Source organism: Bartonella sp. AP65SXKL, from assembly GCF_042195725.1.
GTDB lineage: Bacteria > Pseudomonadota > Alphaproteobacteria > Rhizobiales > Rhizobiaceae > Bartonella.
The window spans coordinates 1-230,686 of record NZ_JBHIOW010000003.1 but is presented as its reverse complement, the minus strand read 5'-3'; the positions used below and the strand labels follow the sequence as shown (position 1 = coordinate 230,686).

The 230,686-nt window shown below is 36.7% G+C and carries 187 protein-coding genes, 10 tRNA genes and 8 pseudogenes (1 of these 205 cut by a window edge); 111 read left to right on the top strand and 94 right to left on the bottom strand.

The features are described 5' to 3' along the window. The 8 genes and pseudogenes from ACFIMP_RS03465 to ACFIMP_RS03430 all read right to left on the bottom strand — a co-directional run. Positions 1 to 372: the 5' end (the start) of a phage late control D family protein gene (locus tag ACFIMP_RS03465; protein ID WP_375685992.1), read on the bottom strand. It extends 936 nt beyond the left edge of the window; the window shows 372 of its 1,308 coding nt (coding positions 1-372); it begins with the start codon at positions 370 to 372; its stop codon lies off the left edge, out of view. Further along, the gene (locus ACFIMP_RS03460) at positions 369 to 593 is read right to left on the bottom strand and encodes a tail protein X (protein ID WP_375685991.1); all 225 of its coding nucleotides are present in this window, start codon (positions 591 to 593) and stop codon (positions 369 to 371) included. The genes ACFIMP_RS03465 and ACFIMP_RS03460 overlap by 4 nt, the downstream gene beginning before the upstream one ends. Continuing rightward, the gene (locus tag ACFIMP_RS03455; protein WP_375637877.1) at positions 590 to 970 is read right to left on the bottom strand and encodes a phage tail protein; all 381 of its coding nucleotides are present in this window, start codon (positions 968 to 970) and stop codon (positions 590 to 592) included. The genes ACFIMP_RS03460 and ACFIMP_RS03455 overlap by 4 nt, the downstream gene beginning before the upstream one ends. A 5-nt stretch (positions 971 to 975) precedes the next feature. Continuing rightward, positions 976 to 3,109 (bottom strand): annotated as a pseudogene (locus ACFIMP_RS03450) (phage tail tape measure protein). Beyond that, a complete protein-coding gene (locus ACFIMP_RS03445; protein ID WP_375638239.1) occupies positions 3,106 to 3,174 on the bottom strand; it encodes a hypothetical protein in 69 nt (22 codons plus the stop codon). Before ACFIMP_RS03445 ends, ACFIMP_RS03450 begins: the two are co-directional and overlap by 4 nt. 41 nt (positions 3,175 to 3,215) lie before the next feature. Then, positions 3,216 to 3,503, bottom strand: coding sequence for a phage tail assembly protein (locus tag ACFIMP_RS03440; protein ID WP_375612344.1), 288 nt, complete (start codon positions 3,501 to 3,503; stop codon positions 3,216 to 3,218). 2 nt (positions 3,504 to 3,505) lie between these two features. Next, the gene (locus ACFIMP_RS03435; RefSeq protein ID WP_375641068.1) at positions 3,506 to 4,012 is read right to left on the bottom strand and encodes a phage major tail tube protein; all 507 of its coding nucleotides are present in this window, start codon (positions 4,010 to 4,012) and stop codon (positions 3,506 to 3,508) included. Beyond that, positions 4,012 to 5,222 (bottom strand): annotated as a pseudogene (locus ACFIMP_RS03430) (phage tail sheath subtilisin-like domain-containing protein). The gene ACFIMP_RS03435 and the pseudogene ACFIMP_RS03430 overlap by 1 nt, the downstream one beginning before the upstream one ends. Positions 5,223 to 5,387: 165 nt before the next feature. Here ACFIMP_RS03430 and ACFIMP_RS03425 point away from each other — a divergent pair. Together ACFIMP_RS03425 and ACFIMP_RS03420 are read left to right on the top strand one after the other, a co-directional pair. Then, positions 5,388 to 5,702, top strand: a complete 315-nt coding sequence (locus tag ACFIMP_RS03425) for a type II toxin-antitoxin system HigB family toxin (protein ID WP_317993618.1) — start codon at positions 5,388 to 5,390, stop codon at positions 5,700 to 5,702. Next, a complete protein-coding gene (locus ACFIMP_RS03420; protein ID WP_156851753.1) occupies positions 5,699 to 6,055 on the top strand; it encodes a helix-turn-helix domain-containing protein in 357 nt (118 codons plus the stop codon). Before ACFIMP_RS03425 ends, ACFIMP_RS03420 begins: the two co-directional genes overlap by 4 nt. A 97-nt stretch (positions 6,056 to 6,152) precedes the next feature. Here ACFIMP_RS03420 and ACFIMP_RS03415 read toward each other — a convergent pair. The 8 genes and pseudogenes from ACFIMP_RS03415 to ACFIMP_RS03380 form a co-directional block, all read right to left on the bottom strand. Then, positions 6,153 to 6,383: pseudogene (locus ACFIMP_RS03415) on the bottom strand (DNA adenine methylase); the annotation flags it as partial. Positions 6,384 to 6,494: 111 nt separating this feature from the next. Beyond that, positions 6,495 to 7,880 (bottom strand): Bgr_08870 family protein, encoded by a 1,386-nt coding sequence (locus ACFIMP_RS03410; RefSeq protein WP_375685990.1) that lies wholly within the window; start codon positions 7,878 to 7,880, stop codon positions 6,495 to 6,497. A gap of 14 nt (positions 7,881 to 7,894) precedes the next feature. Beyond that, on the bottom strand, positions 7,895 to 11,038 hold the full coding sequence (locus ACFIMP_RS03405) for a DUF4815 domain-containing protein (protein ID WP_375685989.1): 3,144 nt from the start codon (positions 11,036 to 11,038) through the stop codon (positions 7,895 to 7,897). 1 nt (position 11,039) lies between these two features. Beyond that, the gene (locus tag ACFIMP_RS03400; RefSeq protein ID WP_375685988.1) at positions 11,040 to 12,146 is read right to left on the bottom strand and encodes a phage tail protein; all 1,107 of its coding nucleotides are present in this window, start codon (positions 12,144 to 12,146) and stop codon (positions 11,040 to 11,042) included. Further along, positions 12,146 to 12,973, bottom strand: coding sequence for a baseplate J/gp47 family protein (locus ACFIMP_RS03395; protein ID WP_375685987.1), 828 nt, complete (start codon positions 12,971 to 12,973; stop codon positions 12,146 to 12,148). The genes ACFIMP_RS03400 and ACFIMP_RS03395 overlap by 1 nt, the downstream gene beginning before the upstream one ends. Further along, on the bottom strand, positions 12,970 to 13,311 hold the full coding sequence (locus ACFIMP_RS03390) for a GPW/gp25 family protein (protein WP_375612353.1): 342 nt from the start codon (positions 13,309 to 13,311) through the stop codon (positions 12,970 to 12,972). Before ACFIMP_RS03390 ends, ACFIMP_RS03395 begins: the two co-directional genes overlap by 4 nt. Further along, positions 13,308 to 13,997, bottom strand: a complete 690-nt coding sequence (locus tag ACFIMP_RS03385; RefSeq protein ID WP_375685986.1) for a phage baseplate assembly protein V — start codon at positions 13,995 to 13,997, stop codon at positions 13,308 to 13,310. The genes ACFIMP_RS03390 and ACFIMP_RS03385 overlap by 4 nt, the downstream gene beginning before the upstream one ends. Then, the gene (locus tag ACFIMP_RS03380; RefSeq protein ID WP_375685985.1) at positions 13,978 to 14,520 is read right to left on the bottom strand and encodes a hypothetical protein; all 543 of its coding nucleotides are present in this window, start codon (positions 14,518 to 14,520) and stop codon (positions 13,978 to 13,980) included. The genes ACFIMP_RS03385 and ACFIMP_RS03380 overlap by 20 nt, the downstream gene beginning before the upstream one ends. 49 nt (positions 14,521 to 14,569) lie before the next feature. Here ACFIMP_RS03380 and ACFIMP_RS03375 point away from each other — a divergent pair, with 49 nt between their 5' ends. The 3 genes from ACFIMP_RS03375 to ACFIMP_RS03365 are packed head-to-tail and all read left to right on the top strand — an operon-like array spanning position 14,570 to position 15,338. After that, a complete protein-coding gene (locus tag ACFIMP_RS03375) occupies positions 14,570 to 14,842 on the top strand; it encodes a toxin HicA (protein WP_375630422.1) in 273 nt (90 codons plus the stop codon). Continuing rightward, entirely contained in the window at positions 14,832 to 15,149 is a 318-nt protein-coding gene (locus ACFIMP_RS03370; protein WP_004856761.1) for a type II toxin-antitoxin system HicB family antitoxin, read from the top strand. Before ACFIMP_RS03375 ends, ACFIMP_RS03370 begins: the two co-directional genes overlap by 11 nt. A gap of 42 nt (positions 15,150 to 15,191) precedes the next feature. Further along, positions 15,192 to 15,338, top strand: coding sequence for a CopG family antitoxin (locus ACFIMP_RS03365; RefSeq protein WP_375630421.1), 147 nt, complete (start codon positions 15,192 to 15,194; stop codon positions 15,336 to 15,338). Between the two features lie 46 nt (positions 15,339 to 15,384). On the opposite strand, the gene ACFIMP_RS03360 is transcribed toward ACFIMP_RS03365, so the two are convergent. From ACFIMP_RS03360 to ACFIMP_RS03350, 3 genes and pseudogenes are all read right to left on the bottom strand, one after another. Continuing rightward, positions 15,385 to 15,663, bottom strand: a complete 279-nt coding sequence (locus ACFIMP_RS03360) for a hypothetical protein (protein WP_375620501.1) — start codon at positions 15,661 to 15,663, stop codon at positions 15,385 to 15,387. After that, positions 15,660 to 16,106, bottom strand: a pseudogene (locus tag ACFIMP_RS03355) (phage antirepressor KilAC domain-containing protein); the annotation flags it as partial. The gene ACFIMP_RS03360 and the pseudogene ACFIMP_RS03355, both read right to left, overlap by 4 nt. A gap of 676 nt (positions 16,107 to 16,782) precedes the next feature. After that, positions 16,783 to 17,505 carry an ATP-binding protein gene (locus ACFIMP_RS03350; RefSeq protein WP_375685984.1) on the bottom strand — a complete coding sequence of 241 codons (723 nt, stop codon included), beginning with the start codon at positions 17,503 to 17,505 and terminating at the stop codon, positions 16,783 to 16,785. A 216-nt stretch (positions 17,506 to 17,721) separates the two neighbouring features. Between ACFIMP_RS03350 and ACFIMP_RS03345 the strand changes: the two are divergent. Further along, positions 17,722 to 18,124 (top strand): annotated as a pseudogene (locus tag ACFIMP_RS03345) (helix-turn-helix domain-containing protein). 99 nt (positions 18,125 to 18,223) lie between these two features. Here the strand turns inward: ACFIMP_RS03345 and ACFIMP_RS03340 are convergent. Further along, positions 18,224 to 18,299 (bottom strand) — tRNA-Val (locus ACFIMP_RS03340). Between the two features lie 173 nt (positions 18,300 to 18,472). Between ACFIMP_RS03340 and ACFIMP_RS03335 the strand changes: the two genes are divergently transcribed. The 24 genes and pseudogenes from ACFIMP_RS03335 (at position 18,473) to ACFIMP_RS03220 (ending at position 46,602) form a co-directional block, all read left to right on the top strand. Continuing rightward, positions 18,473 to 18,549: transfer RNA gene (locus tag ACFIMP_RS03335), tRNA-Asp, on the top strand. A 297-nt stretch (positions 18,550 to 18,846) separates the two neighbouring features. Beyond that, positions 18,847 to 19,212 carry an NADH-quinone oxidoreductase subunit A gene (locus ACFIMP_RS03330; protein WP_005773599.1) on the top strand — a complete coding sequence of 122 codons (366 nt, stop codon included), beginning with the start codon at positions 18,847 to 18,849 and terminating at the stop codon, positions 19,210 to 19,212. Further along, entirely contained in the window at positions 19,203 to 19,784 is a 582-nt protein-coding gene (locus ACFIMP_RS03325) for a NuoB/complex I 20 kDa subunit family protein (protein WP_375621224.1), read from the top strand. Before ACFIMP_RS03330 ends, ACFIMP_RS03325 begins: the two co-directional genes overlap by 10 nt. Before the next feature lie 14 nt (positions 19,785 to 19,798). Beyond that, the gene (locus tag ACFIMP_RS03320; protein WP_375613458.1) at positions 19,799 to 20,410 is read left to right on the top strand and encodes an NADH-quinone oxidoreductase subunit C; all 612 of its coding nucleotides are present in this window, start codon (positions 19,799 to 19,801) and stop codon (positions 20,408 to 20,410) included. Positions 20,411 to 20,531: 121 nt separating this feature from the next. Continuing rightward, positions 20,532 to 21,722, top strand: coding sequence for an NADH-quinone oxidoreductase subunit D (locus ACFIMP_RS03315; protein WP_375613457.1), 1,191 nt, complete (start codon positions 20,532 to 20,534; stop codon positions 21,720 to 21,722). Then, positions 21,722 to 22,412 (top strand): annotated as a pseudogene (gene nuoE, locus ACFIMP_RS03310) (NADH-quinone oxidoreductase subunit NuoE). The gene ACFIMP_RS03315 and the pseudogene nuoE overlap by 1 nt, the downstream one beginning before the upstream one ends. Before the next feature lie 129 nt (positions 22,413 to 22,541). Beyond that, positions 22,542 to 23,846, top strand: coding sequence for an NADH-quinone oxidoreductase subunit NuoF (gene nuoF / locus ACFIMP_RS03305; protein WP_375685983.1), 1,305 nt, complete (start codon positions 22,542 to 22,544; stop codon positions 23,844 to 23,846). A 68-nt stretch (positions 23,847 to 23,914) separates the two neighbouring features. Beyond that, a complete protein-coding gene (nuoG, locus tag ACFIMP_RS03300) occupies positions 23,915 to 25,984 on the top strand; it encodes an NADH-quinone oxidoreductase subunit NuoG (RefSeq protein ID WP_375613455.1) in 2,070 nt (689 codons plus the stop codon). Positions 25,985 to 26,005: 21 nt separating this feature from the next. Further along, positions 26,006 to 27,052 carry an NADH-quinone oxidoreductase subunit NuoH gene (gene nuoH, locus ACFIMP_RS03295; RefSeq protein WP_375632259.1) on the top strand — a complete coding sequence of 349 codons (1,047 nt, stop codon included), beginning with the start codon at positions 26,006 to 26,008 and terminating at the stop codon, positions 27,050 to 27,052. 14 nt (positions 27,053 to 27,066) lie between these two features. Further along, positions 27,067 to 27,558 (top strand): NADH-quinone oxidoreductase subunit NuoI, encoded by a 492-nt coding sequence (gene nuoI, locus ACFIMP_RS03290; RefSeq protein ID WP_273723184.1) that lies wholly within the window; start codon positions 27,067 to 27,069, stop codon positions 27,556 to 27,558. A 94-nt stretch (positions 27,559 to 27,652) separates the two neighbouring features. Continuing rightward, positions 27,653 to 28,273, top strand: a complete 621-nt coding sequence (locus ACFIMP_RS03285; RefSeq protein WP_375613454.1) for an NADH-quinone oxidoreductase subunit J — start codon at positions 27,653 to 27,655, stop codon at positions 28,271 to 28,273. Positions 28,274 to 28,287: 14 nt separating this feature from the next. Beyond that, a complete protein-coding gene (gene nuoK, locus ACFIMP_RS03280; RefSeq protein WP_273791275.1) occupies positions 28,288 to 28,596 on the top strand; it encodes an NADH-quinone oxidoreductase subunit NuoK in 309 nt (102 codons plus the stop codon). 6 nt (positions 28,597 to 28,602) lie between these two features. Then, entirely contained in the window at positions 28,603 to 30,567 is a 1,965-nt protein-coding gene (gene nuoL / locus ACFIMP_RS03275; RefSeq protein ID WP_375685982.1) for an NADH-quinone oxidoreductase subunit L, read from the top strand. Beyond that, on the top strand, positions 30,567 to 32,036 hold the full coding sequence (locus ACFIMP_RS03270; protein ID WP_273791287.1) for an NADH-quinone oxidoreductase subunit M: 1,470 nt from the start codon (positions 30,567 to 30,569) through the stop codon (positions 32,034 to 32,036). Before nuoL ends, ACFIMP_RS03270 begins: the two co-directional genes overlap by 1 nt. Positions 32,037 to 32,053: 17 nt before the next feature. Beyond that, positions 32,054 to 33,508, top strand: coding sequence for an NADH-quinone oxidoreductase subunit NuoN (nuoN, locus tag ACFIMP_RS03265; RefSeq protein WP_375621227.1), 1,455 nt, complete (start codon positions 32,054 to 32,056; stop codon positions 33,506 to 33,508). Next, positions 33,508 to 34,317, top strand: coding sequence for a biotin--[acetyl-CoA-carboxylase] ligase (locus ACFIMP_RS03260; protein ID WP_375636712.1), 810 nt, complete (start codon positions 33,508 to 33,510; stop codon positions 34,315 to 34,317). Before nuoN ends, ACFIMP_RS03260 begins: the two co-directional genes overlap by 1 nt. A gap of 45 nt (positions 34,318 to 34,362) precedes the next feature. Continuing rightward, a complete protein-coding gene (locus tag ACFIMP_RS03255) occupies positions 34,363 to 36,039 on the top strand; it encodes a ribonuclease J (protein WP_375680900.1) in 1,677 nt (558 codons plus the stop codon). Between the two features lie 202 nt (positions 36,040 to 36,241). After that, positions 36,242 to 37,567 carry a proline--tRNA ligase gene (proS, locus tag ACFIMP_RS03250; RefSeq protein ID WP_375628076.1) on the top strand — a complete coding sequence of 442 codons (1,326 nt, stop codon included), beginning with the start codon at positions 36,242 to 36,244 and terminating at the stop codon, positions 37,565 to 37,567. A gap of 11 nt (positions 37,568 to 37,578) precedes the next feature. Beyond that, positions 37,579 to 38,847, top strand: coding sequence for a lipoprotein-releasing ABC transporter permease subunit (locus ACFIMP_RS03245; protein WP_375668360.1), 1,269 nt, complete (start codon positions 37,579 to 37,581; stop codon positions 38,845 to 38,847). Then, positions 38,847 to 39,527, top strand: coding sequence for an ABC transporter ATP-binding protein (locus ACFIMP_RS03240; protein WP_273791269.1), 681 nt, complete (start codon positions 38,847 to 38,849; stop codon positions 39,525 to 39,527). The genes ACFIMP_RS03245 and ACFIMP_RS03240 overlap by 1 nt, the downstream gene beginning before the upstream one ends. 65 nt (positions 39,528 to 39,592) lie before the next feature. Continuing rightward, positions 39,593 to 39,880: an FAD assembly factor SdhE gene (locus tag ACFIMP_RS03235; protein WP_273791268.1), complete on the top strand. Its 288-nt coding sequence runs from the start codon at positions 39,593 to 39,595 to the stop codon at positions 39,878 to 39,880. 5 nt (positions 39,881 to 39,885) lie between these two features. Next, positions 39,886 to 43,374 carry a transcription-repair coupling factor gene (gene mfd, locus ACFIMP_RS03230; RefSeq protein WP_375685981.1) on the top strand — a complete coding sequence of 1,163 codons (3,489 nt, stop codon included), beginning with the start codon at positions 39,886 to 39,888 and terminating at the stop codon, positions 43,372 to 43,374. Positions 43,375 to 43,615: 241 nt separating this feature from the next. Then, on the top strand, positions 43,616 to 44,455 hold the full coding sequence (locus tag ACFIMP_RS03225) for a hypothetical protein (RefSeq protein WP_375672025.1): 840 nt from the start codon (positions 43,616 to 43,618) through the stop codon (positions 44,453 to 44,455). Positions 44,456 to 45,990: 1,535 nt separating this feature from the next. Continuing rightward, positions 45,991 to 46,602: an invasion associated locus B family protein gene (locus ACFIMP_RS03220; protein WP_273791265.1), complete on the top strand. Its 612-nt coding sequence runs from the start codon at positions 45,991 to 45,993 to the stop codon at positions 46,600 to 46,602. 88 nt (positions 46,603 to 46,690) lie between these two features. Here the strand turns inward: ACFIMP_RS03220 and ACFIMP_RS03215 are convergent, their stop codons facing one another. Next, the gene (locus ACFIMP_RS03215; RefSeq protein ID WP_375672024.1) at positions 46,691 to 49,321 is read right to left on the bottom strand and encodes an Rne/Rng family ribonuclease; all 2,631 of its coding nucleotides are present in this window, start codon (positions 49,319 to 49,321) and stop codon (positions 46,691 to 46,693) included. Between the two features lie 587 nt (positions 49,322 to 49,908). Between ACFIMP_RS03215 and ACFIMP_RS03210 the strand changes: the two genes are divergently transcribed. From ACFIMP_RS03210 to prfB, 3 genes are all read left to right on the top strand, one after another. Continuing rightward, positions 49,909 to 51,138: an N-acetylmuramoyl-L-alanine amidase family protein gene (locus tag ACFIMP_RS03210; RefSeq protein WP_375628086.1), complete on the top strand. Its 1,230-nt coding sequence runs from the start codon at positions 49,909 to 49,911 to the stop codon at positions 51,136 to 51,138. A gap of 168 nt (positions 51,139 to 51,306) precedes the next feature. After that, the gene (locus ACFIMP_RS03205) at positions 51,307 to 53,772 is read left to right on the top strand and encodes a penicillin-binding protein 1A (protein WP_375685980.1); all 2,466 of its coding nucleotides are present in this window, start codon (positions 51,307 to 51,309) and stop codon (positions 53,770 to 53,772) included. A gap of 170 nt (positions 53,773 to 53,942) precedes the next feature. Further along, positions 53,943 to 55,071, top strand: a protein-coding gene (gene prfB / locus ACFIMP_RS03200; protein WP_375613443.1) for a peptide chain release factor 2 whose coding sequence is annotated in 2 segments (ribosomal slippage) — positions 53,943 to 54,011 and positions 54,013 to 55,071 — 1,128 coding nt in all. Because the reading frame shifts where the segments join, the coding sequence is not laid out codon by codon here. Positions 55,072 to 55,409: 338 nt separating this feature from the next. Here the strand turns inward: prfB and ACFIMP_RS03195 are convergent. The 3 genes from ACFIMP_RS03195 to ACFIMP_RS03185 all read right to left on the bottom strand — a co-directional run bounded on the left by ACFIMP_RS03195 (position 55,410) and on the right by ACFIMP_RS03185 (position 58,342). Then, positions 55,410 to 55,895, bottom strand: a complete 486-nt coding sequence (locus ACFIMP_RS03195; RefSeq protein ID WP_375611894.1) for a peroxiredoxin — start codon at positions 55,893 to 55,895, stop codon at positions 55,410 to 55,412. A 190-nt stretch (positions 55,896 to 56,085) separates the two neighbouring features. Further along, on the bottom strand, positions 56,086 to 57,339 hold the full coding sequence (gene tyrS, locus ACFIMP_RS03190) for a tyrosine--tRNA ligase (protein ID WP_375638395.1): 1,254 nt from the start codon (positions 57,337 to 57,339) through the stop codon (positions 56,086 to 56,088). Between the two features lie 322 nt (positions 57,340 to 57,661). Continuing rightward, complete coding sequence (locus ACFIMP_RS03185) at positions 57,662 to 58,342, bottom strand: alpha/beta hydrolase (RefSeq protein ID WP_375613441.1); 681 nt, start codon at positions 58,340 to 58,342, stop codon at positions 57,662 to 57,664. A gap of 160 nt (positions 58,343 to 58,502) precedes the next feature. Between ACFIMP_RS03185 and ACFIMP_RS03180 the strand changes: the two genes are divergently transcribed. The 9 genes from ACFIMP_RS03180 (at position 58,503) to ACFIMP_RS03140 (ending at position 70,984) form a co-directional block, all read left to right on the top strand. After that, positions 58,503 to 59,678: a cysteine desulfurase family protein gene (locus tag ACFIMP_RS03180; protein WP_375685979.1), complete on the top strand. Its 1,176-nt coding sequence runs from the start codon at positions 58,503 to 58,505 to the stop codon at positions 59,676 to 59,678. 138 nt (positions 59,679 to 59,816) lie between these two features. After that, on the top strand, positions 59,817 to 61,328 hold the full coding sequence (gene sufB / locus ACFIMP_RS03175) for a Fe-S cluster assembly protein SufB (RefSeq protein WP_375613439.1): 1,512 nt from the start codon (positions 59,817 to 59,819) through the stop codon (positions 61,326 to 61,328). A 159-nt stretch (positions 61,329 to 61,487) separates the two neighbouring features. Further along, positions 61,488 to 62,243, top strand: coding sequence for a Fe-S cluster assembly ATPase SufC (gene sufC / locus ACFIMP_RS03170; protein ID WP_375618156.1), 756 nt, complete (start codon positions 61,488 to 61,490; stop codon positions 62,241 to 62,243). Between the two features lie 11 nt (positions 62,244 to 62,254). Further along, positions 62,255 to 63,517 (top strand): Fe-S cluster assembly protein SufD, encoded by a 1,263-nt coding sequence (gene sufD, locus ACFIMP_RS03165; RefSeq protein WP_375621244.1) that lies wholly within the window; start codon positions 62,255 to 62,257, stop codon positions 63,515 to 63,517. A gap of 10 nt (positions 63,518 to 63,527) precedes the next feature. Beyond that, on the top strand, positions 63,528 to 64,772 hold the full coding sequence (locus ACFIMP_RS03160; RefSeq protein WP_375613437.1) for a cysteine desulfurase: 1,245 nt from the start codon (positions 63,528 to 63,530) through the stop codon (positions 64,770 to 64,772). Next, positions 64,765 to 65,166, top strand: a complete 402-nt coding sequence (locus tag ACFIMP_RS03155; protein WP_273787976.1) for an SUF system Fe-S cluster assembly protein — start codon at positions 64,765 to 64,767, stop codon at positions 65,164 to 65,166. The genes ACFIMP_RS03160 and ACFIMP_RS03155 overlap by 8 nt, the downstream gene beginning before the upstream one ends. Positions 65,167 to 65,249: 83 nt before the next feature. After that, the gene (locus tag ACFIMP_RS03150; RefSeq protein WP_375685978.1) at positions 65,250 to 66,890 is read left to right on the top strand and encodes a site-specific DNA-methyltransferase; all 1,641 of its coding nucleotides are present in this window, start codon (positions 65,250 to 65,252) and stop codon (positions 66,888 to 66,890) included. A gap of 22 nt (positions 66,891 to 66,912) precedes the next feature. Next, positions 66,913 to 69,666, top strand: a complete 2,754-nt coding sequence (locus ACFIMP_RS03145) for a DEAD/DEAH box helicase (RefSeq protein ID WP_375685977.1) — start codon at positions 66,913 to 66,915, stop codon at positions 69,664 to 69,666. Between the two features lie 379 nt (positions 69,667 to 70,045). Next, the gene (locus ACFIMP_RS03140) at positions 70,046 to 70,984 is read left to right on the top strand and encodes a COG2958 family protein (RefSeq protein WP_375675848.1); all 939 of its coding nucleotides are present in this window, start codon (positions 70,046 to 70,048) and stop codon (positions 70,982 to 70,984) included. A 644-nt stretch (positions 70,985 to 71,628) separates the two neighbouring features. Here ACFIMP_RS03140 and sodC read toward each other — a convergent pair. The 4 genes from sodC to ACFIMP_RS03120 form a co-directional block, all read right to left on the bottom strand. Continuing rightward, a complete protein-coding gene (sodC, locus tag ACFIMP_RS03135) occupies positions 71,629 to 72,156 on the bottom strand; it encodes a superoxide dismutase [Cu-Zn] SodC (RefSeq protein WP_375646688.1) in 528 nt (175 codons plus the stop codon). A 454-nt stretch (positions 72,157 to 72,610) separates the two neighbouring features. Further along, a complete protein-coding gene (locus ACFIMP_RS03130; RefSeq protein ID WP_375685976.1) occupies positions 72,611 to 72,919 on the bottom strand; it encodes a hypothetical protein in 309 nt (102 codons plus the stop codon). Continuing rightward, entirely contained in the window at positions 72,912 to 73,256 is a 345-nt protein-coding gene (locus tag ACFIMP_RS03125; RefSeq protein WP_375638399.1) for a hypothetical protein, read from the bottom strand. Before ACFIMP_RS03125 ends, ACFIMP_RS03130 begins: the two co-directional genes overlap by 8 nt. 516 nt (positions 73,257 to 73,772) lie before the next feature. Beyond that, positions 73,773 to 74,999 carry a UbiH/UbiF family hydroxylase gene (locus ACFIMP_RS03120; RefSeq protein WP_375613432.1) on the bottom strand — a complete coding sequence of 409 codons (1,227 nt, stop codon included), beginning with the start codon at positions 74,997 to 74,999 and terminating at the stop codon, positions 73,773 to 73,775. A 185-nt stretch (positions 75,000 to 75,184) separates the two neighbouring features. On the opposite strand from ACFIMP_RS03120, the gene pcsA reads away from it, so the two are divergent. Genes pcsA through ACFIMP_RS03105 form a run of 3 tightly spaced genes read left to right on the top strand, consistent with a single transcriptional unit; the run spans position 75,185 to position 77,460 of the window. Further along, complete coding sequence (pcsA, locus tag ACFIMP_RS03115) at positions 75,185 to 76,003, top strand: phosphatidylcholine synthase (RefSeq protein ID WP_375685975.1); 819 nt, start codon at positions 75,185 to 75,187, stop codon at positions 76,001 to 76,003. Between the two features lie 21 nt (positions 76,004 to 76,024). Then, the gene (locus ACFIMP_RS03110; protein WP_375638401.1) at positions 76,025 to 77,071 is read left to right on the top strand and encodes an enoyl-CoA hydratase/isomerase family protein; all 1,047 of its coding nucleotides are present in this window, start codon (positions 76,025 to 76,027) and stop codon (positions 77,069 to 77,071) included. Next, on the top strand, positions 77,068 to 77,460 hold the full coding sequence (locus ACFIMP_RS03105; protein ID WP_375685974.1) for a DUF6163 family protein: 393 nt from the start codon (positions 77,068 to 77,070) through the stop codon (positions 77,458 to 77,460). Before ACFIMP_RS03110 ends, ACFIMP_RS03105 begins: the two co-directional genes overlap by 4 nt. 330 nt (positions 77,461 to 77,790) lie before the next feature. Here the strand turns inward: ACFIMP_RS03105 and ACFIMP_RS03100 are convergent, their stop codons facing one another. The 9 genes from ACFIMP_RS03100 to ACFIMP_RS03060 all read right to left on the bottom strand — a co-directional run bounded on the left by ACFIMP_RS03100 (position 77,791) and on the right by ACFIMP_RS03060 (position 86,960). Next, positions 77,791 to 78,150 (bottom strand): hypothetical protein, encoded by a 360-nt coding sequence (locus ACFIMP_RS03100; RefSeq protein ID WP_375613428.1) that lies wholly within the window; start codon positions 78,148 to 78,150, stop codon positions 77,791 to 77,793. Positions 78,151 to 78,260: 110 nt separating this feature from the next. Beyond that, a complete protein-coding gene (locus ACFIMP_RS03095; protein ID WP_375685973.1) occupies positions 78,261 to 79,070 on the bottom strand; it encodes an MBL fold metallo-hydrolase in 810 nt (269 codons plus the stop codon). A 10-nt stretch (positions 79,071 to 79,080) separates the two neighbouring features. Then, positions 79,081 to 79,854, bottom strand: coding sequence for a TatD family hydrolase (locus ACFIMP_RS03090; RefSeq protein ID WP_375685972.1), 774 nt, complete (start codon positions 79,852 to 79,854; stop codon positions 79,081 to 79,083). Beyond that, the gene (gene metG, locus ACFIMP_RS03085) at positions 79,844 to 81,403 is read right to left on the bottom strand and encodes a methionine--tRNA ligase (protein ID WP_375613425.1); all 1,560 of its coding nucleotides are present in this window, start codon (positions 81,401 to 81,403) and stop codon (positions 79,844 to 79,846) included. The genes ACFIMP_RS03090 and metG overlap by 11 nt, the downstream gene beginning before the upstream one ends. Before the next feature lie 76 nt (positions 81,404 to 81,479). Further along, positions 81,480 to 82,523 (bottom strand): DNA polymerase III subunit delta', encoded by a 1,044-nt coding sequence (locus ACFIMP_RS03080; RefSeq protein WP_375613424.1) that lies wholly within the window; start codon positions 82,521 to 82,523, stop codon positions 81,480 to 81,482. Further along, complete coding sequence (tmk, locus tag ACFIMP_RS03075; RefSeq protein WP_375629841.1) at positions 82,520 to 83,164, bottom strand: dTMP kinase; 645 nt, start codon at positions 83,162 to 83,164, stop codon at positions 82,520 to 82,522. The genes ACFIMP_RS03080 and tmk overlap by 4 nt, the downstream gene beginning before the upstream one ends. A gap of 28 nt (positions 83,165 to 83,192) precedes the next feature. After that, on the bottom strand, positions 83,193 to 84,356 hold the full coding sequence (locus tag ACFIMP_RS03070; RefSeq protein WP_375646660.1) for a D-alanyl-D-alanine carboxypeptidase family protein: 1,164 nt from the start codon (positions 84,354 to 84,356) through the stop codon (positions 83,193 to 83,195). 1,089 nt (positions 84,357 to 85,445) lie between these two features. Next, positions 85,446 to 86,345, bottom strand: a complete 900-nt coding sequence (locus ACFIMP_RS03065) for a septal ring lytic transglycosylase RlpA family protein (RefSeq protein ID WP_375610370.1) — start codon at positions 86,343 to 86,345, stop codon at positions 85,446 to 85,448. Between the two features lie 539 nt (positions 86,346 to 86,884). After that, a tRNA-Lys gene (locus ACFIMP_RS03060) sits at positions 86,885 to 86,960 on the bottom strand. 1,221 nt (positions 86,961 to 88,181) lie between these two features. Between ACFIMP_RS03060 and lexA the strand changes: the two genes are divergently transcribed. Then, positions 88,182 to 88,886, top strand: a complete 705-nt coding sequence (gene lexA, locus ACFIMP_RS03055) for a transcriptional repressor LexA (protein WP_273791042.1) — start codon at positions 88,182 to 88,184, stop codon at positions 88,884 to 88,886. Between the two features lie 460 nt (positions 88,887 to 89,346). Next, complete coding sequence (rimO, locus tag ACFIMP_RS03050; protein ID WP_375613421.1) at positions 89,347 to 90,660, top strand: 30S ribosomal protein S12 methylthiotransferase RimO; 1,314 nt, start codon at positions 89,347 to 89,349, stop codon at positions 90,658 to 90,660. A 525-nt stretch (positions 90,661 to 91,185) separates the two neighbouring features. Here rimO and ttcA read toward each other — a convergent pair. The 4 genes and pseudogenes from ttcA to ACFIMP_RS03030 form a co-directional block, all read right to left on the bottom strand. Next, positions 91,186 to 92,061, bottom strand: coding sequence for a tRNA 2-thiocytidine(32) synthetase TtcA (ttcA, locus tag ACFIMP_RS03045; RefSeq protein ID WP_375685971.1), 876 nt, complete (start codon positions 92,059 to 92,061; stop codon positions 91,186 to 91,188). A 236-nt stretch (positions 92,062 to 92,297) separates the two neighbouring features. Continuing rightward, the gene (gene rpsD, locus ACFIMP_RS03040; protein WP_273722651.1) at positions 92,298 to 92,915 is read right to left on the bottom strand and encodes a 30S ribosomal protein S4; all 618 of its coding nucleotides are present in this window, start codon (positions 92,913 to 92,915) and stop codon (positions 92,298 to 92,300) included. Between the two features lie 170 nt (positions 92,916 to 93,085). Then, positions 93,086 to 93,913, bottom strand: coding sequence for a glutamate racemase (gene murI / locus ACFIMP_RS03035; protein WP_375611921.1), 828 nt, complete (start codon positions 93,911 to 93,913; stop codon positions 93,086 to 93,088). Continuing rightward, positions 93,906 to 94,743 (bottom strand): annotated as a pseudogene (locus ACFIMP_RS03030) (RNA methyltransferase). Before ACFIMP_RS03030 ends, murI begins: the two are co-directional and overlap by 8 nt. A 302-nt stretch (positions 94,744 to 95,045) precedes the next feature. On the opposite strand from ACFIMP_RS03030, the gene sfsA reads away from it, so the two are divergent. From sfsA to radC, 3 genes are read left to right on the top strand one after another with little or no spacing between them, the layout of a single operon-like run. After that, entirely contained in the window at positions 95,046 to 95,762 is a 717-nt protein-coding gene (gene sfsA / locus ACFIMP_RS03025; protein ID WP_375611922.1) for a DNA/RNA nuclease SfsA, read from the top strand. After that, the gene (gene map, locus ACFIMP_RS03020) at positions 95,755 to 96,585 is read left to right on the top strand and encodes a type I methionyl aminopeptidase (RefSeq protein WP_375611923.1); all 831 of its coding nucleotides are present in this window, start codon (positions 95,755 to 95,757) and stop codon (positions 96,583 to 96,585) included. The genes sfsA and map overlap by 8 nt, the downstream gene beginning before the upstream one ends. Before the next feature lie 17 nt (positions 96,586 to 96,602). Further along, positions 96,603 to 97,397, top strand: coding sequence for a RadC family protein (radC, locus tag ACFIMP_RS03015; protein ID WP_375613419.1), 795 nt, complete (start codon positions 96,603 to 96,605; stop codon positions 97,395 to 97,397). Positions 97,398 to 97,441: 44 nt separating this feature from the next. Here the strand turns inward: radC and ACFIMP_RS03010 are convergent, their stop codons facing one another. The 4 genes from ACFIMP_RS03010 to ACFIMP_RS02995 all read right to left on the bottom strand — a co-directional run bounded on the left by ACFIMP_RS03010 (position 97,442) and on the right by ACFIMP_RS02995 (position 100,383). After that, positions 97,442 to 97,654, bottom strand: a complete 213-nt coding sequence (locus tag ACFIMP_RS03010) for a DUF3126 family protein (protein ID WP_375611925.1) — start codon at positions 97,652 to 97,654, stop codon at positions 97,442 to 97,444. A gap of 620 nt (positions 97,655 to 98,274) precedes the next feature. Next, on the bottom strand, positions 98,275 to 99,048 hold the full coding sequence (locus ACFIMP_RS03005; RefSeq protein WP_375613418.1) for an alpha/beta fold hydrolase: 774 nt from the start codon (positions 99,046 to 99,048) through the stop codon (positions 98,275 to 98,277). Then, positions 99,045 to 99,557: a DUF192 domain-containing protein gene (locus ACFIMP_RS03000; protein ID WP_375613417.1), complete on the bottom strand. Its 513-nt coding sequence runs from the start codon at positions 99,555 to 99,557 to the stop codon at positions 99,045 to 99,047. The genes ACFIMP_RS03005 and ACFIMP_RS03000 overlap by 4 nt, the downstream gene beginning before the upstream one ends. 250 nt (positions 99,558 to 99,807) lie before the next feature. Then, on the bottom strand, positions 99,808 to 100,383 hold the full coding sequence (locus ACFIMP_RS02995; protein ID WP_273791031.1) for a cold-shock protein: 576 nt from the start codon (positions 100,381 to 100,383) through the stop codon (positions 99,808 to 99,810). Between the two features lie 323 nt (positions 100,384 to 100,706). Between ACFIMP_RS02995 and ACFIMP_RS02990 the strand changes: the two genes are divergently transcribed. From ACFIMP_RS02990 to ACFIMP_RS02970, 5 genes are all read left to right on the top strand, one after another. Beyond that, positions 100,707 to 101,840, top strand: coding sequence for an ABC transporter substrate-binding protein (locus tag ACFIMP_RS02990; protein ID WP_273791030.1), 1,134 nt, complete (start codon positions 100,707 to 100,709; stop codon positions 101,838 to 101,840). 112 nt (positions 101,841 to 101,952) lie between these two features. Beyond that, positions 101,953 to 103,029 (top strand): branched-chain amino acid ABC transporter permease, encoded by a 1,077-nt coding sequence (locus ACFIMP_RS02985; RefSeq protein WP_375611928.1) that lies wholly within the window; start codon positions 101,953 to 101,955, stop codon positions 103,027 to 103,029. After that, positions 103,029 to 104,087 (top strand): branched-chain amino acid ABC transporter permease, encoded by a 1,059-nt coding sequence (locus ACFIMP_RS02980; RefSeq protein ID WP_375613416.1) that lies wholly within the window; start codon positions 103,029 to 103,031, stop codon positions 104,085 to 104,087. Before ACFIMP_RS02985 ends, ACFIMP_RS02980 begins: the two co-directional genes overlap by 1 nt. Further along, positions 104,084 to 104,866, top strand: coding sequence for an ABC transporter ATP-binding protein (locus tag ACFIMP_RS02975; protein WP_375613415.1), 783 nt, complete (start codon positions 104,084 to 104,086; stop codon positions 104,864 to 104,866). The genes ACFIMP_RS02980 and ACFIMP_RS02975 overlap by 4 nt, the downstream gene beginning before the upstream one ends. Beyond that, positions 104,853 to 105,563 carry an ABC transporter ATP-binding protein gene (locus tag ACFIMP_RS02970; RefSeq protein ID WP_273791026.1) on the top strand — a complete coding sequence of 237 codons (711 nt, stop codon included), beginning with the start codon at positions 104,853 to 104,855 and terminating at the stop codon, positions 105,561 to 105,563. The genes ACFIMP_RS02975 and ACFIMP_RS02970 overlap by 14 nt, the downstream gene beginning before the upstream one ends. 96 nt (positions 105,564 to 105,659) lie before the next feature. On the opposite strand, the gene gatA is transcribed toward ACFIMP_RS02970, so the two are convergent. After that, positions 105,660 to 107,144, bottom strand: coding sequence for an Asp-tRNA(Asn)/Glu-tRNA(Gln) amidotransferase subunit GatA (gene gatA / locus ACFIMP_RS02965; protein ID WP_375685970.1), 1,485 nt, complete (start codon positions 107,142 to 107,144; stop codon positions 105,660 to 105,662). Between the two features lie 31 nt (positions 107,145 to 107,175). Next, positions 107,176 to 107,463: an Asp-tRNA(Asn)/Glu-tRNA(Gln) amidotransferase subunit GatC gene (gatC, locus tag ACFIMP_RS02960; protein ID WP_375606898.1), complete on the bottom strand. Its 288-nt coding sequence runs from the start codon at positions 107,461 to 107,463 to the stop codon at positions 107,176 to 107,178. A gap of 148 nt (positions 107,464 to 107,611) precedes the next feature. Between gatC and ruvX the strand changes: the two genes are divergently transcribed. Continuing rightward, complete coding sequence (gene ruvX / locus ACFIMP_RS02955; RefSeq protein WP_375611932.1) at positions 107,612 to 108,091, top strand: Holliday junction resolvase RuvX; 480 nt, start codon at positions 107,612 to 107,614, stop codon at positions 108,089 to 108,091. On the opposite strand, the gene ACFIMP_RS02950 is transcribed toward ruvX, so the two are convergent. Further along, positions 108,076 to 109,695, bottom strand: a complete 1,620-nt coding sequence (locus tag ACFIMP_RS02950) for an acyl-CoA dehydrogenase family protein (RefSeq protein WP_375685969.1) — start codon at positions 109,693 to 109,695, stop codon at positions 108,076 to 108,078. The genes ruvX and ACFIMP_RS02950 overlap by 16 nt on opposite strands. 125 nt (positions 109,696 to 109,820) lie before the next feature. Between ACFIMP_RS02950 and ACFIMP_RS02945 the strand changes: the two genes are divergently transcribed. The 4 genes from ACFIMP_RS02945 to dprA are packed head-to-tail and all read left to right on the top strand — an operon-like array spanning position 109,821 to position 113,917. Next, a complete protein-coding gene (locus ACFIMP_RS02945; protein WP_375638414.1) occupies positions 109,821 to 110,786 on the top strand; it encodes an aspartate carbamoyltransferase catalytic subunit in 966 nt (321 codons plus the stop codon). Further along, complete coding sequence (locus tag ACFIMP_RS02940; protein ID WP_375685968.1) at positions 110,783 to 112,084, top strand: dihydroorotase; 1,302 nt, start codon at positions 110,783 to 110,785, stop codon at positions 112,082 to 112,084. The genes ACFIMP_RS02945 and ACFIMP_RS02940 overlap by 4 nt, the downstream gene beginning before the upstream one ends. 11 nt (positions 112,085 to 112,095) lie before the next feature. After that, positions 112,096 to 112,728, top strand: a complete 633-nt coding sequence (gene plsY / locus ACFIMP_RS02935; RefSeq protein ID WP_273791019.1) for a glycerol-3-phosphate 1-O-acyltransferase PlsY — start codon at positions 112,096 to 112,098, stop codon at positions 112,726 to 112,728. Continuing rightward, complete coding sequence (dprA, locus tag ACFIMP_RS02930; RefSeq protein ID WP_375621280.1) at positions 112,685 to 113,917, top strand: DNA-processing protein DprA; 1,233 nt, start codon at positions 112,685 to 112,687, stop codon at positions 113,915 to 113,917. The genes plsY and dprA overlap by 44 nt, the downstream gene beginning before the upstream one ends. Here dprA and ACFIMP_RS02925 read toward each other — a convergent pair. Continuing rightward, entirely contained in the window at positions 113,847 to 114,053 is a 207-nt protein-coding gene (locus ACFIMP_RS02925) for a hypothetical protein (protein ID WP_005773510.1), read from the bottom strand. The two genes, dprA and ACFIMP_RS02925, sit on opposite strands and share 71 nt — an antisense overlap. A gap of 264 nt (positions 114,054 to 114,317) precedes the next feature. Here ACFIMP_RS02925 and topA point away from each other — a divergent pair, with 264 nt between their 5' ends. The 7 genes from topA to ACFIMP_RS02890 all read left to right on the top strand — a co-directional run bounded on the left by topA (position 114,318) and on the right by ACFIMP_RS02890 (position 122,973). After that, on the top strand, positions 114,318 to 116,891 hold the full coding sequence (topA, locus tag ACFIMP_RS02920; RefSeq protein ID WP_375611939.1) for a type I DNA topoisomerase: 2,574 nt from the start codon (positions 114,318 to 114,320) through the stop codon (positions 116,889 to 116,891). A gap of 3 nt (positions 116,892 to 116,894) precedes the next feature. Then, the gene (rnr, locus tag ACFIMP_RS02915; protein ID WP_375650382.1) at positions 116,895 to 119,171 is read left to right on the top strand and encodes a ribonuclease R; all 2,277 of its coding nucleotides are present in this window, start codon (positions 116,895 to 116,897) and stop codon (positions 119,169 to 119,171) included. 276 nt (positions 119,172 to 119,447) lie between these two features. Beyond that, complete coding sequence (locus ACFIMP_RS02910) at positions 119,448 to 120,620, top strand: MFS transporter (RefSeq protein WP_273791015.1); 1,173 nt, start codon at positions 119,448 to 119,450, stop codon at positions 120,618 to 120,620. 102 nt (positions 120,621 to 120,722) lie between these two features. Beyond that, positions 120,723 to 120,890 (top strand): 50S ribosomal protein L33, encoded by a 168-nt coding sequence (gene rpmG, locus ACFIMP_RS02905; RefSeq protein ID WP_004864083.1) that lies wholly within the window; start codon positions 120,723 to 120,725, stop codon positions 120,888 to 120,890. Positions 120,891 to 121,239: 349 nt separating this feature from the next. After that, on the top strand, positions 121,240 to 121,803 hold the full coding sequence (locus ACFIMP_RS02900) for a thermonuclease family protein (protein WP_375628149.1): 564 nt from the start codon (positions 121,240 to 121,242) through the stop codon (positions 121,801 to 121,803). Between the two features lie 27 nt (positions 121,804 to 121,830). Next, positions 121,831 to 122,460: a uracil-DNA glycosylase family protein gene (locus tag ACFIMP_RS02895; protein WP_375613408.1), complete on the top strand. Its 630-nt coding sequence runs from the start codon at positions 121,831 to 121,833 to the stop codon at positions 122,458 to 122,460. 21 nt (positions 122,461 to 122,481) lie between these two features. Further along, on the top strand, positions 122,482 to 122,973 hold the full coding sequence (locus ACFIMP_RS02890) for an Lrp/AsnC family transcriptional regulator (protein ID WP_015856433.1): 492 nt from the start codon (positions 122,482 to 122,484) through the stop codon (positions 122,971 to 122,973). A 44-nt stretch (positions 122,974 to 123,017) separates the two neighbouring features. Here ACFIMP_RS02890 and cobT read toward each other — a convergent pair whose 3' ends face one another. From cobT to glpD, 3 genes are all read right to left on the bottom strand, one after another. Further along, entirely contained in the window at positions 123,018 to 124,007 is a 990-nt protein-coding gene (cobT, locus tag ACFIMP_RS02885; RefSeq protein ID WP_375613407.1) for a nicotinate-nucleotide--dimethylbenzimidazole phosphoribosyltransferase, read from the bottom strand. A 393-nt stretch (positions 124,008 to 124,400) separates the two neighbouring features. Continuing rightward, entirely contained in the window at positions 124,401 to 125,381 is a 981-nt protein-coding gene (gene dusA / locus ACFIMP_RS02880; RefSeq protein ID WP_375613406.1) for a tRNA dihydrouridine(20/20a) synthase DusA, read from the bottom strand. Positions 125,382 to 126,080: 699 nt separating this feature from the next. Then, on the bottom strand, positions 126,081 to 127,610 hold the full coding sequence (gene glpD, locus ACFIMP_RS02875; RefSeq protein ID WP_375628154.1) for a glycerol-3-phosphate dehydrogenase: 1,530 nt from the start codon (positions 127,608 to 127,610) through the stop codon (positions 126,081 to 126,083). A gap of 345 nt (positions 127,611 to 127,955) precedes the next feature. Between glpD and ACFIMP_RS02870 the strand changes: the two genes are divergently transcribed. The 4 genes from ACFIMP_RS02870 (at position 127,956) to ACFIMP_RS02855 (ending at position 131,212) form a co-directional block, all read left to right on the top strand. Continuing rightward, a complete protein-coding gene (locus ACFIMP_RS02870; protein WP_375668375.1) occupies positions 127,956 to 128,828 on the top strand; it encodes a DsbA family protein in 873 nt (290 codons plus the stop codon). Positions 128,829 to 129,070: 242 nt separating this feature from the next. Then, a complete protein-coding gene (gene accB / locus ACFIMP_RS02865; RefSeq protein WP_375613403.1) occupies positions 129,071 to 129,568 on the top strand; it encodes an acetyl-CoA carboxylase biotin carboxyl carrier protein in 498 nt (165 codons plus the stop codon). A gap of 14 nt (positions 129,569 to 129,582) precedes the next feature. Then, positions 129,583 to 130,941 (top strand): acetyl-CoA carboxylase biotin carboxylase subunit, encoded by a 1,359-nt coding sequence (gene accC / locus ACFIMP_RS02860; RefSeq protein WP_375613402.1) that lies wholly within the window; start codon positions 129,583 to 129,585, stop codon positions 130,939 to 130,941. Between the two features lie 195 nt (positions 130,942 to 131,136). Continuing rightward, positions 131,137 to 131,212, top strand: a tRNA-Thr gene (locus tag ACFIMP_RS02855). 424 nt (positions 131,213 to 131,636) lie between these two features. Here the strand turns inward: ACFIMP_RS02855 and ACFIMP_RS02850 are convergent. The 4 genes from ACFIMP_RS02850 to folE form a co-directional block, all read right to left on the bottom strand. Next, positions 131,637 to 132,143 carry a hypothetical protein gene (locus ACFIMP_RS02850; protein WP_015856440.1) on the bottom strand — a complete coding sequence of 169 codons (507 nt, stop codon included), beginning with the start codon at positions 132,141 to 132,143 and terminating at the stop codon, positions 131,637 to 131,639. A gap of 137 nt (positions 132,144 to 132,280) precedes the next feature. After that, positions 132,281 to 133,453 (bottom strand): alpha/beta hydrolase, encoded by a 1,173-nt coding sequence (locus ACFIMP_RS02845; protein ID WP_375613054.1) that lies wholly within the window; start codon positions 133,451 to 133,453, stop codon positions 132,281 to 132,283. Positions 133,454 to 133,645: 192 nt separating this feature from the next. Continuing rightward, positions 133,646 to 133,730, bottom strand: a tRNA-Leu gene (locus ACFIMP_RS02840). 137 nt (positions 133,731 to 133,867) lie between these two features. Next, entirely contained in the window at positions 133,868 to 134,479 is a 612-nt protein-coding gene (folE, locus tag ACFIMP_RS02835; RefSeq protein ID WP_375613055.1) for a GTP cyclohydrolase I FolE, read from the bottom strand. Between the two features lie 125 nt (positions 134,480 to 134,604). On the opposite strand from folE, the gene ACFIMP_RS02830 reads away from it, so the two are divergent. The 3 genes from ACFIMP_RS02830 (at position 134,605) to thrS (ending at position 137,472) form a co-directional block, all read left to right on the top strand. Beyond that, the gene (locus ACFIMP_RS02830; protein ID WP_375611578.1) at positions 134,605 to 135,033 is read left to right on the top strand and encodes an iron-sulfur cluster assembly scaffold protein; all 429 of its coding nucleotides are present in this window, start codon (positions 134,605 to 134,607) and stop codon (positions 135,031 to 135,033) included. Next, positions 135,034 to 135,384 (top strand): membrane protein insertion efficiency factor YidD, encoded by a 351-nt coding sequence (gene yidD / locus ACFIMP_RS02825; protein WP_375607118.1) that lies wholly within the window; start codon positions 135,034 to 135,036, stop codon positions 135,382 to 135,384. Positions 135,385 to 135,495: 111 nt separating this feature from the next. Continuing rightward, positions 135,496 to 137,472 (top strand): threonine--tRNA ligase, encoded by a 1,977-nt coding sequence (thrS, locus tag ACFIMP_RS02820; RefSeq protein WP_375613056.1) that lies wholly within the window; start codon positions 135,496 to 135,498, stop codon positions 137,470 to 137,472. A 1,049-nt stretch (positions 137,473 to 138,521) separates the two neighbouring features. On the opposite strand, the gene ACFIMP_RS02815 is transcribed toward thrS, so the two are convergent. The 5 genes from ACFIMP_RS02815 to ACFIMP_RS02795 all read right to left on the bottom strand — a co-directional run bounded on the left by ACFIMP_RS02815 (position 138,522) and on the right by ACFIMP_RS02795 (position 142,415). Next, positions 138,522 to 139,025 (bottom strand): MerR family transcriptional regulator, encoded by a 504-nt coding sequence (locus ACFIMP_RS02815; protein WP_375607116.1) that lies wholly within the window; start codon positions 139,023 to 139,025, stop codon positions 138,522 to 138,524. 196 nt (positions 139,026 to 139,221) lie between these two features. After that, a complete protein-coding gene (locus ACFIMP_RS02810) occupies positions 139,222 to 139,536 on the bottom strand; it encodes an integration host factor subunit alpha (RefSeq protein ID WP_273791377.1) in 315 nt (104 codons plus the stop codon). A 77-nt stretch (positions 139,537 to 139,613) separates the two neighbouring features. Further along, positions 139,614 to 140,588 carry a beta-ketoacyl-ACP synthase III gene (locus ACFIMP_RS02805; RefSeq protein ID WP_375613058.1) on the bottom strand — a complete coding sequence of 325 codons (975 nt, stop codon included), beginning with the start codon at positions 140,586 to 140,588 and terminating at the stop codon, positions 139,614 to 139,616. Between the two features lie 49 nt (positions 140,589 to 140,637). Further along, entirely contained in the window at positions 140,638 to 141,708 is a 1,071-nt protein-coding gene (gene plsX / locus ACFIMP_RS02800; protein ID WP_375613059.1) for a phosphate acyltransferase PlsX, read from the bottom strand. 149 nt (positions 141,709 to 141,857) lie between these two features. Continuing rightward, complete coding sequence (locus ACFIMP_RS02795; protein WP_375611573.1) at positions 141,858 to 142,415, bottom strand: YceD family protein; 558 nt, start codon at positions 142,413 to 142,415, stop codon at positions 141,858 to 141,860. Positions 142,416 to 142,636: 221 nt separating this feature from the next. On the opposite strand from ACFIMP_RS02795, the gene ACFIMP_RS02790 reads away from it, so the two are divergent. Beyond that, positions 142,637 to 143,116, top strand: coding sequence for an outer membrane protein assembly factor BamE (locus tag ACFIMP_RS02790; RefSeq protein WP_375611591.1), 480 nt, complete (start codon positions 142,637 to 142,639; stop codon positions 143,114 to 143,116). 77 nt (positions 143,117 to 143,193) lie between these two features. On the opposite strand, the gene nusB is transcribed toward ACFIMP_RS02790, so the two are convergent. From nusB to glyA, 6 genes are all read right to left on the bottom strand, one after another. Further along, the gene (gene nusB / locus ACFIMP_RS02785; protein ID WP_015856452.1) at positions 143,194 to 143,664 is read right to left on the bottom strand and encodes a transcription antitermination factor NusB; all 471 of its coding nucleotides are present in this window, start codon (positions 143,662 to 143,664) and stop codon (positions 143,194 to 143,196) included. A 2-nt stretch (positions 143,665 to 143,666) separates the two neighbouring features. Continuing rightward, positions 143,667 to 144,122: a 6,7-dimethyl-8-ribityllumazine synthase gene (locus ACFIMP_RS02780; protein ID WP_375611572.1), complete on the bottom strand. Its 456-nt coding sequence runs from the start codon at positions 144,120 to 144,122 to the stop codon at positions 143,667 to 143,669. Between the two features lie 81 nt (positions 144,123 to 144,203). Next, complete coding sequence (locus ACFIMP_RS02775) at positions 144,204 to 144,821, bottom strand: riboflavin synthase (protein ID WP_375685967.1); 618 nt, start codon at positions 144,819 to 144,821, stop codon at positions 144,204 to 144,206. Beyond that, a complete protein-coding gene (gene ribD, locus ACFIMP_RS02770; RefSeq protein WP_375611590.1) occupies positions 144,803 to 145,933 on the bottom strand; it encodes a bifunctional diaminohydroxyphosphoribosylaminopyrimidine deaminase/5-amino-6-(5-phosphoribosylamino)uracil reductase RibD in 1,131 nt (376 codons plus the stop codon). Before ribD ends, ACFIMP_RS02775 begins: the two co-directional genes overlap by 19 nt. Continuing rightward, positions 145,926 to 146,408, bottom strand: coding sequence for a transcriptional regulator NrdR (gene nrdR / locus ACFIMP_RS02765; protein WP_375611570.1), 483 nt, complete (start codon positions 146,406 to 146,408; stop codon positions 145,926 to 145,928). Before nrdR ends, ribD begins: the two co-directional genes overlap by 8 nt. Positions 146,409 to 146,419: 11 nt before the next feature. Then, entirely contained in the window at positions 146,420 to 147,733 is a 1,314-nt protein-coding gene (glyA, locus tag ACFIMP_RS02760) for a serine hydroxymethyltransferase (RefSeq protein ID WP_375611569.1), read from the bottom strand. Positions 147,734 to 148,055: 322 nt separating this feature from the next. Between glyA and argC the strand changes: the two genes are divergently transcribed. After that, a complete protein-coding gene (argC, locus tag ACFIMP_RS02755; RefSeq protein ID WP_375613064.1) occupies positions 148,056 to 148,988 on the top strand; it encodes an N-acetyl-gamma-glutamyl-phosphate reductase in 933 nt (310 codons plus the stop codon). Positions 148,989 to 149,008: 20 nt separating this feature from the next. Here the strand turns inward: argC and ACFIMP_RS02750 are convergent, their stop codons facing one another. The 4 genes from ACFIMP_RS02750 to hfq form a co-directional block, all read right to left on the bottom strand. After that, a complete protein-coding gene (locus ACFIMP_RS02750; protein WP_375613147.1) occupies positions 149,009 to 150,085 on the bottom strand; it encodes a COX15/CtaA family protein in 1,077 nt (358 codons plus the stop codon). A gap of 146 nt (positions 150,086 to 150,231) precedes the next feature. After that, entirely contained in the window at positions 150,232 to 152,058 is a 1,827-nt protein-coding gene (locus ACFIMP_RS02745; protein ID WP_375685966.1) for a hypothetical protein, read from the bottom strand. A gap of 144 nt (positions 152,059 to 152,202) precedes the next feature. Next, complete coding sequence (hflX, locus tag ACFIMP_RS02740) at positions 152,203 to 153,546, bottom strand: GTPase HflX (RefSeq protein WP_375629395.1); 1,344 nt, start codon at positions 153,544 to 153,546, stop codon at positions 152,203 to 152,205. 53 nt (positions 153,547 to 153,599) lie between these two features. Beyond that, entirely contained in the window at positions 153,600 to 153,839 is a 240-nt protein-coding gene (gene hfq / locus ACFIMP_RS02735; RefSeq protein ID WP_005773461.1) for an RNA chaperone Hfq, read from the bottom strand. A 655-nt stretch (positions 153,840 to 154,494) separates the two neighbouring features. Here hfq and ACFIMP_RS02730 point away from each other — a divergent pair. The 8 genes from ACFIMP_RS02730 to mazG all read left to right on the top strand — a co-directional run bounded on the left by ACFIMP_RS02730 (position 154,495) and on the right by mazG (position 168,198). After that, positions 154,495 to 159,054, top strand: a complete 4,560-nt coding sequence (locus tag ACFIMP_RS02730) for a hypothetical protein (RefSeq protein WP_375621306.1) — start codon at positions 154,495 to 154,497, stop codon at positions 159,052 to 159,054. 1,004 nt (positions 159,055 to 160,058) lie between these two features. Continuing rightward, positions 160,059 to 162,377, top strand: coding sequence for an NADP-dependent malic enzyme (locus ACFIMP_RS02725; protein ID WP_375611563.1), 2,319 nt, complete (start codon positions 160,059 to 160,061; stop codon positions 162,375 to 162,377). A gap of 189 nt (positions 162,378 to 162,566) precedes the next feature. After that, positions 162,567 to 162,851, top strand: coding sequence for an acyl carrier protein (locus tag ACFIMP_RS02720; RefSeq protein ID WP_005773457.1), 285 nt, complete (start codon positions 162,567 to 162,569; stop codon positions 162,849 to 162,851). Between the two features lie 10 nt (positions 162,852 to 162,861). Next, on the top strand, positions 162,862 to 164,037 hold the full coding sequence (locus ACFIMP_RS02715; protein ID WP_375613070.1) for a beta-ketoacyl-ACP synthase: 1,176 nt from the start codon (positions 162,862 to 162,864) through the stop codon (positions 164,035 to 164,037). A 15-nt stretch (positions 164,038 to 164,052) separates the two neighbouring features. Then, entirely contained in the window at positions 164,053 to 165,327 is a 1,275-nt protein-coding gene (locus ACFIMP_RS02710) for a beta-ketoacyl-ACP synthase (protein ID WP_375613071.1), read from the top strand. A gap of 57 nt (positions 165,328 to 165,384) precedes the next feature. After that, positions 165,385 to 166,413 carry a zinc-binding dehydrogenase gene (locus ACFIMP_RS02705; protein WP_375613072.1) on the top strand — a complete coding sequence of 343 codons (1,029 nt, stop codon included), beginning with the start codon at positions 165,385 to 165,387 and terminating at the stop codon, positions 166,411 to 166,413. Positions 166,414 to 166,419: 6 nt separating this feature from the next. Next, entirely contained in the window at positions 166,420 to 167,349 is a 930-nt protein-coding gene (locus ACFIMP_RS02700; protein ID WP_375685995.1) for a lipid A biosynthesis lauroyl acyltransferase, read from the top strand. Positions 167,350 to 167,382: 33 nt separating this feature from the next. Further along, on the top strand, positions 167,383 to 168,198 hold the full coding sequence (gene mazG / locus ACFIMP_RS02695) for a nucleoside triphosphate pyrophosphohydrolase (protein WP_375653684.1): 816 nt from the start codon (positions 167,383 to 167,385) through the stop codon (positions 168,196 to 168,198). A 70-nt stretch (positions 168,199 to 168,268) separates the two neighbouring features. Here the strand turns inward: mazG and ACFIMP_RS02690 are convergent, their stop codons facing one another. Beyond that, the gene (locus ACFIMP_RS02690) at positions 168,269 to 168,634 is read right to left on the bottom strand and encodes an iron-sulfur cluster assembly accessory protein (protein ID WP_375613074.1); all 366 of its coding nucleotides are present in this window, start codon (positions 168,632 to 168,634) and stop codon (positions 168,269 to 168,271) included. Positions 168,635 to 169,238: 604 nt separating this feature from the next. On the opposite strand from ACFIMP_RS02690, the gene ACFIMP_RS02685 reads away from it, so the two are divergent. Further along, positions 169,239 to 169,315: transfer RNA gene (locus ACFIMP_RS02685), tRNA-Pro, on the top strand. A 251-nt stretch (positions 169,316 to 169,566) separates the two neighbouring features. Here ACFIMP_RS02685 and ACFIMP_RS02680 read toward each other — a convergent pair. Further along, positions 169,567 to 170,034 (bottom strand): Hsp20 family protein, encoded by a 468-nt coding sequence (locus ACFIMP_RS02680; protein WP_375613075.1) that lies wholly within the window; start codon positions 170,032 to 170,034, stop codon positions 169,567 to 169,569. Between the two features lie 258 nt (positions 170,035 to 170,292). Here ACFIMP_RS02680 and ACFIMP_RS02675 point away from each other — a divergent pair, with 258 nt between their 5' ends. The 3 genes from ACFIMP_RS02675 (at position 170,293) to ACFIMP_RS02665 (ending at position 172,588) form a co-directional block, all read left to right on the top strand. Further along, entirely contained in the window at positions 170,293 to 171,210 is a 918-nt protein-coding gene (locus ACFIMP_RS02675) for a serine aminopeptidase domain-containing protein (RefSeq protein ID WP_375685965.1), read from the top strand. An 843-nt stretch (positions 171,211 to 172,053) separates the two neighbouring features. After that, on the top strand, positions 172,054 to 172,416 hold the full coding sequence (cpdR, locus tag ACFIMP_RS02670; protein ID WP_375613077.1) for a cell cycle two-component system response regulator CpdR: 363 nt from the start codon (positions 172,054 to 172,056) through the stop codon (positions 172,414 to 172,416). Between the two features lie 97 nt (positions 172,417 to 172,513). Then, a tRNA-Val gene (locus tag ACFIMP_RS02665) sits at positions 172,514 to 172,588 on the top strand. Between the two features lie 1,873 nt (positions 172,589 to 174,461). On the opposite strand, the gene ACFIMP_RS02660 is transcribed toward ACFIMP_RS02665, so the two are convergent. The 5 genes from ACFIMP_RS02660 to ACFIMP_RS02640 all read right to left on the bottom strand — a co-directional run bounded on the left by ACFIMP_RS02660 (position 174,462) and on the right by ACFIMP_RS02640 (position 177,657). Next, positions 174,462 to 174,538 (bottom strand) — tRNA-Arg (locus tag ACFIMP_RS02660). A gap of 39 nt (positions 174,539 to 174,577) precedes the next feature. Further along, the gene (locus tag ACFIMP_RS02655) at positions 174,578 to 174,883 is read right to left on the bottom strand and encodes an ETC complex I subunit (protein ID WP_375671875.1); all 306 of its coding nucleotides are present in this window, start codon (positions 174,881 to 174,883) and stop codon (positions 174,578 to 174,580) included. An 89-nt stretch (positions 174,884 to 174,972) separates the two neighbouring features. Next, positions 174,973 to 175,049, bottom strand: a tRNA-Pro gene (locus ACFIMP_RS02650). 710 nt (positions 175,050 to 175,759) lie between these two features. Then, entirely contained in the window at positions 175,760 to 176,449 is a 690-nt protein-coding gene (gene hdaA / locus ACFIMP_RS02645) for a DnaA regulatory inactivator HdaA (RefSeq protein WP_375671874.1), read from the bottom strand. Continuing rightward, positions 176,446 to 177,657, bottom strand: coding sequence for an AI-2E family transporter (locus tag ACFIMP_RS02640; protein WP_375630182.1), 1,212 nt, complete (start codon positions 177,655 to 177,657; stop codon positions 176,446 to 176,448). The genes hdaA and ACFIMP_RS02640 overlap by 4 nt, the downstream gene beginning before the upstream one ends. 158 nt (positions 177,658 to 177,815) lie before the next feature. On the opposite strand from ACFIMP_RS02640, the gene purM reads away from it, so the two are divergent. Both purM and purN read left to right on the top strand, forming a co-directional pair. Then, entirely contained in the window at positions 177,816 to 178,925 is a 1,110-nt protein-coding gene (gene purM / locus ACFIMP_RS02635) for a phosphoribosylformylglycinamidine cyclo-ligase (protein ID WP_375613081.1), read from the top strand. Continuing rightward, complete coding sequence (gene purN / locus ACFIMP_RS02630; RefSeq protein ID WP_375613082.1) at positions 178,922 to 179,533, top strand: phosphoribosylglycinamide formyltransferase; 612 nt, start codon at positions 178,922 to 178,924, stop codon at positions 179,531 to 179,533. Before purM ends, purN begins: the two co-directional genes overlap by 4 nt. A gap of 281 nt (positions 179,534 to 179,814) precedes the next feature. On the opposite strand, the gene ACFIMP_RS02625 is transcribed toward purN, so the two are convergent. Continuing rightward, positions 179,815 to 182,349, bottom strand: coding sequence for a response regulator (locus ACFIMP_RS02625; RefSeq protein ID WP_375653479.1), 2,535 nt, complete (start codon positions 182,347 to 182,349; stop codon positions 179,815 to 179,817). Between the two features lie 218 nt (positions 182,350 to 182,567). On the opposite strand from ACFIMP_RS02625, the gene ACFIMP_RS02620 reads away from it, so the two are divergent. Continuing rightward, positions 182,568 to 183,044: a hypothetical protein gene (locus tag ACFIMP_RS02620; protein ID WP_375611550.1), complete on the top strand. Its 477-nt coding sequence runs from the start codon at positions 182,568 to 182,570 to the stop codon at positions 183,042 to 183,044. 52 nt (positions 183,045 to 183,096) lie between these two features. Here the strand turns inward: ACFIMP_RS02620 and dksA are convergent, their stop codons facing one another. Both dksA and ACFIMP_RS02610 read right to left on the bottom strand, forming a co-directional pair. Continuing rightward, positions 183,097 to 183,513 carry an RNA polymerase-binding protein DksA gene (gene dksA / locus ACFIMP_RS02615; RefSeq protein WP_015856486.1) on the bottom strand — a complete coding sequence of 139 codons (417 nt, stop codon included), beginning with the start codon at positions 183,511 to 183,513 and terminating at the stop codon, positions 183,097 to 183,099. A 315-nt stretch (positions 183,514 to 183,828) separates the two neighbouring features. Next, positions 183,829 to 184,368, bottom strand: coding sequence for a flavin reductase (locus tag ACFIMP_RS02610; RefSeq protein ID WP_375611549.1), 540 nt, complete (start codon positions 184,366 to 184,368; stop codon positions 183,829 to 183,831). 146 nt (positions 184,369 to 184,514) lie between these two features. Between ACFIMP_RS02610 and rpe the strand changes: the two genes are divergently transcribed. From rpe to ACFIMP_RS02560, 10 genes are all read left to right on the top strand, one after another. Next, positions 184,515 to 185,201 (top strand): ribulose-phosphate 3-epimerase, encoded by a 687-nt coding sequence (gene rpe / locus ACFIMP_RS02605; RefSeq protein ID WP_375613084.1) that lies wholly within the window; start codon positions 184,515 to 184,517, stop codon positions 185,199 to 185,201. Then, positions 185,201 to 186,508 carry an adenylosuccinate lyase gene (gene purB, locus ACFIMP_RS02600; RefSeq protein WP_375613148.1) on the top strand — a complete coding sequence of 436 codons (1,308 nt, stop codon included), beginning with the start codon at positions 185,201 to 185,203 and terminating at the stop codon, positions 186,506 to 186,508. The genes rpe and purB overlap by 1 nt, the downstream gene beginning before the upstream one ends. Positions 186,509 to 186,576: 68 nt before the next feature. Next, entirely contained in the window at positions 186,577 to 187,125 is a 549-nt protein-coding gene (locus ACFIMP_RS02595; protein ID WP_375611547.1) for an RBBP9/YdeN family alpha/beta hydrolase, read from the top strand. A gap of 173 nt (positions 187,126 to 187,298) precedes the next feature. After that, positions 187,299 to 188,063, top strand: a complete 765-nt coding sequence (gene purC / locus ACFIMP_RS02590) for a phosphoribosylaminoimidazolesuccinocarboxamide synthase (RefSeq protein WP_375613149.1) — start codon at positions 187,299 to 187,301, stop codon at positions 188,061 to 188,063. 78 nt (positions 188,064 to 188,141) lie between these two features. Beyond that, entirely contained in the window at positions 188,142 to 188,381 is a 240-nt protein-coding gene (purS, locus tag ACFIMP_RS02585) for a phosphoribosylformylglycinamidine synthase subunit PurS (protein WP_375613085.1), read from the top strand. A gap of 11 nt (positions 188,382 to 188,392) precedes the next feature. Continuing rightward, on the top strand, positions 188,393 to 189,064 hold the full coding sequence (gene purQ / locus ACFIMP_RS02580; protein ID WP_375613086.1) for a phosphoribosylformylglycinamidine synthase subunit PurQ: 672 nt from the start codon (positions 188,393 to 188,395) through the stop codon (positions 189,062 to 189,064). 292 nt (positions 189,065 to 189,356) lie between these two features. After that, a complete protein-coding gene (gene purL / locus ACFIMP_RS02575) occupies positions 189,357 to 191,567 on the top strand; it encodes a phosphoribosylformylglycinamidine synthase subunit PurL (RefSeq protein ID WP_375613087.1) in 2,211 nt (736 codons plus the stop codon). 58 nt (positions 191,568 to 191,625) lie between these two features. Continuing rightward, a complete protein-coding gene (locus tag ACFIMP_RS02570; protein ID WP_375611543.1) occupies positions 191,626 to 191,859 on the top strand; it encodes a BolA/IbaG family iron-sulfur metabolism protein in 234 nt (77 codons plus the stop codon). A gap of 98 nt (positions 191,860 to 191,957) precedes the next feature. Continuing rightward, positions 191,958 to 192,290, top strand: a complete 333-nt coding sequence (gene grxD, locus ACFIMP_RS02565) for a Grx4 family monothiol glutaredoxin (protein ID WP_375606638.1) — start codon at positions 191,958 to 191,960, stop codon at positions 192,288 to 192,290. A gap of 71 nt (positions 192,291 to 192,361) precedes the next feature. Next, positions 192,362 to 193,618: a multidrug effflux MFS transporter gene (locus tag ACFIMP_RS02560; RefSeq protein ID WP_375611542.1), complete on the top strand. Its 1,257-nt coding sequence runs from the start codon at positions 192,362 to 192,364 to the stop codon at positions 193,616 to 193,618. Between the two features lie 466 nt (positions 193,619 to 194,084). On the opposite strand, the gene parC is transcribed toward ACFIMP_RS02560, so the two are convergent. Together parC and aspS are read right to left on the bottom strand one after the other, a co-directional pair. Then, positions 194,085 to 196,334, bottom strand: coding sequence for a DNA topoisomerase IV subunit A (gene parC, locus ACFIMP_RS02555; protein ID WP_375627792.1), 2,250 nt, complete (start codon positions 196,332 to 196,334; stop codon positions 194,085 to 194,087). A 778-nt stretch (positions 196,335 to 197,112) separates the two neighbouring features. Further along, positions 197,113 to 198,906 (bottom strand): aspartate--tRNA ligase, encoded by a 1,794-nt coding sequence (gene aspS, locus ACFIMP_RS02550; RefSeq protein WP_375611540.1) that lies wholly within the window; start codon positions 198,904 to 198,906, stop codon positions 197,113 to 197,115. Between the two features lie 132 nt (positions 198,907 to 199,038). On the opposite strand from aspS, the gene rnd reads away from it, so the two are divergent. Both rnd and ACFIMP_RS02540 read left to right on the top strand, forming a co-directional pair. Next, complete coding sequence (rnd, locus tag ACFIMP_RS02545; protein WP_375611539.1) at positions 199,039 to 200,193, top strand: ribonuclease D; 1,155 nt, start codon at positions 199,039 to 199,041, stop codon at positions 200,191 to 200,193. Between the two features lie 643 nt (positions 200,194 to 200,836). Then, positions 200,837 to 201,022: pseudogene (locus tag ACFIMP_RS02540) on the top strand (helix-turn-helix transcriptional regulator). Between the two features lie 273 nt (positions 201,023 to 201,295). On the opposite strand, the gene ppx reads toward ACFIMP_RS02540, so the two are convergent. Next, a complete protein-coding gene (gene ppx / locus ACFIMP_RS02535; protein WP_375611538.1) occupies positions 201,296 to 202,813 on the bottom strand; it encodes an exopolyphosphatase in 1,518 nt (505 codons plus the stop codon). Between the two features lie 6 nt (positions 202,814 to 202,819). Next, complete coding sequence (locus ACFIMP_RS02530; RefSeq protein ID WP_375685964.1) at positions 202,820 to 205,000, bottom strand: RNA degradosome polyphosphate kinase; 2,181 nt, start codon at positions 204,998 to 205,000, stop codon at positions 202,820 to 202,822. Between the two features lie 325 nt (positions 205,001 to 205,325). Between ACFIMP_RS02530 and ACFIMP_RS02525 the strand changes: the two genes are divergently transcribed. Together ACFIMP_RS02525 and ACFIMP_RS02520 are read left to right on the top strand one after the other, a co-directional pair. Further along, positions 205,326 to 205,574 (top strand): zinc-finger domain-containing protein, encoded by a 249-nt coding sequence (locus ACFIMP_RS02525; RefSeq protein WP_375611536.1) that lies wholly within the window; start codon positions 205,326 to 205,328, stop codon positions 205,572 to 205,574. Positions 205,575 to 205,626: 52 nt separating this feature from the next. Next, positions 205,627 to 206,874, top strand: a complete 1,248-nt coding sequence (locus ACFIMP_RS02520) for an FAD-binding protein (protein ID WP_375685963.1) — start codon at positions 205,627 to 205,629, stop codon at positions 206,872 to 206,874. Between the two features lie 191 nt (positions 206,875 to 207,065). Here ACFIMP_RS02520 and dnaE read toward each other — a convergent pair whose 3' ends face one another. Continuing rightward, positions 207,066 to 210,533, bottom strand: coding sequence for a DNA polymerase III subunit alpha (dnaE, locus tag ACFIMP_RS02515; protein ID WP_375668388.1), 3,468 nt, complete (start codon positions 210,531 to 210,533; stop codon positions 207,066 to 207,068). A gap of 402 nt (positions 210,534 to 210,935) precedes the next feature. On the opposite strand from dnaE, the gene recG reads away from it, so the two are divergent. Further along, the gene (recG, locus tag ACFIMP_RS02510) at positions 210,936 to 213,044 is read left to right on the top strand and encodes an ATP-dependent DNA helicase RecG (protein ID WP_375685962.1); all 2,109 of its coding nucleotides are present in this window, start codon (positions 210,936 to 210,938) and stop codon (positions 213,042 to 213,044) included. A gap of 356 nt (positions 213,045 to 213,400) precedes the next feature. Here the strand turns inward: recG and glmS are convergent, their stop codons facing one another. The 5 genes from glmS to ACFIMP_RS02485 form a co-directional block, all read right to left on the bottom strand. Continuing rightward, complete coding sequence (gene glmS / locus ACFIMP_RS02505; RefSeq protein ID WP_375613095.1) at positions 213,401 to 215,224, bottom strand: glutamine--fructose-6-phosphate transaminase (isomerizing); 1,824 nt, start codon at positions 215,222 to 215,224, stop codon at positions 213,401 to 213,403. 173 nt (positions 215,225 to 215,397) lie between these two features. After that, positions 215,398 to 216,747: a bifunctional UDP-N-acetylglucosamine diphosphorylase/glucosamine-1-phosphate N-acetyltransferase GlmU gene (gene glmU / locus ACFIMP_RS02500; RefSeq protein ID WP_375610449.1), complete on the bottom strand. Its 1,350-nt coding sequence runs from the start codon at positions 216,745 to 216,747 to the stop codon at positions 215,398 to 215,400. A gap of 14 nt (positions 216,748 to 216,761) precedes the next feature. Then, positions 216,762 to 217,550, bottom strand: coding sequence for a cytochrome c biogenesis CcdA family protein (locus tag ACFIMP_RS02495; protein WP_375610470.1), 789 nt, complete (start codon positions 217,548 to 217,550; stop codon positions 216,762 to 216,764). Positions 217,551 to 217,593: 43 nt separating this feature from the next. Further along, positions 217,594 to 218,610 carry an RgsD C-terminal domain-containing protein gene (locus ACFIMP_RS02490; RefSeq protein WP_524535888.1) on the bottom strand — a complete coding sequence of 339 codons (1,017 nt, stop codon included), beginning with the start codon at positions 218,608 to 218,610 and terminating at the stop codon, positions 217,594 to 217,596. 12 nt (positions 218,611 to 218,622) lie between these two features. Further along, a complete protein-coding gene (locus tag ACFIMP_RS02485) occupies positions 218,623 to 218,946 on the bottom strand; it encodes a HesB/IscA family protein (protein WP_375613096.1) in 324 nt (107 codons plus the stop codon). Positions 218,947 to 219,054: 108 nt separating this feature from the next. Here ACFIMP_RS02485 and ACFIMP_RS02480 point away from each other — a divergent pair, with 108 nt between their 5' ends. The 3 genes from ACFIMP_RS02480 to ACFIMP_RS02470 all read left to right on the top strand — a co-directional run bounded on the left by ACFIMP_RS02480 (position 219,055) and on the right by ACFIMP_RS02470 (position 224,713). Beyond that, on the top strand, positions 219,055 to 220,257 hold the full coding sequence (locus ACFIMP_RS02480) for a deoxyguanosinetriphosphate triphosphohydrolase (protein ID WP_375627797.1): 1,203 nt from the start codon (positions 219,055 to 219,057) through the stop codon (positions 220,255 to 220,257). Positions 220,258 to 220,287: 30 nt separating this feature from the next. Continuing rightward, entirely contained in the window at positions 220,288 to 222,045 is a 1,758-nt protein-coding gene (argS, locus tag ACFIMP_RS02475; protein WP_375627798.1) for an arginine--tRNA ligase, read from the top strand. A 151-nt stretch (positions 222,046 to 222,196) separates the two neighbouring features. After that, positions 222,197 to 224,713: an SPOR domain-containing protein gene (locus tag ACFIMP_RS02470; protein ID WP_375685961.1), complete on the top strand. Its 2,517-nt coding sequence runs from the start codon at positions 222,197 to 222,199 to the stop codon at positions 224,711 to 224,713. A 177-nt stretch (positions 224,714 to 224,890) separates the two neighbouring features. Here the strand turns inward: ACFIMP_RS02470 and ACFIMP_RS02465 are convergent, their stop codons facing one another. Beyond that, the gene (locus ACFIMP_RS02465; RefSeq protein WP_375627800.1) at positions 224,891 to 225,166 is read right to left on the bottom strand and encodes a hypothetical protein; all 276 of its coding nucleotides are present in this window, start codon (positions 225,164 to 225,166) and stop codon (positions 224,891 to 224,893) included. A gap of 310 nt (positions 225,167 to 225,476) precedes the next feature. On the opposite strand from ACFIMP_RS02465, the gene ACFIMP_RS02460 reads away from it, so the two are divergent. Continuing rightward, positions 225,477 to 226,583 carry a branched-chain amino acid aminotransferase gene (locus ACFIMP_RS02460; RefSeq protein WP_375685960.1) on the top strand — a complete coding sequence of 369 codons (1,107 nt, stop codon included), beginning with the start codon at positions 225,477 to 225,479 and terminating at the stop codon, positions 226,581 to 226,583. Between the two features lie 105 nt (positions 226,584 to 226,688). Here ACFIMP_RS02460 and glpX read toward each other — a convergent pair whose 3' ends face one another. Then, positions 226,689 to 227,675 (bottom strand): class II fructose-bisphosphatase, encoded by a 987-nt coding sequence (gene glpX, locus ACFIMP_RS02455; RefSeq protein WP_375613101.1) that lies wholly within the window; start codon positions 227,673 to 227,675, stop codon positions 226,689 to 226,691. A gap of 141 nt (positions 227,676 to 227,816) precedes the next feature. Next, on the bottom strand, positions 227,817 to 229,133 hold the full coding sequence (locus tag ACFIMP_RS02450; RefSeq protein WP_375685959.1) for a homoserine dehydrogenase: 1,317 nt from the start codon (positions 229,131 to 229,133) through the stop codon (positions 227,817 to 227,819). A gap of 1,336 nt (positions 229,134 to 230,469) precedes the next feature. On the opposite strand from ACFIMP_RS02450, the gene ACFIMP_RS02445 reads away from it, so the two are divergent. Beyond that, positions 230,470 to 230,544 (top strand) — tRNA-Glu (locus tag ACFIMP_RS02445). The last annotated feature ends 142 nt before the right edge of the window (positions 230,545 to 230,686 follow it).

Below are 230,686 nucleotides of genomic sequence, written 5' to 3'. Positions count from 1 at the left end.
AATAATACTGCCAAGGGTTTGTTGGTGATAGGATTGGCTTTTGGGTGTTCTATAAGACGTGTTCATAGAGGCGGCGCGTCCTGTAACACTTAAGCTTTGCGGTGGGCTGCTTACAGAAATTTCGTCTATCAGATAGGCTCCCATATCGCGGTTTTTCCCGCCTTCATAGCCAAGTGTTATGGAAATAACTGTCCCGATAAGAGGAATATCAAGAAAGCCGTTATCACTGTCACGCGCACGGTCATCAAGCTCTACAGTGATACGATCACTTTTGTTTTCTGCTTCATCGGTAATTTCAATTGATAAAACATAGTCCATCAGCATTCTTGTGATGTCCTCTCCATTTGCCAGAACCATGCAAAAAGGTTTCATGATTTGCTACCCCAAATTCTGATTACTGGTGTGGCTTTCGGATAGGGGAGGGTTGGTAAGAGTATCGTGATGCCTGCTTTTAAAATGGGTCCATAGTCTGCAAGCCCCAAATTCGCTGCATAGACGCGTTCAACAGCAAGGGCTTGTTGACCCTTTGCATAGTATCTCCAGCAAATGGCATCAACCATATCACCTTCTTTTGTCACGTAAAGATCACTCATAGCTCTTCACCATATTCTCTCAACTTTATTGTAAATTCTTGTTTTTTGGGGGTGCCATTATGATGAAAAACGCTTTGTTTTTCCTCTACAGAAAGAATGACAAACTTACCTAAGATTTTGCCTTGACCGGTCACAAGAATGTGAGGTCCCATATGCGCTATTTGTCGTAAATATTCGAGCTGTCTGTGACCACCTTTGAAATCTGGATAAATCACGCCTGCTAAAGAAAATTCCGCATTTGCAACAGCAGGCAATTGAAGAGCAGCCTTTCTCCCCAATCGCCCTTGCTCTACCCATGGAACTCCATAAGACATATCAAGTGTTTGATAAGCTGCTGTTTCAATCGAAAAAATAAAACCACCCAAAGCTAACATCATGGTATTTAATCCGAAAGGCTAGAGGCTATGGCTAAACGTTGCTGTTTTGCATAGCGTTCAAGTGCTTGATTGACAGCGTCTCTGATTTCGTCCTTGAGACCATTTGGTACTGAAATATTTAGATTTGTAATGGTTACACGGGCGTCTACTTCAACGGGCTTATGAACCGTAATTGGCTTTGGAGCTTTAAAAGCACCTACTTTATTTGTTGCCTGCATTTCTCCTGTTTCAACGACACTTGTATTAAAACCACTCTTGCGTTTTTCAGGTGGGGTATTTGTAACCACTACTGTATCAACCATTTTTTTTGCACGTGCATTGGTTTCTTCGGTAAAGGTTTTAATGGTCTGCGTTGAAGTCTTGTCTATTGAAACATTAAACCCTAACTTTTCTTTCACCCAATTAGGCATCCAACTGGTTAATTTCTTCATCATATTGCCAAAACCGTTATACAGATCATCCCATTTGCTTTTGATGCCCTCCCAAAGCCCATTAATAAGATTGGAGCCTATTTCCATTAAATCGACACCAAACAGCCATTCAATGAGTTCATTGATTTTTTTCGAAATCCAAGTCAGTGGTGAAAAGTTTTTAAAGAACGTCAAGAGGTTATTGAAAACATTACTACATAAGCTGTAAAAAGAATCCCATAGCTTGCTTATAAAGCTTATGACTGTATCCCAATGTTTGTAGAGCAGATATCCAGCAGCAACAAGAGCTGCAATGCCGCCAATTATCCAGCCAATAGGTGTGGTCATGATAGCAACACCAAGCGATATAAAAGCAGAACTAACGGCAGTTATTGCTGGAATGAGTGAAGCTACAAGAGATAGTGCAAGACCCGCAACTGCAGAAGCTGCCGGTACCATTGCCGCAATGAATGCTCCGGTAAGAACTGCTCCAACCGCGGCTAAAGATGCAGCTACCCAGCCATTGAGTTCATCCCAATATTTATAGAGTGCGGCAAGTACCGCGATACCCCCAATTAGCCAACCGATAGGTGTGGTCATTATAGTATAGCCAAGCGTGACAAACGCTGCTCCCGCTGCGGCTAATGCGGCAATGAGTGGACCAAAAATGAAGGAACCAAGTGCTACAAGTCCTACCTTAAAGAGGGTTATTTCACCAATCAGAGGTTCTAGCCATTGGAACCAGCCTTTAATCCTCTCTGTGAGATCACTGATGCCTTTTCTTAAATCAGAGGTAGGATTAAGCAAATCATTAAGGACTTTTTTTAAGGTTTTTGCCCAGCTCGCAACAGTTGTTTGAATGAGGTCGCGGTTTTCATCAATCAACTTTGAAAAACCGTCAATCATATCATTAATCACGGGCATGAAACGCGCGCCAATAAAGCTCGCGATACCGCCTATTTTTTTCTTAAAAGCACCAAGCTTGTCACTTAAATCTGCTGCATAGCGTGCAACATCGGCACCTATCAGCCATTTTCCTTTTCGCGCCTTTGCAAACAGCTCTTTAATGGGTGCCATGCCTTGTGCAAGCATGGTCGCCATTTCTTTACCATCGCCCCCAAACAGCAGAGCGGCAATATGCTGTCTTTGTGCTTGGCTTTTGATCTTACTCATCTTGTCGGTAATTTCTTCTAACAAGACAGAAGTGGATTTGAGTTTTCCAGAAGTGTTTTTGACAGAAATGCCAAGTGCTTCAAAGCCCATCATTCCTCTTTTTTGTCCGGCATATGCTTGTGCTGAACGCCTATTTAAAACCGCTAAGGATTGTTGAAAAAGTTCGGCAGAAGTGCCTGAATTATCGGCTGCATCACCCCATAATTGAAGTGATGCAACACTCATATTTAAATGGTGTGATGCGTGATAAAGACTATCGCCCAGATGCATGGTTTTCATGGTGAGGGCGGCTACACTTGCCACAAGACCACCACCAGCAAGCCCCAAGACACCAGTAAAGACCGAAGCACGGCTTTGCCGCCACTCCAAGAGCACTTTGAACGCCATGAAGGCTTTTTGTCATGTTTTTGACAGCAGCAGAAAAGCGCGGAATACCCAAACTATGTGAGAGTGTTTTTGACAATGTATCGAATTTTTTTTGAAGATGTTTGAGAGGTGCGGTGAGTTTGTCTTCAAGAGACAATTTTACCTTTGCATCAGCAACTTTTTCACTCATTTTATCTTATACCTTTCTGCTGCTTGATTTCGCCAGAATATGAGTTCTTGCGGTTCCATTTCCATCATCTTTGAAAGGGACCAATGGAACACAATGGTAATATCGGCTATGAGTTTAGCGGCGGTTTCCCAGTCGAGGTATCCCGCCGCTTGATAAAAGACTCCAAAATCTCTCCAATGCTCGACAAGTCATTAATATCGAGTTCTCCAACCGCTTCATGTGCCCATCCAGAAAGACGTGCGATCATAGCGATTGTTTGCTCTATGCCTTCTTTTTTGTCGATTGCTTGCACATCTTTTGTTTTGGGGCGCTGTAAAGTAATTTCGGTGTGCTCTTTTCCTTCAAAAGTAACAGGTATCAATAATTTATGTGTAATGCTTGTTTGGACTGTCATTTTTATAATCCTATGTTGTTTTTATGGTCTGCGAGTTGATTGACGCCATTGAATTTTCTCACCAAGTTGAGGACGTCTATCTCAACGATTTCAACGTCCTTCTGGACATATTTGAAATACTGCAATGTGAATGTAGCCGTAGAAGTTGCTTTGCTGCCCGGTTGCCATTCTGCCATTTCAAAGCCTTTGCAAAGTCCTCTCATGGTAATGACAACACCTTCTGCGGGTGTGCCTTGCGCTTGCATTGAACTTCGTAATGAAATGTCGACATCTGTGCGCCCCAACAGTGCCATCAATTCTGGAGAGCAATCAGAAATGGTCATGCTAAGTGTGAGGGTTTCAAGACCAAGGTCAACTTCAATAGAGCTATCCATGCCACCACCGCGATAACTTTCAACGACCAAACTCAAATTCGGTAGGGTGACACTTTCACATTTTGCTTGATAGGGAATACCGTCGACAAAAATGTTAAAATACTTCAAAACTCTTGGTAATACGGGTACGGTCATTAAAAGATCTCCTCTAGGTAATCATTGATGATTTGTGAACGGAACGTGATGTGTTCTGCGGGTGTTGTGGGGGTAAATTCCACATTGAAATAGACTTTTCCACTTTCAATAGCGCTTGCTGTATTAAGCTCTAGATCAGGCGTACAGCGCCCACCAAGAATGGCGCCTTGTGCTTTTAAATCACGCAAATAGGCATTGACGCTTTCACTGACATCATTCATGTAGGTTTTTTTGATATTGCGGTCGACAGCCCATAGATGACCGCGCAAAATGGCGTCATTGATCATATCTGCGGTTCTCACCACCGATAAGAAAGCAAACTTTGTATCGCTTGAAAGGTGCGATTACCCCAAAGACGATAACCGTTTTCGCGGATAATTGTTGTGATGTTTTGTTCGTTAAGAAGGTTGGCGCGGCTTGATCGATCACCAATGGAAAAATCAATGGGGCGTGCAATACCAACAATGCCATTGATCACTTTGTTTGAAGGGGAATGCCAAAAACCATGGGTAAAATCCGTTTTAGCAATGACACCTGCAACCGCTGCACTTGCTGGCTGTTCTATGATCTTTCCATCACGATTCACCTTTACAAACGGATCAATAAGAATGGCGCGCTTTGAATCAAAATCCTTTGCTGTGCTAAGAGCGGCTTCATCTGTTGTGTTGGGTGCATCAAGCACCACAATAGCACGCAGACGCTCTGCAATGCCAATGAATTCTGCTGCGACGGGGTTGGCAGTCGCATCAGTTCCATTCTCTTCAATATTCACACTGGAAGGGCGCTGATGTGTAAAGCCTGGAGCAATCAGAATGCGTGGTGTTTGTCCTACAATGGATTGTGCTCCAATGAAAGCATGGACACCTTCATAAGCACCATTTGCGTTTACACCACCTAGAATATTGGTGAGTGTTGCATTTTCGTTGTCACCCTCGTTCACGCGTACGACAACGACAATTGCTCCTACTTGTTTAAAAATAAGATCAAGGGCATTGGGTAGGGTGCCTTGACGCTTACCCGTTTTATCCAGTTTAGCTGCTTGTGAAAGAGAGCCCGTTACCAAAACGGGTGTATTAAGGGGAAATGCTTGTTCATCGGCATCGGGTGCTGTGCCAACAATCCCGATAACTGCCGATTGAACTGCGCGAAGGGGGCGGGTGCCGTCGTCAACTTCAACGACTTCAACACCGTGTAGAAAACCTGTTGCCATACTTTATGCTCCTTTAAATGAGGGATGAATTAAAATGAATGGGAAAAATGAGAGGTAAAAAGCCGCTCTTGAGAAAGGTTTGTTTTCAACAAGCACTTTCTTTTTATAAATATCTTGACTTGGTCCCAAAATGGTACTAAGATTGATAAAAATCAGGATAAACTTATGAAAATTGTTAAAATCTCCACACTTCAAACTTTTTGGGCTCGATATCCTGACGCTGAACAACCGTTAAAAGCATGGGTAGATGAAGCTAAAAATGCGCAGTGGCGTTCTCCTCATGACATTAAAGAGAAGTATAAAAATGCAAGCATATTAAAGAATAATCGTGTTGTTTTTAATATTAGAGGCAATGATTATCGTTTAGTTGTTTCAATCTTTTATCCAGCAGGTTGGCTTTATATAAAATTTATAGGGACACACAAACAGTATGATGCAATTGATGCTAATACTGTAGAACTAAAGGAATTTAAGAAATGAATATCAAACCACTTCGCACTGAAAGAGATTATCAAGAAGCTTTAGAAATTGTGTCTGCAATGTTTGACAATCAACCTAAAGAGAATACTCCAGAATTTGATCAAATGGAGGTTCTTGTGTTGTTGATTGAAGCGTATGAAGCAGAACACTATCCTGTTTCTCCTCCTCACCCGATTGAAGCTATTAAATTTAGAATGGAACAAATGAACTTAAGTGCTAAAGATCTCGTTCCTGCGATTGGTCATTTAAATCGTGTTTATGAAATCTTGAGTGGTAAAAGAAAATTAACACTGCGCATGATTAAAAACTTGCACCAACAGTTCAATATTCCACTAGAAAGTCTGATAGCTTAGGTTTTATACTAATTTATTTTTTTGAAAGATTTTTAAGGGGTTTCAAAAGGTCTTCAAAGATCATTTAAAGACCCTTTAATATGTATTATTTCTCGTTTTAGAAATCGCAATTTGAGATGATCAGCTCTTGAGCCGGCATTGGATTATTTGAACCACATGTATAAGATGTATTCACTTCTTTTAGTTTAAATTGGCTAAAGGTTTTTCGGATCTCTGGCACATCATTGAGAGACAGAACAAACTTTCCCTTTAATTGTGCAAGCAGTGTGGACATCGTCTGGTAATCCTCTCGCTTAAACAAATCCTTGCCATAGCAATTCTCAACGCCTGTTAAAGCCCTTTTAAAGGGCTTTAAAAGAGCTTTAAAAGGACTTAAAAACATATAAGCCTGCTTATAGAACAGCTATCCATTTGACTTGCGCTATTTTTGGTTTTGTATTTAATCTTTCCATAACCTTATAAGGATAGCACCATCAGCTCCAGCGCCACTTGAACAATCAGTCCCATGAGAACCAGCACCCCCACCCCCAAAGCCACGCCCTGCTTTTCCTGAACTATAGGAACCTTTGCCTATTCCTCCAGAGCCACCCCTTGATGTATCACCTCCAGAATCGCCTCCATTACCGCTTGTTTTGCTCGTAATTCCACTCGTTCCAGCATAACCATTTCCGCCTTTGGCAAGCCCTAGATGTTCGTCTGTTGCTAAACCAAAGTTTCCACCTGTACCTCCAGCACCGCCAGAGCCTGAATAGTAGGAAGTATTATCTTTACCATATCCCGTGTGAGTGCTAGAAGAGTAAGTACCACCACCACCAAGTCCTCCTGTCGCCGTAATAAAATTTTTGCCAACGGTTGTTGTTCCTCCAAACTTACCTTTTACATTCCACCCAGAAACAGAATCTCCTCCTTTACCAATTATGATATTCTCATGACCCTTCAAACTCGCTTTATAACCATACCATACCGTACAACCGCCACCGCCGCCACCACCTCCTAAGTAAAAAGAATAACCACCCCCACCACTGCCGCCGCCACCCCATGCTTGGATTTCGACTTTGGTTTTATCCGTTACCCAGTCTGGCCATTGAATTTTCCCATCCTGTGTATAGAGCAATTCAGCATCAGCAAGAGCCGGCCAATTCGTGATTTTATCGGTCAAATCTTTTTTAAGACTCTTTATCTGTGCCAAGATGGCTGCATCCACTTGTGATTTGGTATAAACAAGATCTCCATCGACTTTTAAAGGTCCTTTAAGAAAGCTTTCGCTTGTGCTTAAACTGGTAACCATTTCACCATTGTGGATGAGGCTAAACGACGAATTACCCAACAGTTCTAAGCCACCACTCATAGTGACTTTGCTGGTAAATTTATTATAATTCTGCCATTCATTGGGGCTGGCTAAACGACCATAGCTTGTGAGATCTTCGTTGATCTTAGCTCTAAAATCATCAAGTCCCACAATATCTTCAGTTTTATGTTGATGAGAACCAAGCAAAGATACAGCACTGCCAAAGGTAAAGTTATTGTTGCTTGATTTATAGAGAACATAATTGTTGGCAGCATCTTTTGCGCCTTCGATATCGCTTAAATCGGAAAAAGTGAAGGTTTTATCCGCTGCCATCTTGCCCTTAAGGGCTGCTTCAAGATCTGCGATATCACTTATTGTATGCGTGTGTTTTGAAGGTGCTTTTTCGTTTACCTTTTCCTCAACAGCCAAAAGAGCTTGATCAATTTTGGTCAAGTTTTCCCGCAAGATTGGGAATTCAGAACTGATAAAGCGTCCTTCTTTCGGCAATTCCATGTCGAGTTTTTTGGTTTTGGTCATGTCTCATTTTCCCATTATAATATGCCAGCGCCAAAATCACTCACCATGGACCGCGCAGCAGGTCCACCGGTAAGCGTGAGTTTCAAGCGCGCTTGTTTGGCGCCTTTATCACTGCTGGTAAATTTTCGTTCTGTCCAAAGCGGTTCAGCGAGTTGTTCTGTTTCCTCTAATTTCAAAGGGGTGAAAGCACCATCATCCAGTTGCATCTCGAGTGTAAAGGTTGCACCACCTGGTAAAAATGTTTTGATATAGCTGGTCAACCTTGCCTTTTCCCCAAAGGCAAAAGCACGCGTGACATAAGTGGCTTCTTTATGGATTTTCCCCGCAATCAATTGAACAGGCGCAAACAAGACGGGTGAGAGCTTTTCGGTGCCTTTGAGAATAGCGCGAAGCTTTATCTTTTCACTGATATATTCAGTAAGGCTTAGCAATTGAAAGGGCAGGAGTTGATAAATTGTGCCATTGTTTCTTTCAATTTCAAAGATGACAGAACAATCGCTTGAAGGCAATTCAATGGCTGCGCGTACTTGCAAATCAGAGCAGTCCACAAGGTCAAAGGTGCCTAAATCGACAATCTTTTCTGTTTGCCTATAGCGTGCCGCCAGCACTCGAAAGGCTAAGGCTTCATCTTGATGAGCGGTCCAGCTCCTAGCATTGACAGAAGAAAAGCGTGGACCGGTCACGTAAGGGTGACTTGAGACAAATCTTTGGTGTTCTGCATCAAAATCTCCAAGCTTTGCTAGTGAAACGGCATGATCAGCATCATCGGTTTTAATGACAAAGGCGGTGAGACGGTCATTAGGGACTAACAAAGGGACATCATAGCGTGCCTCTGCCCACCCTCCCTTTGCGCCCTTCATAGAATAAAAGCTTTGTGCTTGAATATCGGCGGTCGGATAACCGTTTTCTGTAGTGACCAAATCAATCACCAAATCATGCTTCTCATTACCGATTTTGCAAAGATGAAAGTCAATACCGGTGATTTGCCGTGTTTCATCGGGGGTAAAGACTTGCGCTTGTGGGTCAAATTGCATCCATATTTTCACAGTGGTGGTGCGCCGCATCACTTTCACATCAATCAGACCTTGACCGGTAAAAAGCCCCGTTGCAATGGTTCCACCTTTCCCCCGTGCCACAACATTTTTTGTGCCAGCGGTGATGTTTTGTGGAATTTTAAAAGTTCCTTCAAGGGTGCCCTTGCTATCGGCAACAAGGCGGCTCGCTGGCAAAACATTCACACCATCAAAGATGAGGCTTTCTAATTGTTCTAACTTGCCAAAGCCTTCAATTTTAAAGTGAAGGGTAATTTGTCTTAAAAAGTCGGTTTGTTCTTGATGTGCATTGACCAAGTCATCACGCACTTCTGTGTTACGGATAGTTCTGCCGCGATGTTTTCCCATAATGATTTGATTGGTCACGCTTGAGAGCCAATCGGTGCGCTGTTCATGCCAGAAGTCTGTCGCGGGTTCAAGGGTTACTGTACCAGGCAAGGTCGCAAAATTTTGATAAGGATTGATTTTTTCGCAAGCCGTTGTCAACTCTTGCGCAATGATCACTTCATTTGTCCAGTCAAGCGTAACAGGCGCTTTTAAAGGAGCAGTGTAAAAGGTTGGGTCAATGGCAAGCTGTAAAATGCCGTTGCCTACAGCACCTGTTTGTTGAAAGCCTTCATCTCTGTAACTGTCATCGAGAAAAGGGTCGGCAAACATGCCCTTTTTGGCAACAGGTTCTTTAGAGTCAACATTGCTTTTAATACGCTCTAATTGCATCAATCGATCAAGCGAAAGCACTCGTTGAAAATAGCGCCACATTTCATCATAGGGGGCAACCCGTGTGCCATCATTGACCACAACCGGCGTTTCAAGCCAATTGTTGGTAATGGTTGCAAGGGACAACACATCATCAGGGACACTGGGTGCTATGGGTTGGTCTACTGAGATACCTTTGATGTAAACCACATTGCCCCCCGTGTTGAGACCTATACGGTCAATGCGGGGTAATTTGTAAGTGTAACTGACGATAATATCACCACCTTGCGCCCCACCTGAGACAGTGATTTCCTGCGCTGTTACTTTATCAGCCGTGATTTTTGCGCGATAGCGGTAAGTCACCTTATAGCTGCTCCCTGCTAAAGGTTCGTCTCCCACGGGTGCCCAATCAATGGTGTCTCCGGTTTTTTTAAAATCTGTGCCTTCTTTAAATTCCTTGCTTCCTTGAACGATTTTGATAAACGCGGTGATGCTTTTATCAGGAACACCATCACGCCCAGCGGCAACGGCACCACGGGTGACGTTAACGGTTTTTTCTTTTGTCAACAAAAGAGACTGAATATCGGCAATAGGAAAATAATAGGGTTTAAAGGTGAAACTTGTTTTCCCTTTTGGAGGCGCAAAAATATGCGTTTCGCTTGGAACAACGCTTGTCGAAAAATCTTGCATCTCTTCATGGCGCAAGGCGGCAAGGCGTTTGCGTTTAAAGCCATTGATATTGGCTTCTCCTTCTTGAATACTAAACACTTGGCAACCGTTATTGGCTCCCAATGCACTTACACGGCAGCCACTCACGATATAATGCCCATGGGCGCGGTCGTACGTCGCAATAGCTTGCATGGCGGGTTCAAGCAATGAGGGAGATTTTTGATCAATCAGAACACCATCTTGTAAGATATAAACCGGAAAGAAAGCCCCTTGCTGCGCATCCTCTTTTAGTGCCCAAACAAGCTTTGCTGTTTCGCGTGCCGCTCCAGGCTCTCCTTCTGCTAAGGTGCCAGGGACTTGCCCCAATAGCTCTGGATCCTCTTCATGAGTTATCCATTTTTTTTGCAGCTTCACACCAATTTCCAAGCGCCCAATCATGGCAACATCGTTGAGTACAGCTTCAGAGACTGGAAAGATATCGCCTGCGATATAAATCTTGCCATCCGTTAAAGTGACGGTCTTTGTCTCTTTGTTGACAAAAGCATCAGCCCGTTCAACGCGGTCTCCTTCTTTTGCAACAAGGCGCCCCAAGCGGTCATGCCGCCCCCTTATAATGGTTTGAACTTCATTCAATTCACCACTTTGAATAAAGGGACGCGTGCCATAAAAGACAACGCTTTGTTGTTCCTCTTTGCCGCGAGATCTGTCAATTGCAAAGGGTAAACCACTTTCATGCTTCATATTAAAACCTCAATAAAATCTTGAATTGTTCGCGAACATCGGCACGCAAAGGAATATTGATGGGTGTTTTGAGTATCTCTACACCACCATTCAGTTCATTGACGTCACACCAAAGCTTTCCAAGGGGGACATCTTGTTTGGGAATGCCGTGAACGAGAATAGAAACAAATGCTGCTTGTTTCCCATCAACATCGTGAAAATCTGTGCGTGCTGCCAGAAAAAGCGCCGTGCCCATCGAGGAGGGCTGGAATCTGCCGCCACAATGGCTGTAAACACCATCCAAAGCTTGTTCGACAGGCGCTACAGCATAGCATCTGCGATACCCAATCACGCTATTTTGGCTGTCTTTTAACACGAGATAAAGCGTGCGACCATGAAACCATTCTGCCATAAGCATATCGCGTTCATGTTTTTTGACCGAACACCACGGAAAATTTGCCAAATCCCAAGGATAATCAATTTGGTTCCAGCTTAACTCCTCGTCAAAGTCATCTATCCAATTACCAATAAGCCTGCCTTCTTCTCTTGTGAGCGTGTGATTGATCTCTGTTGTGCGCCCAAAGGAAAACAAAGTGCCCCCAGCTGTTAAGCGAACACCGCTTTCATACTCCAACATGCTGTCATCAAGGCGTGACATATTGCATTCAACAGCTTGCACATTATAACCATAGGTCCCACGGCGAAAATCAGAGCGCAAACTTTTGGAGAGGTTAGTGATTGCTTCAATGGCTTCAAGGCTGCTTTGTTTAGGGAGGCTGTCAAAGTAAAGTTGAAAGGAATTCCACCATGCACGTCCCGTCCAAGCGGGTATAAAGCGTGCCGAAATCTCTAACCATCTCAACCCCATCTCTATTGCCGCAAGTGAGCCACGTATCCGCTGCCATTGAAGCCCTTGATCAATCAAATCATAGAGGTTTGGAACATAAGGTGTCAGTTCACCAAGCCCGTATTCTTCAATCAACCACGGCAAAAAGCGGGGAGGGCGCGTGATCAATTTAGCACGTGAAATCCCCAAAACAGAACCATCAACATCTTGATGAAAATCGCAAGCATCGGCAAGGCGCTTTTCAAATTCCGTCGCGTTTGTGGGAAGGAGGGAACCAACCATTAGCGCGCACGCCCTTTGAAGTTTAAGGTGATTTTTCCAATCGCTAAAACTTCTTCATCGCAAACCGCACTGTCTCTGGTTGGTGCAACGGCAATCACTTTCTGAACACCAGGGATCATCAGTTTCGAAATCCACCACGACAAACTTAATTCACGGCCAATGGCTTGTTCTTGTCTCCATGCTGCTCTTAAATTTGTTTTCATTGTTGTGAGAATTTTCAACGATGTTTCCGGTAACAGCCAAACATCTGCTTCTAAATCCAGCACTTTTTTGACAGCAGCGTGAACAATGATTGTATCATTGGTCATGATGATATTTTTTTTGTGAAGAGCTTCTGAAACTGTTTGTATGAGATCTTCAGATGCCGTTCCTTCTTCATTATTACCAAAAAGAGCAACATAGATGGTTGGGTCTTTGCCTTTACGGTAAACAATCGCATCCTTAACACGACTATCTGCTGTTAAGGCGATAAGCTTGTAATAGGGTTCTGTCCCGCTCCCATTACCACCACGGGCATGAAGCTGTATGCGTTCACGATATCTCTCGTCACTTTCACCCTCCATGCGGGCAAGACCATGCCAGTTTCCCAAAGCGTCAAGAGATTCACCGGTTGCAAAATCAAGAATGTTGTTGCGTGCCGCCTCGTTAATACGCTGTCTTAAAAGCAACTCTCGATAGCTAAAAGCCTCTATGACTTTTACGGCCGGATCACTTTCAAGAATGGTATATTCAGGCAAAAGCTCTTTTAAATGGGCAAGAGCAGCAGCGCGTATTTCTTCAAAAGAAAGTTCTGTGATGATGTCTGGTTTTGCAAGCACTCCATTCATTTTATCAATAATCCTTCCATGGTAATGGGCTTGCCGGATGGCAAATAAATGCCTTCAAAGGATAAAGAAACGTGTCCATTCTCACCCCTTTTAAAATCAATTTTTTTCAATTTAAAACGCGGTTCCCACTTGTCTAAAGCCTCAGCAACAGCGGCATAAAGAGCAACAGCAAAAGCATTATTAACCGGTGCATCAATGAGTTCAGCAACACGTGAACCATAATCACGCCGCATTACACGCGAACCAATCCGCGTTAACAAAATATCAAGGATTGATTGACGTAAATGATCAATGCCGGTCAATGGCTTTCCTGTTGTACGGTCCATTCCACTGTTCAATTGGGACCTCCTGTCATAGAACCACCAGGGGAAACACCGCCATGAACATGGGTTTCTCCTACATTGGTGCCGTTATGTCTTAATCCACTTGAATGAATGGAAACATTATTTCCAGAATGTAGAGAGAGACTATCATTCGAATTCAGTGAAATGCCATCACCTGCCTTCAAAGAGATGTTGCCTTTTGCGTTTAAATTTATATCGCTTTCTGAAACAATCTTTATGCCTTCCGGTGCGGTAAGCTCTAGCTTGCCACCATCACCTTTTAGTGACACACCATCAGCGATTGTCAGGATAAACTTTCCGCCGGATTTGATGTGAATTCCATAAGTGTTTTGTTCATCATCATATTCAAGGCTGGTTCCATCAGGGTATATCGTTCGGTGAATGCTGCCTTTATCGGCTGCTTGATTAGCATCGGTATGAAGTGAACCAACAATCACCCCTTGTGATAAATCCCCTGATGACGAGATAACAATCACTTGCTCTCCAACATCGCGCCCTTCATAGGAGCGTGTTTTACCGGCGCGGGCTTGTGTGTCTGGAATCCAGTCACTGACAAGATTGCCACTTTTTATCCGATAGCGTGCGTTTTTATGGTCGACATGGCTAATTTTTCCCACCACAACCATATTGGCCACACGTCTCTTTAGATCTGTGATTTCTTTATCGCGCCGCTCTAACATGTCCACCTTCAATTTTATGGTATTTATCTTTATTTCTCACGCCTGTTTCTGGTTTAAAACCGACAAGGGGTTCAACAACTCTTTCGGTTGCCTTTCCTTCATCAAGGCAGGGGATATTGGTGACGTAAGTCACGTCAAAGGTTAAAATCGCACCATGGAGCGCTAGGGCGCCATTATCACCAAAGGCAAAAGCAATATTTTGCAGGCGGCATGTTTCAACGCTGTTGTTGAGATTGGGATTAGCGTAGAAAATTTCCTCCACTTCCCATGCTAATTGATCAACAAAACGCGCTCCATCTTCACATGTCGCATAACATTCAACATCTAGCGTTAAAACACGCCGCCTTACTCCATAATCATAGCCATCTTCAATTGTTTCACTTTGTGTTGAGATATTAATTGCAGGCGTGTTCTCAGGGGAGAAGTTGAAATCACGCATATTGAAAACATTGTCACCAGCTGCCGTCTTTGCTGCTTTGATCAACGCAACAAATGTTTCTCTTATCGTCTCGCGGGGATGCATGGGGGCTCCTGTCCAATTAAGTGTATAAAATGATTGACTAGGATTAATAATGATACTATTATTGGTTATGAGCAATAAAGTTGAAAAAATAATTAGCTTGATGAAAGCATCACCAAAGAACATCAAGTTTTCAGATTTGTTGGTTGTATGTGTCTATTTCTTTGGAGAACCACGGAACAATGGTACAAGTCATTTTGTTTTTAAAACCCCGTGGCTTGGTGACCCCCGTGTGAATATTCAAAAAGATTCTGGTAACAAAGCAAAAGCTTATCAAGTCAAACAAGTCTTACAAGCGATAGAAAGGATGAAACATGAACAATAATCATTATACATATCGTGTTTTGTGGTCGCAAGAAGATGAGGAATATGTCGGATTGTGTGCAGAATTCCCATCCCTTTCATGGTTAGATGCTCAAGCAGAGAAAGCTTTAAAAGGCATTATGGACCTTGTTTCAGAAGTTGTTGAGGACATGCAACATAATGGAGAAGAAGTTCCTGTGCCTTTGTCACATGGTAAATACAGTGGTAAGTTTCAATTAAGAATACCACCAGAACTCCATAGAAAACTTGCAATACAAGCCGCTGAAAATGGTGTGAGTTTAAACAGATACATTTCCTCTAAACTTTGAATCTTTTAAAAGTCTATACGTACTAAAAGAAAATTAATTCTTATGAAACCCTCTAAATTAAAACAAATACCCGTTTTTAAGACGGATAAAGAAGCAGAAAACTTTGTTGATACTGCCGATCTTACAGATTATGACTTAACTGATTTTAAATCCGTTCATTTTGAGTTCTTACCTAAAGAAGTCTCTTGACTACCTCCCCACCTTTAACGATAGGGAGGGGAGTTTTGTTTTTAAGTTAAGCAACCTTTTTAATGGGGTTGTCTAAATTTGGTTCATAAGTTCGCAACAAAGAATCCATACGATGTGGCAGTTCTGAAGCTCCAAAATCTGTCAAAATTGCCAAGATTTTTGTAATATTGGGCACGTCATCTTGAAGCTTTAAAACTAGAACATTTTCTATTGCATTCATAGTTTGAACCAGAGCACTACAATCTTTGTCGCTCACATTTTCATCATTAGAAAATTGAGATAATGCCATCCACAAATCGCATAAGAAGTTGGTATCTATTTTCATTGCACACCCCCAAAGATTTGTTCTCTCAAACATGCCAATCCTCTAGATGTGATTTTCGTTGAAGGCAGCACCTTTTCTGTACCATCCGGTCTTTGAATTGTAATAGCGGGACAATCCATGAATCCTTTCTTGATCTTGTCCTGATAAGGTAACAGAGGCGCCCCTGGAGCCCGTCGATACACCCAATCATGTTTACGCAAATAATCGGTCAAATCCTTTGGTCGTACTTCCAACATCTTTGCTGCTTCAATAAGACCAAACAAACCATCAGAACGCTTTAAACCTTCCAAAGCTTTTGCTTTTGGAGTCAATTCAGCAATGGTGTTATCCTTTTGCTCGATTTGGCTTTGTAGATGATTCAAAACACCAAGCAATGCCTCGGGTTTAGAGTAGTCAACTTGTGGTGTTGTTACTTGTTTCAAAAGCCGTTCAGCATTTGTGAAGGACATTATAAACAAAAACACAATAAAGTCAATAGGTTGTGTGAAATTATTTTATATGAATCCACTTAAGAATCCACACTTTTATGCATGATTCATTTGATCATTTTTTATATAAGATTGCCATGTATGAATAGACCATAAAAAGCAAATCATGATGTAAATATTATAACGCATGTGTGCATTCAAATGAAATGAAAAGCAGATATCATTTATAACAGTTTATAAATTTTATGATACGTTTTTATCACAGCACAAATCACATTGTTTAAAAATTTAGTCGTTTGGAATTATCGATTATACGTTTAAAGAATGGTATGAGTTTTGCTCTTTTTTGAGCGAAACCTTAAAAAGGAATAATAGGTTTAATTTATAAAGATTGCATAAAAGGATTAAGGATAAGAACGCTTTTAAAACGCTTACTAAAAGTTAAAAAACGATAAAGAGGTATTTTATATCTTATGAAATGAAAAGCCTTTTAATGAATAGATTGCAGACTAGTTTTTAAGAACGGAATTATTCGCTTCCACAAAAAAATGGAGGCGGGTAATACCATAGCAGTAAAATACTATTTTACCTTAGATATGGTACTAAAAAACGTTTTAAAAGTTACCATTTAAAAGTACAGAGCACAAATATAGAGCGATTAATTTGCAAAAAAGTTATGTTTAAAAGAAACTTATGAAAGCCTTTCTAAATATTGTTTAAACGTTTGAAACAGATGTTTATAACAGTTTCTAAAGCCTTGCGTATTGATTGTTCTTTTCTCTAAGCTTTCTACATCTTCTAAATTTTTTACATCCCTTAAGTTATTTACATCTTCTAAATTTTCTACATTATGTACATAAAAGTTAATTTGGATATTTTCATCTTTCTTTAAAAAAAGTAAAGGAAGAAGATGATAGTAAATTTCATTATGAACTAAGTTTATATCTAACACATTTTGTTGATAAGGCCCTTCAAAAGATAAATGTGTATTCCACCATTTATCTTTTTCGCCATTTTCTTTTTTAAAAGAATCTTGTGTAAACTGTGGAGTGAAATTCAGTGAAATTTGAGCATGATGTTCATCTTTGCTAAAACTAATGATTTTAACTTCTTCGAATATTTTCAAGTAAGTAATACGTCCAACCCCTTTACATCCTTCTTGAATTTTATAATCACTTTTATAAGTAGAGAAAGATTTGATATTCTCTTTTGTAAATCCATCTCCATTATCAAAAACACTTATAGAAAAAATTGGTTGATTCTCCCACAAATCTGCTTTGCCATAAAGTTGGAATAAAATATCAATTTTTGTTGCATGAGCTTGTATAGAGTTAACGATACATTCCTTAAGAACTGTAACGATATTCGTTTCTGAAGAAAGATCGCGGATTATAGCATTAAGATTGACAAGCATAAGTACACCAATATATTTTATTTATATATCTCGTTGTAATATTTAAATTTTATAATGATATTAAACACACTATTCCTGATGAAAAGTTAATAATTTCTCACCATAAGAGATATTGTATATGCTTGATAACGGTTTTTGTATAGAGGTATTGGACAAGATCTCCACACACTAAAAATAAAGACTAACCAAAATTTGAAAAACTTTATTAGAATCAGAATAAAATACTTATTCTTTCTAAAGGATTTTTCAAATGTTACCCCCTTTGGTAAAACTTTACGCAAACTTCGTATTGTTCGCTCAGAACGCCTCTATAGATATGGCTAAGAAATTAGACATATCTGTATCATTTTTATCTTCTGTAGAAATTGGCAAAAAATCTGTTCCTGTAGGACTGTAGGAAAAGATAATTGAACTCTATGATTTAGATCAAGAGAAGGCTTTACTCTTAAGAAAAGAAGCTTATGTTTGTCGCAAAAGTTTTACAATCAAGACTTCTGATCCGTTGAGGCATGAAGCTGTTGGTGAGTTTGTTAGAAATTTAGAGAATTTTTCACAACAAAACTTAGCAGAATTAAAAGACCTTCTTGAGAAAGTTTGCAAAAAAAGAGGCGTCCTATAGAGATAGGTTGAAAAATCCTATTCCCTTAACTTTATTAAGGCATCCCTCGCAGTAAAAAAGATATGAGTTCCAAAAACTTAATAGGAATATAAAGCTATATGGTGGGCGATGAGAGACTCGAACTCCCGACATCCTCGGTGTAAACGAGGCGCTCTACCAGCTGAGCTAATCGCCCAATGCAATGATCAGCAATTGAATGGAGACTATTTAAGGAAGAATTTTTCTAAACGCAAGAATAAAGATGGGATTTGATAATTTTTTTTAAAAATGCAGAATCCTTCTTGACATAAACGCATGAACCCCTTACACGACCGCTTGTACCAAATTAAATTGGTTCGAAAAAAATGCGCGGGTGTAGCTCAGTTGGTTAGAGTGCTGGCCTGTCACGCCGGAGGTCGCGGGTTCGAGCCCCGTCACTCGCGCCATTTCGTGATTCCTTATGAAATTTCCTTTTTAAAATATCCATATGCTATGAGTAATGTGGTGGAGTGTTTGATTGGGAATAGATATGTTTTTTCTTTCTTTTTATATGGTTTATAAGAATAGGGCTTGCGTCTTTCTTTGCTCTGCGTTACCTATGCCGATAAGAAAAGTATCGCTCTGTATGCCTTAGAAGCAGTATGAATAGAGTTAATAGAGCGATTGTTAAATTTGTCTGTTTGGTCTCGCAATATTGAATCATTGTGTTAAACTCAGGCATTTCGTTACGATGGAAGAGGGTTATGGCTTATTTATTGAGCTCTTATTTGCCAGTCTTGATTTTCATTATTGTGTCAGCGGTTATTGCTGGAGTTTTGTTGATTACACCTTACATTGTAGCATATCGTTCCCCCGATCCTGAAAAATTATCGGCTTATGAATGTGGGTTTAATTCATTTAGTGATGCACGCATGAAGTTTGATATTCGTTTCTATTTGGTATCAATTTTATTTATTATTTTTGATCTTGAAGTTGCATTTCTTTTTCCTTGGGCTGTTTCATTCGAATCAATAGGTATGTTTGGCTTTTGGTCGATGATTGTGTTTTTAGCGATTTTGACTATTGGATTTATATATGAATGGAAAAAAGGAGCCCTTGAATGGAATTAAGATATAATAATTCAACGATTGAGGCTCCAAAACCAAAAGGAATCATTGATCCAAATACTGGTGGGCTGATAGGATCTGAAGATGAGTTTTTTCGTGATATCAATGCTGAATTGTCAGATAAGGGTTTTTTAGTTACCTCGGCAGATGCTTTGATTACTTGGGCACGTACCGGTTCTTTAATGTGGATGAGTTTTGGTTTGGCTTGTTGTGCTATCGAAATGATGCAGTGCTCAATGCCTCATTATGATAATGAGCGTTTTGGATATGCACCACGAGCTTCACCCCGCCAGTCAGATGTGATGGTGGTGGCAGGTACTCTAACAAATAAGATGGCTCCTGCTTTAAGAAAAGTGTACGATCAGATGCCAGAGCCACGTTATGTGATTTCTATGGGATCATGTGCAAACGGTGGGGGATATTATCATTATTCCTATTCAGTAGTGCGGGGATGTGATCGTATCGTGCCTGTCGATATATATGTCCCAGGGTGTCCACCTACAGCAGAGGCATTATTATACGGCATATTGTTGCTACAGAAAAAAATCCGTCGTACCGGATCCATAGAGCGATAGAGAGTTTTCTTGTCATGGTGGATGAAACATTGGTTGAGCTTGCTGCTTATTTGGAAAACAAATTAAAAAATAAGCTTGAAGAGACTGTTCTTGCTTTTGGTGAATTGACCATTGTGGCACGTCTTGATGCAATTATCGATGTCTTAATGTTTGTTCGTGATGATTCTCGTTGTCAATTTATTAATCTTACAGACATTAGTGGTGTGGATTATCCTTCTCGCGATAAGCGCTTTGATGTTTCTTACCAATTGTTATCTCCTCGTGAGAATTTACGCTTACGTGTAAAAGTTCGTACAGATGAAAATACTCCTGTTGCTTCAGCTTGTACAGTTTATCCTGGCGCAGAGTGGTATGAACGTGAAACGTATGATATGTATGGGATTTTATTTTCAGGACATCCGGATTTGAGACGGATTTTAACAGATTATGGGTTTGAAGGATATCCTTTACGCAAAGACTTTCCTGTGACAGGATTTGTTGAATGCCGTTATGATAATGAAGCAAAGAGGGTGATTTATGAGCCTGTTGTTTTGCGCCAAGAGATGCGTAATTTTGATTTTCTTTCTCCTTGGGAAGGAGGACAGTATACTTTGCCATGTGATGGGAAAGCAGATGAAAAAAAATAATATTGGTTTTGATAAGGCATTATATTAGGGTACTGTATTTCTTAAATAATTAAATATTTTTTAGCGTGATAGATTTTTTTGATATTTGATATGAAGTTTTTTAAAAAGCAAGGGGTTGATTGTGGCTGAGGTCAATGTTCGAAACTTTAATATCAATTTTGGTCCGCAGCATCCTGCCGCGCATGGGGTTTTGCGCATGGTTCTGGAGCTGGACGGTGAAGTTGTTGAGCGTGTAGATCCACATATTGGGTTGTTGCATCGCGGTACTGAAAAATTAATGGAAACAAAGACTTATCTCCAAGCTGGTCCTTATCTAGATCGTTTGGATTATGTTGCTCCTATGAATCAGGAACATGCTTTTGTTCTTGCTATTGAAAAGTTATTAGATATAAAAGTTCCTAAAAGAGGGCAATTAATACGTGTTTTGTTTTCTGAAATTGGGCGTATTCTTAATCATTTGCTTAATGTAACGACACAGGCAATGGATGTTGGTGCTTTAACACCACCGCTTTGGGGATTTGAGCAACGTGAAAGATTGATGATTTTTTATGAGCGTGCCTGTGGTGCTCGTCTTCATGCAAATTATTTTCGTCCTGGTGGCGTGCATCAAGATTTACCAGAATCTTTAGTTGAAGATATTGGTGATTTTATTGATCCATTTCTTGTTTCTCTCGGAAAACTTGATGCGCTTGTGACCCCAAATCGGATTTTTAAGCAGCGTAATGTGGATATTGGCGTTGTAAGTATTGATGAAGCTTGGGCACGCGGTTTTTCTGGGGTTATGATTCGTGGAGCTGGTGTTCCATGGGATTTGCGTAAAAGTCAGCCTTATGAATGTTACGATGAAATGGAATTCGATATTCCTATAGGTAAAAATAGCGATTGTTATGATCGCTATCTTATTCGTATGGAAGAAATGCGTCAATCAGCGAAAATTATGCGCCAATGTGTGGAGCGTTTACTGAGTACTGAAAAAAATGGACCAGTTTCGAGCTTGGATCGCAAAATTGTACCACCGACGCGGAGTGAAATGAAAAGCTCGATGGAAGCACTGATTCATCACTTTAAACTCTATACGGAAGGTTTTCATACACCTCCTGGAGAAGTATATGTTGCTGTGGAAGCTCCGAAGGGTGAGTTTGGTGTTTATCTTGTTTCTGATGGAACCAATAAGCCTTATCGTGTCAAGTTGCGTGCTCCTGGGTTTGCTCATCTCCAAGCTATGGATTTTTTAACCAGAGGTCATATGTTAGCAGATGCTACAGCTATTTTGGGTTCGATTGATATTGTTTTTGGGGAGGTTGATCGCTAATGTCCGTACGCCGTCTTGCAGATGATGTTTATCAGCCGGCTGAGTTTTCTTTTACAAAAGAAAATCAGATATGGGTAAAAAATACCATAAAAAAATATCCTGCAGGGCGTCAGCAGTCTGCTGTAATTCCATTATTAATGCGTGCTCAAGAGCAAGATGGTTGGGTGACACGTGCTGCGATTGAGCATATTGCTCAGATTCTTTCCATGGCTTATATCCGTGTCTTAGAAGTTGCTACTTTTTATACTCAGTTTCAGCTTAAGCCTGTTGGAACAAAAGCGCATATTCAAGTTTGTGGTACAACGCCTTGTATGTTACGTGGTTCTGATGAATTGATTAAAGTTTGTCAGAAAAAAATTCATCATGAACCTTTTGCGACCAATCAGGATGGAACCTTATCATGGGAAGAGGTGGAGTGTCTTGGTGCTTGTGTGAATGCTCCGATGGTTATGATTTTTAAAGATACTTATGAAGATCTTACAGCTGAACGCCTTGAAGAAATTATTGATGCATTTGAAGCAGGTAAGGGTTCTGAGATAGAGGTTGGTCCGCAAAATAGTCGTAAATCGTCGGAACCGATTAGTGGTTTAACTTCTCTTATTGATGATGAGAAAGAAAAAAAGATCTCTCAAGTCTTCACCAAAAAAGGATAAGGAAAGAATGGGGAACATAATTAAGTATTTTTCTTGAGAAAATATTTTATTATTCTACCCATGATGGCAACATTTAACGAAAAGTAAGAAATCTTGAAAAGATATTTAAAAATTGCATTTGAGGAAAAGCAGAAAATGCTATGGGTAATAGAAAAAAAGGTGGGGTATGCTAGCTGATAAAGATCGTATCTTCACCAATATTTATGGTTTAAAAGACAAATCATTAAAGGCTGCGATGTTGCGTGGGCATTGGAATGGTCTGAAAGAAATGATTGACAAAGGTCGTGATTGGATCATTGATGAAGTGAAGGCATCGGGTTTACGCGGTCGTGGTGGTGCTGGTTTTCCTACTGGAATGAAGTGGTCCTTTATGCCAAAGCAGAATGATGGACGTCCTCATTATTTGGTTGTCAATGCCGATGAATCTGAACCTGGAACTTGTAAAGACCGTGATATTTTACGTCATGACCCCCACACTTTGATTGAAGGATGTGCAATCGCTACTTTTGCTATGGGAGCCAATGTTGCTTTTATTTATATTCGTGGTGAATATATTCGTGAACGTGAAGCGCTTCAAGCTGCCGTTGATGAATGCTATGATGCGGGTTTACTTGGCAAAAAAACGAAATATGGGCATGCTTGTGATATTGTTATTCATCATGGAGCGGGTGCTTATATTTGTGGTGAAGAAACAGCTCTTCTTGAAAGTCTTGAGGGAAAAAAGGGACAACCTCGGCTTAAACCACCATTTCCTGCCAATATGGGGATTTATGGCTGTCCAACAACAGTAAATAATGTAGAGTCTATTGCCGTTGTTCCAACGATTTTGCGGCGGGGTGCTTCGTGGTTTTCATCAATCGGACGAGCAAATAATGTTGGAACGAAATTATTTATGGTTTCAGGGCATGTTAATGCACCTTGTACATTTGAAGACGCTCTTGGTGTTTCATTCCGTGAATTAATTGAAAAACATACGGGTGGTGTTCGTGGTGGATGGAATAATCTTTTAGCAGTTATTCCAGGGGGGGCTTCTTGTCCAGTCGTTCGTGGTGATGATATGATCGATGCGATCATGGATTTTGATGGGATGCGAGATGTCGGGTCTTCTTTTGGCACAGGGGGAATGATTGTTATGGATAAATCAACCGATATTATCAAGGCAATTTGGCGTATAGCTGCTTTTTTCAAGCACGAGAGTTGTGGTCAGTGTACACCGTGTCGTGAGGGGACGGGATGGATGATGCGTCTTTTAGGGCGTATGGTTGAGGGAAGAGCGCAAAAACGCGAGATTGATCTTTTGTTTGAAGTGTCTAAACAGGTTGAAGGACACACTATTTGTGCGCTTGGTGATGCTGCCGCATGGCCTGTACAGGGGTTGATACGTAATTTTCGTCCAGAAATCGAGCGTAGAATTGATGAATACACGCGAAATGTAGTCCAAAGCAAAAATATTGCTTTAGAAGCGGTTTAATAAAGGATTTTGTTTTAAGAGCGACCGAATGCAAATTTTAAGTGGGTTATCCGCAGGTTGGATGGGTGATGATAAATATCAAAGTTGATGGCAAAGAGATTGAAGTTCCTGATTACTACACGTTGCTTCAGGCTGCTGAGGCGGCTGGGGCAGAAATTCCACGTTTTTGTTTTCATGAATCTTTGTCAATTGCTGGAAATTGTCGTATGTGTTTAGTTGAGGTTAAGGGTGGTCCACCAAAACCTCAGGCTTCTTGTGCTATGGGGGTTCGTGATTTACGATTAGGGCCTAACGGTGAGGCACCTGAGATTTTTACCAATACACCGATGGTAAAAAAAGCACGTGAAGGTGTTATGGAATTTCTTCTCATTAATCATCCTTTGGATTGTCCAGTGTGTGATCAAGGGGGAGAGTGTGATCTTCAAGATCAAGCAATGCTTTATGGACGAGATTGTTCTCGTTATACAGAAAATAAACGTGCTGTAGAAGATAAATATATTGGACCTCTTGTCAAAACTGTTATGACACGGTGTATTCATTGTACACGGTGTGTTCGTTTTACAACGGAAGTTGCAGGTATTTCTGAGCTTGGTTTGATCGGTCGTGGTGAAGATGCTGAAATTACGACGTATCTTGAAAAAGCTATGACATCTGAATTACAGGGAAATGTTATTGATCTTTGTCCAGTGGGAGCTCTAACTTCAAAACCTTATGCGTTTCATGCCCGTCCGTGGGAATTGGTAAAAACGGAATCGATTGATGTGATGGATGCGCTTGGTAGTGCTATCCGTATTGATAGCCGCGGCCGTGAAGTTATGCGGATTATGCCGCGTACGAATGAAGATGTAAATGAGGAATGGATCTCTGATAAAACGCGTTTTATTTGGGATGGATTACGGACTCAGCGGCTTGATAAGCCATATGTACGCAAAGATGGAAAGCTTCAACCTGTCAGTTGGACAGAAGCTTTTGCAAAAATTAAAATGGTAATCTCTAAAATTTTTCCAGAAAAAATTGGAGCCATTGCGGGGGATCTTGCTTCTGTTGAAGAAATGTATGCCCTTAAAGCATTATTGAGTTCTTTGGGCTCAACGCTTTTTGATTGTCGTCAAAGAGGGGGGGCTTTATCGCCAGAGTTTGGGCGCTCGAGTTATATTTTTAATCCTACAATTGTAGGTATTGAACAGGCTGATGCACTGCTTATTGTGGGATCTAATCCACGTCATGAAGCAGCTGTTTTAAATGCGCGTATTTTAAAGCGCCAACGGATGGGCAATTTTCCTATTGCATTAATTGGAGAGAAAGTCGATTTACGTTATCCTTATTCTTACCTTGGATCTGGGAGTGATACATTAACGACACTTATTCGTGGAGAGGATGTTTTTTTTAATGTCTTAAAAGAAGCGAAGAGGCCCCTTATTCTTATCGGAGAGGGAGCGGTTTCAGGAAGTGAAGGTTTATCTGTTTTAAAAAGTCTTGCTAAATTAGCTGATAATATAGGTGCTCTTAGTGAGACATGGAATGGGTTTGGGGTTCTTCATAATGCAGCTTCGATTGTTGGAGGGTTGGACATAGGCTTTACTTCTAAGCTTGGGGTTGCAAATATACTTAAAACCTGTGAAGTTCTATTTTTGCTTGGTGCTGATGAAGTAGAATTAGCCAATACAAAAGCTTTTACAGTTTATATTGGGAGCCATGGTGATAATGGTGCACATGCTGCTGACGTTATTTTGCCTGCATCTGCTTACACTGAAAAATCAGGGCTTTATGTGAATACAGAAGGACGTGTTCAAATGACAAATCGGGCTGGTTTTGCTCCAGGTGAAGCAAAAGAAGATTGGGCTATTTTGCGTGCTTTATCGGATATTTTAGGACAAAAGCTCCCTTTTGATTCTCTTTCTCAATTAAGGCAATGCTTGTTTAATGATTATCCACACCTTTGTGCTGTTGATGATATAGTGCCTTCTGATATAAGTGGTCTTAAGGCGCTTGGTTCAAAAATGGTTTCTCTCGAGAGTCAAGCATTTACTTCTATGGTTAAAGATTTTTATTTAACAAATCCGATAGCACGTGCTTCTGCTGTTATGGCTGAATGTTCATCTCTTGCAAAAAACCGTGCTACACAAACAGTAAAGTAAGGCAAAGGAAAAGGAATAATGATGTATGATTTCTTTATGACTTGGCTGTTGCCATTACTCATTATAATCGGAAAAACACTTCTTCTTTTGGTCGTTCTTTTGGTCTTAGTTGCTTATCTTCTTTATGCAGATAGAAAAATTTGGGCAGCGGTACAATTGCGTCGTGGACCAAACGTTGTTGGACCATGGGGTTTGTTACAGTCTTTTGCAGATTTAATTAAATTTGTTGTTAAGGAGCCTATTATCCCTGCAGGTGCAAATAAGGGTGTTTTTCTTTTGGCTCCTTTTGTTTCAGCGACACTTGCTTTATCAACTTGGGCTGTTATTCCTGTCAATGAGGGTTGGGAGATTGCAAAGATTAATGTTGGCTTGCTTTATATTTTAGCCATTTCATCTCTTGAAGTTTATGGTGTTATTATGGGGGGATGGGCATCAAATTCAAAATATCCTTTCTTAGGAGCTCTTCGTTCGGCGGCACAAATGGTTTCTTATGAAGTTTCCATTGGTTTTGTGCTTGTGACTGTCATTTTAATAAGTGGTTCGTTAGATCTCACAACAATTGTTTTTAAACAAACGCACGGGCTTGGTACAACTCTTGGTCTTCCTTTTAACAGTTTTCTCGATTGGAATTGGTTGGTCCTTTTTCCAATGTTTATTATATTTTTTATTTCTGCGCTTGCAGAGACAAATCGTCCTCCATTCGATTTGGTGGAAGCAGAATCCGAACTTGTTGCTGGTCATATGGTAGAATATTCTTCAACGCCTTACATGCTCTTCTTTCTAGGTGAATATGTTGCGATTGTTTTAATGTGCGCATTAACAACCATTCTATTTTTAGGCGGTTGGCTGCCTCCCTTAGATGTTTGGTGGCTTAATTGGGTTCCTGGTATCATTTGGTTTGTTTTAAAAGTCTGTTTTGTATTTTTTTGGTTTGCTATGGTTAAAGCATTTGTTCCACGTTATCGCTATGATCAGCTCATGCGGCTTGGTTGGAAGGTTTTTCTTCCTCTCTCACTAGCAATGGTTGTGATAACTGCTGCTTTTTTAAAGTTTACGGATTTCGTTTAAGAGGAGATTTTACGATGTCAGGTTTTATTCAGGCGGCAAAGTCACTTCTTCTATTGGAATTTGTGAGTGCTTTTTTCTTAGCTATGCGTCAATTTTTTTCACCAAAACCCACGATTAATTATCCTTATGAAAAAGGTTTTGTATCTCAGCGTTTTCGTGGTGAGCATGCATTGCGTCGCTATCCAAATGGTGAAGAACGGTGTATTGCTTGTAAATTATGTGAAGCGATTTGTCCTGCTCAAGCGATTACAATTGAAGCTGGGCCACGGCGCAATGATGGTACACGTAGAACTGTCCGTTATGATATAGACATGGTTAAATGTATCTACTGTGGTTTTTGTCAAGAAGCCTGTCCGGTTGAGGCTATTGTCGAAGGTCCAAATTTTGAGTTTGCGACGGAAACACGTGAAGAACTTTATTATGATAAAGAAAAACTTTTATTGAATGGAGATCGCTGGGAGCGAGAAATTGCTCGAAATATATTGATGGATGCGCCTTATCGTTAAGTGTATCGTTAAATGAGGTGTCGGATATTTTTCCGATAAATTGTAATCTGGTATGAAGTTTATACCAATTGTTTGAATAATTAAGGAGAAGCCTATGCTAACAGATCTAGCGGCGGCATTTTTCTATTTGTTTGCTTTTATTATGCTAACAAGTGCAGTTATTGTTATTACAGCACGCAATCCAGTGCATTCTGTTTTGTTTTTAATCCTCGCATTTTTTAATGCAGCAGCTTTGTTTTTACTTGCAGGAGCAGAGTTTTTAGGGCTTATTCTGCTTGTTGTGTATGTTGGAGCTGTCGCTGTTTTATTTTTATTTGTCGTTATGATGCTTGACGTTGATTTTGCTGAGTTAAAGAGTGGAACTCTTCGGTATGCTCCTATTGGAGCTCTTATTGGTGTTATTATCGCTGTAGAATTGATTGTTGTTTTTATGAGTAGCTATTTTTCTCCAGTCTTGAGAGCGCATGTTACGCAACCAATGCCAGATTTAGCGCAGCGAACAAATACACAAGCATTAGGTGATATTCTCTATACGGATTATGTTTTCTATTTTCAAATTGCTGGAATGATTTTATTGGTTGCAATGATTGGAGCTATTGTTTTAACACTTCGTCATAAATTAGGAGTAAAGCGGCAATCTATTGCGGAGCAAGTTTCTAGAACGGTAGAAAGTGCCATTGAAATCAAACAAGTTGAATCAGGCAAAGGTATGTAAGGGGGGCTATGCAGATGTATATTGATATTACACATTATCTCACTGTTTCTGCTTTGATGTTTACAATTGGTATTGCTGGAATTTTTCTCAACAGAAAAAATGTGATTATTATCTTGATGTCCATTGAGCTTATATTGCTTTCAGTTAATCTCAATTTTGTTGCATTTTCAGCATTTCTTCATGATCTCGTTGGTCAGGTATTCGCTTTATTTGTCTTAACCGTAGCAGCTGCTGAAGCTGCCATTGGTTTAGCAATTCTGGTCGTTTTTTTCCGTAATCGTGGTTCCATTGCGGTTGAAGATGTTAATGTAATGAAAGGCTAACCAGTGATGTATTATACGATTGTCTTTCTTCCGCTTTTGGGTTTTTTAATTGCTGCACTAGGTGGAAAAACGATAGGAGATCGTGCGAGTGAATTGATAACATGTAGCTTTATGGTTGTTGTTGCCATATTATCGTGGATAGCATTTTTCAGTACTGCACTTGGTCATATTCCAGCGATTGATGTATTGGTATTACATTGGATGACTGTTGGTGACTTAAGCTTTAATTGGGCTTTACATGTTGATGCATTAACAGCTGTCATGCTTATTGTTGTGAATAGTGTTTCGGCATTAGTGCATATTTATTCAATTGGTTATATGCACCATGACCCTTCAAGGTCTCGTTTTTTTTCTTATCTTTCTTTGTTTACATTTATGATGCTTATGTTGGTCACATCCAATAATTTGATTCAGATGTTTTTTGGATGGGAAGGTGTCGGACTTGCTTCTTATTTACTCATTGGTTTTTGGTTTCAGCGCGATTCTGCTAATAAGGCCGCAATGAAAGCTTTTGTAGTTAACCGTGTTGGAGACTTTGGTTTTCTCTTAGGAATCTTTAGTATTTTTGTTTTGTTCCAATCGGTTGATTTTGCCTCTATTTTTGCAAAAGCTGCCGACAAGAGCTTTATACAAAATATGACATTTTTAGATTGGCAATTTGATGGGCAGACGGCAATTACCATTACATGTCTTTTATTATTTATTGGTGCGATGGGAAAATCCGCACAATTTCTTTTACATACTTGGCTGCCTGATGCAATGGAAGGGCCAACCCCTGTATCAGCGCTTATTCATGCCGCTACAATGGTAACGGCTGGTGTTTTTATGATTGCGCGTATGTCGCCAATTTTTGAACTTTCTTCAACTGCTTTGACCGTGATTATTATTGTTGGTGCAACAACAGCGTTTTTTGCAGCAACTGTGGGGTTGGTACAGAATGATATTAAGCGTGTTATTGCTTATTCTACATGCTCTCAACTTGGTTATATGTTTGTGGCATTAGGTGTTGGAGCTTATGGCGCTGCTGTCTTTCATCTTTTTACGCATGCTTTTTTTAAAGCCTTATTGTTTCTTGGTGCAGGTTCTGTGATTCATGCTGTATCTGATGAACAAGATATGCGAAAAATGGGTGGGTTACGCAAACATATAAAGGTCACCTATTGGATGATGATGGTCGGGACCATTGCCTTGACCGGAGTTGGAATTCCAGGAACACTTTTCGGGACTGCAGGTTTTTTCTCAAAAGATGCGATTATAGAGTCTGCTTTTGCATCTCATAATATTGCTTCAGGATATGCTTTTTATCTTCTTGTTTTTGCTGCCTTTTTAACAAGTTTCTATTCATGGCGACTTATCTTTATGACATTCCATGGTAAACCACGGGCAACAGTTGATGTGATGCATCATGTTCATGAATCGCCTCCAGTTATGTTGATTCCACTCTTTCTTTTATCTATTGGAGCAATATTTTCTGGTGTCGTTTTCCAACCTTACTTTTTTGGTGACTTGTATAATGCTTTTTGGAAGGGAGCATTGTTTACAAGCAGCCATAATCATATTCTTCATGATGCTCACCATGTTTTTAATTGGGTAAAATGGTCGCCTTTTATAGCAATGATTCTTGGGTTTATGTTGGCTTATTTATTTTATATTGTGGCTCCCTCTCTTCCCAAGAAAATGGCGCGTATTATGCCAGGAGTGTATCACTTTCTTTACCAAAAGTGGTATTTCGATCAATTATATAACTTTTTATTTGTTCGTCCTACCTTTAGAATTGGTTCTTTTCTTTGGAAAGTGGGAGACGGTAAGATTATTGATGCTCTAGGTCCCAATGGTATTGCAGCGCGTGTTGTTGATATTACAAATAGAGTTGTTCGAATGCAAACAGGCTATCTTTACCACTATGCATTTGCAATGCTTATCGGCGTTGCATTGCTCATTACATGGATGATGATCGGGGGCGTAAACTAATGACCGATTGGCCTATTCTTTCTACGGTTACATTTTTGCCGCTTGTTGGTGTTCTTCTGATTTTGTTTATCAAAGATGATAGTGAAGTAGCACGCCATAATATACGTAATGTCGCATTTTTTACGACTCTATTTGTTTTTATTATTTCTTTAATTATTTGGATAGGATTTGATTCTAGCAACCAAAATTTTCAAATGGTTGAAAAATCCAGTTGGTTAGGGGGTGGTATTAGCTATCATATGGGGGTCGATGGTATTTCTATTCTTTTTGTTGTTCTCTCGGCTTTTCTTTTGCCTTTCTGTATTTTAGCAAGTTGGGAGAATGTTAAAGAGAGATTAAAAGCCTATATGATTGCGTTTCTTCTTCTAGAAGTTGCGATTATTGGTGTTTTTTGTGCTCTTGATGCAATGCTATTCTATGTTTTTTTTGAAGGCAGCCTCATTCCAATGTTTATCATTATAGGTGTATGGGGAGGAGCACGTCGTGTTTATGCAAGTATAAAGTTTTTCTTATATACTTTACTTGGTTCAGTGCTTATGCTGGTTGCTCTTATGGTTATGTATTGGGAGGCTGGGACACTTGATATACCAACTTTACTCAATTATCAGTTTCCTGCTCATATGCAAATATGGCTATGGCTTGCATTTTTTGCTTCTTTCGCAGTTAAAATGCCAATGTGGCCAGTTCATACATGGCTCCCTGATGCTCACGTAGAAGCACCGACAGCGGGTTCTGTTATTTTAGCTGGTGTCTTACTTAAATTAGGTGGGTATGGTTTTCTTCGTTTTTCTTTACCTATGTTTCCTATCGCTTCAGCAGATTTTGCGCCTTTTGTTTTCACATTATCGCTTATCGCTATTATTTATACATCACTGGTTGCACTTGTTCAAAGTGACATCAAAAAACTTATTGCTTATTCTTCAATAGCGCATATGGGGTATGTGACAATGGGTATTTTTGCTGCGAATGAACAGGGGATACAAGGGGCTATTTATCAGATGTTATCCCATGGAATTGTTTCAGCAGCATTGTTTCTTTGTGTTGGGGTTATCTATGATCGCTTGCATACACGTGAAATTTCAGCGTTTGGTGGTTTAGTGAATAATATGCCTAAATATGCTGTTGTTTTCTTAATTTTCACTATGGCAAATGTTGGTTTGCCTGGAAGCTCAGGATTTTTGGGTGAATTTTTAACCTTAATAGGTGTTTTTCAAGTAAATAAATTGGTTGTTGTTTTAGCAACAACAGGTGTTATCTTATCGGCAGCCTATGCCCTTTATCTTTATCGGCGTGTGGTTTTTGGTTCCTTGGATAAAGAGAATTTAAAAGTATTAATAGATCTTTCTTTAAGAGAAAAATTCCTCCTTTATCCAATGGTTATTCTTACAATATTCTTTGGTATCTATCCAACGCCTATTCTTAAGGCAACGGCGTTTTCCGTAGAAACCCTCATCAATAAACTGCACTAGATAAGGGAAGAATGCACATGCAAACTGAAATAATAGCGCAATTAGTCTTAATTCTTCCAGAGCTTTTAATTGCATTAGGAGCTGTCGTGCTGCTTATGATTGGTGTTTATTCCAATACACGTGCTTCTTTAACAGTGACAGGTTTAGCCATAGCAATTCTTGTGGCAACCATTATTATTCTTATAATTTTTCCGAAAAATGGTTCATTTCAAACCAATGCGCTCGTTATCGATTCCTTTAGTCGTTATATGAAAATTTTAATGCTTATTGGTGCACTCTTTTCTCTTATCATGTCTGTTGGTTTTGCCAATGCACAAAAGTTTAATATATTTGAGTTTCCAGTACTTGTTCTTTTAGCAACCCTTGGAATGATGTTTATGATTTCAGCGGGTAATATGCTGTCGCTTTATATGGGGTTAGAGCTGCAATCTTTAGCTTTATATGTTTTAGCAGCGATTAATCGTAATAATGTAAAATCTTCTGAAGCCGGTATAAAATACTTTGTTTTAGGAGCATTATCTTCAGGGTTGCTTCTTTATGGTATTTCTTTGCTTTATGGTTTTACCGGTCAAATTGGTTTTCACGAAATTGCTCTTGCTTTAAAGGGCAAAAATGTACAATTGGGGGTCATTTTTGGAATTGTCTTTATTTTAGCTGGTTTGGCTTTCAAAATTTCTGCTGTTCCGTTTCATATGTGGACACCTGATGTTTATGAAGGAGCGCCCACACCGATTACAGCATTTTTTGCTGGTGCCCCTAAAGTTGCTGCAATGGCTTTAATCATCCGTATTATTGTGGTGACCTTTATTCCCCTAGGGCGTGTTGATAACGTGATGCCTGCATGGCAACAAATTTTGGTGTTCATGGCGATTGCATCAATGATACTGGGTGCTTTTGCTGCAATCGGTCAGAATAATATTAAGCGCTTAATGGCTTATTCGTCGATCAGTCATATGGGTTATGCACTTGTTGGTTTATCTGCTGGAGATATGCTTGGGATAAAAAGCGTTATCCTTTATATGACTATTTATCTTGGAATGACGCTTGGTTCATTTGCCTTTATTCTTGGAATGCGCTCTCAGAATGGAAATGTTGAAAATATTTATGATCTTTCAGGGTTAGCAAAGACGAATCCGTTTATGGCTGTTGTGATGACAATACAGCTTTTTTCTTTAGCCAGTATACCACCTATGGCTGGTTTTTTTGGAAAGTGGTATACCTTTTCTGCTGCTGTCCACGCTGGACTTACGCCACTTGCTGTCGTTGGGATGATAGCGTCTGTCGTTGGGGCTTTTTACTATTTGCGAGTCATTAAAATTATGTGGTTTGATGATGCACAAGCGCATTTTGTTGCTTTATCGAAAGAGCTTCAATTTTGTCTTGGTCTTTCTGTATTCTTTATTTTATTTTACGCGCTTTTTGGAGTTTGGTTCGCTGAGCTAGCAGAAAAAGCAGCAACAGCATTGTTTTAATGAATATGGTTTATACTTTATCAGATTTTGCACAAAAACAGGGATACACTGTTGAAGCGTACGATAGTGTTGATTCAACAAATCTCATTGCGCAACGAAAAGCGCAAACTGGTCATCAAGGTAATCTTTGGATTGTTGCACAAGAACAATCACAGGGAAGAGCAAGAAGAGGGAGGACTTGGTCTAGTCCAAAAGGGAACCTTTATTCTAGTCTTTTATTAGTTGATGATATTGTTCATCAAACTGCGGCTCAACTTGGTTTTGTTGCTGGAGTAAGTGTGGCAGAGGTAATAAAACAATTGATAAAAGAGGAAAAGCAGACAAACAATATTGTGAGCTTAAAATGGCCAAACGATATTTTGCTCAGAGGAGAAAAAAGCTCTGGAGTTTTGCTTGAGATTTTAAAATTGTCATCACAACAATATGCTTTGGTTATTGGTATTGGAATAAATGTGAAATATAATTATGAAGATGCGCCCTATTCCACTTCAAGCTTAAAGAATATCGGGTTGCGTATTGATGCAGAACAATTATTTACGGTTTTGACGGAGTGTTTTTCTAAAAATTACCTTCTTTGGAAACAACCAAAAGGATGTGAAATAATCCGAAAAAAATGGCTTTTATATTCCGCTCATCTTGGGAAACATGTCAAAGTGGTGAATGATGAAAAAGTCATTGAGGGTATTTTTGATGGTCTTGATAGTGATTTTAACTGCATCATAAAGCGAAAAGACGGTCAGACAGCCATTATAACAGCTGGGGATGTTCATTTTGGTTTGGCTGATTCTGTTAATGCAGGCCGTTATTGAAAAATTATTTTATCATCAGATACCTTAATGATTTGGGAGATGTTTATGGTTGCAGCCAATAGATGTGAATTTGTTTTTTTACCTCTGGGAGGTGTAGGTGAAATAGGGATGAATTTAGCTGCTTACGGATTTGGTCCCCAATATCTTCGTGAATGGCTGCTGGTTGATATGGGGATTAGTTTTGCTGGTTCTGAATTACCAGGTGTCGATCTTGTTTTGCCTGATATTCGTTTTCTAGAAAGTGAAAAACACAATATACGGGGTCTTGTTTTAACACATGCACATGAAGATCATTATGGGGCCGTTCTTGATTTATGTCCAAAGTTACAAGTGCCGATTTACTGTACGCCTTTTACGGCAGGATTATTGGAAACTAAAAAACAATTAGATTTTGAATCTCAAAAAATTTTACTCAATATTTTTCAAGCTGGTGATTGTTTTCAGGTAGGTTCCTTTGCTGTAGAGGCTATAGCCGTTAACCATTCAATACCAGAATCTGTATCTTTAGCAATTACAACCTCTTTGGGGACTGTGATTCATACTGGTGATTGGAAAATTGATCATACCCCTTCACTCGGGGCTGTAACCGATGAAAAAAGATTTCGTGCTTTAGGCAAAAAAGGTGTTTTAGCATTACTTTGTGATTCCACAAATGCATGTCGGGATGGTATCTCTCCTTCAGAACAGCAAGTTCAAGCCAGTCTTTCAGAGATTATTTCTAAAGCTGAAGGGCGCGTTGCGATAGCAACTTTTTCTTCTAATATTGGTCGGATACGTTCTATTGCTCTTGCAGCTGAAGCTGCTGGACGTAAGGTGCTTGTCATTGGGCGTTCCCTTAAGCGAAGTATTATGGTTGCACAAGAGCTTGGTTATATGAATGGTTTAGCACCATTTGTAACGGAAGATGATTATGGCTACATCTCGCGAAAAGATCTTGTTTTAATTGTCACAGGGAGCCAAGGTGAGCCATGTGCTGCTTTGGCTAAACTGTCACGTGATGGAATGAAAAATATTGCACTTTCCACTGGTGATACCGTTATTTATTCATCACGAAGTATTCCAGGAAACGAAAAAGCGATTATTGAGGTACAAAATCGTTTCATTGATTTGGGTATTAAAATTATTACGAATGAAGATGCACTTGTTCATGTTTCAGGTCATCCCCGTCGTTCAGAACTTTTACAGATGTATGATTGGATAAAGCCACAAATACTTGTCCCTGTACATGGGGAAGCAATGCATCTTAAGGCTCAGGCAACTTTAGCACGTCAAGCGGGTATTAAAACTGTTATGGATATCAGAAATGGCCATATGTTACGTCTTGCACCAGAGCCTGTAGAAGTTATTGATCAAGTTCCTGTTGGCCGCATCTATAAGGATGGTTGCCTAATTGGAGATGAAGATGAATTAGGGATTCGTGAACGCCGCAAACTAAGTTATGCTGGTCATGTTACTATTTCTCTCCATATAAATAGTAAGCATGAATTATTAGGGGATATAGGTCTAACAACATTCGGGTTACCTGAAAGTAATGGAAAGGGGGAAAGTTTAAAAGATATTCTTTTAGATATCGTAGAAAATACAGTTTATAATATCCCACGCATGAAACAGAAAAATAATGAACTTATTCGAGAGGCAACACGACGTGCAGTAAGAGCGGCTGTTCATGAAATTTGGCAAAAAAAACCTATCTGTACAGTTTTTTTACATCGGTCAAAATAAAAGAACTTTCCTATTACGTTATTTAAAAAGAGAAGAGCATTTTTATTTTATTGCTAAATAAGAAAAATAGAGAATAAAGCACAATAAATTTTAAATGATAAGATCGTTATATTTGCAAGTATTCAGAATGCGGCTATAGATGAATAGAGGGTGTGATAAATTGTTCCGATATGATAGATCTGATTAGGAGTTAATTATTTCAATGCGTCTTTCTCAATATTTCCTTCCACTTTTAAAAGAGAATCCTAAAGAAGCAGAAATTGTTTCTCATCGCTTCATGTTGCGCGCTGGAATGATTCGACAACAAACATCAGGGATTTATTCTTGGCTTCCTTTGGGAAAAAAAGTGCTTGATAAAGTTTGTAAAATTATTCGTGAAGAGCAAGAACGTGCGGGTGCAATAGAAATATTGATGCCTACAATTCAGTCTGCTGATCTTTGGCGTGAAAGCGGTCGTTATGATGATTATGGTTTGGAAATGCTCCGCATTAAAGATCGTCAAAAGCGTGATTTACTTTATGGTCCAACCAATGAAGAGATGGTAACAGATATTTTTCGCTCTTATGTTCGTTCTTATAAAGATCTTCCGCTTAATTTATATCATATTCAATGGAAATTTCGTGATGAAATTCGTCCACGTTTTGGTGTGATGCGAGCACGAGAATTTTTAATGAAAGATGCTTATTCTTTTGATCTTGATTATGAAGGCTCTGAAACATCTTATAATCGTATGTTTGTTGCTTATTTACGCACTTTTTCTCGCCTTGGCTTAAAAGCAATTCCTATGCGTGCAGATACAGGTCCAATAGGGGGGGAACTCAGTCATGAATTTATCATTTTGGCTGAAACAGGAGAGAGTGCTATCTTCTGTGATAAACAATTTCTTGAACTTACCGTTCCTGATAGTTCAATCGATTTTAGTGATAAAGCTGTTTTAGATGATATTGTTAAGCAATGGACATCTTTTTATGCAGCAACGGAAGAAATGCATAATGAAGAGGAGTGGGCTAAAGTTTCTGATCATAATCGTCTTTCAGCGCGTGGTATTGAAGTAGGGCATATTTTCCACTTTGGTACTAAATATTCTGCTCCAATGGGAGCAAAAGTTATGGGACAAGATGGAAAAGAGCATGTGGTCTCTATGGGATCTTATGGTATTGGGCCTTCGCGTCTTGTTGCTGCCGCTATTGAGGCTTCTCATGATGAAAATGGTATTATTTGGCCAAAGTTTATGGCACCGTTTGATTTTGGGATTATCAATATGAAGCCCGATGATGAAAAATGCACACAGGCATGTGAGTTTCTCTATCAGGGATTAAAGAAGGTTGGTTTTGATCCGTTATTAGATGATAGAAATGAACGCCCTGGATCAAAATTTGCAACAATGGATTTGATTGGTTTGCCAACGCAAATCATTGTTGGTCCTAACAGTATTGCACAAAATGAAGTTGAAATTAAAGATCGAAAAACAGGAATAAAAAAATCTCTAAAGGTTGAAGATGTGCTCAGCCAACTTTCTATAATTTAATAGGAAATATTATGAAGAGGCTGAAAAAAAAATGCTTTTCATCTTATGAGTGGATGATCGCTTTTCGTTATATGATTCCCAATAAAAAACATGTCGTTGCATCTGTTATTTCAATTATTTCTCTTATTGGGATTATGTTGGGCGTATTTGCTCTAGTTGTTGTTATGGCGGTGATGAATGGCTTTCGTACAGAACTTCTCAATCGTATTCTTGGTATGAATGGGCATCTTATTATTCAAACAGTTGATTCTGGTTTCTCTGATTATAAGACTCTTATTTCTTCTTTAGAAACTACAAATGGTGTGAAGTTTGCTTTACCTGTTATTGAAGGTCAAGCGCTTGTTCAAGGTGAAGTTCAAGGTGGCTCTGGCGCGTTAGTTCGTGGTATGCGCAAACAAGATCTAGAAAAGCTTAAAACAGTCTCTCAAAACATTAAATTAGGATCGATTTCTCGGTTTGATCAAGAAGAAGGTGTTGCAATTGGAAGTGGCTTAGCAGAAAAATTAGGACTGACAGTTGGAAGAGATATTCGTATTATTACTCCAGATGGTGATGAGACTCCTTTTGGCGTTACCCCACGTGTGAAAGCTTATAAAGTCGTTGCTATTTTTGAAGTTGGTATGTCTGAATATGATTCAATATTTATCTTTATGCCTCTCCATGAAGCACAAATGTTTTTTAATTTGGGAGATAAGGTTCAGTCTTTGGAATTATTTCTAAATGATCCTGATGCTGTTGATCAAATAAAACCTGTTGTAGAAAAAGCAGTTGAACAACAGGTCTATTTAATTGATTGGCGTACACGCAATCAGGCTTTTTTTTCAGCCTTACAGATTGAACGAAATGTTATGTTTTTCATTCTTTCTCTGATCGTTCTTGTTGCTGCTTTAAATATTATTTCAGGGCTGATTATGCTTGTAAAAGATAAAAGTCATGATATTGCAATTTTACGCACGATGGGGGCTCAACAGAGTGCGATTTTGCGTATATTTATCATTACAGGAATGATGATTGGTTTTATTGGAACTATATTGGGTTTAGTTTTAGGTGTTATCGCGACCGCGAATATTAATCATATCCAAGATTTTATATCTTGGTTATTTAATGTCGACGTTTTTAATCCTCAACTTTATTTTTTAACAAAATTGCCTGCACAAATTGAGTGGAAACAGACCATCTTGGTTGCTATGATGGCTTTATTCTTGTCGTTTCTTGCTGCTCTCATTCCGGCATGGCGTGCTGCTAAGCTAGATCCCGTACAAGCTTTGAGGTATGAATAATGACAGCTATTTTAGAGCTTGTAGAGATTGAAAGACACTTTTTCGAGAGTCATAAGCCACTCATTGTTTTAGATAAAGCGAATTTTATTCTTAATCGTGGAGAGCTTGTCGCACTTGTTGCACCATCTGGTGCTGGAAAATCAACACTTCTTCATATTGCTGGATTATTAGAAAAACCAACAGCTGGTGATGTGATGTTACGGGGTGTTTCTTGTGCAAAGCGCTCTGATAGTGAGCGAACAGCTATAAGACGAAATGATATTGGTTTTGTTTATCAATTTCATCATTTACTTCCAGAGTTTACGGCGTTAGAAAATGTCATGATACCCCAAATGATAGCAGGATTAAAAAAATCTATAGCAGAAGATCGTGCGCGCAAATTATTGACGTATCTGCGTGTTTCTCATCGTGCGAACCATCGTCCCTCAGAGTTATCGGGAGGAGAACAACAACGTGTTGCTATTGCACGTGCAGTAGCAAATGGCCCTTCGGTTCTTTTGGCTGATGAACCTACAGGAAATCTTGATCCAGTAACTTCAGCTTATGTCTTTCAAGCTTTATCTATCCTTGTTCGTCAGTCTGGTCTTTCTGCTCTTATTGCAACACATAATTACGCTTTGGCTAAGCAAATGCATCGTCGAATTACACTTAAAGAACAAAAGATTATAGAACTTCCTTAAAGCAAGGTAAAAATTTTATACGACTAATTGAATAGTTTATATTACTTTATTCAAGGAGATTTTTTATGACAGTTTTTGTCGTTGACAAAAATCAATTAGATGCTCGTCGTCGTCGATTGATTTTTCGTGCATGGCATCGCGGTATTCGTGAAATGGATCTCATTTTTGGACATTATGTCGATGCTCATATTACTGGGATGAATGATAGAACGCTCTCTGAGCTTGAGTATATTATGTCTTTTGATGATCGTGATTTACTCACATGGATTACTGGAGAAATTTTGCCCCCCTCTGAAGTTGATAGTCCACTTTTCCGTGATATTGCCAATTATCGTACTTGCTTAAGTTATTAATCCCGATGCCTATATTTAAAAAAATTGTTATTCCCAAAAATAATTCTGTTCGTATGATTTTAGATAGCGTTACTGATGGATTTGAAGCCTTTGCGCTTGCTAAATTAAGTTCAGAAATTGCACAAGGTAAACCGCTCATCTATGTTGTCCGTGACGGAACAAAAATTGCGCATTTACAACAAGTTTTAAATTTTATTGAACCCAATTTACCCGTACTTCAATTTCCTGCATGGGATTGTTTGCCTTATGATCGCGTATCACCAGGAATTGCTGTTATGGCACGTCGACTATCAACATTGGCACACATAGCAAATTTACGGAAAGATCCATATTCTGCAATTATATTAACAACAGCAAATGCAATTATGCAAAAGTTGCCTCCTCGTGAAATGATAGAAGCTCAGCTTATTCACGCACGTGTTGGCCAGCGCAATAACATGGGAAATCTTATTCAATTTCTAGAAACCAATGGTTTTGAACGCGTTACGGTTGTCCGTGATGTTGGTGAGTTTGCTGTAAGAGGAGGAATACTTGATATCTTTTCTCCGATGGATGTTGAACCTTTACGCCTTGATTTTTTTGGAGATACCCTAGAAAGTATCCGCGTATTTGATCCAGAAAGTCAAAGGACAACAGGCCAAAAAACTGAACTTTTATTACAGGCAATGAGTGAGGTTGTCCTTACACCAGAACGCATCAGTCGTTTTAAAAGCAATTATACCCGTACATTTGGTGTATCACAAAAAAATAACATGCTTTATGAAGCAATTTCTCAAGGTCGGCGTTTTGCCGGTATGGAACATTGGCTTCCATTTTTTTATGAAAACCTTGATAGCTTTTTTGACCATTGTGGCAACTTACCGATAGTTTTTGAGCATCTCATAGAAGAAGTCTTCATTGAGCGCTATCGTCTTATTGAAGACTATTATAATGCGCGCAAAGAGCGCGAAAGTGATGAAAAAAATTCTACTTCTTATCATCCAATAGATCCTAGTCTTTTTTATTTAACGCCAGAGCGTGTTTTGGAAGGTGCGCAACAATCTTCGCAGCGTATTGATTTTTCGCCTTTTAATATTCCACAAAGTTTGGAACAAACTGTTATTCACACCAATGTTAAACAAGGATATGATTTTGTAAAAGAGCGTAATGCGCAGGAAAAAAATGTTTTTTCAAGTGTTATTGATCATATCGCATCTTTACGCGCTGCTGGTAAAAAAGTGCTTTTAGCGTGTTGGAGTGAAGGATCTCTCAATCGTTTGTTACAAGTTCTCGATGAGCATGGATTGAAAAAAATAGATGTTGCAAAATCTTTGCAAACTGTCAAAGCAACACCTCGGGATCGCATATTAGCAGCTGTTATCATGATAGAACATGGTTTTGTGGCTGAAGATTTGGCTATTATAGCAGAGCAAGATATCCTTGGCGATCGTTTTATAAGATCGCCAAAGCGGCGTAAGAATAATACAAATTTTATTTCTGAAATTTCTGCTTTAAATTCTGGTGATATTATTGTGCATATCGACCACGGTATTGGCCAATTTGTTGGTCTTAAAACCATCAGAACCACTGGAATTTTACGAGACTGCCTTGAAATTAGATATGCTGGAGGTGATTTACTTTTTTTACCTGTTGAAAATATTGAGCTTCTCTCACGTTATGGCTCAGAAGGAACAGAGGTAACTTTAGATAAATTAGGAGGTGTTGCTTGGCAAGCACGTAAAGCTCGGCTTAAAAAACATTTATTGGAAATGGCAGGGCAATTAATCCGTATAGCTGCAGAGCGTATGACTCGTGCTGCGCCTGCTTTACTTCCACCAATTGGACCATTTGATGAGTTTGTTGCTTGCTTTCCCTATGAAGAAACGGAAGATCAAATGAATGCAATTGATGCTGTTTTGGACGATCTAGCCTCAGGCAAGCCGATGGATCGCTTGATATGCGGTGATGTTGGTTTTGGAAAAACTGAAGTAGCCATTCGAAGTGCTTTTGTTGCAGCATTAAATGGATATCAGGTTGCTGTTGTTGTACCGACAACTTTGCTTTCACGTCAACATTACAAAACATTTATTTCGCGTTTTCAAGGATTACCGGTTAAAATTGGACATGCTTCGAGGCTTGTAAAAGCGAAAGAACTTGCACGAGTAAAAAAAGGTGTTTCAGATGGTACAATCGATATTGTCATTGGAACCCATGCATTATTAAGTGGTGCAGTTAATTTTTTACGGTTAGGTCTTCTTATCATTGATGAGGAACAGCATTTTGGTGTCAAACACAAAGAGCGTTTAAAAGAGCTTAAAAGTGATATTCATGTTCTCACACTTTCAGCAACTCCCATACCACGCACTTTAGGGTTAGCTTTATCGGGTGTACGTGAACTTTCATTGATAACAACCCCCCCCATTGATAGAATGACGGTTCGTACTTTTATTTCACCCTTTGATGCACTTGTTATACGAGAGACCCTGCTTCGAGAATATTATCGTGGTGGACAAAGTTTCTATGTTTGTCCTCGTATTTCTGATCTGGCTTTTGTAGAAGAATATCTCAAAACACATGTGCCAGAACTGAAATTCGTTGTGGCTCATGGACAAATGCCGGCTGGACAACTTGATGATATCATGAATGCATTTTATGATGGACAATATGATGTGCTGCTCTCAACAACCATTATTGAATCAGGTCTTGATATTCCAACAGCCAATACCCTAATTGTGCATCGTGCTGAGATGTTTGGTCTTTCTGCCCTTTATCAGTTACGTGGTAGGGTAGGACGTTCAAAACAACGTGCGTATGCTCTCTTTACATTTCCTGCTGGTAAAGTTTTAACAACTGCTGCTGATCGCCGTCTTAAAGTGTTACAATCTCTTGACACCTTAGGGGCCGGTTTTCAATTGGCAAGCCATGACATGGATATCCGCGGTTCAGGCAATTTTTTAGGTGAAGAGCAATCGGGGCATATCAAAGAAGTTGGATTTGAACTCTATCAAAAAATGCTTGAAGAAGCTGTTGCTGAATTAAAAGATGGAGAGCTAAATGAAGATAAGCAATGGTCACCTCAAATTTCCCTTGGTACAACAGTGATGATACCAGAAAGTTTCGTGCCTGACTTATCATTACGTATGGGACTTTATCGTCGTTTAACAGAACTTGATGGTTTAGAACAAATTGATGAATTTGCAGCGGAGTTAATTGATCGCTTTGGTCCTTTGCCCCTTGAGGTTCAACATCTTCTTAAAGTCTTTCATATTAAAACATTGTGTCGAAAAGCACATGTAGAGAAATTAGATGTTGGACCAAAGGGGATTGTCATACAGTTTCGTAATAACTATTTCGCAAATAGTGTTGCTCTTGTTCAGTGGGTGGGAAAACAAGGTTCAATGGCAAAAATTCGACCAGATCAAAGTATTGCTCTTATTCGTGATTGGTCCTCAGCGGATGAAAGGCTTGTTGGAGCAGCGAATATTATGACACAGCTTGTCGAAATGGCAGAATAACATTCTGTTTAAAAAATTTCTTTATTGTTTCAGAACTGTTACTCATTTTTATAAAATCATTCTGAATAAAATTTAAGTTTATAATAAAGAGCCATTATATATTTATTTTGTTTTTATTATATACGTATTGATATAATGAAGGAAATAGATTAGACGGTTTAACCGCATTAAATAGCACTTTCAATATAATAAGCTAATAAGCTCCTGTAAATTTTTTAGAAAGAATTTAGGTAAAGATAGCATGCTTTCTTCATTACAAAAGTGTCTAACTATCGTTTTTTTGTTACTCACTTTAATATATGGCGTAAAAAACGCTTATGCTGAGTTATCTTCTGATGAACAATACCAACATTTAAAAAACAAAAGAAAGAATATTAAAGAGAGCATACAATTTATTGAAGAAAGTATATCTCATTTGGATATTTGGAAAAAAAATATTTCTAAAGCAGAATACTATGAGCGTTTACAGGAACGGAATAAGTTATATAAAAAACTGAAAACTCTGAAGGATGAATATTATAATCTTGGTTCGAAATTACAGGATCTAGCTGAAAAAAAACAAAAAATTATCTCTAGAATACATATAGCGAGAGAGTATGAAGTAGGGGAGTATGAAGAAAAGTTGATTAAAGCAAAAGATTATTTAAAAAAAACTCAAACGTTTAATGAATGGGGAATGAATGAGAAAAGTGGAGGTGATGATGAGATAATGAAAAATTATCTCATATTTATTATTGCTTGCAATACGTTAGCGGATATATTGCAAAGTGATATAGGTGCTATTTTGCGCAAAGATTTTGATTGGAAAGATAAAGATTTTAGTTGGGCTAAAGGCGCAAATAATTCAATAAGTCCTAGTTTAGTCAGGGATATTAAAGAATTATTAACAGATGGCTCTTATAGTTATGAAAAACAAATATTTGACGATATAAAAAATAGTCTTACAGAAGATAATTGGTTTGTAAAAAGTGCACCTAAGCTTTGTAATACCATTAAAGAAGTACATAATATAATGCTTCCAAACAAGAAAAAGAATATTATAGATCGTATACGTTTTCATGTTGAAGAATTATTCAATTAAAAATTTACTCATATAAATACAGAGAAATTAATATTATATACTAAATAATAGTTAAAATATATTTTAATTTTTTGTTTTTAATTATTATTTATAATAAAGTAATTTTATGCACATAAGATATTATCTATTGTTCTTATCATATAAGATTTAATATATTATTAAATAATAAAATCATATATCTTTTTTATGTTTTCTTTTTATGCATAATTTTTTGTGCTTGTAGTTTTTTATTTTTATCTGTTTAATTATTTTAATGACGATACATCTCATATCATAAATCTTGTTTCATTAATACGATAAGAGAAATATTTTATAGTTCTAAGTTGTGTTATATAGAGAAACAAAATGATATTTTTAATTCATTTTTTTCTTAAAACTTAAATCATTAACGATTTATATCTTTGATATTGTGAAAGATGAAAAGAATTTATCATTTTAGTAGATTCTTTATTTAAGAAATAACTTAAAATAAATTGATAAAAGCTACATTTTTTATTCACGTTATAAAGCTGAGAGATGATATTTGTACAGAGATGCAATAATAGATGTATAATATATGAGCATAAATTTATTATGGCTTTGGGCACGTGAGATGATTCATAGGGGGGGTCCTTTGTTCAGTAGTTTTATCTATAAAACTAACTCCGCTTGTGATGTACAAGTGGATAAATTTTATTGATTCAATATAAGAGAGGTTTGCGCTATTAGGATCTTTCATACAATATAGAAATAGAAAAAAGATAAATTATTATTATAAATTAATATGTTATTATATTTTAAGAAAGTTTATTATAAATAAAATATTTTCAGCAGTTATAGATTTTCTCTCTAAGAAAATGTGTTGTTTAATTAAGAAAAAAGCACTTCTTTAGTAGCGTATTTTTAAACTAAACTGTTTAGTTAAACGCTATGGAATATAAAATTTTTATTACAAAAGCGTATCACCATTATTTTGTAAACAAGGGCAGAAAATTGTTCATTAGCAAAAAGCTCTCTTACAATTATGCAGAAATTTTAGACAATCAGTGGTTTTAATTCATTAAATGTTTCAATAATATCGTAGATGATTTTGTTTTTGTGTATCACACGAGGCACATAAGGAAAACAGTAAAATTTATCTGATATTTTGGAGCTTCATGCATTACAACACCTGTTGCTAAGGTTCTATAAGCTTAACATGAAGAGTAATAAATGTAAAAATTTTAATTAGTAAATTTTTTAGAGTAGTATCAGAGTTTATTTTAATTAATATTGCAATATTGATTCGTTTGTGTAATCTTAGTTTAAATGCACAGAGGTGTTTTATGGATAGATTGCATCAAATACCAATGTGATGAAGAGGGGAAATGATATGAGTGTATAAAAATTAGAATGGCTCGTCGTATTTTTTCTCTAAATTTGACTTTTTTTTTTATATTGAAGTAAAAATAGTAAAATTAATTGTTATTTCATTATAATTTAATAAATTAAGTTGGAATTATATTTAATATTTTTTTGAAGTTACTTAAGAGCGCGTTGAAAGGATTAACTTAATCATGTCGCATAAAAATGTTTATTCTGCTGTTTCAGTATTAGTTGGAGCCGCTGCCCTTTTTCTTATAGCTGGTATTTCTGCAAATGCGCAAACTTTATCACAAGGTTGGTACAAAGTTTGCAGTAAGCAGCATGATGTTGATATTTGTAATACAATGAATACTGTATTATCGAATACGGGACAACCTTTAACGGCTTTTAATCTTGTTGAAATAAAAGGGAAGCAAAATGAGAAACGTATAGGTATTCAAGTACCTACAGGTCGTTTTTTGCCAGAAGGTGTTCACATTAAAATTGGTGACGAGTTCTCTAAAAAAATTCCTTATATTATTTGTAATGGACCAAGTTGTATTGCTAATGATGTCTTAGATGATAAGCTTATAGCAGCTATGAAAAGTGGTACAAAAATGGTTGTAACCACAGTTAATTTTCGTGGTTCAGCTAATCCTATTGAATTTTCTCTTAATGGGTTTACAGCAGCCTATACCGGTCCTGGTATGGAGGAAAAAGATTTCCAACAAGAACAAATAAAGCTGCAGCAAGCTATTCAATCAAAGCAAAAAGAAATTGAAGAGCGTATGCGGGCTGAGCAAGAAAAAGCGAAACAAAAGTAATAAAACCACACCATAAAAGTTGGTCAAAACGTTTTCTATAATTGTTTATTTGAACCGCCACAGTTTTCTGTGGCGGTTTTTTTAATCCTTAATTTTTCGAAAGAATTCTGCGTTTCCACCAACCAATACGTTCAGTTTTGGAAGAATCATTAGGCGTTGATGAAATAACAACGGGTTGATTAATTGTTTCTTCAATTTGGGAAGGAGAGGTTTCGATAACTTTCTCCATCTCGATTACAGTTTCTTGCTCTAATATTTTTTGTATTTGCGTTGTCTCTTTAGAAGATGATTTTTTACGTGTTCCACGTGTTGATTTTTTACTCTTTTCAAGAGCTTTATCTTCTACCTCATGAATAGCTTTGTCTGCTTTTTTTGTTTTAGTTTTACGCACCGGACTGGTTGTAGGTTTTTCTTCAAGAGATTTTTGTTCTGCAATATTTTGATCATTCTCTAAAGAAAGTTGATTTTCTACTACTTTTGAAGAACGTGTTTTACGTTTTTTAGGTTTAATACTTGTATCATTTTTTTCAGATTCACTCTGTTGTTGTATATCTAGAGCTTGTGTATTATTTTTTGTTTCTTCAAGTTCAAAAGATTTAACAGGTGAAACACGACGTTTGCGATGCGCTGCTTTAATTTCTGCTAAAGCTTGCTTAGCAAAATCTCCTACTGGTTCTGCATAAGGAACGCGAATCTGATGAAAATTATTATCTTGATTGCGTCGACCACCACGACGTCCTCGACGACGTCCTCGACGATAAGAATCATCATTTAAGGTATCTTCTTTTTTATGAACGTTGGAGAGAGAATGATCAGTAATTTCACCGTGACGATTTTTGCGCCGACGCTTTTGGTTTGTTTCAATGGGAGAAGGATTTTCAATAGATTCACTTTTTATGAAAACAGAATCTTCAATTTCTTGCTTATTGTCATCTTCCAATGAAGATTGAGAAATTCTCTCTGCTATTGAGCCTTTAGAAATAACAAGATGTTGTGTTCCAATACTATCATCTGCTTCAATACTAATATTAAGTTTAAAGCGAGCTTCTAAATTAACAAGAATATTGCGTTTATGATTTAATACATAAAGCGCTGTTGCTACGGGGGTGCGCACGATAATATTATGTTGCGAATTATGAAGAAGATATTCTTCAATTGAGCGCATGACATGTAACGCAATTGATGATTCAGAACGTATATTTCCTGTTCCTGCGCAATGTGGGCAGGGCTGTGTCGTACTTTCTAAAACCGATATGCGAATACGTTGACGACTCATTTCTAAAAGGCCGAAGTGTGAAATATGACCTACTTGAATACGAGCACGATCGTTTTTTAAACAATCTTTTAATTTTTTTTCGACCAGCTTCACATTGCGTTCTTCAAGCATATCAATAAAATCAATCACAATTAAACCAGCAAGGTCACGCAAGCGTAATTGACGCGCTACTTCTTCAGCAGCTTCAAGGTTAGTTTGTAAGGCTGTCTTTTCGACAGAGAATTCTTTCGTAGAGCGGCCAGAATTTACGTCAATAGCAACAAGTGCTTCTGTTTGATTAATAACAAGATAACCACCAGATTTTAAAGAAACCTGTGGTTGCAACATTTTATCAAGTTGAATTTCAATATTATTTCTTGCAAAAATGGGCGTAGGATCACGGTAAGGTTGCACAACTTTTGCATGACTTGGCATGAGCATACGCATAAAGTCTTTCGCTTCACGATATCCTTGGTCTCCAGAGACAAGAATTTCACTAATGTTCTTATTATAAAGATCTCGTATAGAACGCTTGATGAGATTGCTTTCTTCATGGACAAGGCATGGTGCCGTTGACTCGAGTGTCAAAGTGCGAATAGTATCCCATAACCGCATAAGATATTCATAATCACGTTTAATTTCAGCTTTTGTTCTATTGGCACCAGCGGTTCGTAAGATAACGCCCATACCTTTTGGAACGGCTAATTCTTTTACGATTTCTTTAAGACGCTTACGGTCTTGTACGTTCGTAATTTTTCGTGAAATACCACCACCACGTGCTGTGTTGGGCATTAGAACAGAGTAACGACCAGCTAGAGATAGATATGTTGTAAGGGCAGCACCTTTATTACCACGCTCTTCTTTGATAACTTGTACCAACAAAATTTGACGTCGTTTAATGACTTCTTGAATTTTATACTGGCGCCCTTGTTTTCTTTGATAAATCGGGAGCTCTTCACGGATGTCCTCAGCACCGACCATTTCAATCTCATCATAAGAGATATTGGCATTTAATGCTTCTTCTGTATTATCAATTATTATCGCTTCAGATGTGATATCATTTTCAATATCGGCTGCTATAACATTGTTTTTTTCACTTTTTTTTGTTCTTCTGGAGCGTTTTTTATTTTTAGTTGCTTCTTCCGTAAAGGTATCTACAGAATTTTCTCCTACAGCTTCTTTTTCTTCTTCTTCAAGAAGAGCAAGGCGATCAGCAATAGGAATTTGATAATAATCAGGATGAATTTCAGAAAATGTTAAAAAACCATGTCGGTTTCCACCATATTCAACAAAAGCCGCTTGGAGAGACGGTTCTACACGCGTAATACGTGCGAGATAAATATTCCCCTTGAGCTGTTTTCTATGTTCTGATTCAAAATCAAGTTCTTCAATTTTGTTGCCGTGAACAACAACAACACGTGTTTCCTCCGGATGGGAGGCATCTATAAGCATTTTGTTTGACATAAGTTAATATCCTGAAGGCGACATGCACAATTTTATTCAAACGAATGCCATAACTATTCGTAAACATAAAAGGCTGTCTGCCATAAAAGGGAGGTACCAGAAAAACAGGACGAAACACCACGTGCAAAGGCATGACTGCATTTACACCATTTCTCATCATTATTTCCATCTGTTTTTTATGACTCATATTTTCTTAAAAGTCTCCGGTAAAATAATCTTTAAAACAGTTCGGATATCCGAACCAACGAATCTTAAGTAATGCAATCCTAATGTTACAACATAGAAATTTTTCATCCATAAAAAAGTCTCAACGCATAATAGACAAAAAACTTCTAAAGACAACTTAATATGAGTTACAGATAATTTAGATGACTATTATCAGCTAGGAAGCATAAATATTCTTTTATGTTGATATCATGCGTTTGGCAAGTAACAATGTAAATCATGTATAATTATAATATCTTTATGACCTTAATTTCGTTTTGAGGTGTTTATTTAGCTTTTATTGAAAAATAGATAATAAATTGGTGTATCGTTTTATGTAACCAAGATAAATTATTACAAAGGTAATGTAGAGTATTTTGCTTATGATAAGAGTTTTTTTTACCAAAAAGCTGAAAACAGCTTATGGGGATGTTATTGTGCTCGTCACATACTTTTTATTATCTTTTTTGCTACTCCAAACTAGTGTTCAAGCCGCAGATCCTCTGAGACTTATTAATTTTCGAACCATTGGTGATAGTATTCATACGCGTATTATTGCGGTTTTTAATTCAAAACCAAATGTTCGTTTACAGATTTTTGACAGGCCCGCACGTTTGGTTATCAATTTACCTACAATTGACTTTTCGATGCAAAATACGCCTTTAAAGAAACGGAATACATTATCCGTTATGCTTTCAGATGTGCGTTATGCTTTCTCTGACATACAGACTTCACGCATTATTTTGACAAGTAAAACGGCTTTTGTGGTTGAAAAAAATGTCGTAAAAAAATTAAATAATGGTTTATGGCAGTTGCTGATTGATATTCGTAAAAGTACACAAGAAAAATTTGATGAGATATTAAAAAAACAGCAAAGAAGCAATTTTGATACAAAAACACAGTTAATGCCAGCATATAATTTCCGTGTTGTTCTTGATCCTGGTCATGGTGGTATTGATGGCGGTGCACGGGGTGTTACTGGAATTTTAGAAAAAGATGTGACTTTAGACTTTGCGCGTGCATTGCGAGACGAATTACAAAAGGATTCTCATATTACCGTTGCTTTAACACGAGATTCCAATATTTTTTTAAGACTAAGTGAAAGAGTTAAAAAAGCGCAAGAGTTTGATGCTGATCTTTTTATATCTATTCACGCAGATACGATTGATCTACATTCTCTTCGCGGTGCCACAGTGTATACCATATCAGATAAAGCCTCTGATGCCATTGCAAAATCTTTAGCTGAAAATGAAAATAAAGTTGATTTGCTTGATGGTTTGCCTGCAGATGAAACGCTCGAAGTTACAGATATTTTGATGGATCTTACACGACGTGAAACACATACATTTTCGGTTAATTTTGCAAATAGTGTTATTTCAAGTTTATCAAAGAATCATATTAACTTGATTAATAACCCACATCGGTATGCTAATTTTCAAGTTTTAAGAGCTTCAGATATACCCTCAGTCTTGATAGAGATAGGTTATTTATCCAATAAAGAGGATGAAAAGTTATTAAATGATCCTCATTGGAGAAAACAAATGGCAGCCTCTATTGCTCATTCTATTCGTCAATTTGCTGATTATAGGCAGAAAATGATACAGCCTCTTTAAATTTATGAGAAAATAGAGTATCAATATGGGCTTCTAGTGTACCCTGGTATAAATAAAAGATAGAAAACAATTTCTCTTGATCTCAATCTTGTGGTGATATCCACTTGGTGTGTTTGAAGTAACGTATTTTTTCTTTAATTAATTCTTAAGAAAGCGATAGCCGTTTTTATGATGATTTTTTTAAGATATCTTCTTCGTTTTTTTATTGCTATTGGACTTTATGGTGCAATAACGTGGGGTGTTATGACCAGTGGTCAAGCAAATGCACTCCCTGATTATGAAGTTCTTTCACTTTATGAGCCGCCGGTAATGACCCGTGTCCATGCTTCTGATGGCCGTCTTATGGCAGAGTTTGCAACAAAACATCGCCTCTATTTACCGATTCAATCAATACCAAAGCTTGTTATAAATGCTTTCATTTCAGCTGAAGACAAAAACTTTTATCATCATTTTGGTTTAGATCCTGAAGGACTTTCTCGAGCTTTGATCAATAATATTCGTAATATTGGTTCTGGAAGACGTCCAGAGGGTGCATCAACTATAACGCAACAAGTCGCTAAAAACTTCCTTTTAAGTTCAGAAACAACGTTAGAACGTAAATTTAAGGAAGCTATTTTAGCAATGCGTATTGAGAAAACTTATTCAAAAGATCATATTCTCGAACTTTATCTCAATGAAATTTATCTGGGTCGTGGCACTTATGGCATAGCTGCTGCTTCATTGACCTATTTCAATAAATCCGTCAATGACCTGACGCTAGAACAATGTGCTTATTTGGCTGCTCTTCCAAAAGGACCAGCAAATTATGATCCATTTAAGAATACACAACGTGCTATTGATCGGCGTAATTGGGTTATAGACCGGATGATTGCAAATGGATATGTAACGCATGAACAAGGTGAAAAAGCGAAAGCTAAACCTTTAGGAGCGACAATACGTGGGAGTGATAGCTATGTTTTTGCGGCTGATTATTTTACTGAAGAAGTACGGCGTCGTTTAATACATCGCTATGGGGCTAAAACACTTTATGAAGGTGGGCTTTCCATTCGTACAACGCTTGATCCGCATTTACAACTTATTGCGCGACGTGCTTTGCACGATGGATTAATTAGATTTGATCATGCGCAAGGATGGCGTGGAGCTTATGCGCATATTGATGAGAAAGGTGATTGGGGGACAGAACTTGCAGATATCACAGGGCTAAGTGATGTTCCTGAATGGCGTTTAGCTGTTGTTCTTTCTACTAATCCCAACAAAGTAGAGATTGGTTTACAGCCACAGCGCGAAGCTTCAGGTATATTATCAAAAAAACGGGAAATTGCTGTTTTATCTGAAGCTGATTCAAAATGGGCACTCCATGTTGTAAAAGAAAATGGTTATCGAAAAACTGTTCAGAGCTTATCTCATGTTCTGCAAGTTGGGGATGTCATTTTTGTTGAAAAACTATCCAATACAAACAACACTTATCGTTTACAACAAATTCCAAAGGTTGAAGGTGCAATTGTTGCTATGGAACCTCATACAGGGCGCGTTCTTGCTATGGTGGGAGGATTTTCTTTTGCAGCATCTGAATTCAATCGTGCAACCCAAGCTTACCGACAACCGGGGTCTGCTTTTAAGCCTTTTGTTTATGCAGCAGCTCTTGATAACGGATATACACCAGCATCCGTTGTTTTAGATGGCCCCATTGAAGTTCGTCAATATAATGGTGAAGTTTGGCAACCCAAAAATTATGGGGGTACCTTTGCAGGACCTTCAACGTTGCGTTATGGTATTGAGCGTTCTCGTAATCTTATGACAATACGGCTTGCCAATGATATGGGAATGCCTCTTGTCGCTGAATATGCAGAACGCTTTGGGATCGTAGATAAATTGCAGCCTTATCTTCCCATGGCTTTAGGGGCTGGCGAAACAACAGTATTACGAATGGTTACAGCTTATTCCGTTATTGCCAATGGCGGACGCTCTATTAAACCTTCTCTGATAGACAGAATTCAAGATCGTTATGGGAAGACAATTTATCGTCATGATGATCGTATTTGCGAAAATTGTAATACGAATTCATGGAATAATCAAAGTGAACCCACATTGATTGATGAGCGAGATCAAGTTCTTGACCCTATGACGGCTTATCAAATTACATCGATGATGGAAGGGGTTGTTCAGCGTGGTACTGCGGCACGTTTACGTTATCTTAATCGACATATTGCCGCTAAAACAGGAACAACCAATGACTCTAAGGATGTCTGGTTTATGGGATTTACTCCTGACATTGTCGTTGGTATTTTTGTCGGTTATGATCAACCAGCTCCGTTAGGATATAATGGAACAGGAAGTTCATTAGCTGCACCTATTTTTGGTGATTTTATGGCAGATGCTCTTAAAGGGAAGCCAGATGTTCCCTTTAAGATGCCAAAAGGTATGATTTTAATGCCAATTAATCGGAAAACAGGAATGCTTGCCGAAAGAGGAGATCAAGATGTCATTATAGAAGCATTTAAACCAGGGACTGGGCCTGCTGATATATATCAAGTTATTGGGAGTACAAATTCTTTTCAAGAAGGTGTTCCTGCAGTAACGACTTCTCCACAAGTCAACAAAGCACTTGAAAGTGGGACAGGTGGGCTGTATTAATCGACAAAATCTCCTTTTGCCATGAGTCATGGTTTTTATCTCTTTTTTACAATGTCGGTTCTATAAATAGAGTGATAGAACTGTACCATTTTCTGATAGCAGCTATTAAATTTGTATAAAATGCTAAGAGACACAACCAAAAAGAGTTTTTAAAAATACGGTGTTAAATTATGCGAGCAGAAATAGAAACATTAGTTGATGAAATCCAGAAAGCAATACAATTGCTAAGGGGGCATCTTTGACTGGGATCAATCACTAAAGCGTCTTGAATATCTTAATCAAAAAGCGGAAGATCCATCATTATGGGATGATGCACAACGAGCACAGGATATGATGCGTGAGCGTCAACGTCTTGATGATTCAATCAATGGTCTTTTATCATTTACAAAAACACTTGAAGAATGCATTGAGCTTATTGCGATGGGCGAAGAAGAAAGTGATGTGGAAATTATCGCTGATGCAGAAAGATCAATACGTAATCTTAAAAATGAGATAGATAAAAGGCAAATTGACGTACTTCTTTCAGGAGAGGCAGATCCGAATGATACCTATTTAGAAGTTCATGCTGGAGCAGGGGGAACAGAAAGCCAAGATTGGGCTTCTATGCTCTTACGTATGTATATGCGATGGGCTGAACAGCATGAAATGAAGGTTGAAATTTTAGAAATTCATGATGGAGAAGAAGCAGGAATAAAGTCAGCGACTATTCTTGTAAAAGGGCATAATGCTTATGGAATGTTAAAAACAGAATCAGGTGTTCATCGCTTAGTGCGGATTTCTCCATTTGATTCGAATGCAAAGCGCCATACCTCTTTTGCAAGCATTTGGGTTTATCCAGTTATTGATGACAATATTGAAGTTGATGTTTCAGAGGCAGATGTGCGTATTGATACATATCGTGCATCTGGAGCAGGAGGACAACATGTTAACACGACAGATTCTGCTGTTCGCATCACACATATAAAAACGGGTATTGTTGTTCAATGTCAAACAGAGCGTTCTCAACATAAAAATCGCGCTACGGCTTGGTCGATGTTGCGTGCACGGCTTTATGAAGAAGAGCTTAAAAAAAGAGAAGAAGAAACCAATGCTGCTGAATCTTCTAAAACAGAAATCGGATGGGGACATCAAATTAGATCTTATGTTCTTCAACCCTATCAGCTTGTCAAAGATTTGCGTACAGGAATTGAAAATACGGATCCACAATCCGTACTTAATGGTAATTTAGATGCATTTATAGAGGCAGCACTCGCACGGCGCATTTATGGAAAAGACAAAAAAATTGAGGATATTCGTTAATTACATATCCTTCCTTTAAGCCATGTAGATTTTTTCTTAAGCTGTTCGTTTTATGGATGCTGTGATGTTATATAGCCTTTGATACTTTAAAGGTTTAAAGGGGGATTTTCTTGTTCCTTTCTTCAACTTTTTCTCACACGCTAATTCTGCTTATGATATTGCAAGTGATAGGAAGAATCTGAAATCAGAAAATTTTGCGATATTCGGGGGACTAATATAAATGTAAAACAATTCATTATCCTTATAAATCAATATATTGTAAAAATTGAATCCGTTGAAAAACTAAAATCAATTAGGGAGAATAACTTTTGCTTTTGAAGGTAAATCAAACACTCAATTTACAAGTTACCATTATGATATAAAAGTGTTGCAGTAGCTAAAACATTTTCAGCATGCCCAGATACGCTTACTTTGCGCCATTCTTCTACTATTATTCCATTTGCATCAATTAAAAAAGTGCTCCGTTCAACTCCCATATATTTGCGTCCATACATGCTTTTCTCAACCCAAACACCATAAGCTTCGAGGGTCGTTTTTTCTTCATCAGAAACCAAGATGACATCAAGTTCATGTTTTATTTTAAATTTATCATGTTTTTTTACATTATCTGGAGAGATTCCAATAACAGCAACACCGATTTCATCAAATTTCATCTTTAATTTTGTGAAATCAAGTGCTTCACTTGTGCAACCACTGGTGTCATCTTTTGGATAAAAATATAAAACAACAGGCTTTCCTTTAAAGTCAGAAAGACACACTGTCTCTCCTCCATCGCGCGGCAAAGTAAAATCAGGAGCAAGAGCACCTTTCATTGGTCTTGTCATTGTTTTCATCTTTCTTTTTTGTGTAACAGGTATAAAATATCAGAGTACACAGAAGAAAAGAACTATTCAACTCTCTAGAATTTTATCGTTTTGAAGAGACTTTTATTTCCCTAACAAAATTCGCCCTATCACAACGATTGAATTGAAAGAACAAGCTCGACGTGAACAACATAAACAAAACAGCAAAAGATTATACTGGTTTCATCACAACATGTTTTTTCTTACCAAAAGAAAGTTTAATGGTTCCTTCTGCACTGACATCCCTTTCAATAATAAGATGTGTTTCATCCTCAATAATTTGATCATTTACACGGACACCTCCACCTTGAACGTGTCGGCGTGCCTCACTATTCGATCTAGCGAGTCCTGCTTGTACTAAAAGAGTGAGCAATCCAACACCTTTTTTTAATTCTGAGGCATTAATTTCAACAGTTGGAAGATTTTCTCCCAGAGTTTTTTCTTCAAACGTCTTGCGAGCCGTTTCTGCTGCTGCATCAGCAAGAACACGTCCATGCAACATTGCTGTAATTTCTGTTGCAAGAATTTTTTTTGCTTCGTTAATTTCAGTTCCTTGTAATAGAGAAAGTTTAAGAATCTCATCCATCGGCAATGGAGTATAGAGCTTTAGAAATCGTGTTACATCAGCATCTTCTGTATTGCGCCAGTATTGCCAAAATTGATAAGGTGAAAGTTTATCCGCATTTAGCCATACAGCCCCATTCAATGATTTACCCATTTTGGCACCGGAAGAGGTTGTCAGCAATGGTGATGTTAACGCATATAATTGCGGTGTTCCTAAACGATGTCCTAATTCGATTCCGTTAATAATGTTGCCCCACTGATCAGAGCCCCCCATTTGCATACGCAACCCATAACGTTTATAAAGTTCAACAAAGTCATAAGCTTGCAGAATCATATAATTAAACTCTAAGAATGACAAAGAGTGCTCACGCTCAAGTCTGAGTCTGACAGAATCAAATGACAACATACGGTTGACAGAAAAATGCTTTCCTACATCACGCAAAAATTCTAAGTAGTTTAAATTGCATAACCATTCAGCATTATTCACAATACAAGCATCGGTTTCTCGGTCACCGAATGTCAAATAGTTAGCAAATACCTTTTTAATACCATCAATATTTGCAGCAATATCATCTTGTGTCAGAAGGCGTCGCGCTTCGTCTTTGAAAGAAGGATCACCAATCAATCCGGTTCCTCCACCCATTAAAGCAATGGGGCGATGACCCGTTTTTTGTAACCAATAAAGCATCATAATCTGAAGAAGACTTCCAGCATGTAAACTCGATGCTGTTGGGTCAAATCCAGTATAAGCGCTTACAGTTTCTTTTGAAAAAAGATCATCTAAGCCTTTTTCATCTGAAATTTGGTGGATAAAACCACGTTCGCTCATAATGTGTAAAAAATCAGATTTAAAGGCAAACACAGATTTAATTTCCTAATTTAAGAGTGCATTTATTGTATATAATAGGCGATTATATAACGAATTATTAATGCGTTATCTATCATAACTGACGCACACCTCACAAGAGAAAGAGACATATTGGTAGTATAAAGATAATAATACAGGTATTATTTCCTTTTTACGCTAAAAAAGAAACTTCTTAGTAATAGAAAAAAGGTGTTCTGTTATTCTCATTTCTATCCTGAAATAAAATTTAGAAAAATTTTAAATGCAGACTAAAAAAATTACTTTGTTATGATCAGAGACGATTTTTGCTAATTTTTTATAAATCTATCGTATTTTCCTAAGTTAGTGAAAGTATTTCAGGAGGAGGAGCGAGAAGTTCATTGGAGATATGGTTATCCAAATAGTGGGCACATCGTTCAATAAGTTTTTCATGACATCCACTGAAAAAGTGATTAGCCTCTTCCAATATTTCTTGTGTAATGATGATACCTTTTTGTGTTTTTAATTTATCGACAAGTATTTGAACATCTTTTGGAGGGGCAACTTTATCGATACCGCCATGAATGATAAGTCCAGAAGAGGGACAAGGTGCAAGAAATGAAAAGTCATAAACATTAGGCTGAGGGGCAACTGAGATAAATCCCTCAATTTCCGGTCGGCGCATTAAAAGCTGCATACCAATCCATGCTCCAAATGAGTATCCTGCTACCCAACAATTTTTAGAGTCTGGATGTTGTGTTTGAACCCAATCGAGAGCAGCAGCAGCATCTGAAAGTTCTCCTATTCCATAATCAAATTCACCCTGACTACGACCAATACCACGAAAGTTAAAACGTAAAGTTGTAAAGCCACGTTGTTGGAACATATAAAAAAGGTCATAGACAATTTTATGATTCATAGTTCCACCAAATTGGGGGTGAGGATGCAAGATGATCGCAATGGGTGCATTTTTTTGTTGTGAAGGTTGATAACGCCCTTCGAGCCGACCCGCGGGACCGTTAAAAATAATTTCTGGCATAAAATGCTCCTTAATGCAATAAAAGGCTCTCTTTGACCCTGGTCGACTTTTACCATAGAATCTCTTAAATAATTATTAGATATTCTTTTTTTAGTGCACTTTTCAAGAAAAATGCGCTATTTTTTCAATCAATTCATAAGATTAATGATTGCGATGTAAAATGGTTATAAAACGCCGATATTTTGATCATAACGCAACAACACCGCTCAAAAAAGTGGCACGGATAGCGTTACTGGAATCTTTAGAGATATTTGGTAATCCATCATCGGTTCATAAGGAAGGGCGTGCCGCTAAAACTTTGTTACAAAAGGCCCGTCGGCAAATCGCTGAAAATCTTAAAACAGATCCAGATCACGTGGTATTTACCTCTGGTGCGAGTGAAGCTGCAATGACTTTGTTAACACCCTTTTACAATATGGGGAAAGCAAAAGTTAAATTTTCTCATCTTTACCTTGGAGCGACTGAACATCCCTCTGTTGCAGAGGGAGGACGTTTTTCTAAAGAATTGATAAGCGTCATTGATGTTGATCAAGATGGGCTCATACAACAAGATAAATTAACATCACTCTTAACGGTTCACGATAAAACAAAAGGTTTACCTCTTGTTGCTATTCAAGCTGCAAATAGTGAAACGGGTGTTATTCAACCGTTAACAGAAATCGCCGCTATTGTTCGGGATTTAGGAGGCACTCTTATAGTTGATTTGACACAATATGTAGATAAAAATTTTGTGGATATTCATCAGTTAGGAGGAGACTTTTTTATACTGTCTGCCCATAAAATTGGCGGTCCTAAAGGAATTGGTGCTTTTGTTTCATGTGGTAATCTTCTCATGCCACACCCTCTTATTATTGGAGGAGGACAAGAAAAAGGTCTCCGTGGAGGAACAGAAGCATTGCCCCTTATTGCTGCTTTTGGGGCAGCGATGACTGATTGCTTCACACAGGAGGAAATAAAACAGTTAATATATTTACGCAATAAATTAGAAGCTGGACTACAAAAAATAAGTAAAAATGTTGAGATTTTTGGCAAAAGAGTTCAACGTTTGCCAAATACAACTTACTTTACCGTGAAAAATATAAAAGCTGAAACGATGCAAATTGCTTTTGATTTAGAAGGGTTTTCTTTATCATCCGGCTCTGCCTGTTCTTCGGGAAAAGTAAAACAAAGCAAAGTGTTGGAGGCAATGGGGTATCATGTTCCAAATGGTGCCATTCGCATTTCGCTAGGGCGTGGCACAACTTCTGAAGATATTGATGATTTTCTGTCGTTTTTTTCTCAAATTATAAGCAGGAAAAAAGGGGAAGATTTATCATCAGAAAGTTATAAAAATTAGAATTATTTAAAAATAAAATAAGTTTGATTGAAATTTTTGCGCTTTACCTATAGCCTAGGAGATAACTTGCTTACTTTAATCTTGTAAAAAACAAGACTTTAGTTACCGGTTTTTGACGCCAAAAAATGGAGAAAATTTATGCCGGCAGTACAAGAAACGATACGCCAAGTACGTGAAATAGATGTTGACCAATATAAATATGGTTTTGAAACCAATATTGAAACCGATAAAGCTCCAAAAGGCTTAAATGAGGATATTATCAAATTTATTTCCGCTAAAAAAAATGAGCCTGAATGGATGCTAACATGGCGCTTAAAAGCTTACCGCCGTTGGCTGACAATGCAAGAGCCTCATTGGGCGCGTCTTGAATATCCTAAAATTGATTTTCAGGAGCTTTATTATTATGCTGCTCCAAAAAATCATACAGGACCAAAATCTTTGGATGAAGTGGATCCTGAGTTATTAGCAACGTACGAAAAACTTGGCATTCCCCTTAAAGAACAAGAGATTTTGGCAGGAGTAAGAAAACAGTCTGATCCCTCCACTTTTGATGACAGTATGTCTGTATCGGGGCAGGTGGCTGTTGATGCAGTCTTTGATTCTGTTTCTGTTGTAACAACATTCAAAAAAGAGCTGGCACGTGCTGGTGTGATTTTTTGTTCTATTTCAGAGGCGATTATTGAACATTCTGAGCTTATTAAAGAATATTTAGGAACAGTTGTACCTATAAGTGATAATTATTATGCGGCCTTAAATGCAGCTGTCTTTACAGATGGTTCATTTGTTTATATTCCTAAAGGGGTTCGTTGTCCTATGGAGCTTTCAACTTATTTTAGGATTAATGAACGCAACACTGGCCAATTTGAACGAACATTGATTATCGCCGCTGAAGATTCCTATGTTTCTTATCTTGAAGGGTGTACAGCACCCCAACGTGATGAAAACCAACTTCATGCTGCTGTTGTTGAGCTTATTGCCCTTGAAAATGCAGAGATTAAATATTCTACAGTACAAAACTGGTATCCTGGCGATAAAGATGGAAAGGGCGGTATTTATAATTTTGTGACGAAGCGTGGAGATTGTCGAGGTGATAGCTCTAAAATTTCATGGACACAAGTTGAGACTGGTTCTGCGATTACTTGGAAATATCCATCCTGCTTACTCCGTGGTAATAATGCGCGTGGAGAATTTTATTCTATTGCCGTTGCAAACGGTTATCAACAAATTGATTCCGGTACAAAAATGATTCATTTGGGAAAAAATACTTCCAGTCGCATTATTTCCAAAGGTATTTCTGCAGGTTTTTCAAATAACACGTATCGAGGACAAGTCACAGCGCATCGAAAAGCACAAAATGCGCGTAACTTTACGCAATGTGATAGTTTGTTAATCGGGAATGATTGTGGTGCGCATACAGTTCCTTATATTGAAGCAAAAAATGCAACAGCTCAGTTTGAACATGAAGCCACAACATCAAAAATTTCTGATGACCAACTTTTTTATGTTATGCAAAGAGGAATTCCCGAAGAAGAAGCTATCGCATTAATTGTAAATGGTTTTGTAAAAGAGGTCATTCAAAAACTTCCCATGGAATTTGCTGTCGAAGCACAAAAGCTTATTAGTATTAGCCTTGAAGGTAGTGTTGGATAATTTTATTTAATTAAATAAATAGAAGACTTTATGTAAAAAGGCTGTAACGGTAGCACATAATGCTAAAAATGACCTCTATGGTAATTACAAAAGTAGATGGATGCTAAGGTAAAATAATACGCATTGATATCTGAAAAACAGCCAAAACAGGATTAAATTATGTTAGAGATCAAAAATTTGCACGCCCGTATTGCTGAAACCGATACAGAAATTATTCGTGGTTTAAACTTGACAGTTCAAGATGGAGAAGTTGCCGCTATCATGGGACAAAATGGAGCCGGAAAATCAACTTTATCTTATTTGCTTGCTGGTCGTGATGATTATGAAATAACAGAAGGAGATATTCTCTATAATGGACAATCACTTTTAGAAATGGATCCAGCAGAACGTGCTGCATATGGTGTTTTTCTTGCATTTCAATATCCAATGGAAATACCAGGGGTAGCAACAATGGAATTTTTAAAAGTTGCGATGAATTCTCAACGCAAAGCGCGAGGTGACGAAGAACTTAAAATTCCTGAATTTATAAAATGTGTTAAAGAAGTTTCAGCCAAACTTGAAATAGATATGGATATGCTAAAGCGTCCATTAAATGTAGGTTTTTCAGGTGGAGAAAAAAAACGCGCTGAAATTTTACAAATGGCACTTCTTGAACCTACACTTTGCATTTTAGATGAAACGGATTCTGGTTTAGATATTGATGCACTAAAAATTGTTGCAGATGGTGTTAATAAACTTCGGGATTCAAAACGTTCATTTTTGGTGATTACCCATTATCAACGGCTGCTTAATTATATTATTCCTGATACGGTACATGTTCTTTATAAAGGACAAATTATCAAAAGCGGTGATAAATCCTTAGCGCTTTATTTAGAGCAAAATGGGTATGCTGATCTTATTAGGGAAGCGGTTTGAGGTTATTAAATATGAATGCACAGCAAAACTTGTTAGCGGTTGAAGAAAATATACTCAGTAATTTCAATCAGTATGTAAACCACTTACCTGGTGATAAAGCTGTACAGGAAATCCGCAAGAAAACTATTGAGCAGTTTCAAATGACACGGCTTCCTTCCCGTAAAATCGAAAGTTGGCATTATACCAATCTGCGTACCTTACTGAAGTCTATTAGCAATTTTTCAAAAGTTCAAGACAATCAATTGGTTGATGCATTGCTTTCAGAAAGTGCTGTTTTCTCCATAAACAATGGAAAAACATCGATAGAGTCAAAGGTAGACAACATTGCAGTAAAACGCCTTTCAGACGCATTAGAAGATAATTCTGTACAGATAAATCAAAACATTTCTGATGAAGATTTTATTGGACAGTTAAATACAGCTTTTGTTACAGATGGTTGGCTTTTTCACATCCCTGAAAATACAAAGTTAAATATCCCCATTGAATTACAAAATATACAAATGGGGGGACAATCTCATATTTTTTCGGATATAAAAGTTGATAAAAATAGTCAAGTTATGTTTATTGAACATCAGGTTGGCAATGATAAAGATACCTTTGTCAGTTCAATATTTTCATTAAATGTTGCTGCTGATAGTGATGTTACGTGGATTCTCATTCGCAATCGTGATTTTAATTCTACACAATTTGGTCGATTTTGTGCTGTTCTTGATCAAAGAGCGAAGTTATCACTTTATGTCATTAATATAGGGAGTCAATTAAATCGCCAAGAAATCGATATTGAATTACAGGGAGAAGAATCTGATTTTCAATTACGCGTCATAAATTTATTATCAGGACAAACACATAGTGATCTTACAATGACTGTTCGTCACGTGGAAGAAAAATCAACATCAACCGAAATTATACGCAATGTGGTTACAGATAAGGCTGTTGGTGTTTTCCAAGGAATAATACGTGTTTCTCAAAAAGCGCAAAAAACAGATGCACGCATGGCTTGTAATAGCCTTATTCTTTCAGATGATGCAGAATTTAATGCAAAGCCTGAACTGGAGATTTTTGCTGATGATGTTGCATGTGGTCATGGTGCAACAGTTGCTAATATTAATCATGATTATCTTTTTTATCTTATGACACGTGGTATCCCATTTAAAACGGCGCGAGCACTTTTGATTAAAGGATTTATCTCTGAGCTCATTGATGACATCAAGCAAGATAATATTCAAATCGTTTTGGAGAATATCATTAGTAAATGGCTTGAAAAAAATGTTTAAGGTAGAAAAAATGGAAAATAACGTACAAACATTTACTTATAATGTCGAAGAAATTCGGCGTGATTTTCCTATTTTGCACCATCAAGTTTATGGAAAGCGATTAGCATATCTTGATAGTAGTGCTTCTGCCCAAAAACCAATGTCAGTACTCAATGCAATGAATAATTATTATCACTATAGTTATGCTAATGTGCATAGGGGAATGTATTTTTTAGCCAATATAGCAACACAATCATATGAAAATTCTCGTGAAACCGTTCGTGTTTTTCTAAATGCTCAAAAAGCTGAAGAAATTGTTTTTACGAAAAATGCAACAGAAGCTATTAATACTGTTGCTTATGGTTGGGCTATGCCCAAACTCAAGGAAGGTGATGAGATTGTTCTAACGATCATGGAACATCATTCAAATATTATTCCTTGGCATTTTCTCCGTGAACAAAAAGGTGTTAAACTTATTTTTGTTCCTGTCGATGAAAATGGTGTTCTGCACATTGAAGATTTCCAAAAATCTTTAAGCGAAAAAACGCGGCTTGTTGCTATAACGCATATGTCCAATATATTAGGAACTGTGCCTCCTGTTAAAGAGATTATTAAGCTAGCACATCAAAATTCTATTCCGGTTCTTGTTGATGGTTCTCAAGGAGCAGTACATTTAACCGTTGATGTGCAAGATCTCGATTGTGATTGGTATGTCTTTACAGGTCATAAGCTTTATGGACCCACTGGTATTGGTGTTTTGTATGGTAAAGAAGATAGATTAGAAGAAATGCGTCCTTTTCAAGGGGGAGGGGAAATGATCGAGGAGGTAACAACCGATAAGGTTTTTTATAATGCTCCTCCTTACCGTTTTGAAGCAGGCACTCCTCCTATCGTTGAAGCTATTGGATTAACTGCGGCTATTGATTATATACAAGAGAAAGGTCGTAACACGATTCATGCCCATGAGAGGTCCCTTTTAGCTTATGCGCAGGAAAAACTTAAAATGGTTGAGTCATTGCGTATTTATGGTCATTCTCCCAATAAAGGAGCTATTATATCATTTATAATTGAAGGGATTCACGCCCATGATATCGCTATGTTTATTGATAGAAAAGGGGTTGCGATACGTGCGGGAACTCATTGTGCACAGCCTTTATTACAGCGCTTTGGTCTAACATCTATTTGCCGCGCATCGTTAGCCATGTATAACACTCAAGAGGATATAGATCAATTAGTAGAAGCATTGCAAGAAACAAGGACATTTTTTAATGGCTGAATCAATTGAAGAGCGTCATTCTACAGAATCCGTTGAAACTGTAAGCGAAAATAAAAAATCTTACATATCAGCAATTCCAGCAGACGAAATTGATCGTATGACAAATGATATTATTGCTGCTCTCAAAACAGTTTATGACCCAGAGATTCCTGCTGATATTTATGAGCTAGGACTGATTTATCGTATTGATATTGAAGATGATCGTTCAGTAAAAATTGAAATGACTCTTACAGCACCGGGATGTCCTGTTGCAGGTGAAATGCCGGGGTGGGTAGAAAATGCAGTCAGTGCAGTTGAAGGGGTTTCGTATGTTGAAGTCACTATGACTTTTGATCCACCATGGACACCTGATTGTATGTCAGAAGAAGCTCAAATTGCTGTCGGATGGTACTAAAAGTATTGTTAAGAGACTCTAATTTAGCCATTCATGAATAAGCTGTTTACTTTTCACAAGCGTTTGAATTTAAGGACGATCGCATGAGTTATAATAAACAAAAACTAGAACTCATTTGGATTGGAAAAGAAAAACGCCCAAAACTAGAGCCTCGTATCTTATTAGAAGATCTTGAAAAATCTTATCACGCTTCGCATCAAATATCATCCCAAGATATTTTTGATAATAAACTTATTTTTGGTGACAATTTGCTCGCACTCAAAGCGCTTGAACAAGAATATATGGGGAAGGTAAAATGTATCTATATCGATCCGCCTTATAATACAGGTAATGCTTTTGAACATTATGAAGATGGTTTAGAGCATTCCATATGGCTAAGTCTTATGAGAGATAGGCTAGAATTGTTACATCATTTACTGGCGGATGATGGAAGTATCTGGATATCAATTGATGATGATGAACAAGCCTATCTTAAAGTGATGATGGATGAAATTTTTGGTCGCCAAAATTTCATCAACAATATTATTTGGCAAAAGAAATATGCTCCACAAAATGATACAAAATGGCTTTCTGATAATCATGATTTTATCATGGTTTATGCCAAAGATAAAACGATTTGGCGCCCTCAATTGCTTCCTCGTTCAAACAATATGGATGCGCGCTATAAAAATCCTGATAATGATCCTCGCGGTCCTTGGAAATCTGGAGATTTATCCGTAAAAAGAGTAACACCTAAGGATATTTATGAAATCATCACACCTTCTGGACGCAAGGTAATGCCTCCTAATGGTAGAAGTTGGGCTATGAATAAAAAAAAATTCTTTGAATTATTGAACGATAATCGTATTTGGTTTGGTCCAACAGGAAGTAATGTTCCTTCTATGAAACGTTTTTTATCAGAAGTAAAAAATGGTATGGTTTCAATGACGATTTGGCTCTATACAGAAGTTGGCCATAATCAAGATGCTAAAAAAGAAGCCAAAGTTTTTAATTCTGATAGTGTCTTTACAACTCCCAAACCTGAGCGGTTAATGGAACGCATCATTCAACTTGCCACTAATCCCGGTGATCTTGTACTGGATTCTTTTGCTGGTTCTGGCACAACCGGTGCTGTTGCCCATAAAATGGGAAGGAAGTGGATTATGATTGAACTTGGTGAGCATTGTCACACCCACATTATCCCTCGTTTAAAACAAGTCATTGATGGAACTGATCAAGGGGGAATTTCCAAAAGTGTCAATTGGCAAGGTGGCGGTGGATTCCGTTATTATCGCCTTGCACCTTCCCTGTTGCAAAAAGATCCATGGGGACAATGGATTATTAGTCGCGAATATAATGCTGCCATGCTATCAGAAGCCATGTGCAAACATATGGGATTTACCTACGCACCTGATGAAAATCATTATTGGATGCAAGGGTATTCAACCGAAACAGATTATATTTATGTCACAACAAGCGCTATGACCCATGAACAACTCCGTATAATGAGTGAAGAGGTAGGCTCTCATCGCACGTTGCTGATTTGTGGTACAGCCTTTGATACAAAATCAGCATCCTTTGAAAATCTGACACTCACTAAAATCCCCCGTGCAATATTAGAAAAATGCGAATGGGGAAGGGACGATTACAGTTTAAATGTAGCCAATCTTGAACCAGTGATTGTGGTAAAAGAAAACAGCAAAAATAAAGATATTGCGCAAGCAGAATTAGATCTATTTGAATAATATATAAAAAGCGGAGTTTTTCATGAACACTGTTGAAAAAAGGATTTCTGCTCGCTTATCGTTACGTAATCCTCAACGTGAATCTTTAAATATTTTGGTAAAAATCTTAGAAAATATAGAGCTTTCTAAAAATGCTGATTTGGTTACAGAGTTAGAAGTGATAAAAAATCTTTATCCTTCTGTACAAGATTTTGAACGAAATTTTCCCTCTTTTTGTTTTGCCTTAGCAACGGGTGTTGGGAAAACGCGACTTATGGGGGCTTTTATCAGCTATCTTTATTTAACAGGTCATAGTCGCCATTTTTTTGTTTTAGCGCCAAATTTGACTATTTATGAAAAGTTAAAACAGGATTTTAGTCCCCAAAGTCCGAAGTATGTTTTCAGTGGAATGAGTGAATTTATTGCCAATAGACCCGTTATTATTACAGGTGAAGATTATGAAAGTGGTAAAGGTATTCGCGTTGATGAACACCATATTCAAGGACAAAAGCGTTTGTTTGAGAATGGAGATACGGCCTTTATCAATATTTTTAATATTTCTAAAATTAATACAACGGATAATAAAAAAGGCGCACTAAAATCTAGTATTCCGCGAATTAAACGCTTACAAGAAACGATTGGTGAAAGTTATTTTGATTATCTCGCAAATCTTCCTGATTTAGTTTTGTTAATGGATGAAGCACATCGTTATCGAGCTTCTGCTGGTGCGGCAGCAATTAATGAGTTAAAACCTGTTTTAGGAATAGAGCTTACAGCGACACCAAAAACAATAGGTGCAAAACCCGTAGATTTTAAAAATGTTGTCTATAGTTATTCACTTGCAGAGGCTATGAGAGATGGTTTTGTAAAAGAGCCTGCTGTTGCTACACGTAAAGATTTTCAACCTCAAAATTATACATCTGAACAATTAGAACATATCAAATTACAAGATGCAATTCATGCCCATGAAAACGTGAAAGCTGATTTAATTGTCTATGCAAAAGATTATAACAAAAAGTTCGTTAAGCCTTTTATTTTAGTTGTCGCTCAAGATACAAATCATGCACAGAAATTGCGTGATTTATTGGAATCAGATGATTTTTTTGCAGGAGCTTATAAGGGAAAAGTTATAGAGATTCATACAAAACAGTCGAATATAGAAGAAGATCAAAATATTCAAAAGCTGATTGCAATTGAAGATTCTCATGACCCAACAGAAATTGTTATTCACGTTAATAAATTAAAGGAGGGGTGGGATGTTACGAATCTCTATACTATTGTACCGTTGCGTGCATCGGCTTCAGAAATTTTAACAGAGCAAACAATTGGGCGTGGATTGCGTTTGCCTTATGGGTATAGAACAGGCGTGGAAGCTATTGATCGTTTAACAATTATTGCGCATGATCGTTTTCAAGATATTATTGATCGTGCAAACGATCCAAACTCAATTATAAAAAAGCATATTGAGATTGGAACAGGAGGGAATATCCCCTTTGAAAAGACCGATATAGTGACAGTTCCAAGTCAAGTAGAAGCTTTATTGATGCAAACGATGGTAATACGTAATTCCGATATAAATGGAGCATCTTCTGATTTACAAGGTATCATATTACGTCATACAGATTCCCCTACATTAACACCTGAAGAGCAAGATATTGCAGCGATCGCGTGGGATCTTATCAAAGAGAATGATAAATTGCCAAGTTCTCAAATGCTTTGTTCTGCACAGATACAAGAAAAAATTGCTAATAAAGTTATGAATATTAAGCCTTCATCACAAAAGTCTCTTGTATCAAAAGTGGTGACAATTCTGACAAAACAATTAACAGAACTGATCATAGATATTCCAAATATTATACTCATTCCTTCGCGTGATGTTACTTATGGTTTTTATGATTTTGATTTGGAAAATTTAGAAAACTTAAATTTTCAACCTGTTAGTAAAGAACTTTTAATTCGAGAATTGCGTACCCATAAAAGCATTTTTCTCACATCTAAGAATGAATATGTCAAAGAGCCTTATCTTGAAAACTACATCATTCGTGGTTTGATTGATAATGACTTTGTCGATTATGATAACCATACGCTCTTATTACGAAAATTAGCTAGTCAGATAGTAGAACATTTCCGATCTTATTTACCCAATGATACAGCTGTTGAGAACGTATTAATTCACTATCAGCACAAGCTTACTAGTTTTATTGTTGCGCAATTAAGAGAACATCAATGGGAAACGCAAAAAGATTATGCGGTTAAAGTTACACGAGGTTTTACAACTTTACAACCTATCCATTATGTGTTGCCGCAAGGGACGTCTCCTCTTGACTTTCGTAATATTCCTGCCATTAAAAGCGATATTAAAAAACTTGTATTCAGCGGCTTTAGAAAATGCTGTTATCCTTTACAAAAGTTTGATTCAGTAGAAGGGGAATTACGATTTGCTCAAATATTAGAGGATGATGCACAAGTCTTGAAATGGATGAAACCCGCTCGAGGTTTTTTCAAGATAGAATATGATAAAGGATCAATCTATGAACCAGACTTTGTTGTAGAAACGAAGGATGCCAAATATCTTTGTGAGCCTAAAAAAGCCTCTGAAATGCAAAATCCTATTGTTTTAAAAAAGAGAGAAGCTGCAGTTCAATGGTGTTGTCATGCAACGCGCTATGCGGCGACTTATGGCGATAAAAAATGGTATTATGTTCTTATTCCCCATGATGCTATTAAAGCAAATAGTAGTTTTGAAGGTTTGTGTGCAGAGTTTACCATTTCAGAATCTATACTTGAGAGCTCATAACTTTTTGCTTCAAAAATAAAACACATAAGTTTTTTTAATTGACGGATGTGAGATTCAATCAAATGTTTGAATAATTATTTTTAACTTTTTTCTAACGACGTTAAAATAAAAGGAAAAATGTATAGCAAAGTTATACAAGATTATGCTTTTGTATGGGGATTTGTAGCACATTTACACTTTTTTATAAAAGTACAATCTTATTTTTGTTATGTGAAAAGATCTTTGAGTTATAGTCATAAATTAAAAAAAATATTTTAATTTTATTGAGTAATTTGATAAATGTTCTTTTTTTTAAAAAACTTAAACAGTTTATTGTTCTTTCATTTAAAACGCCTGAATATAATGAAATACCCAGAGGATAAAAGGGGGAGTTTTTCATATGACTTTAAATTTAACAAACACTGTTTTTAATTTTTTAAAGAAAAACCCGACAAAAAAGTTTACAGCTCGAGAAATTGCTCAATGGATATTTGAAAATTACCCAGAAAAATGCCGTCAAAAACAAAAGAATTCAACGGCAATAATCACTCCCCTTAATAGTGATGCAGCTCTTATTCAGCAAATTGTTGCTGAAATAGGGGCAAAACGCCCTCAGTTACAAAAGCGTTATTCAGAAATTAAAACCACTGAAGGACGACCGCGACAATATTATTTTACTGAACAAACAGATAGTGCTGAAATTGATGCAATAGAGGACAATGCAAAGAGTAGAACAGAAGATGGCTCTGTTAAAGAGCATGATCTTTATCCATTATTATCTAAATTTTTATGGTCAGAGCTTGCAGTTTATAGCAAACGCATTAATGAGAAATGTTCTCGTAATAAACATGGTGCAGGCGGAAATAAATGGCTTTATCCAGATCTCGTAGGGATGCAAGATTTAAGCAAGGAATGGAATCGTGAAATCAAAGACTGTGTTTTGCAATATTTTGATAAAAAGACAAAGCTTTGGTCTTTTGAAGTAAAAATTCTCATCAATCGTTCAAATTTACGAAAAGCATTTTTTCAAACAGTTAGTAATTCTTCATGGGCTAATTTGAGTTATTTAGTTGCTAGTGAAATTGAAGGAGTTGATACATTAAAAGAGCTTCGGATGCTTTCAAGTTTGCATGGAATTGGATTTATAAGACTTAATAAGGAAAACTCTTCCGAGAGTGAGATCTTAATTCCTGCCAAAGAACGTAGTGATATTGATTGGGATACTGCTAATAGATTAGTGGAGGAAAACAAAGATTTTCTTGATTATATTAAGCTCATTCGTCAATTTTATCAAACTGGTGAGATGCGTCCTCTAGATTGGGATCATATGTATCTATGAGGGGTATTTTTAAAAAGACTCTATTGTTTAAAAGCCTTTTTTCAGAATGATGAAAAATTACTCTAACTATTTTATTTGTCTTATTATATTGGTATAATATGTTGATTTACTAATGATAATTAGTCTTTAAACTTAAATGAGGGGAATGAATATCCTAGTATTCAATCCTTTCAAACCATCTCATATTGATATTGTATCAATTAAAATTTTTCTCACGTACCTCATGAGTAGGGTTGAGTAGGGGAAGAGTAAAAATTCTGTTTTAAGCCTGTTCTATTTTGTGCATTGAGCGTGATTCCATTAGATACTAGACTTAATGATTATAATTTATTATAAATTTGCTATTATAGAGGGTGAAATTCGACTTTTTTGCTTTGTTTACATCAAGCATGGAAAATATCACTTCCTCATATTGAAGTCTTCTTACGGAGAATTTACACTACTATTTCTTTAATTTCCATTACTGTTCGTTTTGATGATTATTAAGCTTTTTGTTATCCGAACTAAACATTCAAAAAACATTAATTTTATAAAATATTCACATAGTTTACTCAATTTCTTGAAATAGATTTAAAAAATAAATTTCTCTCACACCTTATTGGTAAAGGAAGTGTGTACTGTCGCAGTCTGCCACAATACTCTCTTTATTTTTCAATAATACCGCACGCTAAACGTACACCACCTCCGCCAAGCGGTAATGGTTTATCTGATTGATTATCAGCCCCTAAATGAATGACTAAAGAGCGCCCTTTAATTTCAGAGATTTTTTTTAATCGTGGAGCAAGAACGCTCATTATGGCATATCCCTGTTTATCAACATAAAGTGCTGGTAAATCACCAAGATGACCATTGACATTATAAGGTCCTAAATGTTTTCCGGTATGTTCCGGATCATAATGTCCACCTGCACTTCCACCAATTATACCATCTTTTGTATCACATGAAGGATTTACATGTACATGAAAACCATGTATCCCTTCTGATAAAGTAGATAAATTAGGGATGAAAATCAAACCGTGTATGTTTTCTTCAATTTTAATGCTACCAATAGCCTTTTTGGAATTGTTATCTTCTAATTTATAAATATTTACTTGTTTTGATAGTGCTAATGCAGAATTTTTATGAATTAAAAATGCCATAAAAAACAATAATGATAATAATATTTTTTTCATAAAATACCTTTATACTTATATTTTAATATATTGTTGTCTATAAATAACAATCTATATTAATGATATATTATATAAATGTCTTAAATTTAACTTTAAGAAAAATAATTTACATAGAAATATTCTGTTATTAGAAAGAGCAAATAAATTAAAGTGTGTTTATATATATTTCTGAACATAACTTTTATTTTTTGATCTATAAAAAATACAGCTTTTATGGATGGATAATTATATCTCACTTACATTTCTTCAAGAGATGCTTTTAAAAAATCTACTTTTTGAGGTATAATAAGAAATTAAATAAGGAATTTTAGTAAGTTAGATGTTATTTCATTTATAATATGATAATCGTTTCATCAAAAAAAGAACATATAATTTGTTGATGATTTAATTGTTTTTCATAGAAAAAATGACGAGAAATTTCTATTCATTATGAAATTTATAAGAGAAAAAATTATTATGATTCATATAAATTTCCCAATAAAATACAGCATATACCGACACTCCCTCCCATTCCTGATCCTATCAGTGCTCCTATTATTATTCCGGCAGAAAGTGCTACTCCTATACCCATTGCGATAACTGGACCAAATCCTGGAAGAGCAATATAACCATAAGCTGCAAGAGTTGCCGCGATAGCTCCTGATATGCTACCATTTAAACCGCCAATGAAAGCAAATTCTTTAATAGAATGGTAGCGCTTTTTTAATTTTTTTTTCTTACAGCTGTGAAAAGAAACGTTGCTGTAAGTTTTTAAATCAATCATATTCTTTTCTTTCATTTTGAATGCTAACTGTTCCTGAATAGTCAACGGATACGAAAAAATGGGACTTTTTAAATTTTACTAAAGCACGCCAGATACCATTGTCATCTAAGCGCAATCGTTTAATATTCTCAAAACCATTTTGCATAAGACAATTTTTAACTTGTGAAGCAGTAAATGAGTTCTGACCTATTTTAGTGACCTTTTGAGTAGAGCTATAGGTAAAGGTTTGACAATAAGGAAGGTAAAAAACTTCACTTATTGAAGTCGTGACTATCAACGAGACACATGCAATCATTATAAAAAAAGTACTTAATTTCAAAAAATTATTTAGTGTCATCTTGTTACCATTTGTTGAAACAACACTTCATTAACCTCTGTGTTACTAACAGGTTCCAAAGATGATTTTATTTTTAATATTATACTTAACAATAAAAATTTTTAAAAATATATTGATTAAATAAAACTGTTTTTTTATTATTTATTTTCTTATTAAAATTAATTTTATAAAATAACTTTTTCAAAACGGTATTATTTTTCATTTTATTTATAGTTCTAAATTTAACAGCTATGATTTAGCAAGATATCTTTATAATTTAATTTGTAGTATATAATTCAGTTTTCTCTTATTTCATATCAACATACTAAATATATATAATAATTTTTAATAAAAAATAATTTACAGTTATATTAATTAAACATGTTATTATTATAAATAAATCAAATAAATATAATTAATTATTTTAATATAAATTGTTACTTCTTAGAAAGAACAAAAATATTTTTTATATTAGTAATAGATATGATTCAAAATGCAATTTATTATTTATTATTTTACGTTATTATCCATTATTGCTTAGTAGAGCTGTTTTGATGATTTTGTTGGAAATATTTGCATAATTTCCTTAAATCCATAACCGGGATACATTCCTTCGCGCATAAATAAATTACGTAATGGTGGGAAACTATGCAACAAACCAAGCCCAATGCTTCGTATGATATGAACAGGCAACATATGAGAAAGTAGAGCAGAGTTCAGTGTATGAACAGCTCCACTTCGGATTAATATATCTGGTTTGCGGCATTTGTTATAATGTGCAACAATCATTTCAGAGTTAGAATTGGATATTTTATTGGGTAAAATATCAATTAAAGTTTGGACATCACGGAATCCTAAATTCAATCCCTGTGCCCCAATAGGGGGAAAAACATGAGCGGCTTCACCCACTAAAATTGTTCGATTAGCAGCAAAATGATGAGAAAGAAGTCCGAAAAGCGGCCATGCTTGAATTGATGTTTCTAAGCTTAGCTTTCCAAGCATTGATTGCATTTGGTTTTCGATCATTTTTGCAATTGTTTTTGGTTCTATATTTAATAATTCCTCAGCGCGGGAAGGATGAACAACCCATACAAGACTAGATCTTCGTCCTGGTAGTGGAACCTGTGTAAATGGACCGTGTTCTGTATGAAATTCAGTTGATGTATTTTGATGAGAAAACTCATGAGAAAAGTTGAGAACAAGTGCTTTTTGGGGATAATTCCACTGTTTGACACTTATCCCTGCTGCGGCACGTGTAAGAGAGTGACGTCCATCAGCTGCAACAACAAGTGGTGCTTGAATAATTCTATGATTAGCAAGAATAATGCATACATGGTTTTTTGTGTGATGAACAGATTTGGCTGCAGAAACAAATCTTGTAATATTGGGCGTATGTGTAACAGCGTCGACTAAAGCACTGTTCAATTTTACATTAGGTATATTATAGCCAAAAGCTTTTTCGCCAATTTCAGTAGAAGAAAAATGCACCGTAGGAGCATGCACAATTCTAGAAGTTATATCTATAATTCTCATGGACGATAAAGCAGCTGCATGTTTTTGAAGATTATCCCAAATATTGAGTTTTTGAAGCATGCGTATTGCAGGCATCATAAGAGCCGTTGTCCGTAACTCATCTGTATGAGCAGGGGGCCCAACAAGAAAAACAGAAAGCCCCTTCTGTGCAAGACTCAGCGCGGCTAACATTCCGACAGGACCTGCACCAATAACAGCAATATCTTTATGCTCTTCCTTTTCAAATATCACAACGATTTGAACCTTTATTCATTGAGAAAATATTTTAACATTTCCAAATGATCTCTCTCTTTTTATTATATGAAGCTCTTCTATTATTATAGTATGTAATAAATAATGCGATATAAAAAAGTAACCTTTTTATGATTTTTTTAAATGCTGAGTTATATCATCGTTAAAAAATGGCGTATTGATAGATGGTTGAAGACTTTAAAAACGAGGATAAGAAAACCTTGAAACGTAAATTAACAAAGAAAATCAAAACAAATGCTAAATTATTACGCCATAAAAAAGTAACAATGCCACAAGCAAAGGCCTTTTCCGTTCATTTACTAACAGCTTCGGGATCATTTTTAGCGTTTCTTTCTCTTATATCAGCCTCTCAAAAAGAATGGACAGCTATGTTCTGTTGGCTTGGGCTTGCTCTTCTCGTTGATGGTATAGATGGACCAATTGCACGCAAACTTGATGTTAAGTACGTTCTTCCAACATGGTCTGGAGAGCTGTTAGATAATATTATTGATTACGTGACTTATGTCTTAATTCCTGCCTTTGCACTCTATCAAAGTGGTTTCATGGGGATAGGGTTATCATTTTCATTGAGTGCAATTATTGTTATTTCATCTGCTATTTATTATGCAGATACTAGTATGAAAACCAAAGAAAACTTTTTTAAAGGATTTCCTGTTGTTTGGAATATGATGATTTTTACGCTTTTTGTAGTCAGACCAGGAGAGTGGATTACTTTTATCATTATTGTTCTATCGGCGATTATATCTTTTTTGCCAATTTATTTTATTCATCCAGTAAGAGTCCTTCGTTTACGTAGAATTAATTTTCCCATTTTTCTCTTATGGTGTTTTTTTGGTGTTTCTGCCTTCTTTTATCAACTAGAGGCTCCCTATTGGGTTAAAATAGGAATTTCGGTAACAGGAATTTATATATATTGTATTGGCGCAATCATGCAAACATTTCCTAAACTTGGGGCAAAAAGTATAAAAAAAACAATGAAATAATTGTTTTAAGAAGGGTGTGAGATGCAAATTAATTTTGGAGCAGATGATGATATTTCTTTTACGAAAGAAGGGCGTGCTGGTATTATAAAGCTCACACGTCCTTCAGCATTAAACGCTCTTAATCAACGAATGGTTTCAGCTTTAAAAAAAGCTCTCAGAACATGGGAAACAGATGATAATGTTTCTTGTGTCTTAATTGAAGGGGAGGGGCGTGCTTTTTGTGCTGGTGGAGATGTTGTAGAAATCTATCATATGGGGAAAAGTGCTGCTGCTTGTCAATACTTTAGAAATGAATATAGTTTAAATGCTTATATCAAACATTTTTCAAAGCCCTACATTTCTTTCTTAAACGGTATTTGGATGGGAGGAGGGGTAGGTATTTCTCTCTACGGCTCGCATCGAATTGTTACAGAAAATACAGTTTTTGCTATGCCAGAAGGTGCGATTGGATTTTTCCCAGATGTAGGTGCAAGTTTTTTCTTACCATCTCTTCCCAATCATTTTGGTATCTATCTTGCATTAACGGGCGCACGTATAAAGTGGGGAGATTGCTTAAATTTAGGATTAGCAACACACGCCGTTGCTGAAACTGAATTCGATATGATTAGAAAAGCTGTTATTGAGCAAGGAGATCCTACTTTAGCTTTAAACGAGCGAACAATTACAAAAGACTATGAAACAAGTCATGAAATACGTTGTATTATTAACACTTGTTTTAGTGCCCATACCTTAGAAGAATGTCTCGAGTTGCTACATAAAAAAAGCAATGAAGATGTTTTATTTGCTAAAGAATGTTATGATATTTTGCAGTCACGTTCTCCGACAAGTTTAAAAGTTATCTGGAAACAAATGAAACAAAATTCATCTCAAACGTTGGAAGATTGTATGAAAATTGAAAACCGCATAGCGTATCATATGATTCATTCACATGATTTTTATGAAGGTATACGTGCTATGTTAATCGATAAGGATAAAAGACCTCAATGGCAACCAGATAAACTTTCAAATGTGACAGATGAAATGGTAGATTCTTACTTCCAACCTGTTGAACAAGAGTTATTATTGTGAAAAATAATTCTCACAAACAGATTTCAAAAATCAATTTAATCTATAACTGTTACTTACGGTTTTTAGCATTTATTTGCTTAGTTCTAGGTATTTGTTATTGGATACGCCTTGTTGGGTTTTTTCCAGGTATTCTATGGCGTTTTGATCTTATGCCTTGGCAGTGGCAATTTGCATCAGCTATATTGGCCATTCTCTATCCTATTGCCTTAGTTGGACTTTGGATGTATTCACTATGGGGTATCATTGTGTGGTGTATTGCAGTGTTGATTGAAGCAATAACAATATATTATTCCGATTTTATTTATCAGCCATTTGTACCATTATTTCATGGAATATTGTTTTTAGGTTTTATAGTACTACAAATTGTAATTATTTTTTTAAAAGAGTAAAAAATAAAAAAACATTGTGATTGAAATTTTCGAGCCAGAATAACAGGCTCAATTTTCGATCTTAGCTAACTTAAGTAGCTCATTTTAAAGCTTCGTTCCTCAAAACGCTGATGCTAGCTATACTTTTCCATAAAGTTCCATAATATATATTATGCGATAATATGATGCAGAAGATAAATCCTTTATCCAAAAAGAAAACCCTACTTTAAAACATCATCATAATATTTATATCATACAATTTACTTTTAAAATAAACTTTGGTCTTTAAGGTATATTCCTTAAAGACCAAAAATAGTGATAACGAAATTACGTATAATAAAATAAGGAAAATTATTGCATTATTTTACAACGTTTCATACGTGCAAGATCACTCAAAACAGCATTACGGTTATTTAAAGCTGAAATTTCATTACTTTCACTGGATTTAGTATCCATAAAAAACAAAGCAGGTACAAATACAACACTTGCCGCTGCTAAAGCCACGTTTTTATTTCTTGCTTTAGAACGCTCTGCAATTGTATCATTAATCTGACGTTTATTAGCAAAAAACTCCCGTTGAATATCGGCACAACTCATTGATCCATCATGTAATGTTGTCGTTGCAATATTTTTTTCTAAACGCCCCCCACATGCTGTCAAGGAAACCGCTAAAACCACAATACATACACCCCGCTTAAAATTCTTATACATAAAAGCCTCATTTTTGACATAAAAAAACACTAAATATGTCAAAAATGAAATAAAATAAAGGATAAATTTAAAAGTGTTTTATTTAACTTAAAATATTGCGCATAATAAGCTTACGCATCTGTTTCAAAAGTAAGACCTTGATATGCAGGTTTTACATAGGATGGAACGTAATTTATTACCTTATTGTAATCCAGAGTTCTATCCATATGTGTAAGTATTGCTTGTTTTGGCTTTAAATATTCTATCCATTGTAATGCTTGATCAACAGAAAAATGACTCGGGTGAGATTGAAATTGAAGAGCTTCAATGATAAGCACTTCCAAATCCATTAATTTGGATAATGTTTGTTCAGGAAATTTACTAACATCTGTACAATAGGCAACATTCCCAATACGAAAACCTAAAGAATGAATGTTTCCGTGGTGTTGTAAATGTGTATTGACGCTTATTTCTCCGCCCTGCCCCTGAATAATAAATTGGCTATCTTCGTTGATAAGATGCTCTTTTAAAATGGGAGAATAAGATGAATCTTTTGGAGTTTGAAAACAATATCCGAAAGCACTTTTGAGATGCTCTAGTGTAAATCTGTCCGCATAGATATCTATTAAACATTTTTGTGCAAGTGCATAGCTGCGTAAATCATCAATACCGTGGATATGGTCTGCATGAGAATGCGTGTAAAGAGCAGCATCAAGATGGCTTACACACGCATCAATCATTTGTGAGCGAAAATCTGGACCTGTATCAATAACGATCGTTGTTTTGTCTCCAAAAGGTTTAATACGTTCAACTAATAAAGAACTTCTGTAGCGTTTATTTTTAGGGTTATTCGGATCACATGTTCCCCAATCACCATTAGGTCTTGGCACTCCTGGAGAAGGACCACAACCTAATATTGTAAATCGGTATTGATCACACATATCTTTTGCCTTATTTCATTTTGCTAAATAAACGAAAAGCATTACGCGTTGTTATTTGAGCTGTTTCTTCAATGCTTAAGCCAATTGTTTCAGCCAAAACAGCTGCTGTATAACATACAAAAGATGGTTCATTTGTTTTTCCCCGATGGGGACTAGGTGCTAAGAATGGAGCATCTGTTTCCACTAACAAATGCTCATGGGGCACAATTTTTGCTATTTCACGGATTTCAAGTGCGTTTTTAAAAGTAAGAATACCCGAAAAAGAAATATAACCACCAAGTTCAATTCCAGCACGAGCAAGTTGCATTCCAGACGAATAACAATGAAGGATAAAGGGAAAAGCTCCTTCTTTTATCTGTTCACGTAATATTTTCTCCATATCGATATCGGCATTGCGTGAATGTATAACAAGAGGAATCTGTGTTTTTCGAGAAGCAATGATATGTTCTTGAAAAACTTTCTTTTGCTCTTCTGGTGTAGAGTAATCATAATGATAATCAAGGCCCCCTTCCCCAAACGCAACAATTTTAGGGTGATTCGAGAGCTGTATAAGCTCTTCCGCTGTAATATTTTGTTCTTCATGCGCGTGATTGGGGTGTGTTCCAACGGAACAAAAGACTTGATCATAGCTTTGCGCAATGGCTAACAGTTTATCTAACTTATGAACATGGGTTGAAATTGTTATCATACGTTTAACGTCAGCATCTAAAGCCCGTTGGATAACATTATCCAAATCTTGTGAAAAGTCTTCAAAATCAAGATGACAATGTGTATCAATCAACATGATGAGTGTTTTCTTTCTTCAAGATATAACGAGGAAAAATTGGTTCTGGTGGTGGAAGATCAAGCCCTTCTTGAATTTTTGAATGACTTATATGATACAATAACCGATCATCTTCAGCAACCGCAAGGCTATCAAGAAGTTTCGTTGCTGATTGGGGTATGAAAGGCAAAAGCATAATTCCTATTCTCCGCAAGATTTCTACAGTTATATAAAGAACTGTAGAAAATCGTTCTCGATCGTTTTTACGTAAACTCCAAGGTTGTTCGTTGGCAAAATAGCGATTGGCATCTGCTACAATTGAAAAAATAGCTGAAAGTGCTAAATGCATACTATAAGAAGACATAGCTTGGTGTACAGTTTCAAGTACTTGAAGAGATTGTTCTAAAAGCTGTTTATCTTGAGCTAAAAATGAAGCTGGTTTCGGGACTTGTGCATTACAATTTTTGGCAATCATAGACAAACAGCGCTGTGCTAAATTACCAAGATCGTTAGCAAGATCAGCATTAATACGGTTCACAAGGCTTTCATGACTATAACTACCATCTTGTCCGAATGGCACTTCACGGAGAAGGAAATAACGGACCTGATCAAGACCATAATGATCAACCATTTCAAAAGGATCAACGACATTTCCAATAGATTTTGACATTTTTGCACCACGATTAAGTAAAAAACCATGTGCAAAAATATTTTTAGGCAATTCAATTCCAGCAGACATTAAAAATGCCGGCCAATAGACTGCATGAAAACGAATAATATCCTTACCAATAATATGCGTATTTGCAGGCCAAAAATCACGTTTTTTTGAATTTTCATTGAAAAAACCTATTGCTGATAGATAATTTGTAAGCGCATCAACCCAGACATACATCACGTGCTTTGGATTCTCAGGAACAGCAATTCCCCAGTTAAAACTTGCGCGTGAAATAGAGATATCTTTTAAACCTGATTTGATAAAACTTATAATTTCATTACGCCGCTCAAATGGAGCAATAAAATCAGGATGTTTTTCATAATATTCAAGAAGAGCCTTTTCATAATGAGAAAGTCTAAAAAAATAACTTTCTTCTTCATTCCATTCAACTGGAGAGCCTAATTCTTTCTCACGACGGATGTTGTCTGCTCCAATTTCCGTATCTTTTTCTTCATAATAGGCTTCTTGGCGAACCGAATACCACCCCGTATAACGACCGAGATAAATATCGCCATTTGCTTCCATCTTTTTCCAAATTTCTTGACAAGCTTGATAATGGCGTTCTTCTGTCGTACGGATAAAATCATCGTTAGAACAATTTAATACTGCAAGCATTTTTTGAAACACCGCACTATTACGATCTGCAAGTTGCTGAGGTGTCATGCCTAATGCAGCTGCGGTTTGTTGCATCTTGAGACCATGCTCATCTGTACCAGAAAGAAAAAATACATTTTTTCCGTTTAACCGTTGAAAGCGGGCTAAAACATCGCTTGCAATGGCACTATAAGCATGTCCAATATGTGGAGCACCATTAGGATAAAAAATGGGAGTTGTTATGTAATATGTGTCACGCATGTCATACTCGTTGTAAAACGCTATAAATAGAAGATATAATGACATAACGCTTGTTCATCGCATTGTCACGGAAAAACTAATTCTCATGAATGATCTTATGAACTTTAAAAAGTAAGTTAATAACAAACTGCTTTTTATCGAGATTAAACAGTTGTATTTCCTCTATTTCTTGATGAATCTCCTGCCATTTTTCCGCATATTTTTTTGAGAGAAATAAGTCTCCCTTTTCAACGAGCATGATAGCTTTTTTTTGAATTTTATTAAGAATTTCATCACAAAATTGTTGAAATTGGAATGTAGAAGAAGCAGATGAAAATGTTTGTGCAAGAGTATGTACAATTGTTGCGTTACAAACAGGTTTCTCTAGGAGAGCATCAATTGTTTTAATAATTTCAAGACCGCCATGGCAAATAAGTAAAGCGGCTTTTCGAGGGATTCCTTTAGATTTTTTAATAATCATTTCAATTGTTTTTTCATCAGGTAAATCCTGATCGGCGAAAATATGTATAATAACTTTTTTCATTTCATCGTTATTCAATGGACGAAAAGAAATTTTTTGACACCGTGAATGGATTGTTGGAAGCAATTTTCCTGAAGAATGTGCGATAATAACAAATAACGTTTTTGTAGGTGGTTCTTCAAGTATTTTGAGAATTGCATTTGCTGCATTTCTATTCATATCATCTGCAGAATCAATAATAACAATACGCCATCCATTATCTTGCGATGTTCGACTTAAAAAATGCATAATATCACGGATATCATCAACGAGTATTCCTGTTTTAAACTTTTGCGTTTTCACATCAAATCGACGTGAAATATACAAAAGACCAGGGTGACTTCCTTGTGTAATTTGGCGCCATGGGGTAGAATAAGGATCGGGTTTGAAGAAAGAACTCTGTTGAAAACTTAAAATGTTCCAAGCAAGATGAAAGGCTAATGTAGCCTTTCCAATCCCGTATTCTCCTTCAAATAATAATGCATGATGCAAACGCTCTTCTTTAAGCATTTGTGTCAAAAAATGACGCACATCCTCATGACCAAAGATAACATTGTTCTGGGATGGTGATAAAATTGTATCAATATCATCATATTGGCGTAAGGTATTTAAATTACTCATGAAAGCTGATCCAACAATACCTGATGACAAATATTTTTTATTTGATGAGCAATAGCTTCCACTGAGCCAGTGGCATCAATGACTCGAAATCTATGGGGTTCTTGTTTGGCCAATTGAAGAAAAGCCTGACGTCTTTGTTCTTGAATTTCCAACTGATCTTTTTCAAAATAATCAATTTCTTCTGTTTTTTTTCTTCGCAAATTTGCACGCTTCATACTACACATTGCTGGCATATCTAATAAAAATGTTAAATGAGGCAAAATACCATTGAGCGCAATACACTCTAAAACAGAAAGAAGAGAAGAACTGACTCTATTATTGAGTCCTTGATAAACGCGTGTAGAATCAATAAAGCGGTCACATAAAACGATTTTACCTTTTTGCAAAGAAGGTGCAATAACTTCATGAAAATGGTCGACACGTGCAGCTGTAAACAAAACAGCTTCAATCAACGGTCCATACTGTCGCGCCTGCCCCGACAACAAAATATGCCGGATTGCTTCTGCTCCTGGCGTTCCTCCTGGTTCTCGTGTTGTAACAACATCATAACCTTGGTGAGAGAGAGACTCAGCAAGTAAAGAAATCTGCACCGTTTTTCCTACCCCCTCCCCTCCTTCGAATGTAATAAAATAACCTGACACGTATGACCTTAACCTTATTAGCGCGTAACTACAAATATTTCCGTAACCATCCAATTGTTATTTCATAGAATGCATTTTTTACTTTTGCAAAGAAACTTCCTTCCTGAATATTCATTCCGGCAAAAACTGGTTTTTCCAGAAGAACCTTTTTATCTTCTAAAATTTGAATAACACCAACTGATTGCCCAGAAACGATGGGGGCTTTCAATGGACCATGATATTTAATTTTTGTTTTAACATTTACTTTTTTTTCATTCGAAAGCATAAAACTTATTGGTGTTTTAACAATGAGTGGAACAAAATTTTTCTTACCACCGTAAACAGAAGCACGACCAACCGTTTCTTCTTTTGTGAAAATTGTTTTGAGATCAAATGCCGTCATCCCCCATTGAAGAATGCGTTCTATTTCTTTTGTATATTTTTTACCATCTTGCAAACCATTGATTGCTAAAAAAAGCCGTCGATGATTTTTAGAAATGGTGGCAACCATTGAAAAACCTTCTTTTTCACTGTAGCCAAAACCAAATCCTTCTACACCAATTTCCTTAGAAATAAGAGGGTTTTTATTACGTTGAAAAATATTATTCCATGTAAAATGAGGCTCACAATAAAGTGCATAATAATCCGGATATTCCTGAACAATATGACGTGCTAATATAATCATATCACGCACAGTTACAAATTGTCCCTCTTCCGGTAGCCCTGTAGCATTAACAAAATGACTCTGAGATAATCCGATTATTTTTGCGCGCTGATTCATCAGTTTTACAAAATGATCTTCATGTCCTGATATTCCTTCAGCAAGAATAATAGCAGCATCATTTCCATTCACAATAATTAAACCACGTAAAAGATCAGAAACACTGATTTCTGTCTTTATCTTTGCAAACATAGTGGTTGTACCGGAAGGTGCTCCACCTTTGCGCCAAGCATTTTCACTGACCTTGAATTTCTGCGTACTTTTTAATAATCCTTTTTTTAATTGATGAAATACAACTTCTGCTGTCATCAATTTTACTAATGAAGCAGGAAAAAAAGGAATATCACTTTGTTTTTCATAAAGTATTGTCTCTGTATCATCATCGAGTAATAACAGTTGTGATGCGGGAGTTTGAAAATCTTGTGCTCTCCCCCACGTATCAAATGCCAATACTCCCCATAATATCAATAAGATCCTTAATGCTGTATACATAGCTGCTCCTCCCATCCCAAAGATCAACATAAAGAATCTTATATAGGAAAAAACTTTTTGATTTCTGAAAATTGAGGAATTATTTACAACTCATAAAAAGATTTTATTTTCATTTAGCTTTAGAAAAAATAATATGACACGTTTTTTATCTTCCATGTAGGTTCAATTTAACATTTTAAATGTATGAGAGACAAAAGATTTTTTCCTATTTTTATTGATAGTATTTTGATTTGTTATGATAAATTATCATTTTAAAATTGAAGCTAACTCAAAATACTGTAAGATTCTCTCATCCCCTCTTCTCATATTGAATTCATTAAAAATCGCTTACTTACGGGTCATAAGTAGGGTTCGTATATGGATAAAAATTATTAAAAAAGAGAGTAAAAATACTTCTTATAAACCTCTCAAGTGTTAAGAATTATCGCACAAAACATTGGGGGCTTGCAAAGTGTATGATGGTGTCGATTTATATCTTCATAAGAGTAAAGATGCTGATGTCTAAAGGCGTTAACAGTTATACCATTCACAGGCGCTGTCGCAAAATAGGCTTGTAGCGTGTTAAAGTATGTCTCTTTTAAATAAGTCCATGAATTGGCAATGTAAGTGTATTTTGTTTGAGACGCTCTGTTTTTCGTGAGGGAACTTACTCCATTAAAGAACATGATAAACAAAAGCATGAGATAATGCATAATCTTTTCATAAGATATTACCGTAGATACTTTAGAAAGATGCAAGGCCGAATCAAAAGAAAATATTTTTTTACTTGTTAAGCTTTTTATTCATCTCAAATCGATTGTACAAGTTGTTTTAGAGATTACACAAACAGACTGACACAATAATTTACCTTCGTCTAGCAAAAGCTATTACAGCAAGAAAAGTACACGCTTTATTAAGCAAGCAATATCATAAAACGACGAATAGACCAGCAATGGAGTGGAAAGGCCGTACTGAATTTATAATAATAGAACCCAACCACGCTTTTTGAAAAGGACAAAGCGCTTTAAGATAAAAATCCTACACTAAATCCGTAATTTCTTACCTTTTTTACTAGAAAATTATATAGATAAAAAATCAATGCATTTTTTCTTAAAACAGTTGTAGCCAATTAACCTTTGTTTTTTTGTTTAGCTTATTTATAGAAGCAACTTGATCGAATGGTATCGGCTTATCAACCATGATAGGACCAATTTCTGGCAATTTAACTGCAACAGTTTTATTACGTTGTTCTTGTTCAACAGCAGCTGCTTTAGCTAATTCTTTTTTGTTCCTTGTATTGCGCTGCTCTTTTAACAAAACAGTTTCTCTTTTTTTCGCAACATTTTCCGACGCTAATGAATATGGGGCAGCATTTCCAGGAGTATAAGAGGACATTAAATATGCAGCATCATAATAGCCAACAGGTGCTTCAGCAATATATTCTACTTTAACATCTGCGACCCCCCTATCTACATACCCCAATATTGCCGCAGCTTGCCTTGATAAATCAATGATTCTGTCTTTCATAAAAGGTCCGCGATCATTCACTCTAACAACGATTGAAGACCCATTTTTCAAATTAGTAACACGAGCATAGCTAGGTAAAGGCATTGTAGGATGAGCAGCAGTCAAAAGATTCATGTCATAAATTTCACCGTTGGCAGTTAAACGTCCATGAAAATCTGAACCATACCATGATGCTTCGCCAACACGTTTATAAGTTGGATCACTTTGAGGATAATACCACTTTCCTTTTATTTGATAAGGTTTACCAACAATCGCTCGTCCACGCTTTTTTTCTTCCGATTGATTCTTCTTATTGGATACTTGTTGAGGTAGTACAGAAGTGTTTACGTTAATTGGTTTATTATGATAGGAATCTTTTATTGAAAAATTCATAGTTTGGCTTGCGCAACAAGATACCAGTGACTGAGAAATGACGATCATAGAAAACAATTGAAGTGTTGGTTTAATCATAAAAGTAATTTTCTTTTTTCTATTTGAAGGCATCTATTCAGTCCACTTATTTCTGTTAAGTACTACTTGTAAAAACCACGTCACGCTTTTTGTACGCAACGGAAGAATTTACGTTTTTAAATGATTCCCCTCGCGCATATACCACTCTTGAATTGGCCCCTTCTATCAAGAAATTAACGTATTGTTAACCTTTTTATGGTTTTCATACAAAATAAATGTACTATAGTAGATGTTAAAAAGATTAAAATTTAAACAAATCAACATCTTATAGAAAATTCATTTCATAATATAAGTGTGAATAAGTGGTGATTTTAGCAACTGTTTTGCGAATCATGTAATGCAGTGGGTATTAAAAACCACCTATGGATTGAGAAAATTAGAAACCGCATGTGCTGCCAACGCAGGTACAACCCTATCCGTAAGTTTGTTGAAAATGGAGACAGCATAGCACCGCTCTATTCCAAAAACAGCTGATAGAAAATGACAGACTATAGAATCGATAAAAACTTCAAAAAGAATCAAAACAAAAAAGATTCTTAAACTTTTTATAGCCTATTGATATTACTTAAATTTGGTGAGCGCGCAGGGATTCGAACCCTGGACCTACTGATTAAAAGTCAGTTGCTCTACCAGCTGAGCTACGCGCTCTCACACAAGCTATCTAGTTTGCATACTATCTAGTTTGCAGAAAGTGAAGGGAACATACGGTTGACTTTCCATTTGGTCAACACCTTTTGGAAAAAAATATTATTATTTTCTTCAGTTATCAATAATTTTCCGTTTTCGCCCCTTTACTTCATCATTGTATAAGTACTCTTTAATCTTCTTTTTGAAGTTTCAATAAAGGAAAAATTTCACTGCAAAATATTGCATAGATTCGAAGCGTTAAAATTATGAGCAATACCCCCTTCCCCTCACATGGGTTGTTGAGCATAATGGGTAGAGAAGAAAAAATACCTTTTATTATAATATTATTTTTATATCTTTATATTTTAGTGTTCAATTTTCAAATATGAATACAGCTTTATAAGATAATATATTGATTTATAATAATTTATCATTTTTATCACTTGAGTGATAATCTCAAATACTGTAAGCTTATCTCATTTCAAATCTTTTTTATATTGAAACAATAAAAAGCATTTTCTTGACCAATATAAGTGAGAGAATAAAACTATAAAAAAGAAATGAAAATACCTTTTATGCCTCCTTTCAATAATCAAAATTTATCGCAACATTAGGGTTCATGAAAATAGTATATAGCAGTTGACACGTTAGACCTGAAAATGGAACAATGAGCAACAATGGCATTTTGAGAGTATAATTTTATTTATGCATAATGAATATATAACGAAAGCCAGTTTATCCTATAGAATAAAGTAGATATGAAGCAAAATTTAGTCTCATTGAAAATATCCCGAATGACTATAAATTGTGTTCACTATTAGAGCTGTAGATAATTTTACTAAGAATAAAAAAGCAGAAATAATATGCAGTATGTAAAATGATTTTAAATACCCATAGAGAGTTCTAAATATATAGAATGCCTTCTATTTAACTTTTTTATATCAGAAATTACAAAACATGTAGATATATTTTTAGAAGAAAAGGATAATACTGGTCATAAAATTTGGTGTTAGATAATTCAGTCAGAACTATAAAATATTTTATACATTATTTAATATTAATGTAGCTATATAGTATATAAATAATAATTTAAATATATCTATAAATAAACATATTTCTTTATTAAACGATAAGATCAAAAACAAAGAAAATAATTTTGATTTGGCGATAAAAATTGTAAAAATGTTATATATACATGTATTTTTACTTTACTAATTTTTATTATTTTGATTGGAATATTGAATGTTAACATGTAAACAGTATGAGCTACTCTTGTTTATTCATAACCATATAAAAGAAACTGGTGTTCCTCCTTCTTTTGAAGAAATGAAAAATGCATTAGAACTTTCTTCAAAGTCTGGTATTCATAAGCTCATTATAGCCTTAGAACAAAGAGGTTTTATACGTCGTTTGCCCAATCGTGCTCGTGCTGTGGAGGTAATTCGACTTCCTGAGAAAATAACATTTAACCTTTCTTTAGCACGTAAAATTTCTCCCAGTATAATAGAAAGAAATAAAAGGGAAATATCAAAAAGCTTGAGTCCCTTTGATGAAGAAGAAAAAAAAAATATCACCATTCCTATTATGGGACGTATTTCTGCAAGCGTACCCGCCTCTGCTATACTGCAGCAAATAAACAGCCTTTCTCTTCCACTCGATATGGTTAATACAGGTGAGCACTACGCATTAGAAGTTAAAGATGATTCTATGATGGAGGCTGGTATCTTTGATAAAGATACGATCATTGTGAAACGTCAAAATACAGCAATAACAGGTGAAATTATTGTTGCGTTTATTGATAAAAAAGAAGCAACATTAAAACGTTATCGACGCAAAGGAGCTTCTATTGCATTAGAAGCTGCAAATCCTCATTATGAAGTACGGACATACGAATCCGAGCGTGTAGAAATACAAGGCAAACTTACCGGACTTATTCGCAAATATTAAAAAATAAACCTTATAGTACGCGATATATATCGCAATAAGAAGCTGTTGAGTATTTTTTTATTGTGCCACACGCAATTGACTTCTTCTCCACAGCCAAAGGATGCCCCCAATTCGGTTTATAAACAATCCAGATCCTTATCGAGCGGATTTCACTTTCCCTTCCCTCCATGTTCTTCACTTATGTCAAGGCTTGGCAAGTAAGCTTTAAAATATTCACCACGTACTTTGAAAAGAACTTGAATGCTTTTAAGAAAGCAGCCTTATATCCTCGTCCTCAATGATGGAATTTTGCGATATAATAAGACAAAATTGTATGCATGCATAAAAACACATAAAATTTTGTAGAAAAAAATCAAATAACTTTGTAACAGACTGTATTGCATAGGTATAAAAATAAAGAACATTATTTTTAAGTTAATAAAAACGTAACTGAATCATTCATAGTAATTGTAGGATCATCATGGTAGCACCTCGTATTAGTTTTGTCTCCCTCGGATGCCCAAAAGCACTCGTAGATTCTGAGCGAATTATTACACGCCTTCGCTCTGAAGGGTATGAAATTTCACGTCAACATCAAGGAGCTGATGTCGTTATTGTGAATACCTGTGGTTTTCTTGACTCGGCAAGGAAAGAATCATTAGCCAATATTGATGAAGCTCTTAAAAAAAATGGAAAAGTTATTGTAACAGGGTGTCTCGGTGCTGATCCTGATGCTATTCGCCAAACATATCCTAATGTATTGGCTATTACAAGACCGCAAGCTTATGAAAGCGTTATAGAAGCTGTTCATACAGCAATTCCTCCTGTTCATGATCCTTTTCTTGATTTAGTTCCTCCCCAAGGTATTCGTTTAACACCTCGCCATTACGCCTACTTAAAGATTTCTGAAGGATGCTCTAACCAGTGTAGTTTTTGTATCATCCCTACTCTGCGTGGTGATCTCACTTCACGTCCCATCAGCGATGTTCTTCGTGAAGCTGAAAAACTCGTGCAAGCGGGTGTAAAAGAACTTTTGGTTATTTCACAAGATACGAGTGCTTATGGTGTTGATCTTAAATATCTCGAAAATTCTTGGAAAGATCGTACAATCAAAACGAAATTCTTTGATCTTTGTCGCGAACTAGGCGATATGGGTATTTGGGTACGTATGCATTACGTTTATCCTTATCCCCATGTTGATGAAGTTATCGAACTTATGGCTGCAAAAAAAATTCTTCCTTATCTGGATATTCCTTTTCAGCATGCATCACCGGCTGTTTTGCGTCACATGAAGCGTCCCGCACTTATGGAAAAAACAAACCGTAGAATTGAAAAATGGCGGAAAATCTGTCCAGATCTTACTTTGCGATCAACATTTATTGTTGGTTTTCCTGGTGAAACGAATGAAGATTTTAATATTCTTCTAGAATGGCTAGAAGAAGCAAAAATTGAACGCGCTGGGTGCTTTAAATATGAAGAAGTAAAAGGAGCTGCCGCAAATGATTTGGGATTAGAAAATATTCCTGAAGAGGTAAAAGAAAACCGCTGGCATCGTTTTATGGCAAAACAACAACAAATTTCTACACATCTTTTAAAGAAAAAAATTGGAAAAAGACTCCAAGTTCTTATTGATGAAAGTCAAGGAAAAGTTGCCAAAGGACGGAGTCAGTACGATGCTCCAGAAATAGATGGTGTTGTCCATATATCATCACGACGCCCACTGCGTGTTGGTGAATTTGTCACCGTTAAAATCGAACAATCGGATGCCTATGACCTTTATGGTATAGCTGTTTAAAAATTTAACTCCTTCTCTGTCCTCAATGATGAAGATTTCTATCAGCATTGGTTTATAAAAAAGCGATTTTTCATAACAAGAACCGATCATGTAACTCACTTCATGAGAATTTACGAGCAATCCTTACTCTGAGTGTTTGCTATACACTCCCAAAATACCAAGCAGTTATATATTCTCTTAATTTAATGCCTTAAATGACGGTGACGGCGGCGCAACAGAATAAAATAAAATCCACAAGGTACACCATTTTTAATTAACAAAAGAGCAAATCGACAACCGTACTATTTTCCTATTTTTGATATTGCGACAGTCATTGGTTAGTGAAAGGAAACTTTTTTCAAGAGTGTTTTATGCACACAAGAATTTCCTTTGTGATATGCAAACGGATATTTTTTATGGAAGCAATATAAGAGAATTTGAAACAAAACAATCTGACGATATTTAAATGAAAAAAATAAATTATCATTATAAATAAGTATCTTATCTTAAACTCTTTAAACTTATTTTTAAAATATCTAATTTTTATTAACACGTTTTAAAATCAAAGAATTTCTTATCAAGCAAATGACTTGGGCGTACATTTGTTAAAGCGCGAATCATCGTATCTTTACGTCCTGGCATTTGTCTTTCTATATTTTTCAGCATTTCTTTCATTGCATTACGTTGTAATCCATCTTGACTACCGCAAAGATTACAAGGAATAATTGGAAATTGCATTTCTTGAGAAAATTTTTCCATATCTTCCTCAGCAGCATAAACAAGAGGACGTAATACAAAAAGATCTCCTTCATCATTTTTAAGTTTTCCAGGCATGGCAGCTAATCGGCCACCGTGAAACAAATTCATAAAAAATGTTTCTAAAACATCATCACGATGATGACCTAAAACTAATGCAGAACATCCCTCTTCACGTGCAATACGATAGAGATTACCACGTCGTAATCGAGAACAAAGTGAACAATATGTCTGCGACTCTGCCAATTTATCTGTAACAATGGAATAAGTATCCTGATATTCAATACGATATGGAATTTTATAAGAACTTAAAAAGTCTGGAAGAATATGCTTAGGAAATCCTGGGTGCCCTTGATCAAGATTACAGGCTAGAATTTCAACGGATAAAAGACCTCGCCACTTTAAGTCTAAAAGAAGCGCTAATAAACCATAAGAGTCTTTTCCACCCGATAAAGCAACAAGCCATTTTTTCCCTGTAGAGAGCATAGAAAAATCATCCAAAGCTTGTCGCATATGACGTAAAAGTCGTTTGCGCAATTTATTAAATTCTACGCTTGAAGGAGCAAAACGAAACATTGGATGACAATTATCTGCTTCGCTTATTAAAGGATCATCTCTCCCTTTGTTTTCTTCTATTGCCTGATATTCAACTGAAACATCATTCATAATACCATATCCTGCACAATAAACGGCTCGTTTTGCAAAGATAAAAACAAATATTAAAGCAAGCTTACATTTATGTTTTTTGAATTTATAAATTAGATACACAAAAAAGAAATGGAACTATACAAATTTATGACTATAAAACATAGCAATAAACTTAATATAGAACCATTTACAAAAAGAACTTAATTTTGAAGTTATCATAATAGAAGAGAGAAACAATTTCTCTTACAGAAAAATTATCGAGAATAAAATTCAACAACCAGATTAGGTTCCATTTGCACAGCATAAGGAACATCTGCAAAAGCAGGAATACGTGTAAAGGTTGCTTTCATCTGTTTATGATCTGCTTCAATATAATCAGGGACATCACGTTCTGCCAATTGCACTGATTCTAACACTAAAACAAGTTGTTTCGATTTTTCCCGAACCTCAATAACATCACCGGGTTTACAACGATAAGATTGAATGTTTGTGCGCCGCCCATTGACATTAACATGACCGTGATTGATAAATTGGCGAGAAGCAAAAATCGTAGGTACGAATTTTGCACGATAAACAACAGCATCCAAACGTGATTCTAACAGACCGATAAGATTTTCGCCAGTATCGCCCCGTCGACGAGCTGCCTCTTCGTAGGTTTTATGAAATTGTTTTTCTGAAATATCTCCATAAAACCCTTTCAATTTCTGTTTAGCGCGCAACTGAACCCCATAGTCAGAAAGTTTTCCTTTACGACGCTGTCCATGCTGACCTGGACCATAATCACGACGATTGACAGGAGATTTTGGACGCCCCCAAATATTTTCTCCCATACGACGGTCAATTTTATACTTTGTTGTTTCACGTTTACTCATCGCATTTCCTTATAAAATAAAACACGAGATCTTAAGACCCCAAGGAAACGCGCCCTCCTCTGCCTTTAAATACTAAAGACTGACAGAACACCTTAACATATCAATATGCAAAGTTATCCACGGGACACGTCAATTAATGCTATTTTCTTGAAAAAATAGCTAGATCATCATTATTGGTCTCGTAACCCAAAGTCAACTCCTTTCATGAGTTTTAAGCCAAATCCTTTAAACAAATTCTCCGTTAAAGAAGTGATATTTTTCGATGTCAACAACGCAAAATCTTGATATTTCTTTATATATTGATGGTGTATCTTTCCCGACAATGGTAATAAAGATCTGATATGTTTGGCGATCGCTTTCGCCGGATCAATCCACTCAACGGACCATAAAGCATGTTCACGAAAGAAATTAATCAAAAAAGGATAATGTGTGCAGGCTAAAACAATAACATCCGTATATTGTCCATTTTTTTCCACAAAACATGGCAAGATTTCTTTTCTTAACTCTTCTGAATCGATAGATTTTCCCCGTAAATAATCTTCAGCAAGTCCAGCCAGCTTTTTACTTCCCACAAGCTGAACATGACACTGTCCAGCAAAAGAGTTAATTAATTCATTTGTATAAGCACGTTTAACTGTTCCAGGAGTCGCTAATACGGAAATAAAACCAGATTTTGTTTGTTCAGCAGCTGATTTAATTGCAGGAACTGTTCCTACAAAAGGGACATGAGGAAAATTCTGTCGTAAATCTGCTATCATCAGTGTAGAAACAGTGTTGCAAGCAATTACACATAAAGCTGGATTGTAACGTGTTAAAAGATTTGTAAAAATCTTCAAAATACGCTCTTTCAAAATATTTTCTTTCCAATTTCCATAAGGAAATCCTGCATCATCAGCAACATAGATAAATTGCATGTCAGGGATAAGAATACGCGCCTCCCTGAACACTGTTAAACCACCAATACCGCTATCAAAAAAAAGAACAGGTCGTTCATCCATTAGTTTTCACACTTATTTTTAACTTTTTTACGATCACGCTCTTCCGGTGCTCTACTCCCCCGTGGATATTGTGGCGAAAAATGATCCAAAGAAGATATAATGCCTCGCAATAAACGAACCTCAGGTTCACTAAAGTTAGCGCGCGTAAAAACAGAGCGCAAATTTGCAAGCATTACTTCTTTACGTTCTGGTGGTCTAAAATACCCACGGATATTCAAAGCCTCTTCTAACTGAGATAAAAAACCATGGAATATTGTTTTATTTGCAGGTTCCATCTCTGCTGCACGAAATGCCGTATCGCTGACATTCTCTAAACCAGCTTTCATCCATTCGTAAGACATTAAAAGAACCGCTTGCGCAATATTAAGTGACGCAAAAGCAGGATTAACTGGAAAAGTAATAATTTCATCAACAAGGCTGATTTCATCATTTTCTAGTCCCCATCTCTCTCTTCCAAAGACAATCCCGGTCTTATGTCCGATACTTTCACGCTGACGTAATACGCTTGCTGCTTCGACAGCACTTTTTACAGTTTTAAATCCACATCTTTCACGTGCTGTTGTGGCAAAAACATAGTGTAAATCTGCAATTGAATCACGCAATGTGTTAAAAATCACAGCATTGTTAATGACATGATCAGCTTTACTCGCAGCAGCTATAGCTTTTTCATTTGGAAACATCTCTCGAGGATTGACTAATCGAAGCTTAGAAAGCCCAAAATTTGCCATTGCCCTTGCGACCATACCAATGTTTTCAGGAAGCTGCGGTTCAACTAAAATAATAATGGGACCATTTGTTAAATTTTCACGATTCCTATTCGTTCCTGCCATCAATTTTACCTAGTTTCACTTAAACTATCTCCCTCTCCACTATTTTTACGAAACCTTTTTCACAATACTCTAATGCTGTTTAATAATAACTTATAGATAATCTATCTTTTCATTCAAAGATAATAGTTTCTAAACCTAATAATAAATTTTAAAAGCCATTAAAGTGAACGATGGAATTTATAACAATTTATATAAGATATCGTAGCGTTTTTTACATCAATTTTATCTTTTTTAATAGGGAACAGCCCCTATAAATCATAATCTCAGTTGAATTATGAAATCATAAATCCTAAAAAAGGGATATGCACTTTATTCCCAAACTTTTTCCTGCAAAGCTTATCCGTCGTTATAAACGTTTCCTTGCGGATGTTCAACAAGATGATCAGCATGTCCTCACCGTGTCTGTACCTAATACAGGATCAATGCTTGGATTAACAGCTTTCAACACCAATATTTGGCTTTCTTATCATAACAACATCAAACGAAAATATGCCTATCAATTAGAAATTATTGAAGCCGATAATACTTTGGTTGGTATTAATACTTCTTTACCCAATAAACTTGCGTTAGAAGCAATTCAAAACGGATTACTACCAGAATTAAATGGATATAAAACAATTTTAAAAGAACAACGCTATGGGACACAATCACGAATTGACTTTCTTTTACGTGATGACATTCTTCCTGATTGTTACCTAGAAGTCAAAAATGTTCATTTTATTCGTCAGAAAGGATTAGCAGAATTTCCTGATAGCGAAACAAAACGTGGTGCACGTCACCTTGATGAGCTCATAGGAGTTGTACAACAAGGAAAACGAGCTGCTATGCTTTATATTATTCAACGAGAAGATTGCTCAGCTTTTACAATTTGTCATGATCTTGATCCACTCTATGGACGTAAGTTTGATTTAGCATTAAAATCAGGAGTAGAATGTTATGCTGTAAAGTGTCATGTAAGTGTAGAAGGCATTTTTCCGATTCAGAGAGTAAAAATAGAAAATAGAAGAAACAATGACTGAGTATATCGAATATAATAAAATCCCTTTAAAATTTAATGGAAAAATCCGCATTTTCGATGATTATGCTTTTGCTAAAATGCGTGAAGTTGGTCGTATTGCTGCAGAATGCCTTGATGCGCTTACAGATATTATTAAGCCGGGCGTTACTACGCAAGAAATAGATGATTTTGTATTTATTTTTGGAGCTAAGCGAGGAGCACTTCCTGCTGATCTAAATTATCATGGATACAGCCATTCATGCTGTACATCTATCAATCACGTTGTCTGCCATGGCATTCCCAATAAAAGACCTTTGCAAGAAGGTGATATTGTAAATGTTGATGTAACCTTTATCCTTGATGGTTGGCATGGGGATTCAAGCCGAATGTATCCTGTTGGAAAAATTAGGCGTGCCGCAGAACGCTTGCTAAAAATAACCTATGAAAGTCTTATGCAAGGAATCGCTGTCGTTAAGCCTGGAGCAACGACAGGTGATATTGGGGCAGCCATTCAACAGTATGCAGAATCTGAACGCTGTTCAATTGTGAGAGATTTTTGCGGACATGGTATCGGCCAGCTTTTTCATGATGCTCCCAATATTCTCCATTATGGAAATCCTGGAGAAGGAGTTGAATTAAAACAAGGTATGATGTTTACAATTGAGCCTATGATTAACCTTGGTAAACCACAAGTTAAGATTTTATCTGACGGTTGGACTGCTGTTACCCGTGACCGCTCTCTGACAGCACAATATGAACATACAATTGGTGTTACAAATGAAGGGTATGAAATATTTACACAATCTCCTAAAAATATTTTTTATATTCCAAATTCCCATACCTAACGCAATGTAGAGATGTTATGGCTAAAAAATTAAATCAAAAGGAAGATACTCAAAGTAATCACTTTGCATTAACATCGAGTTCTCCACTCACCCCAGTATCAGAAAGAAAAAGTGAAGAGCCTCAGAAAAACGCACAGCTTCATAAACATTATCAAGGCCATCGTGAACGTCTTCGGAAGCGCTATTTAAAGTCAAAAGGAAATGCAATTGAAGATTATGAATATCTTGAATTATTGCTTTTTCGCACAATACCCCGTGCAAACACAAAACCCATAGCTAAAAATTTGATAGCGCGTTTTGGTTCATTAGCTGATGTGTTGGGAGCGGATATTCACCGACTTCAAGAAATTCCAGGATGTGGTCCCGCCACTGCAGTTGATTTAAAAATTATTTCAGATGTTGCTGGACGTCTTGCTCGTGCGCAATTGTTTAAGCGCGATATTTTTTCATCATGGGATAAAGTGTTAGCGTATTGTAAAGCTGTTATGGCTCACGAAACACGTGAACAGTTTCGTATTTTGTTTCTTGATAAGAAAAACGGCTTACTTGCTGATGAGGTGCAACAAACTGGAACCATTGATCATACCCCTGTTTATCCTCGTGAAGTTATTTCTCGAGCTTTAGAGTTATCCGCATCAGGACTTATCTTAGTCCACAATCACCCTTCTGGCGATTCCACCCCCTCTAATGCAGATATAACAATGACATATAGATTAAAAGATGCAGCAAATGCATTAGGCATTATTATCCATGACCATCTTATTATTGCACGAAATAACCATACGAGTTTTAAAGCGTTAAAACTTATATAAATCTTATGGGATAAAAAAGACTTCATTCAACTATGAATAACGAATCAATTTTCTAAATCAATATCTAATATAGCCATTGAGAAATTATAGGAGAGCTCATCTTCATCTTCATCTCGATAGATAATGCCTAAAAACTCATCTCCCATATAAACCTCACAAGAATCACTCTTTTTAGGCCGTGCTCTGACTTGCAATGCTGAGTTTTGGAATATATTTCTAAAATAATTATCAAGTTTTTTTATTTCATCAGCATTCACTATGCTCTCCTGTTTTTTTGAAACGATTAAAATAATTGCGTGTCGTGCAAATAAGACACTCTTATGATTCTGTAAAGTCAGTAAAAAAGCATAATCTGAATATTTACTTAATATTACATATATTCACAACGTTCTTTATACATTCATAAAGAACGTTTACAAAAGGAGTCTATCATTATTAAATATACCCGTATAGATTAAAAAATGGCAAAAAAAAACTGTATATTTTTAATAATTTTACTTTATCTCCAATTTTAGCATCTGTATTTAAAATGCATATTCGTAAGAATAAATTGATCAATAATTTATAATTTTGTTTATTTTATAAAAAATACAAATAAAAATATTTTTTTATTTAAAACTACATTTTTTAGCAAAAAATATTTATTACATCATTCGAAAATAATTCTTTTTAATAACCTTTAAAGTATAATTATCTAATCTTAGAAGAATTACCTCTCTGGAAAATATACAAAATAAGCTAATAAGAGTTTATTTTTCTTTTCATTTTTTATAAAAACTTACGTCATAACAGAAAGATTTTTTAATAAGCTTTTTTCAATTTATACGAAATAAAAATATTGGGTATTTCTGTAAATTCTAAAAGCTATGAAGAGTTCTTATTTTATAGGATAACGAGAAAGAAAATCGATAACGCCTTTTTTATAAACTTTATCGCCTACAGCAAGCATATGATCTCGATCAGGAATTGATAAAGCTTCACCACAAGGCAACAAGGCTGCCAATGGCTCTGCATCACCGCCAATTTCATCTAATGAACCAACGGCAACAAGTGCTGGTTGTTTGATTTTGTAAACTTCAGACGCCGTTAACTCCTGTTTTGATGTAATGATACAAGCAGCAAGAGCACGCCTATCGCTTTTCGTTTGATCTGCAAATTTACGGAACATTAAACCGCGCGTATTGGTAATAGTGGAAATATCTTCTGCTAAAAGGGCCTCAGCAACGGGCTCCCAATTTCCTGCTCCCGTCACCATACCAATACCTAAACCACCAAAAATAACACTGTGTACATATGTTGGATGCAAAAGAGCCATGAAAGCACTAATACGAGCCCCCATAGAATATCCCATAACATGGGCTTTAGATAACTCTAAATGCTGCAGTAACTTTACTGCGTCGCCAGCCATAGCTTGAGGTGTATAAAAGATAGGATCATAACTTTTAACTGAATCTCCGTGACCGCGATTATCAAGAGCAATAACACGATATCCTGCTTCCGTGAGAATACGAAACCAACCTGTTGCATACCAATTCACCCGTGCAGAAGATCCAAAACCATGGATCAACAAAACAGGAGCGCCTTGTCCTTCTTCTCGATAAGCAAATCGCAAACCATTATATTCAAAAAAACGAATATCTTCAGCGGTCATTTTTTATTGCACTTTCCACAAAGTACAGGATGAATAACACGTTGTCCTTTTTGTATCTGTTTTTCAGAAACTTCACCAGCATTAATTTCAAGTGCAAAAGCTGCAGGAACTTCTGATGAAATGGTATTTGTTGAAAATGGAGAAGTATTTTCAATAATCGATACAATAATTCCCTCAGAGTTTAAGAAAATCATATCTAAAGGTAAAGGCGTATTTGCCATCCACATAAAAATTTTCTGCTCATCTCCCGATGGATAACTTTTTAGCTGCTTAAAGAGCATTGCACGATCGCGTGGAAAATCAGTTCGATACATTAAACCAGCTGCCGCTTGAGATGGCGTAAAAGCAATCTCTACCTTATAAAAAACCGGACCTTGCTTTGTATGTATTTCTAAAGGAATCGGATGCACAGGAATCTCTATGGGCTCCTTTGCTACAACAACACGCATATCTAACATAAAAAGCATCACCAATAAAACAATATACCCCTTTTTAAAAGGCTTTAACATTCTTGTCTCCACCACAGAAAAATTTTAAATTTTGTTTCTAAAATAAAAAGTACCAGAGTTTAAAAGTCAAAAAAAAGAGGATTGCTTCCTTGTTATTTTCTAGTTTTTTTCAACGTAATATGCGAAATTTTCTTCATTTGGTTTATGGATTAACGAGAGCCATATTTTCTTTAAAAATCTACCTCTATAGCAATTTACGGAATAACCATCTTTAAAAATATAGAAAACACACTGATTTCACTCGTGAAATTCAATGCGTAGCTAAAGGAATGCCTATGTCCGGATAAATCTCTGCTGTCATTAAACCTTTTTCTCCTTTACCAAAACGTACAAGAACAACTTGGCCGGAACGAAGCTCTGCTAAACCAAAACGGCGCAATGTTTCCATATGAATAAAAATATCTTCTGTTCCTTGCCCTCGGCTAAGAAAACCGTATCCTTTGTCACGATTAAACCATTTAACAATTGCTCGTTCTAGTCCACTTTCTGGAGTAACAACAACATGGGTACGGGCAGGAACTTCTGATGGATGAATTGCTGAAGAACAATCTATGGATTTCACCTGAACGCACTTTAACCCTCGTTCAGTTTTTTCCACAGCACAAATGACTTTAGCTCCCTCTAAAGCTGTTTGAAAACCATCCCTTCGCATTACCGTAACATGCAATAATATATCTGGAAAATGAGGTAAATCAGGTACAATAAATCCATACCCCTTACTACCATCAAACCACTTAATGACACCACTGATTTCGATAATCTCCCCACAAGCACCTATACTATCCTCAGATGGGGAACAATCCTTTAATGCATCCTTACTCGTCATAATAACGTGATCCTGTAGCTTGTAAATTGTACGATATTGATTCTCTAGGTTTAAGTAAACATTGCTCTTGTATCAACACGCAAGCCCCAAGATAAGATTTCCCCACATTGTCGTATCTTCTATGTTAATGTCAGAGAATATCAACATGAATATTTATAAAACTATTTGATTGTACACTTTACATACCTTACAAGGAGTGCCCTACAAAAGAGGTCATATAAAAGTTTTTTTACATAATGATATTTTGATTAATGTGTAACTTGCATGATGAAGAAGTTCAATATAAGGTGAAAAAACGACAATTCAATTAAGGAAAATGCGCAATGCAATTGAAGAAAATCCTTACGATAATCGCAGCATTTATGGCATTTACAGCAAATGTTTATGCGAGTGAACCTATTAAGATTGGTGTTTATCTTCCATTAAGTGGTCAAAATGCATTTGGAGGTCAGCTTGAAATTAGAGGTATAGAATTAGCCCATAAAAAAGTTCCAGAAATTTTAGGACGTAAAGTAGAACTTGTTATTATTGATAATAAGTCTGATAAAGTAGAAGCGGCTAATGCTGTTATGCGTTTAACAGCAAGTGAAAAAGTGAGTGGAATCATTGGTAGCTATGGTTCTTCGCTCTCGTTAGCAGGTGGTGAAATATCTGAAAAGGCAAAGACTCCAACCATTGCAACGTCCTCAACAAGTCCCCTTGTTACACAGGGTAAAAAATATTACTTTCGTGCTTGCTTTATTGATTCCTATCAAGGAGTAGGAATCGCAACTTATGTAAGCCAAACTTTACACGCAAAAAAGGCTGCTATCCTTAAAGATATTTCAAGCGATTATGCTATTGGTCTTGCAAGTTATTTTACGCGTGCTTTCAAAAAATTAGGTGGTGAAGTTATCTCAAATTTAAATTATAATTCTGGAGATCAGGACTTTTCAGCTGTTCTCACGCAAATTATCGCCCAGAAACCTGATATCTTATTCATTCCATCTTACTTTTCTGAAGGTGCTATCATCATGAAACAAGCACGAGAATTAGGGGCTAAGTTTCAAATTATGGGTGGAGATGCTATGGATAATCCAGAAACCATTACGATTGCAGGAAAAGCTGCAGAAGGTTTCTTACATACGACACTTCCCTATAGTGAGGATATGCCAAATATGTCAGTAGCTGCGCAAGAATTCACAAAAGAATGGAAAAAAGCTTACCCAGACAAAGAGCCAAATATCAATTCTGTTTTGGGATACACGAGTTATATGATGTTCATGAAGGCTATTGAAAATGCTGGTAGCACTGATCGTGAAAAAATTACTATCGCACTTAGCCAATTAAAAGATTTTCCTACCCCCTTTGGGGATATGTCAATGGATGAAAATCATAACCCTAAAATTCCTATTGGTATCATTAAAATACAGGATGGAAAACGTGTTTATTTAGAAGAAGTTAAACCTGCTTTTTAATTAAAAAGTTTTACTTACTAAAATGCAAGAATTGGTTGAGGATTTTTTTCTCAACCAAATTTAGAAATTTCTTATTGTCCTATGTAAATTAACAAATGTGGAAGGATGAGAGATGAGCACTGAAATGTTCATCCAGTACTTTTTTAATGCACTGGCATTGGGATCTCTTTATGGGCTTATTGCTATTGGCTACACCATGGTCTACGGTATACTGAGACTCATTAATTTTGCTCACGGTGATATCTTTATGCTGGGAGCATATTTTGTTTTCTTTTCCACAATTGGCTTTATGCCTGCTTGGGCAGCTTTTCTTCTTTTGTTCCTTGCTGCTCTTGTTTATTATTCGGTCTTTATAGGCTTTAAAAGGCGTCCTCCAATTTATTGGATTGCTGCTTTTTTAATTCTTGCGCTAGGATTTGTTTATTATTTTAAAATTTCCCCGCAAGACTTTACACCGATTTGGGTTTTAGCTCTTTGTTTTTCCATTTTTATTACAAGTGCTGTGGGTGTTGCTGTTGATCAATTTGCTTATAAACCTCTACGCCATGCTCCGCGTATTTCGGCACTTATCGGTGCAATTGGTGTTTCTTTTTTTATTGAAAATCTTGCTACTGTACTCTTTAGTGGTGTTCCGAAAGGTGTACAACAGCCAGACTTTCTTGTAACACCATTTTTATGGCATCTAGGATCAGGAGCAGATGGTATCATCAGAATTGCTCCCATGTCTCTGATCGTTCCCTTTGTGTCATTAATTCTTATTTTATTACTATTATGGATTATCCATAAAACAAAACCGGGTCTTGCTATGCGCGCAATCTCCCATGATATTGAAACAACACGTTTGATGGGTGTGTCTGTCAATAAAGTTATTGCGTTTACATTTGGAATAGGCTCAGCTCTTGCCGCCATAGCAGGCATTATGTGGTCTTTACGTTATCCTCAAATTCAGCCTTATATGGGTGTTCTTCCTGGTCTCAAAGCATTTATTGCTGCTGTTATCGGAGGTATTGGTTCGATACCAGGAGCAATGTTGGGAGGATTGTTATTAGGGTTTATTGAAATTATGATTATCGCATTTTTCCCCGCGCTATCTGGATATCGAGATGCCTTCGCTTTCATTTTATTGATTCTGATTCTATTGATATTGCCCACAGGATTAATGGGTAAAAGAAATCAGGAGAAAATCTAATGGCAAAGTCAGCGACAACTGTTTTATCGTGTATAAGTGTTTTAGTTCTCATAGGTTTTTTATTTTATGCTGATAGCCATTTTAATGACTATACGCTTCGTATCATCAATCTGATTGCTATTAATGCGATATTGGCAATTTCGCTTAATTTGATTTACGGTTTCACAGGTATGTTTTCTCTTGGACATGCTGGATTTATGGCTATTGGTGCTTATGTTTGCGCAATTTTACTTCTTTCCCCTGAACAAAAAGAAATGATGTGGATTCTTGAGCCTATTGCTGAACCATTATATCATTTGCAGTTACCTTTTTTTATCGCTGTTGTCGTAAGTGGTTTGTGTGCTGCTGTTGTAGGTTTATTAATTGCTTTACCAATATTGCGTCTTGGTGGCGATTATCTTGGAATTGCAACATTAGGTTTTGCGGAAATTATTCGCATTGTCATTACGAACGCAACATCGCTCACAAATGGCTCTTTGGGAATCAAAGGAATACCTCAAAATGCAACATTATGGTGGAACTATGGTTGGCTAGCATTTACAGTTCTCTTTATTGTCCTCTTACTGCAGAGTAATACTGGTAACGTATTACGTGCTATTCGTGATGATGAAATAGCTGCGAAAACTATGGGAATTAATGCTTTTTTCTACCGTAGTTTTTCCTTTACTGTTGGAGCATTTTTTGCAGGTATAGGTGGCGCATTAATGGCGGCTCTTATTTCAACCATTGATCCAAAAATGTTTAATTTTCTTCTGACTTTTAATATTTTAATGATTGTTGTTGCTGGTGGTCTCGGTTCAATTACAGGGAGCATTATTGGCAGCATTATTATTACAGTCATGCTTGAATGGCTTCGTATTATTGAAAGTCCATTTGACTTAGGTTTTATACATATTCCAGAAACCCCAGGGCTTCGTATGGTTGTTTTTTCTCTTTTATTGCTGGTAATTATCTTGTTTTGGAGAAAAGGGTTAATGGGACAACGAGAATTTTCATGGAATGGAATTTATAGCTTTTTGACACGCAAAAAGCTTTCTAATACTGAGGGAAAGCTATGAACGACAATATCCTTTCACTCAATAATATTGTAATGCGTTTTGGCGGATTAGTTGCTGTAAATAATGTTAATATGGCAATTAAACGAAGAAGTATTACTGGATTAATTGGTCCCAATGGTGCTGGAAAAACAACAGTTTTCAATATGATTTCTGGATTTTATGCTCCTACAAGCGGCATCATTCTTTTTGATGAGAAAAAAATTTCTGGAGCGTCTCCTTATATTATCTGTAGAAGCCATATTGCCAGAACATTTCAAAATATTCGTCTTTTCTCAGGGTTAACGGTTTTGCAGAATGTTATGGTAGGAGCGCATGTTCGACAAAAATATCCTTGGTTTTCTTCAGCTCTCTTTTTTTCAAAAGCAATAAAAGAAAAGAAGGAAGTTTATAAAAATTCCTTGGAGCTCCTTGAACAGCTACAACTTGATCATCTTGCCAATCAATCGGCAACAGCTTTACCTTATGGTGTGCAACGACGTCTAGAAATTGCACGTGCGTTAGCCACAAAGCCCAAATTGCTTCTTCTTGATGAACCTGTTGCTGGCATGAATCCACAAGAAAGTGAAGATCTTAGAAAATTCATAGCAAAAGTGCAAAAAGACTTTGATCTTACAATTCTTCTTATTGAGCACGATATGAAAGTGGTTATGGGGCTTTGCCAACATATTTTGGTTATGGAATATGGCTGTTGCATTGCCAGTGGTACACCAGATGAAATTCGTAATAACCCTAAAGTTATTGAAGCTTATCTTGGCGGAGATGTTTATGGATATTCTTAAAATAAAAAATCTTTACGTTCATTATGGCGCCATTAAAGCTGTCCAAAATCTTTCTATGTCCATAAAGCGGGGCAGTATTGTCACTTTAATTGGAGCCAATGGTGCAGGAAAAAGCAGTATTGTACGTTCTATTACAGGGCTTAATCGCTCTGTTTATGGAGAAATTACCTATAATGGCAAATCTATTATTAAAAAATCACCAGAAGAGATTTTGCGATTAGGGATTGCTCTAAGTCCTGAAGGACGACGTATCATGCCCCATCTCACTGTTTTAGAGAATCTTCATCTAGGTGCTTATATTCGTCACGATAAGCAGGGAATTTCCCGTGATATTGAATGGATATTTGACCTTTTTCCGCGCCTACGTGAAAGAGCAAAACAGTTGGGAGGAACAATGTCAGGTGGTGAACAACAGATGGTTGCTGTGGGCCGTGCACTCATGAGCAATCCTGATATGGTCATATTAGATGAACCCTCGTTGGGGTTAGCACCACTTCTCGTTCGAGAAATTTTTTCTATTATTCGAAAAATTAATGATATGGGAAAAACTGTTCTTCTTATTGAACAAAATGCATTTGCTGCACTTTCCATAGCTGACTATGCTTATATTTTAGAGGTAGGACATATTTTATTTCACGGTGAAGGAAAAACTATGCTCTCTGATTCGCGTGTTAAAGAAGCCTATCTTGGTGGATAAAGACTACGAATTAAGGAAATAGAGCTCATTCCCTCCACCTTTAAAAAAAGCATTTCTCATTAAGGATGAGAAATGCTCCTTTGTGAATTTTGACTATTACATCCACCATTTTTCTGCACTGAATATTCCTGCTTCTTGTTCAATAATATGCGCTATCTGAAAAATGACTTCTTCAGAAAAAGGTTTACCAATCAATTGCAATCCTAGAGGTAAACCATTTGATGACAGACCAGCAGGAACAGAAATTCCTGGTAAACCAGCCATATTGACTGGTACCGTAAAAATATCATTAAGATACATTGCTACAGCATCAGTTTTTATTTTTTCATCAGCAATACCAAAAGCAGGTGTTGGTGTTGCTGGTGTCAAAATAGCATCAATGCCTGAAGCAAAACATTGATCAAAATCACGTTTTACGAGTGTTCTTACTTTTTGAGCTCTTAGATAACAGGCATCATAATAACCAGATGAAAGGACATAAGTTCCCACCAAAATACGCCGCTTGACTTCATCACCAAAACCAACAGAACGCGTATTTTCATACATCTCAATGATGTCTTTCCCAGGCATGCGCAAACCAAAACGCACACCATCATAACGCGCTAAATTAGAAGAGGCTTCTGCAGGAGCTATAATGTAATAAGAAGGTAGAGCATATTTTGTATGGGGCAAAGAAATATCTTTAATCTCAGCACCTGCTTCTTTTAACCAATTTATTCCTTTTTGCCAAAGCTCAATAATTTCTGGAGACATTCCATCCACATGATATTCTTTTGGAATACCGATTTTCATTCCTTTGATTGATTGACCAAGATAACTTTCATAATCAGGAACTGGTAAATTGACGGAAGTAGAATCTTTTTCATCAAAAGAGGCCATTGATCTGAGTAAGATAGCACAATCACGAACATCTCTAGCAACAGGTCCAGCTTGATCAAGAGATGAAGCAAACGCGACAACGCCCCATCGCGAACAACGTCCATAAGTTGGCTTTATTCCCACAGTTCCAGTAAAAGCTGCTGGTTGACGTATTGAGCCACCTGTATCGGTTGCAGTTGCACCAGCACAAATTTGTGCAGCAACAGCGGCTGCGGATCCTCCCGAAGAACCACCGGGTACGAGTTTTTCATTTGAGCCTTTTTTTCTCCATGGACTAATAACGGGACCATAATATGATGTTTCGTTGGATGAGCCCATAGCAAACTCATCCATATTAAGTTTTCCTAACATCACAGCACCATCTTGCCATAAATTAGCCGTGACAGTTGATTCATAGTGCGGTTTAAAACCATCAAGGATATTTGAACAGGCTTGAGTATGAACACCATAGGTTGCAAAAAGATCTTTAATCCCCAAGGGAATTCCTTCCAAAAGCCCTCCCTGCCCTTTCGCTAAGCGACTGTCTGATTCAGCAGCCATTTTCATTGCCTGTTCTGCTGTTATTGTTACATAAGCATTCAAAGTTGGATTCGCCAACTCTATTGCTTGTAAATAAGCTTCCGTTAATTCTGTTGCTTTGAGATTTTTCTTTGTTAGAGCATCACGAGCTTGCGCAATTGTGAGAGTTGTTAAATCAGTCATATTGGTTCTCAAATTTCAAAAATATAAAAAGTTACTCAACAATTTTTGAGACAAGAAAAAAATTTTCTTCTGTAACAGGGGCATTGGCTACAATATCTGCTGCTTTATCGCCATCTGTAACACTATCTTCACGCATTCGTAGAGTCATCGGCATCACAGATGTTAATGGCTCAACCCCACTGACATCAACTTCATTCAATTGCTCTACAAAACCTAAAATAGCATTGAATTTTTTTGTCACAGGTTCTATCTCATCATCGTGGAGGGCAATCCTTGCTAAATGTGCTATCCGCTTGACTGTCTCTTGATCAACAGACATACTCTTTACGCCTTTCTGCTTTTTTGTTTATTTATTTGATCTTTATTCTGGCTATACAAGGGTGCACTTGTAAGTGCAAGAATATTAGATAACATGAATAAAGAATATAACTATAGATCTGAAACATTAAAAAACGTATTATACCTTTATGACTGTTATTAATATAGATGAAGTTATAAAACATCTTTTGCCTAGACAAACAATAGCAGGCTTAGATTTAGGGACAAAAACTATCGGAATTGCGATTTCTGATATGGGGCTGACTGTCTCAAATCCGCGTCCTGTACTACAGCGAAAAAAATTTACAGAAGATGCTTACACACTTATTAAAATTTTTGACCGTGAAAATGTAGGCGTTATTATCATTGGCTTACCTCTTAACATGAATGGAAGCAGTGGCTCTCGTGTTCAAGCAACCAGAGCTTTTGTGAGCAATATGAAAGCTTATACAAAAATTCCATTTGTTTTTTGGGACGAACGTTTATCAACAATTGCTGCGGAACGGTCTCTTTTAGAAATGAATGTATCGCGCGCTAAAAGAGCAAGCCGTATTGATTCGGCAGCCGCCGCTTTTATATTGCAAGGTGCTCTCAATAGAATTCAAAACTTTCATCATATGGAAGGATAGAGGACATTGAGCAAATGCCCTGCATTATATCGTGCAATGAGCATCCCGTAAGAAGATCTCCATTGTCCCCCAAGGCGGCTTTCCATATAGGCATTCGCAACATGTTCTATGTCTGTAGAACGTAATGCTGCTGCTGCTGCTGCATAAGCTACTTGTTCAACAAAAAATCTTCCTGCACCTTCATTTGCTGATGCCATATCACCTGCTGACTTAATAATTTCAATTGCTCGGGGTCCCGCTGGTCCAATATCAAGAGCAATTTTTTCCAACAATTTCTGAAACAATCCCGGTGCTTTTTCAGCAATAAGAATGGCATCCTTTACCAATTGATTAGCAGAACTATTTCTCACAATTCGCGCAGGCCCATTATGCAACATTTGTGATAATGGATTATTCTCTATAAAACTTTCAATACCAAGTTGTGCAATAATTTCACCAATAATAGGCACAACCAATTGACTTACATGATAAGCAATAATAGGTGTCATAATGCGGGCAAAAGCTGCTTCAGAACGGTCATTTGCTGCATTGTCAAATGCTCTTGCTAAACGCAAAACCAATGCTTGTGAGGCAGCTATATCTAATGCAATATCTGCAAAAATACGTTCTGTCAGTGGAGGTAAAGGCTGATTGGGCATTTTTTTCCGGAAAAAATCCATACCAAATTGAAGAGCAGCTCGTAAAACACCTGCCGACATGACAGATTGATCGAAACGCATCATCGTCTCGATATCTTTAATAACTTTAAGCCCTTCTCCAGCATTTCCCAAAAGCCAGCCATAACTGCCTTGGAAGTCGACAACCCCCTCTGGTGTTAACAGTTCTCCAGAACGCTGAATTAAATGACGAATCGATATAGATCCATTTAATGCACCATTTTCTTGTATGCGTGGAATAAAAAAACAACTTAAATGACCATCTAAATCTGCACTAACAAGATATCCGTCAGCGGTAGGATTAATAACGTTGGTTTTTACAACATTTAAACGATATAGATCACGTTCCATACTTTCATCGAAAGAAATTTTCTTAACACTTGGAAAATTGAAAGCGTATTTTTCAATATCGTCAAATGCACAAGTTAGAGAAGCTGCCTTTTTATGATGAATAGGCTTTGATGAGGAATCATATTGGCGTGATAAAAGTACATTTTGCCATCTTTTGAAGAGCTCAATATCACTAATTAAAACAGCAATAGCTGCACTCGTTATGATAACTTCATTCAAATGTCCTGTTTCTAAACCAGCAGATAAAGCTAAACGAATCGCACGCGCTTGATAGCGTACTCCATTTTCTGAGCTCGCATTTTCCCAAAGTGAGGTAACCAAACCTGCTTGTCTAGAATATTGTTGAAGAGCTTGATAGGAAGAATGGATCTCTAATTTTTCCGTTGGTTGCCCCCATTCATCATTATAGCATAATAAAGGCTTATAATGATTCGCTAAGCAAGAAAGTTTCCATGCTTCTCGACTCGCGGCAAAATCCCCTATTTCTTCAAAACTTGCTAACAAAAACTTAGGCAAAGTAGAAGCAATACGAAACATAAGCGTATCGCTAAGAAATGTATTTTTTCGACGAGTATTTTGCGCAGATACAGCACTCATAGGTATATTCCTACATTCAAATCATTCATATCATAGACTATTTGTCTTTTTAGAGTTAAGAAACATTTATCATATTCAAACAAATGCTTGTTTAACCTGTTTAGAGAGAGATAAAGAAGAATGCTATGATGCAAGATAATTTTTTCCCACTTTTCCCTCATCAACATCTTTTAGCTATTAAAGATCTGAGTGTACAAGATCTTAATACATTGCTTGATCGTGCAGAAGCAAATATTATCCTTTCTAACAAAATTGATAAAATAAAATCTACTTTGCATGGACGGACTCAAATTAATCTCTTTTTTGAAGCCTCTACGCGAACACAATCTTCTTTTGAATTAGCGGGTAAAAGGCTAGGTGCACACGTGATGAGTCTTGCGATCGGCAACTCATCTGTAAAAAAGGGAGAAACATTACTTGATACTGCTACAACTCTCAATGCGATGAAGCCAGATATACTGGTTTTTCGCCATAACAGTGCAGGAGCGGCAGCTTTATTAGCGCAAAAAGTTGATTGTTGTGTTATTAATGCAGGTGATGGTGCTCATGAACATCCAACCCAAGCTTTATTAGATGCTCTAACCATTAAAAGGGCAAAAGGTCGTATTGAAGGATTAACTGTTGCGATTTGCGGAGATATCTTACACTCACGTGTTGCCCGTTCCAATATCCTGTGTCTCAATGCTTTGGGTGCTCGTGTTCGTGCTGTTGCTCCCTCAACACTCTTACCCGCAGAAATCGCTCATATGAGTGTTGAGGTTTTTAACACGATGAAAGAAGGTCTTAAAAATGCTGACGTTATCATGATGTTGCGCTTACAGCATGAACGGATGACAGGCTCTTTTATTCCTTCTACGCGTGAATATTTCCATTATTTTGGCTTACATAAAGAAAATTTAGCCTATGCCAAAAATGATTCTATTATTCTGCACCCTGGTCCAATAAACCGTGGTGTAGAGATTGCATCCGATATAGCAGATGGACCACAAAGTATGATTCATACGCAAGTAGAAATGGGAATTGCAGTGCGTATGGCTGTCATGGAGGCTCTATTAGATTCACGCGCAAAGATCAGTGGAGAAAAAAAATGATAAAACCAGTTGTTTTTCAAAATGCTCGTATTATTGATCCTTCGCGCGCAATCGATGAAATTGGTACAGTTATTGTTGAAAATGGACGAATTATAGCCGCTGGAAAAGAAGCTCTGAATCAGGGATTCCCTGAAGAAGCAGAAGTTATTAACGCACAAAACAAAGCAATTCTCCCTGGACTTGTTGATGCGCGCGTTTTTGTTGAAGAATTAGGGAATGAACATTGTGAAACAATTACATCAGCAAGTTACGCGGCCGCAGCAGGTGGTATTACTTCCTTTCTTATGATGCCAAACACGCATCCAGTTATTGATAATGTAGCACTCGTTAAATTTATTACGCATACAGCACAGGAAATCTCATTGGTCAATATTTATCCCGTTGCTTCAATCACACAAGGTTTCAACGGACAAGAAATAACCGAATTTGGTTTGCTCAAAGATGCTGGAGCCGTTGCCTTTAGTGAAGGAAAAAAAACACTTCAAAATTCATCTGTTATGCGGCGTGCAATGACTTATGCACGCGATTTTGATGTTCCATTGATGCATGAAACGCAAGATAAAGATCTTACAGGGCAAGGTGTGATGAATGAAGGACTGCTTGCCAGTTGGCTTGGTCTTTCTGGCATTCCTCGCGAAGCAGAAGTTATCCCACTTGAAAGAGATCTACGTTTAGCAGCATTAACGCAAACACGCTATCATGCCGCTCAAATATCGACAGCACTCTCTGCTGATGCACTTCGTTTAGGTAAAAAACGCAGTGAGAAAATTTCAGCGGGTGTATCTATTAATCATTTATCTTTCAATGAAAATGACATTGGACAATATCGCACTTCTTTTCGCTTAATGCCCCCATTGCGTACAGAAGAAGACCGTGTAGCAATGATTGAAGCAATAAAGGATGGGATTATAGATGTTATTGTCTCTTCTCATGATCCTCAGAGTATCGACACAAAACATTTACCATTTAATGACGCGGCAATTGGCGCTATTGGTATGGAGACCTTATTGAGCGCAGCCTTACGTCTTTATCATAATGAGAGCCTATCTCTTCTACGGATAACGGAACTTTTGTCAACGGCGCCTGCAAAGCTCTTTGGACTCAATGCAGGAACACTCAAAAAAGGGGCTCATGCAGACCTTATTGTGGTTGATCTTGAAGAACCATGGGTTGTTTCGAAAGAGAAGCTCTATTCACGTTCAAAAAATACCCCTTTTGATAATGCACGTTTTCAAGGACGTGTGCTCCAGACCTTTGTGAAAGGGAAATCCGTTTTTAAACTTGATCAACAAACTTAATGAGATTCTTAATGAATGAAGCAGAAATATTTTTTCAGTCCACTCCATGGTTTATTTTCCTCATATCTTATCTCATTGGCTCGATTCCATTTGGTCTTCTTTTTACGAGATTGTTCAAAATTGGTGATATAAGAACAATCGGTTCCGGCAATATTGGAGCAACAAATGTTTTACGAACAGGAAATAAAAAGCTTGCTGCTCTAACACTTCTTTGTGATATGTTAAAAGGAACTATCGTTGTTTTGATTATAAAGTTTTTTAGTAATCCGCTAGACAATAGTATACTTGTTTCTCTAGCGGGTTTTTTTACTTTCTTAGGACATCTTTTCCCCGTATGGCTTAAATTTAAAGGTGGCAAAGGTGTTGCTACCTATCTAGGGGTCTGTTTAGGAATCTATTGGCCCGCAGCAATTATTTTTATTATTGTATGGAGTGCGATTTTTCTTCTCATGCGTTATTCTTCATTATCTGCGCTTATTGCTGTTACGATCACACCGATATTTGTTTTTTATTTTTCCGCTTCTTATTTCTATTGTATGCTGATTGTGATGAGCGTATTTGTGTTTATAAAACATTCTGCAAATATCAGTAGATTATTAATTGGGGAAGAAAGTAAGATTGGTACGCAACACGGAGATAAATAAAGGAATCCTGCTTACTGATCGTCAACGTCTAAGCTGGTTACGGTTATTGCGCAGTGAAAATATTGGAGCTGTTAGTTTTCGCAATCTCATTGATCATTATAAAACAGCAGAAAATGCTCTGGCAGCGCTGCCAGAGCTTAGTAGAAAAGGTGGTGGTTCTGTATCTATAAAAATAGCAAGCTTAGAAGATGCAGAAAAAGAAATGCAAGAAGCTGAAAGATTAGGTGTCCGGTTTATTGGTATGGGCGAACCAGATTATCCAGCTTTTCTTAAGGTTACAGAAGCCCCCCCGCCGCTTATTGCTATCAAAGGTAATGTTTCAATTTTTCAAAAAACTTCTATTGGAATTATAGGTTCTCGAAATGCTTCAGCTGCGGGAAAAAAGCTTACAGCTCAATTTGCGCGTTTTCTCGGAGAAGCAGACTTTGTAACAATTTCTGGGCTCGCTCGTGGAATTGATAGCGTTGCGCATCAAGCAAGTTTAAAAACAGGAACTGTTGCAGTCATGGCGGGAGGAATTGATCATATCTATCCTCCTGAAAATAAAAAGTTGCATGAAGATATTATTGCCAACGGTGGAGCCATCATCAGCGAAATGCCCATTTCTTGGAAGCCGCGTGCTATCGATTTTCCAAGAAGAAACCGTATTATTGCAGCTCTATCACTTGGTCTCTTGGTTGTAGAGGCAGCCCTGCGCTCAGGGTCCTTAATTACCGCACGTCAAGCAGCTGAAATGGGACGGCTAATTTTTGCCATTCCCGGTTCTCCACTTGATCCAAGATCTGTTGGTACAAACAATCTTATCAAAGACGGTGCTCTACTCACCACACATCCTTCTGACATTATAGAAACACTTACGCCATTAATTTCACCGCTTCCAAATTCGCAACTCAATTTTTTTGAGGAACCATCCTCCTTACAACTTGAAAAGGAGAATTTTAATTTAGCAGATGAAAAAAACAGCGATCTCTCTTTAGCAGATGATGATGCAGCACGTGCAGCAGTTCTCTCCGCTCTTTCAACAACGCCAATCGACTTAGACACACTCAGTATCCACTCAGGTATTTCACTCCCAACTCTCTACCTCTTGTTGGTAGAACTCGAGCTTGCTGGAAAGCTTATTCGACACTCTGGTGGTTGTGTGTCATTGTCGAATCTTGATCTTCCCCAAGAGCCTCAGCACTATTAATAATGCTTTGCCCTTCTTTGGCAACCATATCCAAAAGCAATGCTAAAAGCGGACTGTGCGCCTGACGCGCCATCTGATTCATTTGCTTTGACATGTCTGTAATATATTGGATAACTTTTAAATGATTTATAAACATAATCCTCTATCCTTGAGCATTTCCCCTCCTACCTCTCAATAGACGTTATCTTAGTATTTCGCCGTATGTTTTTGTAATAACAGTGGAAAATAAATCGTGTAATTCTATATAGGGTGTACTCTAATAATGACAATCATAAGTTGTACAATATTCATGTTTTTTATATGGCTAATATTTTTTTATGTGCTCTTAAGCAATTGGCATTAGCTATTCGCGTAAAAGGCGTTTATAAAAAAATTTTTATTTCAATATTTGGGTAAAATTATGAATATCGTTATCGTTGAATCTCCAGCAAAAGCAAAAACAATTAATAAATATCTTGGGTCTCAATACAAAGTTGTCGCATCATTTGGACATGTTCGTGATTTGCCTGCAAAAGATGGTTCTGTTTTACCGGATCAAGATTTTTCTATGAAATGGGATATAGATTCTGCTGCCGCTAAACGTTTAAATGAAATAGCAAAAGCCGTTAAAGAAGCTGATAGCCTTATATTAGCAACAGACCCTGATCGTGAAGGGGAAGCTATTTCATGGCATATTCTGGATGTTCTTCGTCAAAAAAAAGTTTTAAAAGATAAACCTATTAAAAGAGTTGTCTTCAATGCCATCACCAAAAAGTCTGTGCTTGATGCTATGAATAATCCACGTGATATTGATACATCCCTTGTCGATGCTTATCTTGCACGTCGTGCTCTCGATTATCTCGTTGGTTTTACACTTTCACCTGTTTTATGGCGTAAACTCCCTGGTGCGCGTTCAGCAGGACGCGTTCAATCGGTTGCTTTGCGTATTATTTGTGATCGTGAATCAGAAATAGAACATTTTATCAAAGAAGATTATTGGTCCATTACAACACAGTTAAAAACCATCCGAAATGATAGTTTCCAAGCAAGATTGACAATGTTTAATCAAAGAAAAATAGGCAAGCTTGATATTCAATCTCAAGAACAAGCAGACCAAATTCGCTTTATGCTGGAGAAAGCGCAATATCATACACTCAGTGTTGAAGCAAAACCTACAAAGAGAAATCCTTTTCCTCCATTTACGACCTCTACACTACAACAAGCAGCTTCTTCAAAACTAGGTTTTTCAGCTTCTCGCACTATGCAAATTGCCCAAAAGCTTTATGAAGGCATTGAAATTAATGGTGAAACGGCAGGGCTTATTACTTATATGCGTACCGATGGTGTGCAGATAGCACCTGAGGCTATTGATTCAGCAAGAAAAGTTATTCATGAAACTTTCGGAAAAGACTATATTCCTGAAAAGCCACGTTTTTATTCAACAAAGGCAAAAAATGCACAGGAAGCACATGAAGCGATCCGCCCAACAGATTTTCAACGCAATCCTAGTCAAGTCCGTAATTTTCTCGATAGCGATCAAGCAAAGCTCTATGATCTGATATGGAAGCGTGCCATTGCCAGCCAAATGCGCTCTGCTGACATTGAACGTACAACCGTTGAAATTGAAGCACAGCAAGGAGAAGAGCGTGCAAATCTACGGGCAACAGGATCTGTTGTTCGTTTTGATGGCTTTATTTCCGTCTACACGGATCAACGAGACGAAGAAAATAATGAAGAAAATGAAACAACACGTTTACCACAAATAAACACTGGTGAAGCACTTACAAAAGAAAAAGTTGAATCTGTACAACATACCACAGAGCCCCCTTCTCGTTATTCTGAAGCTTCATTAATTAAAAAGCTTGAGGAGTTAGGAATTGGTCGTCCTTCAACTTATGCATCCACATTAGCGACATTGTGTGACCGTGGATATATTGTCATTGATAAACGAAAGCTTATTCCCGATGCCAAGGGACGTATTGTTACAGCCTTTCTTGAAAATTTTTTTAATCGCTATGTAGAATATGGTTTCACAGCAGATCTTGAAGAAAAGCTGGATCTTATCTCTGATGGCAAACTTTCTTGGAAAGACGTATTGCGAGATTTTTGGGATGGATTTAATGCATCTATTAGCAATATCCAAGAACTCCGTATAACCAATGTTCTTGATGCTTTAAATGTAACATTAGCACCTCTCGCCTTTCCTGAACGCGAAGATGGAAGTGATGTGCGTTCCTGTCCTCTTTGTAAAAATGGTCAATTATCATTAAAACTTGGGCGTTATGGTGCTTTTGTTGGCTGTTCCAATTATCCCGAATGTAAATACACACACCAACTTGGTACAGATACTGGAGAAGAGAATGAAGCTGTACGCAATGATGAACCTGTTATACTTGGTATTGACCCTGAAACAGGAAAAGAGATCTCTCTTCGTAATGGCCGGTTTGGTCCCTATATTCAACTTGGTGAAAGCAAAGAAGTTAAGCGTGCAGGATTACCAAAAGAATGGCAGGCAGAAAATGTAACCCTTGATAAAGCCTTGGCTTTACTATCCCTTCCCCGTGAAATTGGCATTCATCCTGAAACCGGAAAAACAATCACGGCTACGATTGGACGATATGGTCCCTATCTTAGCCATAATGGAAAATCTGCGCGCCTTCTTCATGCAGATGAAGTTTTTGATATTGGTATCAATCGCGCTGTTACAGTATTAGCAGAACAACAAGAAAACAAAACCAGGCAAAGCAGAACAACACCTGAAGCATTGGCAACATTAGGAGAGCATCCCGAAGGAGGAACCATTACCGTGCGCAACGGGCGTTATGGTCCTTATGTCAATTGGGGTAAAATTAATGCAACATTGCCAAAAGATAAAGATCCCATTAGTGTAACACTTCCAGAGGCACTAGAACTTATATCGGCTAAAGCATCGAGTAAAAAAACAACTTCAAAAAGAGCTTCTTCTAAAACAAAAGCAAAAATAAAAGAGACATAAATTTTGGCTAAAGGTGAAAAAAACATAAAATATCTCTCTTCATTCAAGGGGAAAACTTTTCCCAATAAGGAAGCAATCCTTTCCTTTATAATTGAGAATCCTAACCACTCAAGTAAACGAGAAATCGCTAAAGCTTTTAACTTAAAAGGCGATTCTCGTATCTGGCTTAGAGATATGTTACGTGAGTTAAAGGATCAAAATCTCATATCTAAACACCACAAAAGAGCAATAAACAAAGGAAAATTACCCCCTGTTTCTTTAGTAAAAATTAGCGGACGTGATAAAGATGGAAGTTTTATTGCACAACCTCTTGAATGGGAAGATTCTCCAAAGCCCAATATTGAAATACACTCTTTTCATCACATAACAGGAAGTAATATTGGTGTTGGAGATCATATTCTTGTAAAAGTTTTTCGAAATAAAAATTCTGAAAGCTCAAGCCATCCTTATACGGGACGAATTATTCGTAAAATTGATGTATCTCCCAAAAGCGCATTTGCTATTGTACGAAAATTGGAAAATAATCAATGGCGCCTTGATCCTATAGACCGCAAAACCAATGAACTCATTGTTGAAATGTCTCCAGAAATGAAGATTCAAATTGGTGATCTCGTTGAAGTCGAAATAAAAAAAAATACTGGTTACGGATTAAAGAGCGCAAAAATAAAGAATGTTTTAGGGCACATTAAGAGTGAGAAAACACTCTCAATGATAGCGCTTCTTTCGAAAGGAATTCCTTATATTTTTCCTGAAAGTGTTCTTGAGCAAGCCAAACATATCAAAGCTGCCAATATGGATAATCGTGAAGATTGGCGACAATTACCCTTTATTACAATTGATCCACCAGATGCAAAAGACCATGATGATGCAGTTTATGCAACCAAGGATAAGGATCCAGCAAATAATGATGGTTGGATTATTATTGTAGCCATTGCAGATGTTTCTTATTATATCAAAACAGGAAGTGCTTTAGATAAAGAAGCATTGAAACGTGGAAATTCTGTTTATTTTCCCGATACCGTTGTGCCAATGTTACCTGAACGCCTTTCTCATGATTTATGTTCTCTGCGTGAAGGAAAAGAAAGACCAGCTTTAGCCGTTCGTATGATTTTTGATGCAAACGGTAATAAACGAAAACATAGTTTTCATCGTACTATGATTCGTGTAAGAGCCAAACTTTCTTATCAAGAAGTACAATTGGCAATTGAAGGTAATATAAATGAAAAAATAACCCCTCTTTTTGAGAGCATTTTGCACCCCTTATGGGAAGCCTATGCATGCCTTAAAGCTGCGCGAAATCGTCGCCAACCACTAGAATTAGAAATTGCAGAAAAAAAGATTATTCTTGATCAAAATGGATGCATAAAAGATGTTGTGAGTGAACCACAACTAGAAGCGCATCGTTTAATTGAAGAGTTTATGATACAAGCTAATATTGCAGCTTCTGAAACATTAAAACAACATCACCAGCCGCTCATTTATCGTATTCATGAAAAACCTTCTCTTGCTAAGCAAGAAATACTTCGGAGCTTTCTTCAAAGTTTGGGGATACCACTCTCCCGCGGAAGCGAACTTACCTCAGCGCGCCTTAATAGAATTTTAGAAAAGGTCGCTCATACTCAACAACAAGAACTAGTCAATCAAGTTATTTTGCGTTCACAATCACAAGCAGAGTACAACCCTAAAAATAGTGGCCATTTTGGTTTAAATTTGCAGAACTATACACATTTTACATCACCAATCCGTCGTTATGCTGATCTCATTATTCATCGAGCACTCATTAAAGCTCTCAAATTAGGAAATGATCAATTAACAGATACACAAGAACAAAATCTTGCAGAAATTGCTACGCAAGTTTCTTTATACGAACGCCGTGCAATGATGGCTGAAAGAGAAACGATTGATCGGCTTGTTGCTCACTATTTAACGAATAAAATCGGTCGTATTTTTACAGGCCGCATTTCCGGAGTTACAAAAGCAGGTCTTTTTATCTCACTTGATAAACTCAATACAGATGGTTTTGTCCATATTTCTACACTTAAAAATGATTATTATCATTTTGATGAAGCACAACATGTTCTTGTAGGACAGCGTAGCCATAAAGGCTATCAGCTCAGTGATGTTGTAGAAGTAAAACTTATAACGGTACAACCTTTTGCTGGCGCTTTATGCTTTGAACTGTTAACAAAACCTCGTCCAATAAAATTTTCACCGACATCCTACCATAAAAACAAATTAAAAAAACAAAAGTATACTTTTTATGGGAAAAGAAAAAATTAATCTTCTTGCCCTCCATTAAATATAATATGAATAATAAATTCAATTTAAGAAATGGCTTATATTATATAATATTTATATTATTTTATATGTACAATCTTCTTTCTTTAGTATACAAGAGGGTAAATTTTATTGTTAAGTCTATAATAACCATATAAAAATCTTGCAGTTTTTTATACTTAGGAAATGAGAGAAACTGCAAAGGATAGTTTTGGCTCCCTTTCATTTCAGCTCATCTTTTCATTGTTTAAATAAACAAGAGTACCTTAAGCCATTCTCATGAAAAAAAAACCTTTTGACTCTCAAAATAATTCTTTGCGTGCAATTATTGCAGCTATTGCAACCATTGGCACTGTTGGAACAGCATTGGCAATGGGAACACAACTTGTCTCTCTTCTTATGGCAGAGAAAGGACTTTCCAACAGTACAATCGGCTATAGTGGAACAGTTGGTGGAATCGCCACAATTATTGCAGCTATTTTTACGTCTCGAATTGCCTTATGCTTAGGAATCGCTCAAACAATATTGCTTATGATGGCGATAGGATCTTTAAGTTTTTTAGGATTCTATTTTTTTGATCCCATATGGATTTGGTTTATTTTAAAGTTTATATTACATTTCAGCATGACAGTTATGTTTATCCTATCAGAGTTTTGGATCAACAGTTATGCTCCCCCAAAAAAACGCGGTTTGATCCTTTCTATTTATGCTATTGTCTTAGGATTAGGGTTTATAATAGGTCTAACGCTGCTAGCAAAAGTGGGAACACAAGGATTTATTCCTTTTGCTGTTGGATATAGCCTTATTATACTTGCTACTATACCAATTCTTACCGCTTGGAAATTAAGTCCAGAATTTCAAAAAAATCAATATATGCCATTTTTTCGTTATCTTTTTCACGTTCCAAGTGCAATGATGGCGGTCCTTGTTTACGGGGCCATTCAAATGGGCGTATTAACTCTTATAATACCCTTTAGTTTATCCATTGGTTATAATGAGAATGAAGCAGCACATTTTATGGCAACCCTTGCACTTGGGAATATTTTCCTCTTAATTCCTATCAGCATTATAAGCGACTACGCCAAAGATCGACGCTACCCGCTGATGAGTTGCGCTATTCTAGGTTTTATAGGAACTTTTATAGTACCATGGATTCTTCAATATCCATGGATTCTGATGCTTGATTTGTTTTTTCTGGGTGGTGTATCAGCGAGCCTTTATACAATTAGTCTTGCACATTTAGGAGCCCGTCTCAAGGGGCAAGAACTTGCTGCTGCTAATTCTGCTTTTATTTTTTGTTATGGAATTGGTATGCTCATCGGACCGACCTTTATCGGAAAATCCATGGATATCTTTAAACCCTTTGGTTTTTCAATAGCCATGGCTGTTTTTTTCGGTTTATATGTCATTTTGGTGTTTGTCCAACTTATGAGAAAATTAATCAGCTCTTGACTTTTTTGAGAACATCCGTAGTGTTGCCGGAAAATCTGATGATGTCGGAAATAAGTTTTGACAGCAATAATATTTTTTCAGTATAAATAGGGTATTTACATTATGGCTAAAGCAGCAACCATTAAGATCAAGCTTTTATCAACTGCAGATACTGGTTTTTTCTATGTAACAAAGAAAAACAGCCGTACAATGACAGATAAAATGAGCAAGCGTAAATATGATCCAGTTGTAAAAAAGCACGTTGAATTTAAGGAAACAAAAATTAAATAAATAAAATTATTATTAAATTGATAGATTTTATACTCCAAAAGAAATGTGGGAGTATTGCTCTTCAAAGTTATTTTTTGAGGGATGTTTTTTTATTTCCTTAAGTTTAAAAAGTTTACTTTAAACTTTGTATGTTTTGTACGGATTTGGATAAGTTGATTTATTATTTAAGTTGCTTACATATATTCTGTATGAGTATTTGATTATTGTGATATCTAATGAAAATTTTGTCATTAAAACGAAACACTGTTTCGTCATATGAATAAAGTTTCTCGGGTCAATTATAAACAATACTAAAATTATAAACAATACTAAAATAGAGTTATAATAATGTTAGCAGTTTCTTTATTTCATGAAAAAATCTTTTTCTCATTTTAATCTAAGAAGCTTTAATCTAAAAGTTATCGGTTTCAGTATTTTTGTCGCTGCTAGCATTCTTATCATTATGTCAACTTATTTTAAGAAAACTCAGCGGTTGCCTCAAAAAGAAAAATTTTCTTCTCAAAACTCTGTTGAAGGAAATGCATTAATCATTGATGGCGATACCATTATGATTTCTTCAATTAAGATTCGACTAGCTGGAATTGATGCTCCTGAACTCCACCAATTTTGTGGAAAAAAGGAAGCGCGCTACCCTTGTGGGCTTGAGGCAAAAAAATATTTAGAACAACTATTAAAAAATCAAACTGTTACATGTCACTGGAAAAAAACAGATAAATATCGCCGTATTCTTGCAACATGTAAAACAAAACAAGTTAGCAATATCAACGCAACACTTGTACATAATGGTTGGGCTGTAAATTATTATGAATACCCCAAAGAAGAGCAAGAAGCTAGAAAGAAAAAGAAAGGAATATGGGCATCAAGTTTTCAACGACCAAAAGAATGGCGCAAAGCAAATCCTCGCACAGAATAAAAAAATATTTTTTAATTTTATTTACTAATGAAACAATGTAGCCCAATTATCAAACTTGAAAAAGAGATCTATTCCTGTCGTGTTTGCGTCCAACAACCCCATTATTTTCCTCCTCTTCCTCATGAACCAAACCCTGTCGTTTATTTATCCGATACTGCTTCGATTGCAATTGCAGGCCAAGCACCAGGGTTGCGTGTCCATGAAACGTCTATCCCTTTTAATGATCGCTCTGGTGAAAAATTGCGTAATTGGCTGGGTGTCACGAAAGAAGAATTTTATAATAAATCTCTCTTTGCTATTGTTCCTATGGGATTTTGTTTTCCAGGTTATGACAAAAATAAAGCTGATTTACCACCAAGACGTGAATGTCGAGAAATATGGCATGAAAAGATATTTCAGGCAATGCCTCAAATAAAGCTTGTTCTTGCTATTGGCAGTTATGCGCAAAAGTGGCACATTACAGAATTAAAACATAAAACCGTTTCTGCAACTGTTGGTGATTGGAGAAATATTCTTTCCATTCCTCAACCTCGAGGCTATAATGTTATGCCTTTGCCTCATCCGTCATGGCGAAATACTTCTTGGTTACAGAAAAACCCATGGTTTAACGATGAGCTTATTGTATATCTGCGTTGTTTAGTGCGTAAATTTTTATAAATTAAAATATTGAGAAAAAATATGGATCGTCTTGACCGAAAAATTTTACATCTTTTGCAAGAAAATGCGACACTTTCTGTTGCTGATATTGCTAAAAAAGTGGGACTTTCGACCACTCCTTGCTGGCGTAGAATTCAAAAACTTGAAGAAGATGGCGTCATTCAGCGTCGTGTTGCTGTTCTTTCTCCAGAAAAAGTAAACGCACACGTCACTGTTTTTGTGTCTATTCGCACAAATACACATAGTCATGAATGGTTTAAGCGTTTTTCAAAAATTGTGCAAGAATTCCGTGAAGTCATTGAATTTTATCGAATGAGTGGAGATATTGACTATTTATTGCGTGTTGTTGTGCCCAACATTGAAGCTTATGATCTTTTTTATAAAAAATTAATTTCTAAAATTGATATCCGTGATGTCTCATCTTCTTTCGCAATGGAACAGATTAAATATACAACGGAACTTCCACTTAATTATATTAAATTACACGACAAGACGCATGAACAAAACTCTTAAGATTTTTATATCCGTCTCATGATCTTTTAGGCATTCAAACTTTCTTATTCCAAAACTGCCATTTGTGCATGTGTTAAAACAGCGGCTTTGACGATACCAGCTGCCATAGCTGCTCCTGTCCCTTCACCAAGACGCATCCCCAAATCTAGAAGTGGTTCTTTGCCAATTTTTTTTAAAAGTTTACGATGAGCTGTCTCAGAAGAAACATGTCCAACAAGGGTATGATCAAGAGCTTTTGGATGCATTTTATAAAGAACCGCTGCAGCTACTGTTGCCACAAAACCATCTAAAATAACGGGTATTTTTTCTATTCTTGCTGCTAAAATAGCACCAACCATAGCAGCAATCTCACGTCCTCCTAAGCGACGCATTATCTCAAAAGGATCATTGAAATAATCCTTGTGCAAAGAAATAGCTGTCTTAACCGCTGCAATTTTACGCTGATAAAAATCACCTTCTGATTCCATAGCATTTCCTGTCCATTCTTCCACTTCCCCTCCAAACAATGCTAAGCATAAAGCTGAAGCTATTGCTGTGTTTCCAATTCCCATTTCTCCAATACATAAAAGATCTGTTCCACCCGCAATGGATTCCATTCCAAATGCCATTGTAGCAGCCGCACTCCGCTCATCCATTGCGGCATCCTTCGTAATATTCATTGTTGGATATTCTAATGCTAAATCAAATATTTTTAATCCAAGATCATAAGCAATACAAATTTGATTGATAGCAGCTCCACCAGAGGCAAAATTTTCTACCATTTTTTGTGTCATAGATTGTGGAAATGGTGTAATATTCTCCTCTACAATACCATGATTTCCAGAAAAAATAGCGACCAAAGGTCTCGTTACGATAGGTTTTTCTGTACCCCTCCACCCCGCATACCAAACAGCAATATCTCCTAGTTTTCCTAATGTTCCTTGCTCTTTTGTTAAGTCTTTTTGCCGTTTTTTTGCCAAAATTATAGAAAACTCATCAGCAACAGGTAAATTTGTAAGCAAAGCACGAAAATCATCAAATGGACTAGCGGTCATAAGGATACCTTTTAAAATCTACAATGTTTATGAAAATCCCGTCATATATACAGGATATGAATAATTTATTGTTTTTTTAACAGTGCTTTAAAAATGTTAAATACTATGAAAGCAATAATTTCTACATTCTATTTTCAACCCTAATAACAAACGTGCAAGATTCAAAATGTTATTAATATCTTATGATTACCTTTACAGTGATACCCTTAACCTATTTTTTATTTAATAGGCATAATCAGCATGCCGTTTAATATATACATTCCAACAATTCTTATGTATAATAAAAGTTATAAACTTTCAAAAACTTATAAAATTGAAGAGATCAAAATTATCGCAAAGACATCCAAACGCAAAGGATCTCAACTTTAATATATGTTAATTATTAGGCTATTATTAAATGAGAGCATAAAAAGCTTCTTTTAAAATACATATATCTGCATTTGGTTTTGTCGCATCATTTGATAATATTTGCCTCCATCGACGTGCCCCACCCCGCCCATGAAATAAACCAATCATGTGACGTGTCACATGAGAAAGCCGCCCCCCCGATGCAATATGTCGAGCTGTATAATCACACATAACCTCAATAAGATCACTCTCACTCAGATTATTTTGCGTCTCACCATAGAGTTCAAAATCAATATGTTTTAACAAAGCTGGATTATGATAAACTTGGCGACCAACCATGACAGCATCACAGAAAGTTAAGTGTTCTTTGATCTCATCAATCGATTTAATTCCACCATTTATCCCAATGAATTTATGAGGATATTTACGTTTTAATTTGTAAACTCTTTCATAATTAAGGGGCGGAATATTACGGTTTTCTTTCGGACTCAATCCTTGCAGCCATGCCTTGCGTGCATGTATCCAGAGCGCATCACATCCAGCATTCCAAACCTGATTAGCCAAAAGATCTAACGCTAACTCTTCATCTTGTTCGTCCACTCCAATCCGACATTTGACAGTTACAGGTATAGTAACCTCTCGTTTCATCGCTTCCACGGCATTTGCCACAATGTCTGGATGTAGCATCAAACAAGCCCCAAAGACACCTGCTTGAACACGATTTGATGGGCACCCGACATTAAGATTTATTTCGTTGTAGCCAAAATCCTCAGCAATTCGTGCAGCTTCTGCTAACTTTCTCGGATCAGCCCCCCCTAGTTGTAATGCAACTGGACGTTCTTTATCGCTAAAAGCCAACAATTGTTCGCGAACACCATGAATGACAGCATCTGCTACCATCATTTCCGTATAAAGGAGAGCTTTTTTCGTTAAAAGACGATAAAAAAACCTGCAATGTCGGTCTGTCCAGTCCAACATTGGTGCTACTGCAAATTTTATAGGCGATGGAAGGTTGTAAAATATCATGAGGGTATTACTCTCACGTCCCTATAGCTCTCTCTTTATACATAGAAAAATACTTACTTTTAGTTTACGGAAAATTTTATTCTCTTATACTATCATGAGTATAATAACAGTTCATTATTTTCAATTGATATCAAGGTTTACTACAATCAATCATGATAAAACACAATATCGCATTTCTCATAGATTAGTGTTTAGGTATATAAACATGAAAAAAGAAGATTTTCACCATAATATAAAAAACTCATTTACAAGTTCTTCTTACGCTCATCAAGCCTCCATCCTTACATGATTTAGCACAGCATTTAAGATAATAAATGCTAAACTAACACATTATACAATTTTTTATAATAGATTTAATTTTCTTTAGATTTTTTTAACTTATTGTGCAAATAAATGCTACAGAAAGTATCTTTATCTTCTCCTAAAGAAAGAATAAAAATCCTTATTTCACATGAATCTAATTATAAATCATTTTTTTCAATGAGTTATTCTTGGTAACATTCTTGAATTTCACTTTATAAGATAGACAAATTTCATCCTAAATATTCTATCTAATTTTGCCATTTTGTGATTCTTGCAAAAAAAACTAAAATCAGGGTATAGACAGCCATTGCCTTTTTAATATCTATGACTGATATCAGTATCTCTTTAAGGAAAATATTTTACAATATTGCAGATAAAATCTGTAAAATAAAATGATCATAAAAGTTGTTCAATCTCTTGTTGGCTTTGCATATAGGAAGAAAGAGTATCAACCTCTTGTTCATTAAATAGGAGACCCAGTTTTGAACGACGCCATAACACATCTTCACATACTTTAGCCCATTCTTTTTCCATCAACCATTTTACTTCTACTTCATAAAGCCCATGTCCAAAATTTTTTCCTTTATTTGCCTTACCATGTGCAAAGATCACCAATGCTTCCGTACCGTAGGAGCGTGCAAGCCTGCGATGTGTAAAAGCATCTAAATCTGGCATCAAAAGAGCAATCCTATTTTCGATTGTATCTAATTTGTTATAGGGAAAATCACCCCCTGGAAGTACTGCCTTAGCCGTCCATGATGCTCTCTTTTTACCAAGCTCTTTTTCAACAAATTTCATCGCATCTTCAGCCAACTTACGATAAGTTGTAATCTTTCCACCATAAAGATTAAGTATCTTTGGTGTCGTTCCTGTTCCCATTTCTTTTAAAACATAATCGCGCGTAATTTCTTGTGCTTTTGAAGCTCCATCATCATAGAGTGGACGAACTCCCGAGTAAGACCAGACAATCGTTTCAGGCAACACTGGTTGTATGAAATATTCACTGGCTGCTGCACAAATATAATCAATTTCTGTATCAGTAATATGAACGTCAGCCGGATCTCCTTGATAATTACAATCTGTTGTTCCAAGTAAGGTAAACTCTTCTTGATACGGAATAGCAAATATAATACGCCCATCACCATTTTGAAAAATATAAGCACGATCATGAGTATAAAGCTTGGGAACCAAAATATGAGAACCTCTAACAAGCCGTACTGGTGAATGTTCTTTACAATCTAATATGCTTGCTAAAACATGATCAATCCAAGGACCTGTCATATTCGCGACATAAGAAGCTGTGACACTATATTCTTTGCTACTTAACTTGTCTTGAAGAAAGATACGCCATTTATTGTCTTCTTTTTTTAAAGAGAGAACTTCTGTTCGTACTTTTATATCAGCTCCCCACTTTTCTGCATCACGAGCATTGCCAATAACTAAACGCGCATCATCTACTCTTGCATCAGAATATTCAAAACCTCTCTGATATTCTTTCTTCAGTGTAGAGCAAAATTTTTGTGAAAAATTAATCGTTTTACTGCGCCACAATTTCTGATTCCAATTCCCTAAATAATCATAAATAAAAAGTCCAAAACGCAACATCCAAGCAGGGCGCAATTCTTTATGATAAGGAAGGAGAAAACGCAAAGGACGCACAATATGTGGAGCCATACGTAAAATAATCTCGCGTTCTTTCAATGCTTCACGAACAAGTTTGAACTCATAGTGTTCAAGATAACGAAGCCCACCATGAATAAGCTTTGTTGACGCACTTGAGGTCCCAGATGCAAGATCGTTCATTTCAGCCAATCCCACTTTAAATCCGCGTCCTGCTGCATCTCTTGCCAATCCACAGCCGTTTATCCCTCCTCCAATGATAAACAGATCATAATGTGTTGTGGTTTTCATAATTTCACTTTTCATTATTTAATTTTGTTTCTCAGTACTCAATAAAGCAACAGGAAAAAATAATACAAATGTTCTTCATTGTATTATCAACGTACTTTTTCCTAAAATAAACACGCACAAAAAGCTTTTGATACCCTTATACATCAAAACAACATTTGACAAATTAAAGAGATTTTTTTTATCTTTTACAAAACATAATCCTTACCAAGCCAAGGTTTATCATATGAAATCTTTTTAGAGAAAAATTGATGTTTTTTCTCATTCTTAAAGATACACTATAACTAAATGCTTCATTGCACATAGATAGCGCTTTTCATATAGTTCACTCAATGACACCCTAAAAAATGTGAAGGTATACAAATGAATTATCACTCTCAAAACTCGAAAATAACACTTTTTTCAAAAATTTTAGTCATAGTTATGTCGAGTATTTTAATCTTTTTACCTTCTTTATCAAACGCAACATCACACTCAAAAACAGCAAATGATTTAAGCTTAGAAAAGCTTAAATCACAACTTTTGGAAGATTCTAGCTTTTTATCTAAGCTTAAAGAAAAAATGATACCACATACTGATTCTCATCATATTCAACAAATCGTCAGAGAGTATCTTCTTACTCATCCAGAAATTATGATTGAAATGCAGCTTATTCTTCAAGATAAGCTGGAAAAACAGAATGAATACGAAAACCAAAAACAAACTTCTGTCATTCATTCATTAGAAAAAGAGATTTTTCATTCTCCTCATGACGCTGTTTTGGGAAACCCAAATGGTAAAAGAGTGCTTGTCAATTTTTTTGATTACAACTGTGGTTATTGTAAAATTTCCTATTCAAATATAGAAGACTTGATAAAAGAATATCCAGATTTAAAGGTTATTATCAAGGACTTACCAATTTTAAGCTCTGATTCTATGGCAGCCCATACTGTTGCCTACGCATTTCGAAAACAATTTCCAGAGAAATATCCTCAGTTTCACAAAACGCTTTTAATGTATCAGGGTCGTGCAAATGAAGCTAAAGCTATTAAAGTAGCTGTTTCATTAGGAGCAGATGAAAAAAAACTACATAATGCAATAAAAGATCCCACTCTGCAAAACGCTTTTAAAAAAAACATTCAAATTGCCTCTGCACTTCATATTACGGGAACACCTTCTTACATCATTGGTGATAAAATATTCATCGGCGCAGCCAGACAAGATATTCTAAAACAAGCGATAGATAATACACAGTGAATACCTGATCCGTTTTAGGAAGAATACTGTAAATGAGGTAATTTTATGCTTTCTCTTTTTTGATAACAGGCTTATAAGTGCAATTTTACGTAAAGCAGATACAAGTTTTAAATTGCAAAGTATAATGATTTAAAGGAAATAAAAATCTTTAAAGCCTCAAAAGATGTCATCCCTAATCTAGAGATATTCGGTCATAAAATGAGATAATGACGATCTTCATTGATCAAGGAGTTAGAAATAAAATGGCAACAAAAAAAATGGATTCGGCAAAAACCGCAATTGATACGAAAATTATTCGTGATCTTGCTGAAATTTTGAATGATACAAATTTAACGAACATTGAAGTTGAACAAGGGGAGCTTCGTATTTGTGTCTCACGCCAAAATACCTTAACTTCTTCTGAGCAAGCAATCTATGCCCCTGTTTCTACTCCTACTTTTTCTGTAACATCTTCTCCAGTTCCAACAGCTGAATCTCCTATACAATCTATCCAAGAAGATAAATCAAAAAACACAATAACCTCCCCAATGGTTGGAACAGCTTATCTTGCACCCTCACCAGGCGCACAACCTTTTGTAGAAGTAGGACAAAATGTTTCTGAAGGGGAGACATTACTTATTATTGAAGCCATGAAAACAATGAATCAAATTTCATCACCGCGCTCCGGTACGGTAACCACTGTTCTTGTCAAAGATGGTCAACCTGTTGAATTTGGTGAACCACTTATTATTGTTGAATAAAGCGAGGGGCAACCATGATTCGAAAAATCCTCATTGCTAATCGAGGAGAAATTGCTCTTCGCGTTTTACGTGCATGTAAAGAACTTGGCATAAAAACCGTGGCTGTTCACTCTACCGCTGATGCAGATGCAATGCATGTTCGTCTTGCTGACGAAAGTGTTTGTATTGGCCCTCCTCCCGCTCGTGATTCTTATTTGAGTATTCAGCAAATTATTGCTGCTTGTGAAATTACAGGAGCGGATGCTGTTCATCCAGGTTATGGCTTTCTTTCTGAAAATGCAAAATTTGCAGATGTTCTAGAAGCCCATGATATTACATTCATCGGTCCAACAGCTACTCATATCCGCATCATGGGCGATAAAATCGAAGCAAAGAAAACCGCCAAAAAACTTGGTATTCCTGTAGTTCCAGGTTCAGATGGAGCAGTCACTGAAGAATCAGATGCTTTACGCACTGCTCGTGAAATTGGTTATCCAGTTATTATAAAAGCTTCTGCCGGTGGTGGCGGACGTGGTATGAAAGTCGTTCATTCTGAACAAGAATTTTCTATAGCTCTCAAAACAACGCGTTCAGAAGCGAAAGCTGCTTTTGGTGATGACGCTGTTTACATAGAAAAATATTTAGAAAAACCCCGTCATATTGAAATTCAAGTCATAGGTGATGGTGCGGGAAATGCTATTCATTTAGGAGAACGCGATTGTTCACTTCAACGACGGCATCAAAAAGTATGGGAAGAAGCTACGTCACCTGCACTTAATGAAACTGAACGGAAAAAAATTGGAAATATTGTTGCAAATGCCTGTGCCCAACTTGGATATCGTGGAGCTGGTACTATTGAATTTCTTTATGAAAATGGCGAATTTTATTTTATTGAAATGAATACACGTTTACAAGTCGAGCATCCTGTAACTGAAGCAATTACAGGTATAGATTTAGTCCACGAACAAATCCATATTGCATCAGGCTGTAAACTTTCAGTGACACAAGATGAAGTCTGTTTTTCTGGTCATGCCATTGAATGCCGTATTAATGCAGAAGATCCTATTAACTTTACGCCATCACCTGGAACCATTACACATTTTCATACACCTGGAGGTTTAGGGATTCGTGTTGATTCAGGCGCTTATTCAGGTTATCGCATTCCTCCTTACTATGATAGCATGATTGGAAAGCTGATTGTTCATGGACGTACCCGTTTAGAGTGTATGATGCGTTTACGGCGTGCTTTAGATGAATTTGTCGTCGATGGGATAAAAACTACACTACCTCTTTTTCGCGATCTTATTAATAATCAAGATGTTGCTGATGGTAATTATAATATTCACTGGCTAGAAAATTACCTTGCTCATCAATCAAAGTCTTCAGATTCGTAATTCGATAGCAAAACGGTGCATTCTTATAAAAGATTCTATAAGATATCAACATAAGGATAGTTCCAACCTTGCTGTAAAAAGTGGAAAAAGGAAATAAATTGGTTATTTTTTACATAGTTTTCTTTTAATATACATAAAATTTAATAATTTTCTGTTTTCCTTTTTGTTAGTTTGTGCTAACTCCTACATGGTTACGCCCTTATAGCTCAGTTGGTAGAGCACCTGATTTGTAATCAGGGGGTCGGGAGTTCGAGTCTCTCTGGGGGCACCATATGTTTTTTTAATTACGTGTAGCTTATTCATTTTCCGAGTGTTTTTAAATTCAAGAGAAGGTAGAGGTGAACGTGAATTTACAAAACATGTTATTTTTATCAAACTTCTTTTTAATGCTTTAAATTCAGCTAATTTCTACCAAAGTTTAAGTTTCTAATGAATATACTAATAACTTCATAACATTGGTAAAATTATCCGGCGGACTATTATTAAAAGAATCAGAAAGTTTTTTGTAAAATTCTTTCCACAAACATTTTTTTCAATAAAGCCACCTAATTCATCAGCCTTAACTTTAGCAAAGATATAAGGCATGTGTTTCATTTATTAAAGAAAAGAATTTGCTTTAAAAAGGTTATAGCCTTCTATTTAACAGCGTTTTTGCTGTAAAATTCAAATTATCTATCTGCTCAACTAAAGAACTTTTATTGTTTAGCTTTTGTGCTTTTTTCAAAGAGATGTGGGCTTTCAAGAATAAGCTTTTCTCGTGCTTTTTGTAACTGTTTAATGACTTCATCAATCTTTGACGGAGAACAAAAAGATTCTTGGCTATTCAACAAATGCAGCCTCTCCTTTCCCTCATATAAACATTGCATCTGAGATTGAAGTATTCTAACTTCTTGAAAAAAAAGACGTCCTGTTTCCTTAAAACCATTATTAAGTGCAAAAAGTTGATCAGAAATGGATAGCAGAATTTGTTTTAAAAAACGCTCATTTTCTTGGCGTTTACGATATTCTAAAATAAGAGCATGGCTTATCTCATCTAACTGTTTTTTTGTAGAATCAATTTGACGCAATAAATTTGGTTTTTCCCCCATATCACCTTTTCTCACCTTCACAAGCATAGCATGAATGTCTAATAACTTAATTGCGGAATGAGACAAATAATCAACAACTGTAGGCGTATTAACATAGCGTTTCCGTGCAATCATCACAAACTCACCTAATGACTGTTTTTTACATTCATCCCGCTATTTATTTTTCATTTTACAAGACCATTCTAAAGAAAGTGCTAAAAAATATTACCTCCAATACATTATTCGATGGAGCCCCTTCTCTCTTTTCACGATCAACGTGGAATCCGTGGAGAGAGAAAACGTACAGGTGTATAAAGGATAAGATGTGTTGTTTTTTCCAACACACTACTACCATCAGCAAGAAGGGCTTGACTAGGTGACAATTCTGTACCTTGCATAATTGTGGAAGCCAAAGAACCTTCTCGAGAAAGAGCCATCAACGTTGGCGAAGATGCAAAGACATTGTGTGCTCCCCCATCCACATGAGAAAAATCAAGAACAGCTATTCCATTTTTACGCAACATTTCAATATCTGAGCCATCGCCCACACGATGATGTCCACCCGTAAGACGTCCTGAAACCGCAAGAGCTTTATCCGCTCTGGATACTAAAATAGCGGTTGGCTGCGGAAGTTTTTTTATATCATTAAGTTGGCGCTCAAATACATCAACATCAATATCTGGTGCAGCCATTAATAAACTTGTAATACGACGAATAGGCTTATATTTTCCCTGTAACGCTAACGTTCTAAATGCTTCCATTATAACAAAATTGCCCATAGAATGTGCAATAACCGAAATTTGATCAGCATTGGTTTCACTAATAAGTGTTAAAAGCTCTATCAATCCGTCACGGGCAAAATTAGCACTGTCACGATCATAAATATAAAGAGGAACTGATCCGGCCGAAGGCCAAGAATAATGCACAGCGACAACATTTAAAGAATAATCGTGTGTAAACTGTGCTGTACGAAATGTACCATCTGCAAAATTATTATTATACCCATGGATAAAAAGAAAAATTTCTCTTTTTCCTTTTGGCTTTTTTGCTAAAGCAGCATTTAATTGCTGTTTAAACTGTTCTTTATTATCGTATTTTTGCAATGCTACTGCTGCAAAATACTTATCATGCGTAGGTTTATAGGCATTTATTTCAACAACTCCCTTTACATGTTGCTGAGGAATTCCTACGTCAACGCGATTATAATGAACTTTATTTGATCGCTCTGCACCATAAGGTTGAGCGTAATTATTTTGCATCATACGACTCGTTGCAACATACACTGGAACGATGGCTTTTGGAGAAACTGGTTTCCCTTCAACTTCCCTTTCTACGGCAGTCATAGAAGGTGTTGCATGCACCCCATGCCAAAGTACAGCACGTGAATCACTACACGCTGATAATAAAGAAATACAAATAAGAAGTGTTAAATATCTCAGAATCATTATACTTCTCACTGCAACTTCACCCCACCTTATAAAAATATAACATTTCAAATGCATAGATAAAGTAATAAAAAACGAAACATTATTGGCACCACACCAACAAATAACATACAAAAAGATTTTTCTATAATGCCTATAAATCCCCTCTCTCTAACATAACTTCATCTCATTATGGAGAGACTCACTGCGAACTGGTGCGGTCGAGAAGACTCGAACTTCCACGGGTTGCCCCACAGCGACCTCAACGCTGCGCGTCTACCAATTCCGCCACGACCGCACGTGGAAAGAAAAAATCTTGGTTTTTAGCCTTTAACAAATCATAAAGAAAGGTACAAGCCAATTTTCTTTTTCTCATAATTTATTTTATCCGGATGCTTTATAATTTAATAGAGATTACGAGAAATATGGGCTTTACTATGACCTTTGAACCATCATCATAAAATGTGCTTGTGCCGCTTGATCTTTTTCATAATAACCATGAAAGTTTTTTGTAATTGTTGTAGAGCCCTGTTTTTGGATTCCTCTCATAGCCATACACATGTGCTCAGCCTCAATCAATACTGCTACACCATGAGGCTTCAGATACGTTTTTAACGCGTGAGCCACTTGCGCTGTCATAGCTTCTTGAGTTTGTAAACGACGAGAAAAAATATCTACAACACGTACAATTTTTGAAAGACCAACAATTTTTGCATTAGGAAGATATGCTATATGTGCTTTCCCAATAATTGGGATCATGTGATGCTCACAGTGTGAATAAAAAGGTATATTCTTTACGATTACGGCTTCATTGTATCCTGAAACCTCTTCAAAAACTGTACCTAAGGTTTCTTTAACCGATTGACTATAACCATTAAAAAGCTCGCGATATGCCTTGGCTATACGTTTTGGAGTATCTAAAAGCCCTTCTCTATTTGGATTTTCCCCTATCCATAAGAGTAATGTACGAATCGCTTCTTCCACCTTTTCAATACTCGGACGCTTTTTTTCAGATAAATTTGCGTCTTCTTTAACAACATTACGCATTCAAAAACTCCAAGCTTACTCTATACAAAGCATTTGCTCCATACCTATCTCATTTTGTATAATCTCTATATAAGCGAATTAAAAGTTTAAACAATCACGACTTTCAAAATTTCAGGCAATAGCGCATGATTGATACTATCTATAATGATAAAATACTTAAATATGCTGCACATATAGGCAAAATTGGGCGTCTTAATAATCCTGATGCAACATCAAGAAAACATGCACACCTTTGTGGTTCGACAATCACTGTAGATTTAAAAGTGGAAAATAGTATTATTACCGATTTTGCTCACGAAATACATGCATGTGTGCTAGGGCAAGCTTCAGCTTCACTTTTAGCATCTCATATCATCGGACAAACAACTCAAGATCTTAAAATATTGCGTGAAGTTATCTACCAAATGCTAACGCAAAATGGTCCTTCTCCTCAAGCTCCATTTGAGGATTTTTCTTGCTTACAGCCCATTAAAGACTATAAAGTGCGCCATGCAGCAACACTACTACCCTTTGATGCAACGATAGACTGCATTCAAAAAATTGAAGAAAAATAAATGTTCAAATCACAATCTAGACAAAAAAAGTTGACTCGGAATTACACAGGCACTTGGCAAAAAACACCCGGACGATTATTGGGTATTTTCTTAATACGGTTCTATCAAATAACACTTTCGAGTCTTATAGGCAATCAATGTCGCCATGCCCCGACTTGTTCAGAATATACATATGAAGCGATTGCACGCCATGGGCTTTGGGCTGGTGCATGGATGGGACTCTTTCGTATCATGCGTTGTGGGCCCTTTGGAACAGATGGCTTTGATCCAGTCCCTCCATCGCTTGGAAATTCTTGCTGTTTTTATAAACCTTGGCGTTACTGGAAAATTTCTGACAAACACAACAAATAATCCTTTTCTTTTTTCACATGTATTGATAAAAAATTAGTCTATAAGCTTTTTACTCAATTTTCACGAAACCATCCGCAATCGTTAGCGGAATTGGATTAAAAGGGTGTTTTTATGTCTTGCTCTATTTCTCTTTTTTTTCCCGATGGTTCAAAACGTAATTACCCCGCCGAAATGACAGGCTTGGAATTAGCAGAATCTATTTCTAAATCACTTGCAAAAAAAGCAGTCGCCTATAGTCTTGATAGTATCACGCGAGACTTATCGGATCCATTGGGACAATCTGGTCAAGTAGAGATTATTACCCGAGAAGATTCACGCGCTCTTGAGCTCATAAGGCATGATTGCGCCCATGTCCTTGCTGAAGCAGTGCAAGAGCTCTTTCCTGAAACGCAAGTAACAATAGGTCCTGTCATTGAGAACGGATTCTATTATGATTTTGCACGCCAACAACCTTTCACATTAGATGATCTCACCGTCATTGAAAAGAAAATGCGTGAAATTATCCAACGCAATAAACCTTTTAGAAAAGAAATTTGGTCTCGTGAAAAAGCAAGAAAAGTTTTTTCTGAGAAAAAGGAATTTTATAAAGTTGAACTTATTGATAGCATTCCTGAAAATCAAGATTTAAAAATCTATTATCAAGGGGAGTGGTTTGATCTTTGTCGCGGACCGCACATGCAATCTACAGGGCAAATTGGGAATGCTTTCAAATTAATGAAAGTTGCAGGAGCTTATTGGCGTGGCGATGCCAATAATCCAATGCTCACGAGAATTTATGGAACAGCATTTGCAAATGAAAATGACTTAAAAGCCTACCTCCATATGCTAGAAGAAGCTGAAAAACGTGATCATCGCCGCTTGGGACGTGAAATGGACTTATTTCACTTTCAAGAAGAAGGGCCAGGAATGATTTTTTGGCACAAAAAAGGTTGGAAAATGTTCCAAAATTTGATCAGCTATATGCGTAGACGCCTTGATGATCATCAATATGCTGAAGTTAATGCACCACAAGTTCTCGATAGGTCACTCTGGGAAATATCTGGCCATTGGGGTTGGTATAAGGAGAATATGTTCAAAGTAATTTCAGCAGAAGAAGATTCAGATCATGGGAATGTTTATGCCCTTAAACCAATGAACTGCCCTGGTCATGTGCAAATTTTTAAACATGGTTTAAAATCTTATCGTGATTTGCCTATTAGACTTGCTGAATTTGGACTTGTTCATCGTTATGAGCCTTCAGGCTCTTTACATGGTCTTATGCGTGTGCGTGGTTTTACACAAGATGATGCGCATATTTTTTGTACTGATGAACAATTAGCCGATGAATGTCTCAGTATTAATGATCTTATTTTATCAACTTATGCCGATTTTGGTTTTAAAGAAATTAGTCTTAAGCTTTCAACCCGTCCAGAAAAACGAGTTGGATCTGATGCATTATGGGATCATGCAGAAAGTATCATGGAATCCGTCCTTAAAACGATTGAAACAAAATTTGCAGGACAAATCAAAACAAGCATCCTTCCAGGTGAAGGAGCATTTTATGGTCCAAAATTTGAATATACATTAAAGGATGCTATCGGTCGTGAATGGCAATGTGGAACAACACAAATAGACTTTAATCTCCCTGAACGTTTTGGTGCATTCTATATTGATAAAGATTCAGAAAAACGTCAACCTGTTATGATCCACCGTGCTATTTTTGGATCAATGGAGCGTTTTCTTGGTATATTAATTGAAAATTTTGCTGGACATATGCCACTTTGGCTTGCTCCTGAACAAATTGTTGTTGCAACAATTACATCCGAAGCAAATGAATATGCCCAAAAAATAACAGCAAAACTTAAAGCTGTTGGGCTTTCCGCAACAATAGATCTCCGCAATGAAAAAATTAACTATAAAATACGAGAACATTCTTTACAAAAAGTCCCCGTAATTTTGGTATGTGGCAAACGTGAAGCTGAAACAAACAGCGTAAATATGCGCCGCTTAGGAAGTACAAATCAAACCCTTTTATCTGTAGAAGATGTGATTAAACAACTCTCAAATGAAGCAACACCTCCAGATTTGCAACGTGTAATAAATGCATAATACCACAGAAGATGGTAATACGTTAATTTTTTACTATAAATCTTCAGTTTTTGTACAAAATGAAATAATTTGATATTGTAGTGTGTTTTTGTTTCATGCACAATGACCTATCATCAGAAAGAATAACGTGCTCTTCCTCTACAAGGTAGATTGGTGAAAAAGTTGAATGTAAGCTATGAGCTGTTTAAATTGCAAAAATCATAGACAATTGAATATTAATAATAACATTAATCTTTTACCTTTATAATGAAAAGATGCTGCTATTATCATGGATAGATCATTACAATAATTATAGCAACATCAAGCAAGAAAACTGAAAACAAGATTATATTTATTAATAAAAAATATGTAAAATTAGCTGAACAATGATATTTCTTATTCGTAAGATAAGCCCTTATAAAAATGACAAGATATTGATTTATAATGATAATATATCGTTATTCATATTAAATAAGGTTTCGAATATCATAGGCTTCTCTTATTTTTAATATGTTTATGTTGAATCTATCAAAATCATTTGCTTGCACGAAACAAGCGGAATGAGTGTGTGGATAAAAATTATTGAGAAAGGACTTTTAAAATGCCTACAATGAACCGCCTAAAGTGCTAAGAATTGTTGCAGTTATTGAGAACAGGCTATAATTATAATGATGATGCCGACTTGAACCTTCATAAGTATAAAAATAGCGGTACTCAACGAGTTTACCATTAATCATTCACGAGGCATTATGGTAAAATAAGATTAAGAAGCCTTAAGAAACATCTCTTTAAAACAAGCACATGAATTGGTAAGCTAATGGCATTCTACATCCCGCAATCTACACTGATGAGATATTGCCTTAATTTTTATAAAGCCAAATCAAAAAAAATGGCAAAACTCAGCGTTTATTCTTTCTCTTCTTCATGTTTTACCAAATGAAAAACTCTTATAAAAAACTCGTTAAATATACACATACGATATATGACTACTCGTTGAACGTATAAACTTCTGGGCACATCCATAAAACATCTAAATATCTACGAAACACATATAAAATAAAAAAATATTATTATCGTGCTCTATCAAGAACACGCTTACATTCAATGAGTTCAAACAGAATTTCTTGTAACAATGCTTTATCAGTTTTATCTTTGTAAAGATTCACAGAACCGACAGATGTTTCTCCCTCATTCCTCATGAAACTCAAAAGCCCAAAAGAAGATTTCTTAGGCTTATTGCTAGCATTTTCAGAAGTTTGTCCTGCATGTTTCTTCTCTATGACCACATTCATAGCATCAAGATCACCATTACCCAATGCAGTCACAAAAGCAACACCATTTTCTTTCAAAAGGCGTTGCACACCTTTTATCGTATAACCCTGATCATATAGTAACTGCTTAATACCATTGAGCAAATCAACATCGACCGGACGATAATAGCGCCTTCCTCCCCCACGTTTCATTGGTTTAATCTGCCTAAAACGTGTTTCCCAAAATCTTAAGACATGCTGCGGAAGCTCCAATAACTCCGCTACTTCGCTAATTGTGCGAAAAGCATCAGAGCTTTTATCCATTTTGTAACACCTTATTTAAAACAAAATAAATTACTTCACAATGACTCATTCTGTCTCAATTTCTCAACAAGATTAGTCAAAAATAAGACCATCATTGATACCTTACTCACCAGTCTTTTTCTAAAAAATAAAGACCCTTATTTTATACATTTCTTTAACAAATACCAAACATACCATGGCATTTATTTATGAGATATCATTTTTTCTGTTTTGCACGATGCGAATCTAAAATTCTCTGTTTAAGGACATTGGCAGCCTTAAACGTCACAACACGTCGCGGCGGAATCGGTGCTTCAACACCTGTTTTTGGATTGCGTCCAACACGTTCATTTTTACTGCGAACCTGAAAAGTTGCAAAAGAAGATAATTTAACCGCTTCACCTCTTACAAGTGAGTTGCAAATCTCATCCAAAACCAATTCGACTAAAGCTGCTGATTCAGTATGTGACAAGCCCACTCTTTTACAAACTACGCTCGCTAAATCTGCACGCGTTACTGTCTTACTTGTCATTATAACCACCTATTAAAATATTAAAAATTACAAAATGACTTATACGTTTTCTTGAAATATGGTCAAGTAGCCATAATTTACCAACGAATAAGAATTGCTCCCCATGTAAATCCACCTCCCATGGCTTCTAACATGATAAGATCTCCTTCTTTTATTTTTCCATCGCAAACAGCTGTTGTTAAAGCCAACGGAACTGATGCAGCAGACGTATTACCATGTTGATCAACGGTAATCACAACTTTATCTAGTGAAATTCCCAGCTTTTTAGCAGATGCTTCAATAATGCGCTTATTAGCCTGATGAGGTACAAACCAATCTAGTTGTGAAGAATCCATACCTGCAGCTGCAAAACAATCATCAACCACATCCGTTATCATACCAACAGCATATTTAAAAACTTCTCGTCCTTCCATACGCAAATAGCCTGTCGTTTGTGTTGTTGAAGGTCCACCATCAACATATAGCTTATCTATATAAGCACCATTAGAACGCAATTTCGCAGACAATATACCACGCTCAAAAGCAATACCCCCCTCAGTTTCTAGTGCTTCCAAAATAACAGCACCAGCACCATCACCAAACAATACACATGTCGTACGATCTTCCCAATCTAAAATTCGAGAAAATGTATCGGATCCAATAACTAAAATTCTTTTAGCTCCCCCACACCGTAAATAAGAATCTCCTGTTGTTAAAGCAAAAATAAAACCAGAGCAAACAGCTTGAATATCAAAAGCAAATCCATGGCTCATTCCCAAAGCATGCTGAATTTCAACAGCAGAAGCAGGAAAAGTACGATTCGGGGTGGACGTTGCTAAAATAATACAATCGATGTCTTTTATTGTTAAACCAGCATTTGTAAGTGCTGCTTGCGCAGCCTCAACTCCTAAAGAAACAGTTGTTTCATTTTCACTGGCAATATAACGTTGGCGTATTCCTGTACGCTGAACAATCCATGAATCTGACGTTTCAACAAACTTTGCAATCTCATCATTTGATAAACTTCTTTTCGGCAAAGCACTTCCTACACCACGTATAATTGACCGAATCATTCAGCTCTTACCTTTTCTTCAAATTTTTTATTTCTATTATAAGAGCTTATCATAAGGACTCTCCATTCATCACCGCTTCATCTTCTTGGTCAAAAAGTGTTGCTTTATTTTCATGAAATCGCCGTAAATCAGCCGTTATTTTTTGTAAAAGTCCATTATTAACCATTTTATAACCAACGCGGATAGCAGAAGCAAAGCCATTAGCATTAGCACTGCCATGACTTTTTATAACAACACCATTCAAACCTAAAAGAACTCCTCCATTCACCCTATCAGGATCCATTTTATGTTTCAGTATACGAAAAGCACCCCGTGATAAAAAATAACCAAGAGATGTTAAAAAAGAACTGCGCATTGCAGAGTTTAAAATCTCTCCTATCTGTCGCGCGGTTCCTTCTGCGGTTTTTAAAGCAATATTACCAGAAAACCCCTCTGTCACAACAACATCGACTGTTCCTTTTCCAATGTCATTGCCCTCAACAAATCCTTTATATTCCAATCCTTCTAATTGCACTTCACGCAATATCATTCCTGCTTTTTTTATTTCATAAAGTCCTTTAACCTCTTCCACCCCCACATTTAAAAGTCCAACACTTGGTCTTTCAGTGTGATATAAAGCGCGAAACATACCTGCTCCCATAACCGCCAAATCAACCAACTGACTAGCAGAGGCACCAATTGTTGCTCCAATATCTAAAACAATACTCTCACTGCGCAGTGTTGGCCAGATACCCGCAATACCAGGACGTTCAGCCTCTGCAAGCATTTTCAAACAAAAATAAGACATGGCCATGAGTGCACCCGTATTACCAGCGGAAATGCAAGCATCAGCTTCACCATTTTTTACCGCTTCAATGGCGTACCACATTGATGATTTACCACGTCCATTACGAAGTGCTTGGCTTGGCTTTTCATCCATGCGTGTATAACTTTCTGTAGGGCAAAAGCGCGATACAGAATCCAAACAGGGATATTTTTTTAAAACCGGACGAACAGCCTCCTCTACTCCATAAAATAGAAAATAAATATTTGATAAATATTTTTGTACAATTGCTGCTCCTGCAATAGCTGCTTCTGGACCGTAATCACCGCCCATGACATCCACAGAAATTCTAATCACGCTTGCATATCCCACATCTTTTCATTTACATCTTTAAATACATATTATGATTTTTAGCTCCTGAATACTCACACAGCACATCTTGCGAAAATCGCTCCGCAGAAAATACCGTTTAGCATACAATAGATATTTTTTGTATGTTTTTACAATCACTTCCAATTTTTCAAAACAGAAAATGGAGAGAATTTTCGCTCTGCTTCTTCTAAATTTTCAACCATATTCATCTTTATCCCTTCTTTACGTGGATAATGATTAATAGACAACTCAAAAAACTCTTCCATGATTGCGCCAATATCAATTTTATCATCATAAAACACTTCAGGAGTATCAAGCCCCTCCACATCTAAAAACAATTCCCCTGTATCCTCTGATATTTGGGGCTTCATCAAATTTGAATCTTCAGGAACAAAAACAACCTCAATATTTTCACAAAGGATATTTTCTAATGGTTCTAATGTAACAACACATAACTGTAGTATACGCGCTTGCAACAGACCTTTTATACGCACTCCGCGTTTTTTCCACGGGAAAATATGGAATTTTCCCTCACAAGATTTTACTTCAATTAAATCATGGTTCTGGGCTAAATGTGTACATTCTTTTTTGTTTGCACAAAAATGAACCCTTATACCTTTAGCAGGTAGAGAACGTACAGATATTGGATAAGCCAAAGCAAATGTCATTTGAGGAACATTTTGAACATTCATTGACAACTCCCAAACATAAAAACGCGTAAAGCACTATGTTTTTATTTATCTCAAGTATTTATGCATTTTTTTCTTTTCTAAAGAAATTCTATATGGCATAATTTGCTTTATAACAGGGAAACTCAGTGTAAGCTACGGTAGATTAAGTTAAAATTAGAAAAAACTTGAGGTTGCCTTCTTGTCCTACATCTCAGTATAAAAAGGAGATACCATTGTTTCAAATGCCTCACATAATAGCCTTAATCAAACGTAAATTATTGATTGGTCTATCAATAGCAAGCATAGGAATGCTTGCTGGGTGTAGCCTTCTTGATTCTTCAGGTTCGAGCCAAATTTATAGAGAGGGCTATGTTCTTGATAAAAATGCTCTAAGTTCTATCTCTATTGGCTCAAGTCAAGAGCAAGTTCTTTTAACTTTAGGGACCCCTTCATTAAAAACAAAATATGATAATGAAGTTTTTTATTACATCTCACAGACACGTTATCGTGGGATGCAGTTTATGAAAACAAAGATTATTGATCGCAAAGTTTTAGCCATTTACTTCAATAAAAATAATCAGGTTGCAAAAGTTGCAAATTACGGATTACAAGACGGTCAAGTGTTTGATTTTATTACACAAACAACGCCAACTGTAACGAAAGAACATCCTTTCTTAATTCAAATTATAAAAGGCCCTGTGAATTTGCCACCCCATAACTAAATTATATAGTCTGCATACCGTTTCAATATTATAGGTCTGATAATATCAGATCTATAATAGGGGGGGATTTGTAACTCTTAGAGGCGAACTTTTTTTGCCATACTGTCAAGAACTGCATTAACAAGTTTTGGCTCATCACCTTCAAAAAACGCCTTTGCTATGTCAACATACTCATTCATGACAACCGCAACGGGAACATCTTTACGGTTGATCAACTCCCATAAACCTGCTCGTAAAATTGCTCGCAATATAGAATCAAGACGTGAAAGAGACCACTCTGCAGAAAGCTGTTGATGAAGCAGCGGATCAAGCTGCTTTTGATCTTTTACAACACCCGTTATAATAGCCAAAAACCATTGAAAATCAGCTTCAAGATATTGATCTCCATCAATATCTTTTCCCAAACGATAAGCCTCATACTCAGCTGCCGTTTCCATCACCCCCGAACCCACGATATCCATTTGATAGAGTGCTTGAACTGCAGCGAGTCTTGCTGCTCCACGTTTATTGGCTGAACGCGGAAAATGTCTGCTTTTTATATCAGCCATATTTAACGATTATCTCCAAATCTCTTTTTTAGAGCGATCATACATAAAGCAGCTTCAGCCGCAAAACCACCTTTATTTTTGTCATCTAGTTTTGCACGCACCCATGCTTGTTCTTCGTTTTCAACAGTCAAAATACCATTTCCAATAGCCAAGTGCTGATGAACAGTTAAATCCATCAATGCACGACAAGAATCATTAGCAACAATTTCAAAGTGATATGTTTCACCCCGAATAACACAACCAAGAGCAACATAACCATCATACGATATCTTGTTTTGTTCAGCAAAAGCTATTGCACTTGGTATTTCTAATGCTCCAGGAACCGTTACAACATCATAACTTGCTTCAGCTTTTTGCAAAGTATTCACTGCACCTCTCAAAAGTGCATCAGAAATCCCCTCATAAAAACGTGCCTCAACAATCAATACGTGAGGCTTTTTACCTATCTCTTTCATCATAATGGAATTCCACAAAAAACGAATCAAAAAAATCAAAGTTATAAAGCATAAAATTCTGAAAACGATCAATAGAGTGTTGGTTTATTCATCTTCTCTTTTTAAAGCAAAAAGTTTTGCAGCATAACGAGCAAGTTGATCAATTTCCAAATTGACCCGATCTCCAATTTTAGCTTGTCCCCACGTTGTCATTTCAAGTGTATGGCGAATAATAAGAACATCAAAAACACAATCCTCAACACCATTAACAGTCAAAGATGTCCCATTAAGTGCAATAGATCCCTTATTAACAATGAAAGGCATAAATTGTCTTGAAACTTTTAAATAAAAGCGAATTGCATCCCCTTCATTTTTTTGATCAATGATTTCAGCCAAACCATCAATATGACCAGAAACTAAATGTCCTCCCATTTCATCACCCAATCGAAGCGAACGTTCCAAATTAACAAAAGTTCCTTTTATCCATTGTACAAGATTCGTTAAACGTAATGTTTCTTCCCACGCCTCGACAACAAACCAATTGGAATCTTCTTGCTTTAATCCTCGCTCTACAATTGTCAGACAAATTCCTGAACAAGCAATTGACGCCCCAATTGCTAAGCTTTCTATAGCATAGCGGGTAGAAATCTTTAAACGCATCCCCTGCTTTAAAGGTTGAACATCTTCAACACAACCAATATCCGTTATAATTCCTGTGAACATAATGTCTTACGTCTCCACTTATAAAAACGGTCATTTCCAAACATTCTTGTCTCAATCTCATGAAACTGCGAGAGATAATTTCCAAAATGAGGGGCTTCAATACGATTTTTGCCTAAAACAATGGGGGTATGAAAACATATCAAATGATCAACACAACCAGCATTCAAAAATTTTTCCCCTGTCTTAACGCCCCCTTCCAATAAAACACTATTAATCCCATGTTTATAAAGCATCTGTAAAAGAGCAAAGGGTTCTACACAACCATTGTTCATCTCGACCGAATAAACAGACACACCATATTGCTCCAATGCATTTTTTTTGCTTTTCTTTGAAATATCCACATCACAAATAACCCATGTAGGAATTTTTATGGCTGTTTGGACAACTTTTGCATCAAGGGGGATAGATAAATCTGCATCCAAAATAATACGAATTGGTGAGCGCATCTCCATCCCTGGCAAGCGGCAATTGAGTTGTGGATCATCTGCTAATATAGTACCAATACCAACGAGGATAGCATTATTTTGAGCACGTAGAATATGCGTATGGGCATGAGAAAGTGTTCCACTAATTTTTACGCTGCCCTTCTCTCTTTTTCCAACACCATTATCGGCAGAAATTGCCATTTTAAAAGTGACCGCACAGCGTTGTATCTTCCTTATGCACCAATGCGTCCATAAGGATTCAAAAGCCTCTTCAGCTAAAATGCCCTCAACCACTTCAATACCCGCCGCTCGCAAAAGAGCAATACCATGACCATCAACACGCTTGTCACAATCAGTCAGCGCAATAACAACTCGAGAAACACCTGAATCAATAAGCGCATTCACACACGGCGAAGTTTTTCCATAATGCGCACAAGGTTCTAAAGTAACATAAGCAGTCGCTCCTTGAGCCAAAGAACCTGCCATGTGTAAAGCTTGCACTTCCGCATGAGGACTCCCATGAATAGCTGTTACGCCATAGCCAACAATAAAAGCCCCCACAGCACCATTATCGTTTCGCACAATTAACGTACCAACGGAAGGATTCTCACCTGTAAGACCGACATGACGTTCTGCTAAACGAATAGCTGCAGCCATAAACCGTTCATCTTGCACTTTTTTATTCATCAAAACGAGATTCTGTATCCGCGATGCCCTTTGACAATTCATCTATAACATCGTGAAAATCGCTTGCATTACGAAAATCTCGATACACAGAAGCAAAACGAATATAAGCAATATCATCAATTCTTTTCAATGCTTCCATCACAAGATGCCCAATTTTTTCTGAAGAAATCTCTGGTTCTCCCAAACTTTCAAGCTGGCGTACAATGCCAGAAATTGCTCGTTCAATATGATCAGGATCAATATTGCGCTTACGTACAGCCACATCAACTGATCGCATTAACTTATCACGATCGAAGGGTTCACATCGTCCACTTTTTTTAGCAACCAAGAGCTCACGCAACTGAACACGTTCAAAAGTTGTAAAACGACCACCACAAACAGAACACACACGGCGGCGGCGAATCACTGCCCCCTCTTCTGCTGGACGTGAGTCTTTGACCTGTGTATCCTCATATTGGCAGTAAGGACAGCGCATCCTTTGTATCCTTAACGAGTGGTAAGATAAGAGTAAAGAGGAAATTGATTCGTTATATCTTTTACCTTTTTCTCAACAGCCATTTCAACGGCATGATTATCTTCATCACTTTTTGCACTCCGAAGACCATCAAGAACTTCTGAAATCAGATGACCAACTTGAATAAACTCTTTTTCTAAAAAACCACGCGTCGTGGCAGCAGGTGATCCCAAACGAATTCCCGATGTTATAGATGGCGTTTCAGAATCAAAAGGAATGCCATTTTTATTGCAGGTAATATGAGCGCGTCCCAAAGCCAATTCAGCACGTTTACCTGTTAGATTTTTGGAACGTAAATCAACCAACAACAAATGATTATCTGTACCACCAGAAACAATATTAAAACCATTACCCTGTAATGTTTTTGCTAAAGTTTTCGCATTAGCGACAACATTGGCACTGTAACTCTTGAAAGAGGGACGCAAAGCCTCCTCAAACGCAACAGCCTTTGCGGCAATCACATGCATTAAAGGACCACCTTGAAGACCAGGAAAAATTGCAGAATTAATTTTTCTGGATAAAGCCTCATCATTTGTCAATATTAAACCACCTCGAGGACCTCGAAGCGATTTATGTGTTGTTGTTGTTACAATATGCGCATGTGGAACAGGTGAAGGATGCACGCCACCAGCAACAAGACCAGCAATATGAGACATATCAACGAGTAAATGAGCACCGATTTCATCTGCAATTTCACGGAATCTTTCCCAATCCCATAGCCGTGGATAAGATGAGCCCCCTGCTATAATAAGTTTTGGCTTACGTTCTTTTGCAAGCTGCTCAACCTCATCCATATCAATAATCTGATCTTCTTGACGCACACCATAGGAAACAACATCAAACCATTTTCCTGACATATTAACAGGTGAACCATGCGTAAGGTGACCTCCAGCATTTAAATCCAACCCCATAAATGTGTCACCAGGCTGAAGTAAAGCTAAAAAGACAGCTTGATTCATTTGGCTACCAGAATTAGGCTGTACATTCGCAAACGCAGCACCGAAAAGCTGTTTTGCCCTTTCAATAGCTAAATCTTCAACGACATCAACAAATTGACACCCACCATAGTAGCGCTTTCTTGGATAACCTTCTGCATACTTATTGGTTAAAACAGACCCCTGCGCTTCAAGGACCGCTCTTGAAACAATATTCTCTGAAGCAATAAGCTCAATTTCATGTTGTTGACGCTCAAACTCCCCTCTAATTGCGTCAAAAATTGCACCATCAACAGTTTGTAAATTATCATTAAAAAAGCGCTTTTGTGCGTCATTTTCTTGCTGAGTCATAAAACACATTCCTAACATAAAAAAATAAAGTCAAGGAACGATAACACAGCAAACCATGCAAACCAAACATTTTAAACTACTTACACTCAAAAATAATGAGGCAAATATTTATCTTATTCTTTGTTATAAAAACAGCGAAAAACTTTCCTCTCGAGAATAGTAAAAAATGAGATTACATTTCTTTTTTTACACTCTTATTTGTTTACACCTTTTACAAAAAATATCTATAATCTAAAGAAATTCAATAATTTAATGATTAAAAATAATTTATAATGTGAAAAGCTGAATATAATAGGCAAAGTTAATACGAAGGCAAATAAGAATGCTAACCAAAGTTTTTATTGATGGTGAACATGGCACAACCGGACTACAAATACAAAAACGCTTAGAAAGGCGTACAGATTTAAAACTACTCTCTCTTGCTCATAAAGATCGCCATAATGTTCATCTGCGACAAGACTATCTTAATCAAGCCGATATTGCTATTTTGTGTCTTCCAGATGATGCTGCACGCGAAACGGTTCATTGGCTTCAAAAAAATAAAAACATTAGGATTATTGATAGCTCGACAGCCCACCGTGTTGCACCAGATTGGGTTTACGGTTTTCCTGAAATGACAGCAGGACAAAGAAAGCGCATCCAAGCAGCACATTATATAACCAATCCCGGATGCTATCCTACCGGTGCCATTAGTTTGATTCGCCCACTCCGTGAAGCAGGACTGCTAGACGCCGATTATCCCATCTCGATTAATGCAATCTCCGGCTATACCGGTGGTGGAAAACAGTTGATTTTACAAATGGAAAATCAATCTCAACAAAATATTCAGGACAATTATTTTATCTATGGTCTTAATCTTGAACACAAACATGTGCCAGAAATTAAAATCTATGGACAAATCAATCAACCCCCAGTTTTTATACCAAGTGTGGGTCGTTTTCCCCAAGGAATGATTGTGAATCTTCCTCTGCATCGCCATTTATTCACAAAATCAGCAAACTGTTCTGATTTGCGCGAAATTCTCGCAAACCATTACGATGGACAAAATACCATTTTAGTTGCATCACAAGAAGAAACTGCTTCACTTCAAAGACTTAATCCAGAGTGTTTAGCCAATAAAGATGGTATGAAACTGTTCGTATTTGGAAATGATCGTGAAGGTATTTTTAATCTCAGCGCCATATTCGATAATTTAGGAAAAGGCGCATCAGCTGCAGCTATCCAAAACCTCGATTTAATGCTTTCAAGCGACTAAACCTCCCTACCCACAAACTTTTATTCAACAACGCGATAAGCTCCTTTTGTTGCTCGCCAATGTGCAACAACAAAACACAACACGACTAATGCCATACTTTGATGAATGAGCCCCAAACTTATCGGAACCTCATGTAACAGTGTTAAGATACCCAAGACTGCTTGGATAATAATCATAACACAGATAAGAAATGCACGACGAGAATGAGTTGAATGTGGAGCATTTTTTTGTACATAGAAAGCATGAATAGCCGAGGCAATCAATAAAAAATAAGCAAAAAACCGATGAATAAATTGAACCATTAAGGAATTTTCGAATAAATTGAGCCAAACAGGACGATGCTGCAACAATCCATCAGGAATAATCTGCCCATCCATAAGGGGCCATGTATTATAGACTTTTCCAGCATGAAGCCCTGCAACCAAAGCTCCGAAATAAATCTCTATCAAGACGAAAATAACAAGCCATGCCGCAAAATATTGCACCTTTTTATTTGCTGGTTTTTCTGAATATTCTGCAAGCCCTCGAGATAAATAAGTAACAAAAACAATAACAAAACATGCCGTTATAAGATGAAATGCCAAACGATATTGGCTCACACTTGTTAAATTACTTTGCCCAATCCCTGAAGCAACCATCCACCAACCAATAAAGCCTTGAAAGGCGATAAGAATAGGTACAACAATAAGCGGGAGTAAGATATTTTTTTCAACACGCTTAGTCGCCCAAAACCAAATGAGCCCCAATAAAGCGACAAGACCAACAAGACGCCCAAGAACACGATGCGCCCATTCCCACCAAAAAATAATCTTAAAAGCACTTAAGGTCATATCAGGATTAAGCAGCTTATATTGTGCTATTTGTTGATATTTTAAAAATTCCTCTTGCCATTGATCCTCACCAATCGGTGGAATAACGCCGTGTATTGGCTTCCATTCCGTTATAGATAATCCTGATCCCGTCAAACGAGTAGCACCACCCACTAAGACAATTGCCAAACAAAGCAATAAAATAGAGTAAAGCCACACCTGTATATGTTTTCTATTTTCCTTTTGCACAGGCGTTAAAACGCTATTGTTTAATCTCTTTACTGCCATCTCTGATTGCCCCACGCTTCTCTCCAACTAAAATGCATTTTAAAATTTAAACATTAACTCTTTGTCTATTTTAGTATGTACTACAACTTTAGCAAAAAACAAGCGTACCACTATAACATGCGATACATATTTCTTTTTTACGAAGCTTATGATGCAATAATGCGATAAACAGTCTTTGGAAAGCTGTCTACCATACGCATCATCCATTCTTGTTTATTAAGAACAGTATTACAAATATAATAGTCTGTTAGCTCTGCAAATTGCTCAAATCCATATTTTGGTTCACTTGCCATCTCTAGGATGATAAAATCATATTCTTTTTTAAATTCTTGTAATATATGAAAAATATCATTTGAAAAATCTTGTGCTGAAATAGCACTTGTTAACCCCTGAGGAAGAATATCAACCCCCGTATCATAATCACGGTAAATAACATCATGCAACTTGGCATTGCCCGTTAAAATATCACTCAGTCCGCGATGTGGGCCTATGACTTTCTCTATTTGTTGACCAGAAATATCGACCAACAAAATTGTTTTGTTCTCTTTTGTGAGATGAAGTGAAAGCTTTGCCGCTGTCCGTGCAGCTTCTGGTCCAATGATTGAAATAATGGTTGAAGCACGCCATTTCAAAACATCAGATAATCCCTCTATCGTAATAAAAGCTTCAAAATTTTTCATTTCTTGAGAGACTAAAATACTCTCATTCTTCTTAAGATCATTTTCTTTTGATCTCAAATCCTCTTCTGAGATTTGGTCTTTTTTCCTTTTAAAGCACGGATAGAATAACAATATTCCTAGCAAAAGAGTAAGGAAACTGGCCAATGCACTCACAAGAATATTTTTTCCATAAAGAGCCATAAAAGAAATTGGTGCTAACGTTGTTGGCGTGACCACGTGGATATTTGTATTTTGTAAGAGAAGAGGATCATCACTCAATCTCCGATATGAATCAATAATTTTTTCTCTTCGTTGAGCAGACTTGCTCATCGCTTCATTTTGGGCATCGACTGCTACTTTTATTTTATTTTCAAACTCGTTAAATATTTCATTCAAAGATTGGGATTGATCTTTTACAAAAAAGTTCATTCTTTTTTTGAGCTGTTTTTCTAATTCCGTTGCAATAACCTCATCTGAATGAACTTGATAAACGATTTGTAAAATTTTATTTTTTAATTGATGAGAAACTGTCTCTAATTCTGCAGTCATCGCTTTAATTTGAGGATGTGTCCACCCTAATTGCACAGCCATATGTGCTCTTTGTGTTTCCAAGAGATCACGTTTAGATTCCAGAGAAGCAATTGCTGAATTGCCTGCAATAAACGATAAAGACAGTAAAGACTGCCCATTTTCACGCATCATGTTAATCGTTGAATTCAAACTTGTTAAATGAATACGCTTTAAAGTTGCTTGCGTTAATTGCATCGAAAGATCATGAAGCTCTGTTTGTTTTACACCACGCTGAATAAAAGAATCAATAGATTTACGAAATTCCTGCACGATATTAAGGATTGCAATATTATCATATTGTTTGTCTTCTAATTTATCATTTAACAAGAATTGTTTCTGTTTTATGATTGCTTGTGAAAATGCGGAAAACCAAGTTTCCAACCCACGTTGAGCTGCTTCAAGTGTCTCGGCTTCAAAAGTAAGATCGATAAAATCACCATGACGCGATAAACGGATATTTTCATGATTTTTTTTCTTATAAGAAGCACTTAAAGAAAAATTCGAATCATTGAAGAACATAGGCTGTGAAAACAAAAAGGCGATAACATTGTCTTTCTTTTTAATTGGTAATGGCTTTCCTACAGAATCAGATAATGAAAATGTTAAAGTTGCTTGGTAACCACGAGGCTGGACAAAATAATACAACCAAATCAAAGATACACATAGCATTTGTAATAGCAAAACAATCAAAATGCTTCGCCATACGGTACGTACGAATAGTCTTTTATTACATGTAAGACTCATCTTTATTTTAACCAGCAAAATACTTCTTCATATTGTTTTATTAAGAGAAAGTAGTAACTATCCTCTTAACTTGCTGTCATATTATTTTGAGATAATAAAAATATAAAATTTAAGAAAAAATGTTCAAAAATAGCTTTAAAGAACTTAATTCATATTTTTTTTGAGGCTCTCTAGTTGTTTTTTTGCTTCAGAAGTAACAACCGCTCTAATGGTAATAGACCCATCATCATGCCCTTCTTGCACTATTTCCGCAGAATTTTCATAAAACCAATCAATAAGCGACATTTCATGAGGTTGTAAAAGATATTCAATGCTTTGCACCTCTCCAAAAATTCGCTTTTCAATGGCTCTTAATAATTGATCGAGTCCATCCCCCTTAAGTGCTGATACCATGAGAGCAGGATTTAATCGCGTCTTTGCGCTTGTTTGTAAAACATTCAATGCTTGCTCATCTAACATATCAATCTTATTCCAAACTTCTATGATATGCTCCATATCATCAATATCGATATCAAGACTTGAAAGCACTTCTAAAACATCTTGGGCATGTGCTCGATGATCAAGATCTGACATATCTCTTATATGAAGAATGAGATCCGCTTCAACCACTTCTTCAAGGGTTGCTCTAAAAGCTGCAATCAAATTCGTTGGCAAGTTAGAAATAAACCCTACAGTATCAGACAAAAGAACAGTTTTTCCATGGGGAAGCACAACTTTGCGCAAAGTCGGGTCAAGCGTTGCAAATAACATATTCTTTGCTAAAACATCTGCACCGCTTAAACGGTTAAAGAGAGTTGACTTTCCTGTATTCGTATATCCTACCAGTGCCACAACAGGATAAGATGTTTTTTTCCTTTTTGCTCTATGAAGTGCACGTGTTTTAATAACCGTTTGCAATTCGCGGCGAATACGAATAATTTTTTCTTGTAAAAGACGCCTATCTGCTTCAATTTGCGTCTCACCAGGTCCACCTAGGAAGCCACGCCCCCCCCGTTGCCTTTCCAAGTGCGTCCAACTCCGCACAAGCCTCCCTTTTTGATAGGACAAGTGCGCTAACTCTACTTGCAAAACTCCTTCTTTTGTTCGTGCACGGTCCCCAAAAATTTCAAGAATCAAAGCCGTTCTATCGATAACTTTGCAATTCCACAATTTTTCTAAATTACGCTGCTGTACTGGCGTTAAAAAGTGATCTACAATCGCAAGCTCAATAGAATATTCATCTATATAACAGGTTAACGCATCTACTTTACCTTTTCCAAAGAGAGTCGCAGAGCGAGGCGTTGCAATATTAATCGTTTCATAATTAACAACTTCTAACCTTATAGCACGCGCTAACCCCAATGATTCTTTAACACGAGAAGATATAGAACACTCTCTCAAAGAGCTTTCACTTCTATTTTCTTGAAAAATCGGTATCAAAACAAGTGCGCGCACCTGTCCTGTATTCTGCGAAAATACCCCTCCTAATCTCTCATTTTCATTTATCATAGCAATCTAAGTACTTTTAAATGGGATAAGAGGTCTATCTTAAAATGATATGTTTACTCAGGACTTTCACCCTCAAACATCTGTACAGGCTGTCCAGGCATAATCGTAGAAATAGCATGCTTATAAACCAATTGCGCGTGTCCATCTCGGCGCAAAAGAACACAAAAATTATCAAATGAAGTTACAATACCCGTGAGTTTAACGCCATTGACAAGAAAAATTGTAAGGGAAATTTTTTGCTTACGCACCGTATTTAAAAACACATCTTGCAGGTGTTGTGATCGCTCTGCCATTATTCTTACACCTTTATCTAGATTGCATAAAAATATTCGTGCATGCATATCGACTGAAAAATATCCAATTGTCAACGTAGAAGCTTAAAAATTCAGCAACAAACAACTGAAATTAGAGAAAAAACAGCTCTTTAAGACAATAATAAAGTACAACTTACGAAAAGCTATATTAAATTAAAAATTTTTCCACGTTTACTTTTTTATGAGCTTACAATTCAAAGGGATACTTTTATACATCCTAAGCTATTACGGACTATATGTGATGATGAATCTGCTTCGTTTAGAATCAATAAAAGTAAGCGGACAACAACATTTATTAACGATTATCGATATTAAAGAAAGGCATTCGCACCTTACTGTATATATAACCGCTATTAAATTGTCCTTATTTCAAAGACTGCCGGCTTATAAAGCTTTCTATAAACACAAGTTGTAAACAGTATTTTTGTTTTAGTTAGATTTAAATAATAAATTGTTTTTACTATATTTTATAACATTTTTAAACAGGGTACAAGAAACCGCGTTAACTTTATCTTGATAAGTTTTTAAAATTTTTCCCTAAGCATATTCCTTTCTAAATAATTAACAGCTAGTATGTAGAAATTATGTGGAAGAGGACGTATCCCTTTTCCGGCTGTAAGAGTACGAGGCGAGTATGGCACGCAGAACAAAATTGCAAACATTTGAAGTTGAAGTTGAAGAAGCCCTCACAAAAGCTATGAACTTTGATTTCGATGACACAGGATTTGAAACGATATCATCCAATAATTCTGAAAATGTTGTTAATGTCGATGATCTGATTCAAAAAATTGCAATGGCAGAAGAAGAATTTTTTGCTGAAAACGGTACGTCAACTTTTGTTTCTAATATTCATGATGAAGCTGTTGTTGATAAATCCGTTGTTGAACAGCTTTTTGCTCCAAAACCTTCACCTGATATTTCAGGTGGAACTGTTCATAATACATTATTGCCTACAAAACTTCTTCCTGCAAATGATGATATAACAACCCCTGTAAATTTTGGACCATTCAAGCAGCGTTCTTCCTCTCGAGTCTACTGGTATACAACAGCGCTTAGTGCTTTATGGGCAACGGGAGGAGCTTTTATTGCGCATAAACTCGCACCTACCGGACTCAGCTCCTTATCCAATATCAGCACTTTTGTTACATCCCCAACAGGACTTGCTGTAGCAGCCGGAACAGCAATTCCTATCCTTATATCTTGGGGCGTTGCTCAATTAACAAAACGTTCAAACGACTTGCATAATATTGCGCTTCTTATGACCAATGCTGCACAGCGCCTTAGTGAACCACAACATCTATCTGAAAAACAAGCTATTGCTATAGGGCAAACCATTCGTGAAGAAGTAGCGGCAATGAACGAAGGTATTGAACGTACCCTCGGACGTGCTGTTGAACTTGAAGCAATCATACAAGGTGAAGTTCACAATCTAGAACAAGCCTATGCTGAGAATGAATCACGCATTCACACATTAATCAAAGAATTGAGTAATGAACGCATAGCCATTTTGAATCACGCAGATCGCGTACAATCAACAATTAAAGGAACCCAAGAACAACTGAGTGATGAATTTGGTTTGGTTACCTCTAACATTGTGACCAATGTTGAAAAGCTTGCACAAACCCTTTCTCAAACTTTACAAAAACAAGGTGAAGACCTTGTTGAAAAACTTTCCTATGCCGGTGATGGCGTAACAAATCAACTTGTTGAAAAATTTAACAAAACAACAACACAAATTCAGCAGAAAAACACGGAATTTTTTCATGAATTAGGAAAAAACTTTGATGGTTTTGCAAAACGATTTGATCATAATGAAAAACAAATAGAAAAAACCTTTAATGAAACAGCTGAAAAAGCGGAAGTACATGTTGCTAAAATTGCAACACATATACAAGCAGTAACAGATCAAACTTTGCACGCTGTCGATGAAAAGTTTAAAGCCTTGGATAAAGCTCTTATTGATCGTAATAATCAATCTCTACAGAATTTTGATGAGAAGATCTTAAAGCTCGACGACCAAGCACATAAACTCTCTTCTAAATTTGATAACGTAACCTCGCAAGCAATTGGAGCCTTTGAACAACGTTTAGCAACTGTTGATCTTTCTCTTAAAGAACATAGTGATTCCATCATTGATTCCTTTATAGAACGCAGTCAGGCTTTAGAGGATAATGCTGAAAAACTTGGTAACTTCTTGGAAGCTCATGTCTTGAAAATAAATGAGAACCTCCAAGAAAAAACAGCAGACATTACCCATGCATTTACAAATGGACGTGAAGCTATTCTTTCTGCAATTGATAAAAGTAAGGAAAGTCTGAGAGAAGAAATTCAATATGTCGACAATGCCATTGTTGATATCATACAAGAACGTTCACAAGATTTTAAAGTACAACTTTCTGATCAACGAGCTCTTATGGCAGACATGCTCGATAACGAGAAAAATAAAATTGCGGATACATTAAGAAATCAAATTGATGTTTTGTCCCAAAATACTTCTCATATTGAAAAAGTTTTGGCTGATAATGTTCAAGTCGTTGATAAACAAGCTGAAAATCATATTACAAACATCATTCAATGCACTGAAAAGTTACAAGATGTCATTGTACAAAGTTGTAATACAACCCAAGATGCTTTAGAAGCACAAGCGAGAAATATTGATATCCGTGCCGATGCTCTGCGCGATTCTTTAGCGATTAATAGTTTTTCTCTCAATGAAGTTCTTGCCGATCAAGCACGCACACTTGAACAACGCATGGAAACAATCCATAATCTCATTGCAAAAAGTGATATACGTGTCGATGTTGCATTGAAACAACAAATAGATTTAGTTGAGAGTGCAATTGTCGCCAATAATAAAAACATTACTGAAACGGTTCAAGATCATATCAAAAACCTTGAAAGCCATGCCGAAATTTTAAAGAATACTCTCTCTCAATCGAGTGGTGTTTTCTTTGAAACCCTTGAAACACGTATGGAATCATTCGATACAGATCTAGAAGATCGTGCACACAAAATTTTTGAACGGACAACAACGCTAGAGGAAACATTATCTGAAAAATTTAGCCAAATCTGTGAAGCCATTGATATGCAAACATCTGTTATTGAGGAACGTTCTGACACATTAAAAACGTCTCTCATGATTAGTAATGAGCAAAGTCAGATAATTCAACAAGCGCTGGAAAGCAGTGTTGACAATATGCGTGTAACCTTAGAAGACTCTGTTAATACAGTGACAGATAACCTGCATAATAAGATTATAAAAGCTTCTGATATTCTTTCTTCTACGAGTGAACAAATTCTTTCATCTGTTACAAATGTTACTGCACAAGCAGAAAATATTCTCTCAGAATCAGGCAATCGCATTGTATCAAATGTCAAAAAAACTGTTTATGATACCAGTGAAAAAGTTCTGTCAGTTCTGTCTGAACAAACAGCGCATACTGTCGAAGCTTTCGCAACAGCCAGCCATAATGCACAAGCATTATTGAATGAAACTATTCACACATCAACAACAGCAATAGAACAAGTTCTTAATGAACGCTGTGATGTTCTTCATCACTCTATGCAAAATCTTAAAAATAATTTAGGATATCAGCTCTCTGATGTAACGAGCCGTCTGGAAGATGCTGGAAATCAAACAACAACACAAATTTCACAACATGTTGGAAAAATAACAGAGCTTACAAATCACTTAAATCAAGCAGCGCAAAATACGACAGAATCAATTGATTCTTTAACACAGCATATCGGTGAACAACTCTCTCTTTCCACACAAGATGCTGAACAAAGAATTTATGCACATAATGAATCTTTAGTGAATAGCTTAACCAAAGCTAACTCTGAAACACTTCAAACAATAACGATTATGAAGGAAGAGCTTGTTAATAATGTCTCATCCATCTTAACACAGTTGAATCAATCAATTTACAATTTTCACGAAAATAGTAATGTTTTATTATCGGCTGTTCAAAATATTGATGGGCAGTTTAATGAGAGTACGAATAATTTTTTCCGCAACACGGACCAAGTAGCAGAGCGTTTGTCAGCTTCAAATCAAGCGCTCAATACTAATGTTGAAATTCTGCAAGGACTTTCAAAGAGTACCTTTGAACAAATTAATCATATAACGAGCAGTTTTGGTGAACATGCAAAGACACTTTCCCAAACTATTCATGTTCTTGAACAGTCTGAAAATTCACTTAGTGCAACACTTGAAGAAAAACATAATACGCTTTCTGTATTAAGCGATGCTCTTGTTTCAAAGTCTCATGAAATTAATCAAATGATTGGGCATTATGAAAAAATCTTCAACTTAGCACTTGAACGCTCTGATAAGAATGCGCGTAACTCCACAAATTCATTCCAACAATCACTTAATAAGCTTGTTAGTGAAGCATCAACGCGTTTTTCAGAAGCAGCAGAAGATATACGTCGCTCCGCTGATGAAGTTCGTTTAGAGCTTTCAAAGATTAATAATGATATCAATGAAAATGTAAAAAAACTTCCAGAAAAAACAAAAGAAACAACGCAAACAATTCGCACAGCTTTGAATGAACAGATTACAGCGTTACAAGATTTAGTCAGTGTTATACAAAATGATCAAAAGAGCGCACAAAAACAGCTAATGTCAGCATTTCCTACATCATCAATGTTTAATCAAAAAAGTGACAGTTCCACTGAGTCTGTTAAAAAGATTGTGCCACCTAAGCCTATTTTGCAACAAGATCAAAGCAAAAAAAGACCAAATAAATGGGTATCAAATCTCTTAGAAAGAGCTTCACGTGAAGAAACATTTTATGATGCTCCCCCTAGTGATGATGTTTTAACATCAGTGCAAACAAAACCATCTCCTGCAAACTGCTCTCTTAATTCATTAGCTTCTGGTATAGTGCAAGCTATTAATCACAATGCCATTGTTGAGCTATGGGATCATTATCAACGTGGACAAAAAAACATCGTAACAGAACGCCTTTATACCTTAAATGGACAAAAAATATTTGAAATGATTAAGAAAAAATATATGAGCGATTTTGGGTTTAAACGTTCAGTGAATCAATATGTTACAGATTTCGAAAAGCTCTTACGTGATATATCGCGCAGTTCTGGCTCTTCCAACTCAGTTCGCAAGTACTTGATATCAGATACCGGAAAAGTTTATACTATGCTTGCTCATGCAAGTGGTCGAATCCAATAACAAATAAGAAAGTGGAAAAAGATATTTTTTCCACTTTCTCTCTCCAGTTGTTTTAATGGCTCATCATAGAATGCTTTTTTTTCAACTGTAGCTTTGTACTTCAAAGGTTGGGATAATTGGCATGCGGTTTTCTTTGATATCCTAAGCAATAACCCTAAAGAAGCGTAATGGCTTATCAAACAACGTATCATTCTAAGAATGATAAAGCATGTTTTCTATTTCCTTATCTTTTTCTTAACTCCTTTATTTTTCATAGTTTCATAAAGGTACAAAATCGGTAATAATTATTTTTATTAATTGTGAAAAAAATTCATGCTTTTGTATTAAAATAGCTCATAGAAACACTTCTATTTATTTTTTTTTAATGTTTTTTATCCACATATTACTCTCGTTTGAATTATGTAAGTAAATATTTTTTATTATATTAGATGAGTTTGAGCTAAAAGAATCTTATTGTATTCAAATTTCTCATTCAACATACGAGATGATTCATTATAAATTATAAAGTTTGCATTATTAAGAGTTCAATTGAATAATAAACAAAACAACTCCCATTTTTAAAGTTCCAATTTCCTTTTAAATAGCTGCAAAAATAATTTATAAATTGCAAATTGTTATTTAAAATTTCTTCTACCTCCCTATAGAAATTTAAATAAAGAAGATGAAGTTAATAGAAAACACTCTTCTTTTCTTTCCTTAAGTTGTAAGCATTGCAAAAAAAATAATGGCTTGGTAATGTAATTATTAGTAATATTTTATTCGTTTGTAGACTAATCAATTTTTACGCGTTTTATTAAGGAAAGAAAAAACTAATCGTGCTTCTATCAATGAAATTATTCATGCACAAAAACAAAAAGAATCATCAAACTGGTTTTACGATCCAGAAGAGTTTTCTCATACTCATGCATTTTGATATTCAGAGAAATGAGGATCTATTAGTGGACAAAACCTTATCGTAGATGGAACATCTCATATACACATACGCTAACTTGGATATCATAAAAATGTCTAGAGAACGAAATAGTGATTTCAGTTCACCAAAAGCTGAACTTGACAGTGCCGCACTTTTTTATCACCAGTACCCTAAACCTGGAAAATTGGAAATACAAGCAACAAAACCTCTTGATAACCAACGTGATTTAGCTCTTGCTTATTCTCCAGGTGTTGCTGCACCATGTCTTGCAATTCATGAAGATCCTAATCTTGCTGCTCAATATACCTCCCGTTCTAATTTAGTCGCTGTTATATCCAATGGAACTGCTGTTCTTGGTTTAGGAAATATTGGCCCTCTTGCTTCAAAGCCAGTTATGGAAGGTAAAGCCGTTTTATTCAAAAAATTTGCGAATATTGATGTCTTTGATATTGAAATTGATGCATCCGATATAGAACAAATGGTACAAACGGTATCGACTTTAGAACCTACATTTGGTGGTATTAATCTTGAAGACATTAAGGCTCCTGAATGTTTTGACATCGAAGAAAAGCTTCGTGCTAAAATGAAAATTCCAGTTTTTCATGATGACCAACATGGAACTGCCATTATTGTTTCTGCGGCTGTATTAAATGCCTTAAATCTTTCAGGAAAAAAAATTGAAAATGCAAAAATAGTTACCTCAGGTGCAGGTGCTGCTGCCCTCGCTTGCCTTAATCTTTTGGTTCGTCTTGGGGCAAAAGTTGAAAATATTTGGCTTAGTGACTTAGAGGGAGTTGTTTATGAAGGTCGCAAGACCCTTATGGATCGTTGGAAAATCAATTACGCACAAAAAACGGACGCACGAACTTTATCTGATATTATTGATGATGCGGATATTTTTCTAGGCCTATCTGCAGGTGGTGTTTTAAAGCCTGAATATCTTAAAAGAATGGCTCAAAATCCACTCATTTTAGCACTGGCTAATCCAGTACCAGAAATTATGCCTGAAGAAGCACGCTCTATACGACCAGATGCAATGATCTGCACAGGACGCTCTGATTATCCCAATCAAGTTAATAATGTCCTTTGTTTTCCCTATATCTTCCGTGGTGCATTAGACGTAGGTGCTAGTGCAATTAATGAAGAAATGAAAATGGCCGCTGTTCATGCGATTGCTGCCCTTGCACGTGAAGAAACTTCAGATGTTGTAGCACGTGCATACTCAAAAGAACCACCCAATTTTGGACCAGACTATCTAATCCCCTCTCCTTTTGATCCGCGTTTAATACTGCGTATTGCCCCCGCTGTTGCTAAAGCAGCAATGACAACTGGTGTCGCCATTCGTCCCATTGAAGATATGGAGGCCTACTATGATATCCTCAATCGATTTGTCTTTCTTTCTGGTTTAACAATGAAACCTGTTTTTGCTGCAGCAAAAACAGCAAAACGTAAACGCGTCATCTATGCCAATGGTGAAGATGAACGCGTCCTTCGTGCGGCACAAGTTGTCATTGAAGAACAAACAGCAACGCCCCTCCTTATCGGCCGTCCACATGTCGTAGAAGCAAGATTAAAACGCTTTGGTTTAAGAATTCGTCCCGGTATAGATTTTGAATTAACAAACCCTGAAGATGATCCACGTTTTCGTGATTATGTTAATTTATTTTTTCATTATACAGGAAGGCGTGGTGTTACGCCTGAAATGGCAAAAACAGTAGTGAGAACATCAACAACGGCTATTGCTGCCCTTGCCGTTATGCGTGAAGAAGCAGATGCAATGATTTGCGGCTTAGAAGGACGCTTTGAACGTCAACTTGAATTGATTGAACAAATTATCGGTCTTGATCCTCATGTTCACCGTTTTTCTGCTATGAGTTTGCTTATCTCTCAACAACGTACTCTTTTCCTTACAGATACTTACGTCAATGAAAATCCTTCTGCAGAAGAAATCGCTGAAATGACTGTGTTGGCAGCTCAAGAAGTTGAAGCATTTGGAATAACACCAAAAGCAGCCTTATTATCACACTCAAACTTTGGTTCTAAAAACACAGAAAGTGCGCGTAAAATGCGACGTGCAACAGAAATTCTTGCCAAATTACACCCTGATTTAGAAGCAGATGGTGAAATGCATGCTGATGCTGCCCTTTCCAAAGTTTTTCGTGATCGTGTTTTTCCTAATTCTCGTCTTAAAAGTGAAGCTAATTTGCTTGTCTTTCCAACACTTGATTCAGCCAATATCACGCTCAACACTGTTAAAAGCCTCACAAATGCACTCCATGTTGGTCCTATTCTAATCGGGGCAGCACGTCCCGCCCATATCTTAACACCTTCAGTAACTTCCCGGGGAGTTGTTAATATAACAGCCCTTGCTGTCCTTGCTGCCAATAGAAAAAATAGTCTCGTAAAATAAATGCGTAATAAAATTTCAAAGTTTTTTAAATATTGAGATATAGTATTTCATGTACTGTAAACCTCTTTTCTCTATAGATAAAGACAGCTATATTCTGGATTAAGTCTTTTTTTTAAAGAGAAAAAAGGCTAGAAGAACAATATTAAATGTATTTTGAATTTACTAACTCTATAATAAGGAATCCGTACATTGCCTTCCACGTTTGATAAAGTTGCTGATATCATTGCAGAAATCAGTGAAATTGATCGCAATACAATTACACCTGAGAGTCATACAATTGACGATTTAGGAATCGACAGTCTTGATTTTCTTGATATTGTTTTCGCTATTGATAAAGCTTTTGGAATAAAAGTCCCTCTAGAACAATGGACACAAGAAGTCAACGAAGGTACCGTTGCAACAGAAGAATACTTTGTTCTTAAAAACCTTTGTGCAAAAATTGATGATCTCGTTGCCTTAAAACAGGCGGAGTAGTTTTTTCGCCATGCATGATCAATCTGTATTCATCACTGGTATAGGTCTCATAAGCTCTCTGGGGGAAGGAACTGATCAACATTGGAATCTCTTAAATGATCCAATCCGTACACCAAACCTAGATTATACAACTTTTTCACCTTACACGGTTCATAAATTGCCCGAAATTGATTGGAGTTTACAAATTCCTAAAAAAAGTGATCAACGGCAAATGGGAACATGGCAGCGTCTTGGTACCTATGCGGCTGGTCTTGCTCTTGATGATGCCGGCATGAAAAATAATGAACAACTCACTTCAACAATGGATATGATCGTAGCGGCAAGTGGGGGAGAACGTGATATTACTGTTGATACACAGATTCTTTCTAAAGCGCGCGCTGTTGCCGATCATGCTTCTATGTTAAATGTTGCTCTTTCAACTGAACTTCGTCCAACATTATTTTTGGCACAACTTTCAAACCTTTTGGCAGGAAACATTTCAATTGTTCATAAAGTCACTGGATCATCTCGTACATTTATGGGAGAAGAAGGCAGTGGTCTTTCTGCACTTCAAATTGCTGTAGCTCGTATTAAATCAGGTCAAAGTACCCATGCTCTTGTAGGAAGTTCCTATAATGCACAAAGTTATGATATGTTGTTGGCGCATGAGCTTGGTGGTCTTTTAACCCATAATGGATGGAGCCCAGTGTGGGATCGTGGAATCTATCCAGGCGGCGGTGTCATAGCAGGTTCTGGTGGGATCTTCCTAGTTATTGAAAGTGGAGAACATGCCAAAAAACGCAACGCACGTGCTTATGCTGAAATTAGCCAAATTATTACAGACCAAACAGATAGAACCAAAATTCCACTTAGAGATTCAATTGCAACAATGTTAAAAACTGCGGGCGCTAAATCTGCCTTAGCCATTTCAGCAGCCTCAGGAGCTCACGAAGCAACAAAAGCAGAACAAAATGCTCTTGATAATGCTGATCTATCTTACCGTGGCATTACAACATTATTTGGTTATATGCGGGAAGCACAATTTCCTCTAGCTCTAGCTCTTGCAGCACTTTCAATTGAAAAAAAACGCGGTTTTCCAGCGTTAAGTCCTCATGAAAAACCTTTTTCTAAAGAAGTACGTGAAATATTTGTTACAACGATTGGTATAAAAAGAGCTGAAGGTATTGTGCGTCTTACTGCTGTTTGAAGGGGAATTTCTATAGTGAAATATCATGATCATTTTGGGCGTCCACTTGTAGCAATAACTGGTGCAGGCATTGTCACATCACTGGGACAAGGGAAACATGAAAATTGGCAAAAATTAACAAGTGGTGTAAGTGGTATCCACAAAATAACACGTTTTCCCGTTGAGGGATTAAATACATATATTGCTGGAACAATTGATTTTCTTAAAGAAAGTACACTTGGTGCTTCAGCTCTCTCTGAGAAGCTTGCACATCTTTCTGCTGAAGAAGCTTTAGAACAAGCTGCTATTGATAAAAAAAATTTTAATGGACCACTCTTTCTAGCTGCTCCTCCTGTTGAACTTGAATGGAAAGCACGTTTTAGTCTTGATCAAGAGGAAGAATTCAATAATGAGCCTTCTTATGCACATCTTCTTAAAGTCTGTAAGGATAAACTCCATGAGACGCTTTTTGAATCCACACAATTTGGTGCAATTGCAGAAAAACTTCAAAAAACATTTGGCACAAAAGGACTTCCTGTTACACTTTCCACTGCCTGTGCATCTGGTGCAACAGCAATTCAATTAGGTGTTGAGTCTATTAGACGGAGAGAGACAAATAGAGCTCTCATAATTGCGACAGATGGATCAGTTTCAGCAGAATCTCTTATTCGTTTTTCGCTACTATCTGCTCTTTCAACTCAGAATGAGCCTCCAGAAAAAGCAGCAAAACCCTTTAGCCGTGATCGAGATGGTTTTGTTATGGCAGAAGGCTCAGGCGCTCTTGTTCTTGAATCTCTTCAAAGCGCATTAAACCGTAATGCTACAGTTTTAGGAATTTTAGCTGGCTGTGGAGAAACCGCCGATGACTTTCACCGTACACGTTCAAAACCCGATGCATCACCAGCAATTGAATCCGTTCGCAAAGCTTTAGACGATGCAAAAATAACCATCAATGAAATTGACTATATTAATGCCCACGGAACTTCAACACCTGAAAATGAAAAAATGGAATATCTTGCATTATCAACAGTATTCGGTGATCTTTTAGAGCATATTCCTGTCTCTTCTAATAAATCAATGATTGGGCATACATTAACTGCTGCTGGTGCAATAGAAGCGGTTTTTTCGCTTTTAACCATTCAATCGGGAATACTTCCACCAACAATAAATTATGATAACCCTGACCCTACTATCCCCTTAGATGTTGTTCCTCATCATAGCCGTAAGTCCTGTGTCAATGCGGTTTTGTCAAACTCATTTGGATTTGGTGGTCAAAATATGAGTCTTGTTATCACTGCATATAAAGGATAATCCTGTAATAATAAAATTTTATAACGCTAACCAATAATATATTTAAGGGGGATGATAATGCGTGCACTGCAACTCTTCGATGATCGTCGGCTTGAAATCACCAATATTTCCCCGCCATCTTCACCTAGTATAGGTGAAGTAACTGTGCGGATAAAAGCCGTTGCTCTTAATCATATTGATGTATGGGGATGGCGTGGCATGGCTTTTGCGAAAAGAAAAATGCCACTCATCATTGGTGCAGAAGCCTCTGGTGAGGTTATACAAATAGGAGATGGCGTTGAACATCTCCAACTTGGACAGATTGTCTCAATTTATGGTGCACAAACCTGCGGAGTATGCCAAGCTTGTCATGAAGGACGGGATAATCTTTGCAGTAATGTAAAGGGAGTCTATGGTTTTCACCTTGATGGATTTGCGTGTGAGCTTGTCAATTTGCCAGCACGTTTATTAGTTCCATCACCTCCCCAATGTGATGAATTGCAAGCAGCAGTTGCTCCAATTACTTTTGGTACCGTAGAACATATGCTTTTCGATAACGCAAAACTACAAGCAGGAGAAACAATCCTGGTACAGGCTGGTGGCTCAGGTATTGGTTCTGCAGCCATTCAACTTGCAAAACACATGGGCTGTACAGTTATCACAACTGTAGGTTCAGATGAAAAAATTGCAAAAGCGCACTCTCTTGGGGCAGATCATGTGATTAATTATCGTAAAGATCGTTTTGAAGGTGTAGTGCGTAAATTAACCCAAAAAAAAGGTGTTGACGTTGTTTTTGAGCATGTTGGTGTCGATACATGGAACGGTTCTCTGTTATGTATGAAAAAAGGAGCACGCTTAGTGACTTGCGGTTCTACCTCTGGTGTTTCAGCACCAATAAATCTCATGCAATTATTCCAGCAACAGCTTAAAATATTCGGTTCATTTGGCTGCCGTATGGAAAATATGAAAAATGCCATGCAAAAAATGGCACAAAAAGCCGTACACCCTGTCATTGATACAATTGTTGGGCTGGATGAAATTGATACAGCTTTAAAACGAATGGAGAGTCGTGATGTTTTTGGTAAAATTATCCTTAAAATCGATTAAATCATGATGAAGCTTTCTCTTAAAAATCTCATATATCGTATTAAAATTGTAGCTAAAAAAATATCCTACTTGTTATGGGCATATCTACTCTTTGGTTCTTTATTTATTCTAAAATGTTTTCCAGCCAAAATGGGAATTTCTTTTTTTGCTTGGTTAGCAAAAAAAATTGGTCCCTTTGTACATCGTCATCAAATCACACTCGCAAACCTTAGGAGTGCATATCCAGAAAAAACAGAGCAAGAACTCCGTGCGATTGCAATAGAAATGTGGGAAAATATAGGACGTTTCCTAGCCGAATATATTTTTCTTGATAAAATTTTTGATTTTGATCCTCATGCAGACGAGCCAGGTTTCATTGAGGTTAAAGGCACTGAAATATTTGAGCGATTAAAAAATGAAAAAAAACCACATATTTTTTTCACCGCACATACTGGAAATTTTGAACTTCTGCCTATTTGTGCACAAAGTTTTGATCTTAATGTTACGGTATTATTTAGACCACCCAATAATCCCTATGTTGCCAAACGAATCCTTAAAGCACGACAAACTTCTATGGGACACCTTGTTCCCTCCAAGGCCGGAGCAGCATGGGCATTAGCAGCCAAATTAGAAGAAGGTGAAAATGTTGGTATGCTCGTTGATCAAAAATTTCGCCGCGGTATCATGGGAACATTTTTTAACAGACCTCTTAAAACAAACCCCTTAATTATAAAACTTGCTCGACAATATGACTGTGATATTTATCCAGCACGTTGTATTCGTTTGCCTAGTGGACGTCATCGTTTAGAGTTATATGACCATGTAGAACTTCCACGTGATGAAAAAAATGATATCGATATAGCTGCTTCTACGCAAAAATTAAATGATATTGTTGAATCTTGGGTCCGTGAATATCCTGGACAATGGATGTGGTTACATAGACGTTGGGACATCTAACATAAGCTCTATTGCTTACAAAGGAAGTGCAAAATGTTAGCCTCAAAAGATATCAAAGATCTCACTGCAATTATCACTGCATTACGAAACTCTGATAATGGTTGTATCTGGCATAAAAAACAAACTTTTGAATCCCTCATACCCTATATGCTCGAAGAAGTTTACGAAGTCATCGATGCCATTGAACGAAAGAATCGAAAGGATCTCTGTGAAGAACTTGGGGATCTTCTTTTACAAGTTGTCTATCATGCTACCATAGCACAAGAAGAAGGCAGCTTTACTTTTGAAGATGTTGTTTATGCAATCACAGAAAAAATGATTCGACGCCATCCTCATGTTTTTGGAAATACCGAGCAAAAAAAACGAGGATTTATAAAAGAGGAGTGGGAATATATAAAAAAAAGAGAACAGGTTGAACAAAAAAGAATGTGCGAAGAAAAAAACAACAATTCCTCCATAGGCATACTCGCAACAGTAAAACAAATCCAGCCAGCAAACCAAGAGGCACTTGCTTTACAAGAAGCAGCAGCTAAAGTAGGTTTTGATTGGCAAAAAAGTGATAAAGTTTTTGAAAAAATAGAAGAAGAACTCGAAGAGCTCAAAGAAGCCATCAAAAATAAACAAAACTCAGAGATAGAAGCAGAGTTTGGAGATCTCTACTTTATACTCCTTAACCTCGCGCGCCACTTAGCGATTGATTCACAAAAAGCATTAAAAAAAACGAATATAAAATTTCGAAATCGTTTCGCCTATATTGAAGAAAAGCTATCCACTCAATCTAAAACACTCACTGACGCATCCTTGAATGAAATGGAAGCACTTTGGAAGCAAGCTAAAAATGAACGATAAAAAATAGTAGATTTCTTCTACCTAAAAGAACAAGCCCCTCTAAAATTACTAAATTATAATTTAGCTCAGCTCAATTTGTTTTATATTGATCCTGCGTAGCAGGACGAAGTTCCACCGATTCGCCACACCCGCATGCTGAAACTTGATTAGGGTTTTTAAAGACAAAACCAGACTGAAGCGTTGTCACTTCATAATCCATCTGCGTCCCTAATAAAAATAATACCGCATCATGTGCTACAAAAACACGGGCACCATTCACTTCAACAACATCCGCATCTATCCCCTTTTCTTTGACAAGAGTAATTGTATACTCCATCCCTGCACAACCACCTTTTTTGATACCAACAAGAATACCCTGTGCATCTTTTGCATCCATAATCGCTTTAACACGATCCACTGCTGCTTGCGTCAAGTTTATTACCGAAAAACGGCTCATCCTTTACTCTTTTCTTAGTTCAATAGACACTTTGAAAGTTTTTCCTCTATAATATTTTATCTGATATTTTAGAAAAAAAACAACAAAACATAAATTAAAGCATTCTGATCTTGTTTATTTGGATAAAAATACATACCCGTAAAATGAGATTTGTGATTATACAATCCAGAACTTACAATTTTTTATCCATATAAAATGAAAATACCTCGTCTATAAAACTCTAAAAAACGAAAACTTTTCAAAACCATACATTCACTCCTCTTCTTTTGAAAATCTTTATCTTTTTAGAAAAGTAACGATTAGGTAAGAAAAAAATATACCTTCAGCACTCATTTGCTCCAATTCATACCTCTACACCAATCTTACCCCCTCCTCACAATCTCAAAAGTAATTAAATGCATACATCTATTAACTATAGAGCTAAAAATTTAATGATCACAAAGAATTTTACAAATTCGTTATTTATCTTGAATTAACAACAAAATATTGATGTCCAAAATTTTTACTTTCAAAAGCTCTAAGTGCAAGAGCATTTTAGATTTTATTCTGTTTATTTTTTCTCTTGCCTTTAAAGAAACAGTCATTTAATCGTTTTACACGAACTCGGAGCGTAGCGCAGCTTGGTAGCGCACTTGACTGGGGGTCAAGGGGTCGTGGGTTCAAATCCCGCCGCTCCGACCATTTTTAAAATGCTATAAATAAGCTTACTTAAAAAGTGAATCATTATGCATTTCAATTGCACACACATGAACTTTTTCTTCAACGTAGAATAATGTGCAATGATATTTTATCATAAATTCGAGATAAGCTTTTTTATTAAAATGCGCTTCGTTCTTAGGAAAACACATACGAAACGCGAGACCTTTTGCCTCGCGTTTTTTATTTTTCAGAAAAATTTATAATTATCCGATCTCATATTTTCTAAATTTTCTTTACACAATAACGTCGCTGTTATCATTTTTTGTAATGGATGGTGACATCTGTACGGTTATCTTTTTGGGTTTTAATTCAGCTGGCATTTCCCTTTTAAGCTGAATATGAAGAAGCCCATCTCCAAGTTCTGCCCCAATAACCTTAACATGATCAGCCAAATGAAAACGCCGTTCAAAAGCACGCGAAGCAATGCCTCGATAAAGGAATTCTCGCTCTTCATCATCATTTTTAGACTTTCTGTCTCCCTTAACGATCAGCTGGTTACAATGCGTTTCAATATCAATTTCATCTTGAGAAAAACCAGCAACCGCCATAGAAATTCTATAAGAATCTTCAGTTAAACGCTCGATATTATAAGGGGGATAAGAAGAAACTTCGTCTGGTTGTGTTCTAGAATCAAACCAGTTAAAAAGATGATCAAAACCTACTGTGGAACGATAAAATGGTGAAAAATCTACTTGACGCATAATATTGCCCTCCTCTAGAGCGACTATAATTTATAATTAATTCACAAAGTTCCCATATGGCAAACTTACTTGTGAACCTGCGGCCCCATCATGGCAACCGCATTATATTATCTAGTAATCGTTTTTCTTTATTTCAACTCTTTGGGACCTAAATTGATAAAAACTATCTAAAAAGCAATATACCCCTTTTTTAATCCTCTTTCTTCATTACATAAATGTCAAAGCACTAAGCGGCAAATACACTGTAAAGGATTTCAATTGGAAACACCTCTTTATCCCATAGACTGGGGTTCCACTTTTCTTAATATCCATCATGATACTCTTAAAATAGCAATAGATCACGAAATTCGTTTTGCTATAACATATCCTGAGGTGGAAAAATCTAAGGGAACAATTGTTATTCTCAAAAGCTACGCAAATACTTTAGAAAAATATTTTTTATTAATAAATGAAATTTCTAAACGCGGTTTTCATACAGCAATATTTGACTGCTTTGATCAAGAAAAAACATCCTTCAAGATAAGAAAACAAAGCCGACATCATTGTTTTGATATAAATAATGATATTAATGACTTATATAAATTTCTTAAAAGTATTGTTTATCCTAATTGTCCGCCGCCTTATTCTATGCTCGCCTATGGCATAGGTGGATTGATAGCACTTAGCGGATTAGATCTCATTAATCATCAGTTTAATAGATTGCTCTGTGTTTCTCCCCTTTTTGCTCCATTCGGCAATAAAACGAATAGTTTTCAACATAAATTAACACAATTTCTTTCTGATATAGGTCTTGGCTTTATACCAGTGAAAGATGGGAAAAAATTAAACAAGACAAAACAAAAAAATATACAATTGGGACACATAGATAAAGTGCCGCTCCCTTCCATTAAGCCCCCAACATCCCAATGGATGGCTTCAGTATTTAATGCGATTGATTCTATGAAGAGAAATGTACTTCATGGAGATTTACGAATCCCAACACTCTTTATTCTTGCCAATCAAAACAATATTGCAAACAACATTGAAGTGCGGCAATTATGCCAACACACACGTCTAACAGAAAGTATTACTATTACAGGCGCTAAACTGGATACAATTATGGTTAACGAAGATTATAAAAAGCAATTTTGGGCTGCATTCGATGCATTTATTCCCGATAATGTATCTGTAAAATAGCACTAAACCTTAATTTCCGCTCCGCCCCATCAAAAAAGAATTTTTCTACGAGCATTGGATCTACAAAAACTTTTAAATATAATAGATTTTTCTTTCCAACCACTCATATGATTCGTTTTCTAGCCTCTACAGACAAGCCATGACCTAAATATTCACCATGCATTCTAATAAAAAAACTAATATACAAAGTATATCATTACATTAAACAATATTATTTTACATCATAAAAAATAACTTAATAAAAAAACTATTTATATAAATAAAAATAATAAATTTATCTTAATATAACATGATACATATTTACAAATAAAGCATCAAAATACTATTTTTGATCTGTTATTAAGTGATAATTTAATATTATATCTAGGAAAACAATAATTTTCATCTATTTAAGGAAAAAACTGGAAATAAAGCGCATTTATAATATTTATTACAAATCTCTATAAAAACAAATAACTATAAAATTTCTATTTCTTAGGAGAACTTTTTAAAAACAATAAATTAACATAATATTCTTTTAATTTCTCGATATAGGAAGTCCCTACAATAACGGTTTTCATAAGTTTTTTAATGGAATTCTGATAATAATCAGTAACTTTAAAAGAAAAGATAGTAATGAATCATCTTAGTAGTTTTAGAGAACCCCTTCTTTTTTCAAAATCACATATATTTCGAATTTAACCAACTCACAACGAATATGCTGTATTTTGAATCAGAATGTAAGAATTAACCATTTTGCCATTCATTTCAATTATGAGCATTTTACCATCTTTTTTATAAATACTCTATATTGTATAATTGATGCGGCAAAACTCTGACAAATGGAGCCATTGGAATATAATCATGAAACGAATCCTGCTCGCAGAAGATGATAACGATATGCGTCGCTTTCTCGTAAAAGCCCTAGAACGTGCAGGCTACGAAGTCGCCGATTTCGATAATGGTATTAGCGCATATGAACGTTTACAAGAAGAGCCATTTTCCCTTCTCCTGACTGATATTGTCATGCCAGAGATGGACGGAATCGAACTCGCACGACGTGCTACTGAGATTGACCCTGATTTACGAGTAATGTTCATTACGGGTTTTGCAGCGGTAGCACTCAATTCAAATAGTGATACCCCTCCTGATGCAAAGGTTCTCTCTAAGCCATTTCACTTACGTGAACTCGTCAATGAGGTTGAAAAAATCCTTATTGCTGCTTAAAAAGTATTTTTTAAAGTTATTTGCATCTGTTGAAAGAGAAAATGAAATTAGGCATTGACGTTTGGCATTCTATATGGTGTATGCAACATCAATGAATGGGCGTGTAGCTCAGCGGGAGAGCACTACGTTGACATCGTAGGGGTCACAGGTTCAATCCCTGTCACGCCCACCATTCAACTTTATAGTATAAATAAATTATCGAATTATCGTATTCTTCCAAGGTACGGGATGCGTAAATAAAGATTCGGAAATAAGATTTTGCAACATGCCTCTACAAAGGGCATACTTTACGGAGTGTTTCTAATATTTTTTACGTTCTGATAGCGCCTCTTAGGGGAAGCCATCTAAAAGTATCACAAACGTAATAACAGCCTCATTTTGCAACAGATTAGAAGTTTGATTTTAAAATTCTTTCCACAAGCATAGGCTTCCGTTCTAAAAAATATTGTTTGTTTCCTGATCTATCCCCTGTTTTTCTTAATTCTTTCATGTCTATTGGTATACAACTTGTTGTCCAAACAGTTAGATATAACCACAGTCACTTCGATAGATATAAAACACTTAACCTTAGAGCTGTATTTTGAGTTTACCAATTACAGATTATAATAAAATATTAAAAAGAGTAAAAAACACGATAAAAGCAATTTTTTTCATTCTAAAAATACATTTGTTTTATAATCATGTTTTATTGTTTGCCATGTTGAATGAGAAATCCGAATATCGTAATGTTTTCTCATTTCAAACCTATTTATATTGAATTAAACAAAACCGTCTCTCTTACACGTCATAAGAGGAATTAATATTAAGTAAAAATTGTATAAAAAAACACAAAAATGCCGATAAATGCCTCAAGTGCTGAGATCTATTGCAACATCGGAGGCTGACAAATAGGCAAAGTGTATGATAATGTCAGCTTATTTCTTCATAAGTGTAAAGATGATGGAGCTCAATGGATTTATCATTGTACCATTCACGAGCGCCAGCGTGAAGTGAGCTCTAAGAGATATCTCTTAAAACAAAGCCTGTAAAATGGCATTCTCCTCACACTGTATTCCTATTGAAATAATGATCACCTTGAACCGTGTGAGTTTAGATCTTCAAAGCTCATCTGCATAACATTTTAATGTGATTGTTATCCAATATTAAAATACTTCTAACATGATGTACAAACTATAAAGAAATAAGAAAAAACATTTGAAAATGTAAATATGAAATCTAAAAATTTAACTCTAAGATACAATCTATCTTCATTCATATAAATACACAGTATACATTCTTAAACCTATAAGACTAAGAAAACCTAAACATTGATGAAACCTATAACCCTACCTGAGAAACAGTGACAATCATGTTAAATCAAATTGTCCGCAAGTGTCTCTCATTGAAAAAAACAATATCTTATCTGGACGGCACATATAACATCTTTTTATACGAAAAAACTATAAAGAAGTAATTCGTTATGAATCACAGCTTCCAAGACAAGAAGATATTTTCCACCTCTTGTGCCATCTGTAAATTCTCATCATAAACAGATATCGTTTTTATTCTTCAATGTTTCATAAACTGTTCTAAATCGAATCCATCATGCCTTGTATCTAATCAAAATCGATCTTACCAAAGATCATGCTAAAAAACGTAATAATATTATTCATAAAAAATAAAAAAATCACAATAGATGTTTTTTGGCAATTTCACCAGCACTAGCAGCAATGCTTAAATCTAATCTAAGAAATAAAATATTCATTTTCAGAAAGATGAAAAGAAGCTCATAAAAAAGAGTTTTTGTAATCTGTTTCCTAAAGCATGTGATATAGTAGCAACACGCGGCAAGAATATGCAATGCTAAAGTTTCAGCAATCAAAAGCAATTTTTACTGAAAAAAGAGAAAACAGCATCATTTTATACTAAAACAGTCAACAGAAAACGTGTAGCAGCAAAATAAACCAAAAAACATCAAAAAGGTTCGGGATTATACAGAAAAATAAGCTAATAGAATAAAAGGAAAACTCTCTAACTTTTTATAGCCTATAAATATCATTTAAACATGGTGATCCCGACAGGATTCGAACCTGTGACCCACGGCTTAGAAGGCCGTTGCTCTATCCAGCTGAGCTACGGGACCCAACTGATTATTTTCTCAATTCAAAATAGCATCTTCAATTCAATGTGTCCAAGAATGCTGCCGATCACTGCGAAAATTATCAGAATAAGAAATAGCACGTCGAATCGATGTATGTTTCTTTTCTACACGGTAAGAGATAGCATTCTTACGTGCAAAAGCAATCGCTTCTTCCTTCCTATTAAATCGAATCTTTACCTGATTATTCATATCAGACGTTGCCGTGTAGCCCATAAGAGGTTCAAGCATTTTTGCTTTCATTGGCTCATACTCTAGAATCCAAAAAACTGTATTCCCCTTACCTGACTGCATAGCTGTCTTAGCAGGACTATAAATACGTGCGATCATGCCTTTTTCCTTCAGATTACACAACGCTTGGATGATAGTTTCTCACCACAAGTACCCAATTGGGTCATTCTCACACACTCAATCAAATATGGTCGGAGCGATAGGATTCGAACCTACGACCCCCTGATCCCAAATCAGGTGCGCTACCAGGCTGCGCTACGCTCCGCCATTTACATTTACTTGATGCACATTTCCTAAAATTTTCACAACAGAAGTGCAAGAGAAAAACACACTTTTTTTTAATTTTGTTGCATTTCTTTACAAAAAAGCACATTTTTTAATTTTTCCCCCTACTCAATAACAAATTTATTGACAAATAGTAGAAAATAACTTCCGTAAGAAAATCCAATCTATATTAAAAAATAACGAATTTCTCTATAAGGATTTCATAATTTTTATCCTGTTTTAAGCAAGCTCTCATTGTATCAAAACACATTCCACAGATACAATTTTAGAAAAAATGACTTAAATATCATAGAAAAACTTTCCCAAAGAGAACATAAGCCAAAAAATTCAGCTGTATTAAGCTTTTTTCCCCTCTTTTTCTATCTTCCCAAAGACTCTTTTATTAAAAATTCTAGAATCTTCTACAATCCAAACCCATAAACAACAAACATTTTTTCAAAGCACAAAGGTTTTATTATAAATAAAATAAAGCGCTCTTTTTAGAAAAATTTTCAAATGCGAAGATGGTAAGAATTCAACATCATACAATAAAATCTCAAAGCTATTTAAAATAAAAACACGATAAGAGTAAAAAACACTATTTTTTACTCTTATATAGATATCCAAAAAGAAGAAAATTTAAATGACTTGTCTTCCACATATTGAAACGATAATAGAAGGACAGAATAATTAAGCCATGATAAGGAGTATTTACGGATTTCTTCTATTTAAAACTTCAGCAATAACAGCACGTGTTATTTTTCTTTTTCTTTGTAATGCCAACTGATCAACAGAATCAACAACACGCTTCAATGAAAATAAAGAACGTTCACAACGGCTTACAAGATAATAAACCGTATCTGGATGTACAATAAGTTGCCTATCGGAAAAAAGCTTAAATGCAACAGCTGTTAACAATGCATCATCAGGCTGATTAATTTCAACGAACATCACCGAATTAAGACGACTTTTTAGATCATTTAACATTAAATTCCAAGCGGAAGGAAGTGTTTGTGCCGTCATCAATAAAGTAGCCTGTCGTGCATCAAGATTTGCTTGCTTAATACTGTTAATTAAATGAAAAAGTTCTGTCTCATTGATTTCACCTGTATCAATATCCTCTATTAAAAATGATCTGCCTAAAGAAGCCATAGTAACAGCCTGATCAAGTTCATTGTGCTGAATCCTGAAAGCATCTGCTTTTTGGAGCCATATATTAGAAAAATGCGTTTTTCCAGATCCTTCTTTACCAACCAAAACTGCAATAGGTAAGCTCCAATTGGGCCAGTGATCAATAAGCTGAAAAGCCATACGATTGCTTTCCGTTACCACTAAATCCTCAAATTGAAAAATCGGATCATAAGGAAAATTTAAAGATAATTGCGTTTCACGCCCATTCATTTTAGCGGCTCCGAATTTCCGCTTCGCGAATACATCTGAGAACTCAGATAAGTATGAAGAGCAAAACGAACTAAAACGCCAACAGCCGCTGCCGCAGGAACAGCAACAAGCATACCAGTAAAACCAAAGAGTGAAGAAAAAGCAAAAAGTGAAAACATCAACCATACGGGATGTAATCCCACTGATGAACCTACAAGCTTGGGTTGAAGAATATAACCTTCAATAAATTGACCAATTAAAAAAAGTGCCATCACAACAATGATTCCCCCCCAATTATTGGGATAAAACTGGACCCATGCAATACCAACAGAAAGGACCAAACCACTCATTGTGCCGATATAAGGAACAAAGCTAATAAGACCAATAAACATACCAATCAAAAGACTAAAATTGAGTCCTGCAATCGTTAAACCAATAGCATAATAGCCTCCCAATATGAGACAAACTGTTCCTTGTCCACGAACAAAGCCTGCAATAGCTCTATCCATTTCATGAAAAATACTACGAACGGTTTCCAGATGATCCCGCGGTATTAACGAATCGATTGCTGTTACCATACGTGGCCAATCTAATAACATATAAAATGCCACCACAGGTGCCACAACAAATAGGCTAACGATATTAACGATTGATTTTCCTGACTTTAAAAGTGAATTCAAAAGAGACGTGATAAAATCCGAACCTTCTCCCAAAAATCCTTTAATATTATTCCGTAATTCATTTGGATCACTTCCAAAATAGCGCCTTAACCAATCAAAATCATGCTCAACAAAAAAGGTTTGAATACGATTAATGTAAACAGGTAAACCATCACTCATAAATTGCTGTATTTGCCAACTAATAACAGGAATCAAAATAATTAAAGCAGCAACAAAGGTAATAACAATAAATAGGGTGATAAGGACAGTCCCAAACACACGACGAATACCAAATTTTTCAAGTAATTGAACAATGGGATTGAGAAAATAAGCCAACACAATCCCTGCCACAAAAGGAAGCAAAATTGATCCAAAAACAAACATAAAAAGAATGAAAAAAATCAGCGTACCAAGCCAAAAAAAGATTTGTCTTTTCATATTATTCGGCAAAGGTAATTGAGTATACGCTGGCACATAAGTCTTATAACGATCACGAGATGTATTCTCACTCACTTTCTTTCTCATAAGCTGCCAAGAGGACTGTCCGTGATTATCTGATATCTTGCTCATAAAATATCCTAAAAAATTCTTCACAAAAAATTATAAACAACTTCAAAATAAGGTACAAGAAAAGTTGCTTATTTTCTTATCAATATCTCTTGCAGAGAGAACTCTATCATGGCATTGCATAATATCAAAACCTGATTTTCCATTAAAGGAAGGCTCCAATGAGCAATCAAGATCTTACAAATAATAAATCCAAGGCTGGGGATAAATCCAAAGCTGGTCTTACCTACGCAAAAGCCGGTGTAAACATCGATATGGGTAATGCCATGGTAGAAAAAATTAAACCCTTTATACGCGCAACAAAACGAGCCGGAACAGATGCAGAAATTGGCGGTTTTGGTGGACTTTTTGATTTAAAAGCAGCAGGCTTTACGGATCCTATCCTAGTAGCAGCCAATGATGGTGTGGGAACAAAATTAAAAATTGCCATTGAAGTAGGTCACCATAACACTGTAGGTATTGATCTTGTAGCTATGTGTGTCAATGATTTACTCGTACAAGGGGCTGAACCTCTCTTTTTTCTGGATTATTTTGCAACTGGAAAGCTTGACCCTGAACAAGGAGCTGCGATTGTTTCCGGTATTGCAGAAGGATGTAAACAAGCCGGTGCTGCCCTTATTGGAGGAGAAACTGCAGAAATGCCAGGAATGTATGCAGAGGGAGATTATGATCTAGCTGGTTTTGCTGTTGGAGCATGCGAACGTAGCAAGCTACTCCCTTCAAAAGATTTGACAGAAGGTGATATTATATTAGGTCTAAGCGCCTCTGGAATTCATTCCAATGGCTTTTCGCTTGTTCGACGAATCATCCAGCAAAATTATCTCAAATGGAATGACCCTGCCCCTTTTTCCCCCGAAAGCAGCCTTGGTATAGCACTTCTTACACCAACACGCATTTATGTAAAATCGCTTCTTCCCATCATGCGAAAATATGAAGGGATTAAAGCTCTTGCTCATATTACGGGTGGAGGTTTTCCTGAAAATATTCCACGTGTCCTTCCATCCTCTCTCTGCGCTGAAATTAATCTTTCTAGCATCAATGTTCCAGCAGTATTTTCATGGATTGCCAAACAAGGTAAAATAGAAGAAACAGAAATGTTAAGAACATTTAATTGTGGTATTGGCATGATCATTATCGTAGCACAGCATGCAGCTGAAACAATTACACAAGCTCTTGAAAGAAAAGGAGAGACTGTAACTCCCCTTGGCATTTTAACAAAATGCCAAGATCAAAATAAAGGAATACTTTATAAAGGGGTACTGCATTTATGAAAAAACAAATCGTCGTTTTCATTTCTGGTAATGGATCCAATATGGTCGCCCTTGCTCAAGCTAGCCAACAAACGGCATATCCTGCTGAAATCGTCGCGGTTATTTGCGATAATCCGCGTGCCAACGGTATTGAAAAAGCGCAAAACCATAACTTACCTATTCATATTGTTGATCGTAAAATTTACAAAACAAAAGAAGAGCATGAAGAAAATATTTTTACAATTTTAAATCAATATAAACCGGATTTTCTCTGCTTTGCAGGGTATATGCGCCTTATCTCACCACGTTTTGTAAAACTTTATGAAGGACGAATTCTAAATATTCATCCTTCTCTTTTGCCTTCATTTAAAGGCTTAAACACACATGAAAAAGCTTTACAAGCAGGTGTAAAAATCACGGGTTGCACTGTTCACCTTGTTACAGAAGACATGGATGCAGGAAAAATCCTTGCCCAAGCAGCCGTTCCAGTCTATCCCCATGATACTGCTGAGTGCTTAGCACAAAGAGTTCTTAAAGCAGAGCATAAACTCTATCCCGAAGCCTTAAAAGCATTTATTGAAGGGAAGAGCAAAATGGTCGATACGCAACAACAGCTTTTATCTTTTTGAGTGTATCAACAATCTATTAATCAGCATATTTCAATGCTTTACACATAGTTTTTGCTCAGTATCTACAATTGAAAATCTCTATGAAATATTGACATAATAGAGTCCATCTCTTCATAAATTTTTGCACAAAATATGTAATTTTTTGAATTTTAGTTCATTTTTAAAATTTTTCTTCTTTATTCAATTCTATGACATTATCATAAGCTCTATTTATCAAAATACTCTCGTATTTCGCCTAAAAAATCTTAAAATACGCAATTTTCTATTGCATAAATTTTTGTTTATGACGAAAGTGTTTCTTTAACTGTTACAGCTAACTGTTTGAGTGTAAAAGGCTTAGATAAAAAACCAAAAACAGCATCTTGTGGAAGATTTTTAGCAAAGGCATCTTTTGCATATCCAGAAACGAAAAGAAATTTGATATCAGGATAGTTTTTACGGACTTCCTTCAATAAAGTTGGCCCATCCATTTCTGGCATCACCACATCGGAAACAATAATATCAACTTCTCCTTTTTGTTCCTCAAGAATAGAGAGTGCTTCCACCCCACTTGCTGCCTCTAAAACCGTATATCCTCTCATTTGAAGAGCTCTTACCCCCCCCATTCTGACCGCATCTTCATCTTCAACTAATAAAACAGTCGCAGATCCTGTTAAGTCTATATTTTTATCTTTCTCTTCATCTTTTTCAATCTTTTGAGAAATTTCTCCTTTTATATTGGGGATATAACGGGGAAGAAAAATATGAAATGTTGCTCCTTCACCTTCTTTACTTTCACAATAAATATACCCACCGCTCTGCTTGATAATTCCATAAACCATTGATAAACCAAGTCCTGTTCCTTTTCCAACTTCTTTTGTTGTAAAAAATGGCTCAAACATTTTTTCTTGTATAGCAGCAGATATACCAGCCCCTGTATCTGAAATAGTCAATTGCACATACTCGCCAATTGCTAATCCAAGATGATTAAATTCAGCACTTTGTTGCTTTGTAATATTATTTGTCGCAATCGTAACAATACCTCCATCTAACATGGCATCACGCGCATTAATAACCAAATTCATAATAACACGCTGAAAAGATGCTTGATCAACTTCAACGCTCCACAAATCTCTTCCATGGATAATTTTTAACTGAATATTATTCCCCAAAAGTGGTAAAATAAGATTGCGAATGTCTGATAAAAACTCTGTAAAATCAACTTCTTCAGGACGAAGTGTTTGCTTTCTAGAAAAAGCTAATAATTGTTGTACAAGAGCCGCTGCACGATTAGCATTATTTTTAATATTGATAAGATCAGCATGAGCAGGATCAGAACTACGATGGGTATTTAAAAGAAGATCACATGACATTAAAATTGCTGTTAAAACATTATTAAAATCATGAGCAATACCGCCTGCCAATTGTCCAACAGCTTGCATCTTCTGACTTTGCATCATTTTATCTTCAAGCGTTTTTTGTTCGGTTGTTTCAATCACAGAGATAATAAGCAAATCTTGCAATGCATCACCGTGATAGGGCGGTACAGACATAATATGGAGCCGTAAATGGCATTCTTCATTTTTTTCTAAAACAGTTTCTAGAGAAACAAAATAATTTTTATTTGTCGCAATTCTCTGAAAAGAACGCTCTAACTGCACACAATCACGACGAGAAATAACATCATAAAAATTGACAGCTTTGTCCATACATCCCGTGAGTGATGAAAAAGCTTTATTCATATGAACCAATTGCCCTGCATGATCCACCACGGCTATTGCAAAAGGACTCGCATCAAAATATTCTCCTAATATACTGGGTAATTTTAATTGATCATCCTCTTCTTTTTGTATTTGTTGTGGAATGATCACAACACGATAAATGGCTTCCTCTTCTAAGAGAGAAGAAACAGATATAAGACAATGGAATATTTTCTCACAAGTCGTGTGTGAATTTAAACATAACGAAAACCTATAAGGTAAAAAGTAACCTGAACTTTGATATCTGTTGGTTTGTAAACAGATATCACTCCATGAGCTCTTAGCGCCAACGCTATCAAATAACGAATCAAAATTATATTGACCAATTGAGAAATTCGCTAAATCAATTGAAAACCATTCGGCAAAAGTCGCATTGGCATAAAGAATAGTTCCTTGTCTATTAACGGATACAAAACCAATAGAAGCTTGATCCAAGTGATTGATAGCCTCTTGAAGGTTCGAGAAAAAAACTTCTCGCGTTTGTTGTAAGTGCGAAATATCAGTAATACGCCAAAATAAAAGCTTTTTTTTCTGTTTTGTGATAGGTTGAACGGAAATATTATACCAAACAGATTTTTTTGGTGTAGAATCGGTAAAAATTGGTTGTTCTACTCTCAATTCCTCTTGCGCTGCAAGATTATTACAGGCTGCAACCTTTAAGCGGTACGAGAGTGCACCAGCTCCTGGAAGATCCGCAATAACCCTATAACAAGACACTTCAGGCTTATAGGTCAGAATTTTTCGATAGTTTTGATTAGAATAATAAACAAAACCAGAAAGATCAGAGATTACAATTGCATCATCGCTCCTATTAAAGATGCTAAAATCAAAATCTTCATGCGACCACACATGATATCTTAAAATTCCCATTCCACACAAAACGAGTGTTGCAACACCGATCATTGCTAGAATCAAAAAAGATATTGATATCGCCTGTTGCAAATAGTTTTGTGGATAAAAAAAACCTAAAATACCCACAATGAAAAGAAAACCTAATACAAAAACAACACCAAAAATCACAACTCTCCGATGAAACGAAGACGCTGATCTTTCATTATTCTCAAAATCTTTATCCATCTCTCTTTGCCTTAGCTTATAGCTATTTCTTATGTCACAAAACTTCCTTTATATTCGTTGTTATGTTGTTATAAAGTATATACTATGATATTATCTAAGATAAGCTCGCTTAATATTCAAAAGTTTATTTCTTACATTATAAGTGAACCTTTTGAGGGTATGTTTATAAATTTATCTCAATAAAAAATAATATTTCCATCCAAAATGGGAGAAAATCTATGTATATCTGGTTATCAGAGCAGATAGGTGTATCTGCTGCAAACATAACGATAAGCTTTTTGCTTTTTATAATAACAATCGCAGCTATTACCGTAATTATCGTGTTTTTACGTCGCTTAAGTACAGGAAGATACAGCATTAATAGAAAAAAAAGTCTATCACGATTAGCATTATGTGAAGTAATTTCTATAGATCGAGCACGCCGCCTTGTTTTAGTCCGTTGCGATAATAAAGAACATTTGCTCCTTATTGGCGGATTAACAGATGTGGTTGTAGAATCCGATATTACTGGTACATCAAAAATACAAAAAAGAGAAACACACACACATCTAAATTCCGCCCCTCCAGAAAGAAACGATGTATCGGATAAAAGTCCCTCTCCTTTTACGAATCAAGCGGTAAAAGATTCAGCCATCACCGCCGAAATTGAGGGGCGGCAAGAACCATCTTTATTCATTCCTACCCCTCAAAAATAAAAATATACAATTTCATCACCACGAATTTCGTTTGTTTATCATCTCAATAACCTTAATCATCGCGATAAACTCTTTCACGTCGTTCGTGACGTTCTTGCGCTTCCAATGACAAAACGGCTATCGGCCGAGCCTCAAGACGCTTGATACTAATGGGTTCGCCGGTTTCTTCACAAAAACCGTATGTCCCATTATCAATGCGCTCTAAAGCAGCATCTATTTTTGAAATAAGTTTCCTCTGACGATCACGAGCACGTAATTCGATTGTACGATCAGTTTCACAAGAAGCCCGATCAGTCAAATCGGGCTGACCAACATTCTCTTCCTGCAAATTTTCCAAAGTCTCACGAGCTTCTTTTAATATATCATTCTTCCAAGAAACCAATTTAGCACGAAAATACGCCTTTTGCCGCTCATTCATAAAAGGCTCATCTTCACTAGGGCGATATTGACCATCAATCTCTTCGCTCATGCAATAAAAAACCTCCACATATGCTATGTGCGGTCTATATATTGTGCAATACCCATCAACACAAGAGTAAAATGTTTTTTCATAACAATCGACGAATATATCTAAATGCACTGTTTAGGTTTGATCGCTTTTTTATGTAGATTGAATTCTTGATCAAATCTCATCCAGAATCATTTTTTTCGCTTATTGAAAAACTTTAAAAAGAAGGAAATCTAATATCAGATATCAGAGCCATCCCTCCCCTACTCTCTACATTGTTTAAAATCTAAATGAAGCAACAATAAATCATTTCATCAATGCAAAAAAATAAAATCTTTATAAAGGCAAAGTGTGATATTCACGTTTCAAATACATCAAAGCATCTTTTTCTTTATTACAGTTGATTGCAACAACCTCACCAATCAAAACACAATGGGTTGCGTGTTCGTGCCAACAAATCAAACGACAATCAAACGACGCTAGAGCGTCTGAAAGACTAGGCGCCCCCGTTTGCAAAGCTCCCCATTGAGCAACATCAAAACGCTCATTTTGTGTAGAATTGCAACGCCTCGAAAAAACATCCGCTAATGAGCGATGTTTTCCTGCCAAGCTATTAACACAAAAATTTCCATTCTCCATAAACACCTGATTCTTTAAATTATGGCGCATGAGACAAACAAGAAGGGTTGGAGGATCATCAGATAAAGAACAACACGCCGAAACAGTCACCCCACGTCTTCCCTTAATACCATTTGTTGTCACAATATGCACAGCTCCTGCAAAAAGACTCATGGCATCTCGATATTCTTGAGAAGAAACCGCAATAGTATGTTTATGTTGAAGTTCAGGCATCAAATATGTTTTATGATTCGACATATCTTTCACTTATAAAGCTTTAAAATTTCAAGCAATCTTTCCATAAAAAGACCTATAATACATATTTTTTCTTTTCCGTCATAACACAAAAAATATTTGTGTATACACAGCGATATGATAAAAACTGCCAATCTAAGGAGATTTTAATGCCTCATTTTCATCTCATTTCGCCTTCTCTCTTGGCTTCTGATTTTTCTAAACTTGGACAAGAAATGTTAGATGTTGTTGATGCTGGTGCAGATTGGCTTCATCTTGATATTATGGATGGGCACTTTGTTCCTAACATCACCTTTGGTCCTGAAATCGTCAAAGCTCTACGCCCATTAACAAAAGCAATATTTGATGTCCACCTGATGATCGCACCAGTAGACCCTTATTTAGAAGCTTTTGCAAAAGCAGGTTCAGATATTATAACTATTCATGCTGAAGCAGGTCCACATCTTCATCGTTCATTACAAACAATCAAAAAAATGGGGAAAAAAGCAGGAATCGCACTCAATCCAAGCACCCCTGAACATGTACTTGAATATTTGCTTGATCAATTAGATCTCATTCTCATCATGACGGTCAATCCCGGTTTTGGTGGACAAAGTTTTATTCCAGAAATAAAAAATAAAATTAAGCGCGTTAAAAACATGATTGCAAACCGCCCTATTGATCTTGAAGTTGATGGTGGTATCACCGTTGATACAATTGGGATAGCTGCAAAAGCTGGTGCAAATGTATTTGTCGCAGGCTCTGCAATTTATAAAGATGGAAATAAAGAGCTTTACAAAACACGTATTAGTGCATTGCGCCAAGCCGCAATCCTCTCACAACAAGGAAAAAAATGATGATCGCACGTTATTCCCGCCCTGCAATGGTAACAATTTGGTCTCCCGAAACAAAATATCGTATTTGGTTTGAAATTGAAGCCCATGCCTGTGATGCCCTTGCTCACTTAGGGATTATTCCGAAAGAAGCCGCCAAAGTCATTTGGGAAAAAGGGGCAGCAGCTAAATTTGATGTCAATCGCATTGATGAAATTGAAGCAATTACCAAACATGATGTTATCGCATTTCTAACCCACCTAGCTGAATTCATTGGACCAGAGGCACGTTTTATCCACCAAGGCATGACATCATCTGATGTTCTCGATACAACGCTGAACATTCAATTGATGCGTGCGAGTGATATTTTGCTAGAGGATATAGATCAACTTCTTGAAGCATTAAAAAGACGTGCTTTTGAGCATAAAGAGACAATCACCATTGGGCGGAGTCATGGCATTCATGCTGAACCGACAACATTTGGAATCAAGTTTGCTCTTGCATACGCTGAATTTTCCCGTTGTCGCAAACGTCTTCTTGCTGCACGAGAAGAAATTTCTACTTGCGCGATTTCAGGAGCTGTAGGAACTTTTGCTAATATCGATCCACGCGTTGAAGAACATGTAGCAAAAGCCTTGAAGATGCGTACTGAACCGGTTTCCACCCAAGTAATACCAAGAGATCGTCATGCTATGTTTTTTGCAACACTTGGTGTTATTGCTTCCTCTATTGAAAGGCTAGCAATAGAAATACGCCACTTACAACGAACAGAAGTTCTTGAAGCAGAGGAACATTTCTCACCTGGGCAAAAAGGTTCATCGGCAATGCCTCATAAACGTAATCCAGTTTTAACAGAAAATTTAACTGGATTAGCCCGTATGGTACGTGCATTTGCACTCCCAGCCATGGAAAATGTAGCTCTTTGGCATGAACGTGATATTTCCCATTCATCTGTTGAGCGTTATATTGCCCCAGATGCGACGATTACACTTGATTTTGCTCTTTCTCGCCTCACATCTGTCATTGAAAATCTCATTGTCTATCCAGAAAATATGCAAAAAAATCTCAATAAATTCCGCGGTCTTGTTCACTCACAACGGGTTCTTTTAGCACTCACACAAGCAGGGATTAGTCGTGAAGATTCTTATCGGATTGTACAACGAAATGCGATGAAAGTTTGGGAACAAGGAAAAGATTTTTTAGAAGAACTCCTCAACGACAAAGATGTTACCAAAGCTTTAAGTGAAGAAGAACTTCGCGAAAAATTTGATCTTTCTTACCACACCAAACATATCAATACGATTTTTAAACGTGTTTTTGAAGAACAATAAAGCGACATAGAAAACCAAAATCCATTCAACCTATGATCAAAAATATGTTGTAACAAAGAAAACAATTCATGAAAGCAAATCAACTCGATATTCTTATTGTTCCTGGCTACAAAGGATCTGGTCCAGATCATTGGCAAACACGCTGGGAAAAAAAATTGTCGACAGCCAGCCGCATTGAACAACTCCATTGGTCAAAGCCTGTTTGTGAAGAGTGGGTTAACAAAGTTAAAACCGCCATCGCAAAAGCTCAAAGGCCTGTTATGCTTATTGCTCATTCATTAGGAGTTCCCAGTGTTATTCATGCAACTGTACAAAATACAGAAAAAATTTGTGGCGCTTTCTTTGTTGCACCTCCAGATGTCGCCAATGAAAAAATACGTCCCAAACATTTAATGACATTTGGCCCCTATCATCGCCAAAAGCTTCCTTTTCCTTCTATTGTCATAGCCAGTCGCAACGATGAGTTTTGTCAATTTTCAGTAGCAGAAAAAATTGCCAATGATTGGGGATCACTCTTTGTTGATGCTGGGTATTCTGGCCATATTAACGCAGAATCCGGACACGGACCTTGGCCTGAAGGGCTTATGGTCCTCTCTCACTTTCTTGCAAAAATTTGATCCAAAAGAGGTGATCTTCTTTCTCATCGCTTATGTATCTTCACCTTTGGGTAAACGTGTAATGATAAAAATTATAAAAGTATCATAGCAATATCATTGAGAAATTCTATCAATTAGGATAGTATCATTTATCAATGTTATTAAAAACCTCTCAAGATAAATAGAGAATCATGATGAATCGTCGCCACCGTATTTATGAAGGCAAGGCTAAAATTTTATATGAAGGACCTGAACCAGGGACTTACATTCAATTTTTTAAAGATGATGCAACTGCCTTTAATGCAAAAAAACATGAAATTATCGACGGAAAGGGGGTTTTAAACAACCGAATTTCGGAACATATTTTTAGCCATCTTGGACGTTTGGGTATCCCAACACATTTTATCAAACGTATAAACATGCGCGAACAGCTTATTAAAGCGGTGGAAATCATTCCGTTGGAAGTTGTTGTTCGCAATGTTGCTGCCGGCTCTCTTGCTAAGCGTTTAGGACTGGAAGAAGGAACCCCGCTTCCGCAATCCATCATTGAATTCTACTATAAAAATGATTCTCTCGATGATCCTATGGTAACGGAAGAACATATCACAGCTTTTGGGTGGGCTGTCCCACAAGAGATAGAAGATATGATGCAACTTTCAATTCGTATTAATGATTTTCTTTCTGGGCTTTTTGCCGGTGTTAACATCCAATTAATTGATTTTAAAATGGAATTTGGTCGCCTGTGGGAAGATGAAACAATGCGCATTGTTCTTGCTGATGAAATCTCTCCTGATTCTGCACGACTATGGGATATGCACACACAAGAAAAAATGGATAAAGACCGTTTTCGTCGTGATATGGGAGGGCTTATTAATGCCTATCAAGAAGTTGCCAAACGTCTTGGTATTATGAATGAAAACGAACCAACACGACCAAGTGGTCCCGTTCTCGTAAAGTAAAAACAAGGTAAAAAACATCACCTTATACAAACACCCCTCTTCAAAGGAGAGGTTCTTTTAACAAGCAGGAAGCAAAAAATGAAAGCACGCATTACGGTTACTTTAAGAGAAAGCGTTCTTGATCCACAAGGAGAAGCAATTGTCGGTGCTTTAAAAAGTTTGGCTTTCGAAGGCATTCAATCTATTCGTCAAGGAAAGGTTTTTGATATTGTTCTTGATGAACTACCTTCTGAAACTGCAAAGAAAAAACTTGAACAAATGTGTGAAGAGTTACTCGCAAATACTGTCATTGAAAATTATACAATCGAACTTCTGTAAGTGAAATGCTCATGAAAACTGCCATCATTCAACTTCCTGGATTAAATCGTGATCGAGATATGGTTGCAGCATTACATCATATAACGGGAGTTGAGCCACTAAAAATTTGGCAAACAGAAACAACAATTCCAGATGTAGATGTTATTATTATTCCTGGTGGTTTTTCCTATGGCGACTACTTAAGATGTGGTGCGATTGGAGCGCGAACTCCCGTCTTAAAAGCCATTCGTGAAAAAGCACAAGAAGGTACGACAATTATAGGTATCTGTAATGGATTTCAAATTTTGTTGGAAGCAGGATTATTACCCGGTACTTTAATGCGTAACGCTTCTTTAAAATTTGTTTGTCGTGAAATCAAGCTTGAAGTCGTCAACGCCAAGACAAAATTTTCTCGATATTATTCTAAAGGACAAATTATTCGTTGTCCTGTTGCCCATCATGACGGAAATTATTTTGTTGATAGTGAAACATTGAAACAAATGGAAGACAATGAACAAATTGTTTTTCGCTATGCAGAAAATACAAACCCGAACGGCTCAATGAAAGATATTGCTGGTATTGTTAATAAAGCTGGTAATATTCTTGGTATGATGCCCCATCCTGAAAACTTTATTGAACCCGCCCACGGAGGTACTGACGGTCGTTTACTTTTTCAAAGTGCTTTAGAGTTAGTAAATGGATAATGCTGCAAAAATACTCGCGCTCCATAATTTAAAAAAATAAGGATTTATACCATTTCTCGCTTCATAAAGCTATAAACAAGCTCTTCACAAACAACAATGGATATTATTTTCTAAACACATAATTATTTAAGACCATTTTTAGTCTTAAATCCCACCAAACAAACGGACAAAATCTTCAGCTTACTGTCTATAAATATTTTTATTATTAAACAACATTATTGTTTATAATATAAGCTGCTAGGTTAAAAAAATAAAAATACTAAATTTCGATTAATTTGACGGATAAATACTCATGAAGCCTTGCAATAACATCACTATTACATCAGAACTCATTGCACAACACGGGCTAAAAGAAGATGAATATCAACGTATCCTAACGTTAATTGGTAGAGAACCAACATTTACTGAACTAGGAATTTTTTCTGCAATGTGGAACGAACATTGTTCCTATAAATCATCTAAAAAATGGCTAAAAACTCTTCCGACAGAAGGAAAATGTGTCATCCAAGGACCTGGTGAAAATGCTGGTGTTGTCGATATTGGCGAAGGACAATGTGTTGTTTTCAAAATGGAAAGCCATAACCACCCTTCTTATATTGAACCTTATCAAGGTGCAGCGACAGGTGTTGGTGGTATTTTACGTGATGTCTTTACAATGGGAGCCCGTCCTGTTGCTGCTATGAATGCATTGCGATTTGGTGCTCCTGATCACCCACGAACACGCCATCTTGTTTCTGGTGTTGTTTCTGGAATAGGTGGTTACAGCAATTCTTTTGGTGTTCCAACGGTTGGTGGAGAAGTAAATTTTGATGAGCGTTATAATGGCAATATCCTTGTTAACGCTTTTGTCGCCGGTATTGCAAAGACAGACGCCCTTTTTTATTCTAAAGCACAAGGTATTGGACTCCCTGTTGTTTATCTGGGTGCAAAAACAGGACGTGATGGTGTCGGTGGAGCAACAATGGCTTCTGCTGAATTTGATTCTTCAATCAGTGAAAAACGCCCAACTGTTCAAGTCGGTGATCCTTTTACAGAAAAATGTCTCCTTGAAGCATGTTTAGAGCTCATGGAACTTGGAGCCGTGGTTGCTATTCAAGATATGGGGGCAGCAGGACTCACCTCTTCTGCCGTTGAAATGGGAGCAAAAGGAAATCTGGGGATACAGCTTAATCTTGATACAGTTCCTGTTCGAGAAGAAAACATGACAGCCTATGAAATGATGCTTTCTGAAAGTCAAGAGCGTATGCTCATGGTCCTTAAACCAGAACTAGAAAAGCAAGCAGAAGCAATTTTTCATAAGTGGGGACTACATTTTTCTATCATTGGAAAAACAACCGATGATTTACGTTTTCGTGTATTTCATCAAGGGGAAGAAGTTGTCAACCTTCCCATCAAAGAGCTTGGTGATGAAGCGCCTGTTTATGATCGTCCTTGGAGTGAGCCGGCAAAAAAAACACCCTTGAAAGCAGAAGATGTCAAAAAAGTTGAAAATCTTGGTGATGCGCTTCTGAGCTTATTGAATTCTGCTGATCAAAGTTCTCGGCGATGGGTTTATGAACAATATGATACCCTTATCCAAGGAAATAGCCTTGTTTGTCCAGGAGGTGATGCAGGCGTTATCCGTGTAGAAAACAACAGCAAACGTGCTCTTGCTTTTTCTTCTGATGTAACACCTCGCTATTGTGAAGCAGACCCTTATGAAGGGGGGAAACAAGCTGTCGCAGAATGCTGGCGAAACATTAGTACGACAGGTGCAACACCACTGGCTGCTACAGATAATCTCAATTTTGGTAACCCTGAAAAACCTGAAATTATGGGACAGCTGGTTTTTGCTATTAAAGGTATAGGAGAAGCTTGTAGAATCCTTGATTTTCCTATCGTTTCAGGCAATGTTTCTCTTTACAACGAAACAAATGGGGAAGCCATTCTTCCAACCCCCACAATTGCTGGGGTAGGCCTTCTTAATGATTGGTCTAAAATGGTAACAATAAGTGGTATGCAAAATGGAGATATTCTTGTTTTAGTAGGAAATTGCGGCTCCCATTTAGGACAATCAATCTATGCACGTAACATTTTAAATATTGATGCAGGCCCCCCCCCCCCTGTAGATTTACAACTTGAAAAAAAGCATGGTCAATTTGTTCGAGATGTCATACATCGTGGTTTTATTCACGCCGCCCATGACCTTTCTGACGGAGGATTAGCGATAGCACTTGCTGAAATGGTCATTAAAGCAGGTAAAGGAATCAAAGTAAAATTAAGCAATAAATCACCCCATCATGCAGAACTTTTTGGAGAAGACCAAGGACGTTATCTTTTAGCCGTCAAACCTCACTCTCTTAATAGTCTTAAAGAGCGTGCACAAATCAATACAGTTTCTTTAACAGAGCTAGGTCAAGTCGAGGGTACTTCTCTTAATATAGATGGGATATTAACACTTTCAGTAGACAAACTCACAAAAGCCTATGAAAACTGGTTTCCACAATTTATGGGTGAAGAATAAAAATTGTTTTTTCTCTTAAACAGCCTTTATAAAAAATGAACAACATAGGAGAATAATGATGGCAATGAGTGCCCATGCAATTGAAACGCTTATTCGTGAAGGCATTCCTGATGCTACTGTAAGAATTCGTGATCTTGCTGGAGATGGGGAACATTATGCTGCAGAAGTTATTTCTGAAAGTTTTCGTGGTAAAACCCGTGTTCAACAACATAAAATGGTCTATGATGCCCTTAAAGGCAATATGGGAAATGACCTTCACGCCTTAATGTTGCAAACAAATGTCCCAAAATAATCTAAAATTTCTTCTTGCATTCACACATTTAATACGATTAAAAGCAGTATGAATATAAATTACACACTGATAAAAATCTGAAATATCGAGGGATAAAAATGACCACTGTTCATGATTTTATTGACAACGAAATTAAAACAAACGACGTCATTTTATTCATGAAAGGAACACCTGACGCTCCGCAATGCGGGTTTTCAGGACAAGTTGTTCAAATTCTTGATTATTTAGGATTGAATTATAAAGGGATTAATATCTTAACTTCTAACGAATTGCGTCAAGGGATTAAAGATTACTCAAATTGGCCAACAATTCCACAGCTTTATATCAAAGGTGAATTTATCGGAGGCTGTGATATTGTTAAAGAGATGTTTCAAAACAATGAGTTACAGGAACTTTTGAAAGAAAAAAATATTCCATGTAATCAATCATAGGTATCTTTCATTTTATTCAGACTCTTAAAAAGAGCTGTTTTCAGACGAAATTTTTATTTCAAGGATGCCATATGTCATATTCAGTCGATGAACAAACGCATAGAGATGCGATTAGAAACAAAATTGGCTATAAAGAATTTGTTATTCTTATTGCTTCGCTCATGGCTATTAACGCTATAGCTGTTGATATTATGCTGCCAGCTATGCCCGATATTTTAGACGGCTTAAATGTTCTCAATGAAAATGATCAACATTATATCATTTCGAGTTATCTTATTAGCTATGGTATTGCTCAAATATTTTTCGGTCCAATAAGCGATAGGTATGGACGACGTAAACTTATTCTTCTCGGGCTTGCTTTTTATTCATTTACGGCGATTGGCTGTGCCTTTGTAACTGATTTTTCTCTCTTACTTATTTTACGTATCTTGCAAGGAATTGGAGGGGCTGCTATGCGCGTGCTCACAGTTTCCGTCGTACGTGATCTCTACAGTGGTCGAAAAATGGCAGAAGTTATGTCTATTGTTATGATGGTTTTTCTTGTTGCACCAATGGTTGGTCCCGCAACAGGACAGATCATTTTACTGCTCGGACATTGGCAATATATTTTTATTTTCATGGCAATGATTGGTTTAGGACTGATGATTTGGATTCAACTGCGCTTGCCTGAAACTCTTTATGCGCAACGCTCTCTTTCCTTTTCTTCAGTTAAACACAACTTATGGATTGTAATAACCAATCGCACAACACTTTGCTATACACTTGCAACGTCCATTATTTTAGGCTGTATCTTTACCGCCGTTAATACATCACAACAAACATATGAAGGGATCTATAATCTAGGACTTTGGTTCCCTATTGCTTTCGCAGTTGGTGCTGCATTTCAAGCTCTATCATCATTCTTTAACTCTCAACTCGTTGGACGCCTTGGAATGCGGCGTATTGCTCATACTATGCTTTTGCTCTTTTGTGCCACTTCATGCATTTGGTTTATTGGGTCCATCTTAGCAGGTGGTGTTATCCCTTTTCCTTTTTATATGACGTTATATTGTATATTAATGTTTACCTGCGGTGGTATTATGGCCAATTTCAATACACTCGCTCTTGAACCTGTAGGAGAAATAGCTGGAACAGCTTCTTCTGTATCCGGCTTTCTTCAAACATCTATCGGTGCAGGACTTAGCTTTTTTATTGCCCAACAATTTGATGAAACAACCATCCCAAACTCAGCAGGATTTTTCTTTCTGAGTCTCACTGCCATACTTCTCGTCTTATGGGCTGAACGTGGTCATCTTTTTAGACAATATCATAGTAATCCTAACGAATAAATATTACTACGAAAGATTAATAACATCTCTCTTGAACAATAAGAAAATAAACCTATCAGACAAAATAAAACATCTCCAAATAGAACATTCTTGTGTTAAACATTCACATTGTTTGTTTAAAGGTACAGCTCTCGAAATATCAAATCATTTCACGACAGCACCCATAAATGGTATAATGTAAAAAAACAAACATACTATTGTTGCAACAACTCTTGTCTGTGAAACGGTTTATTAAAAAATATTTTTATTCTTTTCTTCAATAGTTTTTATGAAGACGGGCTGGTCTCTCATCTCATGATAGGCAAACAAACAGTTTTGATTGATTTAACCTGAACAAGATCGAAATAAGAGAAAAACTTACGCTTTAGGTCTTTCGTTCAATATAAAAAATAATAAATTATCTTTATAAATTAATATCTTACATAATCATAAAACCATAGGGAATTTTCCCATTTATAAAATACATTTAATTGATAAATTTTCCTGATTTTGGAAATCCTCTTGGAACCAAACGCCCGACGCCCGCACGCATTCCCATCCATTCAATGAGATCATCAGCTTGACGGTTAAAGATTCGTTCAGCTGTATCTTGCCAACTTAAGCCTTCTGATAAATTAAAAGTCTTGGCATCAACAACACCACCTTCTTTATAACGCTGTAAACGAACACCTTTACCGCGATTCATTTCTGGTATTTGTTCAATAGAAAAAATAAGCATTTTACGGTTTTCACCGACTACAGCAACATGATCACCATTTACCGGAACACAAAGCTTTACCTTATCAGGAGCTTTCACATTCATCACTTGCTTTCCTTTTCGTGTATTGGCGATCACTTCTGCAGAAGAAACAATAAAACCATTACCGTGAGATGAAACCAAGAGAAATTTTTCCTCGGCGTGATGCACAAAAGCTGTGAGAACATCGTGCTCATCATCCATATCAACTAAGAGACGAATAGGTTCACCATGTCCCCGCCCTCCAGGTAAATTATTTGCACCAATAGCAAAAAACTTCCCCCCCGTACTGATCAGCACAATCTTGTCGGTCGTAAATGCTGGAAAGGCTAACTTTAAACTGTCTCCTTCTTTAAAAGAAAGTGCTTTATAATCGTTCAAGTGTCCCTTCAAAGCACGCATCCACCCCTTTTCAGAAATAACAATAGTAATCGGTTCTTTTTCGATCATTGCTTGTTGAATATCATCAAGATCATGTCTTGGTGCCTCTTCAAACGTAGTACGTCTTTTCCCCAAGAGTGTTTCAGGCCCAAAAGTGTTTCGAACTTTTTTGATTTCTTCTGAAATTATTTTCCACTGTTTTATAGGAGAAGCTAACAAATTCTGTAGCTTTTCTTTTTCAGCTTTCAAACTTTCAAATTCTTTACGAATTTCAAATTCCTCAAGCTTACGCAAAGAACGCAAGCGCATATTAAGAATAGCTTCAGCTTGATTTTCTGTTAATTCAAACCGATTAATCAGCTTCTTTTTCGGTTCATCCTCTTCACGAATAATCTGAATGACCTCATCGAGATTTAAATAGGCAATAAGATATCCATGAAGAATTTCCAATCGGCTATCAATTTGATCAAGCCGATAATGAGAGCGACGAATAAGCACTTCTTGACGATGTTCAAGCCATTGCTGCAAACTTTCTCGCAAAGAAAGGACATTGGGTATTTTTCCCAAAGACAAAACATTCAGATTAAGGGGAAATCTTACTTCAAAGTCAGTCAATTTAAAAAGAGACTCCATAAGGAGCTCCGGATCAACCGACCGATTTTTAGGAACCAGCACGATTCTGATATCTTCTGCTGATTCATCTTGGATATCCTCAAGCATTGGCAATCGGCGTGCAAGCAATAACTCTGCTGTTTTTTCAATAAGACGTGACTTTTGAATCTGATAGGGAATTTCAGTTACAACAATCACATAAGAACCACGGCTACCAGATTCCTGATGCCAACGTGAACGCAAGCGAAAGAATCCACGCCCAACACGATAGGATTCCTCAATACTTTTTTTAGGTTCAACTAAAATTCCCCCCGTCGGAAAATCAGGACCAAGAACAAATTGATTTAATTCCTCATCATTTACATCGGGATGCGCAATCAAATGGAGTGCTGCATCACAAAGCTCAGCAACATTATGGGGGGGAATAGATGTTGCCATACCAACAGCAATACCAGAAGAACCATTTGCTAAAAGATTAGGGAAAGCTCCTGGTAAAACAACAGGCTCTTCATCTTCCTCATTATAGGTTAAACGAAAATCAATAGCATTCTCATTAATTCCTTCAAGTAACAATGCAGCCACTTCAGTCATACGTGCTTCCGTATAACGCATGGCAGCAGCATTATCACCATCAATATTACCAAAATTGCCTTGCCCATCAACCAACGGATAACGAACAGCAAAACTTTGAGCCAAGCGCACCAAGGCATCATAAATAGACGCATCCCCATGAGGATGAAATTTTCCCATGACATCACCAACAATCCGCGCACATTTCGCATAAGACTGTCCAGGATTTAGTTTGAGAAGACGCATCGCATGAACAATCCGCCGGTGGACCGGCTTCAATCCATCACGTACATCAGGCAATGCACGGTGTGTAATCGTAGAAAGTGCATAAGCCAAATAACGTTCCTGTAAAGCAGAACGTAATTCTATTGGTTCAATATGTTCTTTATCAAAAGGTAAATTCATTTTATCAGACATAGTATTAAAACAACAATTCCCACAATAATAAGAAATTATTTTATAGGATTTATTTAATGAAATCTTCTATGAGTCGACTTTTTTATTAAAAGTCAATTACATAAAAACAAACGCTGCAATTAGAACATGAACAGAAAATTATATCAATTTGAAAAATTTATACATGTCCTTCCCCCCTTGTCTTAAGTAATTTATTGAAAGCTTTGTCAAATTCGACGATAATTTAACTGCCCACAAAGAGTTATTTCATCTTTTCTGAAATGACAAAAGCACCTTTCAAACATCATCTTTTATTATAAAGATAAATTGTATAACAACCCCATTCAGTTTTTCTACGAAAAACCAAAAAAATGTTCAAAGCTTATGAAATTTAAACTTTTCAGAGTAAGTCCATAGAATGGAAAACCACATTATTCTCATAAAAACGAAGAGACACAATTCTCTGCTACAACGTTGTAAAAACTTCAATAAAAAATAAATAATATATTGACATATAAAGATAATTAATTTTTTTCAACTAAAATGAGGCTCCCGAATATTATAGAATTCTTTTATTTCTAATTTATTCATGATCAAGCAATTATAATTATTTCCTCACCTATCACAAGGGGAAAAGCCACTATAGAAACAAGGAATAAAAATGCCTCATAAAGAATCAACACAATAGCGTTTTGCCTATCTAAATTTCACAAACAGTACACGCACACACCGTTGACTCTTGAAAGGCATCAAAACTTCACTCTACGTAGAAAAAGATGAAACCAATCCATTATCAACTTTATGAGCTATTTTTGTGAGTAGGAGCCATGCGGATTCCTAAATCACGTAATTGTGTAGGAGAAACATCAGACGGAGCGCTCATTAAAAGATCAAGCGCCTGTTGGTTCATAGGGAATAAAGCAACTTCACGCAAATTTTTAACACCTTGTAACAGCATAATAATGCGGTCAATTCCCGCAGCCATGCCACCATGTGGCGGAGCCCCATAATGGAATGCACGATAAAGACCACCGAAACGATCTTTCACAACTTCCTTAGAAAGTCCTACAAGTTCAAAAACTTTAAGCATCATTTCTGGTAAGTGATTACGAATTCCACCTGATGCAATTTCATAACCATTGCAAACAAGATCATATTGAAAAGCTTTAATAGTAAGAGGATCTTGGCAGGCAAGGGCATTTTCTCCCCCTTGAGGCATGGAAAAAGGATTATGTCCAAAATCAATCTTTTTTTCATCTTCATTCCATTCAAAAAATGGAAAATCAACAATCCACGCCATAGAGAAACTATCTCTATCAAGAAGATCTAATTCTTCCCCTACCCTTGTGCGTGCTGCTCCGGCAAAAGATGAAAACTTTTTTGGATCGCCAGCTACAAAAAAACAGGCATCCCCACTTTCAAGACCAAGCTGTATACGGATTGCTTCAGTCCTCTGTTCACCAATATTTTTGGCGATAGGCCCTGCTCCTTCAAATTTTCCTTCTTCTTCACGCCAGAAAATATAGCCGAGCCCTGGTTGCCCCTCGCCTTGTGCCCATACATTCATACGATCACAAAAAGCACGACTTCCACCCGTTTTAGCTGGAATAGCCCACACTTGTGCATTCTCATCATTCGCTAAAATTTGAGCAAAGACTTTGAAACCAGAATTATAAAAATGCTGAGAAACATCTTCCATAATGATCGGATTACGCAGATCAGGCTTATCAGAACCATATTTTCGCATTGCTTCATCATAAGAAATGCGAGGAAAGCTTTGTGTCACAGTCTTTCCATCTGCAAATTCTTCAAAAATAGAACGCATAATAGGTTCCATAGTTGCTAAAACATCTTCTTGCTCAACAAAACTCATTTCAACATCTAATTGATAAAATTCACCAGGAAGACGGTCGGCCCTTGGATCTTCATCTCTAAAACATGGAGCAATCTGAAAATAACGATCAAAACCTGACATCATCAACAACTGTTTATATTGCTGTGGCGCTTGCGGTAACGCATAAAATTTTCCCTGATGAACACGACTTGGAACCAAAAAATCACGTGCGCCTTCCGGCGATGAAGCTGTCAAAAGTGGCGTCGTAAATTCCGTAAAACCATTATTTTGCATAGCTCGTCTCATAGCCGCAATAATTTCAGTCCGACGCATGATATTTTTGTGCATAGTCTCCCGACGCAAATCAAGAAAACGATATTTTAATCGAATATCTTCTGGATAATCAGGCTCACCAAAAACCGGTAAAGGAAGCTCATCAGATTTTGAAAGAATTTCTACCTCTTGTGCAAAAATTTCAATCTCACCTGTTGGAAGCGTTGCATTAATAACCTCATCAGAACGAGCACATACCTCCCCATCCACACGAATAACCCATTCAGAACGCACTTTTTCAATAACTTTAAAAGCTGGTGAAGCAGGGTCAGCAACAATTTGTGTGATTCCAAAATGATCACGTAAATCCACAAAAAGAATCCCTCCATGATCACGAACACGATGAACCCACCCCGAAAGACGAACTTGTGTTCCTACATCACATCTACGGAGAGCCGCACAATGATGACTGCGATAACGATGCATGTTTTTTGCCTTTGATTATAATATTCACATGCGCTACAAACGCTTTTTAATAACCATTTGTCAAGATATGAGAATAAAAACTCAAAAATAAAGTCAACAAAGGACAAATTTAATTTATCGAATTATAATAAAATGATGAATCTTATTACACAAACAACAGATCTTGAAATTGCACTTAACGCTCTACGTACCTCTGATTTTGTAACAGTCGATACTGAGTTTATCCGCGAAACAACTTTTTGGCCTCAACTGTGTTTAATACAGCTCGCCTCACCAGATGTTACAGTTTTGATTGATCCCATAGCACCAGATATTGATTTACAACCATTTTTTGACCTTATGGTCGATAAAAAAGTTGTAAAAGTTTTTCATGCTGCGCGCCAAGATATTGAAACAATTTATCACCTTGGAGGTGTTATTCCTTCCCCTCTCTTTGATACGCAAATAGCAGGATCCATTTGTGGATTTGGTGATTCTATCTCCTATGATCAAATTGTACAACGCTGTACAGGGCATCATCTTGATAAATCCTCCCGCTTTACAGACTGGAGTTACCGCCCTTTGTCTGAAAAACAACTGCTCTATGCACTTTCCGATGTAACTTACTTAAGAGATGTTTACTTGTTATTGAAAAAAAGGTTAGAGAAAAATCAACGAGCTCACTGGATGGATGATGAAATAACAATCCTTTTAAATCCTAAAACCTATGATATGCCAGAAGATGAAGCATGGAAAAAAGTGAAAGGAAAAATTAAAAAGCCACGTGAACTTGCTGTATTACAAAAGATAGCAGCTTGGCGGGAACGTGAAGCACGAAAATACAATATGCCACGTCGTCATATCATAAAAGATGAATGTCTTATAGAAATAGCAACCCAACAACCAAAAGATGAATCTGCATTAAAACGGTTGCGCAGTCTTAATAAGAACTGGGATAAACTCTCAATTGCTCAATCATTAATCAAAGCTGTCCACGAAGGATTAGAGGTGGATCTTTCTACTTTACCCCCCATTCCTAAACATAATCCACTCAATGATACGACAGCCGCTGTTATCGATCTGCTCAAAGTGTTATTAAAAATTGTTGCAAATGAAAACAGCATTGCCCCTAAAATTATTGCAACATCTAATGATTTAGAAAAAATTGCCAATGGAGGAATAAAGAAAAATATTCCCGCTATGAATGGCTGGCGCTATGAAATATTTGGTAAAAAAGCCGAACAACTGCTAAAGGGCCAGATAGGGTTTTACTTTAACGATGGAAAAATAAGCACAAAACAGCTTTAATTTACATTTTCATTTTGAAAAATCCATTACGCTACTCATTATCTACATCAATTGGTATGCCCTATAGGCCAACGCAAACAGGATAAATAAAGCCTACTTCTGACAAAGTTAAAAAATTAAATAGTAAACTCTTATTAAAATGATAGCTAAATCTTTATCAGGTCAATTAAATAGAAATCCCATTAAAAATAATCTAAAAAAACAGACAGTTCCTTATTTAAAAGTTTTGAAAAAAAAAGTTCTGATAATAAAAGCGCATTCATTACAAAAATAGCAGCCTAGAAATAGGAACAAACAAAGATATAATGCCTCACGTCACCATATCGTATTAAAAACTACCAAGATTGCAATCTAACAATCAAAAACGAGCCAGCATAACAACTAAAATACCTAACAAAAGCAATATATTGATTTCTAACGATAATCTAGCGTTATTTATATTGAATTAGACCTCCGAATATCGTAAGATCCTCTCACTCCATCTCAATAAAACTCATAAAGTTTCACATAAGAAATTATATGATAAAGCGCTGTTTTTTATAAATTAAACACCTTTTAAAGGATTCGAAAATCATAGTTAATAAATAGTTGTGATTTATTTCTATTTTTTATAGTGAAAGGATTTTATAATGACTGAAATGATATTCTTTTGACAGACCGTGAAAGTGCAAAACTGTTTCATATGAGTATTTCAACATTCCAGCGTCATGTAACCAATGGATCTCTCCCAAAATCTTTAAAACTTGTTTTTTATCGCGTTGGTTACAATCGTAATCTTATCAAGATAATCGAGCAAGCTAAACAAAAACGTTATAACGACACAGCATAAAAAGAAAACCTTTTCACGTAAAAATGGACAAAACTTTTCATTTTCACATGAAGCTTATGAAGTGAAAAATCCATCCTGTGATGCAAGTAACAGAATAAAAAATTATGTTTTCTTTTATGAATGCTCAGGTATTACAAATGCTTTGCGTGGTGTCTAGCATGGGCGTTATGGAACAAGTCCTATTGTCCAGCTCATGATGATAGGCTACCTAGTTTATCCCTCGTCAATGGCCCTATTATTAAGACATAAAACACGAATAAATTAGGAAAAAAATCAAAAAATTTCAAAAGCGAGAGGTTGTTTTATTATTTTTGATAACTTCTGTAATCGTCCAAGAGGACGTTCTCCTAATAACCCAGCGTAATTCTTTGGGATCTGCAGGATAATATGATCTGCTTTTTTATGCCACAATAAATGAGGTAAAATTCCTGCAACAGAAGCACTAAAAAGATGAGCAATACGCATAGTTTCGCCAAGAATACGTGCTTTTTCAATTATATTTTGAGTTGCTAATTGAAAAATGGGAAGAGATTCTTTATCAACCAATAAACTCGTATTGCGAAAAAAAACAGCAAGTGCCGCATAAAGGCGCCCTTCATGAGAAATTCCTGGATAAGATCCTAAAGCTATTTGATTTGCTGCTTCATTGCCTCGATAATCTGGATGTATACGCCAACCAATATCCGCAAGAAGACAAGCGGCTTGACGATAACGGCATTCATTTTCGGTTTCTGAAATTCCAAAAACTTCAAAAGCATTCGTCGTAAAATCAATGAGTTCTTCTGCTTGTTTTGGTGAACGTGCCCGTAAAATAGCCATTTCTGTGCATGCTGCAATGAGAGGATCTGAAAGTCGAATCGCCTGCGGCAATCGTGAATAAAGAAAACCTTCACGAACGCCAGCACCAGAAAAGATTATCTTTTCAAACTCCATACACTGAATGAGTTCAATAAGAACTATTGCCCCATAAGATAAAAGTTTTCGACGGTTCTGAGAAACCGCTGCAATCCCTCTCATATTATCAATATTGCCACGTGCTACAAGACGTAAAAAGTTCTCCATTTCAACAGCATCAACTTCATAGCCATGCATAACAGGGAGCCGATAGTGTTTCATTGCCATATGGAGTTTTGCCAAATTACGCCATGTCCCCCCTACTGCATAAAAATAACGTGCTATACCTTTACGAGCACGAACAACAGACGATTTATAAAATTGCTCATGTACAATTTTTGTAGCTACAGCACTATCATTATTTGACATATACTGTAGCCTTAAACCACCCAATGGGAGCGTTATCCCTTCACCAACATCAGAATGATCAATATCAATCAGCTCAAGACTTCCACCACCAAGATCCCCAGAAATACCTTTTGGTTGATAAAAAGTAGACACAACTCCATATGCTGAATACATAGCTTCTTCACTTCCTGAAAGAAGATATATTTTATTTTGCAAAATATCTTCAGCATGCTGAATAAATGCTACGCCATTCTGTGCATCTCGTGCTGCTGCTGTTGCTAAAGTATAGACCTCATCTGCCCCAATCTGTCGACAAAGCGTACGAAACCGTTTCAGTGTTTGCAACGCCATTTTCATCGATTTTTCTTCTAAAAATCCTGTTTTCGCCACACCATGACCGAGACCACAAAGAATCTTTTCATTAAATAAAACTGTTGGTGATCGAACAAGCCCCTCATAAATAACCAACCGAACAGAATTTGAGCCAATGTCAATAACAGCAACAGGCTTACGCCCTTTTAACCGACCTTGAGCATCTCTATATGTCATTGGATTTTAGTCTTTATGTATTTCGGCTTGTTGCCGATGCAACGCAACCAAGCGCGAAACAGAAGACTCAAAAGACTCATTTTCCCCCGCAAAACTTGTATTGGCCATAAAATACTCCTGCGCATTAAATAGACTTTCACCTATCTGCGGTGTAATACGTTTTGATGTTCCATCCTTAAGTATATCAAAGCTTTGTTGATTATCAATGATATTAGCTAACATAATCTGTAAAAGAATTTTTTGACGCACTATTTTATTAAAAACCGGAACCAATATTTCAATACGATAGTCCAAATTACGAGGCATCATATCAGCAGAGCCTAAGTAAACGAGTGCATTTTCATTAGGCAAATCTTGACCATTCCCAAAACAAAAAATGCGACTATGTTCAAGAAAACGCCCGACAATTGATTTTACACGAATATTATCCGAAATTCCTAGAATACCAGGACGTAAACAACATATCCCCCGCACAACCAAATCAATTTGCACCCCTGCTTGACTGGCACGATATAAAGCATCAATAATTTCAGGATCAACCAATGCATTAACTTTCATCCAAATAGCAGCAAACCTTCCCTGTTGTGCATGAACAATTTCTCCCTCAATATGCTCTAAGATACGACCACGCAGTGTTAAGGGTGAAAAAGCAATCTTCATTGTTTCATTTGGACGCTCATATTGCGCAATATAATTGAATAATAACGCAACATCATGAGCGATATCATCATCCGTGGAAAAAAAAGAAAGATCGGTATAAGTTTTAGCATTAATGGGATGATAATTTCCTGTTCCAAGATGAACATAAGAGCGAAGACGTTTTCCCTCACGTCTCACAACTAATGACATCTTAGCATGCGTTTTTAATGCAATAAAACCAAAAATAACTTGAACCCCAGCACATTCAAGATCCCGGGCCCAACGAATATTTGCTTCCTCATCAAAACGTGCTTTAAGTTCTACCAAAGCAGTCACAGACTTTCCCTGTTCAGCTGCTTCAATCAAAGCGCCAACAATTGGACTATCATTTGATGTACGATAAAGTGTTTGTTTTATTTCTACAACATCAGGATCGCAAGCAGCTTGACGTAAAAATTGGACAACAACATCAAATGTCTCATAGGGGTGATGAATCACAATATCATTTTCACGAATAGCCGCAAAACAATCCCCATGATGTTCACGAATACATTCTGGAACACGAGAAATATAAGGAATAAATTTAAGATCATCGCGGGGAATAGAAACAATTTCTGATACCGTATTAAGCGCTAAAAATCCGTCAAGGACATTAATACAATTATCAGGAACAGCGAGACTATTCGCTATAAATTGGCGTAAACTCTCTGGCATTTTTGCGTCAAACTCAACTCGAATAACCTGCCCACGGCGCCGCCTTTTGAGAGCAGTTTCAAAAAAATGAACAAGATCCTCAGCTTCTTCTTCTACTTCAATATCGCTATCTCGGATTATTCTAAATGTACCAATTCCTTTAACCTCATAGTTAGGAAATACATGTTTAATAAAAAGGCAAATAACATCTTCAGATGCGATAAAACGAAAATGATTACCTTCTTGAGGAAGAAGAACGAAACGCCTTAAAAGCATTGAAATAGACAACAACACTGTGTGTGAATTCTGATCAGTTTCTCCAGACAATTGAAGCCCAATAGAAAGCCCTAAATTAGGAATAAATGGAAAAGGATGAGTAGAATCAACAGGTAAAGGTTTTAAAACAGGAAAAATCGTCTCAAGAAAATATTTTTCAAGCCATGATTTTTCAATTTCTGAAAGATCATCAGAACAAATAATTTCAATATCATTCTTTTTTAATTCATCACGTAAAACATTCAATTCTCGTAATTGGTGAGCCTGCAGCTTTGAAATCTCAGCTAATACAATATCAAGTTGTTCCTGTGGAGTGTGCCCATCTGCACTGCACGCTGTAACGCGAGCACGAATTTGAGCTGCTAGTCCTGCAACACGAACCATAAAAAACTCATCAAGATTTGCAGCTGAAATAGAAAGAAATTGTAGACGTTCTAATAAAGGATGTTTCGAATTAGCCGCTTCCATCAAAACACGATTATTAAATTGTAGCCATGAAAACTCTCGATTAATAAATCGTACCGGATTTTTCATTGTTATATTCGATATAGAAATTTTATCTACCACCCTCTGTTCCATATATCCTAAATAATTTTCTTTTATATTTTCTAAAATCCTTGACGAAATATCTCACATAACATTTGATAATATGTTATCATCATAATAATATATCAATGCCTAACTTCCCTCATCATTTTTCCATTTAATATTTAAAAGTACTTGGAATTATTGCTATGCGCAAAGCACTAAAAGTAAGACAACTATTCTAATATAGCATAAAAGAAGAGAAATTTGTCTTAAAAAGCATCTTGCATTATTATACGCTTTATTACAAACTCACGCCTATAAAATAGAAGAGCCCAATCATAGCTGATGAGAAAATTTATTCTGGAGTTTGTATGCCATGGCTGATCACAATATTCCTCATTTCCAAAATGACCTTGGATATAAAACAATCGAAATTGGTGTGAAAGAATTTATGTGTGTAGGCGCTACACACCCATTCGATCATCCTCATATCTTTATCGATATGGGAGCAGCAGATGAGAAAATTTGCCCTTACTGCTCAACCCTTTATCGTTATGTTCCCTCGCTATCATACGATCAAACAAACCCAACAGGATGCTTATATCATCCAGAAAAGCTATTATAATTGCGTTTTTTGGCTTTCTTAATAACCCCTCTTTTAATTCTGCTTGTTTAATATGAAATCATTTGTGGAACAATCACCCATCATCGTTGGAGGAGGAATTGCTGGTTTAAGCACTGCTTTAGCACTCGCTCATAAAGGAATTGCAAGCACCATTATCGAAAAGTGTAAGCAACTTGAAACGATAGGCGCTGGTATTCAACTGACACCAAATGCAACATCTATTCTTGCTCGCTGGAAACTTCTTAACAAACTCACTGAAGTCGCGACAATCCCATATTTTCTTGAGTTAAAAGATGGATTATCTTTAAAAATACATCTACGGGCTCATCTTATTAATCTAACAGAAAAATATTGGAAAGCCCCTTATATGACGATTCACCGCGCGGCTTTACAAAAAATTTTATATAATGCAGTGATTGAAAATCCTTTGATCAAATACAAAGCAGGCGAAACGATTGTATCTTCTACCCAATCGGCAACCAACATTAAAATCACGACAATAAAAACAGATACGGCAACAGAACAGCTTTATTCAACGCCCCTCTTGATCGGATGTGATGGCGTTTGGTCAACATTACGGCAACAATCTCCTTTTCATGAAAAAGCAAATTTTAGTGGCTTTATTGCTTGGCGTGCAACAACAACATCTGATAATCTTCCTCAAAACTTTCGTTCTTCATTGCAAAATATGAAGACAATTACGGCTTGGATGGGACCAAAAAATCATCTTGTTGTCTACCCCATTCAATCGTCAGAAAAAAATTTTAATTTTGTCGCCATTACGCATGGAGAAAGTTCAAAAGAAGGATGGGCTCATAAAGGAGATAAAGAAAAACTCAAATCTCTTTTTAAAGATTGGAATTCAAAAATCTTACAAATCTTCGATCATATTGATGAATGGAGTTATTGGCCACTTTTTCAAATGAAACAAAATCGTTTTATCGGTTTAGAGAGACAAGTATTTGTTGGCGATTGCGCACATGCTGCCTTACCTTTTGCAGCACAAGGTGCCGCTATGGCAATCGAAGATGCCGCCACATTAGCAAAAGCACTTTCATTGAAAGATTTTTCATTAACGAAAGCACTTTCGCTTTACGAAACAACACGCACCCCGCGTATTGTAGCAGTAAAAAAACGCGGAGATTTCAATAGATTAGCCTATCACGCAACCGGTCCCATAGCAATTGCACGCAATCTCATGATGAAAATTCGTACACCAGAGAGCATTATGTCAGATCTCAATTGGCTTTACATGTATGATGCGATGAATTCTATAAAAAATAATGATAAAAACTTATAAAATTCTTCCGGCACTTTGAATATTACGAAAGAACGAGATTTTTTTAATTTTATGACACTAAAAAATATCATAATTTACTCTAATAAAAGCAATATTTTTCGAAACCTACAATCCGATTTTAAAAGCTCCATTTTTAGCTCTCCTAAAAGCAAAAACACCACTCAAAATCAGCTCCCATCTTTAATCTTTCTTTAACTCAATTCTACATCAACAACACCCTGAATTAATTTCATAGCATTTGCGACATGTGAATTTACCTTATATCGCTTAGGAAGCGCAATTTCGACTTCTCGCAATCCATCCTCTTGAATTAAAATAAGCCCAACCTCTCCATTCCCCCCAAGATTTAAATTTTGTTCAATTTGTGGAAGCATATCAACTGTTTTTATAAAGAGACGCATCATTTTATGCTGTTGTAATGATTCATTTTCCAAAGACTGAATTGTTTCAATTCGCAAACTAACTCCTTCAGAACGATTTTCTGCGCTCACCGTAATAATAAAAGATTTTCCGGGTTCTAGCATCTCTTCATAATCCGAGAGTGCCTCAGAAAAGAGAACTGCTTCATATTGTCCACTTGTATCAGAAAAATGAATAATTCCCATTTTTTTACCAGATTTTGTTTTGCGCACGTTTTTTGCCACAACAGTTCCAGCAAGCCGTGCAGCCGTTGCTCCCCCTTTAACGGCATTGGCAAAATTACCCCAAGTCTGAATGCGTTTTTTGTTCAGAATAGCTTGATACTCCTCCAAAGGATGCGCAGAAAAGTAAAAACCTATAGCTTGAAATTCTCGATAAAGTTTCTCAGCCGGCAACCAAGGGGTTGTTTGCGATAAAATCAATGGTTCTTTTAATCCGCCTGCCATTCCAAATATATCAACCTGCCCGCTAGAATTGTCATCGAGAATACGAAGTGCACGCGCATGAAGGGTTCCAAGATTGGCTAATAAAACCTCACGTGCAATGTTAAAACAATCAAAAGCACCAGCACAAACTAAACTTTCCATCGCACGCTTATTAACAATACGAGGATCAACACGCGCACAAAAATCTTCCAAATCCTTAAAAATCTTACTCCCACGACAAGAAACAATATGATCTACAACAGTTTCTCCCACACCTTTAATGGCAGCAAGAGAATAATAAATACAATTATCACCAACCTCAAAAACACGATGAGATGTTTGTATAGAAGGTGCAATAACTTCAATACCCAACCTTAATGCTTCACGCCGAAAATCATTGAGCTTATCTGTATTCGTCATATCATATGTCATTGAAGCAGCTAAAAACTCAACGGGATAGTTTGCTTTCATATAAGCCGTTTGGTAAGAAACAATTGCATAAGCAGCAGCGTGCGATTTATTAAAACCATAATCGGCAAATTTTGCTAAAAGATCAAAGATAATATCAGCTTGATCTTTATCCACGCCACCTGCAACAGCTCCATTGACAAAACGCGTACGCTGTTTTTGCATTTCAGCATGAATTTTTTTCCCCATAGCACGACGTAGTAAATCAGCTTCTCCAAGCGAATAGCCAGCAAGAACCTGAGCAATCTGCATCACCTGTTCTTGATAGACAATAACACCTTGTGTTTCTTTGATCAGATGATCTATCTTAGGATGAATAGAAGCAATTTCCTCTTCCCCATGTTTGCGTGCATTATAGGTTGGAATATTCTCCATTGGACCTGGACGATAAAGTGCAACCAGCGCAATAATATCTTCAATACGGTCTGGCTTCATTCCAATCAACGCCTTGCGCATACCAGAACTTTCCACCTGAAACACGCCAACCGTTTCACCACGTGCCATCATAGCGTAGGTTGCTTCATCATTCAGAGGAATATTTGATAAATCTATTTTAATCCCCTTTCTGGCAACAAAATCGACTGCCATTTTCAAAACAGTAAGCGTTTTTAATCCAAGAAAATCAAATTTTACCAGCCCCGCTTGTTCAACATATTTCATGTTAAATTGTGTAACAGGCATATCAGAACGAGGATCACGATACATCGGGACAAGCTCCCAAAGTGGACGATCTCCGATAACAATCCCAGCAGCATGAGTTGAAGCATGACGATAAAGTCCCTCCAACTGAAGCGCTATATCTAATGCGCGTCCAACAACGGGATCTTTTTTCTTTTCTTCTTCAAATTTAGGTTCATCCTTAATAGCATCTGCTAATTCTACCTGACTTCCTGGGGTGGCAGGAATTAATTTTGTAAGATAATCCACCTGACGATAAGGAACTTCTAAAACACGCCCCACATCACGCAAAACTGCACGTGCCTGTAACTTACCAAAAGTAATAATTTGAGCAACTTGATCACGTCCATATTTTTTTTGAACATATTGAATAACTTCTTCGCGCCGCTCTTGACAAAAGTCGATATCAAAATCTGGCATCGAAACACGATCTGGATTCAGAAAACGTTCAAAGAGAAGAGAAAACCGCAAGGGATCCACATCAGTAATCGTCAATGCATAAGCAACAAGTGAACCAGCACCAGAACCCCGGCCTGGTCCAACGGGAATGTCATGAACCTTTGCCCATTTTATGAAATCTGAAACGATAAGAAAATATCCAGAAAATTGCATACGCGTAATAACTGAAATTTCATAATCAAGCCGCTGTTCATAATCTGCAATCGTATACCCTTCAGCCAACCCTATTGTTTCAAGCCGAATCTTCAAACCATCTTTAGCCTGATTTAATAACTCACTATCTTCTATTTCTAAAGTAGTTTCTGAATTAACAGATTGTTCTATAAAACGAGGCAATATCGGTTTTCGAAGAGGCGAGGCAATATGACAACGCAATGCAATTTCAACACTATTTTCCAAAGCTTCTGGAAGATCAGAAAACAGTGTAACCATTTCATCTTGTGACTTCAAATAATGATCTGGTGTCACACGTTTGCGATCTGGATTAGAGACAATTTGTCCTTCTGAAACAGCCATCAGCGCATCATGCGCTTCATACCCTTCTCTTTGCAGAAAAAAAGCTTCATTCGTTGCTACAAGAGGAATTTCATGCGCATAAGCCAATTCAATAAGATCAGCTTCTACTCTCCGGTCATAAGAGCCATGCCGTTGTAACTCCACATAAAGACGATCAGCAAAAGATTTTTTCAAATAAATTAAGCGCTCAACAGCATGTTCTTTTTTCTCTTCTGCCAAAGAAAGATTAATAGGTCCTCCCTTTCCACCCGTTAAAGCGATTATGCCTTCACTGTGTTCTGACAACCAATCAGCTTTAATATGAGGAGGATCAGTATCACACTTATCAAGATAAGCACGGCTCACAAGACGAACCAAATGAGCATAACCGGTTTCGCTAGCAGCCAAAAGAACAATAGAGCAAAAATCAGAAGGATTACGCCATTTAGCCAAACGTGAATGATCATTTTCATCACAAAAATCAACAGTAAGCTGACAACCAATAATAGGTTGGACCCCATGAGAAAGACAATGCTGTGAAAATTCCAAAGCACCAAATAAATTATTGGTATCGGTAATAGCAACCGCTGGTGCATGATCTGAAATCGTCTGTTGAATAATTTGGGGGATTTTTAAAGCCCCTTCGAGCAAGGAATAAGCTGAATGCACTCTCAAATGAATAAAGCGAGGAAGAGAATTTTTGTTCTCTTGCATTTGCATTTTATTTTTTACCACTCTCACAATTTCCCACTACAAAATAAATGCTAAACAGCACCCCTTATAAAAGAAAAAACTTCTGTTCATCATCAAACTTTAAAGCTATAAATTCATCATCCTACATAGGAGCAATATCCCAATTTTATTAATATTTATAAGAGAGTTCTATCAAGAAAATGCTTCTATTCACAGCAAATAAACACCTAAAATAAAAAGAAAAACAATATACCTCATCTAAGTACTTTAATTTTTGACCATTTAATTGTATTTTTCTTTAAATATTAATTTCTCTTCCTAAAGTTCAATGTGTAAATAAAGCAACCTTGTCTTTATGACTTTATCCCCAAAAAGCTCTTCTAAAGGTCTAGAAAAAACAAAAAGGGCAGGTTAAATTTGCTCATGCCTCCAAGTCTTCTTACCCCACTTTTTAATTCTATCCGAACTCTTTCTGGTATTACACCTAAAGTCTATGGTTTATTGACCAAACTCTTAGATGTTAATCCCACACAACGCGAAGCAACCCTTATTGACCTTCTTCAATTAATGCCCCATTCCGTTATAGACCGCAGAATGCGTCCCAACATTGCTTGTGCAAAAGAAGGAGAGACTGTTACGCTCGAAATTATTATTGATCAACATCAACCACCACCCCGTGGTCACAACCGAATTCCCTATCGTGTTATTGCGCATGATCACACAGGAAAAATAAATTTAGTCTTTTTTCATGCTCAACCTCTTTGGCTAAAAAAACAACTCCCCGAAGGAAAAAAAGTCATTATATCAGGAAAAGTTGAATGGTTTAATGGACAGCTTTCAATGGCGCATCCAGACTATATTGCCCCAAGCGAACAATCAAATCAGATACCTCTCATCGAACCTGTCTATCCCTCTACTGCAGGACTAACTGCAAAGACACTAAGACGCGCCATACAAAACACTCTTGATTTTATTCCTCTTCTACCAGAATGGATAGACGAAAATATAAAAAAGCAGCAAAATTTTCCTTCTTTTTCTGTTGCTTTACGCCGTATCCATGCGCCCATTAACCCCGATGATCTATCCTTAGAAAGTACAGCACGTAAGCGCCTTGCCTATGATGAATTGCTCGCTTGTCAATTGGCGCTAGGACTCGTGCGTTTGAAAACTAAATCTCTTGTTGGCACTTCTCGACCAGCAACAGGAATTTATACTAACAAATTGCTCAATATCCTCCCCTTTCAACTCACAACCGGACAAAAAAAAGCAGTAGAAGATATCGCAAATGATCTTGCTTCACCAGAACCGATGCTAAGACTACTCCAAGGTGATGTAGGCGCAGGAAAAACTGTCGTTGCATTAATGGCAATGGCACAAATTGCTGAAAATTCAGGACAATCAGCTTTAATGGCACCAACCGAAGTGCTTGCCAGGCAACATTTTGCTACTATTGCCCCTCTTGCCGAAAAAATCGGATTACAAACAACGCTTTTAACAGGACGAGAAAAAGGAAAATTGCGGACAAATATCTTAAATGATATTCTGTCAGGTCAAGTTTCTATTGTCATCGGAACCCATGCTCTCATACAAAACAGCGTTACTTATAATAATCTCGCTTTAACCATTATCGATGAACAACACCGTTTTGGTGTTCATCAACGTATCGCTCTTACAGAAAAAGGCAATAAAGCTGATATGCTGGTTATGACCGCCACGCCCATTCCGCGCACACTTGTCTTAACAGCTTTTGGTGATATGGATGTCTCTAAAATTACCGAAAAACCAATGGGACGACAACCCATTACAACAGCAACGCTTTCTTTGAAACGTCTTCATGAGCTTATAGCGAGAATCGCAATTGCATTAGAAAAAGGAGAAAAGCTCTATTGGATTTGTCCTTTAGTAGAGGAATCGACAGCTCTTGATCTCACTTCAATTGAAAACCGCTTTGCATTTCTCCATGAGCGCTTTGGAGCACACGTTGGTATGATCCATGGAAAAATGTCTACAGCAGAAAAAGAAGCCGCTATGGCATCTTTTAAATGTGGAAATACACGTATTTTAGTTGCAACCACCGTCATTGAAGTGGGAGTAGATATTCCAGATGCTTCGATCATTATCATCGAACACGCGGAACATTTTGGCCTTTCACAATTGCACCAATTACGTGGACGTGTAGGACGAGGCGATAAAAAATCTTCCTGCATTTTGCTCTATAAAGATCCACTGACTAAAACAGCAGCAACACGCCTTAATATTATCCGCAATACAGAAGATGGTTTTGAAATTGCTGAAGAAGATTGGCGCCTACGAGGCGAAGGAGAGCTTTTAGGTACAAAACAATCTGGAGTCCCTGAATTTCATATAGCAAACCTTGCAGTTCATAGCGATCTTTTGTCAATGGCAAGAAAAGATGCTCGTTTATTTTTACAACGCGATCCTCATCTTTCTTCTGAGCAAGGACAAGCTTTACGGTTGCTCCTTTATCTTTTCGGACACAACGATGCTGCACGCCTCTTACGAGCAGGATAACAAAAACCCTCTAATAAAAAACTTAAATACCTCTCTGTTCAAATATGATTTTCTCTTAGAATTACCCATAAATGATCTACGCAGTCTCTTACCATCTTTATGCTTCATGAACGAATAACAAATCAACTGCATTAAAACAGTAGAAGCAATATTGCGTCTTTTTTTACCATTATATTCACATAACTGATCTATTTTTTGATAGGTAAGAAAATATTTTTCGTTTTATCGTAAAGGATTTAGGAATAAAAAACCTTTCTTCAGTATTCTCGTTCAACAGAGAAAAATGAAAAAATAAGTTTCATTATAAATCAATTTCTTACACTTGATTATTCTCCAAAAGATTCAGAAATATACTTTTATTCAACCGTGACTGATTTTGCTAAATTACGGGGTTGATCAACATCTGTTCCTAATAAAACAGCCGTATGATAAGCGATTAACTGAACAGGGAGTGCATAAATAATAGGAGAAATAAATTCTGGAACATCTGGCAAAGTGATCGTTGATAAAGTCTTAAGACAAGCTACTTCTGCTCCCTTTTTATCGGTTATTAAAATAATACGACCATTACGCGCTACCACTTCTTGCATATTAGAAAAAGTTTTTTCAAACCACCGATCATAAGGTGCAACAACAATAACGGGTATTGTCTCATCCACCAGAGCAATTGGTCCATGCTTTAATTCACCTGCCGCATAACCTTCAGCATGAATATAAGAAAGCTCTTTCAGTTTAAGAGCTCCCTCCAAAGCAATCGGATAAGAAGTTCCACGTCCCAGATAAAGAACACTTTTTGCATTCACCAAATCACGACAAATACATTCAATTTTTCTCTCTAATTTTAAGACCTCATTTAAAATACGTGGAACTTCTGCCAACTGTTGAACCAGTTGCTTTTCTATTTGAGCCGAAAGATAGCCACGTTGTTTAGCCGCACTAAGAGCGAGTGAAGCAAGCGTTGCCAATTGACAGGTAAAAGCTTTTGTTGAAGCAACACCTATTTCCGGTCCGGCAAGTGTTGGGAGAATAAAATCAGCCTCCCTTGCCATTGTTGATTGCTCTACATTCACAATTGTTGCTGTTTTTACACCCCGCTCACGACAATAACGCAAAGAAGCCAATGTATCAGCTGTCTCACCAGATTGAGAAACAAACAGCGATAACACATCAGACGTTATAGGAGGTTCACGATAACGAAACTCGGAAGCAACATCATTATCAACACTTAAAGCGGCAAATTTCTCAAACCAATAGCGCGCAACTAAGGTTGAATAATATGCCGTTCCACAACTCGCAAAAAGAAGCCGATGAATATTTTTCCAATCAATCAAATTCTCAAGCGGTCGAACCGCATAATTTCCAAGGTCAAGATAATGCGCCAAATTATGAGAAATCACTTCAGGTTGTTCAAACATTTCCTTGTGCATAAAATGACGATGATTACCCTTAGAAATCAATAAAGCCCCTTCGAGTAATGTCGTCACAGGACGTTTTACCGGTTGGTTGTTAGCATCATAAATTGTAACACCTTCCCGTGTGAGAACAGCCCAATCCCCATCTTTCATATAGCTAATATAATCAACGAATGGTGCCAAAGCAATCGCATCTGACCCCACAAAAAATTCATCTTTTCCATAACCAATTGCCAGAGGTGGACCAGAACAAGCCGCAATCATAAGGTTATCTTCACCTTCGAAAATAAGAGCAATAGCAAAAGCCCCCTGCAGCCTTTTCCAACTGGTACGTATGGCTTCTTGCGGAGAAAGACCATCTTTTAATGCACGCGTTATTAAATGTGCAATAACTTCCGTATCCGTCTCTGTTTCAAAGATACAACCATCCTCTATGAGTTCCTTTTGCAGTTCTACAAAATTTTCAATAATACCATTATGAACAATCGCAAGCTTTTCAGTCACATGGGGATGCGCATTGCGTTCAACAGCAATTCCATGCGTAGCCCAACGGGTATGACCAATCCCTAAACTTCCCTCCAGAGGTGTTTTTTTTAATTTTTCTTCTAAATGAACAAGCTTCCCCTCAGCACGTACACGATAAAGATGCCCATTATGGACCGTTGCCACCCCAGATGAATCATACCCTCTATATTCAAGACGTTTTAACCCCTCAACCAAAGAGGACGTAACACACCTCTTTCCAAGAACTCCAATAATTCCACACATTAAAAAGCTCCAACCCACATCTTAAGATTCAAATTTTACAAAACAATCCAACAGCCTTTATTTAAAACTATAAATAATAAAAATAATTCAAACATGGAATACGGCAATCTTTAAGAATAAATCTTCCATCCATCGTTAGATTAACACGAAACAAAAGAATAAGCTGAAAATAATCATTTTTTCTGTTTGTTTTCTAACAAACGCTCTCGAAATTTTGTCGCATAGCCCTCTTTTATAACCTGTCGTGCACGCCCAAAAGCCATACTGTTCATAGGAATATTTTCAGTAATAACACTTCCTGAAGCAACATAAGAGCCATCCCCTATTACCAATGGGGAAACAAGTGCCGTATTAGACCCAACAAAAGCATGATCACCAATCATGGTTTTATATTTGTTAAATCCATCATAATTGCAAGTAATCGTACCGGCTCCAATATTGGTATGTGCACCAATTTCGGCATCACCAATATAACTTAAATGATTGATTTTAGAAGATTCTCCTACCTTAGCTTGTTTGACTTCACAAAAATTTCCAATCTTTACGGACTTAGCCAACTCTGTTCCAGGACGCAAACGTGCATAGGGACCAATCTGTGCATCTCTACCAACCACAGCACCTTCGAGATAACTAAATGCATGAATAACCGCACCAGATTGTACTTTTACGTTTAACCCAAAATAAACATTTGGTTCTATCACCACCCCTGGTGCAATTTCTGTATCATAAGAAAAATAGAGTGTTTCTGGCTTTAAGAGTGTAACACCCGATAACATTAAATCGCGCGCTTTACGTTTTTGCCACAAAGAATCAGCCTCAGAAAGCTCAAAACCGTTGTTAATTCCTACAATATCTTCAAAAGGAACTTCAACAACACGCACATCTAATCCTTCGCGTGTTGCAAGAGAAGCAATATCTGTTAAGTAATATTCTTTTTTCACATTATTATTACCAACTTTCTCTAAAAGAGAAAGTGCATGTTTTCCACGCATAGCGAGTATTCCACCGTTACAAAAAGAAATCTTTTTTTCTTCATCGCTAGCGTCTTTTTCTTCTACAATTGCAATCAATTGACCATTTTTCTCGAGAAGACGCCCATAACCTGTTGGATGTTTGGTATGAAAACCTGCAAAAACAACATCTGCTCCATCAGCAAGCTGTGCACGCATTTGGTGCAATGAATCTTGCTGAATGAGAGGAGTATCCCCAAAAACAATGAGCACATCATCCACCTCCTTTTGCAAAGCTAAACGAGCAGACAAAACAGCATGGGCAGTTCCTAAACGCTCTTTTTGTTCAAAAATCATTACATCTTTTACAAATGACTGAACAACGTGCATAACCTCCTTAGCACCATATCCCACAACAACCGCTAATTGTGAAGAGCCTGCCAATTCTATTTGTTTTAGAACATGGCATATAAGAGGCAATCCAGCAATTTTATGAAGTACCTTAGGCAGAGACGATTTCATGCGCGTCCCCTCACCTGCGGCAAGAACAATAGAAAGACAACTTCTAACCATAAAAACACATAAGACTAACGAGAAAATCCAAAAAAATTCATAATACTGTGCCAACGAATATCTTCAATATAACTCAACGAAGGATAATGTTCTAAAAGCCAAAATGAAAGATCCTGCATAGAACCTGTTAAAAACAAAATCCCTGTAAGAATAAGAAAAACACCAATGATTTTTTCAACTTTTCCTAAATGAATACGAAAAGCTCCTAAAAATCGCATAAAACTGCTCGAAAATAAAGCTGCTAACATAAAAGGAATAGCAAGACCTAATGCATAAACCGCTAAGAGAACAGCTCCCTCTCCCACAGTTTCTTTTGTTCCAGCAAGCGTTATAATAGGACCTAAAATAGGGCCAATACACGGTGTCCAACCAAAGGCAAAAGCTAAACCGATAATATACGCGCCTAAAGGACCAGCAGGTGTTTTTTTGGTCTGAAAACGCGCCTCACGAAATAAAAAAGCGATCTTGAAAATCCCCAAAAAATTTAAACCAAAAATAATAATGACAATTCCAGCAGCAAGAGCAAACCAATCACGATAATAACCGATGAATTTCCCAATTGTACTAGCACTGGCACCTAAAGCAACAAAAACAGTCGTAAACCCAAGAACAAAAGCAATAACAGAAGATAATAAAGCCCACCGGATAAAGACTTTCTCATCAGGCTTTTCTGAACGAAAATCATCAATACCAACCCCTGCCATATAGCACAAATAAGGAGGAACTAATGGCAAAACGCATGGTGACAAAAAAGAGAGTGCCCCAGCAAAAAACACACCAACTGTTGAAATTTCAATCAAAATTCATACCCCGTCTTTCATCATAGTTTACCCCCATGAACAACGATCAATCCACATCTTCATCAATTTGTTGCATATTTTCTTCATTCGCCACCACACTTATATCTTCATCATGACCAGAAACGACTGAAAAAACTTTTTGATAGATTTTATCTTTATTTTTAGCAATTGCAATATACTCTCCCTCCGCTAGCACGAGTGAAACATACGCACCAACTGTTTCATAAACGATATCACCAGAATCATTGGCAAGAGACCAACTTGTATCTGCAAGCGCTTCTCCTCCTTCTTGTCGCACCAACTTTAAGACAATCTGAGCGGCCTGATGTTCAAGAGTAACTTCTGTTATTTTACCCGCATCCACTTGAATATCCGAACGAGCCGTCGCATTAATAGAACCATAATGGGAAGCAACATGGTAGCGGCCAGCTTTTAAACGCACAACTGATTGGGGTTTAACATTTGATATAATTACTCCCGTATCATCATTTTCTTTTTCATCCTCATAAATGGTAAAACGGAGTTCCTTTTCATTCATTACGCCATTGAGCAGTGTTGCATTTAAAATGACACCACCAGCCTCAAGATTAAAGTTTTTTACAAGACTCTGCCCATTTTCTAAACGAATATGGCGCACAGCACTCATATGACCAAATGAGACATGAACAAGATAATTTCCTGGTTCGAGATCAAAACGTGCACTTCCCCCCTTATAGGTTGCCACTAATGGTAACTTATTATCAATCCCTAGAATAGGAGCATAAACCCGCCAGACAAGCCCTTTTTCAATATCCGGATGACTATTTGTTAATCGAGCATTCAAAATGAGTTGTGTTTGAGATGCTAAGTTTTCGTTCTCCTGCTCTTGAGTCTTTACAATAAAACTCCTTGATTGTCTCTGCTGCTGATCTTGCCCTTCTCCTGCTTCAGAAAAAGCACAGTGGCTCCAAGTCAATAAAGAAAGCGCCACGCACAACCATACACATCGGTGCACTATTTTTATAAGAATACCCATTTTTGCATTGTTGACCAACATGATCTTTTTTTCAAGAAACAATATCACACAGCCATCATTTTAAATTGAGAAACTTACACCACAACCACATGATGAAACAGCATTGGGATTGTGGATTTGAAAAGACTGCCCCATAAGATCATCAACAAAATCAATCTCAGCTCCTTCCATAAAAGGAAGTGATAGTAAATCAATAAACACAACTGCCCCGTCTTTTTTGAGAACGAGGTCATCTTCACACATTTCAGAAACCAAGTCATATTTATAAGAAAAACCAGAACACCCACCACCTTCAACAGAAATACGTAATGCTATTTTATCGGTTTCACGCAAAAGTATCTGTGCAATTTTTTTGGCAGCAACATCTGAAATTTTCACATTCATTTTATATATCCTTGCATTAAACCATCAAGAAAGAGTATCCTACACTCAAAGAGCAGTTTATTTCTCATAAACCACTCTCAATTTTAAGATGATAATAGACAGCTTGCAATGGATATAGGCAATATCAACTTCAATTACCAATCTCGAGCAGTATACAGTGCTCATCCACAAACAAGCCGTGGTCGATTATACCATGAAACGATGAGCACCACACGCTCACCTTTTCAACGAGATAGAGATCGTATTATCCATTCTAATGCATTTCGACGTCTTAAACATAAAACGCAAGTGTTTATTGCTGATGAAAGCGATCATTACCGTACTCGCCTAACCCATTCCATAGAGGTTTCTCAAATTGCAAGAACATTAGCCCGTGCCCTGTGTCTTGATGAAGACCTTGCCGAAGCCATTGCCCTTGTTCACGACTTTGGACACACACCCTTTGGCCATGCAGGAGAAGATGCTCTTAATGAAGCCATGGTACATTATGGCGGCTTTGATCATAATGCACAAGCATTACGCATTGTAACAAAACTAGAACAGCGCTATGCAAATTTTGATGGACTTAACCTTACATGGGAAACCCTCGAAGGACTTGTAAAGCATAATGGTCCCCTTTTAGGTCCTCACGCAAAGAATAAGGAGGTTCCTATCGATATTTTACAATACAATGCAAAGCAAGACCTTGCACTCGATTGTTTTGCAGGGCTAGAAGCGCAATGTGCTGCTATTGCAGATGATATCGCATACAATGCGCATGATATTGATGATGGTCTACGTTCGCAATTTTTAACACTCGATCAATTTGAACATGTTCCACTAACAGCAGCAATATTAAAAGATATAACAGATGAGCATCCCCACCTCGACCAAGCGCGTCGCGGTTACACACTTGTACGAAGACAAATAACAACCATGGTTGAAGATGTTATCAAACAATCACAAGAAAATTTAGCACGCATCAAACCAACAAGCATAAACGATATTCACCAAGCAAAACAAACCATTGTCACCTTTTCACCGACAATGACCGTTTATGAAAAAGAACTAAAAAACTTTTTATTTAAAAATCTTTACTACCATGAACAAGTTCTTAGTCGTCGCAATGCAGCAAAATGCATTGTACAAAAATTATTCAATTGTTATTATGAAAATCCAAATACAATGCCTGAAAGTTGGCAGAGCAAAACAGTGCACTTAAAAAATCAAGAGTTAGCACGTTTGATTGCTGACTTTCTTTCAGGCATGACGGATCACTACGCTCTACGTGAATATCAGCGTTTATTTGACCATACAGATAATTTCGTTTAATGGCTTTTGGCATCATCATGGAAGCTAAATATGAATATCTTTAAAAACTTCGAAAAAAAAATTAAGAGATCAATTGAATTATCTGATATAAAAGGAAAAAATGGAGAAGATCTAGATTTATCAAAAATCACTGTTGATCCTCCGCGTGATTCCTCCCACGGTCATTTATCAACCAATGCTGCTATGGTGCTTGCAAAATCTATTGGAATCAATCCACGTGCACTTGCAGATAAAATCATAGAACTTCTTAAAAATGATTCCTCTATCGAAAATATAGATGTTGCCGGTCCTGGTTTTATAAACATAAAGCTTACAAAATTATTTTGGCAAGATGCTATAAAATCTATGCTTGAATTAGGCACTTCTTATGGTCGTATTCCAATGGGACAAGGAAAATGCGTCAATGTTGAATATGTCTCAGCAAATCCCACTGGACCAATGCATGTAGGACACTGCCGCGGAGCAGTTGTTGGGGATGTTCTCTCCAATTTGCTACAATTTACGGGCTATAACATTACAAAAGAGTATTATATCAATGATGCGGGTCAACAAATCGAAGTCCTCGCCCATTCGGTACTATTGCGCTATCGTGAAGCTCTTGGGCAAGAAATTAATGAAATTCCAGAAGGACTCTATCCTGGAGAATACTTGATACCATTGGGTCAATCGCTTGCTCAAGAGTTTGGTGACCAACTCCTCACGATGGATAAAGATGAAGCCTTATCTCTTGTGAAAGAACGTGCAATTCATGCAATGATGTCCATGATTCGCGAAGATTTGGCTGCTCTTAATATTTATCATGATATCTTTTTCTCTGAGCGAATGCTTTATGCAGATAATGCACGCGCCATTCGTAACACCATCAACGACCTCACTTTAAATGGTTATATCTACAAAGGAAAACTCCCCCCTCCCAAAGGACAAAATACAGAAGACTGGGAACCAAGCGAACAAACTTTGTTCCGTTCAACAAATGTCGGTGATGACCAAGACCGTGTTTTAGTCAAATCTGACGGTTCTTACACTTATTTTGCTGCTGATGTTGCTTATTTTCGGGATAAATTTAATCGTCATTTTGATGAAATGATTTATATTCTAGGCGCAGACCATGCGGGCTATGTAAAACGACTAGAGGCAATGGCAAAAGCAATTTCTGGGGATAAAGCTAAATTAAGTGTCTTCTTGTGTCAATTGGTAAAACTTTTTCGCAACGGTCATCCTGTACGCATGTCAAAAAGAGCAGGATCTTTTGTCACTCTACGGGATGTTGTCGAAGAGGTTGGGCGTGATCCTGTGCGTTTTATGATGCTATACCGTAAGTGTGAAGCACCTCTTGATTTTGATTTTGCAAAAGTAACAGAACAATCAAAAGATAACCCCATCTTTTACGTACAATATGCAAGTGCACGTTGTCACTCAGTCTTTCGTCAAGCACAAGAAGCGCTTCATATTAAAAGCTTTTCAAATAATACATTGATTGCCCATCTTCATCGATTAACAGATGACCATGAAATATTGTTAATACGCAAACTTTCTGAATATCCACGTATCATTGAACAGGCCGTAATTCATAAAGAACCGCATCGATTAGCGTTTTACCTTTATGACCTTGCCTCCAGCTTTCACACCCATTGGAATAAAGGGAGTGAAAATCTCAATTTACGCTTTATTCAACCTGATGATAAAGAGTTATCCTTTGCAAGATTAGGATTGATACAAGCTGTTATCAATATTTTATCATCAGGGCTTACCATCATAGGAGTCGAAGCACCCATAGAAATGCGTTGAAAAAGTTCTATAAATACATACAATAGGTACTCTATTGATAAACTTTTTCATGTATCCTTGCATGAGAGGGGGAAAATTTATAATTTTAATATAACAAATCAAAATCAACCATTGATTGCACGTAAGTGCAAACCATCATGTGAGAAAAGCTATGAGCGATAACGATCGCAAAAATCTACACGAAACAAAACACGATCATGAACACCATGATCCTTTAGAAAGGCTTACGCGCATTTTTAATCCGCACAAACAAAGCGGAAACCAAAATGAGCAATCGTCTTTAAAAACAGAACGATCAACATCTCACCCCGAAACATCATCCCATGATGATGATTTTGATTTCTCCTTTCTAGAAGAGGAACTTGAAAAAAATTTAGCACATGACTTACCGTTTGATGATCAAAAAAAACAATGGGACTTGCATGCAACCAGCAACGCAACAGCCTCAGATATTGCACAATCTTCTTCTTTCAACCATTCAAAACAAAATAATTTATCTGAAGAGAAATATTCTTCACCTAGCAGTCATGATGAAGAACAAATTTTAGATGAGCTTTCTCCATTACCAATCCCAAAGAATCAATCACATCAACAGAAAAAAACAGCAACCAATGCTGATCCTTTTCTTGAAAAAAGTAATCTTATGTCACAATCAGAATCAGAAAATTTCTTTTTTGATAAATCTGAAAGGCACGAAAATAAGAGAGAGACGCCAGAAGATGTTGAACAAACCAATCGTTTTTCACAAATAAATTCACAACAACCTGAGACTACGAATATACAAAAAACTTATGAGGACAATCAAAACCTCTATGACACTCCTATAAACCATCCCTATAAAATTTCAGCTGATCAAGAAAATTGGATTAAAAAAGATTATCCTGATGTCTCCTCTTCTACAGAGGAAAATGAGTTTTTTTCATCTTCTAATCTTGTGTCAGAAAGACAAAACACTGCAAGAAATCAAACAACAAGTACCTTCTCCTCACCTTTAGATTCTCCACCAGTTGATAGACAATCTTATTTAAAGGGAGCTTCACAAGAAGATCATACAACCAATTATCCCCATTTTTTTGCAGCCCCCCCCTCACAACAAGAAACTTATGGCGAAAAAGTTCCGATATATGATGAGGCTCGAGCCCAATACATCAATAACGCCGAAGGTGCCTCTAACCCAAATAGAGAAATTTCATATAATGAAAATAATTTAGATGAGTTTCTTTCCTCATCCCCCTCTTTAAATACAAAACAAACGGATGGCTTTTTTGCCCATAACTATACGCACAGAGATACTCCCCCTCCCAATGTTGATACTTATAAATTTTCAGAGGAAATCGTAGAAAAAACTGGTCCTATTATGGTTCCAGAAGTCCCGTATGAAGCGCCAGAATATGATGTGCCAACTAATGGTGGTTTAGAAGAAGAATTTGCTGATGTACTCAATGTAGGGAATGTCCCAACGGATAATTTTTCTCAAAAAAAACAGAAAAACGAGGTTTTTAGTGAAGTTTTTCATCAGTCTATGCAAAATTCAAAAGAAGGTGTTTATATAAACTCTAAAGAACAAAATTCCGACTATTTTTCTTCTGCCAATATGGAATATAATTTTCCCTCTTTTAGCGAGAATTCATCATACACAAACTCAGATGAGGTTCCCACACCTCCATCAGCTCCTCCTCCCTTAAAAAGTTTTATTTTTGGTAAAACTTTCATTAAAGGTTTTTTTATACTTATTTTAATAGGACTTGGGTTTGCTGGTTATTCTCATTTTTTTATGCCATCACAAAAAAATGAAGAAACGGTCATTATCCACGCTGATAATACGCCTTTTAAATTCAAACCAGAAACAACTGAAACGAAAAATGATGTTGCACATAATTTAGATATTTATAAACAAACAACTGAACAAAATGAGAAACAAGAAAATACACAACAATTTCTTATTGATAACTCTGAACAACCTGAAAATTTAAAAGAATTAAACCCTGAAGAATCTTCAAGCGTTTCCTCATCGTCTTTAAATGAATCTGATGTTGAAGATGCAGTCACAGAAGCCATAAATCATACTATTCCAATGCGAGAAGTACAAACTGTTATTGTCAATCAAGATGGTACAGTTACACTAGCCTCCGCGCATCAAACAAACAGCAAAACTGCTGCTCAATCTGAAGAAAGCATTGATCAAACTTCTAATGAACTTCAAGATTCGTCCCTTGTTTCGTCGCATGATTCTGATATAAACGACCAAGAAAGAGATCATGATCTCAAAAATAATATTGATAAAATAATCGCAGAAAATAATTCTAGCTCAAATATTGAAGAAAAATTTATCCCTATCCCTTCCCATGCAGAAAGAAATACACAAGTTGAAACACCAGCCGCGTCTCGCCCCATATCACCAAACAGAGTCGCAGCACAAAATTCAGAAAGTTATTACGTACAACTTGCATCTCAACCAACGTATGAGCTCGCTAGAAATTCTTTAAAAAATATGAAATCTAAATTTGGATTCCTTATCGGTGCCCGTTCTTTAAATATTCAATCCGCTTTTATACCAGGAAAAGGTACTTATTACCGTGTTCGGATTCAAGCGCAAGACCGTAATGAAGCCATAATCCTTTGTGAATCCATTAAAAGTTCTGGTGGAAGCTGCTTCATCACACGCTAAACCAATAATGCAACGGTTTTAACAACCGTTGCATTATTTATTTCCATACCATTTAATTACTTATCAAAAACTTCAGAAATTAAAATCATTCCTCTCTTTTTTATGTCTTTGTGCTGACTTTATTCCTTAATCTACGTCGATTTTCGCCCTATCTAAAAGATTATATTTACGAAAAAATTACTCCGTACCCTTATAGGTATAAGGTACAGGAGGAAGCGAATTTAAATCTTTTTTGGGCGTTGTTACACTTTGGCTTGTTTCTGGGGTATTATAACGCGAACTATGTTCAGGAGATTTTGCAAAAAAAGATCCTAAAAAACCAAAAATAAACCAGATAATAACCATCGCAAGAAGAATAGCAAAAATACCCTTAGCGATTGAAACAGGTTGTTCATGACCTCTTCTTTCTGCGGCCATACGTTCTTCATATGTGTGATAATTTTTATCAATCATAGTGGATTCCTTTTCTCAATTCCCTTACCTTTAAATTTCTAGAAAATATGCATATATGCAATTATTCAGATACTTATTGTGAGAAAACGATAATTATAAACAAAAGTTCCAGTTTACTTCATAAAGTTGAGAAAAAGAAGCGAGGATAGAATTAAAATATCTACCCTACTCTAGCCTTTGAATTCTATAATAAACCCCTTTGTATTCTATAATAAAACATTGACACAAAGGTTTTGTTAATAATAGAGTTATAATCAAAATATTTCATTATTTTTATTAATAAAAATGAAACATACTCAAAAGGTTTTTTATGAAATCTCCCATATCATCGCTTCCCTTTAAAATAGAAAAACACCCATCTCCTCTGTCAGAAGAAAAATATGAAGAAATTTTAAAAAGTCCCGGTTTTGGTCAATTTTTTACAGACCACATGTGTACTATTCAATGGACTGAAGACAAAGGCTGGCACAATGCCGTCATTTCTCAATACAAAGCTTTAGAAATTAACCCTGCAAGTACCGTTTTACATTACGGACAGGAAATTTTTGAGGGTTTAAAAGCATATCGTGCAAAAGATGGACGCATCTTGCTCTTCCGTCCTGATGCCAATGCACAACGCTTTATAGAATCAGCGAGGCGTTTAGCTATGCCAGAATTGCCAAAAGATATTTTTCTGGATGCCGTTCATCAATTAGTAAAGATTGATCAAAAATGGGTTTCTGATCAGCCCAACGCTAGCCTCTATATCCGTCCATTTATGTTTGGCAATGAAAACTTTTTGGGAGTCCGCCCTTCTCAAGAATATCTTTTTTGTGTCATAGCCTCTCCAGTTGAATCCTATTTCAAAGGAGAAGAAAAATCTGTCAGCGTCTGGATTGAAACAGATTATAGTCGTGCCGGTCCAAGAGGAACAGGGGCTGCCAAATGTGGTGGAAACTATGCAGCAAGCTTACTGGCACAAAAAACTGCAACTGAAAATAATTGTAGCCAAGTACTCTTCCTTGATATGATTGAACATAAATGGATTGAAGAACTTGGTGGTATGAATGTCTGCTTTATTATGGACAATAATACACTTGTAACCCCCCCACTTAATGGAACTATCCTTCCAGGGATAACCCGTGATTCAATCTTAAGGTTAGCTCAACAAATGGGATTAAAAATAGAAGAGCGTCCTTATTCTTTTACAGCGCTTCAAGAAGATGCAAAGAGTGGACACCTTAAAGAAGCCTTTGCTTGTGGTACAGCTGCCGTTGTCACATCAATTGGTCGTTTTAGATATAAAGGGGGAGAATTTATTATTGGAAATGAAACAGTTGGAGAAGTTACAAAGCAGCTTCGTACACAATTGGTTGGCATTCAAAAAGGGAACATAGAAGATAAAAATGGCTGGGTACATTCTGTCCAGATCTCATAATATTTAAGGTATTCTCATATCTATAAACGCTTCCATGAAAGTAGATTCATGGAAGCGTTTTTCCTAGAAAAACTCCCTCTATTTTTAGTGACAAAAAAGAAAGCATTAATCAAATTTCGAATGATTTCTATGCTTTGCTTTAATATTACGGACTGTACCCGTATGGGAGCGCATTACGAGAGTTTCCGTTTGAATGTAACGAGATGTAAATTTAACACCAGAAAGCATATTGCCATCTGTCACCCCTGTTGCTGAAAACAAAACATCACCCTTTGCCATTTCTTCCATTGTATAAACCTTATTGGGATCACTAATCCCCATTTTAGCTGCACGAGCAATTTTCTCTTCTGTATCAAGCAGCAAACGACCTTGCATCTGTCCTCCAATGCAGCGCAAAGCAGCAGAAGCTAAGACACCTTCAGGTGCTCCACCAATCCCCATATAGATATCAATACCTGTTTCTTCTGGATCAGTTGTATCAATAACAGCAGCCACATCTCCATCCCCAATCAAGCGAATCGACGCCCCTGTCGCTCGTACTTCATTAACCAATTTTTCATGACGAGGTCTATCCATAATACAAACAACAATCTGATTAACAGTCACTCCTTTAGCCTTCGCAAGAGCATGTATATTATCGGTAGGACAAGCATCTATATCGACTACTCCCTTTGGATAACCAGGACCAATAGCAATTTTGTTCATATAAACATCAGGGGCATAAAGGAGATTACCCTTTTCAGCAATTGCAACTACTGCCAAAGAATTGGCAATATTTTTAGCACAAAGTGTTGTACCCTCTAGTGGATCAAGTGCAATATCGATCGCCAATCCACTTTGAAGACCTACTTTTTCTCCAATATAAAGCATAGGCGCTTCATCCCGCTCACCTTCACCAATCACCACTGTACCATCAATAGGCAATCGATTAAGTTCTTGCCGCATTGCATCTACAGCAGCCTGATCCGCTGCCTTTTCATCGCCACGTCCGCGCCAGCGTGCAGCAGCAACAGCAGCACGTTCAGTAACACGTACCAATTCAAGCGTCAAAATACGATCAAGTCCATTTAAAATCTTCTGAGTTATGGGCATATGAAAAAATCCTACCGAATGAATACCAGAAAAAATATGAGTCCTTATTAAATACTAAGAATAAAGTTTTTTGGCAAAGATGAAAATTTTCCACAAGAGATAAAAGAACTCAATCGTGCTTTTTTATTATCAAGAAAGTTATCAATTCTTTGCCATAGGTTCAATACGAATAAATTGAGATTTTGCAACAAGACGTCCATCTTTTTCAATTTCTGCAAGTGCCTGTCGTACATTCACCTCTGTTGTTTCATGCGTAATTAAAATAATTGTTTTTTCAATTTGATCTTCTACAAAAGATCTTTGAACAATCGACTCCAATGAGATGTGATTATCAGCCATATGCCTTGCGACCGCGGCAAAAACACCAGTACGATCATGAACATTTAAACGAATAAAATAACCACCTGCATGATGCGAAATACGTGCTTTTTTATGAGGAGCAAGTTTTAATGCTGGACGTCTTAAAACAGGTGCATACTGAAAACCAGAACGCGCTTTTGCTATATCAGCCAAATCACCAATAACGGCTGATGCTGTTGCCTTTCCTCCGGCGCCAGGACCAGAAAACAGTAATTCACCTAATAAATCACTTTGAATAGAAAGAGCATTGGTTACACCATTTATCTGTGCAATCATTGAGGATGTTGGTACCATTGTTGGATGAACGCGTTGCTCTATTCCAGAATCCGTTTTTAATGCAACCCCTAAAAGCTTAATCCGATACCCCAATTCATCAGCTGCTCGAATATCAATTTGCGAAATATTATGAATTCCTTCAACATAAACATCATCTAACGAAACAGCAGTTCCAAATGCCAAGCTTGTCAACAAAGCTAATTTATGAGCAGTATCATTTCCCTCAATATCAAAACTTGGATCTGCTTCAGCATACCCAAGTCTCTGTGCATCTGCTAAACAATCTTTAAATGAAAGACCTTCCGTAAACATACGTGTTAATATATAATTACAGGTTCCATTGAGAATACCATAAATTCGCGATATGCGATTACTAACAAGTGATTCTCTCATCGCTTTGATAACAGGAATCCCCCCTGCAACAGCTGCTTCAAAATGAAGAAAAACACCTTTTTTTTCTGCAATTATAGCCAGCTCTACGCCATGTTGAGCAAGAAGAGCTTTATTGGCTGTTACAACATGATGTCCCGCCTCAAGCGCTCTCTTAACAGCGGTATACACCACATCCAATTCACCACCAATTAACTCTACAAAAACATCAATCTCATCAGAAGCAGCCAACTCCACAGGTGAATCAAACCATTTTATACCACTAAGATCAATTCCACGATTGCGACCTTTATCACGCGCACTAACAGCAACAACTTTGATGAATCGCCCACATTGACAAGCTAAACTATTCGCTTTTTCAAATAGAGTTCGAACAACTGAAGTACCAACTGTACCAAGTCCCGCAACGCCAACTTTTAAAGCTTCTGCCATATTCTAACCACTGATCCCTATCTTCATTGAAGAATCGTTTAAATGATGTGCCAATCAACACAAAGAATATCTATATCCATAAGAACAAAAGAAATATCCCGCTCTATTCACTTTATTTTCTCCAATAGAATTATCCCCGCTTATTCAATCAACATTCCTAAAAATATAATATTTATTGTCTTCAAAGATTTCAGAATCTTATAAAATATTTAATTCAGAATGAAAATCTGTAAAACTGATAAATGCAAGTTGCCATAAAGAAAAGTTCTAAAAAATAATCAATAACAAGTTAAAGAATATTGAAGACTTAGTAAGAAAGAATAAAAATATCTCTTCTAAATCGACAAATATGGAACAAAAAACATTCTTTCATATGATAAATTAAGAGAATGGATAAAATAAAGTAGTTCAGTCAATAATAACACATTCCTTCCTACCATTCCATAGCTTAAACTATAAATCTTTAATGCAAAAATCTTAACGCACTCATATATCAAAATAGAACCTTACATTAAAGTAAAACACAAGACTTAATATGCACACACCATAATTCTAAAATATTATAAATATGGAAAATAAATTTGCAAAATTCGAATATTTTATCTCAACTTATTGCCACCTCTTTAAAAAACTAGCGAATTGAAATGACAAAAATCTCAATCTGCCCTTTACCCAAACTAATTCATTTCCAAATAAATAACCTTCCCAATATGTGAGGGAACAAATGAAGGGGTTTTAATTTTAAATTTCTTACAAACCTGTAAAAGTAAAGATAAGAAAAGTATTTTTAATATATTCTGTAAAATTTGCTTAATATTCTTATTATAAAGAATCTTTTTATATTTTGTTAAACTGAAAGGAATTTGTGGCTTGCTCCTCAAAAAAACTTTTGTATAATTGGTATTATTTGTTAATTTGGTAATAAATATTATCTTTCCACTTCATAAATTATACAGTTTTTGCTTTATGATAAGCTCAAATGAGAAGTCTTTCTGTATAAAGGCTCTTTCAAGCAAGTTAAATAATATTCTCATGTGGTGAGCAAAGATAACAAGCGATAAAATATGCAAAAAATAAATACATTAAAAATGCTGTTTTTGATCATTTTTGCCTACTCCTCAAACTGAAAATATCATTCCCTGAGATGATACCCACATCAAAATTTTCTATCAATCATGATAACTTTATATTTTTTCTACAAAAAATCTTAGAAAATAAAATGATCTAAACAGGAAGCGCTCAAAAATTATTCAATAAAACACACTTTTTTCAAAAAAAATGACACAGAGGGCTTGCGAAGTAAAAAGATCCTCTCTATAAGCCTCATCATTGGTTTGCGCCCATCGTCTAGCGGTTAGGACATCGCCCTTTCACGGCGGAAACAGGGGTTCGATTCCCCTTGGGCGTACCATGTTTCTTTTTTCTGTACATAATCTATTGATTTTATATATCTTTTTTAAAGTACGGGATACGTGGATAAAAGTTAGGGAATAGGATTTTCTAACATTTGTCTACAACAGTAGCATTTTCTTTTCTTTGCGCTTCGCTAATCA

Excerpts from the sequence above, each read along its gene's own strand:
- rimO (WP_375613421.1), top strand. The coding sequence starts at position 89,347 with ATGGTAGCACCTCGTATTAGTTTTGTCTCCCTCGGATGCCCAAAAGCA.
- metG (WP_375613425.1), bottom strand. The coding sequence starts at position 81,403 with ATGCGTGACACATATTACATAACAACTCCCATTTTTTATCCTAATGGT.
- ACFIMP_RS03255 (WP_375680900.1), top strand. The coding sequence starts at position 34,363 with ATGGTTGCAGCCAATAGATGTGAATTTGTTTTTTTACCTCTGGGAGGT.
- gatA (WP_375685970.1), bottom strand. The coding sequence starts at position 107,144 with ATGACTGATTTAACAACTCTCACAATTGCGCAAGCTCGTGATGCTCTA.
- aspS (WP_375611540.1), bottom strand. The coding sequence starts at position 198,906 with ATGCATCGTTATCGCAGTCATCATTGTGCGGCTCTCCGTAGATGTGAT.
- ACFIMP_RS02530 (WP_375685964.1), bottom strand. The coding sequence starts at position 205,000 with ATGGAACAGAGGGTGGTAGATAAAATTTCTATATCGAATATAACAATG.
- ACFIMP_RS02620 (WP_375611550.1), top strand. The coding sequence starts at position 182,568 with ATGTATATCTGGTTATCAGAGCAGATAGGTGTATCTGCTGCAAACATA.
- dksA (WP_015856486.1), bottom strand. The coding sequence starts at position 183,513 with ATGAGCGAAGAGATTGATGGTCAATATCGCCCTAGTGAAGATGAGCCT.
- purS (WP_375613085.1), top strand. The coding sequence starts at position 188,142 with ATGAAAGCACGCATTACGGTTACTTTAAGAGAAAGCGTTCTTGATCCA.
- accB (WP_375613403.1), top strand. The coding sequence starts at position 129,071 with ATGGCAACAAAAAAAATGGATTCGGCAAAAACCGCAATTGATACGAAA.
- ACFIMP_RS02655 (WP_375671875.1), bottom strand. The coding sequence starts at position 174,883 with ATGATCGCACGTATTTATAGTCCTGCTAAGACAGCTATGCAGTCAGGT.
- ACFIMP_RS03095 (WP_375685973.1), bottom strand. The coding sequence starts at position 79,070 with ATGTGTGATCAATACCGATTTACAATATTAGGTTGTGGTCCTTCTCCA.
- mazG (WP_375653684.1), top strand. The coding sequence starts at position 167,383 with ATGTTAGCCTCAAAAGATATCAAAGATCTCACTGCAATTATCACTGCA.
- ACFIMP_RS03195 (WP_375611894.1), bottom strand. The coding sequence starts at position 55,895 with ATGACAAGACCAATGAAAGGTGCTCTTGCTCCTGATTTTACTTTGCCG.
- ACFIMP_RS02895 (WP_375613408.1), top strand. The coding sequence starts at position 121,831 with ATGAAACAATGTAGCCCAATTATCAAACTTGAAAAAGAGATCTATTCC.
- ACFIMP_RS03320 (WP_375613458.1), top strand. The coding sequence starts at position 19,799 with ATGGTGGATGAAACATTGGTTGAGCTTGCTGCTTATTTGGAAAACAAA.
- ttcA (WP_375685971.1), bottom strand. The coding sequence starts at position 92,061 with ATGAATGATGTTTCAGTTGAATATCAGGCAATAGAAGAAAACAAAGGG.
- ACFIMP_RS03370 (WP_004856761.1), top strand. The coding sequence starts at position 14,832 with ATGAACAATAATCATTATACATATCGTGTTTTGTGGTCGCAAGAAGAT.
- argS (WP_375627798.1), top strand. The coding sequence starts at position 220,288 with ATGAATATCTTTAAAAACTTCGAAAAAAAAATTAAGAGATCAATTGAA.
- nrdR (WP_375611570.1), bottom strand. The coding sequence starts at position 146,408 with ATGCGCTGTCCTTACTGCCAATATGAGGATACACAGGTCAAAGACTCA.
- sodC (WP_375646688.1), bottom strand. The coding sequence starts at position 72,156 with ATGAAAAAAATATTATTATCATTATTGTTTTTTATGGCATTTTTAATT.
- ACFIMP_RS02525 (WP_375611536.1), top strand. The coding sequence starts at position 205,326 with ATGGCTGATCACAATATTCCTCATTTCCAAAATGACCTTGGATATAAA.
- ACFIMP_RS03405 (WP_375685989.1), bottom strand. The coding sequence starts at position 11,038 with ATGAAGCATGAAAGTGGTTTACCCTTTGCAATTGACAGATCTCGCGGC.
- purM (WP_375613081.1), top strand. The coding sequence starts at position 177,816 with ATGAGCAATCAAGATCTTACAAATAATAAATCCAAGGCTGGGGATAAA.
- ACFIMP_RS03435 (WP_375641068.1), bottom strand. The coding sequence starts at position 4,012 with ATGACCGTACCCGTATTACCAAGAGTTTTGAAGTATTTTAACATTTTT.
- ACFIMP_RS03380 (WP_375685985.1), bottom strand. The coding sequence starts at position 14,520 with ATGCATCCCCGCGAGACGATAAGAGAAACATTTGTTGCGTTGATCAAA.
- purL (WP_375613087.1), top strand. The coding sequence starts at position 189,357 with ATGAAGCCTTGCAATAACATCACTATTACATCAGAACTCATTGCACAA.
- mfd (WP_375685981.1), top strand. The coding sequence starts at position 39,886 with ATGCCTATATTTAAAAAAATTGTTATTCCCAAAAATAATTCTGTTCGT.
- argC (WP_375613064.1), top strand. The coding sequence starts at position 148,056 with ATGCTAACCAAAGTTTTTATTGATGGTGAACATGGCACAACCGGACTA.
- sufB (WP_375613439.1), top strand. The coding sequence starts at position 59,817 with ATGCCGGCAGTACAAGAAACGATACGCCAAGTACGTGAAATAGATGTT.
- nuoN (WP_375621227.1), top strand. The coding sequence starts at position 32,054 with ATGCAAACTGAAATAATAGCGCAATTAGTCTTAATTCTTCCAGAGCTT.
- ACFIMP_RS02910 (WP_273791015.1), top strand. The coding sequence starts at position 119,448 with ATGAAAAAAAAACCTTTTGACTCTCAAAATAATTCTTTGCGTGCAATT.
- nuoH (WP_375632259.1), top strand. The coding sequence starts at position 26,006 with ATGTATGATTTCTTTATGACTTGGCTGTTGCCATTACTCATTATAATC.
- proS (WP_375628076.1), top strand. The coding sequence starts at position 36,242 with ATGCGTCTTTCTCAATATTTCCTTCCACTTTTAAAAGAGAATCCTAAA.
- ACFIMP_RS03150 (WP_375685978.1), top strand. The coding sequence starts at position 65,250 with ATGAGTTATAATAAACAAAAACTAGAACTCATTTGGATTGGAAAAGAA.
- ACFIMP_RS02810 (WP_273791377.1), bottom strand. The coding sequence starts at position 139,536 with ATGACAAGTAAGACAGTAACGCGTGCAGATTTAGCGAGCGTAGTTTGT.
- accC (WP_375613402.1), top strand. The coding sequence starts at position 129,583 with ATGATTCGAAAAATCCTCATTGCTAATCGAGGAGAAATTGCTCTTCGC.
- rpmG (WP_004864083.1), top strand. The coding sequence starts at position 120,723 with ATGGCTAAAGCAGCAACCATTAAGATCAAGCTTTTATCAACTGCAGAT.
- ACFIMP_RS03375 (WP_375630422.1), top strand. The coding sequence starts at position 14,570 with ATGATACTATTATTGGTTATGAGCAATAAAGTTGAAAAAATAATTAGC.
- ACFIMP_RS03285 (WP_375613454.1), top strand. The coding sequence starts at position 27,653 with ATGCTAACAGATCTAGCGGCGGCATTTTTCTATTTGTTTGCTTTTATT.
- nuoK (WP_273791275.1), top strand. The coding sequence starts at position 28,288 with ATGTATATTGATATTACACATTATCTCACTGTTTCTGCTTTGATGTTT.
- ACFIMP_RS02705 (WP_375613072.1), top strand. The coding sequence starts at position 165,385 with ATGCGTGCACTGCAACTCTTCGATGATCGTCGGCTTGAAATCACCAAT.
- ACFIMP_RS02690 (WP_375613074.1), bottom strand. The coding sequence starts at position 168,634 with ATGAGCCGTTTTTCGGTAATAAACTTGACGCAAGCAGCAGTGGATCGT.
- rpe (WP_375613084.1), top strand. The coding sequence starts at position 184,515 with ATGCCTCATTTTCATCTCATTTCGCCTTCTCTCTTGGCTTCTGATTTT.
- ACFIMP_RS03065 (WP_375610370.1), bottom strand. The coding sequence starts at position 86,345 with ATGCCTTCAAATAGAAAAAAGAAAATTACTTTTATGATTAAACCAACA.
- rnd (WP_375611539.1), top strand. The coding sequence starts at position 199,039 with ATGATGAATCTTATTACACAAACAACAGATCTTGAAATTGCACTTAAC.
- ACFIMP_RS03000 (WP_375613417.1), bottom strand. The coding sequence starts at position 99,557 with ATGTTAAAGCCTTTTAAAAAGGGGTATATTGTTTTATTGGTGATGCTT.
- sufD (WP_375621244.1), top strand. The coding sequence starts at position 62,255 with ATGAATGCACAGCAAAACTTGTTAGCGGTTGAAGAAAATATACTCAGT.
- nuoL (WP_375685982.1), top strand. The coding sequence starts at position 28,603 with ATGTATTATACGATTGTCTTTCTTCCGCTTTTGGGTTTTTTAATTGCT.
- ACFIMP_RS03140 (WP_375675848.1), top strand. The coding sequence starts at position 70,046 with ATGACTTTAAATTTAACAAACACTGTTTTTAATTTTTTAAAGAAAAAC.
- glyA (WP_375611569.1), bottom strand. The coding sequence starts at position 147,733 with ATGACTCAGCAAGAAAATGACGCACAAAAGCGCTTTTTTAATGATAAT.
- ACFIMP_RS02570 (WP_375611543.1), top strand. The coding sequence starts at position 191,626 with ATGGCAATGAGTGCCCATGCAATTGAAACGCTTATTCGTGAAGGCATT.
- ACFIMP_RS03460 (WP_375685991.1), bottom strand. The coding sequence starts at position 593 with ATGAGTGATCTTTACGTGACAAAAGAAGGTGATATGGTTGATGCCATT.
- ACFIMP_RS02610 (WP_375611549.1), bottom strand. The coding sequence starts at position 184,368 with ATGTCGAATCATAAAACATATTTGATGCCTGAACTTCAACATAAACAT.
- ACFIMP_RS02945 (WP_375638414.1), top strand. The coding sequence starts at position 109,821 with ATGATGCAAGATAATTTTTTCCCACTTTTCCCTCATCAACATCTTTTA.
- ACFIMP_RS03425 (WP_317993618.1), top strand. The coding sequence starts at position 5,388 with ATGAAAATTGTTAAAATCTCCACACTTCAAACTTTTTGGGCTCGATAT.
- pcsA (WP_375685975.1), top strand. The coding sequence starts at position 75,185 with ATGGTTGAAGACTTTAAAAACGAGGATAAGAAAACCTTGAAACGTAAA.
- ACFIMP_RS03210 (WP_375628086.1), top strand. The coding sequence starts at position 49,909 with ATGATAAGAGTTTTTTTTACCAAAAAGCTGAAAACAGCTTATGGGGAT.
- nuoG (WP_375613455.1), top strand. The coding sequence starts at position 23,915 with ATGATAAATATCAAAGTTGATGGCAAAGAGATTGAAGTTCCTGATTAC.
- ACFIMP_RS02870 (WP_375668375.1), top strand. The coding sequence starts at position 127,956 with ATGAATTATCACTCTCAAAACTCGAAAATAACACTTTTTTCAAAAATT.
- ACFIMP_RS02780 (WP_375611572.1), bottom strand. The coding sequence starts at position 144,122 with ATGATGAAAGAGATAGGTAAAAAGCCTCACGTATTGATTGTTGAGGCA.
- ACFIMP_RS03100 (WP_375613428.1), bottom strand. The coding sequence starts at position 78,150 with ATGTATAAGAATTTTAAGCGGGGTGTATGTATTGTGGTTTTAGCGGTT.
- ACFIMP_RS03270 (WP_273791287.1), top strand. The coding sequence starts at position 30,567 with ATGACCGATTGGCCTATTCTTTCTACGGTTACATTTTTGCCGCTTGTT.
- ACFIMP_RS03395 (WP_375685987.1), bottom strand. The coding sequence starts at position 12,973 with ATGAATGGAGTGCTTGCAAAACCAGACATCATCACAGAACTTTCTTTT.
- ACFIMP_RS03420 (WP_156851753.1), top strand. The coding sequence starts at position 5,699 with ATGAATATCAAACCACTTCGCACTGAAAGAGATTATCAAGAAGCTTTA.
- purC (WP_375613149.1), top strand. The coding sequence starts at position 187,299 with ATGAATCGTCGCCACCGTATTTATGAAGGCAAGGCTAAAATTTTATAT.
- ACFIMP_RS03145 (WP_375685977.1), top strand. The coding sequence starts at position 66,913 with ATGAACACTGTTGAAAAAAGGATTTCTGCTCGCTTATCGTTACGTAAT.
- ACFIMP_RS02745 (WP_375685966.1), bottom strand. The coding sequence starts at position 152,058 with ATGAGTCTTACATGTAATAAAAGACTATTCGTACGTACCGTATGGCGA.
- ACFIMP_RS02830 (WP_375611578.1), top strand. The coding sequence starts at position 134,605 with ATGATTGATACTATCTATAATGATAAAATACTTAAATATGCTGCACAT.
- lexA (WP_273791042.1), top strand. The coding sequence starts at position 88,182 with ATGTTAACATGTAAACAGTATGAGCTACTCTTGTTTATTCATAACCAT.
- ribD (WP_375611590.1), bottom strand. The coding sequence starts at position 145,933 with ATGAATAAAAAAGTGCAAGATGAACGGTTTATGGCTGCAGCTATTCGT.
- ACFIMP_RS02680 (WP_375613075.1), bottom strand. The coding sequence starts at position 170,034 with ATGCGTCAAGTAGATTTTTCACCATTTTATCGTTCCACAGTAGGTTTT.
- recG (WP_375685962.1), top strand. The coding sequence starts at position 210,936 with ATGCCTCCAAGTCTTCTTACCCCACTTTTTAATTCTATCCGAACTCTT.
- ACFIMP_RS03220 (WP_273791265.1), top strand. The coding sequence starts at position 45,991 with ATGTCGCATAAAAATGTTTATTCTGCTGTTTCAGTATTAGTTGGAGCC.
- ACFIMP_RS02995 (WP_273791031.1), bottom strand. The coding sequence starts at position 100,383 with ATGACGAGTAAGGATGCATTAAAGGATTGTTCCCCATCTGAGGATAGT.
- sfsA (WP_375611922.1), top strand. The coding sequence starts at position 95,046 with ATGCACTTTATTCCCAAACTTTTTCCTGCAAAGCTTATCCGTCGTTAT.
- glpX (WP_375613101.1), bottom strand. The coding sequence starts at position 227,675 with ATGCCCATAACTCAGAAGATTTTAAATGGACTTGATCGTATTTTGACG.
- ACFIMP_RS02890 (WP_015856433.1), top strand. The coding sequence starts at position 122,482 with ATGGATCGTCTTGACCGAAAAATTTTACATCTTTTGCAAGAAAATGCG.
- ACFIMP_RS02480 (WP_375627797.1), top strand. The coding sequence starts at position 219,055 with ATGGATATAGGCAATATCAACTTCAATTACCAATCTCGAGCAGTATAC.
- ACFIMP_RS03440 (WP_375612344.1), bottom strand. The coding sequence starts at position 3,503 with ATGACAGTCCAAACAAGCATTACACATAAATTATTGATACCTGTTACT.
- parC (WP_375627792.1), bottom strand. The coding sequence starts at position 196,334 with ATGTCTGATAAAATGAATTTACCTTTTGATAAAGAACATATTGAACCA.
- ACFIMP_RS02970 (WP_273791026.1), top strand. The coding sequence starts at position 104,853 with ATGGATATTCTTAAAATAAAAAATCTTTACGTTCATTATGGCGCCATT.
- glmS (WP_375613095.1), bottom strand. The coding sequence starts at position 215,224 with ATGTGTGGAATTATTGGAGTTCTTGGAAAGAGGTGTGTTACGTCCTCT.
- ACFIMP_RS02730 (WP_375621306.1), top strand. The coding sequence starts at position 154,495 with ATGGCACGCAGAACAAAATTGCAAACATTTGAAGTTGAAGTTGAAGAA.
- ACFIMP_RS03260 (WP_375636712.1), top strand. The coding sequence starts at position 33,508 with ATGAATATGGTTTATACTTTATCAGATTTTGCACAAAAACAGGGATAC.
- ACFIMP_RS03365 (WP_375630421.1), top strand. The coding sequence starts at position 15,192 with ATGAAACCCTCTAAATTAAAACAAATACCCGTTTTTAAGACGGATAAA.
- purB (WP_375613148.1), top strand. The coding sequence starts at position 185,201 with ATGATCGCACGTTATTCCCGCCCTGCAATGGTAACAATTTGGTCTCCC.
- ACFIMP_RS02775 (WP_375685967.1), bottom strand. The coding sequence starts at position 144,821 with ATGTTCACAGGAATTATAACGGATATTGGTTGTGTTGAAGATGTTCAA.
- hfq (WP_005773461.1), bottom strand. The coding sequence starts at position 153,839 with ATGGCAGAGCGATCACAACACCTGCAAGATGTGTTTTTAAATACGGTG.
- yidD (WP_375607118.1), top strand. The coding sequence starts at position 135,034 with ATGTTCAAATCACAATCTAGACAAAAAAAGTTGACTCGGAATTACACA.
- nusB (WP_015856452.1), bottom strand. The coding sequence starts at position 143,664 with ATGGCTGATATAAAAAGCAGACATTTTCCGCGTTCAGCCAATAAACGT.
- ACFIMP_RS03385 (WP_375685986.1), bottom strand. The coding sequence starts at position 13,997 with ATGTTAGAGCGGCGCGATAAAGAAATCACAGATCTAAAGAGACGTGTG.
- ACFIMP_RS03180 (WP_375685979.1), top strand. The coding sequence starts at position 58,503 with ATGGTTATAAAACGCCGATATTTTGATCATAACGCAACAACACCGCTC.
- ACFIMP_RS03225 (WP_375672025.1), top strand. The coding sequence starts at position 43,616 with ATGCTTTCTTCATTACAAAAGTGTCTAACTATCGTTTTTTTGTTACTC.
- purN (WP_375613082.1), top strand. The coding sequence starts at position 178,922 with ATGAAAAAACAAATCGTCGTTTTCATTTCTGGTAATGGATCCAATATG.
- ACFIMP_RS03400 (WP_375685988.1), bottom strand. The coding sequence starts at position 12,146 with ATGGTTGGTTCCCTCCTTCCCACAAACGCGACGGAATTTGAAAAGCGC.
- ACFIMP_RS02795 (WP_375611573.1), bottom strand. The coding sequence starts at position 142,415 with ATGAATGTTCAAAATGTTCCTCAAATGACATTTGCTTTGGCTTATCCA.
- topA (WP_375611939.1), top strand. The coding sequence starts at position 114,318 with ATGAATATCGTTATCGTTGAATCTCCAGCAAAAGCAAAAACAATTAAT.
- ACFIMP_RS03080 (WP_375613424.1), bottom strand. The coding sequence starts at position 82,523 with ATGAGTAATTTAAATACCTTACGCCAATATGATGATATTGATACAATT.
- ACFIMP_RS02805 (WP_375613058.1), bottom strand. The coding sequence starts at position 140,588 with ATGATTCGGTCAATTATACGTGGTGTAGGAAGTGCTTTGCCGAAAAGA.
- rpsD (WP_273722651.1), bottom strand. The coding sequence starts at position 92,915 with ATGAGTAAACGTGAAACAACAAAGTATAAAATTGACCGTCGTATGGGA.
- ACFIMP_RS02465 (WP_375627800.1), bottom strand. The coding sequence starts at position 225,166 with ATGATTGATAAAAATTATCACACATATGAAGAACGTATGGCCGCAGAA.
- sufC (WP_375618156.1), top strand. The coding sequence starts at position 61,488 with ATGTTAGAGATCAAAAATTTGCACGCCCGTATTGCTGAAACCGATACA.
- ACFIMP_RS03110 (WP_375638401.1), top strand. The coding sequence starts at position 76,025 with ATGCAAATTAATTTTGGAGCAGATGATGATATTTCTTTTACGAAAGAA.
- ACFIMP_RS02725 (WP_375611563.1), top strand. The coding sequence starts at position 160,059 with ATGTCTAGAGAACGAAATAGTGATTTCAGTTCACCAAAAGCTGAACTT.
- ACFIMP_RS02985 (WP_375611928.1), top strand. The coding sequence starts at position 101,953 with ATGAGCACTGAAATGTTCATCCAGTACTTTTTTAATGCACTGGCATTG.
- ACFIMP_RS02715 (WP_375613070.1), top strand. The coding sequence starts at position 162,862 with ATGCATGATCAATCTGTATTCATCACTGGTATAGGTCTCATAAGCTCT.
- ACFIMP_RS02815 (WP_375607116.1), bottom strand. The coding sequence starts at position 139,025 with ATGGATAAAAGCTCTGATGCTTTTCGCACAATTAGCGAAGTAGCGGAG.
- ACFIMP_RS03350 (WP_375685984.1), bottom strand. The coding sequence starts at position 17,505 with ATGCTTGTCAATCTTAATGCTATAATCCGCGATCTTTCTTCAGAAACG.
- thrS (WP_375613056.1), top strand. The coding sequence starts at position 135,496 with ATGTCTTGCTCTATTTCTCTTTTTTTTCCCGATGGTTCAAAACGTAAT.
- ACFIMP_RS02520 (WP_375685963.1), top strand. The coding sequence starts at position 205,627 with ATGAAATCATTTGTGGAACAATCACCCATCATCGTTGGAGGAGGAATT.
- hdaA (WP_375671874.1), bottom strand. The coding sequence starts at position 176,449 with ATGAATGGGCGTGAAACGCAATTATCTTTAAATTTTCCTTATGATCCG.
- ACFIMP_RS02950 (WP_375685969.1), bottom strand. The coding sequence starts at position 109,695 with ATGAGTGCTGTATCTGCGCAAAATACTCGTCGAAAAAATACATTTCTT.
- ACFIMP_RS02470 (WP_375685961.1), top strand. The coding sequence starts at position 222,197 with ATGAGCGATAACGATCGCAAAAATCTACACGAAACAAAACACGATCAT.
- ACFIMP_RS03205 (WP_375685980.1), top strand. The coding sequence starts at position 51,307 with ATGATGATTTTTTTAAGATATCTTCTTCGTTTTTTTATTGCTATTGGA.
- ACFIMP_RS03155 (WP_273787976.1), top strand. The coding sequence starts at position 64,765 with ATGGCTGAATCAATTGAAGAGCGTCATTCTACAGAATCCGTTGAAACT.
- grxD (WP_375606638.1), top strand. The coding sequence starts at position 191,958 with ATGACCACTGTTCATGATTTTATTGACAACGAAATTAAAACAAACGAC.
- ACFIMP_RS03005 (WP_375613418.1), bottom strand. The coding sequence starts at position 99,048 with ATGACCGCTGAAGATATTCGTTTTTTTGAATATAATGGTTTGCGATTT.
- ACFIMP_RS03235 (WP_273791268.1), top strand. The coding sequence starts at position 39,593 with ATGACAGTTTTTGTCGTTGACAAAAATCAATTAGATGCTCGTCGTCGT.
- plsY (WP_273791019.1), top strand. The coding sequence starts at position 112,096 with ATGAATGAAGCAGAAATATTTTTTCAGTCCACTCCATGGTTTATTTTC.
- ACFIMP_RS02750 (WP_375613147.1), bottom strand. The coding sequence starts at position 150,085 with ATGGCAGTAAAGAGATTAAACAATAGCGTTTTAACGCCTGTGCAAAAG.
- ACFIMP_RS03330 (WP_005773599.1), top strand. The coding sequence starts at position 18,847 with ATGGCTTATTTATTGAGCTCTTATTTGCCAGTCTTGATTTTCATTATT.
- ACFIMP_RS02560 (WP_375611542.1), top strand. The coding sequence starts at position 192,362 with ATGTCATATTCAGTCGATGAACAAACGCATAGAGATGCGATTAGAAAC.
- ACFIMP_RS02980 (WP_375613416.1), top strand. The coding sequence starts at position 103,029 with ATGGCAAAGTCAGCGACAACTGTTTTATCGTGTATAAGTGTTTTAGTT.
- ACFIMP_RS02625 (WP_375653479.1), bottom strand. The coding sequence starts at position 182,349 with ATGGATAAAGATTTTGAGAATAATGAAAGATCAGCGTCTTCGTTTCAT.
- nuoF (WP_375685983.1), top strand. The coding sequence starts at position 22,542 with ATGCTAGCTGATAAAGATCGTATCTTCACCAATATTTATGGTTTAAAA.
- ACFIMP_RS03245 (WP_375668360.1), top strand. The coding sequence starts at position 37,579 with ATGAAGAGGCTGAAAAAAAAATGCTTTTCATCTTATGAGTGGATGATC.
- ACFIMP_RS02845 (WP_375613054.1), bottom strand. The coding sequence starts at position 133,453 with ATGATTCTGAGATATTTAACACTTCTTATTTGTATTTCTTTATTATCA.
- dnaE (WP_375668388.1), bottom strand. The coding sequence starts at position 210,533 with ATGCAAGAGAACAAAAATTCTCTTCCTCGCTTTATTCATTTGAGAGTG.
- ACFIMP_RS03185 (WP_375613441.1), bottom strand. The coding sequence starts at position 58,342 with ATGCCAGAAATTATTTTTAACGGTCCCGCGGGTCGGCTCGAAGGGCGT.
- ACFIMP_RS03125 (WP_375638399.1), bottom strand. The coding sequence starts at position 73,256 with ATGACACTAAATAATTTTTTGAAATTAAGTACTTTTTTTATAATGATT.
- ACFIMP_RS02450 (WP_375685959.1), bottom strand. The coding sequence starts at position 229,133 with ATGGCAGAAGCTTTAAAAGTTGGCGTTGCGGGACTTGGTACAGTTGGT.
- folE (WP_375613055.1), bottom strand. The coding sequence starts at position 134,479 with ATGCGTAATGTTGTTAAAGAAGACGCAAATTTATCTGAAAAAAAGCGT.
- ppx (WP_375611538.1), bottom strand. The coding sequence starts at position 202,813 with ATGACATATAGAGATGCTCAAGGTCGGTTAAAAGGGCGTAAGCCTGTT.
- ACFIMP_RS03325 (WP_375621224.1), top strand. The coding sequence starts at position 19,203 with ATGGAATTAAGATATAATAATTCAACGATTGAGGCTCCAAAACCAAAA.
- ACFIMP_RS02850 (WP_015856440.1), bottom strand. The coding sequence starts at position 132,143 with ATGATTGCACGGAAACGCTATGTTAATACGCCTACAGTTGTTGATTAT.
- radC (WP_375613419.1), top strand. The coding sequence starts at position 96,603 with ATGGCTAAAAAATTAAATCAAAAGGAAGATACTCAAAGTAATCACTTT.
- ACFIMP_RS03360 (WP_375620501.1), bottom strand. The coding sequence starts at position 15,663 with ATGAAAATAGATACCAACTTCTTATGCGATTTGTGGATGGCATTATCT.
- ACFIMP_RS02940 (WP_375685968.1), top strand. The coding sequence starts at position 110,783 with ATGATAAAACCAGTTGTTTTTCAAAATGCTCGTATTATTGATCCTTCG.
- ACFIMP_RS02595 (WP_375611547.1), top strand. The coding sequence starts at position 186,577 with ATGAAAGCAAATCAACTCGATATTCTTATTGTTCCTGGCTACAAAGGA.
- ACFIMP_RS03410 (WP_375685990.1), bottom strand. The coding sequence starts at position 7,880 with ATGACCAAAACCAAAAAACTCGACATGGAATTGCCGAAAGAAGGACGC.
- ACFIMP_RS03160 (WP_375613437.1), top strand. The coding sequence starts at position 63,528 with ATGGAAAATAACGTACAAACATTTACTTATAATGTCGAAGAAATTCGG.
- cobT (WP_375613407.1), bottom strand. The coding sequence starts at position 124,007 with ATGACCGCTAGTCCATTTGATGATTTTCGTGCTTTGCTTACAAATTTA.
- ACFIMP_RS03070 (WP_375646660.1), bottom strand. The coding sequence starts at position 84,356 with ATGTATACAGCATTAAGGATCTTATTGATATTATGGGGAGTATTGGCA.
- ACFIMP_RS02990 (WP_273791030.1), top strand. The coding sequence starts at position 100,707 with ATGCAATTGAAGAAAATCCTTACGATAATCGCAGCATTTATGGCATTT.
- glmU (WP_375610449.1), bottom strand. The coding sequence starts at position 216,747 with ATGGTTAGAAGTTGTCTTTCTATTGTTCTTGCCGCAGGTGAGGGGACG.
- ACFIMP_RS02700 (WP_375685995.1), top strand. The coding sequence starts at position 166,420 with ATGAAGCTTTCTCTTAAAAATCTCATATATCGTATTAAAATTGTAGCT.
- hflX (WP_375629395.1), bottom strand. The coding sequence starts at position 153,546 with ATGATAAATGAAAATGAGAGATTAGGAGGGGTATTTTCGCAGAATACA.
- ACFIMP_RS03240 (WP_273791269.1), top strand. The coding sequence starts at position 38,847 with ATGACAGCTATTTTAGAGCTTGTAGAGATTGAAAGACACTTTTTCGAG.
- ACFIMP_RS02460 (WP_375685960.1), top strand. The coding sequence starts at position 225,477 with ATGAAATCTCCCATATCATCGCTTCCCTTTAAAATAGAAAAACACCCA.
- ACFIMP_RS03130 (WP_375685976.1), bottom strand. The coding sequence starts at position 72,919 with ATGATTGATTTAAAAACTTACAGCAACGTTTCTTTTCACAGCTGTAAG.
- ACFIMP_RS02900 (WP_375628149.1), top strand. The coding sequence starts at position 121,240 with ATGAAAAAATCTTTTTCTCATTTTAATCTAAGAAGCTTTAATCTAAAA.
- gatC (WP_375606898.1), bottom strand. The coding sequence starts at position 107,463 with ATGTCTGTTGATCAAGAGACAGTCAAGCGGATAGCACATTTAGCAAGG.
- map (WP_375611923.1), top strand. The coding sequence starts at position 95,755 with ATGACTGAGTATATCGAATATAATAAAATCCCTTTAAAATTTAATGGA.
- ACFIMP_RS03215 (WP_375672024.1), bottom strand. The coding sequence starts at position 49,321 with ATGTCAAACAAAATGCTTATAGATGCCTCCCATCCGGAGGAAACACGT.
- ACFIMP_RS02975 (WP_375613415.1), top strand. The coding sequence starts at position 104,084 with ATGAACGACAATATCCTTTCACTCAATAATATTGTAATGCGTTTTGGC.
- nuoI (WP_273723184.1), top strand. The coding sequence starts at position 27,067 with ATGTCAGGTTTTATTCAGGCGGCAAAGTCACTTCTTCTATTGGAATTT.
- ACFIMP_RS02790 (WP_375611591.1), top strand. The coding sequence starts at position 142,637 with ATGCCTCACATAATAGCCTTAATCAAACGTAAATTATTGATTGGTCTA.
- dusA (WP_375613406.1), bottom strand. The coding sequence starts at position 125,381 with ATGATATTTTACAACCTTCCATCGCCTATAAAATTTGCAGTAGCACCA.
- glpD (WP_375628154.1), bottom strand. The coding sequence starts at position 127,610 with ATGAAAAGTGAAATTATGAAAACCACAACACATTATGATCTGTTTATC.
- murI (WP_375611921.1), bottom strand. The coding sequence starts at position 93,913 with ATGGATGAACGACCTGTTCTTTTTTTTGATAGCGGTATTGGTGGTTTA.
- ACFIMP_RS03090 (WP_375685972.1), bottom strand. The coding sequence starts at position 79,854 with ATGTTGATTGATACACATTGTCATCTTGATTTTGAAGACTTTTCACAA.
- ACFIMP_RS02925 (WP_005773510.1), bottom strand. The coding sequence starts at position 114,053 with ATGTTTATAAATCATTTAAAAGTTATCCAATATATTACAGACATGTCA.
- ACFIMP_RS03455 (WP_375637877.1), bottom strand. The coding sequence starts at position 970 with ATGATGTTAGCTTTGGGTGGTTTTATTTTTTCGATTGAAACAGCAGCT.
- ACFIMP_RS02485 (WP_375613096.1), bottom strand. The coding sequence starts at position 218,946 with ATGAATGTGAAAATTTCAGATGTTGCTGCCAAAAAAATTGCACAGATA.
- cpdR (WP_375613077.1), top strand. The coding sequence starts at position 172,054 with ATGAAACGAATCCTGCTCGCAGAAGATGATAACGATATGCGTCGCTTT.
- ACFIMP_RS02640 (WP_375630182.1), bottom strand. The coding sequence starts at position 177,657 with ATGAGCAAGATATCAGATAATCACGGACAGTCCTCTTGGCAGCTTATG.
- ruvX (WP_375611932.1), top strand. The coding sequence starts at position 107,612 with ATGACTGTTATTAATATAGATGAAGTTATAAAACATCTTTTGCCTAGA.
- purQ (WP_375613086.1), top strand. The coding sequence starts at position 188,393 with ATGAAAACTGCCATCATTCAACTTCCTGGATTAAATCGTGATCGAGAT.